Here is a 230,686-nt window from a genome sequence, read left to right on the forward strand (position 1 = left end):
TTGGGAGCGGCTATCGACTTCTTGCAGGAAATCGGACTGGACAACATTGAACGGCATGAGAAAAAACTGGTGGCATATGCTTTGGAGCAGATGCGGGAAATCGAAGGGCTGACAATTTACGGCCCACTGGAAAACCGCAGCAGCTTGATTACTTTCAACCTGGCCGAGGTCCATCCACACGATCTGGCGACTGTGCTGGACAGCCACGGCATCGCCATTCGCGCGGGCCATCACTGCGCCCAGCCGCTGATGCGCTGGCTGAACGTCACAGCTACTGCCCGGGCCAGCTTCTACCTGTACAACACGGAAGAAGAAGTGGATGCGTTGGTGGCGGGGTTGAAAAAGGCGAAGGAGTTCTTTGGCAATGTCTTCTCTTGATGATCTGTACCGCCGCGTGATCATGGACCACTACCAGAAGCCGCGCAACCGCGGCAAGCTGGATGAATCGGAAGGACTTGTAGTCAATTTGAATAACCCGACCTGTGGCGACAGCATCTCGCTCTCCCTGAAAGTGGAGGAGGGCAAGGTGGTCGATGCCAGGTTTCTTGGTGAAGGATGCTCGATCAGCATGTCATCCGCCTCGATGATGACGGAGGCGATCAAGGGCAGGTCGGTGGAAGAGGCGCTGAAACTGGCGAGCATCTTCTCCGACATGATGCAGGGCAAGGAGATCGACGATTCGATCGACCTGGGTGATATCGAGGCACTGTCCGGGGTCGCCAAATTTCCGGCGCGGATCAAGTGCGCCACGCTGGCCTGGAAGGCGCTGGAGCAAGGAATCAGACAGGCCGGAGAGTCGTAAGTCCGTCAGGCTGTCAAGCCACCATGTTCAACAAAAGGAGTGAGTAAGGATGGCGAAGAAAGCCCCTGAATTGCAGGAATACCAGTACGGCTTTCACGACAAGGACGTCTCCGTCTTCCGGACGAAAAAGGGCTTGACCCGCGAGATCGTAGAGGAAATCTCCCGGATCAAGGGCGAACCGGAGTGGATGCTCGAATTCCGTCTGAAAGCACTGGACATCTTTTTGAAATTGCCGATGCCGAAGTGGGGCGGCAACCTGGATGACCTCAACTTCGACGACATCACGTACTACGTCAAGCCGTCCGAAAAGACCGGACGCAGTTGGGACGAAGTGCCGGAAGAAATCAAGGCGACCTTTGATAAGCTGGGCATTCCGGAAGCGGAGCAGAAGTTCCTCGCCGGCGTCTCCGCCCAGTACGAATCCGAGGTTGTCTACCACAACATGCAGGAAGACCTGGAAAAGCTGGGTGTGCTCTTCTGTGACATGGACTCCGCAGTGAAGCTCTACCCGGACATCGTCAAGGAGTACTTTGCCACCGTCATTCCGCCGGCGGACAACAAGTTCGCGGCGCTCAACTCGGCAGTATGGTCCGGCGGCTCCTTCATCTACGTGCCGAAGGGCGTGAAGGTGGAGACCCCGCTGCAGGCGTACTTCCGCATCAACTCGGAAAACATGGGGCAGTTTGAGCGCACGCTGATCATCGTGGATGAGGACGCCTTTGTGCACTACGTAGAAGGCTGTACCGCTCCGATCTACAGCACCGACTCGCTGCACTCGGCCGTGGTGGAAATCATCGTGAAAGAGCGCGCCCGCTGCCGTTACACGACCATCCAAAACTGGTCCAACAACGTCTACAACCTCGTGACCAAGCGCGCTGTCGCATACGCGGACGCGACGATGGAGTGGATCGACGGCAACATCGGCTCCAAGCTGACGATGAAATACCCGGCGGTAATCATGAAAGGACCGCGCGCCAAAGGGACCGTTCTCTCCATCGCGGTGGCGGGGAAAGGACAGCATCAAGACGCTGGCGCGAAAATGGTTCACCTGGCGCCGGACTGCACGTCTACGATCATTTCCAAGTCTATTTCCCGCGACGGCGGCAAAGTGACCTACCGAGGTCTGGCCCAGTTTGGCCGCAAGTCGGACGGCTCCAAGTCCAACATCAAATGCGACACGCTGATTCTGGATAAACTGTCCACGTCCGACACGATCCCGTACAACGAGATCATGAACGACAACATCACCCTGGAGCACGAAGCGACCGTCTCCAAGGTGTCCGAAGACCAGCTCTTCTACCTGATGAGCCGCGGTCTGACTGAAGCAGAAGCGACCGAGATGATCGTCATGGGCTTCATCGAGCCGTTCACCAAGGAACTGCCGATGGAGTACGCGGTAGAAATGAACAGATTGATTAAGTTCGAGATGGAAGGTTCTATCGGATAATCCTTAATCCTTCCTGGTAATGTTTTACGTACGTGTTCGCAGTGACTTTGACACTTGCATGTCCGAGTCGCTCGGACACGTATTTTATTTGGGCATTTATGATTTTATGGTGGAATCCAGCCATTGACGAACATTCATTTGTTGCAAACTGACGTTTTCTGTCGGTTGGCAACATTTTTTATTGCTTGACTTTCCACTTGGATGGAAGGTTTATAATTCGAGTACGGAAAGGAGTGAACCCCATGTTTAAAATCAGCGAGTTCTCAAAATTAAGCCAGGTGCCTGCTAAAACGCTGCGGTTTTATGATCAAATTGATCTTTTAAAACCTGCCTACACGGATCAGCAAAGCGGTTACCGTTACTACAAGAGCGAACAGCTGCTTGATCTGCACCGAATTCTGGCGTTTAAGGACCTCGGTTTTACACTTGAACAAATCAAACAGCTTCTGAATGATAACGTATCTACTGCGGAAATTCGAGGAATGCTTCGACTCAAGCAGGCGGAACTTCACTCGCTGATTCAGTCGGAAATGGAGCGTTTACGACGTATTGAGGTGAGACTGGAACAAATTGAACGGAAAAGTGACAGTCTTTCTCATTGTGAGGTTGTAGTTAAGAAGGTTGAGCCCTTAATGGTTGCAACGCTGAAAGAAACCACAAGCAGGGCAAATATTCCCGGGTTATTCGAAGAAATCGATGAATATTTAAAATGGAATGGAATTCCGCTTCCTGTCCCCCATATCGTGATGTGGCATGGTTGTCCGGAATGTGAAAGCAGCATCGATCTGGAAATAGCTTGCCCAATCCCGCGCAAGCTTCAGGACACAGCTCGTTTTCGGACGATGGAGCTGCCGGAATTGACCGTTGCGGCGGTGACCCATATAAGCCGTCCAGACATGGATACGCCAGTGAGCATTGATCTGGGATCTTGGATTGAGGAGAACGGCTACCAGATCAGCCCGGAAATGCCAAGCAGAGAGATTTATTTATCGCCTCAAGAAGGTAACAAATTGTGGTATGTGACCGAGAGTCAGATGCCCATTTTGCGAGCAGGGTTCATGCAATGAAAAAGGAGTGCTCGATATGTCAGAACAATTGGAAAACCAGATGATTGCAGAATTTGATGTTCCCGTTGAGATGCGAGACGGAATCGTGTTGCGCGCTAATATTTATCGGCCCAATCAGGAAGGAAAATGGCCCGTTCTGCTCCATCGCCATCCTTATAATAAAGATACTCCCCCCATTTCTTTTGGATTGTATGATATTTCCCGTGCAGTTCGGCAGGGATATGTGGTCATCGTTCAGGATACAAGGGGGAGATTCGCTTCTGAGGGAGAATGGGAGCTGATTTCGACCAGTAAACAAGAAGCTTCTGATACCTTTGAGACCATTCAATGGGCAAGCACGCTTCCTTACAGCAACGGTAAAGTTGGCATGTTTGGTGAATCTTATTCCGCATTTGTACAGTGGGCAGGCATGCTGAAGAATCCACGTGTACTCAAAGCAGCGACTCCTTCTTTTTCCTGGAGCGATCCCTTTGATGGATTCATGTACCGGGGAGGAGCGCTTGAACTCGGCTTTTTGTCCTATTGGCAATTAGGAATGTATCTGGACACGCTCTCAAGACGTTATGCGGATGAGCAAGAACGAGCTGATGCTTTGGCGCAGTTAGTTTCAGATATTGATCAACTAAAAACGGAGATGAAAACACTGCCATTGAAACAGTTTGCTCCCTTTGCCCGAAATAAAGTGGCTCCCTTCATTCTTGAACATGTTGAGCGCGGCATGGATCAAGATTATGTGGATGCGTTATCGTTGAAGGGGAAATATGACAAATTCACAGTCCCTGCACTCAACATTGCAGGTTGGTACGATATATTTTTGCAAGGAACCATAGAAAATTTTCTTAAAATGCGTAACAAAGGCGGCAGTCCGGAAGCTCGGCAGAGCAAATTAGTCATCGGGCCATGGATGCATTTGGATCACAGTCATCAAGCTGGCGAAATAAATTTTGGATTGGCTGCAAACTACGCTGTCGCGGATATGGCCGGACTCCAGTTGCGATGGTTTGATCATTTCGTAAAAGGAAAGGACACCGGTATCATCAATGAAGCGCCTGTCAAGATATTTGTGATGGGCGAGAATGTTTGGCGCGATGAATATGAATGGCCGCTTGCCCGGACAAATTATACGTCGTACTACTTGCACAGCCAGGGACATGCGAATACGCTTCACGGCGATGGCGTGCTTAGTACAATCATGCCAGATCAAGAGCCAGCCGATCATTATACGTATGATCCGTTGAATCCGGTCATAACGAAAGGCGGAGCGATCATGATGCCTCCCGATTTCAGCAGCGGTGCATTTGATCAGAGAGAGATTGAATTACGCAATGACGTATTGGTTTATACAACCCCCGTATTAGAAAATGATGTAGAAGTTACGGGACCGGTTAAAGTGAAACTGTGGGCAAGTTCAAGTGCCGTAGATACAGATTTTGTCGCACGATTGGTAGATGTTCATCCCGACGGGTATGCACAAAATCTAACAGACGGCATTATCCGTGCCCGTTATCGGAATGCTGCCAAAGGAGAGGCTCCAAGCTTAATCGAGCCTGGAAAAGCTTATTTATATGAAATCGATTTATGGTCAACAAGCAATGTATTCAAAAAAGGACATCGAATCCGCCTGGATATAACGAGCAGTAATTTTCCGCGTTGGGACCGAAATCCCAATACCGGAAGACAATTCGGTGAGGATCGGGCTGAGGATGTTGTGATCGCGCGGCAAACCGTCTTTCATGATGCCGAACATCCTTCTTGCATTATTCTGCCGATCATACCAAGAAGATGAAACCGAAACATTACATCCATGATGAAATCCGTATATTTTTTATGCGGATTCTTTTTTTATTTCCACGCACATACTGCACTGCATGAGCGGAATTACTGCATGGAACGGATGCGAATAATCGAACAGTACAAGCTTTGTGAATACGATAATCGGAGGGGGTGAAAACGTGTGACAACACCCATTTTGATTATCGACCCCGGTCACGGCGGGACTGATCCGGGCGCAATGGGGAACGGTCTAAGGGAGAAGGACCTCACCTTGCAGATCAGCACCTACCAAAGTGCACGGTTCCACGCGTTGGGTATTCCTGTTGTGCTCACCCGAACAACAGATACGTCCCTCACGCCGTCACAACGCACGAAGCTGGTACGAGACAGCGGTGCCACCTACTGTATTTCCAACCATATTAACTCCGGTGGGGGAGAGGGGGTTGAGGCGATCTACTCCATTTTCGCAAAAGATACCCTTCCCAAACTGCTTGCCCAAGCTGTTGCAGATTGTGGTCAGAAAATTCGTAAAATATACACCAAGGTGGGACCTGGGGGGAAAGATTATTTTTTCATGCACCGGGATACTGGAAAAGTGGAAACGATTATCCTGGAATATGGATTTATTGACCATCCCGTCGATGCAAAAAAGCTAAGAGATAACTGGAAAACTTACGCAGAAGCAGTGGTTAAGGCCTTTTGCGGTTACATCGGAGTGCCCTACATTCCACCTGCAAAGCCTGTGGAAAAGGTGTCCATCGAATTAAACGGCAGTCTCCTGCCGGTTCAGGGTTATCTGCGTGACGGCGTATCGTGGCTTCCGATCCGGGCCGTGGCCGAGGCAGTCGGCGCCACAGTGGAGTGGAATGCAACCACCAGGCAGGTTAAGGTGAACGGCCAAGACCTGACGGAGAGCATCGAAAACGGAACAGCGTATGCCCCTGCGCGGGAGTTGGCTGCCATCCTCGCGTTGGACGTTGAGTGGGAACAGGCGACGAAAACCGTGAAGATGAAGAAAAGGAGTGCGTGACAGAAAAGACGGGAAAGCTTGCGGTAATTTACTGGCCTGTCGGGTGCCGTCAAGCTGGCGTTAGAGTCGTTGGGGGCGGGAAACCACCCCTCCACGTCGTCAAGCCTGCCTTATCATTGGAAACATTATTTTATGATTCTATGCATTTTCATTGTTTCTATAATTTGGTATAATAATTTTCGGCATGTTTATCGGCAAATTTGTAAGTTTAATAAAATTATACTATAGCACTTGAGTCGGGAGCGAATGTCATTACAGGTGTAACCTGGCAATGCAGACTTACATTGATCGTCGTGCATTGTTCAATCCGGATCATGTCCGTGAGACAGCGTTGAAAATGCAGCGTAAGGTAAACTTTCTTTCTTCTTTGATTTACAGTGCCAACCATCGCGCGGAGTTTGAATTTCCGTTTGTCGAACAATACATGCGCTAGTGTTTTACACTAGCTTTGGGGAATAAACCGTGGCGACGAGGTTTATTCTCCAAAGCTGGTGTAAAGCCAGCTCAAGGTATGTGGTGTCGGAAGCCGCCTGCTGTTGAGCGTGTCAACAGATAGATACCGTACAGTCGAAAATTTTTTAAGAGGGCGACCGGTTGACGACTAGACGGATTAACGTGTTACGCCAGGACACTTTACGGACAAAACTTTTTTGCTAACACAGATTCCCGGCCCCATACCTTGATCTTACAGTAAGATTATTGCTGCCTGCCTTGAACGTTACCCCGTTGATACTCCAGAAGGCGCTCCTTTATTTTGCAAATCGCTGCTCCATTTGGCAGGGCTCACACATCGGTTTGACTGGAAACATTGCTGCAAATAGAGAGGTGGAAAAATGAATTGGGAGACTCTTCCTGATTGGTTTTGGGTAATTTATTACTTAATTTTATCAACAACATTAGTGACTGCAATATTTGGTGTTATACGAAAGAAAATGACAAGGTTGTCCATTTTAGCCATTATGTTTGCTGTAACAGTTCCATTCATTGCTTTGATAAACAGTATTGGAAGGGCAGAAGGATTGAATGAATTTGAACATTTAATTCGTCAATTACAACAAGGGGCAATTTGGTCTATATATGCAATTATAGGTTATTTGTTTTTAATTGTATGGTGGGTATTGTTCCTGCTACATAGCAAGACAAAAAATAAGTGAAAGTTCGGTGATTCTGCGGCCGGAGGATGAAGACCTTTGGCTTGATCGCAAGCGGTTTGATCCTGAACTGTTGCGGTATGATGCAGGCCGGATGCGAGGTTATCCGGTGTGCTGTTGGGAGCCCCCAATATCCCGATTGGTTACGCTATAAATCAGCTTTATTAAAATATGCTAAATATGAATTTGAAAAGATAAATCATTGAAACAATGCCAATTAAATCAAATAAATGGTATTTTAATGGTTTTGGCGGATGCTTTTCAAAAAAGTGCTTAAGGATTAAAAAACCAACGATAGCCATTACGGTATGAATAAATTCGCTCATGATTGAGTGCACATCCTTACATTCGGGCATATGGACGAATCCGCGAAATGCCTGGTTTTCCTTATTTTACAATATAACAATCGATTTTGGGCGGGTTGAACATTTCGTTCAAGCAGAAAATTCATGATCTTTCCGGGGGAGTGCAGCAGCGGGTTGCCTGGATGCTTCCTGAGGAGCCTCTCCCATACAGACAAATTGCCCCCAACGAGCAGATGCGCTGCTGGTATGGGGTTTCTTTTTTGTTGGAGGGTTGCCGCCTGATGGATGATGGATAGTGAGGGGCGGATGCGCGATTTTCTCCCCGCTCGGCATGGCAAATGGCGCATTTCTTTCTATATACTAGAATTAGCGAATACACTGGACCGCGGGGATGCTGACATAACTGTGAATGGAGACGTACATATGCAAGTCGTAACCCAACTGCTTCATCATTATAATCACGCGTTTGGCAGCCGGGGAGAACTGTATCAATCCGAAGAGGCGGATGTGCTGATCGCCGTCTATCCGGCTACGCGCAAACGGGGTTGGTGGACCTACGCGACGCTGGAACTGCATCAAACGGGAGGAACGGAGTGCGTGTTCTATTCCTACCGGTTCACCCCTGCGATGGTCACCCACCTCGGACACGTGGCCGGACAGGTGGCCCGGCTGTGGCGCGAACAGGGAAGGCGGCTTGGGGACGGGGACGTCTTTTTGCTCCGGGAACCCATTGCCGAGGGCTCCTGCCTGCGTTGGGCGCTGGCCACGCCCCCTTATTTTGAAGCGGACGGCTTTGAGCTGTTTACCAATGGGAGCGATGTGGTTCGGATGATGATGCTGCACGCCATCTCCGAATCGGAGGCCGCTTTTGTAACGAACGAAGGACTTGACGCACTGGAGAGACGCTTTGCGGAGACCGGAGTCAATTCTCTGGATGTGACGCGTCCCCCTGTCTTATAAAAGGGAGCGAGCGGAATGAAAGCAATTCGTATGCGGGTCACCGTCGTGGTGGAACACCAGGGCGCGATTTTGTTGATCAGGGAAAAAAGCGACGGAAAGCCCTGTTACAGCTTGCCCGGCGGCAGCGTGGAGTTTCTGGAGACCATTCCGGAGGCGGTGCGGCGCGAGGTATGGGAAGAGACTGGCCTATTGGTGGAGTTTGAGCGGATGCTCTGGGTGGATGAACGGATTGATACCGCCGGTGAAGGCAAGCACACGATTGGCATCGGTGTACTGGCCCGGTTGGTCGGGGAGGAGACGGCGCCTATCCCCGGCGGGCTGGACGACGAAGAGATTGACTGGGCCGGGTGGGTGCCGGTGGAGGAGTTTTGCACGTGTCCGGAGTACAATCCGCTGCGTCGCGAGCAGGTGATCCAGGCGCTGACGAAAACGGGGTACATCCCCGGCTACATCGGCAGCCATTCCCAACAGGAATGAAGCGGTGCCAGGTTTACCAATCCGGGGGTGAGGGGTTCTGCATGTTTTCTCAGATACTTGATCGGATCCTTGATTCTGTTTTAGTCTGGGTTCCTCTGCTGATTATGTTTTCTCCGTTTCTATTTAGATTTTGGTTTGAACGAAAAGAGAAATATGAAAAATGAGTAATGGATACGAGCCCTTTCCGAAACCGGGAAGGGTTTTTTTGTCGGAATCAGCAGTTGGACCGGAATGAACCTCCGCACGACAGGGTGACAATAGGAGGGAAACACGTGTCGGTAAACATGGCGGCTGACCAAATGGGGAAGTCAACGACTATGAGGTGCCAAAAGGAGGTATGGGTTTTGGAGAAGGATTTGCTGCTGATGAAGGAACTGACGGAGACGGCCGGGCCGCCCGGATTTGAGGTGCGCATCCACGAGGTGATGCGAAAACACCTGGCCGATCTGCAAGCGGAGCTGATTACCGACAACTTGGGCAGCATCGTCGGGAAAAAAGGGGATTCGGGACCAAAAATCCTGTTGGCGGCGCATCTTGACGAAGTGGCGTTTCTGATTACGCACATCACCGATGACGGGTTTTTGCGGTTTCTGCCGCTCGGTGGCTGGTGGGGACACGTGATGCTGGCCCAACGGGTGAAAGTGCTGACCGGCGCAGGTGACCTGACCGGGGTGATTGGTTCCAAAGCGCCTCACGTCCTTTCCCTGGAAGAGCGCAGGAACGTGCTGGAGATCGACAACATGTTCATCGACATCGGAGCGTCCAGCCGGGAGGAGGCGGAGAAATTCGGCGTCCAGGTGGGGGACCCGGCGGTTCCCGTGTGTCCGTTTGAAGTCCTCCCCAACCCCAAACTGCTGCTGGCAAAAGCATGGGACAACCGGGCAGGCTGTTATCTCGCGCTGAAAGTAATGGAGCAGATTCAACAGGAAAACCTGTCCAATACCGTATACGCCGGCGCCACCGTTCAGGAGGAAGTGGGACTTCGCGGCGCCGAGACGCTGGCGCACAAGATATCGCCGGACATCGCGTTTGCACTGGATGTCGGCGTGGCCGGGGATACGCCGGGCATGGCCCAAAAGGACGGGCGGACCCGATTGGGCAAAGGGCCGCTGTTGGGATTTTTGGATCGAACGATGATTCCCCATCTGAAGCTCAGAAACTTCGTCATCGAGACGGCGCGGGAACACAACATCCCGTTTCAGATCGACGTGATGCCGGGCGGCGGCACCGACGCCGGAAAGATTCACACCGCTTACAACGGCATCCCCTCCATGGTGATCGGCGTGCCGGCCCGCTACATTCACAGCCACGTCTCCGTCGTCCACCGGGATGATTTGGACCATGCGGTAAAACTCCTCGTCGCCCTTCTGAAGAAACTGGATGCAGCGGCGGTCCAGTCGATCAAGGGCTTGGGACCAAATGACCCGGCCAGACAATGATGGACGCGAGCAAACCGTTTTCGTTTTTGCTGCGATCTCATTCACGACCGCTCGATGCGCATGACAGCGGCACGGCGTCCCTGGGCTACGGCGGCTACGACGATGACGGCAGCGGCGATAGCCCCCAGCGTGATGGATTCGCCTAACAGCAGGGCAGAAGCGGCAATCGTGAAAAACGGCTGGAGGTACTGCGTCTGGCCGACACGAGCCACGCCCCCAACAGCCAGGCCGTGATACCAGGCGAAGAAACCGAGATACTGGCTGACCACGCTGACATAGCCAAAACCCAGCCACGCACTCCATGAGGCGTTACGGAGTTCGGAGATGAGCGGGCCGGTCATGGTGACGACGAGGAGTGGCAAGGAAAAGACCAGTGCCCAACTGATCACCTGCCAGCTGCCCATCGTGCGCGCCAGCTGTCCGCCCACGGCGTAGCCAACGGCAGCGGCGAGCACGGCACCGAGCAGCGCCAGATCGGCCAGCTGCAGTCCGCCCAGTCCGGTGCCGGCTGCGTACGCCAGGATCGTCAGACAGGCCGCCGCGCTGGAGAGCCAATACCGCCGAGAAGGACGCTCCCCGGCGAAAAACGCAGCCATTCCCGCAGTCGCCAGCGGAAGCAGCGCCAGTACGATTGCGCCGTGGGTGGCCGGTACACGTTCCATCGCCCAGGCGGATAAAAACGGAAAGCCGCCGACCACTCCCGCGGCGACGATCAAAAGCTGCCTGGTTTCCTGCCAGGTTGGTACCCGCTCCCGCTTTAGCAGCAGCACCACTCCGGCCAGCACAGCGGCAACCAGCGCCCGCCCCAGCCCGACGGTGAGCGGAGAGAGGGAGGCCAAGGCTGCCTTGGTGGCCGGAAGCGTCAGGCTGAAGCTGAAGACGCCGAGCAGTCCCCAGGCCAGGCCCACACGTTCCTGCCGTTGAACTGAGGTTTCCCGTGACGAAGGTTGACGAATCCGGCTTCGGACTTGAATTTTCATGATGATCCCATCCTTTTCTCAGCATGCTCTGGCACTTTCCATGGTAGGGGAGGCTGCGTGAAAAGTCTTGAGCCAATTGGTCGCAGGGTTGATAGGCCAATTTGTCGAACGAGAGAACAAGAAACGAAACGAGGGCCACGGGAGGGAATGTGACATGGATTGGAAGCCGGACAAGCATGCGGAAATGCCGGTCTACAAGCAGATTGCAGCGCATCTGGAACATGAGATCGTCAGCGGGGCGCTGCCGCCGGGGGCTCCGCTGCCGCCAGAGCGGACGCTGGCCCGCCAGTACGGCGTCAATCGGGGGACGGTTTCGGCAGCTTACGAGGAGCTGCGCGCCGCCGGGTTGATCCAGTCCCTGCAGGGAAGCGGGACGTGGGTCAGCCGGCACCTGTGGGGCGTGCAAAAAGTGCCCAACTGGCACCAGTACACCACCGGCGGGGCGTTTTTGCCGGCGCTGCCGCTCGTCAGGCGAATCCGCGAAGCCGGGTGGAATCCGGCGATCATCAATCTGGCCAAGGCAGAACTGGCGACGGAAATGATCCCGACACTGGAGTTTGAGCGTTTGACCGGGGGGAAGATGGAGGCTATCGATTTGGGGTACGTCCATCCCAAAGGGGAGCCGCAGCTGCGCGAAGCCGTGTCTGCTCACCTGCGGACCCATTACGGGATTGCTGTCTCTTCCGAAGAGATCCTGATTACCTCGGGCGCTCAACAGGCGCTCCATCTCATTTCGCTCTGCCTGCTGGCCCCGGGCGATGCCATCGCCATGGAGGGACCCTCATACACTTATTCGCTGCCCTTGTTCGCGTCGGCGGGCCTTCGCCTCTACCAGCTTTCGATGGACGCGGATGGGGTGATTCCTGACGAGATGTGGACGCTGTACAAAAAACACCGGATTCGCATGGTGTTTCTCAACCCCACTTTTCACAATCCCACCGGCACCGTGCTGAGTGAAGCGCGTCGCCGGCAGCTGTTGACCGTCTGCCGCGAACTGCGGATTCCGGTGGTGGAGGACGACGCATACGGAGCGCTCGCTCTGGACGAGGACAAGCGTCCGCCGCTGCCGCTGAAGGCGCTGGACAGCGGCGATTCCGTCCTGTACGTCGGCAGTTTGTCCAAGACGATCGCGTCCGGACTCCGGATCGGCTGGCTGGTCGGGCCGCGTGCAGTCATCGAACGGCTGGCTGACGCCAAACAGCAGATGGACTACGGCACCAGCTCGGTATCGCAGCAGTTGGCCCGGCTGGCTCTGGAAGGCGGGCTGTGGGAGCGGCAGATGGAGCGGCTGCGTCCGTTTCTCACCGCCCAGCGGGACCGGATGCTGGCCGCACTGGATACGCACCTGAGGCAGGAGGCATCGTGGAACGTGCCGGCGGGCAGCTGCCACATCTGGTGCCGACTGAACACGCCCATTGACGGACTGGACCTGCTGGAGGCGGCGATCCAGGCCGGCGTGTTGATGACGCCTGGCGAGGTGTTTGGAGCGGAGCCCGGCTGGATGCGTTTGACGTATTCGTGGGAGAGCAGTGAGGCGTTGGAGGAGGGGATACGCAGGTTGGCGGAGGCGATCAAAAAGGCGGCACCGGTACGTTTGTCCCCCTGTCGGTGAAGAATCATGCCGAAAAATCGAAACATTTGGCCTATCCATTCGTATGAAAGAGGTGACAGGAATGGAAAGGGGTGACAAACATGGGCGTGATGGATACCGTCTACCTCATCTGCATCGTATTTGGCCTTGTCTATACGTTGACGACATTGTTTTTTGGCGATGCTGTCTCCGATTGGCTGGAACAGCTCCAGCTGCCGGTGCTGCAGCCCGTCCTGCTGGTCAGCGGGATTACCGCTTTTGGCGCTGCGGGCTTGCTCCTGACCCGTCTGACTTCCTTTTCCGCGTGGACGGTGCTCGGCTTGGCTGCTTTGGCGGGAGTGGCGTTGGCAGTTCTGGCGTATTTCGTCTGGGTGGAGCCGATGGCGAAGGCGGAGAACACGACAGGTTACTCGATGCAGCAGCTCGTCGGCCAAATTGGCGAAGTATGGACATCGATCCCCTCGGGCGGTCTGGGAGAAGTGCTGATTGTCATGGTGGCCGGCACTACCCACCACATGGCTGCCAGCGTAGATGGTGAACCGATCCGGGAAGGGACGCGAGTCGTGGTGGTAGAGGTGCGTGACCACGTTTTGTATGTCACACCATTTCCCCAATTTGACGAAAAGGAGGCCATGCTTTGATGGAATCGACCATTCTTGTCACCGTCGCTGTCGTTGTCGGCGTCTTCGTGGTGCTGGGCATCGCTTTTTGGGCCCGGTACAAGACCGTGGGCGCAGATGAGGCGATGATCGTGACCGGCAGCTTTTTGGGCACCAAAAACGTGCTCAGCGATGAATCCGGCCGCAAGATGAAAATCGTCCGGGGCGGAGGCGCCTTCATCCTGCCGATTTTCCAGCAGGCCAACTTCCTCAGCCTGCTGTCCCACAAGCTGGACGTCTCCACACCGGAAGTGTACACCGAGCAGGGTGTTCCGGTGATGGCAGACGGTGTCGCCATTATCAAGGTAGGCGGGTCGATTGAGGACATTGCCACAGCCGCCGAGCAGTTCATGGGCAAGTCGGACGACGCGCTGAAAGCGGAGGCACAGGAAGTCCTGGAAGGCTACCTGCGCGCCATCCTGGGAAGCATGACGGTGGAGGAGATTTACAAAAACCGGGAGCGCTTTGCCCAGGAGGTGCAGGCGGTCGCCGCCAAGGATCTGAAAAAGATGGGGCTTGCCGTGGTCAGCTTCACGATCAAGGATGTGCGCGACAAAAACGGCTACCTGGCGGCGCTGGGGATTCCGCAGATTGCGGCCGTCAAGCGGGATGCCATGATTTCTCAGGCAGAAGCGGACAAGGAAGCGCGCATTCGCCAGGCCCAGGCGGAAGAAGAGGCGCGCAAGGCGGAACTGCTGAAAGAGACGAACATCGCCGAGGCCGAGAAGGACAAGGAACTGAAGATCGCCGCTTTCAAGCAGGAGCAGGACAAGGCGAGAGCCGTCGCCGACCAGGCCTACAAGCTGCAGGAAGCCGTCGCGAAGCAAAAGGTGACGGAAGAGGAGATGAAAATCGACCTCGTCCGCAAGCAAAAGCAAATCGAGCTGGAGGAAAAGGAAATCCTGCGCCGCGAGCGGCAGTACGACGCCGAAGTGAAGAAAAAGGCAGACGCCGAACGATATGCCGTGGAACAGGCGGCGGAAGCGGAGAAGGCAAAGAAAATCCGCGAAGCCGACGCGCTGAAGTATCGGATCGAGGCAGAAGCAAAAGCGCTGGCTGAACAGAAGCGGCTGGAAGGTCTGGCCATCGCCGAGGCGGAAAAGGCACGAGGCAGCGCCGAGGCGGAGGTTACCCGCCTGAAACTGGAAGCGGAGGCGGAAGGGAAGGAGAAATTGGCCGAAGCGTTCGAAAAGTTCGGACAGGCAGCCGTGCTGGACATCATCGCCAAGATGCTGCCTGAATTGGCTGCGAAGGTGGCCGAGCCGATGAAAGCGATTGACAAGGTGACGATCATCGACACCGGCGGCGGGCAGGGCGACGGTGTGAATCGGCTGAGCGGCAACGTGACCAAGCTGATGGCCCAACTTCCGGAAATGTTGAAGGACGTCTCCGGACTGGACATGAACAAAATGATCGCCAGCTTTATGCAGCCGTCCCAACCGGAGGCCCCGCCCGTGACGCAGCCGGCGGCTCAGCAGGCTGCGGCCGCGGCCGAGCCGCTCCCGACTGCGGACCAAGCCCAACGTCCGTCAAGTTCCGCAGCGGAACAATAGACCAGACTCTCCCTTGACAGGGTTGGGACATTTTCAATACGTTCATCGGATTACGTACATCACAAGCAGGTTTCCCTCGCAGGAGGAAGGCTGTTCAGCATGTAGACAACGTCCGTGGCGCATGGGTGATCGGGCTCGCTCGCTCTCTTGACGCCCAGCATAGAAGTGGATGTTGTCCGCTCCAAAACGGGACGCGGGCAGGGGGCAAACATCCGGGTGTTTTCGACGAGGTGAGACTTGTGCCCCCTGTTTTTCCCCGCGTCTTTCGTTTTTCCGCTGAGCAGGTCGTCAAAGGAGCTCGCTTGGCCCATCCCTCCATGCGATGTACGTTGTCTTCAGCTTCGGTTGATGAATGTACAGGCCTTTCGGCCTGACAACGATGGATAGATCGTTTCCTTGCGGAACCTCGACGAAACAGTACAGTTTGTCTTCGGTCTGAAGCAGGTTTCCCTCGCAGGTGGGAAGCCTGCTTTTGTTAGCAGGTCGGCAAAGGTGCCATCCCTCCAAGCATCATGCTTTACTCCAACTTTGTTTATCAACGTGCAGGCCCCGTAATGGGAATCGAAGCAGCATGCATAAATCCCGGAGATTTTATTCATAATTGGACCGCATTTCGCCAACACTATAGAGGCTTGAAGGGAATGAATGGAAGGAAAGGTTTGAACCCCCTATGAAGTTCAACCTGTTTTGGCGCAAATCGGTGGATAGATCGAAACGGTTCCTGTTACGCGAGACACAAGCGGTGAACACAATCGAGAAGACGCCCCTTCACGCGTCGCTGGTTAAAAACGCGGAGGTGCTGACGGAGCGGCTCGGCCGCAACAGTGATTTTGCCGCCTGCCACTTCACGTGTATGAACAGGAATGTCAGCCTGTTCTTTCTGTACAGCCTGGCTGATTCCGACCGCCTGAACCGGCAGGTGATCGTTCCCCTCCAGCAGAGAGCGGGCATGTTCCCGACTGCTGTGGAGACGTCTTTGGCCGAGGACGAGGAAAAAAGCCTGATCGTGTTTATCCAGGAGAACATCATATCCGCAAGTGACATACTGCGGGTAGAGGACTGGCAGGCCGCGATTGAGCAGATCCTGCACGGCAAAGCGCTGCTGCTGGTGGACGGTGAGACAGCCGGGTTGGCTGTTGGAGTCAAGAAGGAAAACGGCCGGAGCATCGAGCCGCCGGAAACGGAACAAAGCGTCATTGGACCGAAAGACAGCTTTGTGGAAACGCTCAACACCAATATCGGCCTGGTTCGCCAGCGCCTGCGCGACCCGTATCTGCGGGTGGAATCCGTCGTGGTGGGAAGACGGACGAAGCAGGAAACAGCCGTATTGTACCTCGCGGACGTGGCCAATCCGCGCATCGTGGAAGAAGTAAGGCGGCGTCTTTCCTGCATCGAAACAGACAGCCTGATCGGCCAGATGCAGCTTCAGGAATACCTGGAGAACAATTCGTTCTCCCTGTTTCCCCAACTGCGCCCCACCGAACGGCCCGACGTCACCTGCTCCTATCTGATCGAGGGAAATGTGGCGGTCATGGTCGAGGGGGCGTCGCACGTGCTGCTTCTGCCGATCACGTTCTTTCAACTGCTGGAAACCGTCGACGATTACTACACCAGTTGGCAGTACGCCACGCTGATCCGCTTCGTGCGGATGATCGCCCTGTTTTTCAGCATCACGACGCCCGGGCTGTACCTGTCGCTGGTCGCGTACAACCCGGAGCTGATTCCCACCCGGCTGCTCATCTCCATGGACGCCGCTCGGGTCAAGGTGGCGTTTCCCTTTCTGGTGGAAATTTTCATCATGGAACTGATGATCGAGATTTTGCGCGAAGCTGGTGTCAAGCTGCCCAAACCGGTTGGGCAGGCGGTCAGCATCATCGGCGGGCTTGTGATTGGGGAAGCGGCTGTGAACGCCAATCTGGTCAGTCCCGTGACGGTCGTCATCGTCGCGTTGACCGCGATCTCCTCCTTCACGGCGCCTGTGTATTATCTCGGCATCACGTACCGGATCCTGCGTTTCTTCCTGCTGATCTGCAGCAGTTTATTGGGGACCTACGGATTCATCCTGGGCCTGCTCTTCATCCATGCCCATGTGGCCAGGCTGGTTTCGTTCGGGGTTCCCTATCTGGCGCCGCTTTCGCCGCTGCGTTTGCGCGACTGGGCGGATATGCTGATTCGCATTCCGATGAAAAAGCTGCATACGCGTCCAGCATTTCTGAAAACGCGCAAGCCAAAAAAGGGAGAGAACACCCCGATGATGCGCCCCGACAAGCGGAACACGTGAAGGCAACATCTCCTCATGAAAGGAATGATCACGCGTGCAAGGACTGGAACAGCGTCCCGCGATTAGTCCGACTCAACTTTTCATGTTAGCATTCGGCCTTATTGTGGGGGTGGGGTTCCTCATCATGCCCAGAGGCGCGATGGAGAAAGCCCGGGAAGATGCATGGCTGACTGTCATCCTGGCGGGAATGTGCGCCATCCTGTCGCTGTGGTTGATCACCCGGGTGGCCCGCATGTTTCCGCATGATACTGTGTTTGATTACAATACCAAGCTGTTTGGAAGCATTATCGGCAGCTTGTTCAACATCCTGTGGGGCTTGTACTTCCTGTTCTTTACCGTGACCGGCATTCGTGTCATGGCGGAAGTGGTGAGGGACGAAATGCTGCCGTTTACGCCGGTGGAAGCGATTATTGGTGCGATGCTGCTGGTAATCATATACCCGGCGTGGAACGGGCTGATGCCCATTATCCGCATGTTCGAATCGGGATTGCCTTTCACGCTGTTGTTGATTGTCATGTTTTTTCTGTTGGCCTATCTGCACGCCGACTGGGCCGAACTGCGCATTCCGTTCCAGGAGGGCGTCACTCCCATCATTTCGGCTCTCCCCCAGACGATTTATTCGTACCTCGGCTTTGAAGTGTTGTTTTTGTACTATCCGTTCGTCACCCACAAGGATAAGGCTTTCGCCAGCACATCGTTTGCGATCGTCGCGGTGGGATTGTTTTACGCCTTTCTCGTATTGGGAACGCTGGTGACCCTTGGTCCGGATGTTACCATGTCCCAGACCTTTCCCGTCGTGACCATGGCAAAGACAATCGAGGTGGTGCGCCAGTTTGTGGAGCGGGCCGAATTGTTGCTGATTATCCTGTGGCTTCCGCTCGCGTACACCACCCATCTCGGCTTCTTTTTCAGCAGTGCGTTTTCGTTCCATCGCACGTATCCGCGACTGAAGCTGCGGTGGTGGATGGTGATCTTGCTGCCGCTGGTCTTCATCTTGTCGCTGATTCCCGACAATTTTATCGACATGCAGACGTGGTCGGACAAGGTCGGCCTTGTGGGATTGTTTTTGACGATTCCGTACCCGTTGATCATGCTGGTGTGCATAGCCGTGCGGCGCAGGCTGGGGCATTTCCCTCCTCCCCGCAAGGACGGTGATGTGACATGACAAAACGGCGGCGAAATTGGTTTGCAGCCGTCACGGTTATCCTTTTGATCGGTCTTTTGCTTGCCGGATGCTGGGATTACCGGGAGCTGGAGAAGCGTGCAGTCATTGTCGGCATCGGCGTTGACGAACTGCCCCCGCTCACTGAAAAGGGCAAACAGCTGCGGATGTACCAGATTCTCGTACAGGTAGTCGAGCCGGCAGGAGCAGGGGGAAATCTGGGCTCGAGCGGCGGTACGGAGGCAACCAGCCGGAAAGCCTACACCAACATTGTCGTCACCTCGCCGTCGTTTGCAAACGCAATCGAACGGACCGTGGCCCTCAGTGATCGCATCCCCAATATGGCCCACCTGCAGCTGATCGGGGTGGGGGAAACGATGGCGAAAAACGGCATCAACGAGCTGTACGACTTCTTGACCCGCCTGCCCCAGATGCGCCGCCACACGGAAATCGTCGTGCTGGATGGTCCAATTAGCCGGTTCTTTACCACGCAGAGCATTTCTCAACCCACTCCGGCGCTGCACATCTCGGAGATGGCGGCAAATGTCCAGCAGACGCTGGTTATGCCCGATTCCAACCTGGGGGAAGTTTCAAAAAGCGTTCGGGGAAAAATGCCGTTCATCCTGATAAAAGCGAGTTTGGACGATTCCAATAAAATCAGCATGAGACATGCAGCCGTATTTACGGATCAAAAAATGGTAGGCACCCTGACAACGGACGAAATGCAGTTGCTGTCCCTGCTGCGGAATGAAATTGAACGGGGGCTATTGTCCTTCCCGTGCTCTGCAGGCAAAAGAACATCGTTTCAGATCCTGGGGGGAGAAGCAAATTGGAACCTGTCATGAAAAATGGCCGGCCGCATCTCACGTTTGAGCTCTTTCTCGAAACGGAGATGATCGAATACCAATGTCTGGGCGCTTCCTTTGACAAACAGGAACAGATCCGAAAGGCTGAACGATTGTACGGCGCCGAGTTGAAAAAACGATTGATCACGACGGCCAACAAGCTGAAAGACAAGTACAAAGTGGACGTGTTCCGGCTGACCACCCGGTTGAAGAACTATCCGGACCTGTACAAGGCGATTCGGAACGACCCCAAAACCTTTATAGAACAGATGGTCGTCGATGTAAACGTCAAGCTGAGGATCCGGACGATCGGCAGTTCGCTCGAAACCCCGAGTCTTCAAGAGAAGCCGTGATCACCTGCTCGCATCAGGCGTGGCTCGCTATTCAATCACTGCGCGGCGGCATGTCGCCTGTGGACCCGACGCTTTCGGCAATGTCCGCAAGCGTGTAAGGGCGCTCGACAAAACGACCGTCTGACCACTGGTACAGCCGCAGGTCGGGCATTCCCCCCGCAAAGCTGAGAATCCAATAGGCCAGCTGGGGATAGTGCCAGCCGATTTGATCCGCTTTAGAGGGAACGGGCGGGCTCGTCGGATGGCTGTGCAGGATGCCGACCCACTGCACGCCTGCCTTCCGCACGCTGGCAAGCGCCTGAAAAAAGGAAGGGGCGTCCCACGAAAACGAGTTTCTGCCGTGGCTGGATGAGCGCATCGGCAAATAACCGGTTACCATGGAGCCGTGTCCTGTCAGCAGCGCGGAATACTCATACGGCAGCGCCTCCTGTGCTTCGGCCAGGAGGCGTTTGGCTGTGTGCCGGTCAAAAGACAAACCTTGGTTTTGACTCGCAAAAGGACGGCCGATCAGATCGTCGTACATGCGGCTTTCCTCCGTCTAGGAATGTGGCGAAATTTGCAGGAGCAAACATGACTCGATACGATGATTGTACCATGGGCCGTCTGGCGGGCAACCGGGGAGGCATTCGCCACTTTTCGCTCCAGGCATAGTTTGGTATGCTTAATCGCAAAGGGGTCCCGCCATGAATGTAGATGAATGTACAGGCAGGGGCCGGTTACGCAGACAGTTGGTCATTTCTTCCCTCCATTGGGGTTGGAGGTTTGTGTTGAATGAATTCGATCCAAGTGGGAGTGTGCGGCTGGGGAGACCACTACGACTTGTATCCCCCGGGGACGCGCAGCCGGGACAAGCTGTCCGTCTATGCAGGCCATTTCCCCATCGTGGAACTGGACAGTTCTTTTTATGCCATATTGCCGCAGCGCAATTACGAGACATGGGTGCGTGAAACACCGGACTGCTTTGGCTTCATCGTCAAGCCGCACCAGGCAATGACCGGCCACCAACGAAGTGAAGCGCCCCTGGATCGGCGGGAACTGTTTCGCCAGTTTGAGGAGAGCATCCAGCCGCTGGTGGCGGCGGGCAAGCTGAAAGCGCTGCTGTTTCAATATCCCCCCTGGTTTGACTGTACACGGGAGCACGTGCAGTATGTCCAGGCCTGCCGACAGGCGCTGGATACGTATCCGTTTGCCGTGGAATTCCGCCACCGCAGTTGGTTTGAGCCGCGCTACCGTGAAAAGACTCTGGATTTTCTCAGAACCATCGGGGCGGTCCACGTCATCTGCGACGAGCCGCAGGCGGGCAGCAGTTGCGTTCCTGTCGTCGTCGCCGTGACCGATCCCAAGCTGGTGCTGATCCGCTTTCACGGGCGTAACGTCTCCGGCTGGAACAATCCGGGCGAGGGGCAAAACTGGCGGGATGTCCGCTATCTCTATCAGTACAGCGAAGCGGAACTGGCGGAATGGGTGCCGCGCGTTCAGGAAGTGGCCCGGGAGGCAGCCGAGGTGTGCATCCTGTTTAACAACAACTCGGGAGGGCACGCGGCCGGCAACGCCAAGCAGTTCATGGAGATGCTGGATGTCCGGCCGACGGGTCTGAATCCGCGTCAACTGGAGCTGTTCTAACAGTACGAAAGAAGGTTTGCAGATGGTTTTCGCTATGGCAGCTTTGTTTCTCGTCGTGGGACTGGGGGCCGGAATGATAGGCAGCATCGCCGGATTGGGCGGCGGGATGTTTTTTGTGCCGGCGCTGCTTTACTTTGCCAACGCCTACGAACCGGGCTCCGTCAGCCCGCAGGTGGCGGCGGGCACGTCTCTGTTGGTCATCGGAGTGACTGCGCTCTCGTCGTCGATTTCTTACATCAGGCAGAAAAAGGCGGACGTGCAGACTGCCCTGCTCTTTTTTTGGGCAGCGCCCCTGGTGCTGTCGCAGGCGTGTACCTGAATACACTACTTCCAGTAAAGACGTTTTCACTGTTGTTCGGACTGTTTCAATTTGGCATGTTTGCCCTGATGATGGTCAAGGACAAAATCAAGCCGCGGAACCTGTCATGGGATGTAAAGCGCCGCTTCGTCGATCCCGACGGCGTCGAGTACGAGTACGGGTACAAGCGGTGGGCAGCCGTGACAGTCGCCTTTATGGTCGGCGTTGTCTCGTCGCTGTTTGGCGTGGGCGGGGGCCTGCTGATGGTGCCGGCGATGATCGTGTTGTTCCGCTTTCCGCCGCACATTGCGACCGCCACGTCGATGCTGGTTATTCTGTTCTCCGCCGCTGTTGGTTCCGCGACCAACATCCTGCATGATCACGTGCACTGGCTGTACGCCGCCATGTTGGCGCCGGGGGCCTGGATTGGCGGCAATCTGGGGGCGGCCGTGGCCGCTCGCTTGAAAGGGAAAACGATTGTGCTGCTGCTAAGGGTTCTGATCCTGGCAGTGGGAATCCAGATGATTGGCGATGCGATCTGGAAGTAGTAGCGAGAGGGAGGGGAGAGCTGTGGCGGACACTTGTACCTTGCACATTCTGCACACCAACGACGTGCACAGCAACTTTTCCAACATGCCGCAGATCGCCTCCTGCCTGCGCCAGAACCGGCAGAGGTGGGAAGCGCAGGGTGAGCGGGTGCTGACCGTCGACATCGGCGACCACGTGGACCGCATGAGCCTCAAAACGGAAGCGACGTGGGGGCGGGCCAACGTCGGGGTGTTGAACCGGAGCGGGTACCAGTACGTGACGATCGGCAACAACGAGGGGATTACCTTCCCCAAAGAAAAACTGGACGCCTTATACGAACACGCCGACTTTACAGTGGTGGCCGGCAATCTGATCGAGCCGGCGAGCGGGCAGACGCCGCAGTGGGCGGTGCCGTACGCGGTACATCATTGGCCCGATTTGCGGGTGGGGATTCTGGGGGTGACGATCCCGTTTGTCCCGTTTTACCGGATGATGGGGTGGGACCTGCGCGAGCCGCTGCCGCTGATCCGCGAGCAGGTCGCCATGCTTCGTCCTCAGGTGGACGTAATCGTGCTCCTGTCCCATTTGGGCTATCAGGCGGACTGCCAGTTGGCCCGGGAGGTGGATGGACTGGACGTGATCCTCGGCGGCCACACCCATCATATACTGGAGCATGGCGAGCGCATCGGCCGCACGTTGATCGCCCAGGCGGGCAGATATGGCGAGCTGGTCGGACACGTGCGTCTGACCTGGGATGCGGCGGCCAAACAGGTAAGCGGTCTGAGCGCCGAGCTGTTTCGCACGAACGACTATCAGCCCGAACCGGAGCTGGACGACTACTTGCGGCGGGAAACACTGGCGGCGGAAACCCTGCTGGATCGTCCGGCGGTTTCTCTCTCGACCGATCTGGACATCGGATGGACAAACGAAACGCCGTTTGGCTCGGTGTTGGCCGCCAGCCTGCGCAAGTGGACCGGAGCGGAGGTGGGTCTGGCCAACGGCGGGCTGCTGCTTACGACGCTGAAGCACGGCCCGGTGTCGTACAAAGACCTGTTGACCTGCGTGCCGCATCCGATCAATCCCTGTGCCGTCACGCTGACGGGGGAGCAGCTGCTGAGCGTGCTGAAGCGGGCTGTCCAGCCGGAAATGGTGCAGCGGGAACTGCGCGGTTATGGCTTCCGGGGCAACCAGATCGGCTGGATGGGCGTGGACGGCCTGCGGGTGTGGTATCGCCCGGGTGAGCAGCCGGACATCGAGCGGGTCGAAGTGAACGGTGAGCCGCTTGATCTCGGGCGGTCGTACCGGGTAGGCACTGTGGATATGTTTATGTTCAGCCGCCTGTTCCCGGAACTGGCCGACGGCGGCGAGATTCGGTTTTACCTCCCGGAGCTTTTACGAGACATCCTCGCGGTGACGCTGGGGGATGACGTACTGGTTCGCGCCGGCTTTGAACCGCGCTGGCTGCCCGTGACCATCTGACGGAATTCCTGAACACCTGCCCGGCGAATGGGGCATGCTACAGGGGAAAGGAGGAGCGAATCATGCGGTTTATCGACGAAGTGTACAATTTGTACAAAGGCCACTTCAACGGCAGCGAGGAGGACATCGTCGCCATCGTCGTCGGCATCTTGGCGGAACAGTCCCGGGAGGATTTGCTCCGTCTGGTGTCGGACATGGAGGAGGAAGAGCTGTTTCAGATGCTGGCCACCTACATGATCGAAGTGATGAAGCGAAAGGTGGCGATGGAAGACGAGCTGTCTCCCTCCCCGCAGGTGCATTGAGCTTTCGCGATAACACCCTTTCTGGCTGGATGTCATAGGATGGAAGCGCACCGACAGTTGGAGACAAAGGAGGAATCTGCGATGATCGAGGTCGCACCCGTCCGTTTTGAAGAGGGAACGGCCATCGCCGTGACCGTGCGCTTGCCCAAAACCACACTGCTTGCCGTCACCACGGACAAAGGGTACATCATGTGTGGCGCGCTGGATGTCGGCTTGTTGAACGAACGACTGGCCAGCCGGGAGATCGTTGCCGGCCGCGCTGTGGGGGTCAAAACGATTGAGGAACTGCTGGACGCTCCCTTGGAATCGGTGACAGTGACGGCGGAGCGCCTGGGAATCACCCCCGGCATGATCGGTCGCGATGCCGTCCGCAAAATGTTTTAGCCTGTCCGGATGTGAAGCCTTGCGAAATGCGGAAAAAAGTCGCCTTTGTCGGCAGAGACGGAGGCGATTTTTTTGCATTTGCAAACAGGTGCCTCTTTTCGACAGGAGCGGCCTTGTTGAGAAAAACATGTAGAAGCCGATCGAATCACGTTATAATAGGGGTACTACGACGAAAGGCGAAGAATGGACATGAGATTGACCTCGATCCACAAGATTCGGCCGGGCGACACGCTGGCCCGTCCCATTTACGCGGAAAACGGAACCGTTCTGGTGGGCGCCGGTGTCGAATTGACGCAGCGCATGCTGGACAGGCTGAAACAGATGAACATCGCCACGCTGTATATACAGGACAAGCGCACGGACGACATCGTGTTGGAAACGCCTGTGTCGGAGCAGACACGGCGGGAAGCGATGAGCGTCATCCAGACCGCGTTTCGCTCGGTGCATGAGTTTCCGCACAAATGGCAGCAGGTGTTTTCGGACAAGCAGTTGGGCCGTCAACTGCGGCAGGTGTTGTCCCGGGTGTCGGACGAGTTGAGAGCCTGCCGTTCGGCGATGAACCTGCTGGCGGATGTCTGCGCCTCTGATCACTACATTTTCTCCCACTCCTTCAACGTCACGCTGTACGCCACTGCGCTGGCAATCAAATCCGGTTTTTCAGAACGAGAGGTGCTGGAGATCGGCATCGGTGCCATGATGCACGACATCGGCAAGATGGCCATTCCCGACGAAATCTTGAAAAAGCCGAACCGCCTCACCCCGGAAGAGTATGAAGTGATGAAAAAGCACGCCGAGTACGGGTTTGAACTGCTGCGCCGGCAGGAAGACATTCCGCTGCTGTCTGCCCACTGCGCGTACCAGCACCACGAACGGCTGAACGGGACAGGCTATCCGCGCCGCTTGAAGGGCGGGGAGATTCATCCGTACGCCCAGTTGGTGGCCGTTTGCGACGTGTTTGACGCGCTGACTACACACCGCATCTACCGACCGTCGCTTCTGCCCCACGAAGCGATGGAGAAGCTGTTTGCCGGGACGGAAACGTTGTTTGCCAAGCCGTTTGTGGAATGCATGCGGGACACCATTTCCCTCTACCCGCTGGGCTTGTCGGTGACGCTCAATACGGGCGAGTCGGGCGTGGTCGTCGATTCCAACAAGGGCATGCCCAGCAGGCCCATCGTCCGCATCCTCTACGACGAAAAAGGCGAGCCGGTGGCGTCGCCGTACGAATACGACCTGTCCAAGCGGCTGCAACTGATGATCGTCGCCTGCGACGGCCTGGTATGAAGCTGCGCGGGGAGTCCCTTCAAAGCCACTTTTTTCGCTTGAAAATCCAGAACATCGTCAAGCCGAGCGCGGCCATGAACGCGAGGACGAGGTAGTAGCCAAATGGGGATTTTAACTCCGGCATGTATTCGAAGTTCATCCCGTAGATGCCGGTCACGATGGTCAGCGGCATGAAAATCGTGGTCAGGGCGGTAAAAATGCGCATGATGTCGTTCGTCCGCCCGGCCACGGCGGAGTGGTACGCTTCCCGCAGGTTGCTGATCAGGTCGCGAAACGTATCGAAGCTTTCCACGATCTTGACCGCGTTTTCCAATATATCGCCGAAGTACTTCCGCAGACGGGGTTCGATCAGCGGAAGTTCTTTTGTATGCAGCGCATCGATCAGATCGCGCTGCGGCAGGAGCATCTTGCGCGCGTACAGCACTTCACTCCGCAGGCCGACGATCTGGTTCAACTGTGTCTTGTGCACGTTGAGCAGGATGTCTTCCTCCAGTTTTTCGATCAGTTCCTCGATATGTTCGACCACCTCAAAATACCGGTCCACGATCTGGTCCACCAGATGGTAGAGAAACGCGTCCGGCCGGTTCAGCTCTTCCTCCCTGACGATTTGCAGCAGACGTGAGTAGATTTCGTGGGGATGCTTGCTGACAGTGATGATGTAGTGGCTGCCCAAAAAAATGTTGACCTCTCGCAAAAAGATATCCTGGTCGCGGAATTCCGCATTGTTAATGACGATGAAATAGTGATCGTGGTAAATCTCCAGCTTGGGTCGCTGCTCCTCCTCATCCAGACAGTCGTCGATCGCCAGGTCGTGCAGCCCGAACAGCGGCTGCAGCACATCAAGGTCAAACAGGGTGGCGTCGATCCAGTAAAAGCCGACGGCGGGCGGTGTGCGTGTCTCGTCGAGGTCGTCAATCTGGGTGATCAGTCCGTTCTGTATCAGTCGAATCTTCATGAACCATGCTCCTGCCGATGGATGATGAGGGAGGGGGTGCGTTTGAGGACGCGCCGTCGCTCGGAGACTGACGGGCAGCCATGCGCGGCCAGATGCGCGTCAGGATCAGCTCGTACGCCGTCCGCAGCGCCTCTCTGCTTGGAGCGCTGCGGACGACCTGGTCCGGGTCGGACGTCTTCATGGGATACCGCCTCCTTTTTCCGATCGGTGTCACCATCAAGGGTATGACGTCACGCCCGTCCGCTTGCCGTTTTCGTGTTGACGGACAGCCCGGTTTCCTTCCTGTAGTGTGCCTCACTTTCCGCTATTTGTTTCCTTGGGGAATGCCTATTCGTCGCGTATTGACTGGACTTGATCCGATGCGAATACGCCAAACAAAATGGTTTTCAAACGATTATTTCAAACGATTATGAAACAACGGACTGACATTTTTTTGCTGCAGCGAAGACGCACGGGTTTGGAAGGCAGCATGATCGGGGTATAAGTATGTAGATGATGGTGCCAAATGGGGGTTATGGTGAAAATTACTGGAAAAAAAGGAGAGCAAAGAATGAGCAAAAGCCCATTTTCGAATTGGTTCGGCCGAAAGAGCGGCCGCAAAGACGAATCTTTTTTTCGGGACATGCGGGATAAAGGAGAAATCCTCATCGATCCGCAGTCCGAGCTGGCCAGACAATTGTCGATGATTTATTTGACCGAAGAGGATCTGGCCGTGGTCAAAGCGCTTCAGCCCTTGATTGCCCAACACATCGACAACATCGTTGACAGCTTTTATGACAAGCTGGAGCAAGAGCCGAAATTGATGTCCATCATCGAGAATAAAAGCTCGATCGAACGGCTCAAACAGACGCTGAGACGGCACATTCAGGAGATGTTCAACGGCCGGATCGACGCCGCCTATATCGAGCAGCGCAGACGGATCGCCATCGTTCACGTGAACATCGGGCTGGAACCGAAATGGTACATTGGCTCGTTTCAGAATCTGCTGGCATCGCTGATCGAGATTATGGACGATGCAATTGCGGACAAGCAGGATTTTGTCCGGGCCGTGACCGTGGTGACGAAACTCCTCAATATCGAACAACAGCTCGTGCTGGAAGAGTACGAAAATGAGCACGAGCGGATGCGGCAGGAAACGCAGCGGAAAAACGAGCAGCTTCGTCAGGTCCTGGCCCAGTCCGCCCACGAGCTGGCAGCCATTTCGGAGCAGACCAACACGTCGGTGCAGCAGCTGACGGAACAATCACGGGACGTGCTCCGCTTTGCAGAGAGCGGCACGAGCCATTCCCTGCGCGCCCAGCAGTTGTCCCAGGAAGGCAGGGAAAAGCTGGAGACCCAGCAGAAGCAGATGGAGTTGATCCAGCAAAGCGCCCAGCAGATCGCTGCGGAAATGGGCACACTGGAGGAGATTGCCGAAAAAATTCGCGGCATCGTCGACGTGGTGACCGCCATTGCCGAACAGACCAACCTGCTGGCGCTCAACGCCGCGATCGAAGCGGCTCGTGCCGGAGAACAAGGGCGCGGGTTTGCCGTCGTGGCCGACGAAGTGCGCAAATTGGCGGAACAGACGAAACAGTCCGTCTCCGGCGTGACGGAACTGATCGAAAAGACCAGCGCCCAGACGGTCAGCATGTCCGCAGTGGTCAAGGAAGTGGAGCAGATGGTGGCGTCCAGCACCGCGATGACTGCCGAGACTACCGCCTTTTTCGCGGAAATCCTGCAGGCGGTGACCGAGAGCAAAGAGCAGAGTACGCACATCCAGCAGGAACTGGAACGCTTCTTCAAGGTGATGGAAGACATCAATAAATCGGTATCGCAGGTGGCCGTCTCCGCCGACCAGCTGTCCGCGATCACGGAAGACCTGTAACGATAGCCTGTAACGACAAACAGGCACACTATGGTGCTGTTCCATGGTGTGCCTACGTGTTTTTACGCAGCAGCCGGTTCACCGTCTCCCGCCGCAGCCCGACCAACTGGCCGATCTCTTCCTGGGTGAGCAGCTCGGTCAAGGCGTAATCGCCCACGTACGTGCGAAACCAATCGGTCAACAGAGCCAGCTTGTCCGCCGGAGAGGAAGCGGTTAATTGGTCCATGCGCTGCTGGGTGAGCCGCAGCTTCATCTGGAGCTGCAATGCGATGTCCCGGTACATCAGCGGGTTTTCCTCCAGCGAGCGGTACCACTCGTCCGGAGGGATGACGTCCACGTCGCTGGTCATCAGGGCGATTGCGGTTCCGTGGTATTCCTTGTCCGACAGGAGCGAATGATGGGGAACGATTTCTCCGGGCAGCAGAATGTTGAACAGAAACGGTGAGCCGTCCTGCTGCACCCTTACTACCTTCAACAGGCCCGACTGGATGCGAAAAAGCGGTCCCCGCTCGCCCTGGCGAAACAGGACGTCCCCTTTGTGCAGCCTCATCGGCATCCCTCCGTCTCGCGTGACGGGCCTATGCCGTCAGCGGGTAGATTCAAAGAGTTCCAGCCGTTCCCCGTCCGGCCCCTCGAAAAAGATGTAGCGCGAACCGTTGGGCAGCGTCGTCGGCGCATCGTCCACAAAGGTGACGCCCAACCGTTTCAGCCGCTCGATTTCCTCGTCCAGGTTGTCCACCGTAAACGCGAGGTGGTGCACCTTGCCTTCCACCGGCAGCTCGCTGTTATAGCCGTGGATCAGTTCCAGTTCCGTCTCCGTGGTGCCGGGGAACCCCAGAAACGCCAGCGTGATCCCGGGGTTGGTGTGGACCAGCGTACCGCGGCATTCCAAGCCCACGACATCCCGGTAAAAGGCGATCGACCGCTCCAGATCCTTGACCATCAGGCCGACGTGTTCGATCTTTTTCACTGCCATGCTCATCTCTCCCCTTTTTCCAGTCGTTTCCCTCATTGTAGACGATTTTTCCCAAAAAGTCTGTACGCGGTTTTGGGCGGCGCACGCAGGCGCTATTTTCTAGTCGGACATATTTCAACCAGAAATAATTGACATTCTTTTCGGAATTAAATTACTATTTGGAAAACAATTTGTATACAGCATACAGTATTCATGACAGGGGAAGGGTTTGAGGATCATGCCCAGGATTATTAAGCGCAGCGAGACGCTTCAGGAACAAGTGTACGAATATTTGCGGGAACAGATACTGTTTGGCGGGCTTGCACCGGGGCAGCGGTTGATCGAGGAGCGCTTGTGTGAAGAGACGGGCGTGAGCCGCAGCCCGATACGCGAAGCGATCCGCCGGCTGGAAAAGGACGGTCTGGTGGTGGTGCAGGCACAGGGAGGGGTCACGGTCTACGAGCCGACGTTCGAAGATTTTACCTCGCTGTTCGAGTGCCGTCTCCATCTGGAACCGGCGGCCGCCCGTTTTGCCGCCGAGCGCCGGACAGAAGAGGAATTGGCCGACCTGCAGGAACTGTTGGCACAAATGGCGGACATTGCCCGTGACAGCGACGCCCGCAGAACGCACGAGCTCCATTTCGCTTTTCACCAACGCATCGCGGAAGCGAGCAAAAACCCATACATGGCCAAAATCATGAACGATCTGAAGGTGCTGATTTCGTTCTACCGCAACGCCATCCTGCAGGTGCACCCGCATCGGCCGGAGACCGTCATTGCCGAGCACGGGGCGATCCTCGACGCGATTCGCAGGCGCGACGCAGACGCGGCTGCAGCGCGAATGGCTGAGCACATTACCCGCGATTTTCGCCTGTGCATGGAAACCAAACGCAGAACAATACGACAAGGAGGGGACCGATGAACGCACGAAAACCGCTGCAGGGTGTGCGCGTGCTGGAACTGGGCACACTGGTGGCCGCGCCGTTCGCCGGCAAGATTTTTGCCGAGTTCGGAGCAGAGGTGATCAAGGTGGAGCCCCCAGAGAAGGGTGACCCGCTGCGCAACTGGCGGACAATGCACCACGACACGTCCGTCTGGTGGTATGTCCAGGCACGCAACAAAAAATCGATAACCGTTGACATGCGCAAGGAAGAAGGGCAGGAGATCATCCGCTCGCTGGCCCGTGAAGTGGACATCGTCATCGAAAATTTTCGGCCCGGGACGCTGGAGAAATGGGGGCTTGGTTACGAGGTGCTGAGCGGAATCAACCCTGGGCTGATCATGGTCCGCATCTCCGGTTACGGGCAGACCGGTCCCTACCGCAGCAAGCCGGGATTCGGCAGCGTGGCGGAAGCAATCGGCGGCCTGCGTTACTTGACCGGGTTTCCCGATCGACCGCCGGTGCGGGTGGGCATCGCGATCGGCGACCTTACGGCGGGCCTGTACGCGGTGATTGGGGCGCTGATGGCGCTTCACGCCCGCAGCCGCTCGCCGGAAGGAAGAGGACAACTGGTGGACGTAGCCTTGTACGAAGCCGTGTTCAGCCTGCTGGAAGGCGTGCTGCCTGAATACGACCTGAAAGGGGTGGTGCGGGAGCGGACAGGCAGTTCGCTGCCAGGCATCGCGCCATCCAACACCTACCTGTGCGCTGACGGCAAGTACGTCGTGATCGGCGCCAATGGGGACAGCATCTTTAAGCGGCTAATGCACGCCATCGGCCGCAGCGACCTGGCGGAAGACCCCCGATATGCCACCAATCAGGGACGGGCGGAAAACGTAGCATTCATCGATCAGGTGATTGAGGAGTGGACAAAGCAGCATCCACTCCAGGAGGTGCAGCGCCGTCTGGACGAGGCGGCTGTTCCCGTTGGGCCAATCTACAGCATCGTGGAGATTGTCGAGGACGAACACTACCGGGCACGTAACATGCTGGAGGAAATCCGTCTGCCTGACGGAGAGACGGTGCTGTTTCCCGGAGTTGTCCCCAAGCTGTCGGAGACGCCCGGCGGACACGAGTGGGTGGGGCCGCGGCTGGGGGAGCACAACGAGGAAATCCTCAAGGGTCTGCTCAGACTGGATGATGCTGAGCTAGCCCGGCTGAAGGAGAAGAAAGCCATATGACGACAGACGTGACGATCATCGAAGTGGGGCCGCGTGACGGCTTGCAAAACGAACCGTGCTTCATCCCGACTGAGAAAAAGCTGCGTCTGATCGGCATGCTTGTCAATGCGGGCCTGCGCCGGATCGAGGCGGTGTCGTTTGTCCATCCGCAGCGCGTGCCCCAGATGGCCGATGCTGAAGCGGTGATGGACGGGCTCCCCCGGGTGTCCGGGGTCTCGTTTGCCGCGCTCATTCCCAATCGGAGGGGATTTGAGCGGGCGGCAGCGTGCCGGCTGGACGAAATCAACTGGGTCACTTCCGCCAGTCCGGCGTTCAACCGGCACAACATCAACCAGACGATTGAGGAAAATCTGGATGCCTTCCGCGAGCTTGTTCCGCTGGTCCGGCAGGCGGGGCAGCGGATCCGTTTTTCCATCGCCACCAGTTTCGGGTGTCCGTTCTCTGGAAGGGTAGATCCGGACGTCGTGCTCCAGTTGGCCGAGCAGGCGATTGCCGCTGGTGCGGATGAGATCGGTATCGCCGACACGATCGGCATCGCGGTTCCGGACGAAGTGTACGCGCTGTCCAGACGGCTGATCGACGCCGTGGGGACGGAGCGAATCGCGCTGCATCTGCACGACACCCGCGGCTTGGCGCTGGCAAACACGTACGCCGCTTACACGGCGGGAATCCGCAGCTTCGAGACAGCGGTCGGCGGACTGGGCGGCTGTCCGTTTGCGCCGGGCGCTGCCGGCAACGCGGCGACGGAGGATGTCGTGTACATGTTTGAACGGATGAAGGTGCGTACCGGAGTAGATTTTTCCAAGCTGCTGGACGCTGCCGATTATGCCGTCAGCCTTTCCAAGCGCAAGCCGCTTGGCCGCATCCGGCTGGTTGAATCGAAAAAACGCCAATGATTAACGATTCACTGATGACCAAGGGAGGAAAACCACAATGAAAAAAAGTTGGATCAGCGTATGGACGACGATCGGACTACTGGGCAGTCTGCTGGCCGGCTGCGGCGGAGCGGCGGCACCAGGGGGCACTGCGGCTGACGGCACGTCAGGCGGGCAGGTGGCATCCGCTGACGGCTACCAGGAGGCGACCATCCGTCTCGCCTACAACCTGCCGCAGGACCATCACATCGCGCGCGGGGTGGAAGAGTTCGCAAAAAAAGTGACGGAGCGCTCCGGCGGCAAGGTGAAAATCCAGGTGTATCCGGCCGGGCAACTGCTGAGCGACAAGGAAATGAACCAGGCGATCCTGACGGGCGGCGTCGAGATGGGGGTCAACTCGTCCACGCTGTGGTCGTCGGTGGTGCCGGCGATGGGTATTTTTGACGTGCCGTTCGCGTTTCCCACCTACGAGCTGGCGGGCAAGGCCCTGGCCGGACCTGTCGGACAAAAGCTGAATGCGGAGATGGAGAAGAAGGGGGCCAAAGTGCTGATGTACGCCGACTATGGCTATGCCCAATTCGCCAACAGCGTCCGCCCGCTGACCAAGCCGGAAGACTTTCACGGACTGAAAATTCGCAGCATCGGTCACATCCCGTCGGTGATGATCCAGGCGTACGGCGCGGCCCCTGTCTTTATGGGCGCAGGTGAAGTGTACATGGCGCTGCAGCGCAAGACGATCGACGGCGCCACCTCCGGCACGACAGCGATGGTGCAACGCAAGTACGACGAGGTGTCACGCTATTTGACCGTCGTCAACTACGCCTACCTGGAATTCCTGCTCGCAGTGAACAAGCAGTACTGGGACGCGCTGCCGCCCAAAACGCAGGAACTGTTGACCGAGACGGCCAGGGAGACGGAAGAGTGGATCCGCAAACAGGCAGAAGAAGAGGACAAACAGACGACCGAGCAGTTGAAACAAAGAGGCATGGACGTGTACGTGGTGCCGGAGAGCGACCTGCCGCAGTGGAAGGAAGCGGCCAAGCCCGCCTGGGACGAGTACCTGAAAACCGCCGGGGACTTGGGCAAAGAGCTGCTGGACGACGTGCAGAACATCAAGTAACCGTGCGGCAGAATGCGAGAAAGGGAGGACGCTGAATGAAATGGTTTTCTTACCTGTACCGCTGGCTGGACCGCTTGATCCTGTGGGGGGGAATTGCGGCGGGGATCCTGATCGTGGTGACGACGGGCATGATTTTTTACGAGATTGTCTCCCGTTCGCTCTTTGACGCCCCAACTGCCTGGGCCACCGAGCTGTCCGTTTACGCGATCATCGGCAGTTGTTTCATCGGGGCGGCGTACGCGGTCCGGGTAGACGCCCACATCAAGGTGGATTTGCTCCTGCACAACGTGCCGGCCGCCGCGCGGCGCTGGCTGCTGATCGTTTCCGCCCTGCTGGGGCTCGCGTTCAGCCTGCTGTTTGCCATCTTCAGCTGGGAACACGTCAAGCGGTCGATGGAGCTCGGTTTTACCTCCACCTCGCTCTTGCAGATACCCATGTACATTCCTGAAATGCTGCTGCCGATTGGCGGCACCCTGCTGAGTCTCGCCTTTCTGCTGCAGGCGGTGGACTGCATACGCGGCGGGAAAGGGGGCGAGGCGTAATGGGCCTGTTTTTTACAGGCGGCATGGCCGCGCTGCTCTTGATCGGTGTGCCGGTGGCCTTTGCCCTCTCGCTGTTGGCAGCAATCGGCCTGTACTGGTTCAATGGCGGCGTGCTGGGGCTGCACCAGATTCCCATCATCGCATACAAATCACTGGATGACTTTACCATCAGTGCACTGCCGATGTACGTGCTGATGAGTCAGATTCTGCTCTACAGCGGCGTAGGCAGGGAGCTGTACGAAATGGCCAGCCGCTGGTTGCGTCATCTGCCGGGCGGCCTCGGGCTGGCCACACTGTTGTGCTGCGGTATCTTTTCCGCCATCTCCGGTTCCAGCGTGGCGACGGCAGTGACGATCGGCACGGTGGCAATACCCGAAATGACCACACGGGGTTATGACAAAAAAACGGTGTTGGGTCTGTTGGCGGCGGGCGGTACCTTGGGCATCCTGATCCCGCCCAGCGTCCCAATGATCATCTACGGCTCGGTCACCGGCGAATCGGTCGGCAAGCTGTTTATCGCCGGAGTCGTGCCGGGTATTGTGCTGCTGGTGATTTTTATGGTGTACGCGTCGTGGAGCATGCGCCATATCAAAGACGCGCCGGCCAGCTGGCAGGAGCGTTGGCAGGGGACGCGCAAAGCAGTCTGGGGTCTCTTGATGCCTGTTTTGATCATCGGCGGCATCTACACCGGGGTGTTCACCCCCACCGAGGCGGCTGCCGTCGGCGTAGTATTCAGCCTGCTGGTGGCGGGGATCGTCTACCGCAGCCTCACCTGGGCCAACATCAAAAACATCCTGCTGTCAACCGTCGCAACCAACGCGATGATCCTGTTCATCATCGTCGGGGCGATGCTGTTCGGCTTCATTCTCACCTCCCTGCAGATTCCGCAGGCGATGACGGAGATGGCCACCAGCCTGCCGGTCTCGAAGTGGGTCGTGTTCATCCTGATCAACCTGCTCCTGCTCGTGCTCGGATGCTTCCTGGAGACGGTCTCCATCCTGGTCATCACTCTGCCCATTTTGTATCCGATCATCACGTCTCTGGGCTTTGACCCCATCTGGTTTGCGATCATCATGGTGGTCAACATGGAGCTGGCCCTGATTACGCCGCCCGTGGGACTGAACCTGTTTGTGCTCAAGGGCATCGACCCGTCCACGCCGATCGCCCTGATTGTGCGCGGCGCGGCCCCGTACGCCGTGATCATGCTGGCGTTCATCGCGTTGTTGGCGTTTTTCCCGGAGCTAGCGACAGGACTGATTGGCCACGTGAAATAACGCTTGTACATCCTCTGCCCCTTTCTTGAGGCCGAGGGAGTCGGTTGTCACGTGCAGACGGCAGCAGCGAAAAGCAGCATCGAGCAGCCGAGCCGAACCGCCTAAGGCAGGTTCGGCTTCTCTTTTGCTCCCCTCCCGCATAGGATGTACCAACTGGGAGGTGACGGGCGTGGCGCTGTTTCGACCCCGTCGGCGATGGAGAAATCCGCTTTCGCGCACGAAAGCTTTTTTTATCGCGCTGGTCATATTTTTCGTGTTGATGATCCAGTTTCTGGTGTTTGTCGAGAAACGTCTGAAGCCGACGCTGCTGATCCTGGCGTCACAAAAGGCGGAGCAGTTGGCCAAACAGGCCATCACCGACGCGGTGACGAAGCGGATCACGCAGCAGGGTGTAGACTTCAACCAGATCGTCAAGATTGAAAAGGACAACGAGGGAAAAATTCAGGCGTACCAGTTCAATTTCAAGGAATATTCGCGGATTGTGGGGGAAACCACGTCCCGCGTACAGCAGCGATTGAGGGAATTGGAAGACGAAAAAGTGGATCGGTACATCCCCCTCGGATTGGCGACGGGCAACAGCTTCCTGGCGCAGATGGGGCCGGAACTTCCCGTCACTTTTGTGCCGATCGGAGCGGTAAAGACGCGCCTTAATACGGAGATGAAAGAAGCGGGGATCAACATGGTCCTGGTCACGGTGTACATCTACGTCGAAGTCGATTTACGGATCGTCATCCCGTTTGCCACCGACCAGAAGACGGTGACCACCAAAATTCCGATTACTCACTCGCTCGTCATCGGCGACGTGCCGCAGTACCTGTACAACAATCCTGACGGAAAACCGGACGTGCCAAGACCGGATGATCAACCGGACGACATGCCGTAAGGAGAAGCACGACGAGTCAATTACCGAAAAAAGTGTTGGACCCGTCTGAATATGTGGTATAATGCCCGTAACTGAATACCAACCTTCAGGGCAGGGTGAAATTCCCGACCGGCGGTGATGACGAACGCACGTCTCAGCCCGCGACTCGCTTTTGGCTTTAGGCCGACAGCGACTGACTTGGTGAAATTCCAAGGCCGACGGTACAGTCCGGATGGGAGAAGGTATTTGGTGAGCCTGTGCATCCGTTTGTTGAAAAAACGGACAGCAACAGGCTTATTCCCCTATGCCCTGATCCGACATCAGGGCATTTTTTGTTGGGGCGAAAACGAAGCGGGAAAGGAGCGCACGATGGAACACGACACACGATTCATGGCACTGGCGCTGCAGCTGGCGCGTTCCGCCGCGGGACAGACCAGCCCCAATCCGCTGGTGGGGGCCGTGGTGGTAAAAGACGGCGAGGTCGTCGGCATGGGCGCCCACCTGAAAGCGGGCGAGCCGCATGCGGAGGTGCACGCGCTGCGGATGGCCGGCGAACGGGCAAGAGGAGCCACCTTGTACGTCACGCTGGAGCCGTGCAGCCATTACGGACGTACGCCTCCCTGCGCCGATGCAGTCATCCAGGCGGGGATCAGCCGTGTGGTGGTGGCCGTGCTGGACCCCAATCCACAGGTGGCGGGGCAGGGGGTGTCCCGCCTGATCGATGCTGGCGTAGAGGTCACCGTCGGCATTGGGGAGACGGAGGCGCGGCGGCTCAACGAAGTCTTTTTCCACTACATCACCACCCGGCGACCGTTCGTCACCGTGAAGACGGCCAGCACTTTGGACGGCAAAATCGCCACCGTGACGGGGCACAGCCGCTGGATCACGGGAGAGGAAGCGCGCGGGCAGGTGCACGAACTGCGCCGGCAAAACGACGCGATTCTCGTCGGGGTTGGGACGGTAATCGCCGACGACCCCGAGCTGACCGCCCGGACGTCGGGCAGGGTGACAGGACGTCAGCCGGTGCGGGTCATTTTGGACAGGCAGCTGCGCACACCGCTGGATGCCCGCGTGGTGAATGACGGCAAGGCGCCGACGTGGATTGTCACCTCGGCGGATGCGCCGGCAGTGAAGCGGGCGGCGCTGGAGGAGCGCGGCGTGACGGTAATCGTGCCGGACGGATTGGTCACGGTGGAGAGGGTGCTGGACGAATTGGGAGCGCGCGGCATCACCTCGCTGTTGGTAGAAGGCGGTGCGGAGGTAAACGGTTCGTTTCTGGGCGCGCGGGCGGTCCAAAAGATCGTCGCCTACCTCTCCATGAAGCTGGTCGGCGGCGCCGGCGCCCCCACTCCGTTTGGCGGCCAGGGGCTGGAACGGATGGACGAGGCGGTGCAGCTGGCCGATGTCGAGTGGGAGCAGGTGGGACCGCACGACCTGCGGATCACCGGTTACCCCGTCTGGGATGCGCAATCGTGAGAAACGAGGAGGAGTGCGACGCCATGTTTACCGGACTGGTAGAAGAAGTGGGCGTAGTGGAGAGCGTGACGGGTGACGGCAAGGCATGCCGCATGGTGATCCGTGCCGAACGGGTGCTGGAAGGTGTCCGCATCGGCGACAGCATTGCCGTCAACGGTGTCTGCCTGACCGTAACGTCCCATAGCGACCGTCACTTCAGTGTGGACGTAATGCCGGAGACCCTGAACAAAACCAGTTTGCGGCAGGCAAAACGGGGGCAGATCGTCAACCTGGAGCGGGCGATGAGGCTGGGGGACCGCTTTGGCGGCCACATCGTCTCCGGCCACGTGGACGGGACGGGAACCATTCTCTCGCGCCACCCGCATGCCAACGCGGTGCTGTTTCGGATCGGAGCGGAGCCGGATCTGCTCAAATACGTGGTGCCGCGCGGCTCAATCTGCCTGGACGGCATCAGCCTGACGGTCGTCGATGTGGACGCGGAAAGCTTTTCCGTCTCCATCATCCCGCACACCTTGGCCCACACCAATCTGCGGGACAAGCAGATCGGGGATCCGGTCAACCTCGAAGCGGACGTCATCGGCAAGTACGTGGAGCGACTGCTGGCGTGGCGCTCTGAACAGCCGCAGCAGGAGCGGCGGACGGGGCTTACGCCGGAGTTTTTGCGAGAGCACGGGTTCCTCTGATGGAATCGACGGGTGCTGTCAAAACCGAAGGGAGGGAACCGATCATGTTCCATGCCATAGAAGAAGCGCTGGAAGATTTGAAACGGGGAAAAGCGGTGATCGTCGTGGATGACGAGGACCGGGAAAACGAAGGGGATTTCGTCTGCCTGGCGGAAGCGGCCACGCCGGAGATGATCAATTTCATGGTGACGCACGGACGCGGCCTCGTCTGCGTGCCGATCACGGACGAACACGCCGCCCGGCTAAAGCTCAAGCCGATGGTGGAGGCCAACACCGACCGGCAGGGGACGGCGTTTACCGTCTCCATCGACGAAGCCGGCACCCATACGGGCATCTCCGCTCACGAGCGCTCGCGCACGGTGCTGGCGATGCTGGACGATCGAAAAACGGCGGACGATTTTCGGCGCCCGGGCCATATCTTCCCGCTGATCGCCAAACCGGGCGGCGTTCTGCGCCGGGCCGGCCACACCGAGGCAGCCGTCGATCTGGCCCGGCTGGCGGGTGCATTTCCCGCCGGGGTGATCTGCGAAATCATGAACGAGGACGGGACAATGGCCCGCCTGCCTCAACTGGCCGAGATCGCCGAACGTTTTGATCTCAAACTGATCACCATCGCCGACCTGATCCGCTACCGGATGCGGACGGAGCGGCTGGTCAAACGGGAAATCGAGGTGAAGCTGCCCACCGAATACGGCGACTTCCGCATCGCCGCCTACACCAACGAACTGGACGGCAAAGAACACGTGGCGGTGATCAAGGGCGAGATCACGCCGGACGAACCGGTGCTGGTGCGGGTCCACTCCGAGTGCCTGACCGGCGATATATTCGGCTCGCACCGCTGCGATTGCGGCCCGCAACTGCACGCCGCCCTGCGGCAGATCGAAGCGGAAGGGCGGGGCGTTCTCCTGTACATGCGGCAGGAGGGGCGCGGCATCGGCCTGATCAACAAGCTGCGCGCCTACAAGCTGCAGGAGGACGGCTACGACACCGTGGAAGCAAACGAAAAGCTGGGATTCCCCGCCGACCTGCGCGACTACGGGATCGGGGCGCAAATTCTGCGCGATCTGGGCGTGAAACGCATGCGGCTGTTGACCAACAACCCGCGAAAAATCCGCGGCCTCAGCGGCTACGGACTGGAAGTGGCGGAGCGCGTGCCGATACAGATACCCGCCCATCCGCACAACAAGCGGTACCTGGCCGTCAAACACGAGAAGCTGGGTCACCTGCTCCAACTTTGAATAAGGAGTGAACAACCATGAAAGTGTTCGAGGGAAATCTGGTAGGAACGGGTCTGCGCGTAGGCATTGTGGCAGCCCGGTTTAACGAATTGATTGTCAGCAAACTGCTCGGCGGCGCGCTGGACGCGCTGAAGCGGCACGGCGTGGAGGATGCAAACGTCGACGTGGCCTGGGTGCCGGGGGCTTTTGAGATTCCGCTGATCGCCAAGAAAATGGCGGAGTCCGGCCGCTACGACGCCGTCGTCACGCTTGGCGCGGTGATTCGCGGGGCGACGCCTCACTTTGATTACGTGTGCAGCGAATGCGCCAAAGGGGTGGCGTCCATTTCCCTGGCTACCGGCGTTCCCGTGATTTTTGGCGTGCTGACGACAGACTCGATCGAGCAGGCGATCGAGCGGGCCGGCACCAAAGCAGGCAACAAAGGATGGGAAGCGGCTGCGGCTGCCATCGAAATGGCCAACCTGAACCGTCAGTTCGCCTAAAAAGGCAAAAAAGGGCGTCCGCTATTCCTGCAGACGCTTCCACTCCCGCCAGGCTGCCAAAAGGGCCTGGCGGTTCCATTTTCGTTCCCTGCCGAACAGGGCTTTGATCAGCACGACAAACATCGTCTCCTGCTCCTCGGTGTAGGGATACCAGTTGACCTCCCGTTTTTGCCTGCCGGGATCGTGTATGACGGAGACGGCGTGGGTGAACGCGCGCAAGCCTTCCGGACCGCGGTAGCGGCCAATGCCGCTCTGCTTCACGCCGCCAAAGGGCAGATGCGGGTTGGCGAAGCTGACCAGGCAGTCGTTGATGCAGACGTTGCCGGTTTCCAGCTGGAGGGCGACCCGCTTGGCCTTTGTTTCGTCCTGCGACCAGACGGACGCGTTCAGCCCGTACGGCGAGTCGTTCGCCAGACGGATCGCTTCAGCCTCGGAGGAAAAGGACATGATCGGCAGGACGGGGCCAAACGTCTCCTCACGCATGATTTTCATCGCGTGCGTCACGCCCGTCAGGACGGTCGGGGACAGAAACATCCCGTCTTCGTCAAAGCGGCCTCCGATCTCCACCACGGCTCCCTTGGCGATGGCGTCGGCCACGTGGTCCCGGACAATCTCGGCCTGCCGGGGAAAGGTCATCGAGCCGATGTCGGCCTGTCGGGGAAAACCTTGGCGCAGCGCTGCCGTCTTCGCCTTGACCAGCTCCACGAACTGCGGGTATACGCTTTGCTCGACGTAGAGACGCTCGACGGACATGCAGACCTGTCCCGCGTTGGTAAACGCGCCCCAGACGGCGGCATTGGCGGCCCGCTCCAAATGGGCGTCGGCAAAGACGATCATCGGGTCCTTGCCGCCCAGTTCCAGCTCTACCGGGATCAGATATTCCGCGGCCTGCTTCATGATGGCGCGGCCCGTCGCCGCTGAGCCGGTGAAGAAAATTTTGTCCGGCTTGGCAGCAACCAGCGCCTGCCCCACCTCCCTGCCGCCGTGAAGCACCTGGATGACGCCCTCGGGGAAGCCGATGGTCCGGAACAGTTCTTCCATGACCAGGCCGGTGTACGGCGTGACTTCCGACGGCTTCAAGAGGACCGTGTTGCCGGCCGCCAGCGCGGAAAGGGCAGGAATGACAGAAAGCTGGAACGGGTAATTCCACGGCGAAATGACGGCGACCACGCCCAGCGGTTTGTAGTGGATGGACGACCGTTTCGGCCACAGCACCAGCGGCGTGGGCACCCGTCTGGGGGACAGCATGCGCTTCGCGTGCTTTTCGTAGAAACGGATCGTGTCGGCCGTGATAAATATTTCCGTCATGAGCGCTTCCAGCGTAGGTTTTCCGGTGTCAGCGCTGATTTTTCCCGCCAGCGTTTCTGCCTGCTCCGCCAGGCAGTGGCGCAGTCGAGTCAGGTAGTGGAGCCGCTCCGGAAGCGGCAGCGCTGACCAACCGGGAAACGCTTGCCTGGCTCGCTCCATCGCCAGGCGCACCTCGTCTGGCGTCGCTTCCGCCAGTTCGCCGAGGATTTCGCCGGTGGCCGGATTTTGCATCGTGAGAACGCCCATGGCGTATCACCTCTTACGGTTGTCCAGTTTTTCTGTTTCCATTGTATGTAGGACAGGAAAGGGCTGTCAAAAAAAGAAGCGGCTGCTCACCGCTTCTTCTCAGCGTGTAGACAAAGTCTGCGGCGCATGGGAGATCGGGCCCGCTCGCTCGCTTGACGCCCAGCACAGAAGCGAATGATGTCCGCTCCAAAACGAGACGCGGGCAGGGGACAAACATCTGGGTATTTCGAGGAAGTGAGACTTGTGTCCCCTGTTGGTCCCCGCGTCTTCGTTTTTCCGCTGAGTCGGTCGTCAAAGGAGCTCGCTTGGCCCATCCCGCCATGCGATGCCCATTGTCTTCCGCTTCGGTTGATGAATAGGCAGGCCTTTCGGCCTGGGAATCATTTTTGTGGCCGCTAACTCAATGAACCGTTTGTCTTCAGTCTGAGAAGAAGCGGCTGCTCACCGCTTCTTCTTTTTGCTGTACATTTGCCGCTCCCAGCGTTTCAGATAGGGATACGGGTCAAACGCCCATTCGCTGTAGCCTCTGTCCCGGTACATGCCGTAGTGCAGGTGGGGGGAAACTTGCCGGATGTACCCGGTTTGCCGTAGCCGGAACTGCCGACGTAGCCCAGCACTTCTCCCGGTTCGACGATGTCTCCCGGCTTCAGCCCCTTTCGGAACGAGGAAAGGTGGGCAAAGTAGTGATAGATGTTGTTCATGTCGCGCATGCCGATGCGCCACCCGCCGTACCGGTTCCAGCCGACCACTTCGATTACGCCGTACCCTGTGCTAAGCACGGGTGTCCCGTATCCGGCAAAGATGTCCGTCCCTTCATGGATGCGTCGCCCGCCCCAGCCGCGCGGATCGCCCCATGTGCTGTGGTAGCTGTAGTTGTACCGTTTGGGGATGGGGAAGTGGTGGTCGTGCAGATCCAGCCGCTGGTACTTGTTGTACACGGCGGCAAACTGGGTGATGGTCTTGACCGCCCAATCCCACTTGTAATAGGCCCACAAGCCGATGCGCCAGTCGTCATGCTGGAAGCCGTACGAGGCGAGGAAGCGGATCATCGCCGCAAGCACGTCCATGTCGTTGTTGCGGTCCGCTTTTCCGTCCCCGTCCCCGTCTGCTCCGATTCCGCCAAAAAAGCGGATGGATACCGGGTCCGTATCGTCATCCTCAGGATTCAGCTCTCCACACCACCGGGCAGGGGGAATGTTAATTGCGGTCAAGCGCCGCTGCTGCTCCTTTTCAGGGGAATCCTGTTTGGTCCGTCTCTGCATGCTTCGTTCGTATTGATCAATGGCCGCCAAATACGGCCAGGGGATACCGTAGACCAGTTCCATCTGCTGGAACAACTCCAGCCGCTCCTTGAAGATGGAATCGTCCTGTGTGCCGGACGAGACAGAGGAAGCAGCGGTTGCAGCGGAAGACAGCAGACAGGTGGAAACTGTCAAACACAAGCTGATCTGAACGATTAGGCGGAAAACAAACATTTTGTCTCCCTCCAGCCAGGTAGTTTCTCGTTGTAGTTTCTGCCAGCCTGGCCGCATTATCCGCATTACTTTTTGCCAAATGGCATACGCAAACGGCAGGCACTGCAAGCTGGATTGGTGTATGATGCAAGAAAAGGAATCGTGCCAAAAGGAGGGGTGATGATGAAACTGGTCATACGCAGCGAACGGCCGCTGTTTTTGCGCGAACTGGCCGAACCGCTGATGCGCCTTATGCCCGCCGGGGGAACGGACCGTTTCTCCGCAGACGAACACGCGGCGGCCATCCTGCAACGCGCAGCGTTGTACCGCTCGTTTTGCCGGGAGGACGACTGGGCGGCGGAAGAGAAAGCGCTGCGGACACTGACGACACTCCTGCCGGCAAACGATCATCGTCTCCAACTGGGGATACAGTGCCTGCCCGTCCCTGCCGGTCTGCCTGTTCCGCTGTTGACACTGCTTGAGGGCTGGATGATCCGCGAAGAGAACTGGCCGCCAGAAAAGTTCTCCCCGCTTGCCATGCTGTGGCTCAAGGCAGTGGGCGCCCGGCCGCTTGCCCGGCTTGACGGCCGGATTACGCAGGTGGAGTACGGGGAAGGAGTGGCGGTGATCCGGCTGGAGAGCGATACGCGGGGGAACGGGAGCGACGTGCCTGTCGTCAAGGAACGGCGGCAGCACGAAGAGGAACACATTGACGAAGGAATGTACCTGCTCCAGGCCAACCTGGACGACAGCAGTCCCGAGTGGCTGGCCCATGTGTTGGACAGGCTGTTGGCAGCGGGAGCCAACGATGTCCACTTTTTGCCTGCGACGATGAAAAAGAGCCGTCCCGGCGTGCTGCTGCAGGCATTGTGCTACGGCAGCCGGCTGGACGAGCTGAAATCCATCCTGTTTCGGGAGACGACCACCTTTGGCGTTCGCTATTTCCCCGTTTCCTGTCACAGGCTGGCGCGCCGTGTCGTGACCGTGACCACCGAGTGGGGAGACGTGCCGGTCAAGCTGGGCTACCATCGGGGTGAGCGGGTGCAGGCGGCGCCGGAATACGATGTCTGCGCCCGGTTGGCAAAGCAGGCCGGAGTGCCGTTGAAACAGGTGTACCAGCAGGCGCTGCTGCTGGCGGAATCTGCACAGGCACAGTCCAGGCAGGAGGAAACAGGCTGCGTGGAGAAATGGAAAAGGGAGGAAGAGTTTCCTCAGAAAGACGCAGGGAGGCTGTGCGATGAGTAAAAAGGTGTTGATTGTCACCGGTGACGCGGTGGAGGCACTGGAAGTCTTTTATCCGTACTACCGCTGCCTGGAAGAGGGATTTGAGGCGGTGATCGCTTCCCCCGCCAAAAAGACGCTGCACACGGTCTGTCACGATTTTGAAGCACACAGCGAGACGTACACGGAAAAACCCGCCTACCAGCTGTCTTCCCACGTCGCGTTTGCCGACGTCAGGGCGGAAGAGTACGACGGCCTGATCATTCCCGGGGGACGGGCGCCGGAGTACATCAGGCTGAACGAACACTTAAAGCCGATCCTCGCCCACTTCTTTGAAGCAAACAAGCCGGTCGCGGTAATCTGCCACGGCTCGCAAGTCCTGACTCTGGTCAAGGAACACCTGCGCGGCCGGGAATTGACCGCCTACCAGGCATGCCGTCCCGATGTGGAAGCGTGCGGCGCCGTTTACAAGACCGACACGCTGCACGTGCACGGCAATCTGGTATCGGCTCACGCCTGGCCGGATCTGCCAGGGTTCATGCGCGAGTTTATTCGCCTGCTCCGCTAGTGAAAAAACGACAGCCTTGTCCGCTGACAAGCGGGCAAGGCTGTTTTTTTGCTCAGCAGGGATGGCCGATCAGGACGCGCAGGACGTTGGGCTGGTCGGGCAGATCGCGCGTGCCCGCCCCGTAGCCGATCGCTTCCACGGTCATCGCCGGCAGCGGCCCAAATTGGCGGACCAGGGCTGCCGCGACGCCTGCCCCTGTGGGAGTGGTCAGCTCCTTTTGGATGTCGGTTTGGCGCAAGGGAATGCCTTTGAGCAGTTCCATCGTCGCCGGAGCGGGGACCGGATAGAGTCCGTGGTCGCAGCGGACATAGCCGTTTCCGGTGGGGACGGGACCGGCGTACAACCGGTCGATCTCCAGGTCTTCCAGGGCCAGGGCGATCCCGACAATGTCCACGATCGAATCAAGTGCCCCCACTTCGTGAAAGTGGACGGTTTCCACAGGGACGTTGTGGATTTTTGCCTCGGCGACCGCGATTTTTTCAAACACGGCCTGAGCCCGGGCGGCGACCCGCGGTGCCAAATCAGCTGCTTCAATTATCTCCGCGATCTCCTTGTAGCGGCGGTGATGGTGGTTGTGGTCGTGGTGATGGTGATCGTGGCCGCGATGCTCGTGACTGTGATCGTGATGGTGGTGGTCGTGATGGTGATGCCCGTGACCGTGGCCGTGGTGGTGCTGATGCTCATGACTGTGCTCACCATGTCCGTGATGGCTTCCGGCCAAGACGGGCAGCGTCTTCAGCCCGCGGGCGCGTTCCTGTTCCTCATCGACAACGTCCAGTTTTAGTGCGCTGACGCCTTTTTTGACGACGGTTTTCCACTCCAGTCGAAACGGTCCCAGCGGCAGTTTGCGCAATTCCTGTTCGATCCGATCGCGGTCTGCCCCCGCGTCGACCAGCGCGGCCAGCATCATGTCGCCGCTGAGCCCGGAAAAACAGTCCAGGTACGCTATTCGCATCGCAATCGCTCCTTTTCAATCGGTTGTTGCTTCCTGTATCATGAAAGAGAAAATATGTTCGCGTGACGATACAACCGTTGACCAAAGTGTAACACGGCAGCGGGGCGCTGTCATGTCGGGGAGGTTCACATGCTGAGGTTTATCCATACCGCGGACGTCCATTTGGATGCGCCGCTTCAGACATTGTCCGCCCTGTACGAGCTCAGGCAGGAGGACTTTCGCCGGACGATGCGCACCATCCGCGACCTGGTGCTGGACAAGCAGGCCGATTTCTGGCTGATCGCCGGAGACCTGCTGGAATACCACGGAGGGAGGCGCTCAACCGCGCTTTTTTTGCGCGATTTGTTTGCCAGCGTGGCGCCGGTGCCGGTCTGCATCGCGCCGGGCAATCACGATCCATGGCATCCCGACTCCTATTACCAGACGCTGGAGTGGCCGGGCAATGTTTTCTGGTTTACACCGGAATGGGGGGCGTACGAATTCCCGGACAAATCATGCGTCGTCTACGGATGGGGTTTCCCCCAGCCGCACGTGTACGAATCGCCGCTGCCCGCCTTTCCCGGCCGGCTGCACGGGTATCGGCACCACCTGATGGTGCTGCATGGCAGCGTGGTTAACGGCGGGGCGGACGGGCACCATCCGTACGCGCCGATGACGCTGGAAGAAATGGCTGCAGCAGGCATGGACTACATCGCGCTGGGCCACATCCACAAGCCGGCCGTGTTTCTCCACCCGGTCAGCCAGACGCCGTTTGCCGCCTATCCCGGTTCGCCGGAAGGGCTCTCCGCCAAAGAAGCGGGGGAGCGTTTTGTCATGTACGGCGACGGACGCCTCCGGCTGGAGCACGTGCCGGTGCAAAGCCGCATCATCTCCAGGCGGGAGGTGGACGTTGCGGGGGCGGAGACGACGGAACAGCTCGTCAATGTGCTGGAGCGGGAGCTGGCCGACGAGGAGGACGACTGTCTGCTGTATTTGACCCTGACAGGGGAGAGGTCCGCCCATTTCACCCCGCCGGTGGAAGTGGTGGAGCAGCGGCTGTCCCGCTTCTTTTACGTGCAGTGCACGGATCGCACCTGGTCCGATCTGGACGCTGACCAGCTGCAAGCACAATCCGGTGTCTGGGGCAGATGGCTGTCCAAGCTGGCGGAAGCAGAGGCGGAAGGTGCCGACGAGTGGCAGCGTGACATCGCCAGGATGGCTCGCCGGGAAGCGCTGGCGCGGATCGGGGGGGATCTTGCGGTGAAAATCGACGAACTGCAGCTGCGGGGATTTGGCAAGTGGCGTGACGCGGTCTTTCGCTTTGCTCCAGGGATCAACCTGTTTTGCGGCCCCAACGAAGCGGGCAAATCCACCCTGCTGGAGGGGCTGTTTGCCGCGCTGTACGGGATGAAAAAAGACTACGTCCGGACGGCCCGCTACCTGCCGGAGTACGAGAAGTACCTGCCCTGGGATGGCGGGACGTACGAGACCATCGTCCAGTACGAAGTGGCGGGCAAATCATACCGGCTGCACCGCTGGTTGGAAAAGGAGCGGGAGCAGGCGCGGCTGTTTCTCAATCCGGACTGGTCGGAGGTAACCGGCCTGTACCAGGAAGACCGGCGAAAGGAGCGCAATTTTCTCGAGCTGCACCTCGGGTTGACGCGCAGCCTGTTTACCGATGTCACCTGGATCAGGCGGGAACAGATGGCGGCGGCTGAGCACCTGCTGCCATCGCTGGGGACGGACGAAGCCGACCCGGCGGTCAATCGGGTCCTGGCGGAACTGGAGCGGGAACTGGCGGCGATCGGGAAAAAGGAGCGGGCGGACAATACGCTCCTGGGAAAAGCAGGTGCGCGCGTCGCACAAAAAGAGCGTGCCCTGGCCGAAGCGGAAGCGGGGTGGACTGCTGCTAGCAGGCTGGCCCGGCAGATCGCGGATTGGGAAGCGGAGCGGCAAGAACGGGAGCGGACGCGGGAAAAGCTGCGGCAGCGCCTGCACAGGATGCAGGAGGCAGAGGCGGAATGGCAGGCGCGCTGGCGCCAAAGCTACATTGCTCCTTCTCCTGAACAGTGGGAAGCGTGGGAAGAAAATGCCGTCACCGCGGAAGAGCGCCGTCTGCACCGGGAAACGCGGGAGCTGTTGGCCGCGCTGGCCGCCCGATCTGCCCCTGATGCCGATACGGGATCGGAAACGGAACGGAAACGACTGGAAGCGGACTACCAGCGGGCCCTCGAATTGCGCAAGGCGTGGGAAACCTGCCGGGAACAGGTAAACCGCCTGGCCGCATCCGCCATCGTCGGAACGGAGCGGCCGCGGCAGCGGCAAAAAGCGACGGGAAAATTTTCCTCAGATCGGTTGTTGCGGGCGGGAAGCGGCCTGCTTTTGGCGGCAGCGGCAGGTGCTTTCCTGGCGGGGAAAGGAACGTATGGCTGGATTGCCGGCGTACTGGCAGTCCTCTTGGCTGCGGTCGGTACATTGAGGCGCAGACGTGCACGCGGAAACCAGCACGTGCCGGCCGTCATCGAGGAGTGGCGGCGCTTGCAGCAGGAGGCGGACCGCCTGGAAGTAACACTTCGCGAGATTTATCAGGCATGGAACGCGGCTGATTGGGACGCGTTTCTCCAGCTTCGGGAAGCGCAGCTGAACATGAGCCGGCAGCGGGAAGCGGACAGGCAGACGGAGGAGTGGAAGCGGCGCGAGGAAGAAGCGCGGCTGCTCGCCCGCTGGGGGGATGAGCTGCGCTCCATATTGGAAGCGGAAAAAGCGGAACGGGACCGGGAACGGGATGGCCTCGTACAGTCCTTGAAGGAGACGGAAGAGCGGCTGCAGGAACTGCGTGAGCAAATCGCCCGGGCATCGGGCGAGATGGGGAGCCATGATTCCGTATCGGTTGCGCGGGCACGCAGTGAATACGAGGACGCCATCGCCGCCCTGCGCAGCCTGCAGATGAGAAGGGAAGCGCTGCAGTTGGCCCGTGACACGCTGCGGGAGGCTTTGGCGGAATGGAATCGGGACGTCTCCCCTGTGTTGAACGGACTGGCTTCCGATGTGATGGCCCGGATCACGGGCGGCAAGTACCGGGACGTGCGGCTGGACCCGCGCGAACGGTTTGCGGTCCGGCTGCTGGAACCCGTCCGGCAGCGGGTCGTGGAGCAGGAACAGTGTTCCCTGGGCACGCAGGATCAGCTCCACTTTGCACAGCGGGTGGCGCTGCTGCGTCTGGTCAGTCGGCAGACGGAGCCATTGCCGCTGTTTCTCGACGACCATTTTGCCCACTACGATCAGGAGCGGCTGGAGCGGACGCTGGCCTATGTGGCGGAGTTGAGCGAAGAGCACCAGGTGTTCCTGTTCACCTGCCAGCAGCGGGAGCTCACGCTGTTGGAACCGTACCTGCGGGGATCGGACCGGCACAAGGTGCACCGGCTGTAACGCGACCATTTCACGGACAGGTCCCGCGGATTTCACCGACTGGGTATGTGGATTTTCCCGGCGGGCTTCGCTAGGTCGCGAGTGTGGCGGGCATACATACACCCGAAACGGGAGCGGATATTGTCCCCCCAAAGGCATTCCTCTATAATGGAGGGTGACCAAGTCCAATGAGGAGTGAGCCCAATGACGCTACGCAAACCGGAGTGGCTCAAGATCAACCTTGTATCAGGAAAAGAACTGGCCAACTTCAAGGAACTGAAGCAGACCATGCGCAGCAAGACGCTGCATACCGTATGCGAGGAAGCAAAGTGTCCCAACATTCATGAGTGCTGGGCCAATCGTACGGCCACCTTCATGATTTTGGGTGATATATGTACCCGGGCCTGTCGTTTTTGCGCCGTGAAGACCGGCCTGCCGACTGAACTGGACCGAGCCGAGCCGGAACGCGTGGCGGAAGCGGCGGAACAGATGGGGCTGAAACACGTCGTCGTCACCTCGGTTGCCCGCGATGACCTGGCGGACGGCGGGGCGCTGATCTTCGCAGAGACGATCAAGGCGATACGCCGCCGTCTGCCGCTCGCCTCCGTGGAGGTGCTGATTCCCGACTTCATGGGCAACTGGGATGCGCTCAAAGTGGTCATGGATGCCCGTCCTGACGTGCTTAACCACAACATCGAAGCGGTGCGCCGCCTCTCCGACCGGGTGCGGGCCCGCGCCAAGTACGACCGGACGCTGGAACTGCTGAAAAAGTCCAAGGAATTCCAGCCGGACATCCCGACCAAGTCCAGCCTGATGATCGGGGTAGGTGAAACGTTCGAGGAGATTTTGGAAACCATGGACGATCTGCGTGCGGTCGATGTCAACATCATGACCATCGGCCAGTACCTGCAGCCGACCAAAAAACACCTGCCCGTAGAAAAGTACTACCACCCCGACGAGTTTGCCCGCCTCAGGGAAGAAGGCATGAAGCGCGGCTTCAGCCACGTGGAGGCAGGTCCGCTGGTGCGCAGCTCGTACCACGCCCACGAACAGGCAAACGCCGCCAAGGAATCGATCGCACAGGCGAAGTAGACAAAAAAGCAAACCCCTATGGCAGTCATAGGGGTTTGTTGCCGTTAGCGGGTGGTTGTGGTCATTTTGGAGCCTTTGGTCTTCATTTCTTCGCCGTCCACCTTGCCGCCCAGTCGCTTGATCAGGGCATCCACGCTGCGCTGTTCATCGGCGTGTCGTCCCATCGTGACGTTGTTTGCGCGGCTGGCGATGCGGGCGATTTCGGCGATGTCGTTTGCGTTGTCGGTCACATACACCTTGTAGTAGCGAGGTGCAATCGACTGAGCGCCCATGCGTGCCTGTTCCTTGGTCACGCGGTTGTCCCCGCCCAGGGTGTTGAGGCCGACGAAAATCTCCTCGTCTGTGACGAGAACGGTGGAGCGGTTCACGCCTGGGCAGCTGGCAGTCACGTTGCCCACGGCGCGGGCCAGCGCCTCCCGGTCGACATAGACATTATTCACTCCGGCCGTACGGACGTGCTTCCGGTCGATTTGGGCAAAGCCCATTCGCGGCATGGTCGTCGCCATCGTGCCTACGCGGCTGCGGTCACGATAAATCGACGGAGTGCCTACACCGTCAAACGGGCGCCGTCCGTCGTCCGTAAAGGCATTGTACGAGCGGGCGCCGCTGGTGTACGCGTTGTAGTTGTTGTTCATGTAGTCAGTGCCGTACGGTGTGTTTCTCACGCCCAGATCGTAGTCGCGCATACCCATGCCGTCAAAGGGACGCGTACCGAGAACGTCGAAAGGACGGGCGCCTATGCCGTCGTTGTTCCGCATGCCGATACCGTCCATATGCATGCGCGGAACGGCTTGTTGAACCGTTGTGCCCGGATGACGGTCATTCGGAGCGGCATTTGGCGTACAAGCGGACGCGACCAAAGCAAGACCTGCGAGAACAGGAAACAGCCATGTTTTTTTCAATGGTTCCACCCCCTACAGCTAGGGTGTCCCCCGCGGATGGGGAGTTTTCGTGGGAAATTTAACTCCCTCTGCGAAAAATGTGATAAGATGGACGTAGTATGCAAAGTGTAAGGAGGAAGCGGTCTTGATTCGCACGCCAGCCGGTACGTACGAGGTCATGGAGGAAAATCGCGACGGGTGGAACCCGGAAGCGTTCAAGGAACGCTACAGTGACATTCTCGACAAGTACGATTACATCGTTGGGGATTGGGGTTACGGCCAGTTGCGCCTGCGCGGGTTTTACGACAACAGCAACCGCAAAGTGCCGTTCGAGCAGCGAATCGCCGCGTTGGATGAGTACCTGCACGAATTTTGCAACTTTGGCTGTCCCTATTTTGTGCTGAAAAAGGTAAAACCGGCCTCGCCAGACCAGCATGGGCAGGAAGCAGCAGACGGAGCAGAGGGGACGGATGCCGAACAGCGCAAGGAATCGGACAGGGACGAACCATCCCTGTATATCGAACGAAAGGAACGCCGCCGTTTTCACCCGCGCCACGGCAGACAGGAGCGAACCGAGCGGAGCGGCTCGTCCGGTGAGCGCAGCGGCCGCCATGAGCGGGGAGACAACAAGAGCAAGTTGGCCAAGGGGGAAAAAGGCGGACGCGACGGCGGAAAAGAACGCCGCCAACATGCGCCGCGAGCCAACCGCGAACGGGACAAGATCACCGCAGGTCCCACCCCGCCAAAACGTGAATCGTAAAAAACCATTGACAGTTGATCGATAAAACAGCCCGAATCCAATGGATCGGGCTGTCAGTATGTAGTCAGTGGTGTCCTGTGAATTGGTTTCCGCTCGCTCTCTTGACGGCCAGCCAGGCGACAGCTGCCACGTAAAAACGGAACAAGGCACCGTCCGTTGAGCGCGGATCGATGCCTTTGGCTCTGCGGCATGGCGTCACGCTGTAGGTACCGTTCGGCAGCCTAAAACGGATAAAACGGGTAGAATGGGTAAGGATACGGCGGGTAGAAGGGATAATAATACGGGTAGAAGCCACCGAACGGGAAGACAAAGGGAATGATGACATCAAAATGGGGATGCTGTCTCCGCCGCCGCCAGAACACCGGAGCGGCGAGATCTTCCCTGTGGTGTACTTGGCTGCGTGACTCGTACGGAAAATTGACTGATTGAGCAGAAGGATACGGTTGCATCGCGCGATGTGGCACTCCTCTCATATTGTCTGTTTTGATGTTGCAGTATACGAGACGTCTGCCCGGGTGGCGCGTTGTCCAGAGGGAAATGGGCGGGTGTACCGGATCGGTTAAAGGACAAGGTGCACGCAGTGAAAAAGGGACGCGCCTGTTGGTCAGGCCGTCCCTTGTCTGTCATGTCCCGGATCAGGGAATGACGGTGTGCAAAAACGAGCGCAGTTCTTCCGCTTCCTTATCGTTCAGGTTGAAGGCGTACTCGAGGTAGCCTTCCTCTTTCAGATCGTCGTCGCCGATGATGGCGGAGCGGCCGTTCTGAATGTTGATCACCAGTTTTTTGCCGTAAAAGCGGTTGGTGGTCGTAATTGCCAGATCAAAGCGCGTCGCTTCGCCCATAAAGCTGACGAACCGGGTCTTGGTCTCCTCGGTCTCGTCGTACAGGAAAAACAGGTCGTTGGCCATTTTCTTCCCCCTTACTTCCACACGAGATTGGGCTTGTGGGTGAGATTGTGCAGCGCGCGGATAAAGCGGATCGTTTTGGTCTTGGCACGCATCACGATCGAGTGGGTCTCGACCATGTCGTCCCCAAGGTAGCGGACGCCCTGCAGCAGTTCTCCGTCCGAAACGCCGGTAGCGGCAAAGATCGCGTCGTCTCCTTTGACGAGATCGTTCAGGGTCAGCAGCTGCTCCGGATCAGCCAGCCCCATTCGGATGCAGCGCTGCCGTTCCGCTTCGTTTTGCGGCCGGAGCCTGGCCTGCATGTCGCCGCCGAGGCATTTGATCGCCGCCGCGCTGATCACGCCTTCCGGTGCGCCGCCTGTGCCGAGGAACAAGTCGATCCCCGTATGCGGCATGCAGGCCGCGATGGCTGCGCCCACGTCGCCGTCGCCGAACAGTTTGACGCGCGCTCCTTTTTCCCGGACAGCATCAATGATTGCCTGATGGCGCTCCCGTTCCTGAATGATCACGGTGACGTCCTGAACGCGCTTGTTGTTGGCTTCCGCCACCACTTCGATCATCTTTTCCACCGGGTCGTCCAGGCTGATCTTGCCGGCGGCCCGCCTGCCCACCGCCATTTTGCTCATGTACATGTCAGGGGCGTGCAGCAGCGTCCCCTTGTCGCCGATGGCCACGACCGACATCGCGTTGTTGTGTCCTTTGGCGACAATCGTGGTACCTTCCAACGGATCGACGGCCACGTCCACCTCCGGACCGGTCGCGTCCGGATGCCCCAGTTTTTCGCCGATGTAAAGCATCGGCGCCTCGTCCAGCTCGCCCTCGCCGATCACAACCGTTCCGCGCATGTTGATCGTCTCAAACATGGCGCGCATGGCGCTCGTCGCCGCGTCGTCGGCCTCGTTTTTCCTGCCGCGCCCCAACCAGTGGGAAGAGGCCAGCGCTGCCATTTCCGTTACACGCACCACTTCCAGTGCCAGTTCGCGTTCCACTGTGTTGTATCCTCCCTTTGTCCCGCCAAAAACTCACCCCTCATTGTAACACAATTGAGAGGGGGATTCGTGACAGTGCAGACAATTTTGGTATACTGATGATGAAAAGAGGTGAAGGTGATGAACGATTCCTATCTGCGGCAAGGGGAATTGGTTCTTCTGGTATTGGTGCTGACGTTTGTCATTACCGTATTGTATGCAAAATGGGCAGCGAAAAAGCGAAAGTGATAAAGGAGATCTCCCATGTACGACGTAAATACGAAAAAGATCGACGAAGTGTTGACACACATGTCCCGGATGCTCGACCTGCTGGACAAGCTGGCGGCCCGGGGAGCGAATGACGTTCTCGCCGACGAAGTGGCCGAGGCGGCGATGGAGAGGGCGCTGCATCTGTCCATTGAGGCGGTGATCGACGTGGGCAACGCACTGATTGACGGCTTTATCATGCGCGATCCCGGCAGCTATACCGACATTGTGGAAATTTTGCGGGATGAGCGGGTCATCAGCGACGAGCAGGCGCGGGTGCTGACAGACGTGGTGGAGTTCCGCCGTCATCTGGTCAACCAGTATACCAGCGTGCCGGCGGCGGAAATGGTGGCGCTGGTGCAGGACAGCCTGCCGACGCTGCGCCAGTTTGAGCCGGCTGTGCGTACGTATCTGCAAAACGAACTGTTTTAAGGCGAGAAACGCGGATTTTTTATACAAAACACTTTCTTTTGTTTACTAAAGAGGCCCGATTCGATACAATAGAGAGAAAGGGCGGTGATTACGATGGCTAACGAAGGAACTTCCACCCGCGACCAGATCCTCAACATGCTCAAAGTAAAAGGCTCGCTGTCCGTCAGCGATATGGCAGTCCAGCTGGGGATCACGGAGATGGCTGTGCGGCGTCATCTGAATACGCTGGAGCGGGACAATCTGATCAAATCGACGCTGGTACGCCAAGCGATGGGACGCCCGACCAATGTCTATTCGCTGTCGCAGGAGGCAGATGAGCTGTTTCCGCGCAACTACTCTCATCTGACGCTCGACTTTTTGCGCGATTTGGAAGCAATGGACGGAATCGGAAAGGTGGAAATGCTGTTCCGCCGCCGGGAAAACCGTCTGGAAGAAGCATACCGCAAGCAGATCCAGCAGGAGTCCCTGGAAGAGCGTGTCGCCAAGCTGGCCGAACTGCAAAACGAAAAGGGCTATATGGTAGAGTGGGAAAAGGACGAACAAAACGGCTGCTACCGCATCCGCGAGTACAACTGTCCCATCTCCCAAGTGGCGCGCGAATTCAACCAGGCGTGCAACTGTGAGCTCTCCCTGTTCCGCCGTGTGCTGAAAGCCGACGTGGTACAGACTACCTGCATGGCCAAGGGCGGAGAAAAATGCGTGTTTGAGATCAAGGAAGCGAAGCAAGCCTAACAGAATGACAACGTGCGTAAATCCACTCGTCGCCGGGTGGATTTTGTTGTGAACGGGGAAAGGATGAGGCAGCATGAAGCAGTACAAGGGGTATTTGCTGGATTTGGACGGAACCATTTATCGCGGCAGGGAGGCCATTCCGGGAGCTGCCCGGTTTGTCCAGCATTTGCGCAAACAGGGGATTCCGTACCTGTATCTGACCAACAATTCGTCCGCTTCGCCGGAGCAGGTGGCGGCGCGCTTGACCGGGCTGGGCATCGACGCGGAGCCGGAAGAGGTCTATACCTCTGCAATGGCGACCGCCCACTATCTCAAGGAGCTGGCCCCGGCAGGCACGCCGGTGTATGTGATCGGCGAAGAGGGACTGATTGCGCAGCTGAAAGCCAGCGGCTTTACAATCAGCGAGGAGCGTCCCCGGTACGTGGTGGTGGGGATTGACCGTTCGTTTGATTACGCCAAATTGACGACAGCTGCCCGGGCGATCCGGCAAGGAGCCAACCTGATCGCCACCAACGCCGATGCCGCTCTGCCGACCGAACAAGGCTTGTTTCCCGGCAATGGTTCATTGGTGGCAGCTGTCTCCACGGCGTCCGGAGTCAAGCCGGTAGTCGTCGGCAAACCGGAGCGCATCATCGTTGACTACGCGCTGACGCGGTTGGGCACGAGCGCCGGGGAGACGCTGATCGTCGGGGACAACCTGGATACCGACATTGCCGCGGGTAACTGCTCGGGCATGGACAGCCTGCTGGTCTTGACCGGTTATTCCACGCGGGAGGACGTGGAGACGCATCCCTGCCGTCCCACGCACATCGCATCCGATCTAGCCGATTGGCTCGGAAGAATCGGGGGGTAGGCAGTTTTCCTCCGCTTGTTTCTGGCGGTGAGCGATGCGGCTGGACGCCGCCGCAGCTATGGCTCCGACCAGATCGTCCAGAAAAGTGTGGACGCCAAAGCGTTTGTCGTTTAGATCCTTTAGCTTGCCGTACTTGAGCTTGTCCACGTACCCGTAGTTGGTGAATCCGATGCTGCCGTACAGGTTCACGACGGCAAACGCCAGCACCTCGTCCACGCCATAGAGCGGTTCATCCGAGGCGATAATCTCCTGAAGCGGAGGGATCAGTTTCTTTTCTTCGGCCAGCATGTCGAGCTGAATGCCGGTGAAAAGGGCGTTCTGTACTTCCCGCTTTTTCAGTACGGCTTGCACGCTTTCGCGGCACGTGTCCATGGAGAGGTTGGAAATGTAGTCTTTTTGCAGAAACATGACAATCTCGGCAATGTGGTCGATGTGGACGCCGCGCTGTTCCAGCAGCGAGACGACGGCGTCGTAACACGTGTAGCTGTTGAGCGGATTGTTGCCGTTCACCGCTGTCCTCCTCTCGCCACCGCTTTTTGGGAATCTGCCTGCGGCGCGTGCCGGTCAGGCAGGTGTGAGGGCATGTGCACGTCGGTAGTATCTGCAACGAGATAGGCACCTATCCCGCCTGCGTTACATACCATGCTCCATGAGAAGGTGTGTGGGGAGGTTGTTCTCATGGAGTACAAAGCCTTGCTGGAAGAAGCGTACGGATTTTCCCTGCACGGCTGCCGATCAGCAGGGGCGGGAACCGTGCTGGAGACGGATCAGGGGCTGTTTTACCTGTATACCGCGCCGGCGGGATTCAAATACAAAAGCAGGTTTATCGAGCGGGTAAAAAAACAACTGGCGCAGCAGCAGGAAGTGAACATGCTTACGCTGGTCAAGTCGAAAGAGGGATACCCGTACGTCATCAGCGACGATCAGATTTTCTACCTGTACCGTGGTGTGCGGGAAGGGGTTCCGGACGATCCGGCGTTTGCCGCAGGGCAGGCGCTTGCCCAGTTTCATCAGGCGACCCGTTCGTTCAAGAGCGACAAGCTGTTTTCGTCATCCTCCACGCTTGGGCGTTGGCCCGTCATGTGGCGGAAAAACTGCGCGAGTACAACGGGTACCGGGAGGACATGGAGGAAGCGGACGGTGAGATCTTCCCGTTTGACGAGTATCTTTTGACCAGTTACACCTATGTGAATCAGTTGGGGGAGACGGCGGTGCAGTACCTGTACCATGCCGGTTACGACAGCGTGGTGAAGGAAACAGCCCACTGCGGCAAAGTAGCCTACCAAAATTTTGATGAGGGGTATATCCTGTGGAATGAAGACTACGTTCGCTATGTCTGCGGCGAATGGAACTGGGTGCTCGATATGCGGGCGCGCGACATCGGCCAGTGGATCAAGGCGTCCGTGCGGCGAAACGGCTGGCAGGAAGACGTCGTGACTCATTTCCTGGACGGGTACAACAGCGTCTGCCCGCTGTTGGAATCCGAATACGCCGTGGTCTACGGCCTGATGCTGTACCCCGGGCGTTTTCTCAAACTGGTGGAGACGTATCGGTCATTGCCGTGGGAAGATAGGCAGGAAGTGGACGCCGCGGCGTGGAAAGAACTTTTGGAGGAAGAACTGATCAACATGGAAGAGGCGCTTCGCCGCTACCCGCAGACGATTGCGCAGCGATACGGGGCGCCGGTTCCGCACATTGACTGGTTTTGGAGGCCTGCTGATGACAAAACCGATGGTGTACGTGACGAGGCAAGTGGCGAATGAAGCCATTGCCATGCTGGAGGCGGTGGCGGACGTGGAAGTGTGGGCGGAGGATCGTCCCATCCCCCGAGACGTGCTGCTGCAAAAGGCGGAAGAAGCCAGCGCTCTCTTGACCATGCTGACGGAACGGATTGACGAGGAACTGCTGATGCGGGCAAAACGGCTGCGGATCGTCGCCAACATGGCCGTCGGCTACGACAATATCGACGTGGCGGCGGCCAAACGACATGGCGTCATCGTGACCAACACGCCGGACGTGTTGACGGAGGCGACCGCCGATTTGGCCTTTGCCCTGCTGATGGCGGCGGGCCGACGGCTGGTGGAGGCCAACCGCTTTTTGTTGGCCGGCGGGTGGACATCCTGGAACCCGCACCTGATGGTCGGGCAAAACATCTACGGAGCGACGCTCGGCATCGTCGGCATGGGCCGCATCGGACAGGCAGTAGCCCGGCGGGCGGCGGGTTTTGGCATGCGGATTCTCTATCACAACCGCAGCCGCCGTCCGGATGCGGAGCGAACGACAGGTGCGCAGTATGCGCCATTTGACGAACTGCTCCGGGAATCGGACTACGTCGTGCTGCTGACGCCGCTGACGGAGGAGACGCGGAATCTGATGGGCGAGCGGGAGTTCTCCCTGATGAAACCGACCGCAGTGTTTGTCAACGTGTCGCGTGGCGGCACGGTGGACGAGGCGGCACTCTACCGGGCTCTCGTCGACAAACAAATCTGGGCGGCCGGTCTGGACGTGTTCCAGCAGGAGCCCGTGCCGCTTGACAACCCGCTTTTGTCGCTGCCCAACGTCGTGGCCCTGCCGCATATTGGCAGCGCAACATATCAGACGCGGCTGGAAATGGCTCGGCTGGCTGCGGCCAACATCGCCGCCGTGCTGAGCGGAGAGGAGCCTGTAACCCCCGTATGAACTGGATGATTGCGACGGTGACCGGTCTGGTGCTGGCAGCGGCATGCACGGCCGCCGTGTCGCTGTACGTAGCCTGGAAATTGACGCACCCGCCCCGCAAGCCGGTGGACATGGAGCCGTCCCGCTTCGGCATCGGCCATGTGGAATCTGTCACCTTTCCCAGCCGGGAGGACGGCATCACGTTGAGCGGCTGGTACATCGCGGCGGAAGCCAATGGACACGACAGCAACGGCTGCACGCTCGTCTTTGCCCACGGTTACGGGCAAAACCGGCTGGAACCGCATCTGCCTGCCCTGGCTTTGGCCGCCCGGCTGCTGGCTGCCGGATACGACGTGCTGATGTTTGACTTTCGCAATGCGGGAGAGTCAACTCCTGCCCTGACGACGATCGGTCTTCGCGAGCAGCAGGACCTGCGGGGGGCGATCGATTACGTGGAACAAAGGCGTCCCGGGCAAAAGATCGGTCTGATCGGGTTTTCCATGGGGGCAGCCACTTCGCTTCTGGTCGGCTGCACAGACGAGCGTGTGCAGGCCGTGGTGGCCGACTCGCCGTTTTATTCGCTGCGCGAGTATTTGCAGGAAAACCTGCCGCACTGGACAGGGTTGCCACGGGTACCGTTCAACTGGTTGATTCTGACGCTCAGTCCAATCATGCTCCGGGCCAATCCGTCGGAGGTCAGGCCGTACATGGCAGTGAAGCGGGCCAACAAGCCGATCCTGTTCATTCACGGCACCGGCGATGAAACCGTGCCGTGCAGCAATAGCAAACAGCTTCGGAAGCTCGCCGCTCACCCGGATTCCGCGCTTTGGCTGGTGCCGCAGGCGGGCCATGTGCGTAGCTTCGCCATGATGCCGGACGAGTACATAAAGCGAGTGACCGCTTTTTTCCGCAAGGCGCTGCTGCTGAAAAAGTAAAAAGCCCTTGCCGGCCGTAAAACCGGTAAGGGCTTTTGCTCGATTAGAATACTTGTTGTACTTCTTTGATTCCCGGCACTTCTTCCAGCAGTGCGCGCTCGATCCCTGCCTTCAGCGTGATCGTGGAAGAAGGGCAGCTTCCGCATGCACCCATCAGGCGCAGTTTCACAACGCCGTCCTCTACGTCGACGAGCTGTACGTCGCCGCCGTCGCGCTGCAGGTACGGACGCAGTTTGTCAAGGACTTCCTGTACTTGATCGAACATGTCCATGGGAATTTCACTCCTTTCCAACCTCCCTCTATTATACTCCCCTGGAGCCGATAAATCCATGACCGATGCGCCCGAAGCGGCACTTTGCCGCGGATCGTGAACCCGGGCGGCGTGCCGCATGGACTTTTTCGCTTGGCCTCATGTTATAATAGAGGAGCGAAAAGGAACAAGAAGATAAGGGGTCGGTGTCGTGAACGTATACCGTAACGTGAAGGAACTGATCGGCAACACGCCGATTGTCGAACTGACACAGTTTGATCTGCCGGAAGGCGTTCGACTGTTTGCGAAACTGGAGTATTTCAACCCGGGCGGCAGCGTCAAGGACCGCTTGGGACTGGAACTGATCCGCGCCGCCGAAGAGAGTGGGCAGCTGAAGCCGGGCGGTACGATTATCGAGCCGACGGCCGGCAACACGGGAATCGGGCTGGCGCTGGCAGCGATCGGTACCGGCTATCGCGTAATCTTCTGCGTGCCGGCCAAGTTTTCCGAAGAAAAGCAGGAACTGATGCGCGCACTGGGTGCGGAAGTGGTGAATACGCCGACCGAACTGGGCATGAAAGGAGCGATCGCCAAAGCACAGGAACTGGCGGCATCCATTCCCGGCGCATTCGTACCCCAACAGTTTGCCAATCCGGCCAACCCGGCAGCTCATTACAAAACGACGGGACCGGAAATCTGGAAACAAATGGATGGGAAAGTGGACGTGTTTGTGGCGGGGGCCGGCTCTGGCGGCACCTTCATGGGGGTAGCCCGCTACCTGAAAGAACAAAAGCCGTCCATCAAAACCGTCATTGTCGAACCGGAAGGCTCCATTTTGAACGGCGGCGAACCCGGTCCGCACAAGACGGAAGGAATCGGGATGGAGTTTTTGCCGCCGTTTATGGACACGAGCTACTTTGACGCCATCCACACCATCCTGGATGTGGACGCTTTTGAGATGGTCAAACAGTTGGCCGCCAAAGAGGGACTGCTGGTGGGCAGTTCGGCGGGTGCGGCGATGGCGGCTGCACTGCGGGAAGCGCGGGAAGCCAAGCCGGGAACCAACATCGTCACCTTGTTTGCCGACGGCAGCGAGCGTTATCTGAGCAAAAAAATCTACCAAGGAGGAGTATAAGATGCGGATCAAAACACGCCTGATCCACGGAGGAATTGAGGGAGATCCCCATACGGGAGCCGTTTCCGTTCCGATTTATCAAGTCAGCACATACAAGCAGGAAGCAGTCGGCAAGCACAAGGGCTATGAGTACTCCCGCACGGGCAACCCGACTCGCCACGCGCTGGAAACCTACATCGCGGAGCTGGAAGGCGGGGCGCGCGGCCTGGCATTTGGCTCCGGCATGGCCGCTCTGTCCACGGTACTCTCCCTGTTCTCCAAAGGAGATCATCTGGTGGTGGGCGACGACGTATACGGCGGCACGTACCGGGTGATTACCCGCGTCTTTTCCCGCCTGGGACTGGATGCCACCTACGTGGATACGAGCAATACGGCTGCAGTGGAAGCGGCCATTCGCCCGGAAACCAAGGCGATCATCATGGAAACACCGACCAACCCGCTGTTAAAAGTAAGCGACATTGCCGCTCTGTCGGCGATCGCCAAAGCGAACAACATCCTGCTGCTGGTGGACAACACGTTCATGACCCCGTACTGGCAAAATCCGCTTGAACTGGGCGCCGACATCGTCTACCACAGCGCCACCAAGTACCTGGGCGGACACAGTGACGTGGTGGCCGGCCTGGTCGTGGCCAAAGACGCCAAGGTGGGCGAAGAGCTGCACTTCCTGCAAAACGCGATCGGCGGCATCCTCGGGCCGCAGGATTCCTGGCTGCTGCTGCGCGGGATGAAGACGCTGGGCGTACGCATGGAAGAGCACGAGCAAAACGCGCGGACACTGGCCAACTGGCTGGCCGAGCGGAACGACATCAAACGCGTCATCTACCCCGGCCTGCCCAGCCACCCCAACCACGAGCTGGCGAAAAAGCAGGCGCGCGGCTTCGGCGGCATGATCTCCTTTGACGTCGGAAGCGCCGAACGAGCAGACGAAGTGCTCGCCAAGGTGAAATACTTTACGCTGGCGGAATCGCTGGGGGCGGTGGAAAGCCTGATCAGCGTCCCGGCCCGCATGACCCACGCCTCCATTCCGGCCGAGCGGCGGGCGCAATTGGGCATCACGGACGGTTTGATCCGCATTTCAGTAGGGATTGAAGACGTACAGGATTTGATTGACGACCTGGAACAAGCTCTTTCCTAAAGACACAGGAAAGATCAGCAGGGGGGCATGGCAGATGAGCGTGGAAATCAAGGTCTACGGTACCGAGCAGTTGTGTGCGAGCTGTGTCAACCTGCCGTCGGCCAAGGAGACGGCCGAATGGCTGCAGGCGGCTATCTCACGCAAATACGGAAACGACAGCGTCCGAATCGTCTACAAGGACTTTCAACAACCCGAGACAGAAGATGACAAAAGCTGGGCCAAACGGATTGTGGAAGAAGATTTGTGGTATCCGCTTGTCGTAATTTCCGGGGAAATTGTCGGTGAGGGAAATCCGAAACTGAAAGATATATACGCCAAGTTGGAAGAGCTGGGGGTACCCCCGCTCGACGAGGCAAAGTAAGAACGGGCGGGAGCAATCCCGCTCGTTTTCGTTTGTATGCGGGGTGTCGCACGGAAGAAGCAAGATACTGGCATAATCCTTGTCGCCACCTATTGCATGTGTCGCTTCATTGCAAATGAACAAAATTGTTTTCGTAATTTTCTAAAATTATGCTGCTGCCTCCCAGGACGTGAGTTCTACCTGTCCCACCCGATTCATATACATCCAGAGGAAAAACCGTAATCGAGGAGGGGCCCTGCATGGAACAGCAGTTGGCTCGCTATTACGAGCTGAAAGAGGCACAAAAGAAAATCGAGGAAGAGCTGAACGACCTGAGGCAGAAACTGTTGGCAGAATATGCGGATAGCGGAGGCGCCGAAGCAGGGGCGTACAAGCTGACCATCCACTATCAGGAGCGGCGGGAGTACTACGATGAGCGGGTTTACAACGCTCTGCCCGATCCATCGCTGTGGCGGCTGATGTCCCGGGCGGACGCCGGAAAAATCGCCAGTCTGCTCAAGCTGAACGTGATTCACGACGGCATCCTGGAGGGAACTTACGAGCTAAAGAAGATTCCTGTCCTGCGCGTGCAAAAGCGATAACGGCATTTAAGGGAAAAGCCTTTCGGCGAGATAGAGTGCACCCCTTAAAGTAGACATTGGAAAAACCCCTTGGGAAAACCGATGTTACTTTAAGGGGTGAATTTTTTATGGCTATCAAAGGTCAAAAGTTCAAGCATTATCCTTTGTCGTTGAAAATGGAGGCAATACGATTGCATGTAGAGGAGAAGTGGACATACAGACAGATCACTGAGCATTTAGAAATCCAGGATAAGGATCGAGTAAAAAAGTGGATGCGGAAATACAAACAACTTGGGGAGTTCGGTCTTTTGGATCAGCGTGGACGACGTACAGCGTACATCGATCAAGATCGACATGTGAAAAAATTGAAACGGGAGAACGAAATTCTAAAAAAGTGTTTGGAAATCTGGATGCGGGAGGTGTAAGAAAAAAGTATCGTGTGATGGAGAATGTCGCAGCGTTGTACCCGATTACCGAACTCTCCAAACTTCTTGGTGTATCGAGGAGTGGGTATTATCGGTATCTTGCACAGAAGGAGTGGGATAGAGACGGAGAACTGAAACAGCAGATTCAAACCATCTATGATGAACGAAAAGGAATATATGGGTATCGAAGAATTCAAGCGGAACTCTTTCGTCAATACGGCAAGGTTGTGAATCATAAGAAGGTGTTACGACTCATGCAAATTCTTGGGCTGAAAGCCATTATTCGTGGCAAGCGAGCGTATCGGAGCACGTATCGAGCGGCTGAATCTGATGGTCGTGTTGCCGAAAATCTGTTGAAGCGTGACTTCACAGCCGAGAAACCAAACCAGAAGTGGGTCACCGATGTTACCCAGTTTCGTGTAGGAGATCAACGTATCTTCTTATCAGCGATTAAAGACTTGTTTCACAACGAAATCGTGGCGCACCATGTGAGCTTACACAATGACAATGCCCTTGTCCTGGAGACGTTTCGGAAAGCATTTGAAAAGCATAAGGACGTGACTGGACTGATCGTACACAGCGATCAAGGCTCCCAGTACACGTCCCACGCATACCACGACATGCTGCAAAAGGTTGACGCCCGAATCAGCATGTCGCGAAGGGGCAATTGTTTAGACAATTCCCCTATGGAGAGTTTCTTCTCGCACTTAAAGGCAGAAGCTCTCTATCCTTATGATATTCGAAGTCTGGATGAAGCGCAAAGACGAATTGAGGAGTACATTCGTTTTTACAATGAAGAGCGTTTGCAAATCAAATTAAATAAGCTGACGCCAGTCGAGTACAGGCGTCAGCATGCGGCCTAACGGCCGGGGGTTTTTTAAGTGTCTACAAAATGGGGTCTTGACCAAGATACCGAAAGGCTTTTTGTTCATCTTGCTGCGCATTATCCGAGATGCTTTTTGTACATCCACAGCACGCCGCTCTTCATCACGCGGGGCATTTGGCCGACCAGGGAGACTTTGCCCATCACGCCAAAGCCTTCCTTTTTGCCCAGCGAGCCGAGAAATCCCTTGTGCTTGATGTCCGGCAGGGAAGCGGGATATTCTTCGCCCTTGATGTCCTTTTTCAGCATCATGGCGATTTGTTCACCCTGCAGTTCCGCCGATTGGGCACTCGGGGCGATGGGCAGGCTGGCACAGTCGCCCACCACGTACACGTTGGGATATTCGGGGATTTGGTGATACTGGTTCAGCTTGGCACGGCCGATGTTGTCCTTCTCGATCGGCAGAGCGCGCACGATGCGGCTGGCCTGGATTCCGGCCGTCCAGACGGTGACGTCGGTTTCCACCGGCTCGTTGTGGTTGTAGACCACCCCCGGCTCGACGCGGGTCACGCTGGCCATGGAGACCAACTGCACATCGTGTTCAATAAACCACTGGGAGGCGTACTGCTGCAGTTTTTTCGGGAACGGGCTGAGAATGCTCGGACCGCGGTCCACAATGCGAATGTTCAGGTCCGGGCGGCTTTCCCGCAGTTCGGAGGCCAGCTCTACGCCGCTCAACCCTCCGCCGATGATCGTCACTGTACCGTACGGGCCCAGGTTGTTGATGGCTGTGTACGTGTTGCGGGTCGCGTTCATGGTTTGAATCGAGTGGGTATATTGTTCCGCTCCCGGGATATCATGATAACGGTCTTCACATCCGAGCGCGATAACCAGCCAGTCGTAGGCGAGGGTGTCGCCGTTTGCGAATGTGACGATCCGCTCGTCCATGTTTACGCCGGTTACCTCCCCGAATTTGATCGTCAAACGAGGATCGCTTGGAAACGGGACGCGCACGGCTTTTTCCGGTTCCGTTCCCGCCGCGAGGGCATAATACTCCGTTTTCAAGCCGTGAAACGGCATCCGGTCCACAAGTGTCACAAAGACATTGTCAGGTAAATCCGGGGACAGGACCCGCTCGATAATCCGCAGACCCCCGTACCCTCCGCCAAGGATCACAAGTCGTTTCATAGAAGGTCTAGTCCTTTCTTCAGTCCGTTATTTTACAGCACCCATTCTATTGTTAGTCTCTTTTGCGCAAATTGCAAGCAGAATCTTTTTCCCCGTCCATTCGCGGATAACTGCACCTGCCAAGGGGAAAACCAGTTGCCAACAGGACTTGGTTTGCTATGATAGGGGAAGGGTCTTACGGCCTCGATGGCGAGAACAGTCCATGTTGACGGCAGGTGAAAAAGTAGATGAAGCCATTAGTTGAATTTTGCGCGAGCAACGTCTCTTCCTATACAAAGCACGTGATGGAGGCGCTGGAACACGATCCCGAGCTGGATGTGGACGTGCTGGAGTACGGCTGCCTCGGCTATTGCGGCGAATGCTACATGCAGCCGTTTGCGCTGGTGAACGGCGAGCTGGTCCAGGCGGCTACCGCAGAGGAGCTGCTGGCGGCCATCAAAAAAAAGCTGCAGGAAGACAAAGAGGATGACGGATTCCCGTTTTAGCGACAGGGAGATGAAGAGGGCACGGCTGAATGATCGGCGTGCCCTTTTTTGTTGAATTCGAATGCAGACGAACCTGAACGTGATTGGCGAACCTTCCGGAACGACCATCCGAAGCGGGGCAATACAAAACAAGCTGACGCCCGTAAGAGAGGCGTCAGCTTGCAGTGAGGGATGACGGCATGTCGTGCCGCGCGGCTGGTTTTTAGTGTTCCTTGATGACGTTGTAGAACGTGTCCCGTTCCAGTGCGCGTTTGCCGGCTCCCTTGATCAGCCAGACCAGTTCGTCGACGGTGAGGGCTTGTTGGGTCAGCGCGCCGGCGGAGTGGCTGATGCGCTCTTCGATCAGCGTGCCGTGCACGTCGGACATGCCCATGGTCAGGGACACCTGCGTCAACTGCGTGCCGATGTTGATAAAGTACGCCTTGATATGCTGGAAGTTGTCCATCATCAGGCGGCTGATGGCCATCGTCTTCAGGTCGTCAATCGCCGAGTTGCGCCGCTTGATGCCGGCCGTTGCCTTGATCGGCTGCACCGCCAGCGGGATGAACACCAAAAAGCCGTTGGTCTCGTCCTGCAGTTCGCGCAGGCGGATCATGTGGATCAGGCGCTCCTCCAGCGTCTCGATGGAGCCGTACAGCATCGTGGTGTGGGTCTTCAGGCCAAGCTGATGAGCCGTGCGGTGCACTTCAAGGTACATGTCCGTGCTGGCCTTTTCCGGGCTCATCTTCATGCGGTACCGCTCCGTCAGGATTTCCGCGCCGCCCCCGGTCAGGGTTTCCAGGCCCGCTTTCATCAGTTCCTGCAGCACTTCCTTGATGGACAGGCCGGAGAGGCGGGAAAAGAATTCAATCTCTGCGCCGGTATACGCTTTGATCGTCACGTGCGGGTACGCCTTTTTCAGGGTGCGGATCGTGTCTACGTAATAGTCAAACGACACATGCGGATTGTGGCCGCCGACGATGTGGAACTCGCGGATGCCTTCGCGATACCGCGTGCCGACGTAGTGGAGCAGTTCGTCCATGCTCATCGTGTATGCGCCGTCTTCCCCGAGATCTCGACGGAAACCGCAGAACCTGCAGTGCGCCTCACAAACGTTGGTCGGGTTGATGTACATGTTTTGAATAAAATAGACGTTATTCCCGTTTTTTCGCTGATTGACCAGGTTGGCCAGTTGGCCGATGGTCAGCAGATCGTTTGAGTTGAACAGCGTCAGGCCGTCTTCCAGTGTAAGCCGCTCGCCGCGAATGACTTTTTCCGACACACCGGCCAGCGCTGGGTCTTGGATGGTTAACGTATCAAGCGCCATCCGAACACTTCCCTTCTCAGATTTCGTCCGGTCCGTTGCCCTGATGCGAATGATCAGGGCAGATCCGTCAATCGTTCACAAAAGCATCTATATTATAAACCTCTTGGGAAGGTGGAACAATATCAGAAGTTTAGCAACGCACGTACTGTAAAATTTTTGCAAATTTCACCAAAAACCCTGCATATTCTTGGTTATATAAGGAAATTTTGATTGCCTTATGGCTGTGGTTCCTGTAAAATGGAAGTGGAACGAAGGCTTGTACGCCTTATCCATCTTGAGGAGGAGCTTCAGCAATGCGAGATATGGTACTAGAAAAAATCGAACTCCTTCGACAGGATATGGTGAAAATGGGGTTAGAGTTTGGGTTGGATCATCCTGATGTTCTGGCATACAGTAAGCAGATTGATCAACTTCACAACGAACTAAACCAATTGGATCATAGTCTGTCTAAGGTAGTGAAGAAGTCAAAACCGTATCGCGTTTTCTTGTTGGAAAACAAAGCGCATTTTGCATAAAGGGGGGCATCCCTCTTTTTTTGTTTCGCTGCGTGTTGCAGGGGGAAGGGGCAGGCGCCCGAAGTGCAGGGCAGCCTTGAGAAAACGCGGCTTCCTTTTGTATACTGAAAGCAGAAAGCGGCACCCTGTTATCAGGAACACGGCGTTTGCGTGGTGCAAGCATGGAATGGAAACCGCCGGTAAAGGAGGGTAACGAGATGATTACATTGACGGAACAAGCCAGTCGGAAGGTAAAGGAGATGCTGGCTGCGGAAAACAATCCCAACCTGTTCCTGCGCGTAGGCGTCCGTCCGGGCGGTTGCAGCGGCTTTACCTATGGAATGGGCTGGGATCAGGAAATGAAGGAAGGTGACCACACCTTCGAACAGGATGGCATCAAGATTGTTGTCGACAAGGACAGCTATCTATACATTGAAGGTACGCGAATCGACTACAAGGAATCGCTGATGGGCGGCGGGTTCTCCATCGACAACCCCAATGCGGTCGCCTCCTGCGGCTGCGGCGCGTCGTTCCGAACGGCGCTGGCCGAGGGCAAGCCGGAGAAGTGTGACGAGTAAGACGCCAGACGAGAGGACGCTACCCTCGTGGGCATTGCATGACGGTCATGCGATGCCGCGAGGGTTTCTCTTTTTGCCGGGGAATCTTGACCTTGCTGTCCGTTGAGATACATAGCGGATCGTGCCCTGTTTACCCGCTAAAAGGAGTTTGGGCAGGGGAAGAGGAAAGAGAAGCGGGAGGCGATTTGATGCGAACCGTGGAGGTTGTGGCGTACGACGACCGCTGGCCGGAGCTGTTTCGGGAGGAAGCGGCGAAGATCAGGGAGGCCCTGGGCGGTGCCGTACGGGATATTCATCACATCGGCAGTACGTCGGTGCCAGGCATGGCGGCCAAACCGATTATCGACATCCTGGTGGAGGTGGACCGAATCGAGAACGTGGATGCCCGCAGCAGCCGCATGGAGTCATTGGGCTACGAAGCGCGCGGCGAAAACGGCATCCCTGGGCGGCGTTACTTCTGCAAAGGTGGCGACAAGCGGACTCATCATGTCCATGTCTTTCAACAGGGCAGCGGCGAGGTGATCCGCCTTCTGGCGTTTCGCGAGTATCTGACGGCCCATCCGGCGGAAGCGGCGGCCTACCGTGGCCTGAAACTGCGTTTGGCGGAGCGGTGTTCCGCCGATGTTGCTGCGTATGTCGCCGGCAAAGACGCGTTTGTCAAGGAACTGCAACAGCGAGCGTTGAGCTGGTGGAGCACCCGCAGGGACAGCGAGAAGTACGGCAGCGATCAGAAGCGCGGGTAGGGCATCGTCCGCTGGTCGGCGTTCACCAATCGTTCGCCGGTTCGTCAAGATTCGTTCACAGGTTGGCAGATTCTGGACTGGCTTCGTTCGTTACAATGAAATTGTAGAACGTAAAGACATTGCATGAAAGAAGGGTGTCTTATGAAAAAAATGTGGGGTTTCATGATCTCGGCAGCAGTCCTGTCCGTCATGTTGGCAGGCTGCGGCGGCGACAAACAGGAAGCGTCTCAAGGAAACAGCCAACCTGCGGCAGCGGAGGCCAGCACGGCGATCAACATTGAGGCGAGCAACTGGAAGTTCAATCAGGATACATTTGAAGTAAAAGCGGGTGAACCGTTTACGATTAACTTCAAGTCGACCGAAGGGTTCCATGGCATCGGCATTGAAGGGCTGGACGTGGACATCCAGAACGAGGGCAGCAAGACGCTGACCGTCGACAAGCCGGGCGAGTACAAAATCTTCTGCAACGTCCTCTGCGGTCCCGATCACGGCAAAATGCTGGCCACACTTGTGGTAAAATAAACGATACGGAAAACAAACCTATAGAAGTGCAGCAGCACGAAAAAGCGTGGCGAACGGAACGTGTGTACACGTTCTTGACCGCCACGCTTTTGTTTGACTTAAAATCCGATGGAATGCTGCAAAGTGGCTACCGCAACGTTGTATTGGTGTGTGGTATCGATGCGTTCGGCAATGCTGTCCAGCCATTTTTCTTTCCGATTGGCCAGTTCAGATGCGGATGCTGTTTTGTTCAGGTAGTCCATGTAGGTTTGACGGTAGCGTTCTTCTGCCGCTTTTTGGCTTGCGATGCTTTCCTCCAAGGCTTGTTTCGCCTGAACCACTTTCTCGTAGTTGGCTGTGATTTCCGCGTCTGCTTTCCGTTGGGCCGATTGCAGCAGCAGCTCGTACTTTTTCAGCTCAATTTGCGCAATGCGCCCCGGGTATGTGCTAAGGGCGGCGTACTCGCGGATGTAGTTTACCTTGGCTTGGTAAAAAGCGACTTCAGCAGACGCCTTCACCAGATCGGGCCGCTTTTGATGGGCGATTTTTTTGTATTCCTCGATCGGGAGCAGTTGGAAGGTGGAATAATCCACGGCTGCCAGATTCCACGCCTGGTCGCTTTTTTCGTTCATCAGTTGGTTCAGTTTGGCAAGCGCCTCGCGATACGTTTCTTCCAGTTCGCGGAGTGTTTTCTGAGCGTCGCTGTTGTCACCGTACTTCGCGTCGGCGTATTTCTTTTGCAGGTCGGCCTTCTCTTTCGCTGCCAGTACCTCATAATACGCCTTGTGTACATTGAGGCGGGCATCGTTTTCCTTTATCCTCCAGTTGGATTCTGCGACCTTGTAATCCCTGATGGCGTCGGCTTCCGTCTCAAATTTTGATTTGGCACTGCTCAAGGTTCTGACGGATTCGACTTTTGTGTTTCTCGTACCCATAAGGGCCTGGAGTGTCGTGTAATAAGCGGATTCACTGTCAAGCTTGAGCAGATTCAGGTCCATGCTGCTGGAAATAGCCTTATCGATCGCCTGCTCAAGTGTGAGGTCGGAAATTTCTGACGGAGCAGCAGCAGCAGTTTCGGCTGCACCCGTATCGGCAGGAGCGGCGAGGACGGGTGTTGCACTTGTGAGAAGCGCGGCAATCAAGGTCGTGCTGGTGAGTGGTTTGAGCAAATGAAACTTCATGATGGATGAGCCTCCTTAAAAAATCGGAATAATGCATGTATGATAACGATTATCATTATCACCAACGAGGTCAGTATAAGATGTCTTCATGTGCGGCGTCAAGGCAAAAAATGCTGCAGAATTACAATTTTTTTAGATTGCGAGATACATATTTTCCCTCTGCCCCGCGCATGATAGAAAGGGAATGCGTGCATGCAATCTCCACAGGCTCCGCTTACGGCAGGGCCGAGTTTGATGCAAAGGAGTTGATGGCCCTGGAAAGAAAACGGTATTACATCACGCTGCAGTCGGGTACGACCGTGGCCGAGATCCGCGACGTCAAGGGCGATTCCACCTACGACTTTGAGATCGAGGCGACCGAGGTGGAAGCGGGGATGCTGCGCGACCTGTTCAATCACTGCGCGCACGGGGACTTCATGATGTGGATGCACGGTCATACCTTGTGGAGCGACATGCCGGATCGGGACAACGATGAATACGACGACAACCTGCGCGAGATTTACCGCATGATTTACCGGCTGGGTACGCCGAAAACCCGGAACGATCTCCAACAGATGGGATTGGTGGAGAGACTGGGGTTGGACAGGGACGGGCTGCGGCCGCTTTAGCCATGATTTCGCGCCGCTTGTCCACAGTCGCTAGCCAATCGCTGCTTGCGCAGGCTGTCACCCGCAGCCGGGAAGCACCACGACCAGATCGGTACGCGAAAAGGAGTGATGAAAGATGAAACGTTGGCAAAAACACTTGTTGGCGACAGCACTCGTGACGGGTCTGGCGATTCCGGCCGGCGTATACGCAGCCGACATCCAGGCGCGGCCGGCGGCAACGCTCATCCCCGGCGGAGAGGTCGGCGGGGATCACGAGCATCACGAGCATCACTTTGAACACTACAAGCATAAATGGCGCTGCGGGTTGCACCTGAATGCGCACCGTCAGATGTACCTGACCCTGCTGGCCGAGAAGTACACACCGGACCGCGTGGACGAGTGGAAAGCCGCTTTTGCCGAACGGGAACGCCTGATGACACAGCTGAAGGCATCGCGGGAGCAAAACGGCAAGGACGCAGACAAACAAACGTTGCGGGCAGAATGGAAAGCGCTGAAAGAAAAACTGCACGAGCAGGTGAAAAATGGCCAAATCACCCGCGAGCAGATGAAGCAGCAGTTGAAGGAATGGCGCGTCAAGAACTTTGGCGAGCACGATGCAAAAGACGCGGAAGCCATGCGCACCGTGAGAGAGCAGTTTAAACAGACCCACGAGGCGTTTGACGCCGCGATCCAATCCGGTGACGCCGCGAAGATCAAGGAAGTGCTGCCGAAGCTGTTGGACGAGGTAAAAACGGTTAACCAGCACCTCGCCAAAAAGCTGGAAGAAACGAAAAACTAGCGGGCTGGTTTTCCGGTTCGTTTTCCGGTTCAATTGGAACCAAAAAAAGGACGTGTCCCGGTGCGCGTCCTTTTTTCGTGGAACGGGTCTGCGTGTTCGTGTTGGTCAACACGGATGGTGGCGTCTGCTTTACCGCCAGGAGATTCACCTGCACCGCTTAAAAAAGGTCTAGGGGGACTGGTCATGCAGCGCTTGAGCGCTCCACTCCTCGATGACCGACAGATGCTCCTGCCGGCAGGCGGGACACCAGCCCACATGCAGACAGTGGTGGTGGAGCCGATCGGGAAAGCCGTTGCTCAGCTTGGCGTCGTCGATCTCCCGGTACGGGCTGTAATCGCCGTAGTAGTCATACAGCCGTCCGGCATCGTCCAACGGGCGGCCGCAGCGGGGGCACGTCTCCTGGTAGGGCACGAGGCCATTGCAGATAGGGCAGAGGTGGTCCATGGCCTGTTGTATCCCTCCTTCTCTTGTGGTGTGGTTCTTTCCCTACTGTGCGCCGGGGCCGCATCCCCTATGCAGACCGGCTGGAGCTGCAGCACAGGCAGTCCCGCGCAGATGGATGACAAAAAAGCCCTGTCCAGCCGAAGATGACGGCTGACAGGGCGCTTTTGGCCATGGATTACGATTTGAAATTGTCCATGCTGGAGGAGTGGCCGGGCTGCAGTTTCGCATCCGGATTAATGTAGGCGACCGCGTTGTTTACAGCGGTAGGCGCTTCGCCGAAGCCGACGGCGATCAGTTTGACCTTACCCGGATAGGTGGCGATGTCGCCGGCCGCGTAGATTCCCGGGATGTTGGTCTCCATGCGGGAGTTGACGAGGATGGCTCCCTTTTCCAGTTCCAGTCCCCAGTTCTTGATCGGTCCCAACGAAGAGATGAAGCCGAAGTTGACGATGACGGCGTCCACTTCCAGCTCGCGTTCTTCCTTGGTGACGTTGTTGACGATTGTGAGCCGTTCAATGCGTTCGTCGCCGTGCAGGGCGGCGATTTCATACGGCGTGGTGACTTTTACGCTGGAGGACATCAGCATTTCGACACTGTGTTCGTGAGCGCGGAACTTGTCGCGGCGGTGGATGAGAGTGACTTCTTTGGCAATCGGTTCGAGCATCAGCGCCCAGTCCACGGCGGAGTCTCCGCCGCCGACGACTGCGACGCGCTGTCCCTTGAAGGAGTTCAGATCGGTGACGAAATAGTGCAGGTTGGCATTTTCGTACTTGGCTGCGTCAGGATGTTCCAGTTTGCGGGGCTCAAACGCGCCCACGCCGGCGGTAATGATGACCGCCCGCGAGTAGTGAATGCCTTTGTCGGTGGTAATTTCAAAAATGTCATTCGGTTTCTTCTCGACGTTTTCCACCTTTTCCTCCAGGCAGACAGTCGGTTGAAACCGGGAGAGTTGTTCTTTCAGATTGTTGATCAGGTCTTGGGCAAGCACTTTCGGAAACCCGGCCACATCGTATATGTATTTCTCCGGGTACAGAGCAGAAAGCTGTCCGCCAAGCTGCGGCATGCTTTCGATGATCTTCACGCTAACTTGTCGCATCCCGCCGTAAAATGCGGTAAACAAACCGGCAGGTCCGCCGCCGATAATGGTAATGTCATACACCTGCTCGTCCTTTTGCAGAAGATTCAATCTCAAGCACCTCCGAAATATTCTGAAAGCATCTTTTCCTATTATAACCATACCTGTAAACGAAAAAAAGAAGGGAAAAAAGTGGGATAGGTCAGAAATCACTTGAAAATCTTGTCGACTCCTTTTAATATGAGTGTGAATGTAACGAATTTGACAAAATTTTTTGTTTCCTGGATTGTGCATTTTTTCACAGATTGGGGCAGCAGATCTGACAGGGCAATTATTCCGTTCATACTGGAGCAGCCGCATAGGGCATCTTAAGAGTATCCAATCACGTGAAATTTCGCACAAACTTCCAGGAAATGACTATCACCACACGAATGGAAGGGATACCATGAGCACACCCAAAATTCTCATCCTCGGCGCCGGGTACGGAGGCCTGCTGACCACGCTGAAGCTGCAGAAAAAGCTGAATTACAACGAAGCGGAAATCACGCTGGTCAACAAGCACAATTACCACTACATCACCACCTGGCTGCACGAGCCGGCTGCTGGCACCGCCTCTGCTGACCACGCCCGCGTCAACCTGGATCAGATCATCGACATGAACAAGGTGAACTTTGTAAAAGGCACCGTTCAGTCCATCCAGCCGGAAGAACAAACTGTCACCCTGGAAAGCGGTGAAGTGCTCAGCTACGACTACCTGGTGATTGGTCTGGGCAGCGAACCGGAAACGTTCGGCATCCAGGGCTTGAAAGAACACGCGTTCAGCATCCGCAGCATCAACGCTGTGCGCCAGATCCGCGAGCACATCGAGTACATGTTCGCCAAGTACAAAAACGAGCCGGAGCGCACCGATTACCTCACCTTTGTGGTGGGCGGCGCAGGCTTCACCGGCATCGAGTTCTGCGGCGAGCTGGCCGACCGCGTTCCGGAGTTGTGCCAAGAGTTTGACGTCGATCCGGAACTGGTCAAAATCTACTGCATCGAAGCGGCACCGACCGCCCTGCCTGGCTTTGATCCGGAATTGGTCAACTACGCGATGGACGTCCTGAGCCGCAAAGGCATCGAATTCAAGATCGGCACGCCGATCAAGGAATGCACCGAAAATGGCGTCCTGCTGGCGAACGGCGAAGAGATCAAGTCGAAAACCGTCGTCTGGGCGGCGGGTGTGCGCGGCAACAGCATCGTGGAGAAATCCGGCTTTGAAGTTATGCGCGGCCGCGTGAAGGTTGACGAGTACCTGCGCGCGCCGGGTTACGAAAACGTGTTTGTCGTCGGCGACTGCGCGCTGATCTTTAACGCTGAGGGTCGTCCTTATCCGCCGACCGCCCAGATCGCTGTCCAGGAAGGTGAATGCTTGGGCGACAACCTGGCGGCCCTGATTCGCGGTGAAGTGATGCAGCCGTTCGTTCCTGCGCTGCAGGGTACCCTCGCATCGCTCGGCAAAGGCGAAGGCATCGGCATGGTCGGTTCGAAAAAGCTGTTCGGCAGCACCGCCGCCCTGATGAAGAAGGCGAGCGACCTCCGCTACCTGTGGAAGATCGGCGGAGTCGGCCTGGCCATGAAAAAAGTGCGGTTGTAAGAGGCAGCCATGCGTCACGCCAGTGTTCAGGTCAGAGGACTGCTGACGAGGGATGAACTGGAGCGCTACAACGCGCTGATGGAAGTAGGCGCCTATCTGGAGGAACAGGGCCGCTACGATCTGTCCAAGCACGTGCAGCGCGAAGTCGACATCCTGATCCTGCCCGCGATTGAGCGTCTGAAAGAAAAAGGGCGGGAGCGGGATAGGGAAAACCTCCGCTACATGATCGACAACGGACTGCTCGACGCAGACGACGAGTAGCGCGAAAACAAGAGCGAAGAAACGCGGGCAGTGTAAAATGCGGGGCAGACGTGCACGCTGCCACGCCCGCGCTATCCATCTTCACGCATTTGTGAGAATGAGCAAGAAAAACCGGGATGCAGCCGCTTACATCCCGGTTTTTTTCTGTTTTCCGAGTGATTTTCCCGTTGTCGAGGCTGCGAATTCTCTGCTATAGTAAGACACATCAAAAAAATCAGAAAATACAATTTATTTCCCGGATGGATGGGAAAGGAGAGATCACCATGAGAAGCGAACAAGAACAATGCCCGTACTGCAAAGGACAGGGGTATTTCCAACTGCTGCTGGGCGGCACTGAGAACTGTCCGGGCTGTGACGGCACCGGGACTTTGTCCGCACCGATGCCGACCGCTTCTGCCGTCAAGGCATAGCTGAGCCGACTAAAGTCGGCTCTCAGCATGCAGACAAAGTCCGAGGTGCATGGGAGATCGGGCCCGCTCGCTCGCTTGACGCCCAGCATAGAAAAGGAGCGCCACCTCTAAATGGGCTGCGTAGCGATGCGGCTTTGGCGATCCCCCGCAATCGATGCGGAGCGTGCAGTTTGTGCTTCCCTGTTGGGCGAGCACGGGCCGCGCCGAACGCGAGCGTTAGAGCCGACCATAGTGGTTCCGCCGCTTTTCCAATTGACCTCATCCTGCGATTGGGCTACACTAAAAAACGGAAACGGACGTGTTTGAGATGAAATCCCGATACGTCAGAAGGCTGGAGGATTGAACGGTCAATGGATTTGCTGCAATTTATGGTGTCAATTGTGCTGTTTGCCGTGCTCGGCTTTGGCATCGGCTTTATCATAAACATGATATTGCGGACGACCTGGCTGCCTGTGGTGCTCGTCGGCGGCGTAGTGGTCGGGGCGTTGGTGTACAAAAAAATCGTTCCCGGCCCCTGGGACGCGATCATTCTGGGATGCGGCATGGCGGGAACCGTGCTCAGCGGTTGGACGATTCAAACGCTGCGCAAAAAAGGATATCGTATGTTTTAACCGTTGGTTTGGCGGGCCTGTTGCGGGCCTGCCTTTTTTGATGCGTCTCCTGCACAGGCCGGCTGATTGTGCCGCAAGATGCAGAATATTTTTGTAATCAGGTCATTTTGTGTATAGTTTCCTTCTCTTCGGGACAAGACTAGTACCGAGAGGAGGTTTATATCAGAATGATTGGTAAGCGATTGGTGAGTATGATCGTCCTGGGCGTTACCGTACTGACCGGATTCGCGACCGACGGATTGGGGTACAATGTGATGGCAGACCATTCTGTTAAGACAGTGTTCGGCGTCTCGGAGATGAGAGATGGCCGGCAGGTCGTCAAGAAACGGACGGTTTCCACCAGCTCCTTCACCCCGATGACCGACAAGAACGAACTGATGCTGGAGCAGTATCCCAAGGTGCGCGTCGTGGCGACCGGGTATTACGCCGGGTATGAGTCGACGGGCAAACACCCGTCCCATCCGTCTTACGGGATTACGTACTCGGGCGTAAGGGTTCGCCGGGATGAATACTCCACCATTGCCGCCGACCTGCGCGTGTTTCCGCTGGGAACGGTCCTCTACATACCCGGTTACGGTTACGGCGTAGTTGCGGACAAAGGCGGGGCCATTCGCGGCCACAAGATCGACCTCTATTTTGAGACAAAACAGGATGTGTACAAGCAGTGGGGCAAAAAAGCCCTGGACGTGTACGTCATCCGCCGCGGCGACGGCAAGGTGACGGAAGCGATGATGACCCAACTCAACGAAAAAGGAATCGCGGCAATGGCCGACCCCATCAACTGACTGCAGCGGGTTGGAAACACAAAAAGGATTTGCCCCGGAGTGAGCCGGCGGCAAATCCTTTGCTTGTGTACAGGAGAAATCAAACGGTCAGGTGCGATCGTCCGGGTACAGTAGTTTGACCAGGTGTTCCAATCCGTTGAGAATACGGGGGGACGGGCGGCAATAGAGTCCTTCTTCCAGCAGATGGACGTGCCCATGGCGGATGGCGTCCATCTCTCCCCACCCGGGCCGATCGGTGATCATTGCCGGTTTGATTCGGCGCAGCTCGATGCCGCACCAGACGACGCAGACGTGATCAGGATTCCGCTCCCGCACCATGTCAGGGGTTGCTTTGACATTGGCACAGGGAAAGTCGGCGAACACATTGACGCCCCCGACAATTTCGCTTACATCGGTCAGCCAGTTGTCCCGTCCTGGGGTGTAGATTGGATTGGGCCACCATTCCCAATACAGCTTCGGCCGGGTGCTCTGCTTCGCTGCCGTCTGACGGATTATTTCCACTCTTTCGGCAAATTGCTGCGCCAGCCGTTCGGCGGCTTGTATCGTACCGGTGGCTTCGCCCACCAGCAGGATGTCGCGGGGAATGTCGGCGATCCGCGACGGATTCAGCACGATGTGGGGAATCCGACGAGCCGCCAGTTCCTCCACGTTTTTTTCCATACCGGGAACGCTGAGCGAGGCGACAACCAGATCGGGCTGCAGCGCCTCCACTTTCTGCATGTCAATTGACAAGTCGGGGCCGACGCGCGGCAGGTGCTGCCATTCATCTGGCCAGTCGGAGTGGTCGTCCAGACCGACCACCTGATCGCCCAGTCCCAGGTAATAGAGGATTTCCGTATTGCTCGGACAAATGGAAACGATGCGCATGCTCTCCCTCCCCGAAACGTCGCTGTCCGGCTCCGTTTCCGGTGCGGGACAACTCTGTCCGTCTCTTTTCGTCTACAGCAGCCGATGCGTAATCAGCGCGACCATGACACCCAGCCATCCGCCGACGAATACCTCGATCGGCTGGTGGCCGAGCAGTTCTTTCAGCTTTTGGGCCTTTTCCTGCTTGGGACGCACCTTAAAGGTCTTCATCCCCTCCAGCAGATGGTTGAATTCGTCTACCAGCTTGTTCAGCACGACAGCCTGCATGCCGGCATGGCGGCGGACGCCGGCCGCGTCAAACATGACGATGACCCCGATAATCGCGGAGATGGCGAACATGCTGCTGCTGAACCCTTCCCGGATGCCCACGGCCGTCGAAAGGGCAGTTACTGCGGACGAATGAGAACTGGGCATGCCGCCCGTGCTGAACATCAGCGACCACTGCCAGGTCCGGGTGGCGATGTAGTGAAGCGGGATTTTGATCAATTGGGCAATTCCTATGGCAATCAGAGCCGCCCATAACGGAAAGTTGTCAAGTATTGCTGCCATAGAAAGATCCATTCCTTTCTGATCTGATGCGTCTGCGTATGTATATTGTAACAGAACAGCGTTTCGGGCATCCGTAAAGTTTTCGTCAGGATTTCGAGACCGGGCAAACTGTGTTACGATGGAAAGCGGAAGGACGGTGGCGGTTGACCATGCGATACCCCGAGCAGTACATACGGTTTATCGAGAAGTTCAACGCCGGCGAGTACTACGAATGCCACGACCTGCTTGAGGAAATCTGGATGGAAGACAAAGCGAACAAGTTTCTCCAGGGTTTGCTGCAAATGGCGGTCGGACTGTACCACTTTTCCAGCGGCAACGTCAAGGGTGCGCGACTGATGCTGGCCAATGCCCGCAAATATCTGGCCAGGTATGGTCCGCGCCACTGGGATCTCGATGTCGACGCAATTCTCCGGTTTCTCGACGACTGCATGGACGCACTGCCGCAGGCGGACGTCATTCCGTATACGGAAGCGAAAGCCATTCCGTTTCCTTCCCTCCATCTGAGTCTGGATAGGCCCTAAGGCATTCATGTGCCCGTAGCTTTATCCTATCACAGAGAAAGAAGGAAAGGTATATGAACGTCACTGTGGAAAAACGGAGCGCATGGTGGACCGTTGCGTGCGATGAGCTGGTGCTCCCGCTGTGGAAAGAGGAAGAACTGGCGCAGGTGTATCCGGAATTGGATCAACGGTTTGCAGGCGGGTTGGCCGCGCTGCAGCAGGACAAGGAAATCAGCGGAGAGGCCAAGTCGGTGGCTGTCGTTCACACGATGAGCCGGCTTCAGGCCAAAAAGTTGATTGTCATCGGCATGGGTGACCGGGAGAAGGCCGACTTCGTCTCGATCCGTGCTGCCTGGGGGCGTGCTGCCAAGACGGTCGGCGGCAAAGGCAGCGGCAAAACCGTGGCCGTGGATCTGCGCGGCGGACGGGAGTTGTCGACCAGCCGCTTCGCACAGGCGGTGACAGAGGCGTTTTGCCTGGCGTCGTATCACTACGAAGGCTATCGGCAAAAGCCGAAGCGGGAGGCGGAGCCGCTCGGGACGGTGAAGCTGCTCGTCGGCAGCGACGAGGAAGCGGCCAGCGCCATGCTGGGCGTGATGCGCGGCGAAGCGCTGGCGCAGGGGACCAACCTGGCGCGGACACTGGTCAACGAACCGGGCAATTACCTGACGCCGCGCGCCCTGAAAGACGCAGCGGTGGCTGTGGCCAAACGCTTCGGTATGGCGTACGAGGTGCTGACAAAAGATAAGCTGGAGGAAATGGGCATGGGCGGCCTGCTTGCCGTTGCCAAGGGCAGCGTCGAGGAGCCGTATGTCGTCGTGGTGAAATACCAGGGAACAGAGACCTGGGAAGACGTGATCGGCCTGATCGGCAAAGGCGTCACGTTTGATACGGGCGGTATTTCCATCAAGCCGGTTGCCGGTATGGAAGCCATGAAGTCCGACATGGGCGGCGCGGCAGCGGTGATCGGGGCGTTGGAAGCGCTGGGACAGATAAAACCCCGGGCGAACGTGCTCGCGGTCATCGGCTGCGTGGAAAACATGCCATCGGGAACAGCCTTCAAGCCGGGCGACGTGATTACCACGATGAGCGGCAAGACCGTGGAAATCATCACGACCGACGCCGAGGGACGGATGGTCCTGGCCGATTGCATCACCTACGCCAGAAAGCAGGGTGTCTCGTGCCTGGTGGATGCCGCCACCCTGACCGGCGGGGCCGTCGTCGCTCTGGGCCACTACTGCTCTGCCGCGCTGACCAACGACGAGGCGCTCGTCAGCGAACTCCTGTCCGCAGCCGCACAGGCCGGGGAACGCCTCTGGCAGCTGCCGCTGTTTGAGGAGTATTGCGAATTGAACAAAAGCCGCTATGCCGACCTGAAAAACTCGGGCGGCCGTTACGGCCACTGCATCATCGGCGGCGCCTTCTTGCGGGAATTCGCGGAGGATACCCCGTGGGTCCACCTGGACATTGCCGGCACGGCGTACACCAGCAGCGCGAAAGACATGCAGCCGGCGGGCGGTACGGGCGTCATGGTCCGTACGCTTGCCCAGTTTGTGATGAATCGCAATCAATCCAATGCGTAAAGGAGTTGGTAAACCATGTTTCAAAATCCGAGTGACGAACGCCGCCGCCAATTGCTGGAGGAAGCGAAAACCATCGCGGTGGTCGGCCTTTCCAACAAGCCTGAGCGCACCAGCCACATGGTCGCCGCTGCCATGCAAAACGCCGGTTATCGCATCATTCCGGTAAACCCGACGATTGCCGGCGAGACAGTCCTGGGGGAAAAAGCGGTCGCTTCCCTGAGCGAGATCGACGAGCCCGTGGACATCGTCAACGTATTTCGCCGCAGTGAAGACGTGCCGCCGGTCGCCGAAGAAGCGGTCAAACTGAAACCCAAAGCCCTCTGGCTGCAGCAGGGGATCGTCAATGAAGAGGCGGCCGCGCTGGCGAAACAGCACGGCATCGAGGTCATCATGGACCTGTGCATCAAGGTGGATCACGCCCTCCTGCGCGTGGGGAAAAAATAAACCGGCGGACGCCGCCGTCCGTCAGCGGACGGCAGGCGGATTTGTCCCGCATTGCGAAGGACGCCCCCTGCACATGGTCAAGACCCCATTTTGTAGACACTTAAAAAACCCCCGGCCGTTAGGCCGCATGCTGACGCCTGTACTCGACTGGCGTCAGCTTATTTAATTTGATTTGCAAACGCTCCTCATTGTAAAAACGAATGTACTCCTCAATTCGTCTTTGCGCCTCATCCAAACTTCGAATATCATAAGGATAGAGAGCTTCTGCCTTTAAGTGCGAGAAGAAACTCTCCATAGGGGAATTGTCTAAACAATTGCCCCTTCGGGACATGCTGATTCGGGCGCCAACCTTTTGCAGCATGTCGTGGTATGCATGGGACGTGTACTGGAAGCCTTGATCGCTGTGTACGATCAGTCCAGTCACGTCCTTATGCTTTTCAAATGCTTTCCGAAACGTCTCTAGGACAAGGACATTGTCATTGTGTAAGCTCACATGGTGCGCCACGATTTCGTTGTGAAACAAGTCTTTAATCGCAGATAAGAAGATACGTTGATCTCCTACACGAAACTGGGTAACATCGGTGACCCACTTCTGGTTCGGTTTCTCGGCTGTGAAGTCACGCTTCAACAAATTTTCGGCAACACGACCATCTGATTCAGCCGCTCGATACGTGCTCCGATACGCTCGTTTGCCACGAATAATGGCTTTCAGCCCAAGAATTTGCATGAGCCGTAACACCTTCTTATGATTCACAACCTTGCCGTATTGACGAAGGAGTTCCGCTTGAATTCTTCGATACCCATATATTCCTTTTCGTTCATCATAGATGGTTTGAATCTGCTGTTTCAGTTCTCCGTCTCTATCCCACTCCTTCTGTGCAAGATATCGATAATACCCACTCCTCGATACACCAAGAAGTTTGGAGAGTTCGGTAATCGGGTACAATGCTGCCACATTCTCCATCACACGATACTTTTTTCTTACACCTCCCGCATCCAGATTTCCAAACACTTTTTTAGAATTTCGTTCTCCCGTTTCAATTTTTTCACATGTCGATCTTGATCGATGTACTCTGGACGTCGTCCACGCTGATCCAAAAGACCGAACTCCCCAAGTTGTTTGTATTTCCGCATCCATTTTTTTACTCGATCCTTATCCTGGATTCCTAAATGCTCAGTGATACGTCTGTATGTCCACTTCTCCTCTACATGCAATCGTATTGCCTCCATTTTCAACGACAAAGGATAATGCTTGAACTTTTGACCTTTGATAGCCATAAAAAATTCACCCCTTAAAGTAACATCGGTTATCCCAAGGGGTTTTTCCAATGTCTACTTTAAGGGGTGCACTCTAAACATTGGCGGGGGTGTTTTTCTTGCAGTGATCTGCAGGATATGGTAAGAAGGTGGTATACCTCAATGAGTCGGTTCCGTATGGCCGGCCGCTCTCCGCATATACTACACGGGACGGCATTGTGCCCGGGAATCGATCACGCCTGTCGGAACAAAGGAGTGAAGCCCCATGGTTACCAACAAGCCCCTGGAAAGCAGGCATGACCGCGTGCCCCCCAATCAGAAAGTGACGACCGGCTTTCCCGTCCTGCACTACGGCGATGTACCGGAGTACACCGATTTGGCAACCCAGTGGAGCTTTCGCATTTTCGGCCTGGTCGAGCAGGAAGTGACGCTTACCTATGAGCAGATCATGGCCCTGCCCAAAACCCAGGTGACCAACGACATTCACTGCGTCACCGGCTGGAGCAAGCTGGACAACGTCTGGGAAGGCATTCCCGTGGAAGAAATCGTGAAGCTGGTCAAGGTGAAGCCGGAGGCCAAATACGTGATGCTGCACGCCGAATTTGGCTGGACGGCCAACATGCCGCTGGACGATTTCCTCAGGCCGGGCAACCTGTTTGCCTACAAGCACAACGGACAGGACCTCACCCCGGAACACGGCTGGCCGCTCCGCTTCGTCATCCCGCACCTGTACTTCTGGAAAAGCGCCAAATGGGTGCGCGGCGTCGAGTTTTTGGAAAAAGACAAGCAGGGATTCTGGGAGAAGAACGGCTATCACATGTACGGCGACCCGTGGAAAGAGCAGCGGTTTGCGTGGGATTAAAAAGACCGTTTTAACGCTGTCCGTTTACTTTACCGGAGCTTATGCGTATAATAATTTCTAGAGATGATCGCTACCGTTCTTTTACGGATGGTAGGTCAAGAGTAGTCAGCGGGAAAGGGCAACCTTTCCCGCTATTTCGTTATGGGGAGGGTAGCAACTTGCAGAGAAGGGCGGCAGTTTTCATTGATGGCGGGTACCTGGATAATGTATTGCTTCATTATGGCAAGGCGAAAATCGATTACGAAAAGATGGTTCAAGACTTGACCGGCGAAAATCCCTTGCTGCGCGCATATTATTATCACTGTTTACCTTACCAATCCGCCGAGCCGACACCTGAGGAAAAACAAAAGTTTTCATCTGCGGAGAGATTTCTCAGAAGATTGAGTAGATTGAATAGTTTTACCGTTCGGAAGGGTAAATTACAATACAGAGGAAAAACGGATGACGGAAAACCTTTGTTTGAACAAAAAAGAGTCGATGTTGCTTTAGCTACTGATTTAGTGATGCATGGTACGAAAAGATTAATAACTCACGCAATCTTGATCACAGGGGATAGTGATTTTATCCCCGCAGTAGAGATAGCTCAATCAGAAGGAGTACATATCACGTTATTTTATGGAAACGGAGAAAATTCAATGCCCCATGATGAACTGATGGACGCTGTAGATTCCAGACACATGATCACACAGGAAATGATTGATAAATGGAAAAGGGAGGAAAGGTCAGAAACGATATAATCACAAGGTGGGTTATTGATTGAAGTGCAGGTGGTCAGACCAATTACCATAATTTATGCATGAATTTGTCCGCTTGGCCATCCGATAAACATGGTGAAGAGGCAATTCCTCGACAAATGTTCTTGGGAATAAATTTGAGGCAGTCAAATTGTGCAGGAGACTGCCTCCTTTTTTTCGCAAAAGCACCAAATGAGGAGATACTTCACTTAGCTACCATGATTTATATAAGGAAATTATTATATTGATCAATTATAATGACATCGTTCACGTACTACTTCTCCGATCATCTAAAGACTAGATGGTCGGAGCTTTTTATCAAACAACCGCCTGCTCCAGGTTCGTCCGCTTCGTGCATGGAACGGCATGGACGATTTCAAGCTCCGGAAGCATGGCAGAAGACGTAGATCATTTGTTTTCGATGAACGATAAGGCAATGTGACAATCTCTAATTATACACCGTCATAGCGAGTATCTCAATTCACCGCTGTTGAGTCAGCCAAACATATTTGCTCCAGCTGACCCCCGATTTGCTGTCCCCCAGCATGATCCTCAAATCTCTCCCGGTTTTTGTCCGCATTCACGATCCTGCACATCATTTCTTCGCACATTCAGGTTCCACTCCCTTCGGCACGTATTTGACAAATCATCTGCATCGTTGACATTCGTGCTTGATATGTTCGCAATTCTCTGATTATTGGTGATCGTTGACAGACATTGGGAGACACGCTATAATCCAACTAATCATATCGGAATTATAAACACAAAGATATGATGTTCACTTATGCAAAAATCATCGTGTGATCGGAGAAAAGGAGAGAAACACAACATGAAAAAAACGCGTTTGTTGATGATCATGCTGCTCGTGATCGGCACGCTGCTTTCCGCTTGCGGAGGTAACTCGTCGGACGATTCGGCCGCATCTGCTGGGGAGAAAACGTCGATCAAGGTGGGTGTGACGGCCGGCCCGCACGAAGAAATCATGAACAAGGTAAAAGAAGTGGCCGCAAAAGAAGGATTGGACATCAAAGTCGTCGTGTTCAACGACTACGTTCTTCCCAATCAGGCGTTGGATAAAGGAAACATTGACGTAAACAGCTTTCAAACCATTCCGTTTTTAGAGAAATTTAATGAAGATCACAAAACACAGATCGTCGAGATTGGCAAAACCGTTACCTTCCCGATGGGGATTTACTCCACCAAGTACAAGAAGGTGGAAGACATCCCGGAAGGCGGCACGGTCGGCATCCAAAACGACCCGACCAACCGGGCGCGCGCTTTGCTGCTTTATCAGGCGGCGGGATTGATCAAGCTGAAAGACGGCGTCGGCGACAAAGCAACGCCGCAGGACATCATCGAAAATCCGAAAAAACTGGTCTTTAAAGAACTGGAGGCAGCCCTGCTCGCCCGGACGCTGAAGAGCCTGGATGCGGCAAGCATCAACACCAACTTTGCCATGGAAGCAGGGTACAACCCGAAAAAAGACGCGATTTTTGCCGAAGGTGCGGACTCCCCGTACGTCAACGTTATCGCAGTCAACGCAAAGGACAAGGACAACCCGCTCTATCAAAAACTGGTCACGCTCTATCGGTCGGAAGAAGTCAAGAAGTTCATCGAAGAAGAGTTTTCCGGATCGGTGCTCCCTTCTTGGTAAGGAGGGGAGCGTCCCAACAGGGAGGAGCATGGGCAGATGATACAGCTGACGAATATTCACAAGACATACAAGGTTGGCAGCAAACAGGTAGACGCATTAAAGGGCGTAACGCTCCACGTCAACAAAGGAGAAATATTTGGCGTGATCGGATTCAGCGGAGCAGGGAAGAGCACCCTGCTGCGAACGATCAACTTGCTGGAAAAGCCGACAAGCGGATCGGTTGTGGTCAACGGGCAGGACATGCTGAAGCTGTCCGAAAAGGAACTGCGCCAGGCCCGCAAAAAGATTGGCGTCATTTTTCAGCATTTTAACCTGCTGTCGTCGTACAACGTGTTTGACAACGTGGCCGAAATTCTCAGGATGAATCGGGTGCCGAAAGAGCAGATTCGTAAAAAAGTGGAGGAACTTTTGCGCCTGGTAGGTTTGGAAGACAAGGCAAACGCCTACCCCTCCCAATTGTCGGGCGGGCAGAAACAGCGGGTGGGGATCGCCCGGGCGCTGGCCATGGACCCGGAAATCCTGCTATGCGACGAGGCGACCTCGGCGCTTGACCCGCAAACCACAGAGTCGATTCTTGACCTGCTGTTGGACATCAACCAAAAGTTTGGCCTGACGATTGTGCTGATCACCCACGAGATGCAGGTCATTAAAAAAATCTGCGACCGCGTCGCGATTATGGAAAACGGGGTCATCATCGAGCAGGGAACGGTACTGGATGTCTTCAGCAATCCACAGCAGCCGACGACGGGCAACTTTATCAAGACGGTTTTTGATGACAAGGTCCCGAAAGAGATGCTGGCCAAAATCAAGAACGCCGGTCCCAGCGCGTACATCCTGCGCGTCGCGTTCCGAGGCGATGCGGCGCTCGATCCTGTGTTGGGAACGCTTGCCTCCCGCTATCCGGTCAAAACAAACCTGCTGTACGGATCGATCAGCTCGATAAAAGGTACCGCGCTCGGCATTCTGCTGCTGCATATTTCCGGTGAAGACAAGGCGGTGCAGGAGGGAATTGCGTATCTGCGCCAGTCCGTGTACCGGGTGGATGTCGTATCACAAGCGGAGGTGGGGGTATAATGGATCGACTGGTGGAACTGCTGCCGTTGTTTTACCAATCGTTTGAAGAAACGGTGATCATGGTCGGGGTCTCCCTGTTCATCGCCACGCTCTTGGGCATCCCGCTGGGCGTGCTGCTGGTCATTACCCGTCCGGATCACCTTGCCCCCAACAAATGGGTCTACCACAGTCTCAACGTCATCATTAACGTGATTCGTTCGCTTCCCTTCATCATTTTGATGGTGGCGATCATTCCATTCACAGAGTTTGTCGTCGGCACCTCCATCGGTGTCGAGGGCGCGATCGTGCCGCTTATCGTGTACACCACGCCGTATATCGCCCGCCTGATGGAAACGGCACTGCTCGAAGTGGACCGGGGCGTAATCGAGGCGTATCAGGCGATGGGCGCGTCCCGCTCGCAAATAATTTTTCGCATCATGATTCGCGAAGCCCGACCGGGCATCGTCTTGTGCCTGACCATCGCGACCATCGGCCTGATCGGGGCGACGGCGATGGCGGGAGCGGTCGGCGCGGGCGGCCTGGGCGATTTGGCGCTGCGCTACGGCTATCAGCAGTGGGACATTGAAGTGATGATCATGACGGTGATCATTCTGATCTGCCTGGTGCAGGCAATCCAATCGCTCGGCAACTGGGCAGCCAAAAAACTGAAGAAAACCGCGTAAGCCAACTGCTGGCTTTTGGCACACATCTCCACCCGCGTCAATGACTGGCGCGGGTCTTTTCATTTGGCGAAAAAGGCTGTGGCTGCCAGGTCCAGAGAGCAGACCGTGTAGCCATCGCCGTTTCAAATCTGAATCAAAAATTGTTATTTTATATTAAAAACATTACCCAAAAGAGGATCGGGCAGCTTGGGACCGGCAATCCCTATACAAAGGAGCGTTGAAATGGGTAAAGAGTCGCGGTTGTTTAAAACGCTTTTTCTTATGCAGTTGTTGTCATCCTTTCTCGTATTTTCGGGTCATTACACGGCCTTGGTGCTTCAGTACGACAGTGCTTTCTGGGCCACTGCCCTGAATCAGCTGAGCCGGTACGGCACTGTTCTGCTGGCGATGATCAGCGGGTTTTTTACGGCCCACACCTTTGATGTCAAACGGCCGACGGCGCGGCAGTTCTTTTCCGGAAAGCTGCTGTATGTAGTTGTGCCGTTCCTGTGCGCCGGAGTGGTGTATCATTATTTGCTCTACGACGAATGGCCGCATACGAAAGCAGCGTTTGTCTCGATTCTCTTGGGCAAGACGGGCGATCAGCTCTACTTTCTGTTTATGCTGTGCCAGTATTACGTCTTTGCCTACCTGTTTCGAAACATGATCACCAAGCAAAACATCACGGTCCTGATCTGGTTGTTCATGGGACTTCAATACGTGTACATTCACTACCTGCATCACGGATGGCTGGGGTTGACGACGCGCCATTTCTTTCCCGCCTGGATCTTCACCTTTTACCTGGGCCATCTGCTGTATTGGTACCGGCATGAGATGATGCACTTCCTGCGAACACATCGGGGGCTGCTGCTCGCCTGTACGCTGCTGTCCGTCGTTAGCGCGGTCCTGTTTATCCTGTCTGACACCATTTATGTGGCGGTTCACCTGCGATTCGTGCTGGCGGCGTTTGTCTCCCTGATCGTGCTGATCATGGTGCTGGAGCGCTGGGCAGATTCAATTCCGATCCGGTTCCGGAAAGGGCTCACGCTGTTTATCTATTTGACCCATTCGGCCGTCATGATCTGCTGCAACCTCGCACTGATCAAGCTGACGGGGGATCTGTCGTGGATTTTCGCCAACATTGGGTTGACACTGCTCTACCTGCTGGTGATCTACGCGGGCACTGTGTTCCTGTCGTGGGGACTGTCCCGGATCATGTACACCGTGGAGGGCATGACGCGAAACATGCGCCAGTTGAGCGGGTGAGGATTTGTGCAAAAAATGTCCGATTTCAAAGAGAATTCAAAAAAAGAAACGATACACTGTGCTTGTACCGGGAAGGGTACCAGAATCAGGAATTGGCTGAAGGGGTGAGACATGGTGTTGAAAAATACCAAGGGGAAGAGAGCGGGCATGTGGAAAAAGTCGTCGGCCGTTGTCCTGTCTTCCGTACTGCTGGCAGGCGTTCTGGCGTCCAGTTCCGATGCCGCGGTCGCGACCAAAAACGTGCAGGTTAAATACAACAATGTGAAAGTGACGTACAACGGCCAGCTTGTTCCCACCGACATCGAACCGTTTTTGATCAACGGCACGACCTACATTCCTCTGCGGATGATGGCTGGTGTGTTTAACAAGAATGTGGCGTGGGACGGGAACACGTATACCGTGAGCGTCACGGACAAGGAAGACCCCCGCATTGCCACCCTGCAGGCGGAAATTGCGCTAAAAGATGCCCGGATTGCCGAGCTGGAGAAGAAATTGAAGGATGCGGAGGACAAGCTGGCAAAAGCCGAAGACGATGACGTCGATGACCGGATCGAAGAGCTGGAAGATGACCTGAACTACGACTATGGAGATTATGAGGATCTGGAATGGTCGATTTACTTGAGCGGCGACGAGGATGAGATTGAGGTGGAGATTGAAGTCGACCTTGACGAGTATCAGGATGAATACGACGATCTTTCTACCAGAGACATCGAGAGACTGGTGGAAAATATCTGCAACGATATCTGGGATGAATTCGAGGATGCCGATATCGACGGGGTCATCATTGACATCGCCGACGACGATGAACTGCACGACTTCTACGGTGATGCCGACAGCGGCGACATTGAATTGGACGGAAAAGAAATCTGAATGAATCCCCGGGGGAAACATCGGGGGACACTTGCGACAGGGAACTCGCTGAAAACAGCGGGTTCCTTTTTTCATGCGTTCACCCGACACACAACTCTTCCACGATCATTCCTAGAGTTTTCCACAGTTCTCTAAGGCGAATCAAAGATTGAAACCCTACACTAAAGCTGTACCTGGGTACAAGTTTAAAATATTGGAAAGGATGATGGAGATCATGTTCAGCAAAGCAAAAATCGGAATGCTGTTGGGAGCAATGGCTACGGCGTTGAGCATTGGCAGCATCGGAAGCGTCTACGCCGCTGCCGACAATCAGCAGCCTGTGGATAAAGGCGTTAAGTTCGAACATAAGGGCTGGTTCAACGCGGAGAAACTCGGAAAAGGTAAAGTATTCGTAAAAGGGCCGTCCCTCTGGGAAAACGATGATCTGCTGGATCTGCTGAAGCTGGATAAGGAACAACTGCAAAGCAAGCTGAAAGACGGCAAATCGCTGGCCGACGTGGCCAAGGAGCTGGGCGTGTCCACGGATGAGCTGGTCAGCCTCTTGACCAAGCAGGAGGAAGAACGCCTGGCAGCAGCAGTGAAGGAAGGCAAGCTGACAGAGGAGCAGGCGGATAAACTGAAGGAGAACATTGCCGAGCGAGTGCAGCACTTCGTGGAAAACACTCATCCGGGAAAAGGCTTCGTGAAGTTCCGCGCACTGTTCCCGGGATTCGGTGACAATGAAGAGCTGCTGGATCTGCTGAAGCTGGATAAGGAACAACTGCAAAGCAAGCTGAAAGACGGCAAATCGCTGGCCGACGTGGCCAAGGAGCAGGGCGTGTCCACGGATGAGCTGGTCAGCCTCTTGACCAAGCAGGAGGAAGAACGCCTGGCAGCAGCGGTGAAGGAAGGCAAGCTGACAGAGGAGCAGGCGGATAAACTAAAGGAGAACATTGCCGAGCGGGTGAAGCACTTCGTGGAAAACACTCATCCGGGAAAAGGCTTCGTGAAGTTCCGCGCACTGTTCCCGGGATTCGGCGACAATGAAGAGCTGCTGGATCTGCTGAAGCTGGATAAGGAACAACTGCAAAGCAAGCTGAAAGACGGCAAATCGCTGGCCGACGTGGCCAAGGAGCAGGGCGTATCCACGGATGAGCTGGTCAGCCTCTTGACCAAGCAGGAGGAAGAACGCCTGGCAGCAGCGGTGAAGGAAGGCAAGCTGACAGAGGAGCAGGCGGATAAACTGAAGGAGAACATTGCCGAGCGGGTGAAGCACTTCGTGGAAAACACTCATCCGGGAAAAGGCTTCGTGAAGTTCCGCGCACTGTTCCCGGGATTCGGCGACAATGAAGAGCTGCTGGATCTGCTGAAGCTGGATAAGGAACAACTGCAAAGCGAGCTGAAAGACGGCAAATCACTGGCCGACGTGGCCAAGGAGCAGGGCGTGTCCACGGATGAGCTGGTCAGCCTCTTGACCAAGCAGGAGGAAGAACGCCTGGCAGCAGCAGTGAAGGAAGGCAAGCTGACACAGGAGCAGGCGGACAAGCGAAAAGCAGAGATCGAGAACGTGGTGAAAAAGCAGATCGAGCGGACCTTTCCCGCCGGTCACGCTGAAAAGACCGTGGTAGAACAGTAATTGTTGAAACAGCGAAACTGAGGCAGGTGAGCAATCACCTGCCTTTTTCAAATCTGTTTCAAAAAAACGGATGGTTTACTAATAGATTGGGAGCGTACGGCCACAGGCACAATTGGTGTAGTATATAAACATAGAAATGCGCTCTTCCCTGCCGTCGCCCGCAACGCAGAAGGCAGGGGACAGGAGCAGGAAAGAGGGGTGGGTATGCGAATTCTCGTAGTAGAGGATGAACGTCATTTGCTTCAGGCGATTAGCGCCGTGTTTAAGGAAGAAGGATACCAGGTAGACTGTGCCGACCGGGGAGATGAAGGCCTGCTGCTGGCGGAACGAGGCATTTACGATCTGCTGGTGCTGGATATCATGATGCCTGGTTTGGACGGCTTGTCGATGATAAGAACGTTGCGGTCAAAAGGCAATTTGACACCGGTTTTGTTTCTTACCGCCAAAGACAGCGTGGAAGCCCGGGTCGAAGGCTTGGACGCCGGAGCCGACGATTACCTGGTCAAACCGTTTGCGGTGGAAGAACTGCTGGCGCGAACGAGAGCGCTGCTGCGGCGCAACGGGAAGTTTGCCAAGGAAGGCGAGCTGAGCTATGGCCCGATTTGCCTGAAGGAGTACGAGCACGACGGGTATGTGGGACCCCATCCGCTGCGGTTGACCAGCAAGGAGTACGATCTGCTCAAGTATTTTCTCTACAACCGGGAACAGATTTTATCGCGCGACCAGATTTTCGACCGGGTCTGGGGCATCGAATCCGAGGCGAACTACGGCATTGTGGACCTGTATGTCCATTATCTGCGCAAAAAACTGGCCGATCACGGGTGCGACCACTATATCCGCACGATTCGGAACGTCGGCTACATCCTGAAGGGAAACAATGAGCATGTTTAGAAAGACGCGAATCCGCCTGGTCACGCTGAATGTGATCGTGTTCGTCCTGCTGTTGAACGGTCTGGGGGGCGCGCTGTACGCCTCCATGCAGTATCGGCTGTATGCTCAGGTGGACGCAGAATTGAAGCAGATCGGAAAACGTCTGCTGTTTGATCCGTTTCCGTTTTTTCGGGCAGAGAAAAGGCGGATGCTCGACGTGGACAGGCGGATGGTCTTCCTGCTCTGGGACGATCGGGGAGAGCTGATTCGCAAGGAATACGGCGACTCCATCGACCCGGCAGAACTGCTGAAGTTCCGGCCGGACGGAGTGGCGGATGGCATTGAAACCTTGACGGTGGACGGGCAGACCTACCGCGTCTACACCTTGTCCATCGACAAGCGGGTGTTCGCGGAGGGACGGGTGTGGAAGGTGAAACGGATCCAGATGGTGGTCAACCTGGAACCGGAAGAAAAAATGCTGAACACCCTCCTGTACGTGTTGGGAATCGGCGGTGTGGTCAGCATCGTGATCGCTGTCTTCGCGGGGCTGTTCCTTGCCAAGAGGGCACTGATTCCCATTCAACTGTCGTGGGAGAAGCAGCAGCGTTTTATCGCGGACGCCTCCCACGAACTGCGCACGCCGCTGTCGGTCATTCTCGTTCATCTCGAACGGCTGTTCCGCAATCCCGACCATACGATTGAACAGGAAAGCGAAAATATTTGGGTCAGCATACAAGAGACGAAGCGGTTGAACAAGCTGGTATCCGATTTGCTCACCCTGGCCCGCTCTGATTCCAACGAACTGCAGATTATGAAGCAGCACGTCCGAATGGACGAGCTGGCGTGGAAAGCGGTGCAGTCCTTTCAGCAGCTTGCCGAGCTGAAGGAGATTGACGTGCAGGCAAACATCGAGCAGCCGCTGGACATGTGCGGAGATGGGGAACGGCTGTACCAACTGCTGGTGATTCTCCTGGACAACGCTTTGAAATACACGAAAGAAAAAGGAACGATCAAGGTCACGTGCAGACGGGACAACCATTGGGTCACGATGGTCGTGGCCGATACCGGCATCGGCATTGCCAAGGAGGATCTTCCCTTCATCTTCGACCGGTTTTACCGCGGGGACAAAATGCGTTCCCGAAAGATGGAAGGCACCGGCTTGGGCCTGTCCATCGCGAAGTGGATCGTGGATGCCCACGGCGGCCGGATTCGCGTGGAAAGCGAGGAGGGCGCAGGGTCCAGCTTTACCGTCATGCTGCCCTCCCGGGTCAAGGACGCGGGCTGATTTTGCATCAGGGGAATAGAAGAAATCCGAGGTGTACGAGTGCCTCGGATTTTTGTTGGTGCGCCCGGCATGGGCGGTAGCTATAGGGTGAAAGTCCCGAACGGGGGTTGGCTGTACCAACCGTTAGCTTAAGGCAAGGGTGTCCGCCGTGAGGCGGAATCTGAAGGAAGCCGGCGGCAAAGTCCTGACCTGAGGTACACGAACCCAATTTGAGGCTGTTGTACTCGGGCGAGCCTGCCGAACAAGGTGAAGCCCCATACAGCCAAGGAGTGCAGCAGTAAATTGGGCAGGTACATGGGACGAAAGTTACCGTCCTTACCCGGGGAGGTCTGCATGATACGCCTACTACCGTTGGCAACCGTCTCCGCGAGGGGGCGCTGAACATGCAGAAGTCAGCAGAGGCCATAGTACTCCGATAGAGGACGCTCGAAGGAGGAAGGGCCGAACATCAAGTCAACACATGTTCTAATCCCTTTCGATACGGTGCGTCGAAGCAGAATTCCGAAATGGAACTTCCTCTGAATAGTAGGGGTGAAGCCCCGAGGGTACAGAGAAGGGCTGAGCATCGTACGGCAAGCTTAGCAACATGTGTGCGAAGAGAGGAGTATCGTCAGGGGCATGCTGGAGAAAGTGCTGTCACGGGACAACCTCATGGCCGCTCTCAAACGAGTGGAGGCCAACAGAGGTGCTGCGGGAATCGACGGTGTTTCAACCGAACAACTGCGCGACTACCTTCGTCAGCACTGGGCGACCATCCGGTCGCAAATCGAGAAGGGAACCTACAAGCCGTCTCCTGTCCGCAGGGTCGAAATCCCGAAACCTGACGGGGGAATACGATTGCTAGGCATCCCTACCGTGGTAGATCGCTTCATCCAGCAGGCCATCCTGCAGGTATTGACTCCCATATTCGACCCAGAGTTCTCCGACTCCAGCTTCGGGTTCCGTCCAGGCCGCCGTGCTCACAGTGCTGTGCGGAAAGCACAACAGTACATCAACGAAGGATTCCGGTATGTGGTCGACATCGACTTGGAGAAGTTCTTCGACCGGGTCAACCATGATATCCTAATGAGCCGGGTTGCCCGCAAGGTGAAGGACAAGCGCCTTCTTAAACTAATTCGCGCTTATCTGCAATCCGGAGTCATGGTCAACGGAGTGTGTGTCACGACGGAAGAGGGCACGCCGCAAGGTGGCCCCTTAAGTCCGCTGTTGGCCAACATTCTGCTAGACGACCTGGACAAGGAGTTGGAGAAAAGGGGACACCGTTTCTGCCGCTATGCGGACGACTGCAACATCTACGTCCGCTCCAAACGTGCGGGTGAACGTGTAAAGGCAAGTGTGGAGCGATACTTGACCAGGGTTCTCAAACTCAAGGTAAATCAACAGAAAAGTGCGGTGGACCGCCCGTGCAACCGGAAGTTCCTCGGCTTTAGCTTTATTCCGGGAAAGGAAGCGCGGATACGTCTGCATCCCAAATCGATCACCCGGTTAAAAGGACGAATTCGCCAATTAACCAACCCACATCGAAGCATGGCCATGCAGGAGAGGATTCAAAAACTCAACCAATACCTCATGGGATGGATCGGGTATTTTGCGCTGGCCGAGGCGAAAACCCATCTTCTGCGAATAGAGGAATGGATTCGCCGAAGGCTCCGGCTCTGTCTATGGACGCAGTGGAAACGAGTTCGTACGAGGTACCGCGAACTTCGTTCGCTTGGATTTTCTCACAACAGAGCACTGGAAATCGCAAACACCCGAAAGGGGGCGTGGCGGACAACAAAATCCCCGCACATGCACAAAGCCCTTGGTATTGCCTACTGGCAACAACAAGGGCTGATGAGTTTGATACAGCGATATTTCACACTTCGTCAAGCTTGGTGAACCGCCGTATACCGGTCGGTACGTACGGTGGTGTGAGAGGACGGGGGTTAGCCACCCCCTCCTACTCGATTGCCGGCACACATTGGGCGCCTGTGCCATAGGCTGTGGTATGACTTGCGGCCGTCGCTGACAGTCAGGGACGTGCAGCAAGAAGGGCTTCCGCATGGCGAGGTGATGACGTGAGACTTCCGTACAACGTACCTGACTTTCTGGGGGCCGTGTTGTCTATCATTGCGGGCGTTGTGGTCATTCTGGAGGCGTATCGGCTGCGGGCCTACGCCCTGTCCCCATATGTGGGCGATCATACGCTGCCGGCCATTCTGGGGCTCGGATTTCTGCTGTTGGGTGCGGTCCTGCTGGTTCGCTCGTTCCGGGATCAGGAGCGGGACAAAGAACCGCCGTCGCCGCACCGAACGAGCATATTCCGCTGCCTGGCTCTATTGGGAGCGTACTGCCTTTTGATTGACATCGTCGGCTACCTGACAGCGACGATGATCGTGTCGGCGATTCTATTCCGTGTCGTCGGCAGGTACGGATGGGGGACGGCCATCGCCTCGGCTGCGGTCCTGACTGGATGCCTGTACGTGGTTTTCATCATGTGGCTGCAGATGTCGTTTCCTGCTGGATTTTTTCTGTGAAAGGGACGCGATAACATGGACACCTTACACCTGTTGTTGGCTGGATTCGCACAGGCGATTACGCCGGAAAACCTGCTTGTGGCCGCACTTGGCGCACTGGTTGGCACGTTTGTGGGGGTGCTGCCAGGATTGGGGCCCACGTCCGCCATCTCCATCCTGCTGCCCGTCACCGCCGTAATGGAACCGACGCAGGGGATCATCATGCTGGCCGGCATTTACTACGGCGCCATGTACGGCGGATCGACCACGGCGATTCTCCTCAACATCCCCGGAGAGATTTCGTCGGTCCCCACCTGTTTGGACGGCTATCCGCTGGCGAAGAAGGGAAAAGGGGGGGCGGCCCTCGGCATTTCGGCCATCGCCTCCTTTGCGGCCGGGATCATGGGCGTCGTCGGATTGGTCTGTTTTGCGCCCGTCCTGGCAGACCAGGCATTGAAGTTTGGTCCTCCCGAATACTTTGCCCTGATGATCCTGGCCCTGACGCTGATGGTCAGCTTGTCGGGAGGCTCCTTGATCAAGGGGTTTTTGATGGGGGCCTTCGGATATACGCTGTCGCTGGTGGGACTGGGGCCGTCTTCCGGGATGCCCCGGTTTGACTACGGCATCCCTCTGCTGAGCGGCGGGTTTGACATGATCAGCATTATTATCGGCCTGTTTGCGATTGCCGAAGTGCTGAAGGGAATCGGGGAAAAGCGGATTGCCACCGTCATCGGCGCGCGCGGCAGCGTTTACCCGTCAAAAAATGATGTGAAAAAGTGCGCCGCGCCCACGATCAGAGGAGGGTTGGTTGGGTTTTTCCTCGGGCTGCTGCCGGGCTGTTCCGCCGCGATCACCTCGTTTCTCGCCTACGATCTGGAGAAAAAAGTGTCGAAGCATCCGGAGCAGTTTGGCAAGGGTGCAATCGAGGGCGTGGCTGCACCGGAAGCGGCCAACAACGCCACCAGCAGCGCCGGGTTTATTCCCCTGTTTTCCCTGGGCATTCCCTCTTCCCCGCCGCTGGCCATCCTGCTGGCCGGATTCATGATCTACGGTTTGACGCCCGGTCCCGTGCTGTTTGAGCAGCACCCGCTCTTTGTCTGGACGGTCATCGCGTCCATGTTCGTCGGCAATGCGATGCTGCTGGTACTCAATCTGCCGCTGGTCTGGGTGTGGGTCAAACTGACGAAGGTTCCGTACGGCATCATGGCGCCCGTCATTCTGATGCTGTGCACCATCGGGGCGTACAGCGTGCGAAACAGCCTGTTTGACGTGGCGGTGGCCTTTGCGTTCGGCGGGCTGGGCTACCTGTTTCACACCTACCGCTGGCCGGTCGTGCCGCTGGTGTTGTGCTTTATTCTCGGACCGCTGCTGGAGGAGTCGTTTATCCAGACGATGGTCATGTCGTCCGGCGATGTGGCAATCGTGCTGGAGCGCCCCATCTCGCTGGTCATCCTGTTGGCGGCAGCCGCTCTGATGCTGGTCTCCCTCGCGCTCAACAGGCGGACGCAAAAGCGGGTACGGGAAGAGCATCAACACGGCGCGGACGTGGCCTAGCATCATTGAGAGCAGCTTGTTGTACAGGAGGAGTGTTGTTTGAAAGCATATGGGAAATGGATCGGCGGGATCATCTCCTGCCTGGCAGCCGTGGCGGTGACGGCCTGCGGCGCGGACGTTGCCCAACCCGATGTCGGCTCTGAGACGCAGGCCATTGCCGGTCAGGCGGCTCCCGTCTATCCCGACAGACAGATTGAGTACGTGGTTCCCTATTCCGCCGGGGGCGGGGTAGATCTGGTTGCCCGGGCTGCGGCAGATTATTTGAGCAAAGAGTGGGGGCAGCCGGTCGTCGTCGTCAACAAACCGGGGGGCGGCGGCACGGTCGGGGCGCAGTACGCTCTGAAACAGGCGAAAAACGACGGCTACACGGCGCTGGCCGTCAACGTTTCCAACACGTCCATGCTGTCGGCGGGGATGAAACAGCCCCTGATCACCAATGAGGACCAGGTGTACGCCGCCCGGATCGGAAAAGGGACGCTGGCGTTCGCGGTCAAGGCAGATGCGCCGTGGAAGGACTTCGCCGAATTCTCCCAATGGGTGAAACAGCACCCGGAACAGTTGACCTGGACCTCCGTCGGACCTGCCGGATTTTCCGCATTCGGTGTGGCGGAATGGATGGACGCGATCGGGGCTGATTTTACCAAGACCCGGATGATTGTGACGAAGGGCGCGTCCGATTCACTGCCCAAAGTGGCGGGAGGACACGCGATCCTCGCTGTCCATACTGTCGGCGAGATCAATCCCATGCTCCAGGCAAAGAAAGTGAGGATTCTCGCGGTGTCCGGCAGCGAGCGCAGCCCGTTTCTCCCCGACGTTCCCACCGCCGAAGAGCAGGGAGTAAAAGGGCTGACCGTGTTCTGGTGGACCGGGGTCTCTTTTCCCAAGGGGACACCCGACTACGTGATCAACAAGTGGGAAGAAGCCGTGGCGAAAATGGTGAACGACCCCGCATTTGTGAAAAAGCTGCACGGCATACAGGTGGAGCCGGACTATGCCGACTCGGCCCAGTTTACGCAGGATGTGGCGAAGGAAACCGGGTATTACGTCGAGCTGGCTGAAAAGCGCAATATGCGAAAATGATGATGGGCGACATGGCAGTTTCGTCCCCATGCTGCGGGGCCGGTCCCATCCCGGGTGGCCAGCGCCATGCCGGAGTGCAGGGAATGAGCTGTTACGGCAACAGCCATATCCCTCACTCCCTTTGCTCGTGCCAAAAACATACTTGACAGGTATGAATAGTTGGAATAGACTGTATCGTAAGCAACGACACCGGGTTCAAAAAATAAAACATCCGCAGCCGATCAGTCAACTGAAGGCTCCTGCCTGTTTGCTCTGATGCAAGCATGTGGGAGCCTTTTTGTTGATACTCCACATTTGATGAGAGGAGGAAACCCGTGCTGACACTCACAGATTCACGGAAAAACCCGCGGACCCGTGCTGCTGCCGCTTTTCTCGCAGGACTGTTTCTGGCGGCCGCCTTTCTGACCGGCTGCTCCGGGGACAGCCGCGAAAGCGCGGGGCAGGCCGCTGCCCAATCGGAAGAAACGGCGAAGGTCCTGCGCATTGGCTACCAGAAAGGGGATCCGCTGAACATCGTTAAAGAGCGCGGCACCCTGGAAAAACGATTGAAGGAACGGGGATACGACGTGACCTGGCACGTGTTTCCGGCCGGTCCTCCGCTGCTGGAAGCGCTAAGCTCGGGCAATCTTGACGTCGGGCGAACAGGCGATTCTCCTCCCGTGTTTGCCCAGGCGGCAGGCTCTCCCCTGGTGTACGTGGCTGCGGGCAAGGCAAAGTCCGAAGGCTCTGCGATCCTCGTCAAACATGAGTCCAGCATACGCACGCTGGCCGACTTGAAAGGGAAGAACATCGGCCTGGCCAAGGGGTCCAGCGCTCATTACCTGCTGGTGAAGGCGCTGGAAAAGGCCAACCTCCAGTACAGCGACGTGACCCTGTCGTTTTTGTCCCCGGCCGATGCACGCATTGCGTTTGAGCAGGGAAAAATCGACGCGTGGGTAGTGTGGGACCCCTATTTCGCCGACATCGAGATCACCGGCAAGGTCCGGGTGCTGGCCAACGGCGTAGGCCTGGCGGAGGACCGCGATTTCTACCTCGCCTCCAAACGCTTTGCCGAGGAGCATGGCGACATAATCCACGTATTGCTCGAAGAAGTGGAGCACGTGAGCGCGTGGGCCAACGAACATCCCAAGGAAGTGGCCCAGCTGCTGGCGCCGCTGTTGAAAATCGACGCAGCCGCGCTGGAGAAGGCGGCGAAACGCAGAGAGTACGGGCTTCAGCCGATTGACGACGTCATTGTGAAAGGGCAGCAGGAAATAGCTGATACGTATTTCGCCCTGAAGCTGATTCCGCAAAACATTTCCGTCCAGGAAGCAATTTATCGACCAGCACGGTAAGAGAAAGGGAGTGGGCTCATGGAAGTCTTTTGGTTTATACCGACTCACGGGGATGGCCGTTATCTGGGAACATCCGTAGGGGGGCGTCCCGTCACGTTCAACTATTTGCGTCAGATCGCCCAGGCGGCGGATGAGCTGGGGTTCAGCGGTGCCCTGCTGCCTACGGGACGGTCATGCGAGGACGCGTGGGTGGTGGCATCTTCCCTGATCGCGGCCACCCGGCAGATGAAGTTTCTCGTGGCAGTTCGGCCCGGGATTGTTTCTCCTGCGGCGGCAGCCCGCATGGCGGCCACCCTCGACCGCTTTTCCGACGGCCGTCTGTTAATCAACGTGGTGACGGGCGGCGACCCGGTCGAGCTGGCCGGGGACGGTCTCCATCTGTCCCATGATGACCGTTACGCATTGACGGATGAATTTCTCACCATTTGGCGCTCGTTGTTAAGAGGAGAACAGGTCAATTTTCAAGGTGAGTATCTGCATGTGAAAAATGGGCGTCTGCTGTTTCCCCCGTTCCAAAAACCGTATCCGCCGCTGTACTTTGGCGGTTCGTCCGAGGCGGCGCTCAAAGTGGCGGCCGAACACGTGGATGTGTATCTCACATGGGGAGAGCCGCCGCAGCAGGTGGCGGAAAAAATCAGGAAGGTGCGCGCGCTGGCGGAAGCAAACGGGCGTACCGTCCGATTTGGCATCCGCCTGCACGTGATCGTCCGGGAAACGGAACGGGAAGCGTGGGACGCCGCCGAACAGCTGATCAAGCACCTGGATGAAGAAACGATCCGCACGGCGCAGCAAGCGCTCGCCAACTACGACTCCGAAGGTCAAAAGCGGATGATTCGGCTGCACAACGGCAACCGCAGCGATCTGGAGATCAGCCCCAACCTGTGGGCCGGCATCGGTCTGGTCAGAGGCGGGGCGGGGACCGCGCTCGTGGGCGACCCGCAGACTGTCGCCGCCCGCATGTTGGAGTACGCCGAGCTTGGCATCGAGACGTTTATCTTTTCCGGCTATCCCCACCTGGAAGAGGCGTATCGAGTAGCGGAACTGCTGTTTCCGCATCTGCCGCTGGCGAATCGAACGCCGGAAGCTCCGGCTGGTGAAATCATCGGCAATGACCGTTTTCCCGAGAAAAAGTCTCGTCCCGGAGCGTGGTCGCCCATGGCTGACATCATCTTGGGCCCGGGAGGAGATTCGCCATGCGTTTGACGTTGAAAACACGCGGCCTGGCGCACGTAATTCCCTGGAGCATTCCGCTTCTGGTCATTCTCGTGTGGCAGGTGCTCGGCGACTGGGGGATCATCTCTACGCGCGTTCTGCCGACGCCCGTCCATGTAGTGGAGGCGGCGGTGCAATTGGTTCAGGACGGGGAACTGTTTGACTATATAGCAGCCAGTGCCAAGCGGGCTCTGATCGGCTTTTTGATCGGCGGCGGCCTCGGCTTTTTCCTGGGGTTGCTCAACGGGGTGTTTCCCCCTGCCGAAAAGCTGCTGGACACATCGGTGCAGATGGTGCGCACGATTCCTCATCTGGCCTTGATCCCGCTGGTGATCCTGTGGTTCGGGATCGGAGAGGAAGCAAAACTGGTTCTCGTCGCGCTGGGCGTCTTGTTTCCCATTTACGTCAACACCTTTCACGGCATCCGCACAGTAGATCACGGTCTGCTGGAAATGGGCAGGGTATACGGGCTGAGCGGATTCGCTCTGTTCTGGAACGTCATCCTGCCGGGGGCGCTTCCCTCCATCCTGGTAGGGGTCCGCTACGCACTCGGAGTCATGTGGATGTCGCTGATCGTGGCGGAAACGATCGCCTCCGATTCCGGCATCGGCTACATGGCCACCAATGCCCGTGAGTTCATGCAGATGGATGTCGTCGTGCTGAGCATACTCTTGTACGCGCTGTTGGGCAAACTGTCCGACAGCATCGCAAAGGCGATCGAAGGAAGGTGGCTGCAGTGGCATCCGAGCTACAGCAAGCGGTGATCCGGCGTGGGGGTGATGGTATGAATGCGAATTACGGCATGTCACTCGATGTGCAGGATGTGGGCAAGGCTTTTGGCGCCACCCGGGTGCTGCGGCAGGTGCGGCTTGCGATGCAGCCCGGCGAATTCGTCGCCGTCGTCGGGCGGAGCGGATGCGGAAAAAGCACGCTGCTGCGGATGATTGCCGGCCTGGACCAGCCGACGGAAGGACAGATTTACGTGGATCGCCAGCCCCTCTACGGCCTGCACCCGGAGGTGCGCATCATGTTTCAGGACTCCAGACTGCTCCCCTGGAAAAAGGTCATCGACAACGTGGCGCTCGGGATCAGGGCGGGAGCGAAGCGGACAGCGGAAGAAGCGCTGCGTCTTGTCGGTCTGTCCGAACGCGCCGGCGAATGGCCCCGCGTCCTGTCCGGCGGGCAGCGGCAGCGCGTCGCACTGGCCCGCGCCTTGGCGGGAGAGCCCCGGCTGCTTCTGCTGGATGAGCCGTTGGGCGCGCTGGATGCGCTGACCCGGATCGAGATGCAGCGGTTGATCGAAAAGCTGTGGCTGGAACAGGGATTCTCCGCCATTTTGGTGACGCACGACGTGAGCGAAGCAGTCGCCCTGGCCGACCGTGTGGTTCTCCTGGAAGAGGGAAAGGTGGCGATGGACATCAAGATCAACCTGGCCCGGCCCCGGGTGAAGGACAACGGTTTTGCCCACTATGAGCGGGTGATTCTGGACAGAATCCTGGGTGCGCGGGTAGAGGAGCCGTTTTTCGCCAACAATCAAGCGCATGCCTACTCCATCTGAGCATGATCCGGTGCGGATCGGACGCGGTCCGGTGCGAACAGCCGGATTCGCCCAAAGCGTTGCCGCGCTTTTGGCCCTGTACAACAGACGTTCCCGTTCCCTGCTATGGGGAGGCGCAACTGCAAAAATGAGCAGATCACCAAGCTGCCAGGCTTCAAGGTGATCTGCTTTTTTTATGGGATTGCGGCGATATTGCCTTTGCTGCAAGAAAACCTTGAAGATTAGGAAACATTTGCTAACACAAAGGCGTTACAATATATGGGAGTAATTAGTGGGGGGGGAAAAGCCGATGAAAAAACTGGTGATTTCTCTGTCCGCAGTGGTTCTGGCATGCTCTGCATGGGTGTTTTATTCTTTCGCAACGGAAGAGAAATCTGACATATTTCGTTCACTCAGCGCAGAGCTGAAGGAGATCCAAGCCACAAAAGACAGATACATTGCCCAGGTTGAACATATCGGCATCACGAGCGGGGAGTTTCAGACCTACAAGGCGTACATGCGGGCCAATCAACAACTCAATAACCGTAAAGATGAATTGTCCGACAGTGAGTTGTTAAAAGATTTGATCATCGAAAAGTTGCTGCTGCTGGAGGCTGAAAAGCAAGGGGTAGCGGTCAGTCTGGAGCAGGCCAGAGCGTATTCCGACGAGATGAGACACATTCTGGAAAGTACAGCCGATGAAAAAGCAAAAGCGTTTCAGCAGCAGGTCATAGCCCTGACCGGTCTGCGTGAAGATGAATACTGGGAGAAGCATGCTCCGGAAGCGTACAAAAGCCAGCTCAGCATCGAACATTTGCTGAATAAACTCGTCCAAGACGGGGTACTGCCAAATGCCTCTGGAGACCCTGAGTCCTTTCAAACGGCATGGAAATCTTACAAGGACAAATTGTATGAGAGCCGCTCGGAACAGGTGAAGATTTTTATCGATGACATCCAGTGAAACGGCCAGATTTCCCTGCCCGCGCGTTTTGAAGCGGACACTGCCACCTTCTTTGCTGGTCGTCAAGAGAGCGAGCGGGCCCGATCACCCATGCGCGACGGACTTTGTCTACACGCTGAGGCACAGCATCCAAACAGGAAGCTGTGCCTTTTGTCTGTCCGGCGTCCGGCTACGGGCGGATTTTCACCGGCGTTCCGATCGGCACCCGTTTGGCCAGGTACTCCACGTCCCGGTTGTGCATGCGGATGCAGGCGCGGGAGACGTACTTGCCGATCGAGGCCGGGTTGTTGGTGCCGTGGATGCCGTAATGAGGCTTGCTCAGCCCCAGCCAGTAGGTGCCGAACACGCTGAGCGGGCCGCCCGGGTAGGAGTTTGGGTACGGGACTTTGTTGATGATGGTAAAGTCGCCGCGCGGCGTGGCGGTGGCGATTTTGCCCAACCCGACGTGAAACGAGCGGACCAGGCGCTGACCGCCAGATGCGCATGTACCCCAATACGAATGTTCATTTCAAGAGATGTTTTGTCAGATTTTTTGCACAAATGATTGGACAGGTTGTCAGAACATGAAGTCTATATTTTCTCATATATTTAAATTCATAGAATTATTAGACATATTAACCGAGGGGGTACACATCATGAGACGTAAAAAGCGCGCGTCCATCCTCATTCCGCTGCTTCTCGCTGCCGTTTCCATCGCCGGCTGCAGCCCGCAAAGCTCACCGTCCGGACAAGCCGGTCAAACTGGACAAGCCGGGGAGGCGGCTGGCGCGGGGAGCGGGTCGTCCGCCAACAGGATTTTGATTGCGACGCAAAGCCCCCTGTCCGGCTCTCAGTCAGCAGTCGGCGACTCGATCAAGACAGGGGCGGAGTACGCCCTGCGCTTGCAGCAGGACGAGTTCAAGCAGATGGGATTTGACCTGCAGTTGTATCCGCAGGACGACCAGGCCGATCCGAAAATTGGCGTGACCAATGCGGAGATGCTGGTCTCCAACCCGGATGTGCTCGGCGTGGTCGGCCATTTCAACACCGGTGTAGCCATCCCCGCCTCCGTGAAGTACGAGACGGGCAGCCTGGTGATGGTCTCACCCGCCAACAGCGGCGTGCAGCTGACGGAGGAAGGCAAAAAGACCGTACACCGGATCTGTGCCCGCGACGACGCGCAGGGGCCCAAAGGCGCCAAATACGCCAAGGAAACGCTCGGCGTCAAATCCGTCTTCCTGCTGCACGACAAAACGGCGTACGGGCAGGGGCTCGTCGACCAGGTGAAGGCCCAGTTTGAAAAGGACGGCGTGCAGGTGTTGGGCTATGAAGGTGTCAATCAGGGGGAGAAGGACTACAACTTTGTGATTAACCAGGTGGTGGCGAAAAACCCTGACATGATCTATTTTGGCGGCATTTATCCGGAGGCCGGAATCCTCGTCAAGCAGGCGCGGGAAAAAGGCTTCAAGGGGATCTTTATGGGCGGCGACGGCATCGACTCCCCCGATCTGATCAAGATCGCGGGACCGGAGGCGGCTGAAGGCGTGGTGTTCACCTCGCTGGCAGGGGACGTGAAGCAGACGGAAGAGGGGCGAAAATGGGCGGAGGAGTACGAAAAGGCGATGGGGAAAAAGCCGGAAACCTACTCCGTATACGCCTTTGACTCCATGAATGTGATCCTCAACGGCATCAAGCAGGCGATCAAGGCCAACGGCGGGAAAAAGCCGACCCGCGAGCAGGTGCTGGAGGCGGTTCACAACACAAAGGATTTTCAGGGGCAGTTCGTCAAGGTCTCGTTTGACGACAAAGGGGACAACGTATTTGCCGATGTGTTCATTTACAAATACGAGAAGGACAAGACGACCTTCCTGGGCAAGATCGAGTAGTGAGGAAAGCAGCCGATGTTCATTTGGAACATCGGCTTTTTTTCTGCCCGGGGGCGCTCCTGCTCCCGGAGGATGGCGAACAGCCCGGATCACGGCGATCCGGGCTGCGTATTCAGCGGTTCCATTCGTCTTGAAGCTGTTGATACTCTTCCGGGGTAAACAGGCTGGAGCGGGTGAGAAAGCGCACCCCTTCCGGCCCTTCCAGGGAAAACATGCCGCCGCGGCCTTCGACGACGTCGATCACGAGCCGTGTGTGCTTCCAGTATTCGTACTGGGCCCGGCTCATGTAGAAGGGACATCCGCCGATTTCACCCAACAGCACGTCACTGTCGCCAATGAGAAACTCTCCTGCCGGGTAGCACATCGGCGAACTGCCGTCGCAGCAGCCGCCCGATTGGTGAAACATCAGCGGGCCGTACTTGGCTTTAAGCCGTTCGATCAGCGCCAGCGCGGCGTCGGTAGCCAGCACCTTCTGCACGTTGGCCATCGTCTTCTCAAAAGAAGCCCAGCGCATCGGGGCTGTAGCTGACCAACAGGTTTTTCGTCTGCTGGTAGTGCTCCAGCATCATCTTGTGCGTTTCCCGTCCGATGCCGGACTGCTTGTACCCGCCGAACGCGGCGTGGGCGGGGTAAGCGTGGTAGCAGTTGGTCCAGACGCGACCGGCCTGAATGCCCCGGCCCATGCGGAAGGCTGTGTTGATGTCCCGCGTCCAGACACCGGCACCGAGGCCGTACAGCGTGTCATTGGCGATGGACAGCGCCTCTTCTTCGCTGGCAAACGTGGTCACAGCCACCACCGGACCGAAGATTTCCTCTTGGAAAATGCGCATCTTGTTGTGCCCCTTGAAGACGGTCGGCTGGATGTAGTAGCCGTTTTCCAGACCGCCGCCGAGCGACTGCCGTTCGCCGCCGGTCAGCAGTTCCGCGCCTTCCTGCTTGCCGATGTCGATGTAGGAGAGGATTTTTTCCATCTGTTCGGTAGAGGCCTGCGCGCCGATCATCGTCTCCGTGTCCAGCGGATTGCCCTGCTTGATCGCCTTGACACGGGCCAGCGCTCTTTCCATGAACGGCTCGTAGATCGATTCGTGGATCAGGGCGCGGGACGGGCATGTGCACACTTCCCCCTGGTTGAGCGCAAACAGCACGAATCCTTCGATCGCCTTGTTCAAAAACGCGTCGTCCTTGGCAAACACGTCGGGGAAGAAGATGTTGGGCGACTTGCCGCCCAGCTCCAGCGTGACGGGGATGATGTTCTGGGATGCGTACTGCATGATCAGGCGGCCCGTCGTCGTCTCTCCGGTGAAGGCGATCTTGGCGATGCGGCTGCTGGATGCGAGCGGCTTCCCGGCTTCCAGTCCGAAGCCGTTGACGACGTTCAGCACGCCCGGGGGCAACAGATCGCCGATCAACTCCAGAAGGACCAGGATGGAGGCGGGCGTCTGTTCAGCGGGCTTGATGACGACGCAGTTGCCTGCGGCCAGCGCCGGAGCCAGCTTCCAGGCGGCCATCAGCAGCGGGAAGTTCCACGGAATGATCTGGCCGACGACGCCGAGCGGCTCGTGGAAATGGTAGGCGACGGTATTGGCGTCGATCTCCGCCAGCGTTCCCTCCTGGGCGCGGATGCAGCCGGCGAAGTAGCGGAAATGGTCGATCGCCAGCGGCAAGTCGGCAGCCAGGGTCTCGCGGATGGGCTTGCCGTTGTCCCAGGTCTCCGCCACCGCCAGCATCTCCAGGTTGGCTTCCATCCGGTCGGCGATTTGGTTGAGCACGCGGGCGCGCTCCGCTGTAGACGTCCGGCCCCACGCGGCTTTGGCGGCATGGGCGGCATCCAGCGCCAGTTCGATGTCTTCGGCGGTGGAGCGGGGCACTTCGCAAAAGACCGCGCCGTTGACGGGGGAAACGTTTTCAAAATACTCCCCTTTTACAGGCGGGACCCACTGACCGCCAATGTAGTTTTCGTAGCGTTTCTTGAACGTCACCTTCGCGCCGTCCTGTCCGGGTTGCGCATAGATCATGGAATACCCCTCCTCATGAAAAATGTTGATGAATTTGTTGATGGCAGCTGCCTCTATCCATGTGCAAGGAAGATGCCAACTCCGTAATCTGCGTCGTTTTCAGGCGAAATGTGGAACATTGCTCCGGCTGCCTGTGCCATAATGGAACAGCGGTGCTCCAAAACGGAACATTTATAAGATTCGGACGATTATGGTACCATAGAAGTACGTAATGATCGGAAAGGAGGCCTATTGATGTTCGATCAGGTGTCTCTGTCAGACTTCCCGCCTGATGTTGCCTTGTCGTGGAAGCGCTCTCATGAACGCGGGCTCAAACCGGATGACAAGGCGGATGACCAGATTATTACCGGCACGCTGATCAAGGAACTGATCGACCGGCACCGCTCTCTGGTCAGCCATGCCGAAACGGTCTTTTCCAAGCTGTATCCGGTCATCCGGCAGTTTGGCTGCGTCGTCTTTTTGACCGACCGGGAGGGGACGATCCTGTATGCCAGCGGCGATGCTGAATTTGCCAACCGCGCCGCTCAGGTGCAGCTTCAGGTGGGCGCCAACTGGCACGAATCGAGAAAAGGAACGAACGCCATCGGAGTGGCGATCGAGGAGAAAAAGCCGGCGTTCGTAAGGGGAAGCGAGCATTATTTTGTGGAAAACCGCTTCCTCACCTGCGCTTCGGCCCCCTTGTACGGCAAAAACGGGGACTTTCTCGGGGTCATCAACATCAGCGGTCTGCACGACCGGTTCCACCCGGTGATTGCGACTTTTGCGCCGCTTGCCGCCGAACTGCTGCAAAACCGCTTCATGATCGAAGAGATGGAAAAGGAGCAGCTGATTACGCTGCGGCAGCTGGAAGCAGTGTCTGACCACCATCCGCTGCCGCTGCTGACGCTGGACGCCGACCGGCGCGTGACCGGCGCCAACCGGGCTGCCCTCCGCCTCCTGGGAGAAGATTGCCTCGGTCAAACCTTTTCGCCCAAATCCCACTTCCAGGTGATCCCGATCAAGGACGAGACACAGCGAGTCTACCGCTCTGTTGCGATCGGGACAAGCCATTCCAGGGAAAAGGCATCCCGGCAGGAGCGGGGCCCGTATACCTTTGCCGACATCTACGGAGAGTGTCCGGCCATCCTCCGGGCCAAGGAGCTGGCCCGAAAAGCGGCAGGGAGCTCGCTGGCCGTCCTGATCACCGGGGAGAGCGGGACCGGGAAGGAGCTGTTCGCCCAGGCGATCCATGCGGCCAGCGGACGGGGGCCGTTTGTGGCGGTCAACTGCAGTGCCATTCCTGACACCCTGATCGAGAGCGAACTGTTCGGATACGAGAAAGGAGCGTTTACCGGCGCGCAAAAAGAAGGGAGTCCGGGCAAGTTTGTCGCGGCCAACGGGGGAACGATCTTTCTCGACGAGATCGGAGACATGTCCCTCCGTGCACAGGCTGCGCTGCTCCGGGTGCTGCAGGAAAAAACGGTCACGCCCGTGGGCAGTGCCGTGGCCAGACGGGTGGACGTCCGCGTCATCGCCGCCACGCACCGGAACCTGCCGGCTGAGGTGCAGGCGGGCCGTTTTCGGGCTGATCTGTACTACCGGCTAAAAGGCATTATTCTGCATTTGCCCGCGCTGCGAGAGCGCAGTGATCTTCGACAATTGGCCGGACACCTTCTGCGCAAGCATGCAGACACGCCGGCAGAGCTGTCCCCGGAAGCGCTGGACAAGCTGTGCAGGCACTCCTGGCCCGGCAATATCCGGGAGCTGTTGGCCGTGCTTCAGCAAGCGTCGTTTCTGGCGGAGGGAGCAGTTATCAGGCCGGAGCACGTGATCATAGACGAGCCCGCCATGCGGGATGATGCGCCGACTTCGCTGCGCTGTCACGAACAAAAAGCGATCGAGGAGGCGCTGCTGGCGACCGGGGGTAACATCTCCCAGGCTGCCCGGCTGCTGCACATCGGCCGCAACACGCTGTACCGGAAGATCAAAAGCTACGGCATCCGGCTGGGCCCGGAAGCGGACAAAGGACACTTGCGGATGTGACAGCATTGTGGAGGCCGGCCGTAGTGCCGAAAATCAGGCAGGAAGCGAGGCAGCCGTGCGACCCGGTGCATGTGTATTCGAAATATTCAGTATAATCCGTAGTCAACCACGCGCTGATTCCGGCAATTATGGCATTGCCACGCTGTTGGCGCTGGCGTGCAGGATTTTGGACGGCGGCAGGAGAAGTTCCCTCTGTGTGAAACAAGCCATCAGCGGAAGGGAGCGGAAACGATGACAGTACAGAACAAAGATGTGGTGATCGGATTTGTCGGCACCGGCGTGATGGGGAAAAGCATGGCGTCCCATTTGATAAAGGCGGGGTACCGCGTACTCGTGTACAACCGGACCAAAGCAAAGGCGGAGGAGTTGATCGCCCAGGGAGCGACGTGGATGGACCGGGTGTCCGACCTGGCTAAAGCGGCGCAGGTGATCATCACCATGGTCGGCTATCCGAAAGACGTGGAAGAGATTTATCTGGGGGCGGATGGTATCGTGCATCATGCCAAGCCTGGCGCCTACCTGATTGACATGACCACGTCCAAGCCGTCGCTCGCCCGAACGATTTACGAAGAGGCGAAAAAGCGCGGGCTCTTTGCCTTGGACGCGCCGGTCTCCGGCGGTGACGTGGGGGCTCGGGAAGCGCGTCTGACGATCATGGTGGGCGGCGATGAGGACGCCTATGCGGCGGTGGAGCCGATCCTGCGGGTGATGGGCACCAACGTGATTCGGCAGGGCGGCCCCGGCGCCGGCCAGCACACCAAGATGTGCAACCAGATCGCCATCGCCACCAACATGATCGGCGTCTGCGAAGCGATCGCGTACGCGAAACGAGCCGGACTGGACCCCACCCGCGTGCTGCAGAGCATCGAGGCGGGAGCCGCGGGAAGCTGGTCGCTCAGCAACCTGGCGCCGCGGATGATCGCCGGCAACTTCGCGCCCGGCTTTTACGTGAAGCATTTCATCAAAGACATGACCATCGCGCTGGAAGCGGCCAAGGAGATGGGGCTGATGACCCCCGGATTGGAGCTCTCCAAATCGCTGTACGAGGAACTGGCCGCGCAGGGTGAGGAAGACAGCGGCACCCAGGCGCTGATCAAATGGTTTGACAAGCAGTTCGCGTCATCCGTGTGACAAGGCGAGAGCCGACGTGATGTATCGGCACAAAAAGCAGGACCGGTCCGTCCCGGGAGCAGTCCCCGGCGGGCGCGGTCCTGTATCGCTTTTGGCACCCCCATTCTCGTGTCGCTGCTTATCAGCATGTGAAGGCAGACCGATGTGCCGAAACTGCCTGCCGTCGTCATAAGCGGAGCGCAGCAGAGCGAATACGGAAAACCGGAAACGCAACCATTTTGGTCCGGAAACGTCTTACAATTGACAGCCAAAACAGAAGGGAGACCCAACGTGAACAAACGAATCGCAGCCCTGGTCACGTCCGTCGCGCTGGTATGGAGCGCGATGATGCCGACCGGGCAGGCTGCCGGCCAGGGCACTGTTCATCCGTATATAACCGATTACAAAATCGGCTTCACCGACGGCAGCTCGCTCGTCACCAAAGCGGTTTTCGACGATGCTGCCAAGCGGGGAGATTATTATGTCGTGACCAAAGGCGGCAAAAAAGGGATTCTCGACGGTCGCACCGGCAAGGAGATTACGCCGTCTGTCTGGGATGATGCCGACATCCCCGACGGGAAAAACATCGCCGTCGTCCGCAAAGGCGGCTGGTTTCAGTACATTGATCTGCCGAAACGGGCCCTTTCCCCAAGCAAATTTGCCGGCGCCCACACATATTTTCTGTCCCGGACATACCCCACGGTGATTGCGATGGGCGGCAGCACCTCCATGCTGCTGGACCCGTCCGGCAAGGTGCTGCTGCCGCCGTTCCAGGGGAAAATCGAAATGGTGGACGTGGCGGTACGGGGAACGGATGATGAAGACGAAAGCGTCCGTTATCTGGTGGCGACCACTGCCCAAAAACTGACCGTGTACGATCCGGTTACCCTCAAGCCCTTGTTTTCTCTGCCCCGCGCCTCGCTGGTTCCGAACAACGGGTTGAAACCGGCGTACATCCGGATCGCATCCGGCGGCAAGCAGGGATTGATCGACCTGAACGGGCGATACCTCCTGGAGCCCAAGTACAAGGCGCTGGTTCCACTGGAAAACGGCTACTTCCGCGTGGAAGCTGAGGAGGGCGTCGGCCTGTGGAAAGACGGCATGCTGGCTCCCCCCAGCTTTACTGATGTCGGTGTCCTGCGTGATGTGCCGGACGCCTATTACACCGTGTCTGGGGGAGGCATCACGTACCATTCGACGGCCGGGGGAACCTCCTTTGCGCTCAAGCAGTCGGAGTACCTGCACGGCGGTTATGTGTTGGGACAGGACCCGTCCACCGGGTTGTACGGCGTCAAAAACGTCCGGGGTGAAACGGTTGTGCCGTTTGTCTACCCGCGCGTGGAACGGGTGTCGGGGATACGGCTTTTGGTCCGCTCCGACGGCAAGAAAGGCATCCTGCGGGGCGAGTGGGGCAGGCCCGTACAGGAGCCGGACGCCTGGTTTGACGCCGTGACCACGATCGGCGATTACAATATGGTGAGCGTGCAGGACGGGACAAAGGTGGGGCTGTATTCGCAGAAGGCGGGTCTGCTCGTGCCGCCTGCGGAACACACGCTGATCAGCTACGATTCGTACGCGGGAACGGCCACCGTCACCGGACCAGACGGCAAGCAGCGGATCTATCGATCGGACGGCTCATCCCAGGATGCGAACGAGCCGACCATCTACCCACTTACGGACACGTTGTCCGCGTCTGTCAACAAGGAAGGGGACGTGGTCATTATCGAAAAGGAGACCAGGCAGCCAATCAGCAAGCCATACCAGTCCGTGTACACTGATCACGAGCTCGTGGTCGCTGTTGACGGTGATGCCGCAGACCTGTACACGCCCGATGGCAATATGCTGACGACAGACGTGAAGATCGCGGCTCGGTATAAAAGCATCGAGCGGCCGATCATGTTGATCGACATTGGCGAAGCCATCTACACGGCCGGGACAAAAAACGACACGGGCGAACTGGCGCTGGTAAAGATCGCAAACGACTCCCTGCAGGTGGAAAGCGACTTTCGCTATCACAGCTTTACCGCCTGGCAGGTAAACGAGCGCGCGCTGTTCGTGTTTGTACAGAAGGACGGCAGACGCGATCTGTGGTTCGCAGGGGGAGACGGGGCCGCCCGCAGGTTGGAGGGGATCAGCGGCTATCGTGTCGATAGCAATAGCGGACTAGTCTTCGTTCAGGGTAATGGCGGTTGGGATGTCTACGCGGCAGACGGAAACCGGCTGACAAACGGCGGATACCGCTCGCTGGAAGTGATCAAAACCGTCGGCGGGCAGCGGTTCGTCGCCTACCAGGACCAGCGCACCGGTTTGTACGGCCTGTTGGGGACAGACCTCCGCGTGTTGACACCGCCGAAATACGAAAGCGTAAAGCCGGCAGACAAGGTATTCAGCCAGTTCGGCCTGTCACCCGACCAGGCACCGCCGTTCGTATTTACCGCAGGGGGCCATTTTGGCTACCTGAACAGCAGCGGACAGGAGGTGTTCCGCACGGCGCTGTTCACGAAAAAGCCTGCGGTCTCGTATCGTCCGCTGACGCCGCAGGCGTTTGCAGCCTACAGGGAGCTGTTGCGAAACAATCCGCTTGAGCTGGCGGACTTCGGCAAACCGTACCGATGGCCGGAGGCGGACAACAGCGAGCGCGTGTTTTTCGCCAACCTGGCGCTCTACTTTAACTTGCCGGTCAATTCCGGGAAGCGCGAAGTCCTGCAAGCGCTGATCGCCAAAGGGATCATCAAGGACGATCCCCGCCGCGCTGTCCTGTCGGATGACGACTTCTTCGCGCTGATGTATTACGTCGTGAATGGAAAGACGAGCCAGTCTCTGACCCAGCAGCAGTTGCGGGACTGGGCGGAAAAACGGGGGCTGGTGCGGGAGAGATGGATAAAAGGTGTTGAGCAGTCGATAGACAGCTACTACACCGAATACCTGCAGTCCTTTTTCCAGGAGCTGCTGCGGACACAGGCGGCGGCCGTCAAGCCGAAACCGCTGTCCTTCGCCACGCTCAGCGAAGCGCAGCAACAAATGCTGCGATCCCTCATCGTGGTGAACGGCCGGGAGTATGACCAACTGCCGCTTCCGCTTCCGCAGGCTGAGGTAAAACGGCACCTCGAACAGCTTGTCCGCCAGTACAATAAACAGGCGCCGCTGCTGCTGAAAGCGGCCCAGGCGGCACGCTAGCGGGAGACGAAGCGGCGGCCCGCGTCTCATTGTGTCTCCGGATGGCAACACGCCCATTCTTTTCAGGACGTTTTTTACAGGCAAAATGCCAGACGATCGGCTCGTCCGGCATTTTTTTGAGGTGGGCCGGTGGCGGTGTATGCGCCGCGGCTTCACCTGTCCGTTCTTTCAGCGGTTGTCCACCTTCTCCGGGTACATGTCGTGGTTCATCAGGCGGTACTCCGCCATCTTCTCGTACTTGGTGCCCGGTCTGCCGTAGTTGCAGTACGGATCAATGGAAATCCCGCCGCGCGGGGTGAACTTGCCCCACACCTCGATGTATTTCGGGTCCATCAGCTTGATCAGGTCGTTCATGATGATGTTGACACAATCCTCGTGGAAGTCACCGTGGTTGCGGAAACTGAACAGGTACAGCTTCAGCGACTTGCTCTCCACCATTTTCTTGTCCGGGATGTAGCTGATGTAGATGGTGGCAAAGTCGGGCTGTCCGGTAATCGGACACAGGCTGGTGAACTCCGGACAGTTGAATTTAACAAAGTAGTCGCGGTACGGATGCTTGTTGTCAAACGTCTCCAGCACATCGGGATCGTAGGTGTAGCTGTATTTCGTCTGCTTGTTGCCCAGCAGCGTGAGCGAAGAAAGATCTCGTTCCTGATGGTTATCCATGCAATATTCCCCCGTTTCGTTTGAAAAACGCGCCATTTGTCAGACGCCCCGCTTGTTGCCCCACACCAGCGCGTGAAGCTGGGGCAGCACTTTGACGTCGTTCATGTCGGCTGCGGTCATCGTCCGCTCGATCAGCCATTCGTAGGCCGCCAGCAAGCGCTCCCGCAGACCGGCGAGATCGGCCTGCGCCACGTCGTCGTTCCCTGCCTGCAGATAAAAGGGAACGCGCGGATACCGAAGATGCACCTGGCGGGCGTAGTCAAAATCGGCTTCGTCAAACACGACCACCTTCAGACTGGTGCGCACATCGCCGGCTCGGCCGGACAGCGCGTGCACCATCGCATCCAGCGCGGTGAAGTCGGTGGTCATCCCGGAACTGGGCGGTTTGGGCGAGATCGTCACGTCGTCAACCTGCAGTAGCCAATCCTGCCACCGGCTGCCCTGCGTCTCGACCGCCGTCCGGATGTTTTGCTCCCGCAGCAGCCGGACGAGCTGCCCGACGTTGGCAATCAGCGCCGGATTGCCGCCCGAGATGGTGACGTGGCCAAAGCGGTCCTGCCCGATGCGGCGCAGCTCTCCCCAGATTTCCTCGGGCGTCATCTGCCGGATTTCGCCTGCGGCCGAGCCGTCCCAGGTAAAGGCGGAGTCGCACCAGCGGCAGCGGTAGTCGCAGCCGGCGGTGCGCACAAACATCGTTTTCTGGCCGATCACCATGCCTTCTCCCTGAATGGTGGGGCCGAAGATTTCCAGCACCGGAATGGTGTTCACTCGTACATCCACTCCCGTCTCACTTCGGCGTAGCTGGTCGGCGTCTCGTACAGGCGGACAAATTCCACGCGGGCACCGTCATATCGGTCGCGGTACGCTTCCGAGCTCAGCTGCGCCTCCATCTGCTCGAACAGCCAGACCACCATGTTTTCCGCCGTGGTGTTCATCGGCGGAAGCATCTCGTTCAGGTAGCGGTGGTCCAGGTACACTTCGATGTGCCGCTTCCAGATCTCCTTGATGTCGGCAAAATCAATGACGATGCCGATCTCATTCGGATAGCCGCTGATGCCGAAGACCACCTTGTAGGTGTGGCCGTGCAGGTTTTTGCACTTTCCTTCGTAGGCGTGCAGGTGGTGAGCGGCGTCAAAGGTAAACTCCTTGCTGACCAGCACCCGCTTGCGGTGATAGCGAAGCTGTTCTTTTTGAATCTCTTTGCCCAGCGTTTGCAGCCGGTCGACAATGCGGAAGTCAAAAAAGCCGCTCATCAGGCCTTCACCTCCCCGCGTTCCCGCAGGTAGGCCTCCAGGCCGGCTTTCCGCAACTTGCAGGCGGGGCATTCGCCGCAGCCGTCTCCCTTGATGCCGTTGTAGCAAGTGAGTGTTTTTTCGCGGATATAGTCAAACGCGCCCAATTCGTCGGCCAGTTTCCAGGTCTCCGCCTTGTTCAGCCACATGAGCGGCGTGTGGATGACGAACGGATAATCCATCGCCAGGTTGAGCGTGACGTTCAGCGACTTGATAAACGCGTCGCGGCAGTCGGGATACCCGCTGAAGTCCGTTTCGCACACGCCGGTGACCAGATGGCGGGCCCCCCGCTGTTTCGCAAAGACGGCGGCAAACGACAAGAACAGCAGATTGCGGCCGTCCACGAATGTGGAGGGAAGCTGGCCGTCTTCCTGGGCGATCGGAATGTCGGTTCGGGTCAGCGCGTTGGGTGCCAGCTGATTAAGCAAGCTCATGTCCAATACCGTGTGTTCTACACCCAATTCCTCGGCGATTTGCCGGGCGCATTCGATCTCCAGATTGTGCCGTTGCTGATAGTCAAACGTAATCGCGGCCACGTCGCCAAACTGCTTGCGCGCCCAGTACAGGCAGGTCGTGCTGTCCTGGCCGCCGCTGAAGACGACGACGGCTTTTTCCTGTTTCATGCTCTCCATCTCCTTTGCGTTGTGGTGGAAGAAAGAGAGTTCTTGAACTGAATCCTGCAAAAAAAACAAAACAATACCAAGGGTACTGTTTTTCACCTTAGTTTTTTATAGAGGGAGTTCGCGAACCTCTCCCATGCGTGCGCATGGATTTTCCAGTATGCAGTTGTCAGTCGGTATGGGCATGGCTATTCTGATTATACACTATTTTTGCCGTCAGCGCGGACTGCCGTTATTTGGCTTGCTACATCAGTCCGATCGGCTGCGGCCAGTTACCTATGCAAGACACGAGAACGGAGGAAGTGCGATGGTATTGGAAGTGATAGCGACGACAGTGGAGGACGCCAAACGGGCAGAGCGGGGAGGGGCGGATCGGATTGAGCTGATCAGCGGCATCCTGGAAGGGGGCGTGACGCCCAGCTGCGGTTTGATCGACGCGGTGGTCAAAGCCGTCTCCATCCCGGTCAACGTCATGGTACGGCCGCACAGCCAGTCGTTTTGCTACACGGCCGACGATCTGCGGGTAATGCGCGAAGACATCCGCGTCATCCGCGAGAGCGGTGCGGCGGGCATCGTCCTCGGCGCCCTGACGCCGCAGGGTGAGGTGGATACGGCAGCGCTGGAAGAGCTTTTGGCCGAAGCGGAAGGGCTGGACGTCACGTTCCACCGCGCCTTTGACGAAGCCGCCGACCAATTGGGAGCGGCAAGCGTGCTGCTTCACTATCCGCAGGTGCGGCGGATTCTCACATCCGGGGGACAAAAAAGCGCGCTGGACGGAGCGGAGCGGATCGCCGACCTGGTGCGGTTGACCGCGGGGACGCATCTGTCCATCATGGCCGGCAGCGGACTGACGCTGACGACGATGGCTGATGTGATCCGCTCTACCGGCGCGACGGAAGTCCATTTCGGCACCGGCGTCCGCGAAGACGGCCAGGCGCAAAAGCCCGTGGACGAGGCGAAGGTGGCGGCGGTAAAAGCGGCGCTACATACGCTGATGTTGGAACGGCCCGGCCATTGAGCCGGGAGCAAAATGACGGCAGCGGCGGATGCGTAATGATTGGGCCACGAAAAGAGAGGGTACGACTCCATCCGCCGGAGTTGCCCGCAAGTAAAACGTTAATTGCTGCCAAGGAGCTGATGAGGATATATGAAGGGAAAAATCTTTATCATTTGTGCATTTTTTATCATCCTATTGCTCGTAAGCCTTAATATTTACAAGCTGCTCAACGTCCCCACATATTCGTTAGAACGCAACGTACAAGTGGTGGTTTTTAATGGCACTGAATATTCCATCAGTAAGGTAACGATCAATGGTGATGTTTACTACTGGGATATTTCTGCTGATCCGGCAGCCTTTACGTTTGGCAAACTGATCGGGCAAACACAACATGGCGAACGCATATATGAAGTGAAGAATGACAAATCAAAAGTAATGATTACGTCGTTCATGAGTCCGCAGTTTATCTACACGAAAGACAAAAGGTACTGAGAAGGGCGTCCTTAACTAAAAAATCAATGATTGAGAATCAATTTCGAACATTGTATTATTTAATTAATTTAATAAAGTATGTTTCCCACTCTCCACGGCCCTGCCGGTTGGCAGCCGGAAAAGCAGGGGTTGACGTTGGCAAGCACCTGGAATCGAAAGGGCTGCCGCCGACATCATGCCGGCGAGAGGAGAAAGGAAAGGGTGATGTCTGTGGAGATCTACGCACAGCTGCACGCGAGATTTCGCGAGGAGTTTGGCATACGGGAAGACGTCCGCGTCTTCTTTGCGCCGGGGCGGGTCAATCTGATCGGGGAGCATACCGATTACAACGGGGGTTATGTGTTTCCCGCCGCCCTCACGTACGGTACCTGGGCGCTGGCCGCTCCCCGGCAGGACGGGGTGTACCGGTTTGCTTCCGTCAATTTTCCCGGGAAAACCTCGTGTGAAGCGTCCCGCATCGTCTACCGGGCAGAAGACGGATGGGCCAATTATCCCAAGGGCGTTGTACATGAACTGACGGCGCTGCCGGAATGCGCTCCGCTGCTGAAGGGGGCCGATTTGCTGTTTTTCGGAAACATTCCCAACGGGGCGGGCCTGTCGTCTTCGGCTTCCGTGGAATTGGCGGCCGCTGTGGCCGTGACCGCCCTGGCGGGGATCGATATGCCGATGATGGAACTGGTCAAACTGGCGCAGCGGGCGGAAAACCGCTTTGTCGGGGTGCGCTGCGGGATCATGGATCAATTCGCGGTCGGGATGGGGAAAAAGGAGCATGCAATCATGCTGAAATGCGACACGCTGACTTACGAATACGTGCCGTTTCGCATCGACGGATACAAGCTGGTGATTACCAACTCCAACAAGCGGCGGTCCTTGACCGACTCCACGTACAACGAACGCCGCCGGGAGTGCGAGGAAGGATTAAGCGAACTGCAGAAGCGTCTGCCGCATCTCCGCTCGCTGGGCGATCTTTCCGGCAACGAGTGGCGGCAGGTCAGCACGTCCCTCTCCAACGAGGTGATTCGCAGGCGGGTGGAGCATGTAGTCGCCGAAAACGAGCGGGTCATCCAGGCGGCGCAATGCCTGGCAGCCGGTGATCTGCACGCGTTCGGCCGCCTGATGAAAGCTTCGCATGAATCGCTGCGCGACCTGTACGAAGTGACCGGGGGCGAACTGGATGCGCTGTTTGAAGCGGCGGCACAGGCTGACGGCTGCATCGGCACCCGCATGACGGGGGCAGGGTTCGGCGGCTGCACGGTCAGTCTGGTGCAGGCGGACGCCGTGGACGCGTTCAAGCGTCAGGTTGCCGGACGTTACACGCAAGCCACAGGGCTGGTACCCGACTTTTACGTGTGCGAGCTCGGAGACGGAGCGGGCGAAATCGTCCTGCCTCCTTCCGCGTAACCTCTGCAAGCATCCTGAAAACGAAACGAACGAGAGCAAGGAGGAATCTGGCCAATGGCTGAACTGCGCTACAATCCCCTGCTGCGCGACTGGACGATGGTGGCGTCCAACAGGCAGCACCGTCCGCACATGCCCAAGGATTACTGCCCGTTTTGCCCGGGCTCGGGCAAGGTGCCGGACCACTACGACGTGTACAAGTACGACAACGATTTTCCCGTGCTGACGCCCGATCCGCCGGAACCGGACCCGGTGCAGACCTCCCTGTACCGAACGGCGAAGTCGTACGGGAAGTGCGAGGTGATTTTGTACTCGCCCGATCACACGAAAACATTGCCGGAACTTTCTGTTGATCATATCGTCAAGCTGGTCGACCTGTGGGCGGAGCGTTTTGCTGAACTGGAAAAAGACCCTCGCCACCAGTACGTGCTGATTTTTGAAAACCGGGGCGAAGAATGTGGGGTCACCATGCCCCATCCGCACGGACAGATTTACGCCTACTCCAAAATGCCGCTGAAAATCAGGCAGGAGCTGGAAAGCTGCAAGCTGCACTATCAAGAGACGGGCAAGTGCCTGCTGTGCCAGATGAATGACGAGGAGAAGAACTTCCAACAGCGGGTCATCATCGAGAACGACCACTTTCTCGCCTACCTGCCCTTTTTTACGGATTACCCGTACGGCGTGTTTATCGTCAGCAAACAGCACAAAACGGCGATCACCGATTTTACTGCGGAGGAAAAACGCAGCCTGGCCGCGATCCTTCGCGACACCACCGGAGCGATGGATCAACTGTTCGATAGGCTGTTCCCGTACATGATGGTCATGCACCAACGCCCCGTCAACGGCGACGACGTGGAGGACTATTACCATTTCCACATCGAGTTTTACACGCCGCTGCGGGATCGGGACAAAATCAAGTTCTACGCCTCTTCGGAGATGGGAGCGTGGGCGGCGACCAATCCGCAGTCCGTGGAAGAGACGGCGCCCCGGCTGCGGGAAGCGTATCGGCGGTTTTTGCAAAAAGATGGGCGATTGCCCGAGGGAGGCGGCGCATAATGGCGATTCTGGTGACAGGTGGAACAGGGTATATCGGCAGTCACACCGTGGCGGAGCTGCTCGCCCACGGCGAAGAGGTCGTCGTGGTGGATAACCTCCGCACAGGACACGAGCGGGCCGTGCTTGGCGGCACGCTGTACCGCGGAGACATCAGGGACCGGCGGTTTCTGGACGAGGTGTTCCGCGCCCATGAGATCGAAGCGGTGATTCACTTCGCGGCCAAATCGCTCGTCGGGGAGAGCGTCCGCGATCCGCTTGGCTATTACGACAACAACGTGATCGGCACTCATACCCTGGTGTCGGCGATGCTGGAGCACGGCGTCCGCAAGGTGGTCTTTTCATCGACAGCGGCCGTCTACGGCGAACCTGAGCGCATCCCGATCCGGGAAGAAGACCCGACGGTGCCCACCAATCCGTACGGCGAGACCAAGCTGGCCATGGAAAAGATGTTTCGCTGGTGCGACCAGGCGTACGGACTGAAGTCGATCTCGCTGCGCTACTTCAACGCGGCCGGCGCCCACCCGGATGCGCTGATCGGGGAAGACCACGAGCCGGAAAGCCACCTGATTCCGCTCGTCCTGCAGGTGGCGCTGGGGCGGCGGGAGCAGATCGAGATGTTTGGCGACGATTACCCGACCGAAGACGGGACGTGCATTCGCGATTACGTGCACGTCATGGACCTGGCGAACGCACACCGGCTCGCCCTGAACTACCTCCGCACGCACAACCGGAGCGATGTGTTCAACCTGGGCAACGGCACGGGCTTTTCCGTGAAACAGGTGATCGACACCGCGCGGAAGGTGACGGGCCATTCGATTCCCGCCAAAGTTAGCCCCCGGCGGGCGGGCGACCCGGCCGTGCTGGTCGCTTCCGCCGATAAGGCGAAACGGCTGCTCAACTGGCAGCCGCGCTGCCCTGAGCTGGAGACGATCATCGCGAGCGCGTGGAACTGGCACCGCCGCCACCCGCACGGCTACGCCAGTGTGGACCGGTAAAGAGAGAGGAGGGGCAGATGTGAAATGAACGCGCAGGCAGAATACGAACGATGGCTTCGGCATGAGGAGCTGGACCCGGACCTGAGACGGGAACTGTTCCAAATCGAAGGAGACGAGCGTGAAATCGAAGATCGGTTTTACCAGTCGCTGACGTTTGGCACCGGCGGACTGCGCGGCGTTCTGGGAGCCGGCACCAACCGGATGAACCGCTACACGGTCCGCAAGGTGACGCAGTCCCTGGCTCGTTTCCTCGTCCGGCAGGGGGACGCTGCGATGCGGCGGGGTGTGGTCATCGCGTACGACTCCCGGCGACAGTCTTCCGCATTTGCCCGGGAGGCGGCGCTGGTCCTGGCGGCCAACCAGGTAAAGGCGTATTTGTTTGAAGGTGTGCGTCCCACGCCGGAACTCTCCTTTGCCGTTCGCCATCTGGGGGCGGCCGCCGGGATCATGATCACGGCGAGTCACAATCCGCCCGAATACAACGGCTGCAAGCTGTACGGAGCCGACGGTGCCCAGCTTACCGCGGACGCGGCGGAGGCAATCGCAGCGGAATTGGCGGACGTGGACGAACTGGCGGTGCCGCTGGCGGACGCGGAGGATGCTGCGGCACAGGGGCTGCTGGAAGAGATAGGCGCAGCGATGGACGAGGCCTATGCCGCCCGGCTGCGCACGTTGGCATTCCAATCCCGGGAGAACAACGCAGACTACCGCGTCGTCTACACGCCGCTGCACGGAACGGGCAGCGCGCCGGTGCAGAGGGCGCTGCTCGACATCGGCTTCCGGCATGTGACCGTCGTGCCGGAGCAGGAGCGGCCCGATGCCGATTTTCCGACAGTGGCCTCTCCCAATCCGGAAGACCCGGCGGCGTTCGCCTTGGCGATCGAGACGGCCGAAAAGACGGAAGCCGACCTGGCCATGGCCACCGACCCCGATGCCGACCGCGTTGGCGTCGCGGTGCGGGACGGCAGCGGCGCATTTGTCCGCCTGACCGGCAACCAGTTGGGAGCGCTGCTGCTCGACTACATCCTGTCTCAGCGTGCAAAACGACAAGCGCTGCCCGGCAACGGGGCGATCGTGAAGACGATCGTCACATCGGAGATGGGCGCCGCGATTGCCGCCCGGTACGGCGTGGAAACAGTGGAGACGCTGACCGGCTTCAAGCATATCGCGGAAGCCATCCGGCAGTGGGAGAAGACGGGAGAGAAGACGTTTCTCTTTGGCTACGAGGAGAGCTGCGGCTATCTGATCGGCGATTTTTGCCGCGACAAGGACGGGGTGCAGGCGTGCATGTTGACGGCGGAGATGGCAGCCTACTACGCCAAGCAGGGGAAAAGCCTGCATCAGGTGCTGCTGGCGCTGTATGAACAGGTAGGGTTTTATCAGGAAGCGCTGGTATCGTTCACGTGGACTGGCCGGGAGGGTGCCAAGCGAATCCAGCAGCTGATGGAGCGCCTGCGCAAAGAGCCGCCTGAACGGGTGGGTGATGCTGCGGTGACCGCACGCAAGGATTATCTGCCCGGAATTGATGGGCTGCCGCCGGCCGACGTAATCAAAGTCCTGCTCGCGGACGGTTCGTGGTTTGCGGCCCGTCCTTCCGGCACGGAGCCGAAGATCAAGTTTTACTTTGGCGTAAAGGGAACGGATGCGGCTGATGCGAGCGAACGGCTCAACCGCTTGAAAACGGACGTTTTGCAGTTTATCGGAATGACGAAAGGAAGTGACCTGTGCCATGCCCACTGAGGCAGTAACGAAAATACGGGCGTTTTTGAACGCGCAAAATCTGGACGGGGTGCTGCTCCGCACACGGTCCAATTTCGCCTGGGCGACCGGAGGAGGGGACAACCACATCGTCAACACGACGGAGTTGGGCGTGGCGGACCTGCTGATCCTGTCCGACCGCATGTACTGCATTACAACGCGGATGGAAGCCGCCCGCATTCGTGACGAGGAACTGGCCGGCTTTGGCTGCGAGTTCGTCACGCCTGAATGGTATGAAGGAACCGATGAAGCGATCCTGCAGTTGTGCGCGGGAAAAGCTGTGGGTGCCGACGTCTGGTTCCATCACCTGCCCAATGTGGCCAGTGAACTGGCGCAGATCAGGTCCACGCTGACAGGCGAGGAGATGGAGCGCTACCGCCAGCTGGGGCAAACGGCGGCCAAGGCGCTCGAAGCCACCTGCCGGGAGCTCCAGCGGGGGTGGACGGAGCACGAAATCGCCGCCCATCTCGCGGCCAAGCTGCTGAGAGAAGGAATCAACCCGCAGGTGCTGTTGGTCGCCACGGACGAGCGGATTTTCCATTATCGCCATCCAATTCCGACGGAGAAGCAGCTGGATCGCTACGCCATGCTCGTGTTGTGTGCGGAAAAAGGGGGACTGGTGGCAAACGCCACCCGCTTCGTCCATTTCGGGGACCTTGCGCCCGAGTTGGAAGAAAACAAGCGGAAGCTGGCGGAGATCGAGGTGGCGATGATTGCGGCGACGCGACCGGGGGCGAAGCTGGCGGACATCCTGCAGCGGGGGATTGAAGCGTACAAACGGGCGGGATACCCTGACGACTGGCGGCTGCTGCATCAGGGAGGGCCAAGCGGATACGCCCCCCGCGAATTTCTCGTCGGTCCGGGCGAAACAGGCGTCGTCCGGGCGCAGCAGGCCTACGCCTGGAATCCGACGATTCGCGGCATCAAGATGGAAGATACCTTCCTCGTTCACGAGGAAGAGATTGAATTCATCACGCACACGGGCGAATGGGTGTACATGGAGGCGGCAAGCGAAGGGCGGACGTACCTGCGGCCGGACATCCTGATCCGCTAGGTCTAAAGACAGCGGAACAAATGACCGGACTGGCACCGGACAGCGGCTTGTGGTATCACTGGTGTGTGGATTGTGCACATCGGGCACGCTGACGTGAAAGGAGGGATATGCATGGTCCGAGGCATGGCAGGCAGCTTTCAGCTGATGAAATCGCTGAACAAGTCGCTGATCCTGAACGTCATCCGCACCGAAGGGCCCATTTCCCGCGCCGACATTGCAAAACGGACGCAGTTGACCGCTCCGACGGTTACGAATATCGTCGGCGAACTGCTGGAATCCGGTCTGGTGATCGAAAGCGATCTGGGCGTCTCCAGCGGAGGCCGCAAACCCATTTTGCTGCGCATTCATGCTCAGGCATTTCAGGTAATCGGCATCGACGTGGGAACGCAAGACATCAAACTGGTGCTGACCAATTTGGATGCCGAGATTCTCGACTCGCTGAGGGTCAGCATGCCCGCCGGTCTGACCGGCGAACGTCTGCTGGCGCTGCTGGCAGAGGCCGTCCGCAGCATCATGGACCGGAATCGGTTGAACAAAGCATCCGTGATCGGGATTGGCGTAGGGATGCACGGATTGGTCAATCCGGCCGAAGGGGTGTCGATCTACGCCCCCAACCTGAACCTGCGCAACGTTCCGATTCGTGAGAGCCTGCAGACTGCGTTTGGACTGCCGGTGGAAGTGGAAAATGACGTGCGGGCCATGGCGCTGGGCGAAAGCTGGTTCGGCAGCGGCCAGAATATCGATCACTTCGTCTGCGTCAATGTAGGACGGGGTATCGGGGCCGGGATCATCATCGACCGAAAGCTGTTTGACGGAACCACCCACACGGCCGGCGAGTTGGGTCACATCACTGTCGATCCCGCAGGGCCGCAGTGCAGTTGCGGAAACTACGGCTGTCTGCAAGCCCTCGCCTCCGGTCCGGCGATCGCCGGCAGGGCCAAGGCGGAGCTGCAGCGGGGCCGAACAAGCATCATCGCCGAACTGGCGGGCGGAGACTTGGATGCGGTCACCGGCGAAACCGTCCATGCAGCCGCGCTGCAGGGGGATGCGCTGGCCATTGAGGTGCTGCAGGCTGCGGGACGTTACCTGGGCATCGGGATCGCCGCTGTAATCAACGTCCTTAATCCGGCACGGGTGATCATCGGCGGAGGAGTGGCCAAAGCGGGAGATTTTCTGCTGCAGGCGGTCAACGAGACGGTGCGCAACCGGGCGCTGCAGACGCCCGCAGAAGCCGCGTCCATCACACTCTCCAGGCTGGGCGATCACGCCACGGCGATCGGCGCGGTCACGCTGGTGCTGAAAAAACTGTTCGCTCCTGATTATGCGACATAGATGTGACAGGCGTTTAGGCACGTACCCCGAAACAAATGTGAGCCCTGGGTTTTGCAGGCAGGCAACCCAGGGCTCGTTTCTCGTTTGCAGAAGGATTTCGGACGGCAATATAGTATAAAATAGTATGTATTTTCAAAATAATAATTGTACTTGTGCAGGGGGTGGTTGGCGCATGATGAATGTCCAGTTGACCATCGCGCCTATGATGGAAAGGGCGGAACAATACTTTTCCAGGAAACAGGTGATCTCCCGAACGGCGACCGGGATTCATCGGTTGACGTATGGAGAGATCGGCGAACGAACGCGCCGGCTGGCGAGTGCCCTGAAAAAATTGGGCGTCAAGCGCGGCGATCGCGTAGGGACACTGGCGTGGAATCACCATCGGCACCTTGAGGCGTATTTCGCCATCCCGGGGATGGGAGCTGTGCTGCATACGATCAACATTCGTCTTTCCCCCGACCACATCACGTACATCATCAACCACGCAGAAGATCAGGTGCTGCTGATCGACGAAGACCTGCTGCCGCTCATTGAGGGCTGCAAGGATCACCTCCATACAGTGAAGGCGTACATCCTCATGACGGATCACGACGAACTGCCCGCCTCCAGCCTCCAACCGCTTTACTCGTACGAAGCATTGCTGCGTGAGGGCGATCCCCATTTTGAGTACCCCATCGATATCCAGGAGAATGAACCTGCCGGCATGTGCTACACGTCAGCCACGACAGGGAAGCCGAAAGGAGTAGTGTACACGCACCGCGGCATTGTCCTGCACTGCATGGGCATTGGGCTGGTCGATTCGCTCGCGCTGTCCGAGTCCGATGTCTGCATGCCGGTCGTTCCCATGTTTCACGTGAATGCCTGGGGACTTCCGTTTGCCGCTACGTGGTTCGGGACGACCCAAGTGCTGCCCGGCCCCAGATTCACTCCGCAGCTGCTGGCCGAATTGATCGAATCCGAAAAGGTAACCGTTGCTGCAGGTGTCCCGACGATCTGGCTGGGCCTGTACCAGGAGCTGGAAAAAGGACGTTACGACACCAGCAGCCTGCGCAACATCGTCTGCGGCGGTTCCGCTGCGCCCAGAGGGATGATCAAGGCGTACGCGGAGAAGTTCAACATCCCTGTCCTGCATGCGTATGGCATGACCGAAACCAGCCCCCTCGTTACCGTTTCCCGCCTGAAAAGCTATCAGCAGGATTTGCCGTTGGAAGCCAAACTGGATGTGTACGCCAAGCAGGGGATGGTGGTACCCGGGCTGGAAGTCAAGGTGGTCGGCCCCCATGGTGAAGTGAAATGGGATGGACAGGAAATGGGAGAACTGCTCGTCCGCGGACCGTGGATTGCTGATGAGTATTACCGGGATGAACGCTCCCAGGAGGCGTTTATCGACGGATGGCTGCATACAGGGGACGTGGCGACGATTGACGAAGAAGGGACCATCAAGCTGGTCGACCGGACGAAAGATTTGATCAAGAGCGGCGGCGAATGGATTTCTTCCGTCGATCTCGAAAACGCGCTCATGGCCCACGAGGCAGTGTTGGAAGCTGCCTGCATCGGAGTTCCCCATCCCAAGTGGGACGAGCGGCCCGTAGCCTGCGTGGTGCCAAAGGCGGGCAGCGAAGGCAAGGTGACCAAAGAAGAGCTGCTCGCGTACCTGGCTCCGCAGTTTCCCAAATGGTGGCTGCCGGATGACATCGTCTTCGTGAGCGAGATTCCCAAGACGACCGTGGGGAAATTCATGAAACGCGCCTTGCGGGAACAGTTCCAGCATCATTTCACCGCACAAACAGATGTCCGGTAAGCAACGGAAAAACCAGCGGGATATTGGCTGCCCGCTGGTTTTTTTGTTGACACAAAAGTTGTTTTTCGCCATTACAGCTCGTCAAATCCGTTTTCTTTTGTCACCTTGGCATACGTTCGGGATTTTCCTTCAAAGAAGTCCGTTTTGGTTTGATTCAGGGCTTCGTCGGAAAACGGCCGAATCCACGGCATGCAGTTATCCACGCCCTCATACGCCTTTTCCAGACCCATCATGTCCAACCGCTTGTTGACGATATAACGGATGTAGCGGTCAAATTCGTCAAAGTCAATGCCCTCGACGCCTGTCAGCACATGGCGGGCCCATTTCATCTCCAATGCAACCGCCTGGTTCATCTTCTCATACACGAAGGAGCGGTTTTGTTTCGTATCCAGTTCGGGAAAATCGGCCAGCAGGAGCTGGAACACTTCCCCGAAAAAGTAGGTGTGCTGCGCCTCGTCCCGCTGAATGTAGCTGATCATCTGGCTGGTTCCCAGCATCTTTTGATGACGGGCCAGATTGTAGAAGAACGCAAACCCGGTGTAGAAGAAGACCCCTTCGAGAATCATGTCGGCGACAAGCGCCTCCAGGAAGGTCTGGGGGGTTTTGTCGTCCCGGAAGCGCTGGTACATGTCGGCGATGAACAGATTGCGCTCCAGAAGCACCTGGTCGTGTTTCCAGTATTCAAACACGTCCTTTTGCGTCTGGTAGTCGACCAGACTGGAGAGCACATAGGAGTAGGACTGGTTGTGAATCACCTCCTGCTGGTTGATAATGGCGGCAATGGCCACCAGGGACGAGTCGGTGAAGTATTGGCCGACATCGGTCACAAAGTTGGTCTGCATGCTGTCGAGCACAGCCAGCAGCCCGATAATCTTCTTGAAGGCGTCCTGTTCGATCGGCGTCAGTTCGGCAAACTGCTGCTTGTCCTTGTTCATCGAAATCTCGGACGGAATCCAGTGGTTGGCGATCAGCACCTTGTACAGCTTGTACATCGCCGGGTGGCGGATATCATCCCAGTTCAACACCCCGGAACACTCGCCGTTGATGATTTTGGTTGACCTGTTGGGCGCGCTTGTATCAAATACCTTTTGCTTCTGCAGCATATCCGTTCTCCTTTCCGCGATCAGGTGCAGGCTTCGCACTCATCAATCTCTACGGCCCGGCTGCGGACGTAGTAGGTCGTCTTCAGCCCCTGCTTCCATGCCTCCAGATGGAGCTGCAGCAGCTCTCTGGCGTGGATGTCGGGGCGGACATACAGATTGATGCTCTGCCCCTGATCGAGGTGGCGCTGGCGGGCGGCCGCCTGTCTGATCGACCAATGCTGGTCGAGGTGATAGGCTCCCTTGTAGTACCACATCGTGCGGGCAGTCAGATCGGGAGCGGGATTGGCGATTTTGTACGTCGTCTTCTCCTCGTAGGCGACCGGTTCAAACACCGGGTCGACGGAAGCGGTGGAGCCGGCGATCAGCGACGTGGAGCCGGTGGGAGCGACCGCCATCAGATACCCGTTGCGAATGCCGTGCCGGGCCACTTCTTTGGCCAGCGCCTCCCACTCGGGCGAATTGTAGCCCCTGCGGGCAAAATAGCTGCCGTTTTCCCATTCGCTGCCCGAAAAGAGCGGATAGGCGCCTTTTTCCTTCGCCAGTTCCAGGGAGGCGCGAATCGTCAAGTAATGGATGCGTTCAAACAACCGGTCGTTGAAGGCGACCGCTTCTTCGCTTTCCCATCTGATTTCCTGGAGCGCCAGCAGATGATGCAGGCCAAACGCTCCCAGCCCGATGCCCCGGTACTTTTTGTTGGTTTGCTGGGCCTGCAGGACGTCGATCCGGTTCACATCGATCACGTTGTCCAGCATCCGCACCTGGATGGGGATCAGCCGCTCCAGCACGTTGGCAGGCACGGCGCGCCCCAGGTTGATGCTGGAGAGATTGCAGACGACGAAATCGCCCGGCGTTTTCCGAATCACGATCTCTCCGTCCTGCAGCACTTCTTCTGTCACCGTGGTGGGCGACATGTTCTGCAGGATTTCCGTGCACAAATTGCTGGAGTAAATCATGCCCGCATGTTTGTTGGGGTTGGCGCGGTTGACGGTATCCCGGTAGAACATGAACGGCGTGCCCGTCTCCAGCTGGGAGATCATGATCCGCTTCATGATCTCGATGGCGGGTACCGTCACGCGGCTCAAGCGGGGATGCCGCACGCACGCCTCGTACCGTTCGCGGAACGTGCCTCGCCCGGGCTCCTCATCGTAGCAATCCTCCAGCGAAAAGCCCATGACGGTGCGCACTTCATGCGGATCAAACAAGTGAAACTCGGCCCGGTTTTCCACCGCTTCCATGAACAGATCAGGGATGCACACACCCGTAAAGATGTCATGCGCCCGCAGGCGTTCGTCCCCGTTGTTCATTTTCAAATCGAGAAACGCCAGGATGTCCTTGTGCCACACGTCGAGATACACGGCAACGCTGCCGTTGCGCGTTCCGAGCTGGTCGACGCTGACCGCCGTATTGTTCAGCTGGCGAATCCACGGGATGACCCCGCTGGATTTGTTTTCATAGCCGCGGATGGAAGAGCCGCGCGCCCGCACTTTTCCCATGTACACGCCGATGCCGCCGCCCATCTTGGACAGCCGGGCGACGTCGGTGTTGGAATCGTAGATGCCCTGCAGAGAGTCGTCGACCGTGTCGACAAAGCAGCTGGAGAGCTGTCCGCCCCGTGCTTTGCCGGCATTCGCCATGGTGGGCGTTGCCACGGTCATGTACTGATGGCTGAGCGCCCAGTAGGCTTCCTTTACCAGCGCGAGTCTTTTTTCGCGGGGTTCCTGCAGCATGAGGTGCATGGCGATGACCATAAACCGCTCCTGGGGCAGTTCATACAGGCTGCCGGTGTAATCCCTCGCCAAATACCGCTCGGCGAGAGTCACGATCCCCAAATAGGTAAACAGCTTGTCCTTTTCCGGATCAATCTCCCGTTCCAGCTCCGCAATCTCTTCCGGACGGTAGGCGGTCAGCAGTTCCTGTTTGTAAATGCCCTTTTCCACCAGCTGTTTCAACAGGTTCAAAAACGAACCGTAGGGACGCGCAGGACTAAAGGAATACGCCCGGCTGCGGGCCGCTTCGTGATACAGGGCAGCGAGGTACGCCCTGGCGGCGACGTAGGTCCATTCCGGCTCCTCTTTGGAAATCAGTTCGGCGGCCGACATGGCAACGATTTTTGCCGCTTCCTGTTCCGTGAGCGTTTTGTGTTTGGCTCTGATGGCCGCCGACTGGATGACGGCATCTGCGCGCAGCCGGGGAAAATCGGCCAGAATGTCGCCAATCAGCGATGTAATACGTTGGTCAATGCCAGAGACAACCGTTTGCAATCTATCCCTCTCCTTTGCGGTTCATGAAAAAAGCATCCTCTCCCGTCGGGTAGAGGATGCTGATGTTGCCCATGTGGAAACAAACATGCCTGTGTCAAAGCGGAACGTGCGCCAGAAAGAGCGGCACGCCGCCGGTGACCGATTCCACACCTCCCCATCCTCGTGGTTCCAACGGTGTTGTCTTTGTGGCAGGTCTCCTGGCTCATGGATCATCGCTTCTCTGAACCTTCCCGTCGATGCGATCGACAGTGGCATCTGACAGAGTCGCTCCCCATTTACAGTGGCGGGACCGCGCCGGACTTGCACCGGTCTTCCCTTTTAAGCGCTTGCCGGAATCCTGGTCAAGCGCACCACAAAGCGTACTATATATGGTTGTATGAAGGTACTATAACACAATATGTTGTGGGAGGGAAGACTGATCTTGGCTGGCCGCTTCCAAAAAAGCGGGTCCGGTCAAGTGACTAGCTGTCACAAAACCGCCAAGCATTGCGCGCCCTGCTTTTCCCTTGCCAATCTGTTATAATGAGACGAGTATGGAGATTGCACTGGGCAAGGAGTGAGCAAACGGTGAGCTATGCGTATCTTAAAGCCCACGTAGGCGGTTGGGAAGTGGCATTCATCCTGCTGATCGTCGGGTACATCCTTTTCCGTCTCGGCAAGGAAAAAGTGGGCAACATCGTTCACATGTTTCTGCGCGTGATGATGGTGATCGTGGTCGTGACGGGTGGTTGGATGTTGTTTAAGTTCCACACGGGAGACGTCCTGTACTATGTGAAGGGACTGCTGGGGATTGTCGTCTTCGGGCTGATGGAAATGGCGCTGGGACGGGCACGCCGCCAGGAAGCCAGCATCGGATTTTTCGTTGGCGCGCTCGCGCTGATGGTGCTTGTCATCCTGATCGGGTACCGCGTAATCGTGTAGGCGGCCGGTGCTTTGCACACACGTCGAAAAGCTTTCACTCGGATCAAAAGGTTCCGGGTGGAGGCTTTTTTTGTTGTTGTTCGCTAAGACAAGCGGCGCCAAGAGCGGCGGATGCTCGCGGAAGCGGAGTGCGCCGCGAATCAGAACGGTCTGATATAGAATGGAGAACTTCTCCACATATATCAATCAATATGGCGGAATGCTCCGCTTTTGCATATAATGGCGGTAGGAATAAAGCTGTTTTCTTTTGGTGATAAACGGAGGAGGACGCCGATGACGGTAAATCAGAAAGAGCAGACGGCCGGCGCGTCCGGCGGCGCGGCCAAAACCAATGCCACCCTGCTGGGCATTCAGAGTTTGCGGCCGTCGTTTACCAAATCTGAGCAAAAAGTGGCGGAGATCGTACTGAGCCAGACGGAGAGCGTAATTTACTCTTCCGTCATCGACCTGGCGGAAAAAGCGGGCGTGGGCGAAACCACCGTGCTGCGCTTCTGCCGCAAGATCGGTTTTCGCAGCTACCAGGAGTTCAAGCTGGCGCTGGCCCAGGAGCTGGTCCATCCGGTGAAAAACCTGCACGGTGAGGTAACGGAGGAGGATTCGCTGACGACCATCGCGCAAAAGGTGACGGCCACCAACATGCAGGCGGTTGGTGACACCAGCTCGCTCATCGACCCGGTCGAGCTGGAGCGGTGTGTCGACCTGCTGCAAGCCGCCAACACGATCCACTTTTACGGCGTGGGAACATCCGGGGTGACGGCCCAGGATGCCAAATACACGTGCTTGCGCCTGGGGCTGAAAGTGGACGCCTTTTACGAGGCACACCTGCAGGCGATGGCTGCCGCCACGCTGGGGCCCGGCGACGTCGCCGTGGGCATCTCCGTGTCGGGCAGCACCAAGGATACGATCGATTCGCTGAAAGTGGCGAAGGAAGCAGGGGCAACAGTGCTGTGCATCACCCACTACCGCCGCTCGCCGATCACGAACGTGGCTGATGTCACGCTTTTGACGGCAGCAAAGGAAGGGCCGCTGCAGGGCGGTTCGCTCGCGGCCAAAATCGCCCAACTGCACGTCATCGACATCCTGTGTACGGCACTGGCCATGCGCATCCAGGAGAAAGCGCTGACCTACAAGGAAAAGACGGCAAAAGCGGTGCTGGACAAAAAATACTGAAGCGGCTGACGGAGGGAGAGCGCATGAAACTGCTGATTGCGGAGAATTACGAGTCGTTGAGCAAAGCTGCGGCGCACATCGTGGCGCAGGTGGTGACAGCCAAACCCACTGCCGTACTGGGACTGGCTACGGGCAGCACACCGATCGGCATGTACCGGGAACTGGCGCGGCTGCACCGCGAGGAGGGAGTTGACTTCTCCCGCGTGACGACGTTTAACCTGGATGAATACGTCGGACTGCCGCCGCATCATCCGCAAAGCTACCACACGTTCATGCAGGAACACTTTTTTCGCCATGTGAACATCCCGCTGGAGCAGACCAATATCCCGCGCGGAGACGCACCCGACCTGCAGGCGGAGTGCCGGCGATATGAAGCGGCAATCGCGGCGGCGGGAGGCATCGACCTGCAGGTGCTGGGTATCGGCGGAAACGGCCACATTGGTTTCAATGAGCCGGGGTCCGACGCGGAGACGACCACGCGGATCGTGGAACTGGCACAAAGTACAATCAAGGCGAACGCGCGCTTTTTCGAATCGATCGACGATGTGCCGACGAAAGCTGTATCGATGGGGATCAAAACGATTCTGGCGGCGAAGCGGATCATGCTGCTTGCGAGCGGCGAGGCCAAGGCGGATGCGGTGCGCCGCATGCTGGAAGGAGAGAAGACGCCTGACGTGCCCGCGTCGCTGCTGCAGCTTCATTCAGATGTGACCGTCATCGCGGACAAGGAGGCGGCAGCGCTGCTGTCAGCCGAGACGAAAAACAGCGGCCGCCTGGTGTGAACGGCCGTTGTTTGCGGCGCTTGTTCACCAATTCGTTTCGCATAACGCTTCGTTCGTTATGCTATACTGGGAGTGTCCAAGAAGAATGCACCAGATTACCGTAAGGAGTTGAACCTGATGAGCACGAACGAGGCATTGCTTACGCTGGAAGGCTGGTATACTTATCATAATTTCCGCACGATCAATTGGGAGAAGTGGAAAGCGGCTTCGGCCGAAGAGCGCCAGGCCGCACTGGACGAGCTGTTTGGCCTGATCCGCGAGTGGGAGGCAAATGAACAGGAGAAGCAAGGCAGCACGGCCATCTACAGCATCCTGGGGCACAAGGCGGACCTGGTCTTCCTGTTCCTGCGCCCGACGATGCAGGAACTGGACGCGATCAAGACGGCGTTCAACAAGACCCGCTTCGCCGCGTACACCGAGGCGCCGTACTCCTATATTTCTGTGGTGGAGCTGAGCAACTACGTACATAATCCCGGCGAAGACCCGAAGTCCAATCCGCAAATCCGGGAGCGGCTCTACCCGATTCTGCCGAAGTGGGAGCACATCTGCTTCTACCCGATGAACAAAAAACGCAACCTGCAGGACAACTGGTACATGCTGACGATGGAACAGCGTGCCGAAATGATGCGCTCGCACGGAATGATCGGCCGCAAGTACGCCGGCAAAGTGAAGCAGATCATCGGCGGCTCGGTCGGCTTCGACGATTGGGAGTGGGGCGTCACGCTGTTTGCCAACGACCCGCTCGAGTTCAAGCACATCGTCTACGAAATGCGCTTTGACGAAGTGAGCGCACGCTATGGGGAGTTCGGCAACTTCCTGGTGGGCAACATTGTCACACCCGAGTCGCTCACGCAAATGCTGCAGGTGTAACTCTTTCAACCACAATCTACCCACGGTGCAGCCGGGGTAGATTTTTTTTGCATGCAAAGCATCTGCTGGATAGATGATCCTCTCATATATGGAATAATTTGTATCAATTCGTGACAAATGGTAAGATTGTGTTCGAAATCGCAAAGCCAAGAGGGGAGAGGTGTTTTTCGGTATGACCAGAAAAAAGATGCTGCGGGTGGCAGCGGGATTTTCGGCAGCGGTGCTGCTGACCGGTGTTCCCGTCCCGCTTGCCGGCGTGTGGGAGAACAGCCTGCCGAGCGCCTTGGCCGCCGAGCAGCGGGCGGACGGTTTGACGCAGGAGCAGGCGATTCAACAGGTGAGCAAGCTTTTGAACATACCGGCCGATTACAAGCCGGAGCGGTCGTACTACAAGAAAAAAGATCAAAAAAATTCGTTCGACCATCCGCTGTGGAGCCTGACCTGGGTAAAAGACAGCGGGGAGGGACGTGTGTCTGTCAACGTCGATGCGGTGACGGGACAATTGGTGTATTATTCACACCACAATGAAAAGTGGGAAAGCGACTCGTTATCGGCGGTCAGCGAGGAACAAGCGCTGCGGGCGGCCGAGCAGTTTCTCGAGCGGGTTCTCCCCAAAGTAGAGCGGGAGAAGCTGTCCAAGCCAAACGAATACCCCGGCCTCCCCAATTTTACGGGTGACCCGTGGAGAACGCGCGTCTTTTCCTATACGCGCATGGAAGACGACACGCCTTTTCTCGGCAACGGCGTTCTGGTGATCGTCGAACGAACCGGCGAAGTGATCATGTTTATTCGGAATTGGTACCAGGGAGAACTGCCTGACGCCAAGGCAGTGATCCAGCCTGACGAGGCGGAGCGGCTGCTGGCGGAAAAAGCGGCGCCGTCGCTGTTCTACTCGCTGGAGAGTGAGCTGACCGGCCGTTACCAGGAGGACTCAAACCGGTACCGCTTGGTCTACCGCTACGTCCAGACTGATCCGCAGTTCGTGGACGCAACGACCGGGAAGTTACTGAACGCACTCGGCGAGCCGGCCGAAGAAGTCGACATCAAGCCGCTGGGGACCACGGTCAACAGCCGTGCAGCGGACAAGCTGATCGGCAAGGAAGAGGCGCAGAAGATCGCCGAAGAGCTGGTCAAGCGGCTTCCCGGCAGCTATCGTTCCGATGGAAGCAGGGGAGGAGGTGCCAGATCGGGAGCGGATGGCGTGGAATCGAGATACTGGCGTTTTGAATTCACTCCGCTGCACGTCCAGGGGAAAAATGCGGAGCCGATCGTTATCAGCATCAGCGACCGCGGTGAATTAGTCGAATACCGCATCGGGGAAGGGCTGTTTCCTGCCGAACGGGGACGGAAAATCGAGAAGGCGGTCTCGTGGACAGCAGCGCAGGAGAGTGCGGTCAAGCTGGTAAAAACGCTGCTGTCCGAACGGCTGGGGGACATCTATCTGATTGATCGCAAGCCATCCCGCACGATCGAGGAGGAGGTGCGGGAGCAGGGACGGAATTACGTGTTTACGTTTGGCTGGATGAAGAACGGCATTCCGATCGAAGACAGGAATTTCCGCGTGATCGTCAATCCCGAAACCGGGGAAGCGGAAGAGCTGAACGTGTACGAATATGGACCTGTCAGTGCAGAGGAAACGGCGGCCAAAATTGACCGTAAGGCAGCAGCCAAAACGGAGCGGGAGCAAAAGAAACTGATGCTTGCCTATCACCTGCCGGACAGCGAGTCCAAACCGCTGCTTGTCTACGGCTACGTCGGCGATGAGGGAGTCGTGGATGCCGTGACCGGGGAGTGGCTCAGTTTTGCCGACTTGCGGAAAAAAGAAATTCCGCAGGACATTGACAACCATCCCGAGCAGGCAGCACTGCAGTTTGCCATCCGGGAGGGTTTGTTGACGGTGACTGATGGCAAGGTGGAACCGGACAAAGCGGCGACGCGCGGAGACATGGTGCAGATGATGGCGCGCATGGTCAACCGCATCGAGTTTCACCGGCAGTTCAGCGGGCTCGATGATGACGACGAAGATCGCCAGCCGTACCGGTTTGCTGACGTCGACGAGAACCACCCGCTGTACGGTGTCATCAAAAAAGCGATTCAATACGGACTGATCCCCAAGGAGGGGACCAGGTTTGAGCCGGATCGCCCGGTGACCCGCGGAGAAGCGGCGGAAATGGCCGCCCGCCTGCTGGGGTATGGTGAACTCCTGGAAAAACCGGGGCTGTTTGCGTCGCCGTATCGGGATGTAGAAAAGCGGCTGGTGCCCGCCGTCGCCCTGGCCCATGCCTACGGGCTGCTTCCTTCCGGGTCACCCGACGCGTTCCAACCAGACAAAACGCTGACCCGGGCGGAGGCTGCCAAGTTGATGAAGGCGCTTCTGGAGGTTAGGAAACCGAAGTGACGTGCGTCCCGCGAAAAAAGATCTAGAAAAAAGAAAAAAATGGGCATGAAGGATATACTTGTCTTGTCATTTTCGGGAAATATTTGTACAATGATGGACGGCTGTTCTTTTTATTTGGAATGGCCTGTTTTTTTTGTGTTTATTATAGCTCATCAACAACAGGAGGAATCGACATGAATGGGCCTACCGAGCCAAAACGAACACGTTCGCTGCAGATGAAAGGAAAACTGCTGTTGACCTTTGCCGTGATTCTGCTGTTGCCGAGTCTGCTGATCGCAGGGGTCTCGTTCTACAGCGCCAAGCAGGAAATCGAGGACCAACTGCTGCAGCGGGCTGACGAGCAGGTGAAGACCCTGGCCGGAACAATTGATGCCTATCTGGATTTGCAGATGAAGGAGGTGGAGCGGGTCGCTTCTCATCTGGCGGGACAGGGGCTGACGAGCAACGATTCCGCAGCGCATGCGTATTTGCAGGAGGCCGCCACCATCCACAACGAGTGGGAAGGTATCTACATCGGAACGGAGACGGGGGCGTTTGTCAGCACGGTGTCGGTAAAGGCCGGGTATGACCCGCGTACTAGACCCTGGTACCAACAAGCCATGGAGAACAAGGGAAAAACGGTCATCACTGATCCGTACATTTCTGCGTCTACAGACCTCCCCGTCATCACCATTGCCCGGACGACAAAAGACGGGCACGGAGTGGTCGGGCTCGACCTCAGTCTGCAGGCACTGGCCGAAATCACCAGCCGGGTCAAAATCGGCGAATTCGGCTACGTCGTGCTGATGGACAAACAGCGGAAGTTCATCGTCCATCCCCAGCAGAAAGCGGGGACGGAAGCGGAGAAAGCAGATTATATCGACCACGTGTATGCTAACGAAGCGGGCACGTTTGAGTTCGTCAACCAGGACGGACAGAGCAAGCGAATGGCGTTTGTCACCAACGGACTGACCGGTTGGAAGCTGCTGGGCACCTATTACGTGAGTGAAGCGGAAGCAGAGGCCTCCGACGTGCTGCCTCCCATTTTGACGATCGTGGCCGTAGCAGTGATCGGCGGCGCCGTGCTGGTGCTGTGGATCGTCCGCTTGATCACGCGTCCGCTCGCCGTATTGATGGCGGCCGCCGCCAAGATCAGCGAGGGCGACCTGTCTGAACCAGTAAGAGTAAATGCCAGGGACGAAATCGGCCGCTTGGCGGAAAGCTTCGAGGGCATGCGCCTGTCGCTGCAGTCTGTCCTGGCCGAGGTGAACCAGGGTGCCGTCCAGGTGGCGGCGTCGGCTGAGGAGCTGATGGCGAGCGCGGATCAGAGCAGCAAGGCCAGCGAACAAATCTCGTCCGCGATTCAGGAAGTGGCCGTCGGGGCGGACAAGCAGGTAGCTGGCGTGGAAGAAGCGTACCAGGTGGTCAACATGATGGCAAGCGCTGCGGAACAGATCAACGGCAACACGCAGCAGGTGGCTGGACTGGCTTCCGAGGCTTCGGACAAGGCAGCTTCCGGCAGCCAGACCGTGCAAACAGCGATCAACCAAATGACGGAAATGAGTGTCACCGTCAAGGAATTGGCGCATACCGTGGACGGACTGGGCAAGCGCTCGCAGGAGATCGGCAGCATCGTCGACGTCATCTCCGAGATTGCCGATCAGACCAACCTGCTGGCGCTCAATGCCGCTATCGAAGCAGCGCGGGCAGGTGAACACGGCCGGGGATTTGCCGTGGTGGCGGATGAAGTGCGCAAGCTGGCAGAGCAGACGACGCAATCCACGCAAAAGATTGCCGAACTCATTGCGGTGATCCGCCAGGAGACGAACGATGCGGTTCGTTCCATGCACACGGTGACCCAGGAGGTGGCCGCGGGAATTGACGTGGTCCATGCGGCTGGGGCCTCCTTCGAAGAGATTCGTGCGGCAGTGGAAGAACTGGCTGGACAAATCCAGGAGGTGTCCGGCGCGGTGCAACAGTTGACCGAAGGCACAAAACGCGTGGTGGAGACGACGCATACGATCCGGGAAGTGGCAGAGGAAGCGGCATTTGGTACGCAAAACGTTTCCGCCGCAGCTCAGCAGCAGTTGGCTTCCATGGAGGAGATCAACGCGTCGGCCACGGCGCTGGCGAAGATGGCCGAAGATCTGCAGGAGATGGTAGGCAGTTTCAAAGTATAACCGTACATGAAGTATAAGCACGATCTGTGCGTATTCAGATTGCCCGGGCGGGGGAAGATCAAGGGATCACCCCCTCCCGGGCTGTTGTTTTTCTGGCAACTCCTATCCGACGACAAACTTGCGATAGTTGACCGTGCGGGCAATCCGCCTGTGCGGCCGGGAGAGCAGGTACCGGTGGCCTGCTTTCCAGGTGTGGCTGCCGACGTTTTTCCGGCGAATCGCACAGTAGTGAAAACGGCTGCCCGAGTAGATGCGAAAGCCGAGGCGGCGGCAATTCCGCAGGAACGAGACATCCTCCCCAAGCGAGCGGTTGGCAAAACGGACACGGTTCCACACGCTTCGCCGAAATGCGAGGGTCCCGCCTGCGATCCCCCCTGTCATCCTGTGTTCGTTCCCCGGATATAGCAGGATCAGCAGCCGCAATCCAGAAAAGTACATAAAATACGAGCGCTTCCCGACGACGGCCGCCTTTGATCGGGCAAACGCGCGCAGCGTGTCAGCCGCGTAGCGGGGGGCGTAGTAATCGTCGTCGTCAAATTTGGCGAGGTAGGGATAGCATGCCTTGCTTGCGGCAAAGTTCAGGCAGGCGCCGAGTGACGTCCGTCCGGGCAGTTTGTAGACGGACACGTTGGGAAACGAACGCGCGTAATTTTTGTAGCGCGCTTCGCTCATCGCATCGTTGTTCAGCACTACGATCAATTCCTTGTTGACTCCGCGCTGCCGCAGATAATTCTGAAACAGGTTGCGCATCATGCCGGGACGTTTGGTGCAGGTGATAATGGAGATGCCGGTTTTCCCGGTACTCCCGGTTCGCTTCACGTTGAACCACTTCCTTCTTCGCTGGGATAGTGTGATACGAGCGGGAAAACGTCCAAAACGTACTACATGTGTATTCAGAGGCGGGGCGAAGAACGCTGAGCGGGTGCGGAGTTTGGCAAGATAACCTGTGGGTGGTGCATATCATTGAAGCGAAATAGTTTGACTATTCTGTGTATGGGCGGTATAATTTGGATAACTTTGTTAGTTAGGTTAACTAACTGTTTGGTGGTGAGTGAAAAGGCGTGCGTTCGTCCAGAAAAACGGGCAGCAGCAAGCTGGTGAAAAAGTGGAACAAGGAAGAGATCTTGCAGCAGGTGATTCAGCACGGTCAGATCTCCCGCGCCGACATTGCCAAACAGACGCAGCTGAGCCGCCCCTGCGTTTCCGCCCTGGTGGAGGAGATGATTCAGGATGGGCTGCTCCAGGAGGTGGGGATGGGCGACTCCCGTGGCGGCCGAAAGCCGATCCTGCTGGAGTACAACTACCAGGCGTACGCGATCGTCGGCGCAGTGTTTGAAGGCTCCGCGCTGGAGATGGCGGTGGCCGACCTGAAAGGCGAGTTTTTGGCCCGGTACCGCAAACGTCTGGCCCAGCCGGCCGACGGAGAACGGGTGATCGAGGATTTGGCGGCGGGACTGGACCGTCTGCTGGCGGAGAGCAGCTTGCCGCGCGACAGGCTGCTGGGCATCGGTGTCGGCCTGCCCGGGGTCACCCAGCGGGGCAGCGGTACGGTCAGCTTTGCTCCCAGCACGGGCTGGATGGGATCGCCGATCAGGCAGACCATCGAGGAACGGCTGGAGGTGCCGGTCATCATCGACAATGACGTCAACATGATGACCCTGGGCGAGAGCGTCCGCGGTGTCGGTGTCGGCTATTCCAACGTTGTCTACATCTACGTCGGCACGGGGATCGGCTCCGGCATCATCCTGGACGGCCAGTTATACCGGGGAAGCCGGGACGCAGCGGGCGAGATCGGTTACATGCTGATCGGCCCCGTACACAGCCGGCGCGACGGAGCGTACGGCGTGTTTGAGACGCATTACTCCGTCCCTGGCGTCAAAGCACAGGCGAAGGCCTTTCTCTCCGACCTTCAGGAAGGGTCGAGTATCATAGAGACGCTGATCGGTCAAGCTCGGCAGGACAACCAGGAGGCCGCGCGGTTGCTGGATGACGTATACCGACACTGGGCCTACGCGATGGCCAATATCGTCAGCGTGCTGAACCCGGAGCTGTTGATTCTGAGCGGAGAGATGGTTCATATCGACGAAAAAGGGGTGAAGCAGATTCGCGAGTGGCTGACGGAATGGGTGCCCGTTGTGCCCCGTATGGAAAAAGCGCGACTTGGTGAAGAGGCGGGGTTGATCGGGGCCGTTCACAGCGTTCTGGAAGCGTTTCCATCTACGAAATTGCTGGACAAATAGAGTGAAAAAAGGGGGATTCGATTGTGAAAACGTCCAACAGCACATGGAAAAAATGGCTTCGCGGCGTGTTTGTCGGCTCGCTGGCCCTGACCGTCGCCGCTTGTTCCGGCGGAGGACAGGCGGACAGCGGTACAGGCGGCCAGTCCGGTGATCAGGCGCAGCCGGCAGCATCCGGCGAATCGCAAAAATTGGTCATTTACACCGCCCGGGACAAAAATATTTTTGAAATCGTCCTGCCCAAGTTTAAGGAAAAATATCCCAATATTGAAGTGGAAACATTTGAGATGGGGGCGCAGCAAATCCTGGAGCGGGTGCGTGCCGAAAAGGCCAATCCGCAGGCCGATTTCTGGTGGGGCGGCACACAGTCCGCGCTGAGCACGGCAGCGGACGAGGGGCTGTTGGAGCCGTACAAACCGACGTTTGCCGACAAGATTCCCGATCTGTACAAGGACCCGCAGGACCGCTGGTACGGCGAAATGCTGCTGCCCGAGGTGATCATGTACAACTCGCAGGCGCTGACGAAAGAAGAAGCGCCGCAGGACTGGGACGACCTGCTCGATCCCAAGTACAAGGATAAAATCGTGATCCGCAACGTCCTGCCGTCCGGCACGATGCGGACCATTTACGCGGCGATGATCTACCGTCAGGGGCCAGACACGCCGGAAAAAGGGTATGAATGGCTGAAAAAACTGGACGCCAACACCAAGGAGTACGCCCAGGACCCGACCCAGCTCTACCTGAAGCTGGACCGCCAGGAAGGCGTCATTTCCCTGTGGAACCTGCAGGACGTCCTGATTCAAAGCAAGCAGAACAACCATCCGTACGATTTTGTCTATCCGGAGAGCGGCGCGCCGATCCTCGTCGACGGGGTCGCGATCGTCAAAGGGGCCAAGAACATGGACGCAGCCAAAAAGTTCTACGAGTTCCTGTTCAGCCCGGAGATCGCCACGCAGTTGGCGAAAGAGCGCTACCAGTTCCCGTCACGCACCGACATCAGCAAGGACGAACTGCCTGACTTCATGAAAAACCTGGAGCTGAAACCGCTGGAGCTCGACTGGAATGTGATGGCGGAGAAAGAAAAAGAGTGGATGCAGTACTGGGACGAAAACATCAAGGGAAAAAGCAAGAAGTAAGCGGGTGAGGACAGCAGGAACAGACGGGAAGGGGGACCCCTTTCCGTCTGGCCGTGTCCGGTTCCGTCCGGCACAGGCGACTGCCGAAGCCGGGCAGCGCCCTGCCAATCTCGAGAGGGAGGACACCTGATGAGCAGCGTAACACTTGATCACGTCAGCAAACAGTTTGGCGACGCAAAAGGGGTCGAAGATGTTCACATTCACATCGAATCAGGCGAATTCTTCACCTTTTTGGGGCCAAGCGGCTGCGGCAAGACGACGACCCTGCGGATGATCGCCGGCTTTTACTATCCCACCAGGGGACGGATCTGCTTCGGCAGCCGGGATGTCACATCGCTGCCGCCCCACAAGCGAAACACGGGCATGGTGTTTCAAAACTACGCCCTGTTTCCGCACATGACCGTATTTGAGAACATCGCCTTTGGGCTCAAGGTTCGCAAGATTCCGAAAGTGGAAATGAAAGAACGGGTAGAGCGGGTGATGAAGCTCGTCCGTCTGGAAGGATACGGCGAACGCCGGATCGACCAGCTTTCCGGCGGACAGCAGCAGCGGGTGGCGCTGGCCCGCGCGCTCGTTATCGAGCCGCAGATTCTGCTTTTGGATGAACCGCTGTCCAACCTGGACGCCAAACTTCGCGAAGAAACCCGGTATGAAATCAAGCGGCTGCAGATGGAACTGGGCATTACCACCATTTACGTCACGCATGACCAGGCGGAGGCGATGTCCATGTCGGATCGGGTGATGGTGATGCAGGGCGGCGAAGTGCAGCAGGTGGGTACGCCGCACGAGATTTACCATCGGCCGGTAAACCGTTTCGTCGCGTCGTTCATCGGCGAAACCAATCTGTGGGAGGGGATCGTGGCAGGCATCGACGGTAACGAAGTACGGGTGCGGGTGGCTCCTGACCTCGTGCTGACCGGATATGCGCACAACGTGTCGCCGCAGGTGCGGCTCGTGCCGGGCGAGACAGTCGTGCTGTCGATTCGGCCGGAAACGGTGCAGGAAAGCACGGGAGCGGACGGTGAGAACGTGGTGTCGGGCACTGTTGTGCTTGCCGAGTTTACGGGTGCGTGCGTCAACTACGTGACCAGCGTCGGCCCTCATCAGCTCCGCAGCATGTCCATCAGCCAGGGACGGCCGCTGAAACAGCGCGGAGAGACCATCTCCCTGCACATTCCGAAAGCGAGCATCTACTTTGCGGGATAAGGAGGAGGAGCTTGTGAAAGCAGAACTGCAGCCAGCCGCGACACCGTCCAAACGGATCTCCTTCACTGCTTCGCCGTCCTTTGTCTACGTGCTGGTTTCGCCGCTGTTCCTGATCCTTTTGGCCTACGTCATCTATCCGCTGTTTGAAACATTTGCCACCAGCGTCAACGTGGACGGGCAGTTTACGTGGAAAAACTACGCCCGTTTCTTCAGCCTGGAGCACACGGCCAATCTGGAAGCGCTTTGGAACAGCGTATACATATCCGTGTTGAGTGTCATTACCTGCGGCATTGTTGGCGTGACGATGGCCTTTTTGCTGGAGCGCTACGAGTTCCCGGGGCGGAAAATCCTCTCCGTGCTCGCCCTGGTGCCGATGGCGCTGCCGCCGCTCATCGGCGTGCTGTCGTTTACGTTTTTGTACGGGGAAAGCGGCATATTCCCCCGATTGTTCAAGGAACTGTTCGGGCTGGAACAGGTGCCGTTTTCGCTGAAAGGAATATGGGGCGTCGTTGTGGTCCACACCTTTACCATGTACACATATTTTTTCATGACGGCATCGGCGGCGATCAAAGGTCTTGACCCGTCGCTGGAAGAGGCGGCGGCTAGCCTGGGCGCCAACCGCTTTACCGTCTGGCGGCGGGTGATTTTGCCGATGCTCACGCCAGCCATGGTGGCGTCGTCGCTGCTGGTGTTCATGATCTCCATGGCGTCCTACACGGCGCCGCTGATCTTCGGCATCGACCGGACGATGACGATGCAGATTTACCTGTCCCGGACCAACGGCGATCTGGACATGGCCGCCACCCAGTCGACCGTCCTGTCCGTCGTCTCCATTGCCTTTTTGCTGCTGATGCGCTGGTACCAAGGGGTGCGCAACTACCAGAACATGAGCAAGGGCATCAGCGTACACCGCACCGAGGTGAAAAGCAAAGCGGGCCGCTATGTCTGCATAGTGCTGGCCTTCATCGGCATCGTCATCCTGATGCTGCCGATCCTCGTGCTGGTGTTGATCTCGTTCTCGGTGGACGGCACCTGGACGGTGCAGATTCTGCCGCCGCAGTACACGCTGGACCACTACATCGACCTGTTTACGGACAGCAAGACCTGGCGGCCGATTGCCAACAGCCTGGAGCTGAGTGCGATCGCCACCGTCGGCATCGTCCTGTTCGGGGTGGCGGCGGCGTACGCGATGGTGCGGCTGCGCTTTCGCGGCAAAACGCTGCTCGACGTGCTGATCATGCTGCCGTGGGCGCTTCCCGGCACTGTTGTCGCCGTCAACCTGATCGCCGCGTTCAGTGAGCCGACCGTATTCAGCTTTGGCCAGGTGCTCATCGGCACGTTCTGGATCATCCCGCTCGCCTATTTCGTCCGCCACCTGCCGCTGGTGTTCCGCTCCACATCGGCCACGCTGATGCAGATGGACCCGTCGGTGGAGGAAGCGGCGCGCAATCTGGGGGCATCGTGGTGGTACAGCTTCCGCCGCGTCGTTTTCCCGATGGCATTTGGCGGGATTTTGGCCGGCACGCTGTTGGCGTTCGTTCAGTGTATCGGCGAGTTCGTCGCCTCCATCCTGATCTTTACGCCGCGGACGATGCCGCTGTCAGTGGCCATTTTCCAGCGCATGTACACGTTTGAATTCGGCACCGCGTGCGCATACGGCGTGCTGCAGATTGTGGTCATCATCATCGTCCTGTTCATCTCCAGAAAACTGGCTGGCGACAAGGCGGGCACTGCGGTGTAGTCAGGTTTGCGTTCGATTTAGCGTCCCGAAACCAGACGGCAGCGTCTGTGCATGTCCGTTTCAGCTACCTCAGGTCAATCCATGGCGACAGCAGGAACCGGCTCCATGGACGGCCATGATTGATGCATACATCAATCCCAATAAGGAAAAGGAGGAGCGTTCATTGAGAAAGGGGACATTTGCCAAGCTGTTTTCCGTCGTATCAGCCGTGGCCCTGGCAGGCACTCTGGTATGGCCGATGGCGCCCCGGACCGCCCATGCTGACCGGGGAGTGGTCGACTTGTACAAAGCGATCAAGCCGTTGACTACCATCGCCAGCGCCATGAACACGGGGGCTCACCCGGATGACGAGCACAGCGCGATGCTCGCGTACCTGTCGCTCGGCAAGGGTGTGGACACGTACAGCATCATCGCCAACCGCGGCGAAGGGGGCCAAAACGAAATCGGCAGCGAGCTGGGCAACGCACTGGGCATTATCCGTACTCGTGAATTGCAGGAAGCGTCCAAGGTCACCAACATCACGCTGGACATCCTCAGCGAATCGATCAACGACCCCATTTACGACTTTGGCTTTTCCAAGAGCCCGGATGAGACACTGTCCAAATGGGGAGAACAGGTCGTCTACGAACGGCTGATTCGCAAGATTCGCGAACTGCGGCCGGACGTGCTCATCCCCGCGTTTTTGAACGTACCCTCCACGCACGGACATCACCGCGCCATCAACGTGATCACGGTAAAAGCGTTCAAGGACGCCGCTGACCCGTCCGTGTTTCCGGAGCATCTGAAAAACGGGCTGCGCCCCTGGCAGCCCAAAAAGCTGTACGTGCCGGCGGATGAGAAAGACTACACGGTTCGCGTGCCGATCGGCGAGTACGACGAGGTGTACGGCGCGTCTTACCAGCAGTTGGGCGAGGAATCCCGCTTCATGCACAAGAGCCAGGGGATGGGGCGCCACTACGACGAAGGGCCCAGCTTCAACTACTACAAGCTGGAGCAGTCGACGGTTCCGTCCAAAGCCCGGGAATCGGACTTTTTCGAAGGCATCGCCTACACCTTTGACGACCTGGCCCGGGAAGTGGCCGGCAAGCCGGGCGGGGAAAAGCTGGCCAGGGAGCTTCGCACCCTGCAAAAAGACGCCGACGACGTGATCGCCGCCTACCCGCGCTTTGCCGACGTGGCCAGGGAAGTGCACGACATGCTGTCGGACGTGCAGAGGGCGCTGACCGTCGTGCAGGAAGCCAAACTGGACGAAGCGACCAGGGCAGACCTGACCCACCGTCTGAAGGTAAAGGAACGACAGCTGTACACGGCGAGTGCGGAGGCGCTGTCACTGGTGGCCAAAGTAAGGCCGGAGACAGGCGAACTGGTCGCCGGTCAGACTGCCACCGTAAAAGTGACGGCGTACAACGGCGGACAGGTGCCGCTGAAAGACGTCAGCCTGAAGCTGAATGTGCCGGAAGGATGGCGGGCCAAGCCGTTGGGGGCGACCAGCTTCGGCCAGGTGGGGTACAACCAGACCGTCACGGCCGCGTACGAAGTGGAGGTGCCGAAAGACGCCCCGCTGTTCCAGCCGTATCTGCCGCCGTCCATCACTGCGGACGTATCGTACAAGGCGTTCGGCTCCACCGCGGTCAGCCGCGTCGTTCCGTCTGACGCTGTCGCCGTCCTGCCGCCGTTCTCGCTGTCGCTCGACCCGGGCGCAGCTGTTCTGAACACGTTGAAGCCGCAAGAGCCGATTTCGGTGAAGGTGACGGTAAAGAACTACCAGCCGGGTGCGGCGGAAGCGGACATCTCGCTGGACGTTCCGGCAGGCTGGACGGTAGAACCGAAGGCAAGTCCGCTGGCGTTTGCCGCCAAAGGGGAGACCAAGTCGGTCGCGTTTACGGTAAAGCCGTCCGCCGCCGTCAAATCGGGCACGTACACGGTAACGGCCGTGGCGCGCGCGGGGGCAAAAGAAAGCCGCCATGGCGCCCAGGTGATCCGCTATCCGCACATCGGCACCACGTATTACGTCCAACCGGCGGAGCTGATGATCCAGGCGTTTGACCTGAAAGTGCCGGAGGGGTTGAAAGTAGGATACGTCTCCAGCGGTTTTGACAACATCGACGAGTACCTGAAACAGGTCGGCGTCAACGTCACCCTCCTCAGCGCCAAGGACATCGAGTCTGGCGACCTCAGCCAGTACGACACGATTGTGCTGGGCATCCGGGCGTACGGGTTCCGCCCCGAGCTGATTTCGAGCAATGCCCGCCTGTTGAAGTACGTGGAAAACGGCGGCAACCTGGTGGTGCAGTACCACAAGCCGGAAGACAACTGGAAGCCGGAGTTGGCGCCGTACCCGATCACGATCGGCACGCCGCTGATTGAATGGCGCGTCACCGATGAAAACTCGAAAGTTACCATGCTTGCGCCGGATCATCCCATTTTCAACACACCCAACAAGATTACGGAGGAAGACTGGAACAACTGGATTCAGGACCGTTCCGCCTACAACCCGTCGCAGTGGGGCAAAGAGTACGTGGAGCTGATTGCAAACGGCGATCCGGGCGAGAAGGAGTTTACCGGCACATTCCTGACCGCAAAATACGGCAAGGGGACGTACACCTACAGTTCGCTCGTCTGGTACCGTGAAATCCCCGCCCTGGTGCCGGGAGCCATCCGCATGTTCGTCAACATGGTCAGTTTGAAGCAATAAGGCAGGAAAACGGGACGGGAGAGACGGCCGCAGTCGGCCGTCTTCCCCGCTTTTCCCGGCTCCCCGGCAGTGGGGAACCGCGAAAAAACAGAAAAGGAAACGGCAGGGAAGGAGAAACGTCAATGGACTACAAAGAGCGGATATTTCAACGGGAAGGAGCCCGGTTCCCCGGAAAGACGTACGCGGAGGCCGTGCTGGAACCGGCTTTTTCGGAAGCGAAAACCCATCTGCTGACGCCGATGATGGCGATCAACAAGGCGCATCTGATCATGCTGCGCGAACAGAAGCTGATCACGGAGGACGAAGCGAAGGCGATTGCCCGCGCCCTCACTGCCATCGACCTGGACGGGCTGCGCCGCTCAGCCTATACCGGACAGTTTGAAGATTTGTTCTTTCAGGTAGAGAGCCGTCTTTTGGAGCTGGCCGGGGACGTGGCCGGCAATCTGCACCTGGCCCGCAGCCGCAACGACATGGGCGTCACCATCTACCGCATGGTGCTGCGCGAGAAGCTGCTGGCCACGCTGGCTTCGGCACTCTCTCTGAAAGAGCATTTGCTCCTGTTTGCGCAAGAACACACCGAGACGGTGATGATCGGCTACACCCACACCCAGCAGGCGCAGCCGACGACGATGGCCCACTACATCACGGCCGTGGCTGACTCGCTGTCGCGGGACATCCGCCGCCTGATCAGCGCCTACCGCACCTGCAACCGCAGTCCCATGGGAGCGGCGGCGCTGACCACCTCGGGTTTTCCCATCAGCCGGGAGCGAATGCGGCAGCTGCTCGCCTTTGACGAATTGGTGGAGAATTCCTACGACGCGATCGGCGGGGCGGACTACCTGGGCGAAACGGCGGCCGCCGTGCAGGTGGCGGCAATCAACCTGGGGCGGACGGTGCAGGATATGCTGCAGTGGTGCACGCAGGAGTTTGACGTGCTGAAAGTGGCTGACCCGTATGTTCAGATCAGCTCGATCATGCCGCAGAAGCGCAATCCTGTCTCGTTTGAACACATGCGCTCCATGCTATCGTCCAGCGCGGGCAACGCCGCTGTCGTCTTGACGATGATGCACAATACGCCGTTTGGCGACATCGTTGACACGGAGGACGACATGCAGCCGTACGCCTGGCGCAGCCTGTCCGTCCTGGAGCAGATGTACCGCCTGATGGCCTGTGTGGTCGGCACGATGGACGTAAACAAGGAGGGGCTGCTGGAACGGACCAAAGGCAGTTTCGCCACGGTGACGGAACTGGCCGACACGCTGGTGCGCATCGACCGTCTGTCCTTCCGCACGGCGCACCACATCGTCAGCCGCGTGGTGAAGGAGGCGGCGGCCCAAGGGCTGCGGGCGGACCAAATCAGCCTCGAGCTGGTCAATCAGGCCGCTTTGGCTGTCATTGGACGGACGCTGACGATTACGGACGAGCAGCTTCGTCAGGCGCTCGATCCGGTATATTTCGTCGCCGTTCGCAAGCTGCCCGGCGGACCCAATGCGGACGAAATGAAGCGGATGATCGGCGAACGAAAGCAGTCGCTGCAGGCAGAAATGGCCTGGCTGAAGCAGGCCCGCGAGGCGTGCGACCAGGCGATGCGCTATTTGGATCAGGTCATGGCCGAATGGAGTGAACGGAAATGACAGCGGTACACATTCCCCTGCTGGCCGTGGACGGCGGCGGCACGAAATGCCTCGCTGTTCTGACAGACCGGTCCAAGCGGACGTTGGGTGCGGGACGGGCCGGTTCCTGCAACTACCAGGGGATTGGCAGGGAAGCGGCCGCGCGGGAACTGGCGGCCGCAATCAGCCAGGCGCTGAATGAGGCGGCGGGGCGGCTGCCGACAGCCGCTCCCCACGACAGCATGAGCCGTACAGCATGGGAGATTGAGTGCGCCGTATTTGGCCTGGCTGGATTGGATACAGAGCACGACCGGCAGGTGATCACGGGCATGGTCCGCGACGTCCTGAAGATGCTGCGGATTCGCGTCCGCCACCTGATCGTGGAAAATGACGGCTTTGCCGCCCTGCTGGGAGCGACCAACGGAGAGCCGGGCATTCTCGTGATCGCCGGGACCGGCTCGATCGCGTTCGGGGTGAACCGGGCGGGCGAGACGGCGCGCGCAGGCGGATGGGGTCACCGCGTCGGCGACGAGGGCAGCGGGTACTGGATCGGCAAACAAGCGATCATGGCTGTATTGAAAGCGGCGGACGGCCGCGGTGAGCCGACGCTGCTGGAAAGCCTGCTGCTGCCGCATCTGGGGCTCGATCGGGTGGAGGAACTGTTTAACTGGACGTACGGCCCGGACTACTCCGTGGAAAAGGTGGGCGAACTGTCGCCGTTCGTCAGCCAGGCGGCCGACTCGCAGGATCGGGTGGCCGCGTCAATTCTCAAGGCCGCCGGTGAAGAGCTGTTTCTCGCTGCCCGCGCCGTCATCGAGCGGCTGAGGATGAGAGAGGAGCCGTTCAAAATGATCCTCCAGGGAGGCGTGCTGCAAAACGACGAGCGCGTCCGCCGCATCGTCATCGAGCACGCCCGCCGCTACACGCCGCAGGTGACCATCGACAAGGCGCAAAACGATCCGATCTTCGGCGTGATAGCCAAAGGACTGGCCTATCTGGAGAAACAGGCCGGCGAGAGCGAGGTGTGATGATGAAACGACTGATGTTTGTCTTTCCCCATCCTGACGATGAATCGTTTGCCTGCGGCGGGACGCTGGCCAAATGCAGCGATGCCGGACAGGAGACCTGCCTGATTTGCGTCACGTCCGGCTGCAAGGGGCGTTCCGGCCCGTTTGCGCTTGACAGCCGGGAGGCGCTGGCCCGCCACCGCGAACAGGAGCTGGCCAAAGCGGCGAACATCCTCGGCATTACGCGGCTGGAGCTGTACCGCTATCCCGACGGCGGGCTGGCCGAAGTGGATCCCCGCGAACTGGCCGGACGGCTGGCGTCCGCCATCGTGGAGTGGAGGCCACACGTGGTGGTCACGTTTCCCCCCGACGGGGTGACGGGCCATCCCGACCACATCGCCGTCTGCCGCGCGACCGGCATGGCGGTGGAGCAGGCGGAGCAGGTACTGCCGCCAGACGATTGGCCCGATCTGTACTTCGTCTCCATCCCGCACTACTACGACCATTGCCCGGACAAAGGACCGGCGCCCGCCGTGCCGATCACCGGCAAGGTGGACATCACCCGCTACCGCGACCGCAAAGGGGAGGCGCTCCGGGCCCACCAAAGCCAGGTCTATTCCGTCAACCGCGCCTACCCCGGCGTCATGGAGGGAGACTACGGGGTGATCGGCTGCTACGAGTATTACACGCTGGTCCGTTCCGGCGGCCGCCCCGTGAAGCCGGTCGCGCCGGAGAACGGGATTCCGGTGATGGAGTTGTAGCGCATGCGAATTCGCAGGACGTTTGAGCGATAGCAAAACAGCCTAAGGTGGCATACTGCCGCGTTAGGTTGTTTTTTTGTTGGTATGGAAAAAACGAAAGAAACATCTGAATGAGGAGGCATCAGGGATGTAGTATTCTTCCGCGTCTGGGTTAACAGGCAAAATATTCAAAAATATCTAACATGTTAAATAAAAAGAAAGGATTACCGATAACAAACATGTGGTTATTTTTAACATGTTTGGAGGTTTTGTGTTTGAGAGGAAGAATGAAACGATTTTTTGTTCAACTTGTCGTTGCGGCCATGCTGGTAACTGGTGTGGTGCCATCCGTTACCCCCTGGGAAACGGCTTATGCAGAAGAGATGACACCTACCCAAGAAGTGATGCATCCGGGACAATCGGCATCCGCAGAACAGATGCCGCCTTCTGCCAGCGAGTCAGAGGTCGAACTGGTGGAAATGAAGCCTTCTCATTCAAAAGTAACCTTGAAAGAAGGAGAATCGACAAACGTCCAGATAACCGCACGTTGGTCGGATAAAACGCTCCATGATGTTACAAAAAAGGTGACCTGGAAGTCAGATAACGAATCGGTGGTAAAAGTCAAACGGGGAAAACTGACGGGCCTCTCCAAGGGGAGCGCCGTCGTCACCGTGACATACAAAGGCAAAGACACAAATATCTCGGTAGAGGTAGTAGCTAACGGCGAAAAGGAAAAATATTCGGAAGCGGTGGCGGATGAACACCAACCCGAATCACCCGTAAATGAGCAAGAAGATCAGATACAGGCGGACGAATCTCAAGGCGAAGAACAAGTGGATGCGCAACCGCAACGAGAAGTCCGCGCCGTCGACAAGTTTGAAGTGACGGTGGAAAAGGGCGAAACGGTCGTTTTTGTCAACATTTCACCGAAATACAGCTATTCCATTACGACAAACGGCTCCTCGTCCAACAACCGAACCTACGACTATGCCGTTTACAAGAGTGACGGGAGCGTGATGAATCAAGATACGGATTCCACAGTGACGAGCAAGACCGTACCGGCCGGAGGGAAACTGGTCGTCACCGTAACCGGCAACCCCATGGTTTTTAAGGGCTCAACCGAATATTTCACGTACTCCACAAGTATGATACCCGCCCTGTTTCGTAAGACGCTGCGAAAAGGGGAAACCATCGCTGTCCTAAATACGGGAGGCAGCAGCGAATCGATTCTCGCGAGCGGATCATCTACTCAGAAATACAGCTATCAGGTGTTCAAAAGCGACGGAAGCGTATACGCTGAAGCGTTTGATTCTTCCGCCAAAACGCCTATTATCCCTGCTGGTGGAAAACTGGTGGCCGAAGTGACGACCAGTCAACCAGTAACCTTTGCCGGTTACTACGAAATTTTCCAGGTAGAAGAAACAGGCGGAGCTGTATTGGTGAACGAAACGGTTTCCAAAGGGAGAACTTTCGTCTTTGTCAACCAAAGCGGAGACAGCCAAAAGGTGAATATCGACGCTTCAAAGACGGACAAACGCACGTACGATTTCGCCATTTACAATCAGGACGGCACTGGGAACGACTTTGATAAAGACGCATCCACCACGTATAAAACAGTTCCCGCCGGCGGGAAGTTTATCGTTACGGTAACATCGGAAAATCCGGTGAACTTCCAGGCGTTCCAATCGGTATTTACTGGAACTGAGAGTGACAAACCGGCTTTGTTCGAAAGGACCGTTTTTAAGAACCAGACGATCAGCATCGTCAACTCGAGTACAAAGAGCACAGCCATCTCGGCACAGGGTTCGTCCGCTCGCAGGTTTAGTTATGAATTGTGGAAAAGCGACGGGACGGTTTCCTCCCGCATTTTTGACACACAAGCCACCAGTGTGACGATACCGGCGGGCGGAAAGATGGTGGCCACGGTCACCTCGGATGACCCGATCATGTTTTTCGGGTACGAGGAGATTTTTCGGGAAGAAGAGCCGTCGGACGCTTTGCTAGTGAAGACATTGCAGCCGGGGGAAAGCTATGTTTTTGTCAATAAAAGCGACAAGATCCAAAAAATTGATATAGATGGCGCAACTTCATCTCCGAGCACGCGGATTTACGATTACGCGAAATACAAAAGCGACGGTACGGAGCAAGAGCAGGACAGCGATGCCGAAGCGTCCTACAAATTGGTCCCGGCAGGCGGCAGGCTGGTGGTGACGGTCACAGCCGATCACCCCGTCACCTTTAAGGGGTTTGCCTCAGCCTTTGAAGGGTACGAAATTCCTTTCCCTGCCTTGTTGAAAAAGACCGTGTCCAAAAACGAAACGATTGCCATAGCCAATACGAGCGCCGACAGCGCAAGTATCATGACGACCGGTTCGTCTCGGCAGAAGTTCAGTTATCAGATTTGGAAAAGCGATGGAACCCTGTACAGGCAAAACCACGACTCTGCGGGAACGGCCTTGACGGTACCGGCGGGGGGGAAGCTTGTGGCTTCCGTCACCACGGATGAGCCGGTAACGTTTGCGGGGTACTATGAACTTTTCCGGGAAGAGACGGCCGAGACAATTTTGCTTACCAAAACCCTGTCCAAAGGGCAATCGCATGTGTTTGTCAACAAGAGCGTGGACATCCAGGAAGTGGCGATGGATGCCTCTTCCTCATCGGCCCGTACGTTTGATTACGCGATCTATAATGCGGACGGAGACGGTTACGCGCAACAAAGGGATGCAACCGGTTCGAGCAAGACTGTTCCTGCGGGCGGAAAGCTGGTCGTGACGGTGACTTCCGAGGATCCCGTCACCTTTAACGCGTTCCGTTCCTGGTTCGAAGAGCAGGACAGTAAACAACCAGCGTTGTTTAAACAGTCGATTTACCCGGGCGAAACGTATGCTTTTGTCAACACGAGCCAGTGGACCAGTTCTGTTGATATTGAGGGAACCGGACGAAAGGTCTCCTATCGACTGTATGACCAAAACGGCGCACTGATCCGCGAAAACACCGACTCGGTTGCCAATACCCTTTCCACACCGGCACAAGGGAAACTGGTCGTCACGGTAACGGGAGATAGTCCAGTCGTGGTATCGGGGTACCATGAACACTTTATGGTCCAGGCCGGAGAGGGATCGAGCCTCTCTTTTACAGACATCGCTGTTGATTCCTTTGCGGATGTGAACAAAGGACAAGGAGAGGCGGCTTACTTCAAATTTACAACTGGTAAAACCGGGCTCTATCGCCTGTTTACGTCTCCGTACCAAGGGAACGGGGCGGAAGCGGATACGATTCTTCGCCTCTATGCCGATCCGCTGCTGCAAAACGAGATTGCGCTAAACGACAACCACGACGGTCCGTACGGAAAGCTGTTCTCCAAAGTGGAAGCAATCCTGCAAGGAAACACGACCTACTTCGTGAAAGTGGAACCGGGTGCCAACAGTGTAGCCGTCACAACCCGTTTGACAGTGGAAGCTGATTTGGACCACTCCCGGGAGACTGCTACACCAGCGGAGTGGGACGAAATCTACACGGATCGACTGTCGTCTCCGTATGACGTGGATTACTTCAAGCTCGCGCTGGATGAGCTGGCGGACATGAACCTTTATGTAACCGCAAATGTGCTCATCTTAGAGGATAAGGACGGGAACCCGCTCAAAACGTTTTACGCCAATCAGGAGGACACGCTATTTATCCCGGAAGAGACAGGGACTTATTACGCCAAGGTGATTTGGGACAATGGCAGTCCTGACGAAAGATCTGCCCGAGTGACAAAAAGAGCTGTTCCTGAAATAGGCGGAGGCTACCGGGCAGGGTTTCATCACGTGGAAAGAGTCTCCAAGTATGGTGTAGTAGACAGTACCCCCGGATTTCAAAAGTCTGTCACGTTACGATGGAGATTCTACGAAGGTCATCCTCAGGCGGTTATTAAGGTGAAGCGGTCAGGTTCCAACCTCGTGGTATACGAAGAAATTCGGACTAATCTGCCGGCCAAAACCTATCTGTATTTCACATGGGACGGGCGGGTGAATCAGCCGAATGCAGGCTCGTATGCCGAGAATGGTATGTATAAGGTAGAGATTATCGCAACAGACGCTCCTGCATATCCTATTCACTCCTGGATTTCAGTAAGAAATACAACAGATCCTGAGGAATACGATTTGCAAGTTTTAATTGATCAATATAACCGGACGATTCAGGCAGAGAAAATTAAACGCATGCAGGAATACTTGATCAAGATGCAATTCTATGATGGTCCGGTTTCCGGCCAGTATAACGAAGAGTTCCTCCACAGTGTCATCGCTTACGAAGCAACATTGAACAAGTGGAGCACTCATGTTGCACGTGATGTATACGAACGTGGGCTTGGCTATTTAAATGAAAGAGGAGAAGTAACTGATCGTTTGCTGGGGTATGCGTATGTGGATGTCTCTTTGGGGCGAGATAAGTATAACAGTTTAACAGAATTATTCTTAGCTGGCGATCAGGAAATTTTTACGGTTTTATGGGAAGCCCGTAAAGGACCACTTGTAGCAAGCATGGCTTTCTTTAAAAAGGGAGGAAAAATAACTAAGGAAGCAGTTAAACTCATAAATGAAACCCCAAAAGTAAATATTCCTTTTAAAGATATTATTTTTAATAACAATCAATTAGGTACGAAATGGGGGAAACATAGATTCGACTACCCGGAATTAAATAACTATGAAGAATACAAGAATTTTGCGAACGATATTTTTAAAGTACATGATAAAGTAGTTCGTGATGAGAAAGCGGGAGAGATTTACTTTATTCGAGGAAATAATTTGTTGCGGGTTAAAGAGAATGGTGAATTCGTTAGTCTTTACCCTGGTGCTTTTTCGGATAGGGTTCTACGCTTACTAGACTGAGGTGATCGAATGGGGGCCCAATTAAACGTAACCCTCTATACAAGGAGGGGTATCGAATTTTCAGAATGTAACAAGATGCTTCGCAAAAACAATGTCATTTGCGACATTATCGAGATCGAAATCATCGAGGATTGGGAATATCATCATCAACATTTCTTATCTCCAGATACCGACCTTGCCCTGTTGCATGAACATATCGAGCAGGGAAAGATTTGCTTTGTTCGCTGCATGGTAAACCAATCGGTACATGGAGGGTGCTACGTACAAAAGAACAACGGCATCTACGAGCTTTCTGCATGGTTCGATCTGGACCGATATCCGGAATTGGATGTAGATCATGTGTCGGAGAGAAATCGCTGGTTTTATGAAAGACTTTCCAGAGAAATTAGCAGTCTGGTAGAAAACAAAGATTTTGTGATTGGCGGTGTTGGCGTCGAGACAACCATCACCTATACAGACAATGTGAAGAGGATGATTGAGAATAGTTACAACGTTATCCGATGGTTTTTACCATTCTCTTTTGGCGAACCAAATATCGGTTATCGAGAAGAGAAAAAATTCAATTTGTACATGCTGGATAAAGTAGAGTAAATCAAATCCCCAACAACTAACAAGTTCAGCGGTCTGTAAGCGGCTGGTCGAGCACGGAAGGAATCATTCTCGGCTGTACGGAGGATCGGGCTGTTGATCTGACAGGAGGACACCCCCACGATGGACCGATTTGCCAAGACACCGGACCCACCCTATTACGCCGTCATTTTCACGTCGCAGCGAACGGAGGGAGAGAACGGCTACGGCGAAATGGCCGAGCGCATGGTGCGGCTTGCTTCCGGGCAGCCGGGCTTTCTCGGCGTCGAGAGCGTGCGTGACGGGTCCGGCTTCGGCGTGACCGTCTCCTACTGGTCGTCTCTGGAGGCAATCCGCGAGTGGAAGCGTCATGAGGAGCATCGGGCCGCCCAAGAGAAAGGAAAAACCGTCTGGTACGAACACTACGTCACCCGCATCTGCAAAGTGGAGCGGGACTATGCCCTGGACAGCTTGCGGTAACATAAAAATGGCCCCAGCGAAAATCAAATACCAGTTTCAGCCTGTCAAAAGACGTGGTACCCTGATGAAAAGGGACTGCGTCTTTTTGGTAAGCGATGCCCATGCTGCGCCGAAAGAGAGCGTCTCTGTCGGGAGGAGGGAGCATGATGATCGACAGGCTGGATCATCTCGTGTTGACCGTCCGGGATGTGGAGGAGACCTGCCGTTTTTACGAACGGGTGCTGGGGATGAAAGTCGTCACCTTTGGCGGGGGCAGAAAGGCGCTGCAGTTCGGCCGTCAAAAGATCAACCTGCACCAGGCGGGCCAGGAATTTGAACCAAAGGCGCATCACCCCGTTCCCGGCTCGGCCGACCTCTGTTTGATCGCGTCCGTCCCGCTGGAGGAAGTGATCCGACATCTCCACGACTGCGGAGTTGCGATTGTGGAAGGGCCGGTGGAGCGGACGGGCGCGACGGGGAACATCCTGTCCGTCTATTTCCGCGATCCCGACCACAATCTGCTGGAGGTGTCCCGCTACATAGGGAGTTGACCATCAGGAACGAAATGATCGAAACGATGCGACGGAACTGGCGGCGCCAGGGGGCGAACGACTGGACGTCCGATTGTTCACGCCTGGCAGTACAGGGGGAAGCGGCTTGCTCTCCGTGGAAGCGCCATCATGTAGAAACGCCATCATGAAAAGGAGGGCGGCGAGTGAACAGCAAGGAACCGACCCGTAACCATTTTCTGTCTGTTGCCGAAATTGCCGACGCGCTGGGGCAGCGCCAGCCCGGCATCATGGGAGAGAAGCACCTGGGCCGCTTCAGCGTGCTGGTGCCGCTGGTGGAGCGGGATGACGGAACGTTGGCGGTGCTGTTTGAAAAGCGGGCGCGCACGATGCGGCGGCAGGCCGGAGAAATCTGTTTTCCGGGAGGGCGGGCCGAAGAGGGAGACGCCTCCCCGTGGGAGACGGCCCGGCGTGAGACGAGCGAAGAGCTGGGGCTGGCCGCTAAACGCATCCGCCAAGTGGGGACGCTGGATACGGTGGTGACGCCGTTTGCCTGTATCTACCCGTTTGTCGGGCAGATCGACTCGCTTGCAGACATGTCGCCCAACCCGGCCGAAGTGGAAGAGGTGTTTTGCGTGCCGCTGCAAACGCTTGTTGCCACCCGGCCGGAAGTGTATCCGGTGAAGATGAAGGTGGAGCCGGGAGCGGACTATCCCTATCACCTGATACCGGGCGGCGAGCGGTATCCGTGGCGGACCGGCACCGTCCACCACTTGTTTTATCGGGTGGAGGGGCGCGTGATCTGGGGGCTGACCGCACGGATTCTGGCACATTTTCTGGAACTTGTGGGTCCTGACGGCGAAGGACAAGCCGAACGCTGATTCCGATTGCGAAAGGAGCGTATCATGCATGTGGCCAACAAACGAGGCAACCAAACGACTGCAGGTGCAGTGGCCGATCATCCAGGCCCCGATGGCCGGCGGGGCGACGACACCTGAGCTGGTCGCCGCTGTTTCAAATGCGGGCGGGCTGGGCTCGCTGGGGGCAGGGTACATGAGCGGTGAGCAGATCCGCAGTGCGGTTCGCGCCATCCGTCAATTGACCGACAAACCGTTTGCGGTCAACCTGTTCATCCCGGAGGAGGTCAGCGGCGATACGCGTCCGGGCGAAAACGTCCGGCGGCTGATGAACGAAGCGAGGCGGCGGCTGGGCATCCCCGAAGACCCGGACGTCGGCCGGTTTGCCGAACCGTTTGAAGAGCAGATGGCGGCGGTGCTGGAGGAAGAGGTGCCAGTGTTCAGCTTCACGTTTGGCCTCCTCGAGCAGCGCTGGATGGCGGAGCTGAAGCGGCGAGGGGTCACGGTGATCGGCACCGCCACCACGGTGCGCGAAGGCGTGGCGCTGGAGGCGAGCGGCGTCGACCTGGTGGTCGCGCAGGGCAGCGAGGCAGGCGGGCATCGCGGCTCGTTTTTGCCCGATTCCCCCGACAACCTGATCGGCTTGATGGCCCTGGTGCCGCAGTTGGCGGACAGGCTGAATATCCCGGTCATTGCCGCCGGCGGCATCATGGACGGGCGGGGGATCGCGGCCGCGTTGGCACTGGGGGCAGAGGCTGTACAGGTGGGCACGGCGTTTCTGGTCTGCACGGAGAGCGGCGCCCATCCGCTGCACAAACAGGCGATCCTGGAGGCAGGCGATGACCAGACGGCGCTGACGATCGCGTTTTCCGGCAAGCCGGCGCGGGGCGTCTGCAACCGGTTCATGCGCGAGATTGCCCCGTACCGGGATGAAGTGCCGCCCTATCCGGTGCAAAACGCCTTGACCCGCGACATCCGGCAGGCCGCGGCGAAACAGCGCGAGCGCGACTACCTGTCGATGTGGGCTGGCCAGGGGAGCGGTCTCTCCCGCCAGATGGACGCGGGGACGCTGATGCGCCGTCTGGTTGAGGAAACGGAACAGGCGATGGCACGTTTCGCCGGCCGGACGTAAATGGCATCACGGCCGGGATCGCGGCCGTCGAAGGCTCCCGCACGTCCCCCGCGCGGCGGTGAGCAGCATACGGACAGATGAGATGAAATCATTCATGCGGGAGAAGGGAGGATGGCACACCTTGGGCATGCTGCGCATTGTTCTGTTTGTGCTGTCGTCGCTTTTGCTCCTGTCATGCTCCAATTCCGAGCGGACGCAGCCGGGCATGCTGCACATCGAACCTGTCGATTTGTTCGCCGGAGATGCCCAAAAATTCAAACCGTTCCTGGGAGACATGTCAGGGGCCGTCAAAGTGTCCTACGAAGGAAAGAAAGAGACGATCCGGGCTGTGGTTGAGGTGTGGGAAAACGGCGTCAAAACGGACATTGGGCAGGCGTTTGACACAATGACCCGCGCGTCAACCAATAACAGGCATTACGACGGCCAGTTTCTCATCTCCGTACGAGAGTCGGACGCCAACAACGAAGCCAGCACGCGATACGTGGTCACTTCCGCTTTTGCCGACGACAGCGAACAGTCCAGCGTCCGGACGGAACTGGACGCCGGGCGTAAACATATGGCAAGAGGGCTGATTCAACTTCACGACAGTGTACAGGTTTCGGAAGGGGAACAAGTAGCCGTCTGGGGCATGCAGGCGACGGATGAAAACGCCATGCACGTGATGGATTTCTCCCCCGAGCGGCTAAAACTGGCAAAGTGGGCGTTGATTGTCAAGCTGTCGGCCGTCGATGGCACCGAGGTTGAAAAATAGATCGTAATGCTGTTCGCCAGAGTGCTGACGGAACCCCGTCGGGAACCTCGCCTCTATCGGCGCATTATGTGTTCGGCTGGCGGGGTGATTGCGATACAATAGAGGGGGAACGAGCATGAACGAAATTCGTGTCAGAGCCCTGGTCGAGTCGGACCGGCTGTGGCTGGGCGGCTTTCTCCGTGAGCATTGGGGCAGCTCAAACATGGTGTACGGCCACGGACTGCAGGTGTTTGCCTGTGACGAGCTGCCCGGATTTGCCGCTTTCTGCGGCGAGGAGCTTGTCGGGCTGGTGACCTACGCTGTCGCCGACGGCCAGCTGCAGGTGGTCTCGCTGGACAGCGTGAGGGAAGGCATCGGCGTCGGCACCTCCTTGATGCTGGCGGTGGAACGGGTGGCGCGCGACAGCGGAATGGATCGCGTTTGGCTGTTGACGACCAACGACAACCTGAATGCCCTGCGCTTTTACCAAAAGCGGGGGTACGTACTGGTCGCTGTCCACCGCAATGCTGTGGAGCAGGCGCGTCGGCTCAAGCCGCAAATCCCGACCGTTGGCAGTGACGGCATCCCGCTGCGCGACGAGATTGAGCTGGAAAAGCGGCTATCGCCGTAGCCGCGCGGCATCGCTTGAGAGCGCCGGCAGGCACCTGCGGCCATCATCCGACCGGGCGGCAGCACGCGATGAAGCAAGACAGCAGATGGAGGGATGGAGGATGAAGCAAGCATTTGCCCTGCGGGGAACGGTGGTCACAGGCGGCACGTGCGTGGCTGACGGCCTGGTCGTCGTGGACGGCGGCACAATCGCCTACGCGGGAACGTCAGCCGGGTACGCCGGACCGCTGCCGGAACGGGTGGAGACGGTGAAGGACGGCTGGATTTGCCCGGGGTTCGTCGACATACACATGCACGGCATCGCCGGCTGCGACACGATGGACGGGACGCCGGAGTCGCTTATGACGATCTCCCGGGCGCTGGCCCGATTCGGCGTCACGTCGTTTTTGGCGACGACGATGACAGCCCCTTACGCGGAGTTGGAAAAGGCGATCCGCAACATCGCCGCGGTCAGCCGAGCCGGGACGGAGGGAGCGGCTGTCGCGGGCATTCACCTGGAAGGGCCGTGGATCAATCCGCGCTACAAAGGGGCGCAAAACGAGGCCCACATCGTCGCACCCAAATTGGCGGAGGTGCGCCGGCTGTACGAGCTGGCAGACGGACTGCTGAAGGTGGTGACGATCGCGCCGGAGCAGCCGGAAGCGCTGGAAGCGATCCGCTGGCTGAAGGAGCAGGGGGTCATCGTCTCCGCCGGGCATACCGGGGCCACGTTTGCCCAGGCGCAGCATGCGGTGGAGTGCGGCGTGCAGCACTTTACCCACTGCTTCAACGCCATGACGGGACTGCACCACCGCGAGCCGGGGGTGGTCGGTGCGGCGATGGTGCACGAACAGTTGAGCACGGAGCTGATCGCCGACGGAGAGCATGTGCACCCGGCCGTGATGCGCATTTTGTATCGGCTGAAGTCGTTTGGGCGCCTGGCCCTGGTCAGCGATTCGATGCGGGCGGCGGCGCTCGGCGACGGCGTGTACGACCTGGGCGGCCAGGCAGTGCACGTGCGGGGAACGCAGGCCAAACTGGCGGACGGCACGCTGGCCGGCAGCATTTTGACGCTCAACCGGGCGGTGCAGAACATGGTGACCCTGTGCGGCGTGCCGCTGCCGGAAGCGGTCGCCATGGCGTCCCAGACACCGGCGGAGATCGTGGGCCTGAGCGGGCAAAAAGGGCGCCTGGAGGCGGGGTACGACGCGGATATTACCGTGCTGAACCTGTCGTACGGAGTGGAGGCCACCTATGTAATGGGCAGACAGGTGTACCGCGCACAGGCGTGATCAATGGCACAAAAGACTGTCCCGTGGGGGATGGCACCGTCCAGCGGGGGTGCCGTCTGACACAGCATGAGCATCATCTGCTGCTGCATCGGCGCAGCAGATCCGAATCGCGAATAAAGGAATGGCAGGCAAAAGGGGGAGGGTGGTCTCGTGAAGTACGCGGTCGTATGTGCCGGGCTATGGCTGGCCTGTTTGGCGGCCGGACTGTATTTCGGCTATTGGAACACGTTTGCTGTCGTCGGCGGAGCGGCGTGGCTGTTCAGCGCGGTCTGTTCGGGAGCGCTGCTGAGCGGCGACCGCATTCGCGCCAACTACGCGACGGAAACGGCGGAGGATCGCAAGCAGCGGCAGAAATGGGCGGGACGCTTGTTTCTGTTCGGACTCCCTTTTGTCGTGACGGCCATTTTCCTGTTATGGTCTACAAGCTGAGCGAAGCAGCACGAGTCTGCTTCGCTCTTTTTTTCATGCCAAGTCGCGGCGCCCATCAGCGATTCGAGCGCGTCACGGAATCATCCACGACAGGACGTTGGATTGCAGGAACGTGATCAGGCCGACCAGCACCACCAGGATGATGCTGTGCTTCAGCGTAAAGCGGACGAGGTCGGCCTCCTTGCCGGCCAACCCGACGGCGGCACAGGCGACTGCGATCGATTGCGGCGAGATCATCTTGCCGGTGACACCCCCGCTGGTGTTGGCGGCAATCGCCAGGACGGGATCAACCCCCAACTGCGTGGCCGTCACTTTTTGCAAATGTCCGAACAACAGGTTGGACGACGTGTCGGAACCGGTGATAAACACGCCGAGCCACCCGAGGAACGGCGCAAAGAATGGAAACAGCACGCCGGTTGAAGCCAGCAGGGTCCCCAGTGTCGTGCTCATGCCGGACGCATTGGTCACGTAGGCAAACGCGACAACCGAGGCGATGGTCACGATCGGGAAGCGCAGTTCGTGCAGCGTTTCGGCAAAAGTGGAACACCAATCTTTCCAGGATATCCTGACGATGAACTTGGTCACGACAGCGGCGACCAGGATCGACGTGCCGGCAGCAGCCAGCAGTTCCAGTTTGAACACGGCGGCCATCGGGTTGCCGGCGGTGTCGATAATCAGCTTGTGCAGGCCGGGGACTTCCGGCGTAAAGGTAAGCAGCTTCCCGAGCGGATTAAGCAGGTTCAGCAGGGGATTGCTCCCCTCGTATGTGCCGAGCAGGGCCTTTTTGACAGGGGGGAGTCCCCAGAGAAAGATGAAGACGGTAAGCATGACAAACGGCGACCACGCCTTGACTACCTGCAAAGAGGAATGCTTTGGGCCGGCGTGCCCTGCTGAAGCGGCAGCGGCCGCCAGTTCAAAGGAGGCCTGCTCGGCGGAAAAGCGAAACACCTGCTTGGGCTTCCAGACTTTCAGAAAGAGCGCCAGCGCCACGATGGAGACGAGCGCGGACAGGATGTCGGGCAGTTCCGGTCCCAGGAAGTTGGACGTGAGGTACTGGGTAAGCGCAAACGAGACGCCGGAGACGAGAATCGCCGGCAGGACCTCCACCGCTTTTTTTACCCCTGCCATGATGACGATCAGGTAAAACGGCACGAAGGCGGAGAGAAACGGAAGCTGCCGCCCGACCATCTTGGAAATCTCCATCGCGGGCACCCCTGTCGGCCCCTCCACGGCGAGGATGGGAATGCCGATCGCGCCAAATGCGACGGGTGCAGTGTTGGCAATCAGACAGAGGCCGGCGGCGTAAAGCGGGTGAAAGCCCAGACCGACCAGCAGTGCGGCCGTGATAGCCACCGGAGCGCCAAAGCCGGCCGCCCCCTCCAGAAACGCGCCAAATGAAAAAGCGATCAGCAGCACCTGCAATCGACGGTCTTCGGTAATCGACACGACAGAGGCGCGGATCAAATCAAACTGGCCCGTCTTCACCGTCAGCTTGTACAAAAACACGGCACAGATGATGATCCAGCCAATCGGCAGCAGGCCGTAAACAGCTCCCTGAACCGACGACATGACCGCCATCCGGACCGGCATGCCGTAGACCAATACAGCGACGAGCACGGCCAGGAGCAGCGTGGTGATTCCGGCCACGTGCCCTTTCATGCGCTTGATCGCCAAGGCCCAGAAGAAGTACAGAATCGGGACGAGTGCCGCCAGGGCCGAGAGTACGATACTCCCATTGAGGGGAGCGACTGTTTGTGTCCACGTCATGGAAAAACACCCCGTTTCTACATGAGTTCAAAGCAGGAAGCACGACAAAGTAATAAGGTCACCTGATGAATTGGTGGTTGAGAGTCCGTTCCGTCACGAGCGTACTGTATGCGAATCAAAGAAAGCGTTTGCAAAAACAGTAAGGCAAATGTCCGGCAGCGCCCTCCTTTCCGGTGGACATGAACGAGAGTCATTCGTCATGTAGTAAGGTCATCTGATGAATTTTTGGTGAATGATTACCTCGATTATAAAAAGCAGGAAAAAAAGATTCAAGAAAAATTTTGAATCTTTTGATCGGTCGGCGCTGCAAAAAAACGGCACGAGCCCCCGCCCGTCCTAAAAAGGCGGAGCCGAGGGCTCGCTGCTCATTTGTTTTCCTTGGTCAGGGGCAGTTCGGATCGCTGCAGGTGTTTGGCCATCAGCTCCATCCCCCGTTTGGCGTCACGATTTTTGATCGCTTCCACCAGCTGTTTGTGCTCCTCGTACAGTTTCATGGCCGACTCGGTATGCAGCCACAGCTTTCGTATGTCCTGCATCGTGCGAAACAGGGAAGAGGCGAAGTTCTCGATCAGCGATTGCAGGATCGGGTTCTGCGTGCTGCGGGCGATGGCCAGGTGGAAGTTGACGTCGTAGAGGTGGCTGATCTCTTCGTTGCCCAGCGCTTCTTTCATCTGCTTGAGAATCCGCTCCAGCTCTTCGATGTTTTCGTCCGTGCGGTTGTATGCGGCCAGTTCCACACAACCGATCTCCAGAATCTTGCGCACCTGCATGATCTGCAGCAGTTCCACCTGCGGGTTGTTCAACTGCAGCATGGTTTCCGCTGATTGGAACGGGGCGCTTTTGACAAACGTCCCGCCGCCCTGCCGCGACTCGATCAGCCCCAGGGCCTTGAGGTGGCTCAACGCCTCACGGATGGTGGACCGGCTAACGTGATACTGCTTGGCCAGATTTTCTATCGTATCCAGTTTGTCACCAGGCTTGAGCAGGCCGGATTCAATGATTCGCTGCAACTCTTCGGCGATAATTTCATAGCTTTTTTTATGCAGAAACATCCGGTTACCTCCATGGCAGTGATAATTCCACTCTACACTTTTTTCCTGAATTATGATAGTCTGGTGTAAATTCATCAGATAACCTGACATATTTTTGGTCAGGCATACCCAAGCGACGAACTGGAGGAGAAGCATGGATGAACGTCTCGCTCTTTGTCACCTGTTTGTCTGATGCCGTCTATCCCCGCGTGGGAGAAGCGGTGGCCCGCCTGTGCGCCAGGTACGGCATCCGGCTCCGCTTTCCCGACGGGCAGACCTGCTGCGGCCAACCCGCGTTCAACAGCGGGTACTGGGATGCGGCCCGAGACGCGGCCAAGACCATCATCGACGCGTTTGCTGAAAGCGATTTCGTGATTGCCCCGTCCGGCTCCTGTGTGGGAATGATTCACCATCACTATCCCGCGCTGTTTCAAGACGACCCGGTCTATTTGCAAAAGGCGGAATCGCTGATCGAAAAGACCTATGAATTTTCGCAGTTTTTCGTCAATGTTTTGGGGGTGACCGATCTGGAGGCGACCTTTCCGCACACGGTCACGTATCATCCGTCCTGTCATGCCAGCCGGCTGCTCGGCGTCAAGGACGAACCGCTGTCCCTCTTGTCCAATGTAGCCGGGCTTCGACTCGTTCCGCTGCCCTATGCCGAAGACTGCTGCGGATTCGGCGGGACGTTTTCGGTCAAGCTCCCCGACATTTCTCTGGCGATGGCGGCGGACAAAGCGGAGCACGTGCTGGAGACGGAGGCGGAGGTCCTGGTCGGAACGGACATGGGCTGCCTGATGAACATCGGGGGCCGCTTGATGCACGAAGGCAAACAGGTGCGGGTGATGCACCTGGCGGAACTCTTGTACGAAGGGGTGAACAGCAGACGATGAGCGGACATCATACGGCCGATACCTTGGAGCAGCGGGCGAAAATCGCCCTGCGCGACCAGTTTTTGCGAAATGCCGTCAAGTTTACCACCAAGAAGCTGCGCACCGGCAAGCAGACAGCGGCGGACGAACTGGGCAACTGGGAAGCCTGGCGCGAACGCGGGCGACAGATCAGACTGCACACGATCGCCCATCTGGATTACTACCTGAGCCAATTTGTCGCCAACCTCAGGGCGGCGGGGGGATACGTTCACTTCGCGGCGGACGCCAGGGAGGCTGTCGACATCACCTTGCGCATCGCCAGGGCGAAACAGGCGAAATCGGTGGTGAAGTCCAAGTCGATGGTGTCTGAAGAACTGCACATCAACCAGGCGCTGGAGGCGAACGGGATCGAGGCGGTGGAGACCGATCTGGGAGAGTACATCATCCAGCTGGCCGGGGAAACGCCGTCCCACATCATTATTCCCGCGATCCACAAGAACAAAAGCCAGGTGGCGCAGCTGTTTTCCCAGGTGGCGGGAACCGATCTCCCGGCGGAAACGGCGATTCTTGCCGGATTTGCCCGCACCAAGCTGAGGGAGAAGTTTCTCGCCGCCGACATCGGCATGACCGGCTGCAACTTTGCGATTGCTGAAAGCGGTTCGATTGTGCTTTTTTCCAACGAAGGAAACGGCAGAATGGTCAGCACGTTGCCCAAGACGCAGATCACCTTCATGGGGATGGAGCGAATCATCCCCTCCTGGGAAGATCTCGAAGTGATGGCGACGCTGCTGCCCCGTTCCGCCACCGGACAGAAACTGACCGTGTACATGTCGGCGATTACCGGTCCGCGGCGCAGCGGAGACGGCGACGGGCCGGAAGAGCTGCACGTCATCATCATCGACAACGGGAGGTCCCGCCAACTGGGCGACCCGGAGTTTCAGGAAGTGCTCAACTGCATACGCTGCGGTGCCTGCCTCAACGCCTGCCCGGTCTACCGGCACGTGGGCGGCCACGCGTACGGCTGGGTGTACAGCGGGCCGATCGGCGCCGTGCTCACGCCTCTGCTGAATGAAGACCGGACCAAGTGGGGCGAGGTGGCGAACGCTTCCAGTCTTTGCGGCGCCTGCTATGAAGCGTGTCCGGTCAAAATCCCCCTGCACGACATGCTGGTCTACATCCGCAGGAGAAATGTGGAGAGCGGACTGACCGCACCTGCGGAGAGGCTGGGGATGAAGGTGTTTCGACTGGCTGCCTCCAGTAGCCACGCGTTTCGGCGAACGATCAAGCTGGGGCGGATCGGACAGGCCGCGCTGCTGCGAAACGGCGTGATCCGCGCCAAGTGGGGCCCGTTCAAGGGATGGAACGCGGGGCGGGTGCTGCCGGGTTTGGCCGGGCAGCCTTTCCGCGAGCGTTGGTCCGCCCTGGAACAGGAGCTGCGTGATGACAGCACGGAGATGAGCGACGAGATTCGAAAACGGCTGCAGGATCAGCTCGAGCAAAGGAGGAAACGCTGATGAACCGCACTCTATCCCCAACCGGCCATGAGGAAATTGATCGGCTGCATCGCGAATCTCTGGAAAAGGAACAGGCATTCTTCGCGCGGATTGCAGAACGCCTGGGACGGCCGCAGCTCACCAAGCCGCCGCAGCGCACGGTAAAGGGAGCGCCCGATTTTTGGAACGATTATGCGCTGGACAGGGAGGACAACGTGGAGTTGTTCATCAAAAACTGGAAGAGTCTGGGCGGGGTTGCCAGGCGTTTTGCAGACACGGCCGCTCTCGGTCAATTTCTCGAAACGTTTGCCGCCGAGACAGGCGTGAAGCAGGTGATCCGAGCCGATCATCCGCTGATGGAAGAACTGCGGGTGGACGTCCGCATGAAACCGGCCGAGGTACACGTCTGGAAAAAGGAATCGGGCGAAAACGGCGGGCGTTCGCGCCTGTTGGAAAAGGCAGCCGACGCCGACCTGGGAATCGCCGTCGTCGACTTTGCCATTGCTCACACCGGTTCGGTGGTGATCGCCTCCGGGCCGTCTCAGGGCCGCTCGATCAGCCTGCTGCCCACTGCGTTCATGGGCATTGTGAAGGCATCTGCGATCAAGACGAAAATGGGCGAGGTGCTGCGCGAGATCGCCGCATGGAGCGGGTGCGGGCTGCCGGCGGGCATTCACTTTATCACAGGCCCCAGCCGTTCGGCCGACATCGAGAACGACCTGACGATCGGCGTGCACGGACCGGGGATCGTCTACGCATTGGTCCTTGACGACGAATGACGAATCATTATATGTGTGGTCTGCAAACGAAAGCGGGTGTCTTCAACTGACGCCCGCTTTTGCGTTGGGGAAGCGGACAGGCGAGAAAAAGCATTGTCGCCGCTGCGTGAACGACGGCCGCATCGTCTTGGTCCGGACTGGGCGCGTCAGAAAAGTGTTGACATCCTCGGATGCACAGGCGTATATTGAAAGCGTATACATGAAACCGGTTACATATGGTTGGATACTCCGATCATTCATTTTTTTCCAATCATGTGTAACCGGTTACAGATCAGATGACGACGGTGAAGCAGACATGGCGACGATTCGCGATGTAGCCAGACTGGCGGGCGTCTCCGTGGCGACAGTGTCCCGGGTGCTCAACCAAAACGGCTACGTGAACAAGGAAACGGAACAAAAAGTGATCAGAGCGATTGAGCAGCTCAGGTACGAACCGAATGCGGTGGCGCGGGGCTTGGCCGGCAAACAGACAGGCACGATTGCCCTGATACTGCCCGACATCACCAACCCGTTTTTTCCCGAGATGGCCCGCGGCGTGGAGGACGCGGCACAGGCGCAGGGGTACACGGTGATTCTGTGCAACTCCGACGACCAGGGACAAAAGGAAAAGTCATACATCGAAATGCTCCGCAAAAAGTACATCGACGGCATCATTTTCGCCTCCAACACCCTGGGGCAGGAAGACGTGGAGCAGATGCGGAGCAACAACATTCCGCTGGTCGTGCTCGACCGGGCGCCCACTCGGCAGTTGTGCAGCGTGATCCGTTCACAAAACTACGAAGGGGCCAAACTGGCGGTCCGCCACCTGCTGGACGTGGGGTGCCGGAAAATCGCCCACATCTACGGCCCGCAGGAGCTGATCACGGCGAAAAAACGGCTGCTCGGCTACGAGGAGACGGTGATGCACTTCCCCTGGTACACGCCCAGCCTGATGGTGCCCGGCCACTTCCGCGTGGATGGCGGATTTGATGCCGTCAAGGAGCTGTTGAAGCGGCACCCGGACGTGGACGGCATTTTCTGCGGCAACGATCTGATGGCGGTCGGCGCGTTAAAAGCGCTGTACCAATTGGGCGTAAGAGTGCCGGAGGACGTGGCGCTGATCGGTTTTGATGGGATCGGGTTGACTGAACTGACCCAGCCGGAGCTGTCCACGGTGGCCCAGCCCATTTACGAGATGGGAGTGCTTGCGGCCAAAGTCTTGATGGAAACGATTGAGACCGGCGTGATGGAGCCAAGGCTGTACGAGCTGGAGGTCACCCTCGTTGCGCGGGAATCCACGAAAAGGAGAGCGGAAGCATGAACAAGATCCCTTCGATTGTCGTAATCGGCAGTTTGAACATCGACATCGTGGTGGAAGCGGACCGGCCGCCTCAAATGGGCGAAACGGTGTCCGGCAGCCAGGTGCATTTCATTCCCGGAGGCAAAGGTTCCAACCAGGCGGTGGCCGCTGCCCGGCTGGGAGCGCGAACAGCGATGATCGGGGCTGTCGGCGGCGATCCGTTTGGCGCGGAACTGCTGCAATCGCTGAAGCGTGAAGGCATCGACACAAGCGCAGTCAAAACCGTAAGCGGGACGCACACCGGCGTTGCCTCAATCCTGCTGTCGCAAGGAGACAACCAGATTATCGTCGTCGCCGGGGCAAACGGTCACTGCACTCCGGCTGACATCGACCGGCACCAGGAGCTTGTCAGACAGGCGGACGCGGTGCTCCTGCAGTTGGAAATTCCGCTGGAGACGGTCCAGTACGCGGCCCAGACGGCCAAGCGGCTCGGCAAGGCGGTCGTGCTCAACCCGGCTCCGGCCCGGCCGCTGCCCGACGACCTGCTCTCCCATGTGGATGTGCTGATTCCGAATGAAACGGAGCTGTACCTTTTGGCGGAAGCGGACGAACGCACCGAGCTGGTCGATGCGATGCGCCGTCTGCAGGACAAAGGGGTGCGGACCATCGTCACCACGCTCGGCGCCAAGGGTGCGGCGTATCTGACAGAAGACGGAGCGTTTGGCCGCGTTCCCGGCCACAAGGTAGACGTGGTGGATACGACAGGAGCAGGCGATGCGTTCAACGCCGGATTTGCCTTTGCGCTTGCAACAGGCGAGACAGTGCCTGCGGCGGTGGCGTTTGCCGTCAAGGTGGGGGCGCTGGCCGTCACCAGGCTGGGGGCGCACGCCGGAATGCCGACGCTTGCACAGGTGCAGGAATTTGCCGCAGAGTAGGAGGACGCCATGAAAAAACAGGGGATACTCAACAGTGAATTGTCGGCGCTGATCAGCAGACTGGGACACACGGACCGGATCGTCATTTGCGATGCCGGCCTGCCGATTCCCGAATTCGTTCCGCGCATTGATCTGGCTGTGTTGCCGGGACTGCCGTCGTTCTTTGACGTGCTGCAGGCGGTCCTGATCGAGATGCAGGTGGAGCGGGTGATCTACGCGGAGGAATGGCAGCGGGTCAACCCGCAGGCCGTCCGGCGGCTGGAAGCGGAACTGCCCGGCGCCGAACGGGACATCGTCAGCCACGAAATGTTCAAGCAGCTGACCAGGGAAGCCCGGGCGGTGATCCGTACGGGTGAGTGCACGCCGTACGCCAACGTGATCCTGCAGGCAGGCGTCATCTTCTAAAGCGCGAGGCGAAGGGAGGGAGAGCGCATGAGTGACTACTTGTTGGAGATGAAGGAGATCAGCAAGTCGTTCCCCGGGGTAAAGGTGCTGGACGGGGTGATGCTCAACCTGAAGCGCGGCGAAGTGCTTGCGCTGATGGGCGAAAACGGGGCGGGCAAATCCACCCTGATGAAAATTCTCGGCGGCATCTACCAGCGGGACGGCGGCACGATTGTCGTCAAGGGGCAGACGCAGGAAACGATGACCCCCGACATCGCCGCCAAACGGGGCATCGCCATCATCCACCAGGAGCTGAACCTGATCCCGCACCTGTCCGTCATGGAAAACATCTTTCTCGGCCGCGAGTTTACCTACGGCAAAAGCGGGCTTGTAAACTGGTCCCGGATGCGGACGGAAGCAAAGCGCTGGCTGGAGCAGCTGGCGATCGACCTGGATCCGGCGACGCTGGTGGGCAACCTGTCCGTCGGGCAGCAGCAGATGATCGAAATTGCCAAAGCGCTGTCGATGCAGGCGGATATCCTGGTGCTGGACGAACCGACGGCGGCGCTGACCAACCGGGAGATCGACGCCCTCTTTGAGGTGATTGCCGCCCTCAAACAGAAAGGGGTGGGCATGATCTACATTTCCCACCGCATGGAGGAGATTTTCCAGATCAGCGACCGGATCACGGTGCTGCGGGATGGCAAATACGTGGGAACAGTGACGACGGAACAGACCAACCTGGATGAACTGGTAAAAATGATGGTCGGCCGGGAAATCACGGATCGCTTCCCGAAAGTGGAAGTGAAGCCTGGCGAGGAACGGCTTCGCGTGGAGAACCTCACCGTCCGCGGCAAGCTGTCCGGCATCTCCTTTTCCCTGAGAAGCGGTGAGATTGTCGGCGTGGCCGGCTTGATGGGAGCAGGCCGCACCGAGATGGCCAAAGCGCTGTTCGGCGCGGAGAAGATGGACGGCGGCGCCATTTTCGTCGACGGCAAGCAAGTCCGCATCAGCCAGCCGATCGACGCGATCCGGGCGGGCATTGCGCTGGTGACCGAGGACCGAAAAGAGGAGGGGCTGGTGCTGCCGCTCTCTGTGCGGGAAAACATCGCACTGCCCAATCTGGCAAAGCTCTCGTCGCTGGGCGTGATGAACCGGCAGGCGGAGCGGACATTGAGCGAGGAGACGATTCGGCGGCTGTTGATCAAGACATCCGGCGGGGAACAGGCGGCCGGCTCGCTCTCCGGCGGCAATCAGCAAAAAGTGGTGATCGGCAAATGGCTGGCCACCAAGCCGAAGATTTTGATTTTGGACGAACCGACCCGAGGGGTCGACATCGGAGCGAAAAAAGAGATTTACGACATCATGAACCGCCTGGCCCAGGAAGGCGTGGCCATCCTGATGATTTCCTCCGAACTGCCGGAGGTGCTGGGGATGAGCGACCGGGTGCTGGTCATGCACGAGGGGCGCATCACCGGATCGTTTTCACGGGCGGAAGCGACACAGGAATTGATCATGCATGCGGCGACGGGAGGGACGAACACCCATGCGGTTTAACCTATTGCAGCGGATGGGCCCGCTCCTCGGGCTGGCCTTGATTGTCATCGTACTGTCCATTATTAGCGACGACTTTTTGACCCTCAGCAACATTTTCAACGTGCTGCGGCAGATCTCCATCAACGCCCTGATCGCGTTCGGGATGACCTTCGTCATCCTGACGGGCGGGATCGACTTGTCCGTTGGCTCCATTCTGGCCCTGTCCAGCGCCATCACGGCCGGCTTGATGACCGGCGGGATGGACACGACGCTGGCCGTCCTGATTGGCCTGATGGCCGGCATGGCGATGGGAGCCGTCAACGGCCTGATCATCGCCAAGGGAAAAGTCGCCCCGTTTATCGCCACGCTGGCGACGATGACCGTGTTTCGCGGACTGACGCTTGTCTATACGGAAGGAAAGCCGATCACCGGCCTGAATCCCGATTTTGCCATGCTGGGGAAAGGCTTTTTCCTGGAGATTCCGATGCCGGTCATCTGGATGGTGCTCTCCTTTGTCGTGCTGTACTTCATCCTGCGTCACACGACGTTTGGGCGTCACGTCTACGCGCTCGGCAGCAACGAGGAAGCGACGAGGCTGTCCGGCATCAGCACGACCCGGGTGAAGGTATGGGTCTACACGATCAGCGGGCTGTTTGCCGCTCTGAGCGGAATTATCCTCGCCTCCCGCCTCAACTCGGCGCAGCCGACGGCGGGGACTGCGTACGAACTGGATGCGATTGCTGCCGTCGTGCTGGGCGGAACCAGTCTGGCCGGCGGACGCGGCTGGATCGTCGGCACCCTGATCGGGGCGATGATCATCGGTGTGTTAGACAACGGTCTCAATCTGCTCAATGTCTCCTCTTTCTACCAGGCGGTGGTCAAAGGGGCAGTCATCCTGGTGGCAGTATTGCTCGACCGGTCTAAATCCAATAAATAATGATCACATAGGGGGAAGGTACACATGAAAAGGTTTTTGAAGTTGGCGTTGGCTTCGTCACTGGTGCTGTCGGTGCTGGCCGGCTGCTCCACGTCGTCCAGTCTGGAAAACAAGGCACCGGATCAGTCGTCCCAAGGTGGCTCCGGTGCTGCGGCAGACGGCACAATCACCATCGGTCTGGCCGTGTCCACGCTGAACAACCCGTTCTTTGTCACGCTCAAGGAAGGGGCGGAAAAGGCGGCAAGCGAGGCCGGCGCAAAGCTGATCGTCGTCGACGCGCAGGATGACACCGCCAAGCAGATCAGCGGCGTGGAAGACCTGATCCAGAAAAAGGTGGACGTCATCCTGATCAACCCAACGGACAGCGCCGCCATCACCACCGCAGTGGAAGCGGCCAATCAGGCCAACATTCCGGTAATCACCGTCGACCGTGCGGCAGAAGGCGGAAACGTCGTCTCCCACATCGCCTCTGACAACGAAAAAGGAGGCAAAATGGCGGGCGAGTTCATTCTGGAGAAGCTGGGCGGCAAGGGCAACATCGTCGAGCTGCAGGGCATCGCCGGCACCTCCGCGGCCCGCGACCGCGGCAAAGGGTTCCACGAAGCCGTTGACAACAAGGACGGTGTAAAAGTGGTGGCTCAGCAGCCGGCTGACTTTGACCGCGCCAAAGGATTGAGTGTAATGGAAAACATTCTGCAGGGCAACAAGGACATTCAGGCCGTCTTCGCCCACAACGACGAGATGGCGCTGGGCGCACTGCAGGCGATCGAAGCGGCGGGCAAACAGATCCTGGTGGTCGGCTTTGACGCTACCGACGACGCAGTCAAAGCGGTCAACGAGGGCAAAATGGCGGCAACCGTCGCGCAAAAACCGGCTGCAATCGGGGAGACGGCTGTGCAAACGGCAATCAGCGTGGCTAAAGGAGAGAAAGTGGACAGCTTCATCCCGGTTGATCTGGAGCTGGTGACGAAAAAGTAACACCGGAAATGAGCCTCCTGTCTGTACGGCGGGAGGTTTTTTTGCGCATGGATTGGATTTAAGGCCGGGAGTTGTCCAACAGGTCCATCACCCAGCGGCACCACTCCATTTCCTCGCGCATGCTGCTGATGGCGCGGCGGATCAGAATGTATTCGCCAAAGGAGGGAGTGCGGGGGTCTTGCGGCAGGCCGTCGCAGGCCTTCTCCAGCTCTTGTAAAAAGGTCTCAAACATCTGCAGCTGCTCCCGGCAGTACGCTTCCCGCTCGGCAAACAGGTTGCGGGCCGACTCAGTATCTGTCAACCACAGGCAGTACGACTTGAGAAACAGCTCGTCGCGAAACACCGGCTCCGAAGTCGGTTCCGCCAGCCACTCCCGCAAAGCCTCGCGTCCCTTTTCGGTAATCGAATACACTTTTTTGTCCGGCCGGTCTATCTGGTGTACGCGGGTAAATTCCACATACCCCTCCTGCTCCATTTTGGCCAGCAGGGGGTAAATCTGGCTGTGTTTGGCCTGCCAAAACGGTTGAAGCTGCAGCATCAAGTCATAACCGGAGCTGGGCGTGCGCGCCACCAGCCCGAGCAGTCCGTACGCAAGCGGGTTCACGTTGTAGCCTCCTGTCATCGTTACGTTTGAGACTATTATAGGAAGAGGTGGAAACGTTTTCAACTTGGCGTGTTTGCCCGCCGCCATCGCGCCGAAAACTCGCTCGGAAAAATTTGATCGACAAGACCCTCCACCTGTTTACAAAACGTGTCATCCACGTTATATTTACCTAGATTGGTTATGAGTATTTTGACATATGGTGAGACGATGACCAGATGAAAACGATCATTGCCCTGGAGTCAATTGAAAAGCACTTTTCAGGTTCCGTGGTGATTCCTCCCCTGTCCCTAACCATTGGTGAAGGGGAATTTCTGACGCTGTTGGGGCCGAGCGGCTGCGGCAAAACGACACTGCTGCGCATGATCGCCGGTTTTGAGGAGCCGACAGCCGGGGAGATCTATCTGGACGGGAAGCCGTTGACCAACGTTCCCCCCTACAGGCGCGACATGAACATGGTGTTCCAGCAGTACGCCTTGTTTCCGCACATGACGGTGGAAGAGAACATCCTGTTCGGACTGAAAATGAAGAAAGTGCCTGCTGCGGAACAGCAGCGGCGGCTGGAGGAAGCCCTGCAGTACACGCATCTCGCTGAGCTTCGCAAGCGGACGCCGAAACAGCTGTCCGGCGGGCAGCAGCAGCGCGTGGCCATTGCCCGGGCAATCGTCAACAACCCGAAGGTGCTGCTGTTGGACGAGCCATTGGGAGCGCTGGACTATCAACTGCGCAAAAATCTGCAGTTGGAATTAAAGAATTTGCAGAAAAATTTAGGTATTACCTTTGTCTACGTGACGCACGACCAGGAAGAGGCGATGGCGATGTCCGACCGGATTGCAGTCATGAACAAGGGGCGGATCGAGCAGATCGCCACACCGGCCGAGATTTACAACCGACCGCGCACCCTGTTCGTCGCCACGTTCATCGGTGAAAACAACATTTTCCGCAGCGGTGACGCCAACATCGCCGTCCGTCCGGAAAAAATCAGGCTGTATCCGCTTGAAGCGGAGCAGGACAAGCACCGCATGACCGGCCGGATCATTGACATGGTGTTTCTCGGCAACCTGCGCAAGCTGTACATTCGGCTGTACGAGGAGGACATGACCGTGCTGGCCCACCAGTACGCAGGCGACAGCCGCAGCTGGCGGGAGGGCGATCAAGTGGCGATCGGATGGGCACCCGAGGACGAGGTGACGCTCTGGTTATGACCACCAAACGGCTCAAGCTATTGGCGCTGCCGGCCCTGGTGTGGCTGGGGGCGCTCTTCGTCCTGCCGCTATTGATGATCGCTGCCCTTTCCTTTTTGAAACGCGGCACCTACGGCCAGATCGTGTATCAGGGGACGCTGGACAACTACACGCGCATCATTGATCCGCTGTACGGAGACATCTTCCTGGACACGCTGGCCATTTCCGTGCTGACGACGTTTCTCGCGCTCGTCTGCGGCTATCCGCTGGCGTACCACATCTCGCGGATGCGGCGGTCGGCGCAGAAAATCTGGCTGCTGCTGGTCATGATCCCGTTTTGGATCAATTTTCTCGTTCGCTCGTACGCCTGGGTGATCATTTTGCGCTCGCAAGGTGTAATCAACACCGTGCTACAGTCGCTCGGCCTGATCGACGAACCGCTGCCGCTGTTGTACAACTCCGGCTCGGTGCTGCTGGGGATGGTCTACACCCTGCTGCCGTTCATGGTGCTGCCGATCTACGTCTCGCTGGAGCAGATGGACCGGCGCAAGCTGGAGGCGGCGTACGACCTGGGTGCGACGCCGTGGAAAGCCTTTTGGCACGTCACCTTGCCGCTGAGCAAGACAGGCGTGGTCACCGGTTCCATTCTGGTTTTCGTGTCGTCCATCGGCATGTTCGTCGTGCCTGACGTGATGGGCGGGGCGAAATCGGCCCTGATCGGCAACGTCATCCAGAACCAGTTCCTCTCCGCACGCGACTGGCCGTTTGGCTCGGCGCTTTCGATCGTTTTGATGCTTCTGTCGATGCTGTTGATCTTCCTTTACTACCGTGCCACCAAAGCGGCCGGGCCAAAGGAGGGAGCAGCATGAGCAGCTGGCGGCGCCGAGCACTATCCGGTTATTCCTGGGCGATGCTGGTCTTTTTGTACCTGCCGATCGCCGTTTTGATGCTGTATTCGTTCAACCAGTCGCGCATCAATGCCGTCTGGAGCGGGTTTACGTGGAAATGGTACGTTTCCTTGTTTGAAAACCGGCAGGTGATGGAAGCATTGGGCAACAGCTTGTCCATCGCGCTGATCAGCAGTGTGCTGGCCACGCTCTTGGGGACGGCGGCGGCACTGGCGTTAAAGCATTTCTCGCTTCGCTGGCGCAGCATCGTTCAATCCCTAATCTACCTGCCGATCGTCATCCCGGAAATCATGATGGGGCTGTCGCTGCTGGTGCTGTTCAGCCAACTGCACATCGAGCTGGGCAAAGCGACGCTGGTGATGGCGCATGTCACCTTCAGCATGCCGTTTGTGATGGTCATCATCATGGCGCGGCTGGCCGACATGGGCAGCGAACTGGAAGAGGCGGCACAGGATTTGGGTGCCACCCCCTGGGAGACGCTGCGCCATGTGACGCTGCCGCTGATCTCGCCCAGCATTCTCGCCGGGCTGCTGATGTCCTTTACGCTCTCGCTGGACGACTTCATTATTTCGTTCTTTGTCGCCGGGCCCAACTCGACGACGCTGCCGCTGTACATCTACGGCCTGGTTAAACGCGGCGTGTCTCCGGAGGTAAACGCGCTCTCCACGCTGATGATCGCCTGCACGGTGCTGCTGGTGGTCATCGCCGAGCTTCTCCGGCGCAAGGACTCCAAATCGATCACGTTGTAACCAGGACACAAACAACCGTTTACGGGAGGTTGAACTCGTCACATGAAAGTGCTGAAGTCCCTGTTGATCGGCGCGATGTCCGCCGCCCTCGCCTTTTCCGCCGTCGGCTGCTCCTCTTCCGAGCAAGGGGAGCAGGTGCTGAACATCTACAGTTGGGCTGACAACTTTAACCCGGATGTGATCAAGGAGTTTGAGCAGACGTACAACGTCAAGGTAAACTACGACGTGTACGGCAGCAACGAAGAGATGCTGGCCAAAATCCAGGCGGGCGCTTCCGGTTACGACCTGATCCAGCCGTCCGACTACATGGTGGGAACGTTGATCCAGCTCGGCTTGCTGGAAGAGCTGAACAAGGAGAACATCCCCAACCTGAAGAACATCGTCTCCACGTTCCAGACGCCGCCGTTTGACCCGGGCAACAAGTATTCGATCGTGTATACCTGGGGCATTACGGGGATCGCCTACAACAAAAAGTACGTGAAAGAGCCGATCACCAGCTGGCAGGACCTGTGGAACCCTGCGTACAAGGGACGTGTGATCCTGCTGAACGACCCGCGCGAAGTCATGGGCATGGCGCTGATCAAAAACGGCTTCTCCAACAGCACCAAGGACAAGGGCGAACTGGAGAAGGCGTTTGCGGATCTGAAGGGCCTTTTGCCCAGTGTGATCGCGTTTGACACGGACAACATCAAGCAGAAAATGATCGCCGAAGAAGCGTGGATTGGCACCGTCTGGTCCGGCGACGCGTCGTTTATCAACGCGCAAAACCAGGATGTCGCGTACGTCATCCCGAAAGAAGGGGCCACAATCTGGGCGGACACGCTGGCCATTCCCAAAGGAGCCAAGCACAAGGAACTGGCGGAGAAGTTTATCAACTACCTGATGGACCCGCAGGTCAGCGTGAAAAACTACGAGTTCATCGGCTACAGCAACCCGAACGAAAAGGCGTACCCGCTGCACAGCGAAGAATACCGCGCCAACAAGATGATCTTCTTGGACAAAGCGGACATCGATCGGGCCGAATGGCTTGTCGACGTGGGCGACACGCTGCAGGAGTACGACCGGTACTGGACTGAACTAAAGAGTGGACGTGAATAAGCGCAAGTCCCGTTTCACCGCACATGTGGCGGCGGCGGGACGCGTGCATCCGGCCCGGCAGCGGGGACATCTCCCGTGTGTCGGGCCGTTGTTTTTTTCAGCGCACATCGCGACCCATACGTGACGTCCGGACTTTTTGGGGGGTATCTCGTATATTGTGTGAATTGTCTGGACACATCCGGGTGATGTGTGCAATAGTGGTGGCGGGGTGATAAAAAATGGAAATCGATCTCGTAACGCAATCCGGATGGATCGAAGCGAACGGCACCCGCTTCTACTACGAAGCACAGGGAACGGGAGAGCCGCTGCTGCTGATTCACGGACTTAATCTGGACACGCGCATGTGGGAGAGACAGGCGGCGGTGTTTGCCCAATTCTATCGCGTCATCCGCTTTGATCTGCGCGGCATGGGCCGGACGCCCATCGGGGAGGGGCCCTACACGGTGTACGGGGATACCCGCGCCGTGCTGGAAGGATTGGGTGTGGAACGGGCCCATGTTGTCGGCTTGTCATTCGGCGGGATGGTGGCCCAGGAGTTTGCCCTGGCCTGGCCGGAGATGGTGAAGCGGCTCGTACTCGTCTCGTCCGGTCTGCTCGGCCACCCGCGATCGGAGCGACGGCAGCGGGATGCAGGCCGCATAGCAGAGCTGATTGAATCAGGCAGCCGGGAAGAGGCAGTGGAGCTGGCGGCGCGGATGTGGTTTGACGGGCCGGATCAGCCGGTCAACACAGAGGCGGGGGAAGCGAGGGAGAACTTCCGGCAGATGACCGCGCATGCCTACTCGCTGCCGCCGGTGACCCAAATGCCCGCGTGGCTGTCACCGCTGCCGAAAGACCGGCTGGAAGAGATCAAGGTACCGACGCTGGTGATTGCCGGCGGCAGAGACTACGAGGACTTTTTGCAGATCGCCGACGAGCTGGCGGCACGCATATCCGGCGCGGAAAAAGCAGTGCTGGAGGCGTCGGCTCACATTCCGCCGATGGACCAGCCGGAGGCGTTCAACCGGCTGGTGCTCGACTTCCTGGGGCGGAAGTAACAGGAAGCAGTAGGCTGTACTTATACGAAAGATGGGCTTGCAGAGACAGCTAAGGAGGCAAAAAGACTCTAGTGAAGAAATGGCTGCTGCTTGTTGTGACAGCTGTTGTCCTGATCGGCTGTACGTCATCGAACAGCGAGCAAGGGGAACGAAAACAACCTGTTCAATCAGAAGAGGGGGATGCAACCAACATCCCCGATTGGTTGTTCGATTCATTCAGACAAAAGTTTAGTCAACCAGATGAAATCAAGAAAGAAAGCATTACGCTTGTGTATCTTCGGATGGATCGAAAAAACAGGGCACCCGAAATAGCCGCCTTCCTGACAACGAGCCATATGGAAGGCTGGTTTGTCCTGTATGCGGAAGAAAACGGCGCATACAGAGAGGTGTATGCCAAGGGTGAGCCAGTATATGGTCTGCAGGTTCACGGTGCCGTTGATCACATGATTTCATTTGTATCCGGGCTTGGCGGTTCCGGCGTACAGAAAAACAATTACCATCTCATCAAATACACAAAGCAGGGTTACAAAGAAGTGTGGAATGGCGTAGCTTATGATGTGTTGGCGAACGGCCCCCCGCCGTTACACAAGAAGTTTGGCACGTTTTTTATCGATGAACATACAGGCACCCTGTATTACAAGCAGACTGCCTACAACTATAACGAGGACTTCGAACACGTAAGTTCGACCAAAGAAACTTCACAAGTCTATCACTATGATGAAGAGAAGGACGTTTTCATCCCCTCTTCCTGATACCAGACGGACTGCTTCGCTCGCCGCGCGTTTCGCGAGTCAGCCGACATTCCGGCCGCTGTGCCGCTGACGCGGCGAGCACACAGTCGTGATCGTGTCCTGATTACTTGTCGATGTACTCGTACAAAAACGACTCGCCCCGGTCGCCAAAACGCGGATCGAAGACGGCCAGACGCTCAGGCGTGTCAACGACGACGACCATCGGCGCCCACTGATAGAGCGTGCGGGCAGCCGGATTTTGCTCGAACAGCGGCGTCAGATCGGCCTGCTCGGCGGTGGTGAGGCGCTGAAGCAGCACCGGCTCCGACCAGACGGAGGCGCGGTGAATGTCCACAGTGGTTCCCTGTTTGCTGATCACCTTGTACGAACCAGGCACAAAGTCGGCGGCCAGCACGACCTGCTCGTACCGGTCTGCAAACGAATGCTTGACGATCTGGCCCTGCACCGTCTGGCTGGCGATCTCCAGCACCAGTAGGCAGGCAACGGCGCGAAAGACGAGATGGCGCGGCCATTTGCCGAAACGGCTGAGGAGATAGCCGGCGAGCATGATCGCCCACATGACCAGATCGATAATCGGGACGGTGCCGATGGAGACGCGCTGCTGGGAAAACGGCTCCCAGTAGCCGGTGCCCCACGGATTGAAAATGTCGGTGGTGATGTGGACAAAGAGGGCGAGCATGGCGAGCGGGAAAATGCGCTTGTCAGCCACCCGCCACCACCATCGGGCGATGCCGGTCAAAAGCGCCGCCCACACCGGCACGAGCAGGACCGAGTGGGTAATGCCGCGATGCCACATCAGGTATTGGCCGCCTGTATCCCACAATTGGGAGACGACGTCGATGTCGGGCAGTTCGCTTCCGGCAAGCGAGGTGAACAAGAGCGCCCGCTTTTCCGCTTTGGACAGGTGTTCAGTGCGAATCGACCTGTAGAGAACTGCGCCGATAAGCGCGTGTGTGACCGTATCCATGGATAAGAAACCCCTCCCACTGCACAGCATGTAAGGTAAGCGTACCACAGAATTATCCAGGCAAACAGCGGGGGGACGTACGGCCGCTTTTCCTGGGCATTCGGCCTGCCTGACTGCAAGACCGCTGCATGAATAATGAAATGGCAATCAAAAATTGCAAATGCTGGGGGGGAGAAAGATGAAAGCAATCATCATCGGTGCCGTATTATTGATCCTCCTGCTGCTGGTGCTCGTGTCGGCCGTCAAAAGGGCGGGCACTGGTCGATCCTCCGCGTACGGCAGTGACAGTTCGTCGTCCGGACCGTTTTACATCGACAGCGACGGTAAAGACCACAAGTCCGACGGCATCTGGGGAGACGGCGGAGGAGGAAGCGACGGTGGAGGCGGCGACTGACGTCGTCGCGTCAGGCAGAAAATCCGGGGCATCCCGTACTGTTGCTCCCCATAAAACCGTGGTACAATTAGCGGTAACCACATGCATTGACCGGTTCGCCGGTCTGAAAGGAGAGATGTCACGATGGTAAAAACGCAGATTGTCGAGATTGTTCAAGGTGATGTAGTCACGGGAATCCTCCTTTCAGCCGGACGCTAACCGTATTTTTTGCCAGAGGATTCCCTGTGACGGGTTGTTGTCCTGTTGACTGGACCAGACAATACCTTTGCAGGAGGAATCCGTAAGTGAACAACAATTTGCAGGCATGGGGCTGGAACGACCATTTCGCAGCCCATTTCGCTCCGTTTGCGGAGCAGGATGTATGTGTGGGACGCATTGTCCTGGAACACAAACGATTGTATCGCGTGATGACGGAACACGGCGAACTCCTGGGGGAAGTGACAGGCAAGTTCCGTTTTACGGCCTCCGGACGGGAAGACTACCCGGCGGTGGGGGATTGGGTGGTCATCACTCCCCGCGTCGAAGAGAAGCGGGCCTCCATCCACGCCGTGCTCCCGCGCACGAGCAAGTTTTCCCGCAGGGCGGCGGGCGAAACAGTGGAGGAGCAGATCGTCGCCGCCAACGTGGATACCGTGTTTCTCGTCAACGCGTTGAACAACGATTTTAACCTGCGCCGGATCGAGCGCTATCTGATCCTGGCGTGGGAAAGCGGGGCCAACCCGGTCATCGTGTTGAGCAAGGCCGATTTGTGCGAGGATGTGGAGCGCAAGGTGGCCGAAGTGGAGTCGGTCGCCATCGGAGTGCCGATCCACGCGATCAGTGCTGAGCGGGGCGATGGGCTGGACAGCCTGGCTCCGTACCTGAGGGAGGGGCAGACCGTCGCGCTGCTGGGCTCCTCCGGGGTGGGCAAATCGACGCTCATCAATCGGCTGGCCGGCATGGATCTTCAGCGGGTCAGCGGCGTGCGCAGCAAAGACGACCGCGGCCGGCACACCACGACGCACCGCGAGCTGTTCCGGCTGCCCTCAGGCGGCCTGATGATCGACACGCCTGGCATGCGGGAACTGCAGTTGTGGGAGGCGGATGACGGGTTTCGCGACGCCTTTGACGACATTGAAACACTGGCGGAAGCCTGCCGCTTTCGCGACTGCAGTCACGAAAGGGAGCCCGGCTGTGCGGTCCAGGCGGCGTTGGCCGACGGCTCGCTGCAGCGGGCCCGCTTTGACAGCTATCGGAAACTGCAGCGGGAACTGGCCCATCTGGCCCGCAAGGATGACGCCAGATTGCAGGCGGCCGAAAAAAACAAGTGGAAGAAAATCACGATGGCCATGCGCCACGCTAAGCCCAAGCGGTAGGCGGCCTGCTGTTCCATCCTGCCGAACCCTCCCATTGCGCGAGGGTTCGCGCTTTTTTTGACTTGATTGCGGCAAAATTACGCTTGCCCCGCCGACAGGTAGTGTGGTAGATTTGTCTGTATCAACCGAACATCGACACAAGCTCGTATAATTTTGGGAATATGGCCCATAAGTTTCTACCAGGTGACCGTAAATCGCCTGACTACGAGTGAAAGAGCGCCTAGGGTTCCGTTTTGACCGCCGGTCCGTATCGCGGCCGTCCGGCAAAAGCCCGGTCCGAGCGGCGCTGGCACATCTTTCGTGCTACACCTGAGGGAAAAAAGCCCAGAGGGACAGGTTTCACTTGGAGTTGGTCTGCCTGCCAGCCGGTGAACTGTCCGCTCTGGGTTTTCTTGTTTTTGTGGCAGTGCAGCCGATAGGAGGAGGAAAACAACGTGAAAGAATTAAAGGAGCGAATCGTCCGGGACGGCAAGGTGTTGTCCGAGACGGTGCTGAAGGTGGATGCGTTTTTGAATCATCAGGTGGACCCGCAGTTGACGATGAAGATCGGCCAAGCCTTTGCCGAGCTCTTCCGCGATGAGCGGGTCAGCAGGGTGCTGACGGTGGAAGCGAGCGGCATTCACTTTGCGATGGCCACGGCATACGCGCTGGGCGTGCCGTTTGTCTATGCGAAAAAGAAAAAAGCCGTCACCTTGAGCGACGAGGTGTATTCGGTGCCGGTCCATTCCTTCACCCGCCAGGAGACGTACCAAATCAGCATCGCCAAACAGTACCTGTCGTCTCATGACCGGGTCTTGATCGTCGACGATTTTCTCGCCACCGGAGCGGCGCTGGTAGGTTTGGCTACGATCGTAAAGGAAGCGGGGGCGCACCTCGTCGGCGTCGGCGCGGTGATCGAAAAAAGCTTCCAGGAAGGGCGCGGTCTGTTGGAGCAGATGGGCGTTCGCGTCGAGTCGCTGGCCCGCATCCAATCGATGCAGCCGGGTGACATCCAGTTTATCGAGGCTGTGTCTGCTCGCGTCTAGTCGGGTACGCGGGGAATCCCATTCACAAGAGAGGAGAACACTCATGCTGTCCAAACAAAAACTGCTGACGCTGGGCATGCAGCACGTATTGGCCATGTACGCGGGGGCAGTCATCGTCCCGCTGATTATTGGCGGCGCGCTGAAACTGACTCCCACTCAGATTGCCTACCTGATCGCAGCCGACTTGTTCACCTGCGGACTGGCCACTCTGCTGCAAGTGATCGGCACACGCTACACCGGGATCAGACTGCCGGTCGTGCTCGGCTGTACGTTCACCGCAGTGGGGCCGATTATCGCCATCGCCTCCGGCAGCAACCTGGCCACCGCCTACGGAGCGATCATCGTCTCCGGTCTGTTTGTCGTGTTGGCCGCACCGCTCTTTGGCAAGCTGCTGCGCTTTTTCCCGAAGGTGGTGCAGGGCTCCGTGGTGACGATTATCGGTCTGTCGCTGATTCCTGTCGCCATGAACAACGCCGCCGGCGGTGCAGGCAGCCCGGATTTTGGCCAACCGCGCAACCTGCTGCTGGCATTTGGCACACTGGTCATCATTTTGCTTATCAATCGTCTGTTTACCGGCTTTATTCGCGCCATCTCGGTGCTGCTCGGCCTGGTGGCCGGAACGGCAGCGGCGTACGTGATGGGCATGGTCAATTTTGACGCCGTAACTGAGGCATCCTGGGTCAACATTGTCCAGCCGTTCTATTTCGGCGTGCCGGAGTTTCACATCGTTGCGATCCTCACCATGATCCTCGTGAACATCATCAGCATGGTGGAATCGACCGGCGTCTATTTTGCCCTCGGCAGAGTGACGGAACAGGACGTCAGCAGCCAGGACGTCGTCAAAGGATTGCGCGGCGAAGGGATTGCGATCATGCTGGGCGGGATTTTCAACGCCTTCCCATACACCGCCTTTTCTCAGAACGTCGGCTTGGTGTCCCTGACGCAAATCAAGACCCGTGACGTAATGGTAGCCGCCGGCGGCATTCTCGTGGTCCTCGGCCTGCTCCCGAAACTGGCCGCGCTGACCACCGTCATCCCCAATCCGGTGCTGGGCGGCGCGATGATCGCCATGTTCGGCATGGTGGTGGCATCCGGGATCAATATCTTGTCGCAAGTCGATCTGCGCCAAAACGAGAACCTGCTGATTGCCGCCTGCAGCATCGCCGTCGGGCTTGGGTCCGCTGCCGTCCCGCAGATGTTTGATCAACTGCCGACGATGGCGAAAATGATTCTGCAAAACGGCATTGTCACCGGTTCGATCACGGCTGTCGTGCTGAACATTCTGCTCGTGCACAGCCGGCAAACACAAAAACAATCAACGCCGGTGCATACGGGTACCGTTACAGAGGCGTAGGGAAAAGGAATCCTCCTCCGCCCGTCCACGGACTTTTTACATTAGTTGAATAACCTGTTGGACTGTAGTCAAAGAGGGGGCTGTGCAGACAGTCCCCTTTGCTTGTAGACAAAGTCCGTGGGGCATGGGTGGTGATAGGGCCCGCTCGCTCTCTTGACGACCAGCCAAGAAGTTGGCAGCGTCCGCGTACTATATCTCCAACGACGTTTGAATATGGACAGATTACCAAACAGGCGGTATACTATTCTCTACCAATGAATACGTATACATTCGAGGTAACGTTCCATGATCTCTTCCAAAGATGTTGCAAAATTGGCGGGGGTGTCCCAAGCCACCGTTTCCCGCGTACTGAACAACGCGAAAAGCGTGAAGCCCGAGACGAGAAAAAAGTGCTGCAGGCGATGGAAACCCTGCGCTATCAGCCCAATCTCATCGCCAGGAGCCTGGTGACGAACAGCACGAAAACCATCGCCTTGATTTCCGGTACGCTCAAAAACGGCTTTTTCGTGGAAACCACCGACTCCATTATCAACCTGGCGACCAAACACGGCTACAAAACCATGGTGTACTTTGAGGGAGAGGCAAAGCTGAAAGACATTGTGAACACCGTGATGGGAAACAAGGTGGACGGCATCCTGATGTCATCCATCCTGCTGGACGATCCCCTGTTTCACGAGATCGAGCAGTCCGGCATCCCGTACATGTTTTTCAACCGCCGCCCGAGAAACGGTGGGAACTACGTCGTTCTGGACAACACGCGGGCAGGCGAAATGATTACCAAGCATCTGTTGGACCTGGGACATGAAAGGATTGCCTACATTACGGGCGAACCCACGATCTCTACCTTTCTTGAACGGGAAACAGGGTTCAAAAAAGCGATGGAAGAGGCCGGCATCGAGATCGATCCGCAGCTGGTGTTTGTTACGAACACGACGTCAGCCGAGGTGGAAAAAATCACCTGGAGGTTGATGAACCTGGACGAACCGCCCACGGCGATCATCTGTGCGACCGATACCATGGCGTTGGCCTGCATGGATACGATCATGTCGATGGGGCTGTCCATCCCGGATGACGTAAGTCTGGTCGGGATTGATGACATCAAGATTTCCTCCCATCGCGCCATCCAATTGACAAGTATCGGTCATCACAAATTCAAGATGGGGGAGATCGCAGCCGAAAACCTGATCGAGATGATTCAGCAAGGGGAGCGCCCGAAACAGCTGCGACAGATTGTGCTGCAGCCCGAGCTGATTGTTCGCAAGACGACTGCCCGCCGCAAGTAGCCATGGCCGGGACACCTCTTTTTCGATGTTTATGAATACGTATTCATAGGGGCGATTCAAGAAAGAATCAGCATTGGATCAAAAGGTGTAACGACCCGCAGGAGGAGTGGTGGAGATGAATCAAAGCGAGATCACCGTCATGCACGTCGGCTCTCTCATCGACGGCAACGAGGTTACCGGGGGCGGCCGGATTCGGCACGAGGTTCGCAGTCCGTACAATGGCGAACTGATAGGAGTTGTGGACTTTGCGACGAGAGAAGATCTGGAACAGGCCATCCAAACCGCCCACCGGGTCTTTCAGCAAACCATGAAAAAAATGCCCGCGCACCAGCGGTCCGAGATTTTGCGGAAAGCTGCCGATGCCCTCGAGGCGCAGCGGGAGGATTTTGCTCACCTCCTGTCTCGTGAAGCGGGCAAGCCGATCCGCGATGCGCGGGGAGAGGTGGGACGTGCGGTGCAGGTACTGCGCTTCGCTGCCGACGTGGCCAAGGCCAACGACGGCGAACTCATCAAAATGGACAGTGCGGTCGGCGGAGAAAACCGAATCGGATTTGCCCGCCGCTATCCGGTTGGGGTGGTCGCCGCCATAACGCCGTTCAATTTCCCGCTGAATCTCGTTTTGCACAAGGTGGCCCCGGCCATCGCAGCAGGCTGCACCGTGGTCATAAAGCCGGCCGAAAAAACGCCGCTGTCCGCGCTGAAACTCGCCAGGCTGCTGCTACAGGCAGGGCTGCCGAAAGGGGCGTTGCATGTCGTGATGGGCACCGGTCCCGATCTGGGGGAACCGCTTGTCACCCACCCGCTGGTAAAGAAGGTGACCTTCACGGGAAGCGGGCCAGTCGGCTATAAAATCAAACAACTGGCGGGCAACAAAAAAGTAACCCTGGAGCTGGGCTCGAATTCGCCCAATCTGGTCTTCGAGGACGCCAACCTGGACGCAGCGATTTCCAGCATCGTGACGGGCGGGTTTGCCTATGCCGGCCAAGCGTGCATCTCAGTGCAGCGCATCTATGTGCAAAGGACGCTGTACCAGACGTTTCTCGATCGGCTTGTGCCGCGGGTGGCGAGCCTGCGCGTAGGGAATCCGGCCGAGGAAACAACAGATGTAGGTCCGCTGATTACGGAAGAGGCGGCCGTACGCGTGGAACAATGGGTGCAGGAAGCGGTCGAAAACGGTGCGAAAGTGCTCACCGGCGGCAAGCGGGAAGGATCCATTTACCATCCCACCGTTCTGGTGGATGTCAAGCCGGACATGAAAGTCGTATGTCAGGAAGTATTTGGCCCTGTCGTTGTCGTCATCCCGTTTGACACGGAAGAAGAAGCGGTATCACTCGCGAACGCTTCCGACTACGGCCTGCAGGCAGGCGTTTTCACGTCGGATATCAATCGTGCCTTTCGCCTGGCCGACGAGCTGGAAACCGGCGGGGTGTGGATTAACGAAGTGTCAACCGTTCGCCAGGACAACTATCCATACGGTGGCGTAAAACGGAGCGGGATCGGTAAAGAAGGCGTGAAATACGCCGTTGAGGATATGACCGAAGTGAAATTTATCGGTGTGAAGCTGCTGTAGACGGAAAATATGTGCGGGATAGGAGAGGAATGGACGATGAGCATTAGCGTGTTTCGAACACCGACTGAACTCGTGACGGGAATCGGCTCGATTGCACACATTGGGGAGAAGGCAAAGAAGCTGGGGGCAACAAAGGTTTTGGTCTTGACCGACAAGGTATTGAAGCAAACAGGTCTGGTCGACAAGGCCGTAACCCCGCTGACGCAAGCAGGCCTGCCCGTTCACGTGATTGATGAAATCATGCAGGAGCCTCCGTTTGAAAATCTGGAGCAGCTTGCCTCCCAGGTCAGGGGTCGGGGCTATGACGTGTTTGTCGGGATCGGGGGCGGTAGCGTGCTGGATGTGACCAAGGCCTTGTCCATTATGATGACCAACACGGGCGATGTGCGCGACCTGGTGGGCATTGACAAGGTGGCGAACAAGGGCGTGCCCTTCATCCTCGTGCCGACCACTTCCGGAACCGGGTCGGAAGTTACCTGCAACGCCATTTTTACGGACACGCGCGACCAGGTGAAAAAGGGAATTGTCTCACCGTACCTGCTCCCGGATGTGGCCATCGTCGATCCGGAACTAACGGTGACGGTGCCTCCATCCGTCACGGCCGCGACGGGGATGGACGCGTTTGTTCATGCGGTGGAGTCCTATACGGCGATTCGGGCAAATGAACTGACGGACGCGATTGCCCTGCACGCGATCAAACTGGTTTCCCGTTCCCTTCGCCAAGCCGTGTATCAGGGACATGACCTCAAAGCGCGCGAAGACATGGCGATGGGAAGTCTGCTCGCCGGCATTTCGCTGGGCAACGCCGGGGTAGGAGCCGTCCATGCGCTGGCCTATCCGCTGGGAGGCAAATTCAAAGTGCCCCACGGGGTGGCAAACTCCTTGCTGCTCCCCTACGTCATGAAGTACAATGTAGTTTCGAATATTCCCAAATTTGCGGAAGTGGCCAGGGCGATGGGAGAAAACGTAGACGGGTTGTCGCTTCGCGATGCAGCAATGCAGGCGGTCCACGCCATCGCCAAACTGTCTTGCGACGTGGGCATTCCCGCCAGCATCAGAGATGTTGGCGTGACAGAAGAAGACATTCCGGCCTTGGCAGCAGAAGCTAGCAAAATCGACAGACTGCTGAACAATAATCCACGCTGGCTGACGGCTGCGGACATCGAAACCATTTATCGTGAATCGTTCGCCGGCAAACTGTTTTTGGAATAATTTGTTTCCCGACCTCAGCACCGACTCGGCCTCTCTCGGTATGATGCGCCGTTTGGTGGACGAAGGCAAATACGGCCAGAAAAACGGACACGGTTTTTATCAATGGACAAAGGAATTTTTGCAGAAGAAGAACGACGAGCGGGAAGCAGAACTGATTTATTTGCTGAAAAAAGAGTGGGGGATCTAGCAAAATCTCGCTTGTTTCAAGCCATGCTTCATTTTCCTTCCTGTGAACAACACGATCATTGACACTGGATTCGTTTTCAAATCAGAGAATCGGAAATAATAGAGAGTATGGCTTGCTTTAATACGTGTCAATCTGTGGCCCGTACGGATTTTTGCGGCGGGCAGAATGAAAATCCAAGGAGCTGATTCCTGATGACACTGCGCTTGATCCCCTATCTGATCATGGACGGAAATGCCAAGGAAGCCATTCACTTTTACGAACAAGCACTGGATGCCAAAATCCTGTTTTACCAAACGTTTGGCGAGATGCCGGAAAACCCGGAATTTCCCCTGCCGGAAGAGGCAAAGGATCGCGTGTCGCATGCCATGATAAGGGTCGGCGAGTCGGACCTCATGTTTTCCGATACGTCTCCGGGCCAACCCCATCAGAGCGGCAGTCAAATCACCATCTGTATCTCGACGGACGACAAGGAAAAAGCGACACGAATCTATGAAGCCTTGAAGCAGGACGGTCAGGTGAACATGCCGCTGCAAGAGACGTTCTTTAGCCCGGCCTATGGGATTGTAACGGACAAGTTTGGCGTGACCTTCCAAATCAACACGGAGGGGAAACAACAGTAACGAAAACAGCTCTGCTCGCGTTGATTGCAGCAGAGCCGTTTTCCTTGGCGTTTTACGCCTGCCCAACCTGTGCTGTTCGTCGATAGAAAACTGTCAGCGGAAGGTGCTGACAGTTGTGAATTTTTTGGAGAAGCGATCGAAAAACGGGATTGACGGCACATCCCGCTTCGATGTATGATGTCATCAATATTAAAAAGCATAGTGGAAAACTTGGAATTACACATGCCTTCTTATCCAGAGCAGGCTGAGGGACTGGCCCGATGACGCCCGGCAACCGACTGTCAAGAGCATGCTGCTCTTGCGGCACGGTGCTAACTCCTGCAGGAATTATCCTGAGAGATGAGAGGTGAGCGAGCAAACCGCGCCTCTTTTCTCAAGGAAAAGAGGCGTTTGTTTTTTCGGTTTTTCCGTCCATGTCATTATTTTTTACGCACTCATGAGGGGGATGTACCAGATGAAAACGATCAACAAATGGATGTCTGCCAGTCTCGTCGCTGCTCTTTTGCTGACGGGCTGCACCAATGAACAGCCGCCGGCGCCGTCTGCCCAGTCTGCCACGTCACCGTCATCACAGCCGGCGGACGCGCCGCAGCAGCCGGGCGCATCACCGGCGGCGGCAACTCAGGCAGCTATTCCGGCGGCAGTGGACAAACCGTTGAAAATCGCTCTGGTCAGCGAGTTTTCCATCGGAACGTTTTCTGCCCAGTACCTGCAAGGAGTCAAAGAGCAGGTGAGCAAATTCGGCGGCGAGCTGGTCGTCTACAACGCGGACGGCGATTTGGGCAAAATGGCGGCCCACCTGGACACCGCGATCAACCAAAAAGTGGACGGCATCCTGATCAACCACGGCCGTGCGGAAGCGCTGCAGCCGGGGGTGGAGCGGGCGGTCAAGGCGGGGATTCCCGTCGTCGCGTTTGACAACGACCTGGACCAGGTGGAAGGCGTCACTGTAATTGACCAGGACGACTACAGCCTGGCCTGGCAGGGGCTGAAAAATCTGGCCCAATCCATCGACGGGAAAGGCAACATCGTCTACATCTGGGTGGGCGGTTTTGCGCCGATGGAAAAGCGCAACCGCGTCTACGAGATTTTTCTCAAGCGCTACCCCAACATCAAGGAGATCGCCCGCTTCGGTTCGGCCACGCCGAATACGGCGCTGGACACCCAGGCGCAGATGGATGCAATCCTGAAAAAGTTCCCCAACAAAGGCGACATTGCAGCCGTATGGGCGCCGTGGGACGAATTTGCCAAAGGGGCCACACGGGCGATCAAGGCGGCGGGACGGACGGAGATCAAGGTGTTCGGCATCGACCTGTCCGACGAGGACTTGCAGCTCATCCAGGAGCCGAACAGCCCGTGGAAAGCGTCGGCGGCGACTGATCCGGCGGACATCGGACGGGTGCAGAGCCGCTTCCTCTACCAAAAGATCGCCGGCGAACACACGCCCAAGTACTTCTCGCTCGATCCGCATCTGGTCAGCCAGGACAAACTGCCGGACCAACCGGTCAACATGTCCGACCTGACGCAATACGTGAGCGGATGGGGTCGAAGCGACGCCGCCATCTCGCCGTGGATGGCTGCGCTGGAGGCAAAGCACAAGTGACCGAAATGGACAGATCAGGGAGGGATGCGAGATGACGGCCTCTGTTTTGGAAATGAAGGGGATCGTAAAGCAGTACGGCGGGGTGTACGCCCTGCGCGGAGTGGATTTCACCGTGCGCGGCGGGGAGGTGCACGCCATCCTCGGAGCCAACGGAGCGGGCAAAAGCACGCTGATGAAAATTCTCTCCGGCGCAGAGCAGGCGACGGCCGGCAGCATTCTGATCGACGGCCGTGAGCTGGCCGTCAGCGGACCGCGGGATGCCAAGCGGGCCGGCATCCACCTCGTGCAGCAGGAAGTGGACACGGGGCTGATTCCCTCCCTGAGCGTCGCGGAAAACATACTTCTGGACCATACTGTCTCCGCCGGCGCCTGGTGGCATTCGCCGAAGCGTACGGTGGAACAGGCCCAACAGATACTCAGCCGGTGCGGTTTTTCCCTGCCGCTGAAGGCAAAGGCGGAGGAGCTGACGCTGGCGGAGAAACAGTTGGTGCTGCTGGCCCGGGCTGTGGCCCAGGATGTCCGCTTCGTCATCTTTGACGAGCCGACCGCGCCGCTCAGCCTGACGGAAGCTGCGGCGCTGTTTGAGCTGATTGCCAGCCTGAAGGCGGCAGGGCTGGGGATTGTCTACATCTCCCACCGGCTGCCGGAGGTGTTTGCCATCGCTGATCGCATCACTGTGCTGCGGGACGGCAGCCGGGTGTGGGAAAAGCGGACGGACCAGACCAGTCCGGAAGAGGCGGTGGCGGCGATGCTGGGCCGCCGCGAAGCCAATCAGGCGGACGAGAGATGCAGACGGGCAGGCGAGGTGTTGCTGGAAGCGAGAGAGCTGCGGATCGGCCACAAGGTGAAGCGGTTTGACGTTCAGCTGCGGCAGGGGGAGATCGTCGCGGTGGTGGGACTGGTGGGCGCCGGCAAGACGGAGGTGTCCCGTGCCCTGTTCGGCGCCGACCGGCTGGACGGCGGCGAGATCCGGCTGAGAGGGAAGACTCTGCGCCTCCGCAATCCTGGTGAGGCGATTCAAAACGGCATCGCGCTGATTCCCGAAGAGCGGCGGCTGCAGGGCATCCTGGTGGAGGAGCCGGTGAAGCACAACCTGACACTGGCCCACCTGAAGGCGTTTACGCGCGGAGGCTTTCTCTCGGACAAGGCGGAGCGCGAGGCGGCCCAATCCCTCGTGGAGCGGCTGGGCATCAAGACGGCCGGGCTGGATCAGCCGACGGGCAGCCTGTCCGGCGGCAATCAGCAGAAAGTGGCGATCGGCAAGTGGCTGTTGACCACGGCCAGCGTGTTCCTCTTCGACGAGCCGACCAAGGGCGTGGACATCGGCGCCAAGCAGGAGATTTTCCGCTTGATTAAGGAACTCGCGGACGAGGGCAGAGGCGTCTTGTACTTTTCCAGCGAGATTGACGAAACACTGGCGCTGGCCGATCGGCTGATCGTGCTGGAAAACGGACGGACCGCCGCCGAGTGGAGCCGGAGCGAATGGACGACAGGACGGATCACGGCCGAGACGGTGATGTATTACATGAGTGGAGGGAATCATCATGGAAGCAGTGCTGCAGGGTGAAAAAACAAAACAGACGCGGGGGTCGCTGGCGCAGCGGTACGGTGCGCTCCTGGCCATTCTGGCCGTGATCGTGTTTTTCAGCATCGTCAACGAAAACTTTCTCAGCTACGCCAATCTGGTGGACATCCTGCGTTCCATTTCCATCGTGACGCTGGTGGCAATCGGGGTTACCTTTTCCCTGATCGTGGGCGGCTTTGACCTGTCCGTCGGTTCGACGGTCAGCGTGGCGACGGTGCTCTCCGCCTCGCTCATGGTGTGGTACCGGCAGGAACTGCTGGTGGCGGTGGTTGTTCCGCTCCTGGCCGGTCTGGTGATCGGGCTGATCAACGCGTTGTTGGTGGTCAAGGTGCGGATTCCCGACATCCTGGCGACGCTCGTGTCGCTGTACGTCTTTCAGGGCATTCACCTCAGCTACACGCAGGGCTTTTCCATCTACAACAACATGCCGATGGCCGACGGCTCGTCCGCTCCCGGCATCATCATTCCGTCGTTTCTCTTCATCGGCCAGGGGGAAATATGGGGCATTCCCGTCCCGGTCATCCTGATGGCGCTGGCCGTCGTCGGCGTGCACGTGTTTCTCAACTACACCCGTTTCGGACGGATGCTGTACGTCACCGGCGGCAATCTGGAAGCGGCCCGCCTCTCCGGCGTACCGGTCAACAAGTACCGCACGCTGGCCTACATGCTGTCGGCGCTGTTCGCCTCCATCGGGGGGATCGTGCTGACGGCGCGGATCGGCACCGGCCAGGTGATGGCCGGATCGCCGCTGTTGATGGACGCCGTGGCTGCTGCGTTTATCGGGTTTTCCATCTTCGGGCAGGGCAAGCCCAACGCGTTCGGCACCTTTTGCGGCGCCATCCTGATGGGTGTGCTGATGAACGGGCTGACGATGATGAACGTGCCGTATTACGCCCAGGACATCGTCAAGGGGCTGGTGCTGGCAGGAGCGCTGACGCTTACCTATCTGCCCAGGCTGAAAAAATAGGCGGGCAGCCGATGGACTGCTGCTGTCGGGTTAGTGAGCTTTCTGTTTTTGCGAAAGCGACCGCCGAGCGACTGAAGCAGTAGTTTCCCGCTTTGTTTGATCGGAAAAAGGCGCGATGGCCGTCATGTCGGACGAGGGCGGCGATACGGCCATGCGCCCGGTTTACGCCCGCTGGCTTCCCGCCGGCAGTTCCGCCTGTCTTTTTCGGGCACGCTGGCTGTGTTTGTCCGCTGTGCGCCTGCCTTTTCCGGGAGCTTGCGAAAAAAATTTGTGAATGGAAAAAAATACGGGTTGATTTTTTCTTGTCTCCCCTGTATAGTATTGAATTGTCGCCACGGTGCGAAACAACAAACAGATACGTGCCCTTAGCTCAGCTGGATAGAGCGTTTGACTACGAATCAAAAGGTCGGGAGTTCGAATCTCTCAGGGCACGCCATAATGCAGAGGCGAGAACCCATCTCGCCTCCAGTCGGGAAGTGGCTCAGCTTGGTAGAGCGCTTGGTTCGGGACCAAGAGGTCGCAGGTTCAAATCCTGTCTTCCCGACCATTTTTATTTTTACGGACGTGCCGCTCAGCATTGTTGGCAGAAAACCAAGCCCCAAGGGGAGGCATACAAGCCCTACGCCGGTATGGGAATAGGGACAGCGGCTTTTCAGATGCAAAACAGACCGCCAGGAGGAGATCTCTGGCGGTCTTGCTGTTATTACGCCACCAAGCCCAATCCTCGTGCTGTCTGCGCGATGACAAACGTCACGGCAATCGCGATGGACAGCGGGATCAGAGCGGACAGCACGGTCCATTTGGCGCTTTTGGTCTCTTTGTAAATGTTGAACAGGGTCGTGCCGCAGGGATAGTGCAGCAGCGAGAACAGCATCATGTTCAGCGCGGTCAGCCACGTCCAGCCGTGTGCCAAAAAGATGTCCTTGATGTTGTCCAGGCCGTCAATGTCCACCATTGCCCCGGAGGACAGATATCCCATCAGAAGGATCGGCAGGACGATCTCATTGGCCGGCAGCCCGAGCAGAAAGGCCATGAGGATGTACCCGTCAAGTCCGAGCGCGTGGGCGAATGGATGGAAAAAAGAAGCCAGGTGATTCAAAATGCTGTCGCCGCCCACGGTCACGTTGCCCAGTATCCAGGTAATCACGCCGGCCGGAGCGGCGACGAGGACCGCCCGGGTCAACACGCTCAGGGATTTGTCCTTGGACGCCAGCAGCACGGTTTTGAGCATCTGCGGTTTCCGGTACGGCGGCAGCTCCAGCGTGTAGTGGGTGGGGACGCCGCGCAGCGCCGTTTTGGACAAAATCCAGGAGACGGTCAGGGTGACGACGATGCCGATCAGCACCATGCCCATGACGATCAGCGCCGTGACCAGCGTGTGGTACTGGCTGGCGACACCGGCGGCCACGAACAGTGAGGCGAGCAGGATCAGCGTCGGCCAGCGCCCGTTGCAGGGGACAAAGTTGTTGGTCAGGATCGCAATCATCCGCTCCCGCGGCGATTCAATGATCCGGGTGGAGATGATCGCCGCCGCGTTGCAGCCGAAGCCCATCGACATGGTCAGCGCCTGCTTGCCGTGCCCGCCCGCCTTTTTAAACAACCGGTCCATGTTGAATGCGACCCGCGGCAGATAGCCGAAGTTTTCCAGCAGCGCAAAGATCGGGAAGAAGATCGCCATTGGCGGCAGCATGACGCTGACGACCCAGGCTGTCCCGCGGAACAGCCCGAGCACGAGCAGGCCGTGCAGCCAGTCAGGGGCGTGAACAGCCTGAAACGCGGCCGTCAGGTGCCCTTCGATCCATCCGAACATGTCGGCCAGCATCCCGGACGGGACGTTGGCGCCGGCGATGGTGATCCAGAACACGACGCCGAGAATCGCCAGCATGATCGGGAAGCCCCAGATCGGCGAGGTGACGATTTTATCCAGCCGATACGTGCTTTCCAGCTTTTTGGGGTCTTCGTAGCGGACGGCCTCCCGGCAGATGTTCCGGGATGTCTGGTAAATGTCGCGGACGATGCCGTCGCGGATCGCGTCTCCGCCGGCCATGCACTGGGCCAGGGCAAACAGCGAGTCGAGCGAATCCGGCCTCTCAGTGGCAAGAAATCTGCTCATGGGGCACGACCTCCTTCATCCCGGTCGCTCCGACGGTGTCGAGGCGTGCCTTGAGGGAGGCGAGCAGCTTCTCGTCGCCGTCAAGCAGGCGGAGCGCAATCCATCTGGGCGAAAAACGCGTGCCCAACAGGTGCGTGACATGCGGCTCCAGCTCCCTGATTTTCTGCTCGATGTCCGCACTGTAGGAAATCGTCACGGGCTGCGGGATGATTTTGCCGGACGCCACTTTTTCCACCTCGGCCAGGAGCGCGTCGATTCCCGTCCGATTGCGGGCTGAGATGGCAACCGTCGGCACGCCCAGCTTTTGTCTGATTTTGGTTACGTCGACGTGAATGCCCAACCGCTTCGCTTCGTCGATCAGGTTGACGCAGAGGACGACGCGGTTGGTCATCTCCATCACCTGCAGCGCCAGATTCAGGTTGCGCTCCAGCGATGTGGCGTCCACGACGACGACAGTTACGTCGGGCTGTTCAAAAATGATGTAATCGCGCGCCACTTCCTCATCGGCGGAATTGGAATACAGTGAGTAGGTGCCCGGCAGGTCGATCACCCGGTAGGTGACGTCTTCGTGGACAAACTCACCGACGGCTGACTGCACCGTTTTTCCCGCCCAGTTTCCGGTGTGCTGGCGGAGGCCGGTCAGCGTGTTGAACAGCGTGCTCTTTCCGGTATTGGGATTGCCGGCCAGAGCGATTGTGTACGCAGCCAAAATCATTCACCTCCCAGGATGTTTCCGAATATCTGCGAGCTTTCTTCCCGGCGCAGGGCAATCGTCGTATTGTTCACACGAAATGCGACCGGATCGCCGAGCGGACTTTTCTGCAGGACCTCGATGACGTTTCCCGGGACGAATCCCAGGTCGAGCAGTCTTCGCCGCAGGACCCCCTGCACGTTGATTCCCGATAAAACAAGCCGCATTCCGGTTTTTGCCTCGGAAAGCGGAATTGTGGGCGAAGCCATGTGATGCCACCCCCTGTGGTTTTCGCATGGGACAAAATGTTTGCCAAGGGCAAATTTTTGCTTACAAAAAAATATGTGACAAAAGTAGATCAGGTTCTTACTGTTAGTATAGTACAAAATTTTTCTCTTAGGAACAAAAAGTTTCTCTAGTGCAACATTTCGTCCTTTGTGCAACACTCCGATGCCGGAGCGGCAGGCATTCGGCACGACTTTGACTCATTTGTCTGTTATAATGGAAATCGTAACGGTTCTCTTTTGGGGTGGTGACTGGATGATATCAAACGAGATGCAGGATTCCTGTGACGATACGTGTCAAGGAACGGAACCGACAGCCGCTGAAATAAAGGAAGCCATGATTGATAACGACACGGCCGGGGCGCTCGCCGATCTGTTTCGCGCGCTGAGCGATCCTACCCGGGTCAAGATCATTTACGCTTTATTGCACAGGGAGCTGTGCGTCCACGACATCTCCACGGCCCTGGACATGGGGCAGTCAGCGGTGTCGCACCAGCTCCGTTATCTGCGAAATCTGCGCATCGTCAAACGGCGAAAGGCGGGAAAAACCGTCTTTTACTCCCTGGACGACGATCATATTGAACAGATATTCGTGCAGACGCTTCAGCACATGAAACACGGCTGATCGTCCGAGACCCGCTTGCTTGGCAGGCGGGTTTTTTTGTCTGCGCTGCGGCCTGCATGCACGGCTGTCCGCCCGGGAAAAATTGTGTTGACGTTTTGCAGCCGGAAAAAATAAGATGATTGTGAGGATAAAATACATGAACAATTAATCATGTGTTTGAGCGGGGTGGAACGAATGGCCAATACGGATGAGTGCTGCAAAGCGGCCTCCCACGCGGAAACAGGATGCTGCGGCAACGGTACTGCCGTTGAGACCTGCAGTGAAACATTGTCCCTGATCGGTCTGCACTGTGCCGACTGTGCGGCACGTCTGGAGAAAAGCCTGGCCCGGTTGCCCGGGATGGCGCGGGCGGAAGTGAACGCCGCCGTCGCCAAGGCAAGCGTCAGCTACGATCCGCATCGGACGACCTATGAGCAGATTGTCGACACCATCCGGAAACTGGGCTACGACGTCGCCCCGCAGCAGCGGGGGACGGCCACGGCTCGCTTCCGCATCCGCGGGATGGACTGCGCCGATTGCGCGCAAAAGCTGGAGAAAAAGGTGGGAGCCCTGCCCGCCGTGCATCGCGTCCAGGTCAATTTCGGCGCGGCGATCATGACCGTCGAGCATGACGGAACGGCAGTTGACCGCGTGATCGACACTGTGCGCCAGGCGGGCTACGAAGCCGTCCGGGAGCAGGAAGCGAACAGGCGGGAGGAAGAGCGGGGCTTTTGGCGGCAAAACAAAAAAGCCTGGTCGACCGTGACTGCCTCCCTTTTGTTTCTCGCCGCCTGGGGCCTGGGGTTCGCGCCGGCAGCACCGGAGCCGCTCATCACGCTGCTCTACGCGCTGTCCATCCTGGCCGGCGGCGTTCGCATCGCCAAAAGCGGCCTGTACGGTCTCAAGTCGCGAACGGTCGGCATCGACTTTCTGATGACGATCGCTGTCATCGGGGCGGTGGCGATCGGCGAGTGGGCGGAAGGAGCGGCGGTGGTCTGCCTGTTTTCGCTGGGGGAAACGCTGGAGGCCTATACCATGGACCGGACGAGACGATCGCTGCGCAGCCTGATGGAACTGGCGCCGGCTGAAGCTCTCGTCCTGCGCGACGGTCGGGAGTTGACGCTTCCGGTGGAACAGATTCGCGTCGGCGACACGATTCTGGTCAAACCGGGGGAAAAGATCGCGATGGACGGCATCGTGACCGACGGGCGGCCGACCGTCAACCAGGCGCCCATTACCGGCGAGTCCGTACCGGTGGAGAAGGGAGCCGGAGACGAGGTGTTCGCCGGCACGATCAACCAGCAGGGAGCGCTGACGGTCAGGGTGACCAGACGGGCCGAAGACAACACCTTGTCCCGGATCGTTCATCTCGTGGAAGAAGCACAGGCGCAGAAGGCGCCGTCGCAGCGCTTTGTCGACGCCTTTGCCGCCTACTACACGCCGGCGGTGATCGCCGTGGCTGTCGCGATTGCGGCCGTTCCGCCGCTTCTGTTCCAGCAGCCGTTTGCGGACTGGTTTTACCGAGCGCTGATGATGCTTGTCGTCTCGTGCCCCTGCGCGCTGGTCATTTCCACCCCTGTCTCTATCGTCTCCGCCATCGGCAATGCCGCACGCAGCGGGATTTTGATCAAAGGGGGCATCCATCTGGAACGGCTCGGTGCCGTTTCAGTGATGGCCTTTGACAAGACGGGGACGCTCACCCAGGGGCTTCCCGAAGTAACCGGGATCATCCCTGTGTCTGCTCTGACGGAGGTGGAGGTTCTCGCCATCGCCGCTGCCGTGGAAGCCCGATCGGAACACCCCTTGGCGGCAGCCATCGTCCGCAAGGCGAAGCAGGAGGGCGTGGCCATCCCTGACAGCGATCAGTTTGTCTCCGTCCCCGGCGGCGGGGTGAAAGCCCGGGTGAACGGCATCACGTACATGATCGGAAACCCCCGGTGGATCTCCGGCGACGCGGGGCTCTCGCTGGAGCGGGTCGAGCAGCGGATCGAGCAGCTTCGAGAGTCCGGCCACACCTTGATGGTGCTGGGCACGGAACAGCAGGTGGTGGCGCTGATCACGCTGGCCGACGCGGTCCGTCCGTCCAGCAGGACAGCGATTCGGGAACTGCGCTCCCTGGGGATAGAGCGGATGGTCATGCTGACCGGAGATCACCGGGGCGCGGCTCGCGCTGTCTCCAGCGAACTGGGAGGCATCGACTGCCATGCCGAACTGCTCCCGGAAGACAAGCTGACCCTCATCCGGGAGTGGCAGTTCTGCTGGCGCCAGCGTGGCCATGGTGGGGGATGGCGTCAATGACGCGCCGGCGCTTGCTGCGGCGACCGTGGGCATCGCCATGGGCGGTGCCGGATCGGATACGGCGCTGGAAACGGCCGACATCACCCTGATGGCCGACGATCTGTCCAAACTTCCCTACGCCGTCAATCTCAGCCGGCGGACGCTGCGCATTATCAAGCAGAACATCGCGTTTTCGCTGCTGGTGAAGGCGGTCTTTCTGCTGATGATCGCGTTTGGCTGGTCCACGCTGTGGATGGCTGTGCTGGCCGATACGGGAAGCTCCCTGATCGTGATCGCCAACGGCATGCGGCTGCTGCGGTCCGCCGAGCGCGCCTAAGCGCTCCCGGTCCGCACCGGGCAGGCGGCGGGCTAGGCAGCAGCCCGCTGCCTTTTTTAGTCCAGCCACCATCCCACCGGCCCGTCTGGCGCTTCAATGCGCACAAATCAGCGGTCAGCTGCCATCCTTCACTCCCCGCAGTTTGGCGATCGCCAGCAGCACGAGCGGGATGACATAGGCGATCACCACTCCGAAATAGCCGAGCCGGTCGCCAAAGGTAAAAAACTCGGTCTGGTTTTGCGGCATCATCGCAATCAGGTAGATAATCGGCGAGAGGATGAGAATCCACGTAAATCTTGAAATCCGGGTAAACACGGACTGCAGCGTGGTTATGGCCAGATCAAACGAGATGCTGCAGGTGTTAAAGATGGTCATGATCCAGATGGTGAAAAAGACGGATTCGACCCGCTCGATAAACCCGCCGGGCACCTCCACACCTTTTGCCAGCTCGATGGTGGGAAAGGTCAGATTTCTGACCACCTCCGATGAAAAGACGCCGATGACTATCATGTAGATGGTCATGTACAGCAGGATGGGAATCGCCATTCCCAGCGTGACTGATTTGGGGGCATCCTGCGGACGTTTCATCAGAATCGTGTAAAACAGCACCAATTCCCCACCGGTCATGGAAAGGCCCAATCTTTTCACACCGCTGAGCAGGGACATCCAGTCAGTAGAGAAGAACGGCCGGACGTTTTCCCATTCCAAAAAGCGCAGCGTGTACATCTGGACCATGAGAATGACCAGCAGCACGATCGGCAGAAAGATGAGATTGAGACGCAGCAGCGCCAGGCGCGATCCAGCCGCAACATACTGGACGATCAGCAGAAAGGCCAGCGTGATCATCTCCACCGGCGTGTTCGTAAACAGGCACTGCTTGGTGATAATGCCGACAGCCCGGATTTCAAAGGAGGCCATCCATATGCTGTGCACGCTAAAGAGCAGAGTGAGCAGATACGCGAACGGCCGGCCTGTGATCACCGCCACTAACTCGAAAAAGGGACGGGTGGGAAAGCGGCTGGCCAGCTTGCCCAACAGCCAACTGATGGTACAGACGACAGTGCCGGCGATGAGGATGGAAATCCACCCGTCAAACGAATCGGTTTCCTCCGCAATCGAACGGGGAAAGGTGAGGATGCCTACGGCGATCACGTAATTGGCGATGATGAAGATCATCTCTCGGGTACTGATTTTTTGATCCACATAGGAAACGTTGTTCATGGCGAATCCCCTGTCTTCATGCGAATGTTTTTGCGCTCATTCCCGCTTGTCGCATTTCCATGGCGGATCGCCGTGCTCGCGCAGCTTGCGGAACATGATGTGGAGGCTCCACGGAATCAGCACAGACAGCACCGCCCCGGCACATGTCATAAACGGGGGAAGAATGCCGAATAGCTTGTTCAACATGGCCACACCGCCTTAACGTACTTCGTTCCTGCTGCGGGTTTCCGTTGTATTGATCTCGCCCACATTGCGGATGTACACGGTTGCCTTGACGTCGATTTCGCTCGATGCGAAGTAATTTCTGCCGTAGTCCCAGTCGTGTTTGAGCTGCTTCCAGAGGTGGGGATGCTCCTGTTTCAAGTAAGTGCCCAACCCGAGCACATCTGTTTTCATCTGCTTGTGCACCTTTCTGATCGTGTCGCGGGCCATTCGCTCGATCTCTTTGGCCAGGTGATCCTGCAGCGTTTTTAACGCATCTTTGCTCAGGTAATTCATTGGCTTGAACGTCTCGTCGATCACGCCTTCACACGTGATGGTGTAGACGAATCGCATCCGCTCCTTGTGCCGGGTATCCGCCTTGATTTTCCGGCTGGCCGACTCAATGTTAAATGTCACCAGTTCGCGATCGAGCACTGCCTTCAGCATGCCCCCCTTAACGCGGTCGGTGAGGAAGTTCAAGCCTTCCGTTTCTTCTTCGCCCAAAAAACCGACCATGCGGTTTGATTTTCCATTAAACACGGCCGCGCCGGCCACTTTCACTTCCTTTTCGTTTGAGGTAATGCGGGGAAGCACAAAGCTGTGCTCGTTCATCAGATTTTCGTGGCATTCACCCAACCATATTTCCGGCAATATCCGCGCGTTTTTTTGGATGTTTTCGGCCACGGCGTTGATGTACATGGCCGGCAGTTTCTCGTTAATAGGGGAGATTTCCAGGACGGGCCTGGCGTCCCCCTTGGCGATCATCACCTTGCTGCTACGGCGCAGTTCCGGATCGCGCAGGAAAAAGTCGAGCGCGTCGGCAAAGGCGTGATTGGCCTTGGCCACCTCTTCGGAGATGATCAGCACTTTCAGGTGCTGGTAAAACGGAAACCGGCTGCTCCGCGTCGCCAGCTCACTGGAAATCTCCAGCAGGGAATCCCCTTCTGATGCGAGGTTCAAAAACGCCTCGTTGGCACTGCCCTGGACGCCTCTTTGCTGCGAACCGGAAACCAGTCCGCCGGGAACCACGAACTGGTGGGTAACCAAAAACCGCCATCGTCCCTCCGGCCTGTCTGGCGCTTCCTTTTCTGCTGTTTCCTCTGCGGCTGAGGAGCGGGGGAAGTCAATCGCCACGCCGATGACAAAACCGCGCTCTTCGATGGGCACCTGATCCCAGCACCCGGATGTCAGGAAAGCGCACAGACCGATCAAGGCAGTGCGCACGAATCGGCGGTCAATCACTCTCCTTCACCCCCCGCAGTTTGGCGATCGCCAGCAGCAGGAGCGGGATGACATAGGCGATCACCACACCGAAGTAGCTGAGCCGGTCGCCAAAGGCAAAAAACTCGTTCTGGTTTTGCGGCGACATCGCAATCAGGTAGACAATTGGCGAGATCATGAGAATCCACGTAAATTTCGAAAACCGGGTAAATACGGACCGCAGCGTGGTTATGGTCAGATCAAACCAGATGGTGCTGGTGTTAAAGATGGTCATGATCCAGATGGTGAAAAAGAGGGATTCGACCCGTTCGATAAACCCGCCGGGCACCTCGACACCTTTTGCCAGCTCGATGGTGGGAAAGGTCAGATTTCTGGCCACCGCCGCTGAAAAGACACCGATGATCACCATGTAAATGGTCATGTACAGCAGGACAGGAATCGCCAGTCCCAGGATGACTGATTTGGGGGCATCCTGCGGACGTTTCATCAGGAGCGTGTAAAAAAGCACGATTTCCGGGCCGGACATGGACAGGGTCACTCCTTTCGCACCTTTGAGCAGGGTCATCCAGTCGGAAGAGAAGAACGGCCGGACGTTTTCCCATTCCAAAAAGCGCAGCGTGTACATCTGGACCATGAGAATGACCAGCAGCACGATCGGCAGAAAGATGAGGTTGAGACGCAGCAGCGCCATGCGCGATCCTGCCACGGCATACTGGACGATCAGCAAAAAGGCCAGCGTGATCATCTCCACCGGCGTGTTCGTGAACAGGTACTGCTTGGCGATATTGCCGACAGCCCGGACTTCAAAGGAGACCATCAATATGCTGTACACACCAAAGAGCAGAGTGAGCAGATACGCGAACGGCCGGCCGACGATCAGCGCCACGTAATCGAAATAGGTACGGGTGGGAAAGCGGCTGGCCAGCTTGCCCAACAGCCAGCCGATGAGACAGACGGCAGCGCCGCCGATGAGGACAGAAATCCATCCGTCAAACGCATCGGTCTCCTTCGCAATCGAACGGGGAAAAGTGAGGATGCCTACACCGATCACGGCATTGGCGATGATGATCACCATCTCTCTGGTGCGGATTTTTTGATCCGCATAGGGAACGTTGTTCATGGCGCATCCTCTGTCTTCATGCGAATGTGGTCTTTTGGCTGCCCGGTCTCCGGCCGTTTTCGCATAAACGTCACGGGAGCACGCAGCAGCAGATCCTTCCAGTCGTTCAGCAGTTGCGGCGCAAACGGCGTCAGGTACGGCACACCCAGGCTCGTCAGATTGGCCAGGTGAATAAAGATGGCGACAAACATGAGCACGACTCCGTACAGGCCGAAGATAGCGGCGGCAAACATCACAACAAAGCGGATCATGCGAAACGTCAGCGCCAGGTTGTAAGCGGGGATGGCAAACGAGGCGATCGCTGTCAGGGCGACGACGATGACCATGACCGGGCTGACGAGTCCGGCTGATACGGCCGATTCGCCGATCACCAAACCGCCGACGATCCCCACCGTCTGACCGATTGGTTTCGGCAGGCGCAGACCGGCCTCCTGAAGCAGCTCCATCGTCGCCACCATCAGCAGCGCTTCGACAAACGCCGGAAACGGAACGCCTTCTCTCGTCGCTGCGATAGAGAAGGCCAGGTCGGATGGGATCAGTCCGGGATGATAGGTGACGAGCGCGACGTACAACGCTGGAGAAAAGACCGCCAGAAACGCGGCGACGTAGCGAAGCAGTCGGGCCAGCGTTCCGACAATCCAGCGCTCGTAAAAGTCTTCCGGCGAATGAAGCAGCATGCTGAAGGTAACCGGCACGATCAGGCCCATCGGGGTACCGTCCAGCAAGATGGCCACCCTGCCTTGAAACAGCGCGGAAGCCACCTTGTCCGGCCGCTCGGTCACCTGGCATTGCGGGAACGGCGAAAGAAAGTCGTCTTCGATCCACTGTTCGATAAATCCAGATTCTTCCACCTCATCAACGTCGATGGTGGCCAGCCGCCGTTTCACCTCTTGCACGAGCGCGGGATTGGCGATGTCCTGCATGTAGGCGATAATCAAATCGGTCTTGCTGCGCCGTCCCACGTTCATGGTATCAAAGCGGAGCTGGACGTCCCTGACCCGCCGCCGGACGAGCATCGTATTGTCCCGGATGTTCTCGGTAAACCCTTCCCGTGGGCCCCGCACCAGCCCTTCCGACACCGGCTCGTCGATAGTGCGGGTCTGCCAGCCTCGGCTGTCGATCACGATGGTTTGGGCTGTGCCGTCGACAAACAGGGCGGTATCTCCTGCGAGTACCCGGTCATACATGGCTTCAAATGTTGATTCCAGTTTGACCTCGATGGTAGACAGCACTTCTCTCAACAGGAACGTCAGCATTTCTTCGCCCGGCGGAGGGAGCTTCTTGCCCGATGCCGGCAGTGTCAGCTGGATGTGCTTGACGACTTTGTCATTGATGAGATCAGAGTCCACCAGTCCGTCGAAGCAAACCACGGCGCACGTTAGCGAGGTATTGTCGATCGAAAATGTCCGGACGATCAGATCTTGCGGGTTACCCAACGTCTGCTTGATGGCCGTCAGGTTTTCCTCAAGACGGGGGTAGAGCGGGGTGGACAGGTCGGGCGTCTGCTGCGGGCGTCGCTTCAACTGCGAAGCCATTGTTTTTGTCGGCCTCTTATTTTTGCGATACACCTGGAGGTCCCTCCTGTCGTGGAAACACAAGCCTGTTAGTGCGATTTTTTCCGGAAGTGAGCGGAATTATGCGAACGCTGCCGCCTCTGCGGTGCCGGTTTGCCCCTGCATGTAAGTTCCAATACCGCATTCGCGCAAAAGAATTGAAGAACGAGGGGAGGTGTGGTACATTCGGCATGGTAGAATAGGAGAGTGGAGAGGAAGAAAGACGAGAGGATGATAGGGGTGCCTGACACACAGGTAATGGAGCGGGCAACGGATTTTGCCCGCCTTGCTGATACACTGGAACAGATCGGATCGATGATGGAAGAGGCGAAAGACGGCACGACGCCGGGGAAAATGGCGCAGCTTGCCGAGAAGACGCGGCAGGCAGAGCTGAACATCGCATTTTGCGGCCACTTTTCCGCCGGCAAATCGACGATGATCAATACGCTGTTGGGCGTCAATCTGCTGCCGTCCAATCCGATTCCCACCAGCGCCAACGTGGTCAAAATCCGCGGCGGGGAAAAGGCTGCTCGCGTCTATACGCGCAACAGCGGCGTACTGACCTTTGACCCTGACACCGAAATGGAAAAGCTGAAGCAGTTTGCCGTGGATGGGGACACCGTGGAATGGGTGGAAGTCTCCTATCCGGGGACGTTCCTGGACGAGCGTTCCAGTCTTCTGGATACGCCGGGGATCGATTCCACCGACGCCGCCCACAAGATCGCGACCGAATCGGCGCTTCACCTGGCGGACGTGGTCGTCTACATGATGGACTACAACCACGTGCAGGCGGAGGAGAACTTCAATTTTACCAAAGCGCTGAAAGACCGCGGAAAACCGGTCTACCTGGTCGTCAACATGATTGACAAGCACATCGACTTTGAGCTTGATTTTGACAGTTACAAGGAGAGCGTGGAAGAGGCGTTCGCCACGTGGAACATCAAGCCGGACGGCATTTTCTACACGTCGCTGGCGGAGCCGGATCACCCGGAAAACCAGTACGAGGCGTTTCGGGAGAAGCTGCTGGCGCTGATCGGTGAGCGGGAGAGGCTGATTGGGGAGAGCGTCGTCCACTCGGCGGAGCACCTGATCGACGAGCACGTGAAAGGGATCGCCCAGCGCAACGCAGCGGCCCGCGAAGCGCTGGAGAGCAGACTGGAGGCACTGGCGGTGGACGGCGTGGACAAGAGCGATGCCGCCCAGGCGGAAGCGGCGCTCCGGGAGGCGGAAGCGCAGCAGTCCGCGCTGGCCAACCGGGCCGAGGAGGCGCGCAAGCAGATGGAAAAAGAGCTGTCCGCCCTGCTTGACAACGCGCGACTGACGTATTACAGCACCAACGAAGCGGCGGAGCGCTATCTGGAAAGCCGCAAGCCGGGATTCAAGGTGGGCCTGTTCTTTGCCGCCAGAAAAACGGAGGAGGAACGGGCCAAGCGGCTGGACGCCCTCTTGGCTGATATCCGCGAAAAGGTGGCCGGCAATCTCGACTTCCATTTCAAGGATCTGGTGAGCAAGCTGCCCGAGGCGTACGGCATCCGCGACGAAGCCTACCACGCCGCCGTGCACGCCACGCGGATCGAGGTGACGGCTGAATTTCTCGCCGCCCTTGTGAAGGAGGGAGCAGGCACGCGCGAATACGTGATGAACTACTGTTCCGATATTTCCAACGCGATCAAGGCGGAGTACCACCGTGCAGGACTGGCGTTCATCGAACAGGTGACGGCGCGGCTGCGTAAAGAGGCAGAAGCGGAGGCCGAAGCGCTGAATGGGCGGCTGGGCGCACTGCGTGAACTGGCGGAGATTCACGCCGGGCTGGATGCGCTGGCAGAAAACGAGCGGGCGGTCAAAGAGCGGCTGCGAGCGATTTTGCGTGAAGGAGCGTAACGGAGACAATGAACCAACTGAGAGAGAAACTGATTGCTGCAGCGGAGCGCTTGCGGCGGGCAAGCGATGAAATTGCGACGGTGCCGGGAATGCAGGCGCAGGCCGAGGCAATGCGGGAGCGTGCCGACCGTCTGACTGCCAACCGCTTTACGGTCGCGTTGTTCGGAGCGTTCAGCGCCGGCAAGTCGTCGTTTGCCAACGCGCTGATGGGGGATTTGGTACTGCCGGTGTCCCCCAATCCGACGACGGCGGCGATCAACAAAATCATGCCGCCGACCGAGAGCCATCCGCACGGGACGGTGCGAGTGGTCCTGAAGAGCCGGGAAGCGGTGGAGCAGGACGTGCTGCGCTCACTTGCCGTCTTTGGCCTGTCGGCTGACGGGCTGGAGCAGGCTCTGGCCGAACTGGACAAGATCGACGTGGCGCACATTCCGCCGACTGCGAAACCGCATTTCACCTTTTTGAAAGCGGTGACCAAGGGGCTCAGCGACATGACTCCCCATCTGGGGGGCGAGCTGATCGTCGACATGCAGGCGTTCAAAGGCTTTGTGGCCAAAGAGGAGAAAGCCTGCTTTGCCGAGTACATCGAGCTCTTTTACGCGTGTCCCCTGACCGAGCAAGGGATCGTGCTGGTCGATACGCCGGGAGCGGACTCGATCAACGCCCGCCATACCGGGGTCGCCTTCGAGTACATGAAAAACGCCGACGCGGTGTTGTTCGTCACCTACTACAACCACGCCTTTTCCCAGGCGGACCGGGAATTTCTGCTGCAGATGGGCCGCGTGAAGGACACCTTTGAGATGGACAAAATGTTCTTCATCGTCAACGCTGCCGACCTCGCCTCCTCCAAGGAAGAGCTGGACGGAGTGGTCGCGCACGTGGAGAAAAACCTGCTCGCCTGCGGCATCCGCCATCCGCGGATCTATCCTGTCTCCAGCCAGACGGCATTGCTGGCCCGGATGCACGCGGCAGGCAAGCTGTCGGCCTCGGCGGAAAAAGTGTACCGCCAGCGCACCGGCACGGCGGAAGGCGAACCGCTGCCAGCGGCGGAACAGGCATTTGAGCTGTCCGGCATGGCAGGGTTTGAACGGGATTTCCTCCGCTTTACCCTGGAAGAACTGACGAGCATTGCTGTTACGGCGGCGATGGGAGAAATCCGCCGGGCACACGACATGCTGGCCGAGTTCATCCGGATGGCCCAGGCGGACGAAAGCGAACGGATCGCACGCCGCCAGGCCGCCGAAGAGGCGAAGCGGGCGGCGCTCGCGGCGGTGGCCGAACTGTCTACTGCGTCAGCCGAACGGGATCTGGCCAAGGAGCAGGAGGAACTGCTGTACTATGTAAAACAGCGCCTCTTCTTCCGGTTCAACGAACTGTTCAATGCCGCGTTTAACCCGGCTGTGCTGAAAGAAGACGGCCGGAACATGAAGCAGGCGCTGCAAGGCTGTCTGAGTGACCTGCTGCGGTCGATCAGCTACGACCTGGCTCAGGAGTTGAGGGCCACGACGCTGCGCCTGGAGAAGTTTGTAAACAAACTGGGAGTCTCCCTGGTGGAGCAGTGGCAGCGCGACGTACAGCGGCACGCCGCCGGGCTGACGCTGGCTCCGTTCCAGCCGCGCCAGACGGAGACGCTGCCGTTTGCTGAAGAGCTTCCGGTGGATGCGGCAGCCCTGCACCCGGCGCTTTCCCTGTTCAAAAACACCAAGGACTTTTTTGAACAGGACGGCAAGACCAAACTGCGCGACCAACTGGAAAAACTGCTGCAGGAACCCGTCGCCGCCTACGTCGCGGCCGGCAGTGAGCAGTTGGGTGAACAGTTTTCCACCCTGTTTGCGGCCGTGACAGCGGACGAGCGGAACCGTGCGGCGGAGCAGGTGGAGTCGTACTTTACCGGCGTGTTTGCCGCACTGGACATGACGCTGGATTTGGACGAACTGTCCGGCAAGCTGCATCGTGTGGCTGCCGAGCTGGACTAAGCGGCACCGGCGAGACGAGGATCAATGTAACATGACGCCAAAAGCGGCCTGTCCCCGGGCCGCTTTTTTTGGTGTGCATGGGCGGAAGCAGTTGATGCAGCGATACACGCTTCGGCACTGCTGGGCGCAGGAAGCGCCAGGAGGAGTTCATCCTCCTTGTCCAAGCTGTCGGCGTGCCTCCCACTCTTCGCGCAGAATGCCCATCTTGATCGCGTCGTAGTATTCGCCGCGCACGATGCGCGCCTTGCGAACCCGCGCTTCTTCGATCATCCCGCAGCGGGCGGCCAGCCGGATCATCCGCTCGTTGCCGGACCAGGTGCCGATTCCCAGCCGGACGGTGTCCATGTGAGTAAACAGATAGTCGATCCACATCTGAAACGCTTCGCTGCCGTAACCGTTGGACCAGTAGCGCGAATCGTAGATGACGATGCCGATCTCAAACCAGTTGGTCACCTCCGACACCCAGTAGCGCCCCACACTTCCTTTCAGCTCGCCGTCGATTTCGATGATCAGTTCCGTTCGGGGCTTGTCTGTGCCTGCGAGAGCCAGCGCCTCCCGGTGTTTGGGAAGCTGACGGTACTCTTCCAGCGTCATCGGCTCCAACGGCTTGTAGGGGCTGTTCCAGTTGAGATGCTCCCGGTCATTTGCCTCGTAATACCAATAGTAGAGCGTGTCCAGATCCTCCGGACGGATGTCCCGCAGTACCACTTTTTCCCCTTTGAGCAAGATGTTCATGCGTATTCCCCCCGGTATGGTGATGTGTCTGCATATCAAGATCTTGACAGATGACAGGAAAAGCTCCCGCATGCGGCTGGCTTTGTACGCGCGTTTCACAGTGCGAGCTTTTCTGTTATACTTAGTCTACTTGACATCTGCACCTGTCAATAGTGACAGTTTTCAAGGGATTGATAAGGACAGAGAGGGGACGATGAATGGACCTGACGCCCATCTTGCACCCCGACAGCGATGAACCGTTGTACGTTCAACTGTATCAGGCGATCAGCAGGGAAATTGCCGCCGGACGCATCCCGGCGGGAACCCGGCTGCCGTCCATCCGCCAGCTCGCCCGATCCATCGGCGTGGGCAAGATCACGGTGGAAGCGGCCTATCAACAGCTGCTGGCGGAAGGCTACATCGTCAGCCGGGAACGCAGCGGATATTTTGCCGCTGACATTGAAGCCTGGGCGGACAGCAGCACAGACGAGCGACCTGTGCTGCCCACCGGACAAAAAAAGCGGAAAGGCGAGCATCTTTCCTTGCGGTACAACTTTCACGGTTCGGTGGTGGACACCCGTCATTTCCCGTATGCGCTGTGGCGCTCCTGCCTGATGGAGGCGATGGACCGGTACTCCGCCGACTTTGCCTATTACGGGGACGACCAGGGAGAGTGGGAGCTAAGGGTGGAGCTGGCTCGTTACCTCAGGCGGGCGCGGACGCTGGTGTGCGAGCCGGAGCAAATTGTCATTGGCACGGGGCTGCAGCAGGCGATAATTTTTCTCTGCCTGATGCTGCGGGACGATCATCAGGTCGTGGCGATGGAGGAACCGGGTTACGCCGATGCTCGCGTCGTGTTTGAACATCACGGTTTTCGCGTCGTGCCGGTGCCGCTGGAGGAGGACGGTCTGTCCGTGGACGTGCTGGAGCGAAGCGGTGCCACCGTCGTCTACGTAACGCCCGCCCACCAGTACCCGCACGGCATGGTCATGCCGGTGGCCAAACGTCTCCGCCTGCTGCAGTGGGCCAAGGCATGCGGAGGGATCATCATCGAAAATGACTACGACGGCGAGTTCCGCTACAACGTCAAACCGACGCCCTCCCTGCAAGGCATGGATCAAGCGGGAACAGTGGTCTACATCGGCAATTTCTCCAAGGCTTTTTCCCCGCGCTGCGTATGAATTATACGGTGCTGCCGCCGGCCCTGCTGGGCCGCTATCTGGAGAGCTTCCAGGCGTATCCGTCGCCTGTCCCGCGCCTTGAGCAGCGGGCGATGCAGCTTTTTATGCAAAAAGGGTACTGGGAAAAGCACGTTCGCAAGATGCGGACAATCTACCAGAAAAAGCATGCAATCTTGCTGCAGGCGATCGCCGACCACCTGCATCCGCACGTGACCGTGCTGGGCCATTCCGTGGGCCTGCACATCCTGCTGGAAGTACATACGGACCGCAGCGAAGAAGAGCTGATTCGTATAGCCGCTGAGGCGGGAGTGGGTGTCTACCCGGTCGGACGCAACTGGCAGGAGCCGTGCGGCAGACAGGAGCGGCCGCGCATTATCGTCGGCTTCGGCGGCATGAGGGAAGAAGACATTTCAGAAGGCATCCGCCTGCTGGCCGCCGCGTGGTTTGGGCGATGTTGAACGTGTCGTGTCCGGTTTTGTCGTGCAGAGGGGTTACCGGTTTGAAAAGGAAAGGTTCGGGCAGATATTCGTGTGCAAAAATAAGCAGACCGCCAATACAGGTTGCATTGACGGTCTGCCAGTGAATAGAGTGGGAGCGGTAATCAAGCAAGTTGCTTACTGCTTGCTCAAACGCTCGTATCGGTCAAATTGCTCCTGGAGCTGCTGCGACGGCTTTTGCGTCAGCAGGCTGACGACCACGATGGCCAGCAAGCTGGCGGCAAAGCCCGGCACCATTTCGTAGAGGAAATTCTTCAGCACGTCAAATTGGGTCCAGATGATGACGGTAGCGGCACCGGCAACCATCCCGGCGAGCGCGCCCCATTTGTTCATCCGTTTCCAGTAGAGGCTAAGCAGCACGACCGGTCCAAACGATGCGCCAAACCCGGCCCAGGCGTAACCGACCAGACTCAGGATCGTGTCGTTCTTGCTGTAGGCAAGCGCCAAGGCGATCAGCGACACCAGCAGGACGGACAGGCGGCCGATCGTGACCAACTCCTTGTCCGTAGCCGAGCGACGGAAGAAGGTCTTGTAGACGTCTTCAGTCAGCGAGCTGGAAGTGACAAGCAGTTGGGAAGAAATCGTACTCATGATCGCTGCAAGAATGGCTGCCAGCAGGAAGCCGGTAATCAGCGGGTGGAACAGGATTTTACCCAGTTCGATAAAGATCGTCTCCGGATCGGCAATCGTCCAGCCCTGTTTGGAGTACAAGGCGATGCCGATCAAACCGGTCAGCATTGCACCAACGACGGAGAAGATCATCCAGCCCATGCCGATGCGGCGCGCTTTTTTCATCTCCTTGACGGAGGAGATGGCCATGAAGCGGACGATGATGTGCGGTTGGCCGAAGTAGCCAAGCCCCCAGGCAAACAGCGAGATGATGCCCATCAGGCTGGTGCCTTTGAAAATGTCGAGCAGGGCGGGGTCAACGGCATGGATTTCCGTAAAGGTTGGCCCGATTCCGCCGACGGTCATGATGGTGACCACAGGCACCATGATCAGCGCGATGAACATGATCAATCCCTGCACAAAGTCGGTCCAGCTCACGGCGAGAAAACCGCCGAACAGCGTGTAAGCGATGGTGACGCCGGCTACGATCCACAGCCCGGTGTGGTAGTCGAGGCCAAACGTGTTTTCGAACAGCACGCCGCCGGATACGATCCCGGAGGAGACGTAAAACGTAAAGAAAATCATGATGACTAGGCCGGATACCAGGCGCAGTATGCGGCTGCCGTCGCCAAAGCGGTTTTCCAAAAACGCTGGAATGGTGATGGAGTTGTTGGCTACCTCCGTATAGGTGCGCAAACGCGGCGCCACGTACAACCAGTTGGCGTACGCCCCGAGCGTCAGGCCGATGGCAATCCACGAGGCGCTGATCCCTTGGGCAAACATCGCGCCGGGCAAGCCCATCATCAGCCAGCCGCTCATGTCGGATGCTCCTGCACTGAGCGCCGTCACAGCCGGCCCGAGCGTCCGGCCGCCCAACATGTAGTCAGTGAGATTGGATGTGCGCTTGTACGCGTAGTACCCGATCAGCAGCATGCCGACCATATAGGCGGTAATGGAAGCGACTAGTTGCATATCCATGTGCGTTTTATTCCCCTTTACAATTTTATCAATATTGAACATATTGTGACGATGAATAGTCTAACATGAAAGCGCTTTAAAATCTACTGGTAAAATCAAACGAATAGCAAAAAGATATCAAAAAATTAGATTGAACGTTTCCGGCGTGCGACATTCTTTCGTGCTGCGTTTCCACTTTCCCATGCATCCGCATATGATGTGATAAGCCAGCGAGCTGCACTGACACAGGGAGGAAGGGCAATGATTGAAGGGAAAGTGAAATGGTTCAGCAAGGAAAAAGGGTACGGCTTTATCGAACGGGAAGGCGGCCCCGATGTGTTTGTCCACTATTCGGCCATCGCCGGAACAGGATACCGCAATCTGGAAGAAGGTGAATTGGTCACGTTTGACATCGTCAACGGCCAGCGCGGCTTGCAGGCGGCAAATGTGGTCCGCAAGAACAGCCAAAGCTGACCGCTGGCCCCGGCCGGCAGCGAGGAGGAGCAACAGTCGCCAGCCGGTTGCGCCTCGACAGACAGTCCAGCAGACGTACAAGACGCCGTTGCTCCCGCGGGAGCAGCTGGCGTCTTTTTGCGCATGTCTTATTGTCGGGATAAAAATATGAAAAAGGCAATCAACAAAACGAGCGTGAGGGACAGATAGATCGAAAGCAGGTTTTTCGACCGTCTGGCAAAACTTCTTCTCGTCTTTTCTTCCGGATTTCGGCCAATCAGGATGGTACTGACAAGTCCGATGAAGGATAGAACGAGGACGGCTATGATAAAGGGATAAATGCTCACATCGGTACACTCCTTTCGGTCTTTGCCATGCGCCAGCGAGGAGCTGAACACATGGGGCCACATGCTTGTCCCACACGATCATATCCCGTTGTTCGCCGAAATGGACCATCCACTTGCCCACTTTTTTGCCCATCCACTTGAACGACTGTCGTTCCGCGGGTGCCGTGACCCTGGGGAAAAAAGCGGCGGGCGGTCATTGGCGACAAACGGAGCGATACGCCTCCGCCAGGCGGCTGATCGCGTCCTGAATCCGCTCTTTTGGGGGGCGTCCGAAGGTGAAGCGGACGAACCCTTTTTTTGATCCGAAGACCATGCCCGGGACAAAGATGACGCCGCGCTTGACCGATTCGGCCAGCATCCGGTTCTCGCTCCACTCGCCCGTCAACCGGCACCATAAATGGATTCCTCCTGCGGGCGGCACAAACTCTACGCTGCCGCCAAACGACTCGCGAAGCGAACAAACAAGCCGCTCGCTGCGGCCGGCCAGCTCCCTGCGCAGCATGTCCAGATGGGCGGGAAACCACTCCGAGGACAAAAAGCGGTTCGCCAACCACTGGGGAAAAATGCTGTGCCCAAAATCGATCTGCTGCTTGGCGTCGGCCAGCCGCTCAATGACCGTTCGGGGCCCGACAACCCATCCGATCCTCAACCCGGAGGCGACAATCTTGGTCAGCGAGCTGATGTACAGCACGGTGCCGTGTCGATCCAGGGACTTCAACGTAGGAACATGTTCGCCCGAAAAGGCGGTCAGGCTGTACGGGTCGTCCTCCACGATGGGAATTCCGTGTTCAGCCGAAATCTCCAACAGCCGTTTCCGCCGGGGCAGGGAGAGGAACGTTCCCGTCGGATTCTGAAAGTTGGGGTTGAGAAAGACCATTTTGATCCGATGCTTGCCGTGCAGCGCCAGCAGTTCGTCCGGATCGATGCCTTCGCTGTCCACGGGGAGCGGAAAAAGCCGCACGCCCGCCGACCGGAACAGCGGCAGCGAGTAGCAGTACGACGGGTCTTCGATCGCCACGGCGTCGCCCGGCTGGAGCAGGCACTGAACCACGAGATGCAGGGCCTGTTGGGCGCCTGCCGTCACCAGGATGGACGAGGGAGCGGCATCGATGCCCTTCCACGTCTTCATGTGGGCAACCAGCGTGTCACGCAGCTGCGGATTTCCTTGCGGATGTTCGTAGCCAAAGTGACAGGGGAAGTCGCCCGCGGCCAGCAGCTGCCGAAACTGCTCGTGCGGGACCAGTTCGGGAGACAATTCGCCGCTCGCCAGGTCAAGCATGTCGCTGTCCTGCGTGTCGCGGCGTATCTGGCGGATCAGAGGCAGGTTGGGACGGAACAACCCCGCCTCTGCCATCCGCTTCCAGTCGGGCGTACGATTCCGGGCCAAGCCCCAGATGTCCCGGCTCACAATGGTTCCGCTGCCTTGTCTCCGCTCCACCAAGCCGGCCGCCCGCAATTCCTCGTAGGCGGTCACGACGGTCGAACGGTTGACCTGGAGCTCCTTGGCGAGCAGCCGTTCGGACGGCAGACGGCTCCCGGGCGGAAACTCTCCGCTGGCGATCCGCTGTTCCATCCATTCGGCAATTTGTTTGTAGACAGGTGTATGTCCCTGACGGATCGGTTTCCAATCCACCTTAGCATCCCCGGCTTTCTCCTAATACTTTCGTGTCGCCGTTATTATAGCACAGCCCGTCCGGTGACCGAGAAAATACGGATCGCTGCGCTCCGCACATGATTCAGATGATAATACTTATTTCTTTTTAATAATAATTATTGAAAGATAATTGTTATTGTATTATGGTTGATGCATGAAAGTGATAGTGATTTTCAAATGATAGCTATTCTAATCAATGGGAGGCACGATCATGGAGAACCGTAATGTATTGACGACCAATCAGGGAGCGCCGGTGGCGGACAACCAAAACTCGAAAACGGCCGGCCAGCGCGGACCGACGCTGCTGGAAGACTACCATCTGATTGAGAAGCTGGCGCACTTCGACCGCGAACGGATTCCGGAGCGCGTCGTTCACGCCCGGGGGTCGGGAGCGCACGGCGTGTTTGTGACGACGGCCAGCATGGCGAAATACACCCGGGCCGCCTTTTTGCAGGAAGCAGGCACGGAAACGCCGGTGTTCGTCCGCTTCTCCACGGTGATTCACGGCGGCACGTCGCCGGAGACGCTTAGAGATCCGCGCGGTTTTGCCGTCAAGTTCTACACCACCGAAGGCAACTACGACCTGGTTGGCAACCACCTGCCCGTCTTCTTTATCCGCGACGCGATCAAGTTTCCCGACATGGTGCACTCGCTGAAGCCGGCGCCGCACAACAACATTCAGACGCCCAACCACTACTGGGATTTCATGACGCTGAGTCCTGAATCCACGCACATGCTCACCTGGCTGTTCTCCGATTACGGGACGCCGGCCAACTACCGCCAGATGGAAGGGTTCGGGGTTCACGCCTTCAAATGGGTGAACAAGCACGGCCAGGTCGTATACGTGAAATACCACTGGAAGCCGCTGCAGGGCGTCAAAAACCTGACGGCGGAAGAGGCGCGGGAAATCGGCGGCCGCGACTTCAACCACGCGACCCGGGATTTGTACGAGGCGATCGAAGCCGGCAACTTTCCGCAGTGGGATCTGTACGTGCAAATTCTCGATCCGAAAGACATGGACGCGTTTTCCTTTGACCCGCTTGATCCCACGAAGGTATGGCCGGAGGACGTGCTGCCGCTCGTCAAGGTGGGCACCATGACGCTCAACCGCAACCCGGAGAATTACTTTGCCGAAGTGGAGCAGTCCGCCTTCGCCCCCAGCGCACTGGTGCCGGGCATTGAGCCGTCCGAAGACAAACTGCTCCAGGGCCGTCTGTTTTCCTATCCGGACACCCAACGTCACCGTCTCGGGCCCAACTACCTGCAGATCCCGATCAACTGCCCGTACGCGCCGGTGCGCAACTACCAGCGGGACGGGGCGATGCGCATCAAGCAGGACGCATCGCGGATCAACTACGAGCCGAACAGCTACACGGAAACGCCGAAACAGGCCCCTGAGTACGCGGAGAGCCAAGCGCCGCTGCACGGGGTCACGACCCGCCAGCGCATCGCAAAAACCGATGACTTTACCCAGGCGGGTGAACGCTACCGCTCTTTCAGCCAGACGGAGCGGGACAACCTGATCAAAAACCTGGTGAACGACCTGAAATCGGTCGACCGGGAGATTCAACTGCGGGCCATCTGCAACTTCTTCCGCGCCGACGCCGAGTACGGCATGCGCGTAGCGGAGGGATTGGGCATCGACATCAGCGGATATATCCCGCAGCCGTCGGGCGAGTAACCCCCTGAGCGAATCCGGGCCGGCGGGGCTGAGCCGGCCTCTGATCCACCCTGATCTTCCGTGTGAGGAGGGATAGTATGCGGGTCATTCAAGCCTTGTACAAGTACGCGCTGCCATCCACCGACGGCGTTCGCGTCTCCTGCGGCGAACTGCTGCGGGACGCGAACGGCCTTGTGCTCGTCTCGTTTCCGTTTGCCTTCACCGAGACCAGCGAACAGGCTCTGGCCTGGTTCCGCGATCAGTACAGCCAGTTTGCGGAAAAGAACTGCAGCGTCGTCGGGCTCAGCGTGGAAAACGTGTTTACGCTGAAGGCGCTGCGGGAAAAGCTGCACCTGCCGTATCACCTGCACAGCGACGCCAACCGGGAAGTAAGCCGGTCGCTCGGGATTCTCCTCCCGGAAGTGGCGGGGGTCAGGGACGTCACCGATAGTTCTGTCCTGTTCGTGGACCGCTTGCGGCACATCCGGCGCTGGACGTACGGCGGCGGTGCGTCCGATTTTGAACGGATTCAGCGGGAACTGGTCAAAAGCCTTGTCCCATTTCCGTCCCATTTGGGTTACTATTAAAGGATGGGACAACTGCTGTACGCAAGGGAGCGATGAATGATGAAACAATACCTGGACCTGTGCCGCCGGATTTTGGCGGAGGGGACCGTCAAACAGGACCGGACGGGAACGGGCACGATCAGCATCTTTGGTCACCAGATGCGGTTTGACCTGCGCGAAGGCTTTCCTCTGCTGACGACGAAAAAGCTGCATACTAAATCGATCATCCACGAACTGCTGTGGTTTTTGAAAGGCGATACCAACATCCGCTATCTGCAGGAGAATGGCGTGCGGATCTGGAACGAGTGGGCGGACGAAAATGGCGAGCTGGGGCCGGTGTACGGCAAGCAGTGGCGCTCGTTTGCCGGTCCGGACGGGAAGACGGTGGACCAAATCCAGTGGGTTGTAGAGGAAATCAAGCGCAACCCCGATTCGCGCCGGCTGGTGGTGAGCGCCTGGAACCCCGCCGAGCTGGACAAGATGGCGCTGCCGCCGTGCCACGCGCTGTTCCAGTTTTACGTCGCGGACGGCAGGCTCTCCTGCCAGTTGTACCAGCGCAGCGGCGACACGTTTCTCGGCGTGCCGTTCAACATCGCCAGCTACGCGCTGCTGACGCACATGGTTGCCCATGTGACCGGACTTGAGTCGGGTGAATTCGTGCATACGCTCGGCGACGCCCACCTCTACCTCAACCACGTGGAGCAGGTGAAACTGCAGCTGACTCGGGAGCCGCTGCCGCTGCCGCAGCTCAAGCTGAACCCGGCGGTCACGTCCATCTTTGACTTTACGTTTGACGACATCGAGATCGTGGGTTACGAGGCTCATCCCCACATCAAGGGGGAGGTGTCGGTATGATCAGCATGATCGCGGCATACGCCCGCAACCGCGTGATCGGCAAGGACGGCGCGATGCCGTGGCATTTGCCCAACGACTTGAAGCACGTCAAGGAAGTGACCACCGGCAAGACGATCGTCATGGGGCGCAAGACTTTTGAGTCGCTGGGTCGGCCGCTGCCCAACCGACGCAACGTCGTGCTGACCCGCCGGCGCGATTTTGCCCCGCCGGGCGTCGACGTCGTGCACAGCGTGGAAGAGGTGCTGGCGCTGGGCGACGTAATCATCTTCGGCGGCGCCGAACTGTACCGCCAGTTCATGGATCTGGCCGATCGGCTGTACATTACGGAAATCGACATGGAGGCAGAGGGAGACACGTTTTTCCCTGAGTGGGACCGTGATGCTTTTACGCTGGTGTGGAAGCGGGAAGGAACGGTCGATGAACGCAACCCGGTTCCGCACACGTTTTACCTGTATGAACGAAAAAACAGAAGCGGCGGTGCGTGAGCCTGCTTCCCGTCCCCCATACTACAAAGCCGGACACCCGATGCGCGGCACCGCGCGGATACGGTTGTCCGGCTGTCTTTTTGCATGCGCACCATTATAATGAAGAAATTTTTCGAAATTAATCACCAAGAGCAGCAGGGCATGTTGTTATATTTTTATATTTATACAAAGCTATGAATAAAATATCGTTTTTGCTATGATGGAAAAAGAGAGCTGAAAGAGGAGCGGGAGGATGGACATGCTGCAGGAGAAACTGAAAGAACTGCTGAGAGAAATAGAACCGCAGATGGTCGCGTGGCGCCGCCATCTGCACCAGTATCCGGAGCTGTCGTTCCAGGAGGAAAAGACGCCCGCCATGATTGCGGACATCCTGCGCCAACTGGAGTTTGACGAAGTGCGGACCGGTGTGGGCGGACGCGGCGTCGTCGGCGTGCTGCGTGGCGGACAGCCGGGTGCCACTGTCGCCCTGCGCGCCGATTTTGACGCCCTGCCGATCCAGGACGAAAAAGAGGTGGAGTACAAGTCCAAGGTGCCGGGCGTGATGCACGCCTGCGGCCACGATGCCCATACCTCCGGACTGCTGGGGCTGGCGACGGTGCTGTCCCGCCACCGCGGCGAGATCCCGGGTACGATCGTGTTTTTGTTCCAGCATGCCGAGGAGGAAAATCCGGGCGGAGCGATTCAGATGGTGGAAGACGGCGCGCTGCAGGGGGTTGATGCCATTTTTGGCGCACACCTCTGGTCGATGTGTCCGGTCGGCACGGTCTGGGTGAACGCCGGCCCGGTGATGGCCAATTGCGACGACTTCATCATCGAGATCCAGGGCAAAGGAGGGCACGGCGCGATCCCGCAGGAGACCGTCGATGCCATCGTGATCGGTTCCCAGATCGTAGGGGCGCTGCAGACGATCGTCAGCCGCAACATCAGTCCGCTGGAGAGCGTGGTCGTCACGGTGGGAACCTTTCACGCCGGAGACAACTACAACGTGATCGCTGACCGCTGCCGCCTGACGGGCACGGTCCGCTCGTTCCTGCCGCACGTGCGGGACAAGGCGGAACAGCGGCTGATCGAGATTGCCAAAGGCACGGCTGCATTGATGGGAGGCAGCGCGGAAGTGACCTACATGCGCGGCTACCCGGCCGTCATCAACAGCGAGGCAGAGACAGAGATCGCCCGCCAGGCGGCCGCAGCGGCGGTCGGCTGGGACAACGTGGAACGCATGGAACCGATGATGGGAGCGGAGGATTTTGCCTACTATCTGCAGCACGTGCCGGGCTCGTTTCTCTTTGTCGGTGCCGGCAATCCGCAAAAAGGGGCAGAGTATCCGCACCACCATCCGCGCTTTGACATTGACGAAAGCGCCATGCTGATCGCCGCCGAAGTGCTTGGCCGCGCCGCTCTCGATTTTTTGGACAAACACGAAAAGCGTTCACGAAGCGCCTAACCCTTGTGGGCCCTGGCGCTTTTTTTCACGTTCGGCCATAAGCTGATGGGGAGAAGTCATCCACAGAGAGGGAGGACGACACGTGAAAAAACGGATCGGCATTCTGACCTATCGGGGGGAAAATGGTTTTTACGAACAAGGATTTTTGCGCCGGCTTGTCCGGGAGGGAAAGCTGATGGGGGCGGAAGTGTTTGTCTTTTCCCCGCAGGATGTGAACGCTGCCTCCCGCATGATCAAGGGGTTTACGCCGGGAGCGGACGGCTGGAAAAGCAGCTGGTACGCTTGGCCCGATATCGTAATCGACCGGTACCGCTACTATCCGATAGCGAAGCACAAGAATTACCTGCCGTTCCGCACCAAAAACTTGTTTCGCTACGCCAACAGCCGCTTTGCCAACAAGTTTCGCGTCCATCAGGTGCTGATGCAGGAGGAGGAACTGCAGCGCTGGCTGCCGGAGACGCGGCTCTACAAGCGGGACGTGCTGGCCGACATGCTGAAACGGCACGGCATCGTCTATGTCAAGCCGACCAATGGATCAGGCGGACGCAGCATCCTGCGGGTGGAACGGAGAGGCAAGGTCTACCTGCTGCGCGGACGGACCAAGAAGCAAGGGAGGAAGTATGCCGTCCTGCCGACGCTGTCGGCGCTGACCGCCGAAATCGAGCGCTGGACGAAACGGGAAAAATTCGGGCAGGAGCAGTTCTTCCTGCAGCAAGGGCTGGATTTGACCCTGCTGCCGGGACGGACAGTGGACGCGCGATTGTTGATCCAGAAGGATGGAAGCGGCAAGTGGAGGCTGACCGGCGTGGGAATGCGGCTCGGTCCCAAGCAATCGTCCACGTCCAATCTGCACGGCGGCGGGACCGCGTTGCCGGCTGGCCGTTTTCTGGCCTATCGCTTCGGCGTGCAGGAGGCGGAGCGGATTCTCTGCGAGTGCCGGGAGCTGGCGCTGAAAACGGTGGAAGCGATCGAGAAACATTTCGGCTCCATGATGGAGTTTGGGTTTGATTTGGGCATTGATGCAAACGGCCGGGTGTGGATCATCGAAATCAATCCCAAGCCGGGTCGTGATATTTTCCGCAAGCTGGGCCAGTGGGACCGCTACCTCCATGCTGTGAGAAGACCGCTGGAGTACGCCCTGCATTTGGTGTCTGACGAGCGCATCGCCTCCCATACCGGATAAGGCCTTCTGCCATGGCGGAAGGTCTTTTGCATTTTTCTTTGATACAGCGAATCTGGCTTCGCTCCGACGGGTTTCCTTTTGGGCGTTGCTGCCTTCATAATAAGATAAGAAAAAACCCCCAAAGAGGTGAAGAATCATGATGGAGTCGTTTCGCATTGCCGCCGGCGAGGACTTGACGATCCGCGGCGACTTTCACGCGAAGAGCGCGTCGCCGGACCAGCCGCTCGTGATCTTTTGCCACGGGTTTAAAGGGTTTAAGGACTGGGGCAGCTTTCCCTACGTCGCCGAGCAGTTGGCTGAGCGGGGCATCGCCGTCGTCCGCTTCAACTTTTCCTGCAATGGCGTCGGGGAAAGCCTGACGGAATTTGACGAGCTGGAAAAGTTCGGGCGCAATACATACGCGCGTGAGGTGGCCGATTTGACCATCCTGACCGGGTGGCTGCTGCAAGATGGCGGAGCGTTCTCCGCCTGGTTTGACAGGGAAAAGCTGTTTGTGCTCGGGCACAGCAAAGGCGGGGCGGACGCGATCCTGTTTGGGGCGGGCAACCCGCTCGTCAAAGGGATCATCACCTGGAACGGCGTGGCCGACGTCAATCTGTTTGACGAGAAGCTGCGCCGGCAAATCGCCGAGCAGGGCGTCGGCTACATCGCCAATGCCCGGACCGGACAGCAGATGCCGATTACGAAGGCGGTCATCGACGACGTGGATCAGAACCGGGACAAGTACGACCTCCTGGCGAAAGTGGCGAGCATGCCGCAGCCGCTCTGCATCATCCAGGGGCGGGATGACTACGATCGGCTGGTGAAGGGAGCGATGCGCCTGCACGAGGCGGCGCGGGAGAGCGAACTGCACTGGATCGAAGCGGGCGACCACACCTTCAACACCCGCCATCCGTTTGCCGGCACCTCCTCCCAACTGGAAGAGGCAATCGAACGAACCGCCGCCTTTGTCCACGCCCGGTGCACATGAGCAAAAGCGGCGAAATCACGCGTTTTCTTTCCCTATGGGCTGTGGTATACTGAATAGCATCATATGGTGAATGATACAAATAATTCAGAAAAATGATAGAAGCACATGGGGTGGAGAGAAGATGAAAGAAAAGGTGTATCTGTACGATACGACACTGCGGGACGGCACGCAGGGCGAAGGCGTCAGCCTGTCGGTGGAGGACAAGGTGAAGATCGCCGTGAAGCTGGACCAGTTTGGCATCGACTTTATCGAAGGCGGCTGGCCCGGCAGCAATCCCAAGGACATGGCCTTCTTTGAGCGGATGCGGGAAATTCCGCTGAAACACGCGGTGGTGACAGCGTTTGGCAGCACCTGTCGGCCCAACGTGGCGGCAGAGGAGGACGACAACCTGCGAGCCCTGCTGGAAAGCGGCGTCAAGGCGGCGGCCATCTTCGGCAAGTCGTGGGATCTGCACGTCACCGACGCGCTCAAGACTACCTTGGACGAAAACCTGCGGATGGTGGCTGACTCCGTCGCTTTTCTCAAATCGCGGGGGCTGACCGTCCTGTTTTTGGCCGAACACTTTTTTGACGGCTACAAGCACAATCCGGTCTATGCACTGCGCGTGCTGGAAGCGGCGGAGGAGGCAGGTGCCGACTGGATCGTCCTCTGCGACACCAACGGCGGCAGCCTGCCGCACGAGATTTTCGATACCGTCCGCACGGTAAAGGCAAGCGTACAGACACCGTTGGGCATCCATCCCCACAACGACGGCGAACTGGCCGTGGCCAACGCGCTGGCGGCGGTTCAGGCGGGCGCCCAGCAGGTGCAGGGGACGATCAACGGGATTGGTGAACGGTGCGGCAACGTCAACCTGGTCTCGGTCATTCCCAATCTGCAGTTGAAACTTGGCTACGACTGCGTCGCTCCGGAGCAGCTCAAGCAGCTGACCAAACTGTCCCGTTTCGTGGCGGAGATCGCCAACATGGCGATGCCCAACAACCAGCCGTTTGTCGGCAACAGCGCATTTGCCCACAAAGGCGGCATCCACGTCAGCGCCGTGCTGAAAGATCCCAAGACCTATGAACACATCGACCCGGAATTGATCGGCAACAAACGGCGCGTGCTGGTCTCCGAACTGGCCGGCCAGAGCAACCTGCTGGCCAAGGCAGAGGAGCTGGAGATCGACGTGGCGCTGGACAGGCAGGAAGCGCGGGAGATCGTCAAGCGGATCAAGGAGCGCGAATTTCAGGGATATCAATACGAAGGGGCAGAGGCATCGCTCACGCTTATGCTGCTGGAGGCGGCGGGCAAGCTGCGCCAACTGTTTACGCTCGACTCGTTCAAGATTTTGATGGAAAAGACGGCAGACCAGTCGATCTCTTCGGAAGCGATGGTCAAGCTGCATGTCAATGGCCAGGTCGTCCACACCGCTGCGGAAGGCAACGGTCCCGTCAACGCTCTGGACAACGCGCTGCGCAAGGCGCTGGAAACCCACTTCCCCTGTCTGGCAGAGATGTATCTGACCGACTACAAGGTGCGGGTGCTGGACGAGAGCGGGGCGACGGCGGCCAAAGTGCGCGTCCTGATCGAATCCGCCCGCGACGGAGAAAAGTGGAGCACGGTCGGGGTCTCCACCAACGTGATCGAAGCGAGCTGGGAAGCGCTGGCGGACAGTATCCGCTACCTGCTCTGGAAAGAAGGCTGCGAGGAGGCGGAGCGGCCGGAGCAGACGGAAGCGCGCGTAGGCATCGTCAACCACTGATAAAAACAAAAAAACGGGTCTTCCCTCAGGCAGTGCCGACGGGAGGGCTCGTTTTTTTCGTGCAGTGTGGGCGGCGTGTTCCGTGCCGGATATGGGAAAGGGACGCCATGCTGCCGGGATGATGCGCCTGCGTCAAACCGCTTGTCCTGCGTCCTCATTTGCCTCGCCAGCTTTTTGCCCCTCTCCGAGGTCGAACGAGCGCAGCCCCGCGTTCATTCCGCCAATTGCCGCGCACAGGGCCAGCAAAAGCGCTCCCAGACCATAGCTGGGTTTCGCGCCGATCACGTCCGCCAAGGCGCCGATGCCGCCGTAGGTGATCGGGATCGAGATGTTAAACGCGATCGACGTCATGCTGTTCACCCGCCCCCGCATCCTGTCGGGAATCAGTGTCTGCATCAGCGTGCTCAACGGAATGTTGCAGACCATCACCCCGATTCCCAGCAGAAAATTGCCCGCATACGCCATCCATGCAAACGGGGCGACGGCAACGCTCAGCATGCCGACAGCTTCCAGACCCAATCCGGCGAGAAACCACCGCCCCACTTTTTTGGGGGAGAGCGTCCCGACCAGGATTCCGCCCAGCAGAAGTCCCAACGCGATGGAAGTTTCAAACCAGCCCAACATGCGGGCGTCCCCGTGAAATTCGCGTTGAATCAGCATGGGGGGCAGGACGTTGGTTGGAGCCAGGGCGACATTGGCAAGCGTCCCCAACAGCATGAGAAGCAGCACGATCTTGTTGTTTACCAGCCAGTTCAGCCCCTCCTTGATCTCGCTGTTCACGCTCTTTGCTGACGCGGAAGAGGCCGCAGGCTGGGCCTTGTCGTGGCGAATCCGCTGCACAAAAGCCAGAGACACCAGAAAAGACAGCGCATTGATTTCGATGGTCCCGGCAACGCCGATTATCGCGACCAAAATTCCGCCCAGCGTGGCCCCGATCATCCGCATCAACTGCATGGTTACGGACAGCAGGGCGTTGGCGCTCACCAACTCATGTCTGCCGACCAGATCGGGAATCAGGGAGGTTTGCGCGATGCGAAAGAGCGTTCCGGCCATCGACGCGCAGATCGTGATGACGTAGAGATGCCACATGTGAAACGAACCGCTTGCGATCAGCACGCCCAACAGCAGCATGGCAAGCATTTGGAAAAGGTCGGAGAACTGCATGAGACGTCTTCGGTTCAGACGATCCGCCAACACGCCAAAATAGAGCCCCACGAAAGGCTCGGGCAAAAACTTGAGAATAAACAGCAGTCCCGTTTGCAGGGCGGAATGTGTCTGCTCGTAGACGAACCACATCAATGCGACGCTGTACACATAATCGCCCAGTGCGGATACGGCACGGGCAAGCCAGAGGTTGCGCAGGGAGGAGTTGGTCGCAAGCATTCCGGTAAAGCGGGAGAGCGGCAGGCCATTCAAAACGAAATCACTTCCCCTGTATGGTGAATTTTCTGACACAAGCATCCGCTACATTAAAAATAGTGAAAAATGTGCGATTGTCAAGAAAATATTTCCATACAAGGGATGTTTTGTGGTTGTAGGTGACGCCGGAGAAAGGAGAGGGGACCTCTCCCCACAAAATGATAAGGAGAGAGGTTCGGTGTGCGGCTGCCAATATCCTTGTTGTCAAGCAAAATGGGCTGGGACTCTACATGGTCAGTAATTGAAACGATTTGGCAGCGCTGACACGTTACCAATACGGCTGCTGATGATACGGATGGGGAAGCGGTGCATACGGTTGACAGCACTGTGCTTGCGGTGCAGGTTGATATCCTTGCGCTTGCGGTACAGGTTGATATCCCTGCGCTTGCGGTGCATACGGTTGATAGCCCTGTGGTTGATGGCAGCCTGTTGGAGGGCCGATGAAGAGCGAACGTTGGATGGGGGCCAGCGTATTTTTGACGCTGGACTCATTCAGGCAGTATGTGTACGCCCATATTTCGCTGGGTGTCAGTCTCAGGATATCGGACCCCAGGATGACTTCGGGGATGGGTGCGTTGAAGATGGCAAGCAGATGCGTGTTGTCAGCGGTTGCGATTTCCCAGTGCCACCAGCCTTGGGGGATGTTGACCACTTGGCCCGGCGTAATCTGATAATGATGAAGGCGATTGGTAAATGGGTTGATGAAGGAAACATTGGCCGCTCCGGAAATGCAGTACACCAGCTCGGCGGCATTTTGATGGTAGTGAGGCTCCACGACGTTGCCCGCGCTGAGGAAGATGTCCAGCAAAGACACGTTGTCCAGCGTATTCAACTGTTGGGTGGAGAGGACGTTGATGTAGTTGCGGGGATCCTTTTGGACGAGCAGGTTATTGTTGACGTCAGAAAAGAATTGGGCTGACGTCGTGTAATCGATATACAAAGTCATGGTGCAATCCACCCCGTTTCCAGTGGAATTTGATTACGAGATATGCGTATGTCTCGGATGTACGGGATGTTCGCCCAAATTAAGCGGGGTGGGACGTGCCGTTTTTGCATCGAGGAAACAAATGAAACACGCCGTACCACTCTGCGGATACGGCGTGTCGTCAATCAGGAAGCAGGGCGAAAGCATGAGCCCCCGCACGGCGCGGTTGCAGCGATCCTCGCGCAGGTTTCCCGGGGGCTGGGCTCTAAGTCTAGGGCCTGACTATTGGGCCCCGGGTCAGGACTGCTTCCGCATGCTGCCCAGTTCTTCGACGATGGCGGTCATTTCGTTGATGCTGAAGCTCGCTTTTTTCTGCACCATGTTGTACAGGTACAGCAAGTCTTCGTAATGGGTCAGGTCGAAATCCTCCGGCCGCATGACGGCGGTGTTGGCCATGTTCAGTTTGGACTTGATGCCTTCAATAATCGTCGCCAGGTTTTCCGGCGTGGGCTGGGAAAGGTCCGCCATAATCAATCTCCTCCTCACAGGGTATGGGTAAGGCCGGGACGGTATCGACCGGTCCTATTTGGTGAGCTGGCCGCGGGTGACGCCCAACTGGTTGGTCGCTTTCAGCGTCCGCCAGACGTGGGTGCCGCTCACTTCGCCGCGCAGCGCCCGGCGGTAGAGGTCGATCACCTCTTTGACTCGCTCCGGCTCTTCCTCCAAAAACTCGACGCGGTAGCTGCCCACGCCCAATTTGATAAATTCATTCAGGTACTCCGCTCCCGACTGGTCGATGGCGTTGTACACCGTGTTGCGGCAGCCGGTATCGACGCGGACCGGATGGGAGAATCCGACGCGGTCGCGAAGCGAGACGCGGTGGGACTCGCACGGCTGGCCGCAGTTGGTATGGTCCGTGCCGGGGCTGAGGAACGTACAGTAGACGCAGTGCTCCGTATGGAACATCGGCAGGTGCTGGTGAATCACCACTTCGATTTTGGACGCATCCGTTTTGCCAAGCAGGTCCACCATTTGCTGGATGTTCAGATCGTACGAGGCGGTTACCCGCTTGAGACCGCACTCCAAAAACAGCGAGACGGCCTTGTGGTTGGCCACGTTGAGCGAGAAATCGCCGATCAACGGGATGTCCATCTCGCCGCGGCGGGACATGTAGTAGTACAGCGCGCCCGTGTTGCGGACGAGGATGGCGTCCGGCTTGCTTCTGGCGATCAGGGCCAGCACGCCGTTTTCATCCGGCATGTGGATGCGCATCGTGGCGATGCCGATGGGTTTGCCGTACCGGTGGGCCAGTTTGACCGCATCCGGATACTGTTTGACGAATTCAAAATCGGCGTACAGAAAGTCGACGTCGGTCTGGGCGGCCGCCTCCACCTGCTCCAGCGAACGGCAGAGTGCGGTCAACAGCGGTTTGTCCACCGGCTGTTTGGCAGGCACGTCGGCGTAAACGTCTACGTGCCGCTTCTGGTACACCGGCGGTTTTGTCCGCAGGTGGAGAAGCTGCTCCACCGCTTCCCGCCGCATCCGGTTCAGTTCGCTCACGGGCAGGATCAGGTCGCCGTCCAGATCGGTCGTCAGGTCCTGGGCATTCAGGGAAAACAGGGTGCCCCCCAGCCGGCTCAACTGCTCGTACAGCAGTTCCGAGGTCAGCGGCCGTTTCAGCGCTGCTTCCAGCGGCATTTCCGACTTGACAGTCACGGCGTGGTCGGCCGTTTTGTCCACCCAGGTGACGGACAGCTTTTCGCCCAGCCGGCCGACGACGTGCACCGCGAGCGGGAAGGTGCGGTACGGCTTATCTGTCTCGAATGTTTTGCGCAGCCGTTTGTCCAGCTCGGGGTCGTTCGTCTTCCAGACGCGGTCGCCGACATTGATCCGCTGCAGGTTAACGTCGTTTCGTCCCATGACGATCTCGTAGAGGCCATTCTCCACTTCGCCCTCCACCTTTTTGCCGCGGCTGAGGATGTCGTAGACGCGTCCGCCTTCCTCTTTTTGCGTCGGATCGCCGGCGTCAAAGACGATGCCGTCGCCCCGTTTCAAAGGAGCGTTCAGCTCTACCAGCACCGCGTGCTTCAGCACTT

At 57.7% G+C, this 230,686-nt stretch carries 217 protein-coding genes, 2 tRNA genes, 5 pseudogenes and 5 riboswitches (2 of these 229 only partly in view); of the genes and pseudogenes, 172 read left to right on the forward strand and 52 right to left on the reverse strand.

Annotated elements, in window-relative coordinates; all coding sequences use genetic code 11:
- The 10 genes from Q7F15_RS03490 to Q7F15_RS03535 all read left to right on the forward strand — a co-directional run.
- A protein-coding gene (locus Q7F15_RS03490) for a cysteine desulfurase (RefSeq protein WP_171566859.1) crosses the window boundary here: on the forward strand, positions 1-378 show its final stretch. Its footprint begins 849 nt before the window's first position; only the last 378 of its 1,227 coding nucleotides appear in the window; its start codon lies beyond the left edge, outside the window; the stop codon is at positions 376-378.
- Positions 365-802: a Fe-S cluster assembly sulfur transfer protein SufU gene (gene sufU / locus Q7F15_RS03495; RefSeq protein ID WP_171566860.1), complete on the forward strand. Its 438-nt coding sequence runs from the start codon at positions 365-367 to the stop codon at positions 800-802. Before Q7F15_RS03490 ends, sufU begins: the two co-directional genes overlap by 14 nt.
- Before the next feature lie 49 nt (positions 803-851).
- Positions 852-2,249 (forward strand): Fe-S cluster assembly protein SufB, encoded by a 1,398-nt coding sequence (gene sufB, locus Q7F15_RS03500; RefSeq protein ID WP_171566861.1) that lies wholly within the window; start codon positions 852-854, stop codon positions 2,247-2,249.
- A 242-nt stretch (positions 2,250-2,491) separates the two neighbouring features.
- The gene (locus Q7F15_RS03505) at positions 2,492-3,316 is read left to right on the forward strand and encodes a MerR family transcriptional regulator (protein WP_304415111.1); all 825 of its coding nucleotides are present in this window, start codon (positions 2,492-2,494) and stop codon (positions 3,314-3,316) included.
- A 16-nt stretch (positions 3,317-3,332) separates the two neighbouring features.
- Positions 3,333-5,102 (forward strand): CocE/NonD family hydrolase, encoded by a 1,770-nt coding sequence (locus Q7F15_RS03510; RefSeq protein ID WP_304415112.1) that lies wholly within the window; start codon positions 3,333-3,335, stop codon positions 5,100-5,102.
- 168 nt (positions 5,103-5,270) lie between these two features.
- A complete protein-coding gene (locus Q7F15_RS03515) occupies positions 5,271-6,119 on the forward strand; it encodes an N-acetylmuramoyl-L-alanine amidase (RefSeq protein WP_304415113.1) in 849 nt (282 codons plus the stop codon).
- 833 nt (positions 6,120-6,952) lie between these two features.
- A complete protein-coding gene (locus tag Q7F15_RS03520; RefSeq protein WP_304415114.1) occupies positions 6,953-7,273 on the forward strand; it encodes a hypothetical protein in 321 nt (106 codons plus the stop codon).
- Between the two features lie 725 nt (positions 7,274-7,998).
- Positions 7,999-8,535, forward strand: a complete 537-nt coding sequence (locus Q7F15_RS03525; RefSeq protein ID WP_304415115.1) for a suppressor of fused domain protein — start codon at positions 7,999-8,001, stop codon at positions 8,533-8,535.
- Positions 8,536-8,550: 15 nt separating this feature from the next.
- Complete coding sequence (locus Q7F15_RS03530) at positions 8,551-9,012, forward strand: NUDIX domain-containing protein (RefSeq protein ID WP_230077374.1); 462 nt, start codon at positions 8,551-8,553, stop codon at positions 9,010-9,012.
- Between the two features lie 365 nt (positions 9,013-9,377).
- A complete protein-coding gene (locus tag Q7F15_RS03535; protein WP_376717849.1) occupies positions 9,378-10,451 on the forward strand; it encodes a M42 family metallopeptidase in 1,074 nt (357 codons plus the stop codon).
- A gap of 41 nt (positions 10,452-10,492) precedes the next feature.
- On the opposite strand, the gene Q7F15_RS03540 is transcribed toward Q7F15_RS03535, so the two are convergent.
- Complete coding sequence (locus tag Q7F15_RS03540; protein ID WP_171566875.1) at positions 10,493-11,431, reverse strand: DMT family transporter; 939 nt, start codon at positions 11,429-11,431, stop codon at positions 10,493-10,495.
- Positions 11,432-11,585: 154 nt separating this feature from the next.
- On the opposite strand from Q7F15_RS03540, the gene Q7F15_RS03545 reads away from it, so the two are divergent.
- The 7 genes from Q7F15_RS03545 to Q7F15_RS03575 all read left to right on the forward strand — a co-directional run bounded on the left by Q7F15_RS03545 (position 11,586) and on the right by Q7F15_RS03575 (position 19,875).
- A complete protein-coding gene (locus tag Q7F15_RS03545) occupies positions 11,586-13,043 on the forward strand; it encodes an aminotransferase-like domain-containing protein (protein ID WP_304415117.1) in 1,458 nt (485 codons plus the stop codon).
- A gap of 80 nt (positions 13,044-13,123) precedes the next feature.
- Entirely contained in the window at positions 13,124-13,663 is a 540-nt protein-coding gene (locus tag Q7F15_RS03550) for an NfeD family membrane protein (RefSeq protein ID WP_171566877.1), read from the forward strand.
- Positions 13,663-15,234, forward strand: a complete 1,572-nt coding sequence (gene floT / locus Q7F15_RS03555; RefSeq protein ID WP_253264314.1) for a flotillin lipid rafts scaffold protein FloT — start codon at positions 13,663-13,665, stop codon at positions 15,232-15,234. The genes Q7F15_RS03550 and floT overlap by 1 nt, the downstream gene beginning before the upstream one ends.
- 670 nt (positions 15,235-15,904) lie before the next feature.
- The gene (locus Q7F15_RS03560; RefSeq protein ID WP_304415118.1) at positions 15,905-17,515 is read left to right on the forward strand and encodes a spore germination protein; all 1,611 of its coding nucleotides are present in this window, start codon (positions 15,905-15,907) and stop codon (positions 17,513-17,515) included.
- Positions 17,516-17,549: 34 nt separating this feature from the next.
- Positions 17,550-18,680 carry a GerAB/ArcD/ProY family transporter gene (locus Q7F15_RS03565; protein WP_304415119.1) on the forward strand — a complete coding sequence of 377 codons (1,131 nt, stop codon included), beginning with the start codon at positions 17,550-17,552 and terminating at the stop codon, positions 18,678-18,680.
- Positions 18,677-19,522: a Ger(x)C family spore germination protein gene (locus tag Q7F15_RS20635; RefSeq protein ID WP_304415120.1), complete on the forward strand. Its 846-nt coding sequence runs from the start codon at positions 18,677-18,679 to the stop codon at positions 19,520-19,522. The genes Q7F15_RS03565 and Q7F15_RS20635 overlap by 4 nt, the downstream gene beginning before the upstream one ends.
- The gene (locus tag Q7F15_RS03575; RefSeq protein WP_304415121.1) at positions 19,507-19,875 is read left to right on the forward strand and encodes a Ger(x)C family spore germination C-terminal domain-containing protein; all 369 of its coding nucleotides are present in this window, start codon (positions 19,507-19,509) and stop codon (positions 19,873-19,875) included. The genes Q7F15_RS20635 and Q7F15_RS03575 overlap by 16 nt, the downstream gene beginning before the upstream one ends.
- Before the next feature lie 31 nt (positions 19,876-19,906).
- Here the strand turns inward: Q7F15_RS03575 and Q7F15_RS03580 are convergent, their stop codons facing one another.
- Complete coding sequence (locus Q7F15_RS03580; protein ID WP_171566882.1) at positions 19,907-20,398, reverse strand: M67 family metallopeptidase; 492 nt, start codon at positions 20,396-20,398, stop codon at positions 19,907-19,909.
- 248 nt (positions 20,399-20,646) lie between these two features.
- Here Q7F15_RS03580 and Q7F15_RS03585 point away from each other — a divergent pair, with 248 nt between their 5' ends.
- The 6 genes and pseudogenes from Q7F15_RS03585 to Q7F15_RS03610 all read left to right on the forward strand — a co-directional run bounded on the left by Q7F15_RS03585 (position 20,647) and on the right by Q7F15_RS03610 (position 25,773).
- A complete protein-coding gene (locus Q7F15_RS03585; RefSeq protein ID WP_171566883.1) occupies positions 20,647-21,498 on the forward strand; it encodes a DUF72 domain-containing protein in 852 nt (283 codons plus the stop codon).
- A gap of 22 nt (positions 21,499-21,520) precedes the next feature.
- Positions 21,521-22,344 (forward strand): annotated as a pseudogene (locus Q7F15_RS03590) (sulfite exporter TauE/SafE family protein).
- 22 nt (positions 22,345-22,366) lie between these two features.
- Positions 22,367-23,803, forward strand: coding sequence for a bifunctional metallophosphatase/5'-nucleotidase (locus Q7F15_RS03595; RefSeq protein WP_212133605.1), 1,437 nt, complete (start codon positions 22,367-22,369; stop codon positions 23,801-23,803).
- Between the two features lie 62 nt (positions 23,804-23,865).
- Positions 23,866-24,105 carry a DUF6154 family protein gene (locus Q7F15_RS03600; protein ID WP_171566886.1) on the forward strand — a complete coding sequence of 80 codons (240 nt, stop codon included), beginning with the start codon at positions 23,866-23,868 and terminating at the stop codon, positions 24,103-24,105.
- Between the two features lie 81 nt (positions 24,106-24,186).
- A complete protein-coding gene (locus Q7F15_RS03605; RefSeq protein ID WP_171566887.1) occupies positions 24,187-24,489 on the forward strand; it encodes a YunC family protein in 303 nt (100 codons plus the stop codon).
- Between the two features lie 189 nt (positions 24,490-24,678).
- On the forward strand, positions 24,679-25,773 hold the full coding sequence (locus Q7F15_RS03610) for an HD-GYP domain-containing protein (RefSeq protein ID WP_171566888.1): 1,095 nt from the start codon (positions 24,679-24,681) through the stop codon (positions 25,771-25,773).
- A 19-nt stretch (positions 25,774-25,792) separates the two neighbouring features.
- Here the strand turns inward: Q7F15_RS03610 and corA are convergent, their stop codons facing one another.
- Complete coding sequence (gene corA / locus Q7F15_RS03615; protein WP_171566889.1) at positions 25,793-26,728, reverse strand: magnesium/cobalt transporter CorA; 936 nt, start codon at positions 26,726-26,728, stop codon at positions 25,793-25,795.
- Complete coding sequence (locus Q7F15_RS03620; RefSeq protein ID WP_171566890.1) at positions 26,685-26,909, reverse strand: hypothetical protein; 225 nt, start codon at positions 26,907-26,909, stop codon at positions 26,685-26,687. Before Q7F15_RS03620 ends, corA begins: the two co-directional genes overlap by 44 nt.
- A gap of 369 nt (positions 26,910-27,278) precedes the next feature.
- On the opposite strand from Q7F15_RS03620, the gene Q7F15_RS03625 reads away from it, so the two are divergent.
- Positions 27,279-28,595, forward strand: coding sequence for a globin-coupled sensor protein (locus Q7F15_RS03625; protein WP_212133603.1), 1,317 nt, complete (start codon positions 27,279-27,281; stop codon positions 28,593-28,595).
- A gap of 52 nt (positions 28,596-28,647) precedes the next feature.
- On the opposite strand, the gene Q7F15_RS03630 is transcribed toward Q7F15_RS03625, so the two are convergent.
- Both Q7F15_RS03630 and Q7F15_RS03635 read right to left on the reverse strand, forming a co-directional pair.
- Positions 28,648-29,145 carry a Crp/Fnr family transcriptional regulator gene (locus Q7F15_RS03630; protein ID WP_171566892.1) on the reverse strand — a complete coding sequence of 166 codons (498 nt, stop codon included), beginning with the start codon at positions 29,143-29,145 and terminating at the stop codon, positions 28,648-28,650.
- A 36-nt stretch (positions 29,146-29,181) separates the two neighbouring features.
- Positions 29,182-29,571 carry a VOC family protein gene (locus Q7F15_RS03635; protein ID WP_171566893.1) on the reverse strand — a complete coding sequence of 130 codons (390 nt, stop codon included), beginning with the start codon at positions 29,569-29,571 and terminating at the stop codon, positions 29,182-29,184.
- A 217-nt stretch (positions 29,572-29,788) separates the two neighbouring features.
- Between Q7F15_RS03635 and Q7F15_RS03640 the strand changes: the two genes are divergently transcribed.
- The 11 genes from Q7F15_RS03640 (at position 29,789) to ribH (ending at position 40,223) form a co-directional block, all read left to right on the forward strand.
- Positions 29,789-30,472, forward strand: a complete 684-nt coding sequence (locus Q7F15_RS03640) for a GntR family transcriptional regulator (RefSeq protein ID WP_171566894.1) — start codon at positions 29,789-29,791, stop codon at positions 30,470-30,472.
- On the forward strand, positions 30,469-31,671 hold the full coding sequence (locus Q7F15_RS03645; protein WP_304415122.1) for a CaiB/BaiF CoA transferase family protein: 1,203 nt from the start codon (positions 30,469-30,471) through the stop codon (positions 31,669-31,671). Before Q7F15_RS03640 ends, Q7F15_RS03645 begins: the two co-directional genes overlap by 4 nt.
- Positions 31,668-32,567, forward strand: coding sequence for a hydroxymethylglutaryl-CoA lyase (locus Q7F15_RS03650; RefSeq protein WP_230077367.1), 900 nt, complete (start codon positions 31,668-31,670; stop codon positions 32,565-32,567). Before Q7F15_RS03645 ends, Q7F15_RS03650 begins: the two co-directional genes overlap by 4 nt.
- A gap of 37 nt (positions 32,568-32,604) precedes the next feature.
- Positions 32,605-33,666: a TRAP transporter substrate-binding protein gene (locus Q7F15_RS03655; protein ID WP_304415123.1), complete on the forward strand. Its 1,062-nt coding sequence runs from the start codon at positions 32,605-32,607 to the stop codon at positions 33,664-33,666.
- Between the two features lie 35 nt (positions 33,667-33,701).
- Positions 33,702-34,208, forward strand: coding sequence for a TRAP transporter small permease (locus tag Q7F15_RS03660; protein WP_171566898.1), 507 nt, complete (start codon positions 33,702-33,704; stop codon positions 34,206-34,208).
- Complete coding sequence (locus tag Q7F15_RS03665) at positions 34,208-35,482, forward strand: TRAP transporter large permease (protein ID WP_304415124.1); 1,275 nt, start codon at positions 34,208-34,210, stop codon at positions 35,480-35,482. The genes Q7F15_RS03660 and Q7F15_RS03665 overlap by 1 nt, the downstream gene beginning before the upstream one ends.
- A gap of 160 nt (positions 35,483-35,642) precedes the next feature.
- Positions 35,643-36,365 carry a sporulation protein YunB gene (yunB, locus tag Q7F15_RS03670; RefSeq protein WP_171566900.1) on the forward strand — a complete coding sequence of 241 codons (723 nt, stop codon included), beginning with the start codon at positions 35,643-35,645 and terminating at the stop codon, positions 36,363-36,365.
- A gap of 77 nt (positions 36,366-36,442) precedes the next feature.
- Positions 36,443-36,592, forward strand: a riboswitch (FMN riboswitch).
- A gap of 121 nt (positions 36,593-36,713) precedes the next feature.
- A complete protein-coding gene (ribD, locus tag Q7F15_RS03675) occupies positions 36,714-37,820 on the forward strand; it encodes a bifunctional diaminohydroxyphosphoribosylaminopyrimidine deaminase/5-amino-6-(5-phosphoribosylamino)uracil reductase RibD (RefSeq protein ID WP_171566901.1) in 1,107 nt (368 codons plus the stop codon).
- Between the two features lie 23 nt (positions 37,821-37,843).
- A complete protein-coding gene (locus Q7F15_RS03680; RefSeq protein ID WP_230077843.1) occupies positions 37,844-38,503 on the forward strand; it encodes a riboflavin synthase in 660 nt (219 codons plus the stop codon).
- Between the two features lie 44 nt (positions 38,504-38,547).
- The gene (locus Q7F15_RS03685; RefSeq protein WP_171566902.1) at positions 38,548-39,741 is read left to right on the forward strand and encodes a bifunctional 3,4-dihydroxy-2-butanone-4-phosphate synthase/GTP cyclohydrolase II; all 1,194 of its coding nucleotides are present in this window, start codon (positions 38,548-38,550) and stop codon (positions 39,739-39,741) included.
- A 17-nt stretch (positions 39,742-39,758) separates the two neighbouring features.
- The gene (gene ribH / locus Q7F15_RS03690; protein WP_171566903.1) at positions 39,759-40,223 is read left to right on the forward strand and encodes a 6,7-dimethyl-8-ribityllumazine synthase; all 465 of its coding nucleotides are present in this window, start codon (positions 39,759-39,761) and stop codon (positions 40,221-40,223) included.
- 21 nt (positions 40,224-40,244) lie between these two features.
- On the opposite strand, the gene Q7F15_RS03695 is transcribed toward ribH, so the two are convergent.
- Together Q7F15_RS03695 and Q7F15_RS03700 are read right to left on the reverse strand one after the other, a co-directional pair.
- Positions 40,245-41,777, reverse strand: a complete 1,533-nt coding sequence (locus Q7F15_RS03695; RefSeq protein ID WP_304415125.1) for an aldehyde dehydrogenase family protein — start codon at positions 41,775-41,777, stop codon at positions 40,245-40,247.
- 441 nt (positions 41,778-42,218) lie between these two features.
- Positions 42,219-43,252 (reverse strand): annotated as a pseudogene (locus tag Q7F15_RS03700) (M23 family metallopeptidase).
- A gap of 162 nt (positions 43,253-43,414) precedes the next feature.
- On the opposite strand from Q7F15_RS03700, the gene larC2 reads away from it, so the two are divergent.
- Both larC2 and Q7F15_RS03710 read left to right on the forward strand, forming a co-directional pair.
- Positions 43,415-44,476, forward strand: a complete 1,062-nt coding sequence (gene larC2, locus Q7F15_RS03705) for a nickel pincer cofactor biosynthesis protein LarC2 (protein ID WP_171566906.1) — start codon at positions 43,415-43,417, stop codon at positions 44,474-44,476.
- A complete protein-coding gene (locus tag Q7F15_RS03710) occupies positions 44,469-45,020 on the forward strand; it encodes a DJ-1/PfpI family protein (RefSeq protein WP_171566907.1) in 552 nt (183 codons plus the stop codon). The genes larC2 and Q7F15_RS03710 overlap by 8 nt, the downstream gene beginning before the upstream one ends.
- A 52-nt stretch (positions 45,021-45,072) precedes the next feature.
- Here Q7F15_RS03710 and larC read toward each other — a convergent pair whose 3' ends face one another.
- Positions 45,073-45,975: a nickel pincer cofactor biosynthesis protein LarC gene (gene larC / locus Q7F15_RS03715; protein ID WP_304415126.1), complete on the reverse strand. Its 903-nt coding sequence runs from the start codon at positions 45,973-45,975 to the stop codon at positions 45,073-45,075.
- Between the two features lie 129 nt (positions 45,976-46,104).
- Here larC and Q7F15_RS03720 point away from each other — a divergent pair.
- From Q7F15_RS03720 to lipA, 3 genes and pseudogenes are all read left to right on the forward strand, one after another.
- Positions 46,105-47,211: pseudogene (locus tag Q7F15_RS03720) on the forward strand (metallophosphoesterase family protein); the annotation flags it as partial.
- Between the two features lie 3 nt (positions 47,212-47,214).
- Entirely contained in the window at positions 47,215-49,383 is a 2,169-nt protein-coding gene (locus Q7F15_RS03725) for an ATP-binding protein (protein ID WP_304415517.1), read from the forward strand.
- A gap of 183 nt (positions 49,384-49,566) precedes the next feature.
- The gene (gene lipA, locus Q7F15_RS03730) at positions 49,567-50,454 is read left to right on the forward strand and encodes a lipoyl synthase (protein ID WP_171566911.1); all 888 of its coding nucleotides are present in this window, start codon (positions 49,567-49,569) and stop codon (positions 50,452-50,454) included.
- A 44-nt stretch (positions 50,455-50,498) separates the two neighbouring features.
- Here the strand turns inward: lipA and Q7F15_RS03735 are convergent, their stop codons facing one another.
- The gene (locus Q7F15_RS03735) at positions 50,499-51,365 is read right to left on the reverse strand and encodes a YhcN/YlaJ family sporulation lipoprotein (RefSeq protein WP_230077359.1); all 867 of its coding nucleotides are present in this window, start codon (positions 51,363-51,365) and stop codon (positions 50,499-50,501) included.
- A gap of 115 nt (positions 51,366-51,480) precedes the next feature.
- Here Q7F15_RS03735 and Q7F15_RS03740 point away from each other — a divergent pair, with 115 nt between their 5' ends.
- Positions 51,481-52,095, forward strand: a complete 615-nt coding sequence (locus Q7F15_RS03740) for a YutD family protein (protein ID WP_304415127.1) — start codon at positions 51,481-51,483, stop codon at positions 52,093-52,095.
- A 635-nt stretch (positions 52,096-52,730) separates the two neighbouring features.
- On the opposite strand, the gene Q7F15_RS03745 is transcribed toward Q7F15_RS03740, so the two are convergent.
- Both Q7F15_RS03745 and glpX read right to left on the reverse strand, forming a co-directional pair.
- Positions 52,731-53,003, reverse strand: a complete 273-nt coding sequence (locus Q7F15_RS03745; RefSeq protein WP_212132138.1) for a DUF3055 domain-containing protein — start codon at positions 53,001-53,003, stop codon at positions 52,731-52,733.
- An 11-nt stretch (positions 53,004-53,014) separates the two neighbouring features.
- Complete coding sequence (gene glpX, locus Q7F15_RS03750; protein ID WP_171566914.1) at positions 53,015-53,989, reverse strand: class II fructose-bisphosphatase; 975 nt, start codon at positions 53,987-53,989, stop codon at positions 53,015-53,017.
- Positions 53,990-54,109: 120 nt separating this feature from the next.
- On the opposite strand from glpX, the gene Q7F15_RS03755 reads away from it, so the two are divergent.
- The 4 genes from Q7F15_RS03755 to Q7F15_RS03770 all read left to right on the forward strand — a co-directional run bounded on the left by Q7F15_RS03755 (position 54,110) and on the right by Q7F15_RS03770 (position 56,252).
- Positions 54,110-54,217: an amino acid ABC transporter permease gene (locus Q7F15_RS03755; RefSeq protein ID WP_171566915.1), complete on the forward strand. Its 108-nt coding sequence runs from the start codon at positions 54,110-54,112 to the stop codon at positions 54,215-54,217.
- Between the two features lie 15 nt (positions 54,218-54,232).
- The gene (hepT, locus tag Q7F15_RS03760) at positions 54,233-54,667 is read left to right on the forward strand and encodes a type VII toxin-antitoxin system HepT family RNase toxin (RefSeq protein ID WP_212132137.1); all 435 of its coding nucleotides are present in this window, start codon (positions 54,233-54,235) and stop codon (positions 54,665-54,667) included.
- A 93-nt stretch (positions 54,668-54,760) separates the two neighbouring features.
- A complete protein-coding gene (locus tag Q7F15_RS03765; RefSeq protein ID WP_171566917.1) occupies positions 54,761-55,399 on the forward strand; it encodes a helix-turn-helix transcriptional regulator in 639 nt (212 codons plus the stop codon).
- 73 nt (positions 55,400-55,472) lie between these two features.
- The gene (locus Q7F15_RS03770) at positions 55,473-56,252 is read left to right on the forward strand and encodes a TIGR01457 family HAD-type hydrolase (protein WP_171566918.1); all 780 of its coding nucleotides are present in this window, start codon (positions 55,473-55,475) and stop codon (positions 56,250-56,252) included.
- On the opposite strand, the gene Q7F15_RS03775 is transcribed toward Q7F15_RS03770, so the two are convergent.
- Entirely contained in the window at positions 56,220-56,762 is a 543-nt protein-coding gene (locus Q7F15_RS03775) for a phosphatidylglycerophosphatase A family protein (protein ID WP_171566919.1), read from the reverse strand. The two genes, Q7F15_RS03770 and Q7F15_RS03775, sit on opposite strands and share 33 nt — an antisense overlap.
- Before the next feature lie 168 nt (positions 56,763-56,930).
- Here Q7F15_RS03775 and Q7F15_RS03780 point away from each other — a divergent pair, with 168 nt between their 5' ends.
- Genes Q7F15_RS03780 through Q7F15_RS03795 form a run of 4 tightly spaced genes read left to right on the forward strand, consistent with a single transcriptional unit; the run spans position 56,931 to position 59,845 of the window.
- Positions 56,931-57,425 carry a YutH/CotS family kinase-like spore coat protein gene (locus tag Q7F15_RS03780; RefSeq protein ID WP_304415128.1) on the forward strand — a complete coding sequence of 165 codons (495 nt, stop codon included), beginning with the start codon at positions 56,931-56,933 and terminating at the stop codon, positions 57,423-57,425.
- The gene (locus tag Q7F15_RS03785; protein WP_304415129.1) at positions 57,335-58,015 is read left to right on the forward strand and encodes a YutH/CotS family kinase-like spore coat protein; all 681 of its coding nucleotides are present in this window, start codon (positions 57,335-57,337) and stop codon (positions 58,013-58,015) included. The genes Q7F15_RS03780 and Q7F15_RS03785 overlap by 91 nt, the downstream gene beginning before the upstream one ends.
- On the forward strand, positions 57,972-58,931 hold the full coding sequence (locus Q7F15_RS03790) for a 2-hydroxyacid dehydrogenase (RefSeq protein WP_171566921.1): 960 nt from the start codon (positions 57,972-57,974) through the stop codon (positions 58,929-58,931). The genes Q7F15_RS03785 and Q7F15_RS03790 overlap by 44 nt, the downstream gene beginning before the upstream one ends.
- Positions 58,928-59,845, forward strand: a complete 918-nt coding sequence (locus Q7F15_RS03795; protein WP_171566922.1) for an alpha/beta hydrolase — start codon at positions 58,928-58,930, stop codon at positions 59,843-59,845. The genes Q7F15_RS03790 and Q7F15_RS03795 overlap by 4 nt, the downstream gene beginning before the upstream one ends.
- A 43-nt stretch (positions 59,846-59,888) precedes the next feature.
- On the opposite strand, the gene Q7F15_RS03800 is transcribed toward Q7F15_RS03795, so the two are convergent.
- Entirely contained in the window at positions 59,889-60,116 is a 228-nt protein-coding gene (locus tag Q7F15_RS03800) for a NifU family protein (protein WP_029098389.1), read from the reverse strand.
- A gap of 190 nt (positions 60,117-60,306) precedes the next feature.
- Between Q7F15_RS03800 and cysK the strand changes: the two genes are divergently transcribed.
- From cysK to Q7F15_RS03830, 6 genes are all read left to right on the forward strand, one after another.
- Entirely contained in the window at positions 60,307-61,230 is a 924-nt protein-coding gene (gene cysK / locus Q7F15_RS03805) for a cysteine synthase A (protein WP_171566923.1), read from the forward strand.
- Between the two features lies 1 nt (position 61,231).
- Entirely contained in the window at positions 61,232-62,365 is a 1,134-nt protein-coding gene (locus Q7F15_RS03810) for a bifunctional cystathionine gamma-lyase/homocysteine desulfhydrase (protein WP_171566924.1), read from the forward strand.
- A 34-nt stretch (positions 62,366-62,399) separates the two neighbouring features.
- Positions 62,400-62,726, forward strand: coding sequence for a YuzD family protein (locus tag Q7F15_RS03815; protein ID WP_171566925.1), 327 nt, complete (start codon positions 62,400-62,402; stop codon positions 62,724-62,726).
- A 239-nt stretch (positions 62,727-62,965) separates the two neighbouring features.
- Entirely contained in the window at positions 62,966-63,307 is a 342-nt protein-coding gene (locus tag Q7F15_RS03820; protein WP_171566926.1) for a hypothetical protein, read from the forward strand.
- Positions 63,308-63,414: 107 nt separating this feature from the next.
- On the forward strand, positions 63,415-63,711 hold the full coding sequence (locus Q7F15_RS03825) for a helix-turn-helix domain-containing protein (protein WP_230076701.1): 297 nt from the start codon (positions 63,415-63,417) through the stop codon (positions 63,709-63,711).
- Positions 63,712-63,728: 17 nt separating this feature from the next.
- The gene (locus Q7F15_RS03830; RefSeq protein ID WP_230076700.1) at positions 63,729-64,574 is read left to right on the forward strand and encodes an IS3 family transposase; all 846 of its coding nucleotides are present in this window, start codon (positions 63,729-63,731) and stop codon (positions 64,572-64,574) included.
- 80 nt (positions 64,575-64,654) lie between these two features.
- Here the strand turns inward: Q7F15_RS03830 and Q7F15_RS03835 are convergent, their stop codons facing one another.
- Complete coding sequence (locus Q7F15_RS03835) at positions 64,655-65,722, reverse strand: NAD(P)/FAD-dependent oxidoreductase (protein ID WP_212132133.1); 1,068 nt, start codon at positions 65,720-65,722, stop codon at positions 64,655-64,657.
- Between the two features lie 227 nt (positions 65,723-65,949).
- Between Q7F15_RS03835 and Q7F15_RS03840 the strand changes: the two genes are divergently transcribed.
- Positions 65,950-66,207 (forward strand): DUF1450 domain-containing protein, encoded by a 258-nt coding sequence (locus Q7F15_RS03840; RefSeq protein ID WP_171567455.1) that lies wholly within the window; start codon positions 65,950-65,952, stop codon positions 66,205-66,207.
- A 202-nt stretch (positions 66,208-66,409) separates the two neighbouring features.
- Here Q7F15_RS03840 and mqnE read toward each other — a convergent pair whose 3' ends face one another.
- The gene (mqnE, locus tag Q7F15_RS03845) at positions 66,410-67,513 is read right to left on the reverse strand and encodes an aminofutalosine synthase MqnE (RefSeq protein WP_304415130.1); all 1,104 of its coding nucleotides are present in this window, start codon (positions 67,511-67,513) and stop codon (positions 66,410-66,412) included.
- 293 nt (positions 67,514-67,806) lie between these two features.
- On the opposite strand from mqnE, the gene Q7F15_RS03850 reads away from it, so the two are divergent.
- The 4 genes from Q7F15_RS03850 to Q7F15_RS03865 all read left to right on the forward strand — a co-directional run bounded on the left by Q7F15_RS03850 (position 67,807) and on the right by Q7F15_RS03865 (position 69,850).
- Entirely contained in the window at positions 67,807-68,028 is a 222-nt protein-coding gene (locus Q7F15_RS03850) for an aspartyl-phosphate phosphatase Spo0E family protein (protein ID WP_171567457.1), read from the forward strand.
- 197 nt (positions 68,029-68,225) lie between these two features.
- Positions 68,226-68,585, forward strand: coding sequence for an iron-sulfur cluster insertion protein ErpA (erpA, locus tag Q7F15_RS03855; protein WP_029098401.1), 360 nt, complete (start codon positions 68,226-68,228; stop codon positions 68,583-68,585).
- 188 nt (positions 68,586-68,773) lie between these two features.
- Positions 68,774-69,328 carry a GrpB family protein gene (locus Q7F15_RS03860; protein WP_171567458.1) on the forward strand — a complete coding sequence of 185 codons (555 nt, stop codon included), beginning with the start codon at positions 68,774-68,776 and terminating at the stop codon, positions 69,326-69,328.
- Positions 69,329-69,469: 141 nt separating this feature from the next.
- Positions 69,470-69,850, forward strand: a complete 381-nt coding sequence (locus Q7F15_RS03865; RefSeq protein WP_171567459.1) for a cupredoxin domain-containing protein — start codon at positions 69,470-69,472, stop codon at positions 69,848-69,850.
- A gap of 98 nt (positions 69,851-69,948) precedes the next feature.
- Here the strand turns inward: Q7F15_RS03865 and Q7F15_RS03870 are convergent, their stop codons facing one another.
- A complete protein-coding gene (locus Q7F15_RS03870; RefSeq protein WP_212132132.1) occupies positions 69,949-71,010 on the reverse strand; it encodes a TolC family protein in 1,062 nt (353 codons plus the stop codon).
- Between the two features lie 188 nt (positions 71,011-71,198).
- On the opposite strand from Q7F15_RS03870, the gene Q7F15_RS03875 reads away from it, so the two are divergent.
- A complete protein-coding gene (locus tag Q7F15_RS03875; protein ID WP_304415131.1) occupies positions 71,199-71,618 on the forward strand; it encodes a hypothetical protein in 420 nt (139 codons plus the stop codon).
- A gap of 115 nt (positions 71,619-71,733) precedes the next feature.
- Positions 71,734-72,396, forward strand: a complete 663-nt coding sequence (locus Q7F15_RS03880; protein WP_304415132.1) for a hypothetical protein — start codon at positions 71,734-71,736, stop codon at positions 72,394-72,396.
- A gap of 168 nt (positions 72,397-72,564) precedes the next feature.
- Here the strand turns inward: Q7F15_RS03880 and Q7F15_RS03885 are convergent, their stop codons facing one another.
- Positions 72,565-72,840: a hypothetical protein gene (locus tag Q7F15_RS03885; protein WP_212132130.1), complete on the reverse strand. Its 276-nt coding sequence runs from the start codon at positions 72,838-72,840 to the stop codon at positions 72,565-72,567.
- Between the two features lie 175 nt (positions 72,841-73,015).
- Positions 73,016-74,026, reverse strand: coding sequence for an NAD(P)/FAD-dependent oxidoreductase (locus Q7F15_RS03890; protein WP_171567462.1), 1,011 nt, complete (start codon positions 74,024-74,026; stop codon positions 73,016-73,018).
- Between the two features lie 334 nt (positions 74,027-74,360).
- Between Q7F15_RS03890 and Q7F15_RS03895 the strand changes: the two genes are divergently transcribed.
- The 5 genes from Q7F15_RS03895 (at position 74,361) to Q7F15_RS03915 (ending at position 77,618) form a co-directional block, all read left to right on the forward strand.
- Positions 74,361-75,551 (forward strand): NAD(P)/FAD-dependent oxidoreductase, encoded by a 1,191-nt coding sequence (locus tag Q7F15_RS03895; RefSeq protein WP_212132129.1) that lies wholly within the window; start codon positions 74,361-74,363, stop codon positions 75,549-75,551.
- Between the two features lie 9 nt (positions 75,552-75,560).
- Positions 75,561-75,812, forward strand: coding sequence for a hypothetical protein (locus Q7F15_RS03900; RefSeq protein ID WP_171567464.1), 252 nt, complete (start codon positions 75,561-75,563; stop codon positions 75,810-75,812).
- Between the two features lie 263 nt (positions 75,813-76,075).
- Entirely contained in the window at positions 76,076-76,222 is a 147-nt protein-coding gene (locus Q7F15_RS03905) for a YuiA family protein (RefSeq protein WP_171567465.1), read from the forward strand.
- 350 nt (positions 76,223-76,572) lie between these two features.
- On the forward strand, positions 76,573-76,833 hold the full coding sequence (locus tag Q7F15_RS03910) for a YuiB family protein (protein ID WP_171567466.1): 261 nt from the start codon (positions 76,573-76,575) through the stop codon (positions 76,831-76,833).
- 167 nt (positions 76,834-77,000) lie between these two features.
- Entirely contained in the window at positions 77,001-77,618 is a 618-nt protein-coding gene (locus Q7F15_RS03915) for a 3D domain-containing protein (protein WP_171567467.1), read from the forward strand.
- An 87-nt stretch (positions 77,619-77,705) separates the two neighbouring features.
- Here the strand turns inward: Q7F15_RS03915 and Q7F15_RS03920 are convergent, their stop codons facing one another.
- Together Q7F15_RS03920 and Q7F15_RS03925 are read right to left on the reverse strand one after the other, a co-directional pair.
- Positions 77,706-78,485 (reverse strand): cobalamin-binding protein, encoded by a 780-nt coding sequence (locus Q7F15_RS03920; protein WP_171567468.1) that lies wholly within the window; start codon positions 78,483-78,485, stop codon positions 77,706-77,708.
- 72 nt (positions 78,486-78,557) lie between these two features.
- Positions 78,558-79,034 (reverse strand): divergent PAP2 family protein, encoded by a 477-nt coding sequence (locus Q7F15_RS03925; RefSeq protein WP_171567469.1) that lies wholly within the window; start codon positions 79,032-79,034, stop codon positions 78,558-78,560.
- 149 nt (positions 79,035-79,183) lie between these two features.
- On the opposite strand from Q7F15_RS03925, the gene Q7F15_RS03930 reads away from it, so the two are divergent.
- Genes Q7F15_RS03930 through Q7F15_RS03940 form a run of 3 tightly spaced genes read left to right on the forward strand, consistent with a single transcriptional unit; the run spans position 79,184 to position 81,561 of the window.
- Positions 79,184-79,555, forward strand: a complete 372-nt coding sequence (locus Q7F15_RS03930) for a DUF309 domain-containing protein (RefSeq protein ID WP_171567491.1) — start codon at positions 79,184-79,186, stop codon at positions 79,553-79,555.
- A gap of 53 nt (positions 79,556-79,608) precedes the next feature.
- The gene (locus Q7F15_RS03935; protein ID WP_304415133.1) at positions 79,609-81,117 is read left to right on the forward strand and encodes a leucyl aminopeptidase; all 1,509 of its coding nucleotides are present in this window, start codon (positions 79,609-79,611) and stop codon (positions 81,115-81,117) included.
- Between the two features lie 15 nt (positions 81,118-81,132).
- Positions 81,133-81,561: a CoA-binding protein gene (locus Q7F15_RS03940; protein WP_171567471.1), complete on the forward strand. Its 429-nt coding sequence runs from the start codon at positions 81,133-81,135 to the stop codon at positions 81,559-81,561.
- 118 nt (positions 81,562-81,679) lie between these two features.
- Here the strand turns inward: Q7F15_RS03940 and Q7F15_RS03945 are convergent, their stop codons facing one another.
- Together Q7F15_RS03945 and Q7F15_RS03950 are read right to left on the reverse strand one after the other, a co-directional pair.
- Entirely contained in the window at positions 81,680-82,525 is an 846-nt protein-coding gene (locus Q7F15_RS03945) for an IS3 family transposase (protein ID WP_230077168.1), read from the reverse strand.
- Positions 82,526-82,542: 17 nt separating this feature from the next.
- On the reverse strand, positions 82,543-82,839 hold the full coding sequence (locus Q7F15_RS03950) for a helix-turn-helix domain-containing protein (protein ID WP_171566349.1): 297 nt from the start codon (positions 82,837-82,839) through the stop codon (positions 82,543-82,545).
- 244 nt (positions 82,840-83,083) lie between these two features.
- Between Q7F15_RS03950 and Q7F15_RS03955 the strand changes: the two genes are divergently transcribed.
- The 19 genes from Q7F15_RS03955 to Q7F15_RS04045 all read left to right on the forward strand — a co-directional run bounded on the left by Q7F15_RS03955 (position 83,084) and on the right by Q7F15_RS04045 (position 103,862).
- Positions 83,084-83,680 carry a sulfite oxidase-like oxidoreductase gene (locus Q7F15_RS03955; protein ID WP_171567472.1) on the forward strand — a complete coding sequence of 199 codons (597 nt, stop codon included), beginning with the start codon at positions 83,084-83,086 and terminating at the stop codon, positions 83,678-83,680.
- A gap of 158 nt (positions 83,681-83,838) precedes the next feature.
- The gene (locus Q7F15_RS03960) at positions 83,839-84,417 is read left to right on the forward strand and encodes an NYN domain-containing protein (protein ID WP_230077351.1); all 579 of its coding nucleotides are present in this window, start codon (positions 83,839-83,841) and stop codon (positions 84,415-84,417) included.
- A gap of 826 nt (positions 84,418-85,243) precedes the next feature.
- Complete coding sequence (locus tag Q7F15_RS03965; RefSeq protein ID WP_304415134.1) at positions 85,244-86,068, forward strand: MetQ/NlpA family ABC transporter substrate-binding protein; 825 nt, start codon at positions 85,244-85,246, stop codon at positions 86,066-86,068.
- A 36-nt stretch (positions 86,069-86,104) separates the two neighbouring features.
- Positions 86,105-87,142, forward strand: a complete 1,038-nt coding sequence (locus Q7F15_RS03970) for a methionine ABC transporter ATP-binding protein (RefSeq protein WP_171567475.1) — start codon at positions 86,105-86,107, stop codon at positions 87,140-87,142.
- Positions 87,142-87,804: a methionine ABC transporter permease gene (locus tag Q7F15_RS03975; protein WP_171567476.1), complete on the forward strand. Its 663-nt coding sequence runs from the start codon at positions 87,142-87,144 to the stop codon at positions 87,802-87,804. The genes Q7F15_RS03970 and Q7F15_RS03975 overlap by 1 nt, the downstream gene beginning before the upstream one ends.
- 222 nt (positions 87,805-88,026) lie before the next feature.
- The gene (locus Q7F15_RS03980; RefSeq protein WP_304415135.1) at positions 88,027-89,049 is read left to right on the forward strand and encodes an acyltransferase family protein; all 1,023 of its coding nucleotides are present in this window, start codon (positions 88,027-88,029) and stop codon (positions 89,047-89,049) included.
- Positions 89,050-89,196: 147 nt separating this feature from the next.
- Positions 89,197-89,919 (forward strand): stalk domain-containing protein, encoded by a 723-nt coding sequence (locus Q7F15_RS03985; protein WP_304415518.1) that lies wholly within the window; start codon positions 89,197-89,199, stop codon positions 89,917-89,919.
- 214 nt (positions 89,920-90,133) lie between these two features.
- On the forward strand, positions 90,134-91,534 hold the full coding sequence (locus Q7F15_RS03990; RefSeq protein ID WP_304415136.1) for a hypothetical protein: 1,401 nt from the start codon (positions 90,134-90,136) through the stop codon (positions 91,532-91,534).
- Between the two features lie 204 nt (positions 91,535-91,738).
- Positions 91,739-92,425, forward strand: a complete 687-nt coding sequence (locus Q7F15_RS03995) for a response regulator transcription factor (RefSeq protein ID WP_171567480.1) — start codon at positions 91,739-91,741, stop codon at positions 92,423-92,425.
- Positions 92,418-93,689 carry a sensor histidine kinase gene (locus Q7F15_RS04000; RefSeq protein ID WP_304415137.1) on the forward strand — a complete coding sequence of 424 codons (1,272 nt, stop codon included), beginning with the start codon at positions 92,418-92,420 and terminating at the stop codon, positions 93,687-93,689. Before Q7F15_RS03995 ends, Q7F15_RS04000 begins: the two co-directional genes overlap by 8 nt.
- Positions 93,690-94,307: 618 nt before the next feature.
- Positions 94,308-95,567: a group II intron reverse transcriptase/maturase gene (gene ltrA / locus Q7F15_RS04005; protein WP_230077222.1), complete on the forward strand. Its 1,260-nt coding sequence runs from the start codon at positions 94,308-94,310 to the stop codon at positions 95,565-95,567.
- 218 nt (positions 95,568-95,785) lie between these two features.
- Positions 95,786-96,205, forward strand: a complete 420-nt coding sequence (locus Q7F15_RS04010; protein WP_230077842.1) for a tripartite tricarboxylate transporter TctB family protein — start codon at positions 95,786-95,788, stop codon at positions 96,203-96,205.
- A 15-nt stretch (positions 96,206-96,220) separates the two neighbouring features.
- A complete protein-coding gene (locus tag Q7F15_RS04015; protein WP_171567482.1) occupies positions 96,221-97,738 on the forward strand; it encodes a tripartite tricarboxylate transporter permease in 1,518 nt (505 codons plus the stop codon).
- Between the two features lie 39 nt (positions 97,739-97,777).
- Positions 97,778-98,818 (forward strand): tripartite tricarboxylate transporter substrate binding protein, encoded by a 1,041-nt coding sequence (locus Q7F15_RS04020; RefSeq protein ID WP_304415138.1) that lies wholly within the window; start codon positions 97,778-97,780, stop codon positions 98,816-98,818.
- A 314-nt stretch (positions 98,819-99,132) separates the two neighbouring features.
- Complete coding sequence (locus tag Q7F15_RS04025) at positions 99,133-100,152, forward strand: sulfonate ABC transporter substrate-binding protein (RefSeq protein ID WP_171567484.1); 1,020 nt, start codon at positions 99,133-99,135, stop codon at positions 100,150-100,152.
- 18 nt (positions 100,153-100,170) lie between these two features.
- Positions 100,171-101,355, forward strand: coding sequence for an FMNH2-dependent alkanesulfonate monooxygenase (ssuD, locus tag Q7F15_RS04030; RefSeq protein ID WP_304415139.1), 1,185 nt, complete (start codon positions 100,171-100,173; stop codon positions 101,353-101,355).
- Complete coding sequence (gene ssuC / locus Q7F15_RS04035; protein ID WP_304415140.1) at positions 101,346-102,128, forward strand: aliphatic sulfonate ABC transporter permease SsuC; 783 nt, start codon at positions 101,346-101,348, stop codon at positions 102,126-102,128. Before ssuD ends, ssuC begins: the two co-directional genes overlap by 10 nt.
- A 20-nt stretch (positions 102,129-102,148) precedes the next feature.
- A complete protein-coding gene (locus tag Q7F15_RS04040; RefSeq protein ID WP_304415141.1) occupies positions 102,149-102,922 on the forward strand; it encodes an ATP-binding cassette domain-containing protein in 774 nt (257 codons plus the stop codon).
- 289 nt (positions 102,923-103,211) lie between these two features.
- Positions 103,212-103,862, forward strand: coding sequence for a hypothetical protein (locus Q7F15_RS04045; RefSeq protein WP_230077345.1), 651 nt, complete (start codon positions 103,212-103,214; stop codon positions 103,860-103,862).
- Positions 103,863-104,031: 169 nt separating this feature from the next.
- Here Q7F15_RS04045 and Q7F15_RS04050 read toward each other — a convergent pair whose 3' ends face one another.
- Complete coding sequence (locus tag Q7F15_RS04050) at positions 104,032-104,325, reverse strand: L,D-transpeptidase (protein ID WP_304415519.1); 294 nt, start codon at positions 104,323-104,325, stop codon at positions 104,032-104,034.
- 172 nt (positions 104,326-104,497) lie between these two features.
- Between Q7F15_RS04050 and Q7F15_RS04055 the strand changes: the two genes are divergently transcribed.
- A complete protein-coding gene (locus Q7F15_RS04055; RefSeq protein ID WP_171567489.1) occupies positions 104,498-105,727 on the forward strand; it encodes a branched-chain amino acid ABC transporter substrate-binding protein in 1,230 nt (409 codons plus the stop codon).
- 112 nt (positions 105,728-105,839) lie between these two features.
- Here the strand turns inward: Q7F15_RS04055 and Q7F15_RS04060 are convergent, their stop codons facing one another.
- Both Q7F15_RS04060 and adh read right to left on the reverse strand, forming a co-directional pair.
- The gene (locus Q7F15_RS04060) at positions 105,840-106,214 is read right to left on the reverse strand and encodes a DUF779 domain-containing protein (RefSeq protein ID WP_171565876.1); all 375 of its coding nucleotides are present in this window, start codon (positions 106,212-106,214) and stop codon (positions 105,840-105,842) included.
- Positions 106,215-106,221: 7 nt separating this feature from the next.
- Positions 106,222-107,742 (reverse strand): aldehyde dehydrogenase, encoded by a 1,521-nt coding sequence (gene adh, locus Q7F15_RS04065; RefSeq protein ID WP_171565877.1) that lies wholly within the window; start codon positions 107,740-107,742, stop codon positions 106,222-106,224.
- A 234-nt stretch (positions 107,743-107,976) separates the two neighbouring features.
- Here adh and Q7F15_RS04070 point away from each other — a divergent pair, with 234 nt between their 5' ends.
- From Q7F15_RS04070 to Q7F15_RS04080, 3 genes are all read left to right on the forward strand, one after another.
- A complete protein-coding gene (locus Q7F15_RS04070; RefSeq protein WP_212132112.1) occupies positions 107,977-109,764 on the forward strand; it encodes a sigma-54-dependent Fis family transcriptional regulator in 1,788 nt (595 codons plus the stop codon).
- Positions 109,765-109,956: 192 nt separating this feature from the next.
- On the forward strand, positions 109,957-110,895 hold the full coding sequence (locus Q7F15_RS04075; protein WP_304415520.1) for an NAD(P)-dependent oxidoreductase: 939 nt from the start codon (positions 109,957-109,959) through the stop codon (positions 110,893-110,895).
- A gap of 270 nt (positions 110,896-111,165) precedes the next feature.
- On the forward strand, positions 111,166-114,051 hold the full coding sequence (locus Q7F15_RS04080; protein WP_304415142.1) for a WG repeat-containing protein: 2,886 nt from the start codon (positions 111,166-111,168) through the stop codon (positions 114,049-114,051).
- Positions 114,052-114,219: 168 nt separating this feature from the next.
- Here Q7F15_RS04080 and queF read toward each other — a convergent pair whose 3' ends face one another.
- The 4 genes from queF to queC are packed head-to-tail and all read right to left on the reverse strand — an operon-like array spanning position 114,220 to position 116,641.
- Entirely contained in the window at positions 114,220-114,717 is a 498-nt protein-coding gene (gene queF / locus Q7F15_RS04085) for a preQ(1) synthase (protein WP_171565881.1), read from the reverse strand.
- Positions 114,718-114,756: 39 nt separating this feature from the next.
- On the reverse strand, positions 114,757-115,485 hold the full coding sequence (gene queE, locus Q7F15_RS04090; RefSeq protein WP_304415143.1) for a 7-carboxy-7-deazaguanine synthase QueE: 729 nt from the start codon (positions 115,483-115,485) through the stop codon (positions 114,757-114,759).
- Positions 115,482-115,970 carry a 6-carboxytetrahydropterin synthase QueD gene (gene queD, locus Q7F15_RS04095; protein ID WP_304415144.1) on the reverse strand — a complete coding sequence of 163 codons (489 nt, stop codon included), beginning with the start codon at positions 115,968-115,970 and terminating at the stop codon, positions 115,482-115,484. Before queD ends, queE begins: the two co-directional genes overlap by 4 nt.
- Positions 115,970-116,641: a 7-cyano-7-deazaguanine synthase QueC gene (queC, locus tag Q7F15_RS04100; RefSeq protein WP_268255203.1), complete on the reverse strand. Its 672-nt coding sequence runs from the start codon at positions 116,639-116,641 to the stop codon at positions 115,970-115,972. Before queC ends, queD begins: the two co-directional genes overlap by 1 nt.
- Before the next feature lie 82 nt (positions 116,642-116,723).
- A riboswitch (PreQ1 riboswitch) is annotated at positions 116,724-116,767 on the reverse strand.
- Positions 116,768-116,936: 169 nt separating this feature from the next.
- On the opposite strand from queC, the gene Q7F15_RS04105 reads away from it, so the two are divergent.
- From Q7F15_RS04105 to Q7F15_RS04145, 9 genes are all read left to right on the forward strand, one after another.
- Complete coding sequence (locus Q7F15_RS04105) at positions 116,937-117,647, forward strand: copper homeostasis protein CutC (RefSeq protein WP_171565885.1); 711 nt, start codon at positions 116,937-116,939, stop codon at positions 117,645-117,647.
- A 129-nt stretch (positions 117,648-117,776) separates the two neighbouring features.
- Positions 117,777-118,118, forward strand: a complete 342-nt coding sequence (locus Q7F15_RS04110) for a hypothetical protein (RefSeq protein ID WP_171565886.1) — start codon at positions 117,777-117,779, stop codon at positions 118,116-118,118.
- Between the two features lie 204 nt (positions 118,119-118,322).
- Positions 118,323-119,519, forward strand: coding sequence for a galactokinase (locus tag Q7F15_RS04115; protein WP_212132106.1), 1,197 nt, complete (start codon positions 118,323-118,325; stop codon positions 119,517-119,519).
- A gap of 54 nt (positions 119,520-119,573) precedes the next feature.
- Positions 119,574-120,572 (forward strand): galactose-1-phosphate uridylyltransferase, encoded by a 999-nt coding sequence (gene galT, locus Q7F15_RS04120; RefSeq protein ID WP_212132105.1) that lies wholly within the window; start codon positions 119,574-119,576, stop codon positions 120,570-120,572.
- Positions 120,572-121,567 carry a UDP-glucose 4-epimerase GalE gene (gene galE, locus Q7F15_RS04125; protein ID WP_304415145.1) on the forward strand — a complete coding sequence of 332 codons (996 nt, stop codon included), beginning with the start codon at positions 120,572-120,574 and terminating at the stop codon, positions 121,565-121,567. Before galT ends, galE begins: the two co-directional genes overlap by 1 nt.
- A 24-nt stretch (positions 121,568-121,591) precedes the next feature.
- Positions 121,592-123,307, forward strand: a complete 1,716-nt coding sequence (locus Q7F15_RS04130; protein ID WP_212132104.1) for a phospho-sugar mutase — start codon at positions 121,592-121,594, stop codon at positions 123,305-123,307.
- Entirely contained in the window at positions 123,297-124,379 is a 1,083-nt protein-coding gene (locus Q7F15_RS04135; RefSeq protein WP_304415146.1) for a M24 family metallopeptidase, read from the forward strand. Before Q7F15_RS04130 ends, Q7F15_RS04135 begins: the two co-directional genes overlap by 11 nt.
- 111 nt (positions 124,380-124,490) lie before the next feature.
- Positions 124,491-125,711: an ROK family transcriptional regulator gene (locus tag Q7F15_RS04140; protein ID WP_304415147.1), complete on the forward strand. Its 1,221-nt coding sequence runs from the start codon at positions 124,491-124,493 to the stop codon at positions 125,709-125,711.
- Positions 125,712-125,883: 172 nt separating this feature from the next.
- Entirely contained in the window at positions 125,884-127,512 is a 1,629-nt protein-coding gene (locus Q7F15_RS04145) for a long-chain fatty acid--CoA ligase (RefSeq protein WP_304415148.1), read from the forward strand.
- A gap of 71 nt (positions 127,513-127,583) precedes the next feature.
- On the opposite strand, the gene Q7F15_RS04150 is transcribed toward Q7F15_RS04145, so the two are convergent.
- Positions 127,584-128,612: a ribonucleotide-diphosphate reductase subunit beta gene (locus Q7F15_RS04150; protein WP_304415521.1), complete on the reverse strand. Its 1,029-nt coding sequence runs from the start codon at positions 128,610-128,612 to the stop codon at positions 127,584-127,586.
- A 23-nt stretch (positions 128,613-128,635) separates the two neighbouring features.
- Positions 128,636-130,855, reverse strand: coding sequence for a ribonucleoside-diphosphate reductase subunit alpha (locus tag Q7F15_RS04155; protein ID WP_371808899.1), 2,220 nt, complete (start codon positions 130,853-130,855; stop codon positions 128,636-128,638).
- A 191-nt stretch (positions 130,856-131,046) separates the two neighbouring features.
- Positions 131,047-131,246: riboswitch (cobalamin riboswitch) on the reverse strand.
- Positions 131,247-131,443: 197 nt separating this feature from the next.
- Between Q7F15_RS04155 and Q7F15_RS04160 the strand changes: the two genes are divergently transcribed.
- The 6 genes from Q7F15_RS04160 to Q7F15_RS04185 all read left to right on the forward strand — a co-directional run bounded on the left by Q7F15_RS04160 (position 131,444) and on the right by Q7F15_RS04185 (position 139,176).
- Complete coding sequence (locus tag Q7F15_RS04160) at positions 131,444-131,797, forward strand: YisL family protein (protein WP_230077342.1); 354 nt, start codon at positions 131,444-131,446, stop codon at positions 131,795-131,797.
- Positions 131,798-132,070: 273 nt separating this feature from the next.
- Positions 132,071-132,967, forward strand: a complete 897-nt coding sequence (locus tag Q7F15_RS04165; protein WP_171565895.1) for a MurR/RpiR family transcriptional regulator — start codon at positions 132,071-132,073, stop codon at positions 132,965-132,967.
- A gap of 23 nt (positions 132,968-132,990) precedes the next feature.
- Positions 132,991-133,749, forward strand: coding sequence for a glucosamine-6-phosphate deaminase (gene nagB / locus Q7F15_RS04170; RefSeq protein WP_304415149.1), 759 nt, complete (start codon positions 132,991-132,993; stop codon positions 133,747-133,749).
- A gap of 117 nt (positions 133,750-133,866) precedes the next feature.
- On the forward strand, positions 133,867-134,619 hold the full coding sequence (gene hemQ / locus Q7F15_RS04175; RefSeq protein ID WP_171565897.1) for a hydrogen peroxide-dependent heme synthase: 753 nt from the start codon (positions 133,867-133,869) through the stop codon (positions 134,617-134,619).
- A 172-nt stretch (positions 134,620-134,791) separates the two neighbouring features.
- Entirely contained in the window at positions 134,792-137,017 is a 2,226-nt protein-coding gene (locus tag Q7F15_RS04180) for a YcdB/YcdC domain-containing protein (protein ID WP_304415150.1), read from the forward strand.
- A 173-nt stretch (positions 137,018-137,190) separates the two neighbouring features.
- Positions 137,191-139,176 carry a methyl-accepting chemotaxis protein gene (locus Q7F15_RS04185; protein ID WP_212132099.1) on the forward strand — a complete coding sequence of 662 codons (1,986 nt, stop codon included), beginning with the start codon at positions 137,191-137,193 and terminating at the stop codon, positions 139,174-139,176.
- Between the two features lie 102 nt (positions 139,177-139,278).
- Here the strand turns inward: Q7F15_RS04185 and Q7F15_RS04190 are convergent, their stop codons facing one another.
- Positions 139,279-139,995: a glycosyltransferase family 2 protein gene (locus Q7F15_RS04190; RefSeq protein WP_171565900.1), complete on the reverse strand. Its 717-nt coding sequence runs from the start codon at positions 139,993-139,995 to the stop codon at positions 139,279-139,281.
- A gap of 242 nt (positions 139,996-140,237) precedes the next feature.
- Here Q7F15_RS04190 and Q7F15_RS04195 point away from each other — a divergent pair, with 242 nt between their 5' ends.
- From Q7F15_RS04195 to Q7F15_RS04280, 18 genes are all read left to right on the forward strand, one after another.
- Positions 140,238-141,416, forward strand: a complete 1,179-nt coding sequence (locus Q7F15_RS04195) for an ROK family transcriptional regulator (RefSeq protein ID WP_304415151.1) — start codon at positions 140,238-140,240, stop codon at positions 141,414-141,416.
- A 23-nt stretch (positions 141,417-141,439) separates the two neighbouring features.
- On the forward strand, positions 141,440-142,549 hold the full coding sequence (locus Q7F15_RS04200; RefSeq protein WP_212132097.1) for an extracellular solute-binding protein: 1,110 nt from the start codon (positions 141,440-141,442) through the stop codon (positions 142,547-142,549).
- A gap of 129 nt (positions 142,550-142,678) precedes the next feature.
- On the forward strand, positions 142,679-143,755 hold the full coding sequence (locus Q7F15_RS04205; protein ID WP_304415152.1) for an ABC transporter ATP-binding protein: 1,077 nt from the start codon (positions 142,679-142,681) through the stop codon (positions 143,753-143,755).
- Between the two features lie 13 nt (positions 143,756-143,768).
- Positions 143,769-145,496 carry an ABC transporter permease gene (locus tag Q7F15_RS04210; protein WP_171565904.1) on the forward strand — a complete coding sequence of 576 codons (1,728 nt, stop codon included), beginning with the start codon at positions 143,769-143,771 and terminating at the stop codon, positions 145,494-145,496.
- Positions 145,497-145,659: 163 nt separating this feature from the next.
- Positions 145,660-148,191, forward strand: a complete 2,532-nt coding sequence (locus tag Q7F15_RS04215; protein ID WP_304415153.1) for an NEW3 domain-containing protein — start codon at positions 145,660-145,662, stop codon at positions 148,189-148,191.
- A 122-nt stretch (positions 148,192-148,313) separates the two neighbouring features.
- Entirely contained in the window at positions 148,314-149,825 is a 1,512-nt protein-coding gene (gene argH, locus Q7F15_RS04220) for an argininosuccinate lyase (protein WP_171565906.1), read from the forward strand.
- Positions 149,822-150,832 carry an N-acetylglucosamine kinase gene (locus Q7F15_RS04225; protein ID WP_230077335.1) on the forward strand — a complete coding sequence of 337 codons (1,011 nt, stop codon included), beginning with the start codon at positions 149,822-149,824 and terminating at the stop codon, positions 150,830-150,832. Before argH ends, Q7F15_RS04225 begins: the two co-directional genes overlap by 4 nt.
- Positions 150,833-150,834: 2 nt before the next feature.
- Positions 150,835-151,572 carry a PIG-L deacetylase family protein gene (locus Q7F15_RS04230; RefSeq protein WP_304415154.1) on the forward strand — a complete coding sequence of 246 codons (738 nt, stop codon included), beginning with the start codon at positions 150,835-150,837 and terminating at the stop codon, positions 151,570-151,572.
- A gap of 254 nt (positions 151,573-151,826) precedes the next feature.
- On the forward strand, positions 151,827-156,422 hold the full coding sequence (locus Q7F15_RS04235; protein WP_171565909.1) for an Ig-like domain-containing protein: 4,596 nt from the start codon (positions 151,827-151,829) through the stop codon (positions 156,420-156,422).
- A gap of 75 nt (positions 156,423-156,497) precedes the next feature.
- Positions 156,498-157,013 carry a hypothetical protein gene (locus tag Q7F15_RS04240; RefSeq protein WP_171565910.1) on the forward strand — a complete coding sequence of 172 codons (516 nt, stop codon included), beginning with the start codon at positions 156,498-156,500 and terminating at the stop codon, positions 157,011-157,013.
- A gap of 120 nt (positions 157,014-157,133) precedes the next feature.
- Positions 157,134-157,469 (forward strand): antibiotic biosynthesis monooxygenase family protein, encoded by a 336-nt coding sequence (locus tag Q7F15_RS04245; RefSeq protein WP_171565911.1) that lies wholly within the window; start codon positions 157,134-157,136, stop codon positions 157,467-157,469.
- Positions 157,470-157,612: 143 nt separating this feature from the next.
- Positions 157,613-157,999 carry a VOC family protein gene (locus Q7F15_RS04250; protein ID WP_253264281.1) on the forward strand — a complete coding sequence of 129 codons (387 nt, stop codon included), beginning with the start codon at positions 157,613-157,615 and terminating at the stop codon, positions 157,997-157,999.
- A gap of 164 nt (positions 158,000-158,163) precedes the next feature.
- Positions 158,164-158,838, forward strand: a complete 675-nt coding sequence (locus tag Q7F15_RS04255) for an NUDIX hydrolase (RefSeq protein ID WP_230077333.1) — start codon at positions 158,164-158,166, stop codon at positions 158,836-158,838.
- Positions 158,839-158,866: 28 nt separating this feature from the next.
- Positions 158,867-159,946 carry an NAD(P)H-dependent flavin oxidoreductase gene (locus tag Q7F15_RS04260; protein WP_212132093.1) on the forward strand — a complete coding sequence of 360 codons (1,080 nt, stop codon included), beginning with the start codon at positions 158,867-158,869 and terminating at the stop codon, positions 159,944-159,946.
- 127 nt (positions 159,947-160,073) lie between these two features.
- Positions 160,074-160,697 carry a hypothetical protein gene (locus tag Q7F15_RS04265; RefSeq protein WP_304415155.1) on the forward strand — a complete coding sequence of 208 codons (624 nt, stop codon included), beginning with the start codon at positions 160,074-160,076 and terminating at the stop codon, positions 160,695-160,697.
- A 115-nt stretch (positions 160,698-160,812) separates the two neighbouring features.
- Positions 160,813-161,307, forward strand: coding sequence for a GNAT family N-acetyltransferase (locus tag Q7F15_RS04270; RefSeq protein WP_171565914.1), 495 nt, complete (start codon positions 160,813-160,815; stop codon positions 161,305-161,307).
- 100 nt (positions 161,308-161,407) lie between these two features.
- Positions 161,408-162,577: an N-acetylglucosamine-6-phosphate deacetylase gene (gene nagA, locus Q7F15_RS04275; RefSeq protein WP_304415156.1), complete on the forward strand. Its 1,170-nt coding sequence runs from the start codon at positions 161,408-161,410 to the stop codon at positions 162,575-162,577.
- 150 nt (positions 162,578-162,727) lie between these two features.
- On the forward strand, positions 162,728-163,006 hold the full coding sequence (locus Q7F15_RS04280; protein ID WP_304415157.1) for a DUF5316 domain-containing protein: 279 nt from the start codon (positions 162,728-162,730) through the stop codon (positions 163,004-163,006).
- Positions 163,007-163,078: 72 nt separating this feature from the next.
- Here Q7F15_RS04280 and Q7F15_RS04285 read toward each other — a convergent pair whose 3' ends face one another.
- Complete coding sequence (locus tag Q7F15_RS04285) at positions 163,079-164,773, reverse strand: L-lactate permease (protein WP_171565917.1); 1,695 nt, start codon at positions 164,771-164,773, stop codon at positions 163,079-163,081.
- 365 nt (positions 164,774-165,138) lie between these two features.
- Positions 165,139-165,825: a FadR/GntR family transcriptional regulator gene (locus Q7F15_RS04290; protein WP_212132089.1), complete on the reverse strand. Its 687-nt coding sequence runs from the start codon at positions 165,823-165,825 to the stop codon at positions 165,139-165,141.
- 137 nt (positions 165,826-165,962) lie between these two features.
- Between Q7F15_RS04290 and Q7F15_RS04295 the strand changes: the two genes are divergently transcribed.
- From Q7F15_RS04295 to rbsB, 9 genes are all read left to right on the forward strand, one after another.
- Positions 165,963-166,697 carry a (Fe-S)-binding protein gene (locus Q7F15_RS04295; protein ID WP_212132088.1) on the forward strand — a complete coding sequence of 245 codons (735 nt, stop codon included), beginning with the start codon at positions 165,963-165,965 and terminating at the stop codon, positions 166,695-166,697.
- The gene (locus Q7F15_RS04300) at positions 166,694-168,190 is read left to right on the forward strand and encodes a LutB/LldF family L-lactate oxidation iron-sulfur protein (protein ID WP_212132087.1); all 1,497 of its coding nucleotides are present in this window, start codon (positions 166,694-166,696) and stop codon (positions 168,188-168,190) included. Before Q7F15_RS04295 ends, Q7F15_RS04300 begins: the two co-directional genes overlap by 4 nt.
- Complete coding sequence (locus tag Q7F15_RS04305; RefSeq protein ID WP_212132086.1) at positions 168,190-168,948, forward strand: LutC/YkgG family protein; 759 nt, start codon at positions 168,190-168,192, stop codon at positions 168,946-168,948. The genes Q7F15_RS04300 and Q7F15_RS04305 overlap by 1 nt, the downstream gene beginning before the upstream one ends.
- Positions 168,949-169,243: 295 nt before the next feature.
- Complete coding sequence (locus Q7F15_RS04310; protein ID WP_304415158.1) at positions 169,244-170,248, forward strand: LacI family DNA-binding transcriptional regulator; 1,005 nt, start codon at positions 169,244-169,246, stop codon at positions 170,246-170,248.
- Positions 170,245-171,162 (forward strand): ribokinase, encoded by a 918-nt coding sequence (gene rbsK / locus Q7F15_RS04315; protein WP_304415159.1) that lies wholly within the window; start codon positions 170,245-170,247, stop codon positions 171,160-171,162. The genes Q7F15_RS04310 and rbsK overlap by 4 nt, the downstream gene beginning before the upstream one ends.
- A gap of 9 nt (positions 171,163-171,171) precedes the next feature.
- Positions 171,172-171,567, forward strand: a complete 396-nt coding sequence (gene rbsD, locus Q7F15_RS04320) for a D-ribose pyranase (protein ID WP_171565924.1) — start codon at positions 171,172-171,174, stop codon at positions 171,565-171,567.
- Between the two features lie 27 nt (positions 171,568-171,594).
- Positions 171,595-173,103 carry a sugar ABC transporter ATP-binding protein gene (locus Q7F15_RS04325; protein WP_171565925.1) on the forward strand — a complete coding sequence of 503 codons (1,509 nt, stop codon included), beginning with the start codon at positions 171,595-171,597 and terminating at the stop codon, positions 173,101-173,103.
- Entirely contained in the window at positions 173,093-174,019 is a 927-nt protein-coding gene (locus tag Q7F15_RS04330) for an ABC transporter permease (protein WP_230077323.1), read from the forward strand. Before Q7F15_RS04325 ends, Q7F15_RS04330 begins: the two co-directional genes overlap by 11 nt.
- 24 nt (positions 174,020-174,043) lie before the next feature.
- Positions 174,044-174,997, forward strand: a complete 954-nt coding sequence (gene rbsB, locus Q7F15_RS04335; protein WP_171565927.1) for a ribose ABC transporter substrate-binding protein RbsB — start codon at positions 174,044-174,046, stop codon at positions 174,995-174,997.
- Between the two features lie 58 nt (positions 174,998-175,055).
- Here the strand turns inward: rbsB and Q7F15_RS04340 are convergent, their stop codons facing one another.
- The gene (locus tag Q7F15_RS04340; RefSeq protein WP_171565928.1) at positions 175,056-175,601 is read right to left on the reverse strand and encodes a PadR family transcriptional regulator; all 546 of its coding nucleotides are present in this window, start codon (positions 175,599-175,601) and stop codon (positions 175,056-175,058) included.
- Between the two features lie 215 nt (positions 175,602-175,816).
- Here Q7F15_RS04340 and Q7F15_RS04345 point away from each other — a divergent pair, with 215 nt between their 5' ends.
- The 6 genes from Q7F15_RS04345 to Q7F15_RS04370 all read left to right on the forward strand — a co-directional run bounded on the left by Q7F15_RS04345 (position 175,817) and on the right by Q7F15_RS04370 (position 181,326).
- Positions 175,817-176,803 carry an ABC transporter ATP-binding protein gene (locus Q7F15_RS04345; protein ID WP_171565929.1) on the forward strand — a complete coding sequence of 329 codons (987 nt, stop codon included), beginning with the start codon at positions 175,817-175,819 and terminating at the stop codon, positions 176,801-176,803.
- Positions 176,800-177,651, forward strand: coding sequence for an ABC transporter permease (locus tag Q7F15_RS04350; RefSeq protein ID WP_171565930.1), 852 nt, complete (start codon positions 176,800-176,802; stop codon positions 177,649-177,651). The genes Q7F15_RS04345 and Q7F15_RS04350 overlap by 4 nt, the downstream gene beginning before the upstream one ends.
- Positions 177,648-178,439 (forward strand): ABC transporter permease, encoded by a 792-nt coding sequence (locus Q7F15_RS04355; RefSeq protein ID WP_171565932.1) that lies wholly within the window; start codon positions 177,648-177,650, stop codon positions 178,437-178,439. The genes Q7F15_RS04350 and Q7F15_RS04355 overlap by 4 nt, the downstream gene beginning before the upstream one ends.
- 75 nt (positions 178,440-178,514) lie before the next feature.
- Entirely contained in the window at positions 178,515-179,537 is a 1,023-nt protein-coding gene (locus tag Q7F15_RS04360; protein WP_376717853.1) for a polyamine ABC transporter substrate-binding protein, read from the forward strand.
- A 218-nt stretch (positions 179,538-179,755) separates the two neighbouring features.
- Entirely contained in the window at positions 179,756-180,574 is an 819-nt protein-coding gene (locus Q7F15_RS04365) for an alpha/beta fold hydrolase (protein ID WP_304415160.1), read from the forward strand.
- A 71-nt stretch (positions 180,575-180,645) separates the two neighbouring features.
- The gene (locus tag Q7F15_RS04370; RefSeq protein ID WP_230077320.1) at positions 180,646-181,326 is read left to right on the forward strand and encodes a hypothetical protein; all 681 of its coding nucleotides are present in this window, start codon (positions 180,646-180,648) and stop codon (positions 181,324-181,326) included.
- A gap of 103 nt (positions 181,327-181,429) precedes the next feature.
- On the opposite strand, the gene Q7F15_RS04375 is transcribed toward Q7F15_RS04370, so the two are convergent.
- The gene (locus Q7F15_RS04375) at positions 181,430-182,293 is read right to left on the reverse strand and encodes a metal-dependent hydrolase (protein WP_171565941.1); all 864 of its coding nucleotides are present in this window, start codon (positions 182,291-182,293) and stop codon (positions 181,430-181,432) included.
- A gap of 178 nt (positions 182,294-182,471) precedes the next feature.
- On the opposite strand from Q7F15_RS04375, the gene Q7F15_RS04380 reads away from it, so the two are divergent.
- From Q7F15_RS04380 to Q7F15_RS04445, 15 genes are all read left to right on the forward strand, one after another.
- Positions 182,472-182,687 carry a hypothetical protein gene (locus tag Q7F15_RS04380; RefSeq protein ID WP_171565943.1) on the forward strand — a complete coding sequence of 72 codons (216 nt, stop codon included), beginning with the start codon at positions 182,472-182,474 and terminating at the stop codon, positions 182,685-182,687.
- A 284-nt stretch (positions 182,688-182,971) separates the two neighbouring features.
- Complete coding sequence (rsgA, locus tag Q7F15_RS04385) at positions 182,972-184,042, forward strand: ribosome small subunit-dependent GTPase A (protein ID WP_304415161.1); 1,071 nt, start codon at positions 182,972-182,974, stop codon at positions 184,040-184,042.
- Positions 184,043-184,165: 123 nt separating this feature from the next.
- Positions 184,166-184,267: riboswitch (purine riboswitch) on the forward strand.
- A gap of 209 nt (positions 184,268-184,476) precedes the next feature.
- Positions 184,477-185,067, forward strand: a complete 591-nt coding sequence (locus Q7F15_RS04390; protein ID WP_304415162.1) for a xanthine phosphoribosyltransferase — start codon at positions 184,477-184,479, stop codon at positions 185,065-185,067.
- Positions 185,068-185,110: 43 nt separating this feature from the next.
- Positions 185,111-186,421 carry a nucleobase:cation symporter-2 family protein gene (locus Q7F15_RS04395; RefSeq protein ID WP_212132079.1) on the forward strand — a complete coding sequence of 437 codons (1,311 nt, stop codon included), beginning with the start codon at positions 185,111-185,113 and terminating at the stop codon, positions 186,419-186,421.
- Between the two features lie 285 nt (positions 186,422-186,706).
- Positions 186,707-186,871: a LacI family DNA-binding transcriptional regulator gene (locus tag Q7F15_RS20545; RefSeq protein ID WP_368509250.1), complete on the forward strand. Its 165-nt coding sequence runs from the start codon at positions 186,707-186,709 to the stop codon at positions 186,869-186,871.
- Positions 186,811-187,704, forward strand: a complete 894-nt coding sequence (locus Q7F15_RS04400; RefSeq protein WP_304415163.1) for a LacI family DNA-binding transcriptional regulator — start codon at positions 186,811-186,813, stop codon at positions 187,702-187,704. Before Q7F15_RS20545 ends, Q7F15_RS04400 begins: the two co-directional genes overlap by 61 nt.
- A gap of 115 nt (positions 187,705-187,819) precedes the next feature.
- A complete protein-coding gene (locus tag Q7F15_RS04405; RefSeq protein ID WP_212132077.1) occupies positions 187,820-189,274 on the forward strand; it encodes an aldehyde dehydrogenase family protein in 1,455 nt (484 codons plus the stop codon).
- 36 nt (positions 189,275-189,310) lie between these two features.
- Positions 189,311-190,486, forward strand: coding sequence for an iron-containing alcohol dehydrogenase (locus Q7F15_RS04410; RefSeq protein ID WP_230077319.1), 1,176 nt, complete (start codon positions 189,311-189,313; stop codon positions 190,484-190,486).
- Positions 190,487-190,541: 55 nt separating this feature from the next.
- Positions 190,542-190,673 carry a hypothetical protein gene (locus Q7F15_RS04415; RefSeq protein ID WP_256379883.1) on the forward strand — a complete coding sequence of 44 codons (132 nt, stop codon included), beginning with the start codon at positions 190,542-190,544 and terminating at the stop codon, positions 190,671-190,673.
- Positions 190,674-190,864: 191 nt separating this feature from the next.
- On the forward strand, positions 190,865-191,293 hold the full coding sequence (locus Q7F15_RS04420) for a VOC family protein (protein ID WP_171565955.1): 429 nt from the start codon (positions 190,865-190,867) through the stop codon (positions 191,291-191,293).
- 227 nt (positions 191,294-191,520) lie between these two features.
- Positions 191,521-191,639: riboswitch (SAM riboswitch) on the forward strand.
- Between the two features lie 108 nt (positions 191,640-191,747).
- On the forward strand, positions 191,748-192,896 hold the full coding sequence (locus tag Q7F15_RS04425; RefSeq protein ID WP_376717851.1) for a sugar ABC transporter substrate-binding protein: 1,149 nt from the start codon (positions 191,748-191,750) through the stop codon (positions 192,894-192,896).
- Positions 192,897-192,927: 31 nt separating this feature from the next.
- Entirely contained in the window at positions 192,928-194,463 is a 1,536-nt protein-coding gene (locus Q7F15_RS04430; protein ID WP_304415164.1) for a sugar ABC transporter ATP-binding protein, read from the forward strand.
- On the forward strand, positions 194,441-195,448 hold the full coding sequence (locus tag Q7F15_RS04435) for an ABC transporter permease (protein WP_171565960.1): 1,008 nt from the start codon (positions 194,441-194,443) through the stop codon (positions 195,446-195,448). Before Q7F15_RS04430 ends, Q7F15_RS04435 begins: the two co-directional genes overlap by 23 nt.
- 359 nt (positions 195,449-195,807) lie before the next feature.
- Positions 195,808-195,884, forward strand: a tRNA-Arg gene (locus Q7F15_RS04440).
- 34 nt (positions 195,885-195,918) lie between these two features.
- Positions 195,919-195,995, forward strand: a tRNA-Pro gene (locus Q7F15_RS04445).
- 156 nt (positions 195,996-196,151) lie between these two features.
- On the opposite strand, the gene Q7F15_RS04450 is transcribed toward Q7F15_RS04445, so the two are convergent.
- Genes Q7F15_RS04450 through Q7F15_RS04460 form a run of 3 tightly spaced genes read right to left on the reverse strand, consistent with a single transcriptional unit; the run spans position 196,152 to position 198,521 of the window.
- Positions 196,152-197,561: a nucleoside recognition domain-containing protein gene (locus Q7F15_RS04450; protein ID WP_171565961.1), complete on the reverse strand. Its 1,410-nt coding sequence runs from the start codon at positions 197,559-197,561 to the stop codon at positions 196,152-196,154.
- A complete protein-coding gene (locus tag Q7F15_RS04455; RefSeq protein WP_171565962.1) occupies positions 197,539-198,270 on the reverse strand; it encodes a FeoB small GTPase domain-containing protein in 732 nt (243 codons plus the stop codon). Before Q7F15_RS04455 ends, Q7F15_RS04450 begins: the two co-directional genes overlap by 23 nt.
- A 2-nt stretch (positions 198,271-198,272) precedes the next feature.
- Positions 198,273-198,521 (reverse strand): FeoA family protein, encoded by a 249-nt coding sequence (locus Q7F15_RS04460; RefSeq protein ID WP_171565963.1) that lies wholly within the window; start codon positions 198,519-198,521, stop codon positions 198,273-198,275.
- A 271-nt stretch (positions 198,522-198,792) separates the two neighbouring features.
- On the opposite strand from Q7F15_RS04460, the gene Q7F15_RS04465 reads away from it, so the two are divergent.
- The 3 genes and pseudogenes from Q7F15_RS04465 to Q7F15_RS04475 all read left to right on the forward strand — a co-directional run bounded on the left by Q7F15_RS04465 (position 198,793) and on the right by Q7F15_RS04475 (position 201,754).
- Entirely contained in the window at positions 198,793-199,161 is a 369-nt protein-coding gene (locus Q7F15_RS04465; RefSeq protein ID WP_171565964.1) for an ArsR/SmtB family transcription factor, read from the forward strand.
- Positions 199,162-199,335: 174 nt separating this feature from the next.
- Positions 199,336-199,605: pseudogene (locus Q7F15_RS04470) on the forward strand (cation transporter); the annotation flags it as partial.
- A 57-nt stretch (positions 199,606-199,662) separates the two neighbouring features.
- Positions 199,663-201,754: pseudogene (locus Q7F15_RS04475) on the forward strand (heavy metal translocating P-type ATPase).
- A gap of 114 nt (positions 201,755-201,868) precedes the next feature.
- On the opposite strand, the gene Q7F15_RS04480 reads toward Q7F15_RS04475, so the two are convergent.
- From Q7F15_RS04480 to Q7F15_RS04500, 5 genes are read right to left on the reverse strand one after another with little or no spacing between them, the layout of a single operon-like run.
- The gene (locus tag Q7F15_RS04480) at positions 201,869-202,975 is read right to left on the reverse strand and encodes a GerAB/ArcD/ProY family transporter (protein ID WP_230077316.1); all 1,107 of its coding nucleotides are present in this window, start codon (positions 202,973-202,975) and stop codon (positions 201,869-201,871) included.
- Positions 202,976-203,011: 36 nt separating this feature from the next.
- Positions 203,012-203,161 (reverse strand): hypothetical protein, encoded by a 150-nt coding sequence (locus Q7F15_RS04485; protein WP_171565968.1) that lies wholly within the window; start codon positions 203,159-203,161, stop codon positions 203,012-203,014.
- A 12-nt stretch (positions 203,162-203,173) separates the two neighbouring features.
- Complete coding sequence (locus Q7F15_RS04490) at positions 203,174-204,418, reverse strand: Ger(x)C family spore germination protein (protein ID WP_311837544.1); 1,245 nt, start codon at positions 204,416-204,418, stop codon at positions 203,174-203,176.
- Entirely contained in the window at positions 204,411-205,517 is a 1,107-nt protein-coding gene (locus Q7F15_RS04495) for a GerAB/ArcD/ProY family transporter (protein WP_304415165.1), read from the reverse strand. The genes Q7F15_RS04490 and Q7F15_RS04495 overlap by 8 nt, the downstream gene beginning before the upstream one ends.
- Positions 205,514-207,052, reverse strand: coding sequence for a spore germination protein (locus Q7F15_RS04500; RefSeq protein ID WP_438286238.1), 1,539 nt, complete (start codon positions 207,050-207,052; stop codon positions 205,514-205,516). The genes Q7F15_RS04495 and Q7F15_RS04500 overlap by 4 nt, the downstream gene beginning before the upstream one ends.
- Positions 207,053-207,301: 249 nt before the next feature.
- Between Q7F15_RS04500 and Q7F15_RS04505 the strand changes: the two genes are divergently transcribed.
- Both Q7F15_RS04505 and Q7F15_RS04510 read left to right on the forward strand, forming a co-directional pair.
- Positions 207,302-208,951 carry a dynamin family protein gene (locus tag Q7F15_RS04505; RefSeq protein ID WP_304415167.1) on the forward strand — a complete coding sequence of 550 codons (1,650 nt, stop codon included), beginning with the start codon at positions 207,302-207,304 and terminating at the stop codon, positions 208,949-208,951.
- Positions 208,952-208,959: 8 nt separating this feature from the next.
- The gene (locus tag Q7F15_RS04510; protein WP_304415168.1) at positions 208,960-210,927 is read left to right on the forward strand and encodes a dynamin family protein; all 1,968 of its coding nucleotides are present in this window, start codon (positions 208,960-208,962) and stop codon (positions 210,925-210,927) included.
- Positions 210,928-211,074: 147 nt separating this feature from the next.
- On the opposite strand, the gene Q7F15_RS04515 is transcribed toward Q7F15_RS04510, so the two are convergent.
- Complete coding sequence (locus Q7F15_RS04515) at positions 211,075-211,662, reverse strand: GNAT family N-acetyltransferase (RefSeq protein ID WP_304415169.1); 588 nt, start codon at positions 211,660-211,662, stop codon at positions 211,075-211,077.
- A gap of 197 nt (positions 211,663-211,859) precedes the next feature.
- On the opposite strand from Q7F15_RS04515, the gene pdxR (Q7F15_RS04520) reads away from it, so the two are divergent.
- Together pdxR (Q7F15_RS04520) and Q7F15_RS04525 are read left to right on the forward strand one after the other, a co-directional pair.
- Complete coding sequence (gene pdxR, locus Q7F15_RS04520; RefSeq protein WP_304415170.1) at positions 211,860-212,822, forward strand: MocR-like pyridoxine biosynthesis transcription factor PdxR; 963 nt, start codon at positions 211,860-211,862, stop codon at positions 212,820-212,822.
- Entirely contained in the window at positions 212,819-213,280 is a 462-nt protein-coding gene (locus tag Q7F15_RS04525) for an aminotransferase-like domain-containing protein (protein ID WP_304415171.1), read from the forward strand. Before pdxR (Q7F15_RS04520) ends, Q7F15_RS04525 begins: the two co-directional genes overlap by 4 nt.
- Before the next feature lie 156 nt (positions 213,281-213,436).
- Here Q7F15_RS04525 and putP read toward each other — a convergent pair whose 3' ends face one another.
- A complete protein-coding gene (putP, locus tag Q7F15_RS04530; protein ID WP_230077310.1) occupies positions 213,437-214,906 on the reverse strand; it encodes a sodium/proline symporter PutP in 1,470 nt (489 codons plus the stop codon).
- Between the two features lie 240 nt (positions 214,907-215,146).
- On the opposite strand from putP, the gene Q7F15_RS04535 reads away from it, so the two are divergent.
- A complete protein-coding gene (locus tag Q7F15_RS04535; RefSeq protein WP_171565976.1) occupies positions 215,147-215,359 on the forward strand; it encodes a cold-shock protein in 213 nt (70 codons plus the stop codon).
- Positions 215,360-215,878: 519 nt separating this feature from the next.
- Here Q7F15_RS04535 and pdxR (Q7F15_RS04540) read toward each other — a convergent pair.
- A complete protein-coding gene (gene pdxR, locus Q7F15_RS04540) occupies positions 215,879-217,318 on the reverse strand; it encodes a MocR-like pyridoxine biosynthesis transcription factor PdxR (RefSeq protein WP_171565977.1) in 1,440 nt (479 codons plus the stop codon).
- 232 nt (positions 217,319-217,550) lie between these two features.
- Between pdxR (Q7F15_RS04540) and Q7F15_RS04545 the strand changes: the two genes are divergently transcribed.
- The 8 genes from Q7F15_RS04545 to cimA all read left to right on the forward strand — a co-directional run bounded on the left by Q7F15_RS04545 (position 217,551) and on the right by cimA (position 226,246).
- Positions 217,551-219,020, forward strand: a complete 1,470-nt coding sequence (locus Q7F15_RS04545; RefSeq protein ID WP_304415172.1) for a catalase — start codon at positions 217,551-217,553, stop codon at positions 219,018-219,020.
- Between the two features lie 77 nt (positions 219,021-219,097).
- Positions 219,098-219,586 carry a redoxin domain-containing protein gene (locus Q7F15_RS04550; protein WP_212132064.1) on the forward strand — a complete coding sequence of 163 codons (489 nt, stop codon included), beginning with the start codon at positions 219,098-219,100 and terminating at the stop codon, positions 219,584-219,586.
- A gap of 39 nt (positions 219,587-219,625) precedes the next feature.
- Positions 219,626-220,420 (forward strand): thymidylate synthase, encoded by a 795-nt coding sequence (locus Q7F15_RS04555; RefSeq protein WP_304415173.1) that lies wholly within the window; start codon positions 219,626-219,628, stop codon positions 220,418-220,420.
- Positions 220,417-220,905 carry a dihydrofolate reductase gene (locus tag Q7F15_RS04560; RefSeq protein WP_171565983.1) on the forward strand — a complete coding sequence of 163 codons (489 nt, stop codon included), beginning with the start codon at positions 220,417-220,419 and terminating at the stop codon, positions 220,903-220,905. Before Q7F15_RS04555 ends, Q7F15_RS04560 begins: the two co-directional genes overlap by 4 nt.
- A 238-nt stretch (positions 220,906-221,143) precedes the next feature.
- On the forward strand, positions 221,144-222,349 hold the full coding sequence (locus Q7F15_RS04565; protein ID WP_171565984.1) for an amidohydrolase: 1,206 nt from the start codon (positions 221,144-221,146) through the stop codon (positions 222,347-222,349).
- 82 nt (positions 222,350-222,431) lie between these two features.
- On the forward strand, positions 222,432-223,532 hold the full coding sequence (locus Q7F15_RS04570; protein ID WP_304415174.1) for a YheC/YheD family endospore coat-associated protein: 1,101 nt from the start codon (positions 222,432-222,434) through the stop codon (positions 223,530-223,532).
- Positions 223,533-223,668: 136 nt separating this feature from the next.
- Entirely contained in the window at positions 223,669-224,502 is an 834-nt protein-coding gene (locus tag Q7F15_RS04575) for an alpha/beta hydrolase family protein (RefSeq protein WP_171565987.1), read from the forward strand.
- A gap of 121 nt (positions 224,503-224,623) precedes the next feature.
- A complete protein-coding gene (cimA, locus tag Q7F15_RS04580) occupies positions 224,624-226,246 on the forward strand; it encodes a citramalate synthase (RefSeq protein WP_171565988.1) in 1,623 nt (540 codons plus the stop codon).
- Positions 226,247-226,378: 132 nt separating this feature from the next.
- Here cimA and Q7F15_RS04585 read toward each other — a convergent pair whose 3' ends face one another.
- The 4 genes from Q7F15_RS04585 to Q7F15_RS04600 form a co-directional block, all read right to left on the reverse strand.
- The gene (locus Q7F15_RS04585; RefSeq protein ID WP_171565989.1) at positions 226,379-227,662 is read right to left on the reverse strand and encodes an MFS transporter; all 1,284 of its coding nucleotides are present in this window, start codon (positions 227,660-227,662) and stop codon (positions 226,379-226,381) included.
- A 271-nt stretch (positions 227,663-227,933) separates the two neighbouring features.
- On the reverse strand, positions 227,934-228,611 hold the full coding sequence (locus tag Q7F15_RS04590) for a cupin domain-containing protein (protein WP_212132060.1): 678 nt from the start codon (positions 228,609-228,611) through the stop codon (positions 227,934-227,936).
- Between the two features lie 276 nt (positions 228,612-228,887).
- A complete protein-coding gene (locus tag Q7F15_RS04595) occupies positions 228,888-229,118 on the reverse strand; it encodes a DUF1128 domain-containing protein (protein WP_171565992.1) in 231 nt (76 codons plus the stop codon).
- A gap of 54 nt (positions 229,119-229,172) precedes the next feature.
- Positions 229,173-230,686 carry the 3' portion of a U32 family peptidase gene (locus tag Q7F15_RS04600; RefSeq protein WP_304415175.1) on the reverse strand. It continues 979 nt past the right edge of the window, so the window shows 1,514 of its 2,493 coding nt (coding positions 980-2,493); its start codon lies beyond the right edge, outside the window — the gene reads right to left on this strand; the stop codon is at positions 229,173-229,175.

Source organism: Brevibacillus aydinogluensis (genome assembly GCF_961514395.1).
In the GTDB taxonomy this organism is placed as follows: Bacteria; Bacillota; Bacilli; order Brevibacillales; family Brevibacillaceae; genus Brevibacillus; species Brevibacillus aydinogluensis.

Coding starts and splice junctions, on each gene's coding strand:
- sufU (WP_171566860.1), top strand. CDS start 365: ATGTCTTCTCTTGATGATCTGTACCGCCGCGTGATCATGGACCACTAC.
- sufB (WP_171566861.1), top strand. CDS start 852: ATGGCGAAGAAAGCCCCTGAATTGCAGGAATACCAGTACGGCTTTCAC.
- Q7F15_RS03505 (WP_304415111.1), top strand. CDS start 2,492: ATGTTTAAAATCAGCGAGTTCTCAAAATTAAGCCAGGTGCCTGCTAAA.
- Q7F15_RS03510 (WP_304415112.1), top strand. CDS start 3,333: ATGTCAGAACAATTGGAAAACCAGATGATTGCAGAATTTGATGTTCCC.
- Q7F15_RS03520 (WP_304415114.1), top strand. CDS start 6,953: ATGAATTGGGAGACTCTTCCTGATTGGTTTTGGGTAATTTATTACTTA.
- Q7F15_RS03525 (WP_304415115.1), top strand. CDS start 7,999: ATGCAAGTCGTAACCCAACTGCTTCATCATTATAATCACGCGTTTGGC.
- Q7F15_RS03530 (WP_230077374.1), top strand. CDS start 8,551: ATGAAAGCAATTCGTATGCGGGTCACCGTCGTGGTGGAACACCAGGGC.
- Q7F15_RS03535 (WP_376717849.1), top strand. CDS start 9,378: ATGAAGGAACTGACGGAGACGGCCGGGCCGCCCGGATTTGAGGTGCGC.
- Q7F15_RS03540 (WP_171566875.1), bottom strand. CDS start 11,431: ATGAAAATTCAAGTCCGAAGCCGGATTCGTCAACCTTCGTCACGGGAA.
- Q7F15_RS03545 (WP_304415117.1), top strand. CDS start 11,586: ATGGATTGGAAGCCGGACAAGCATGCGGAAATGCCGGTCTACAAGCAG.
- Q7F15_RS03550 (WP_171566877.1), top strand. CDS start 13,124: ATGGGCGTGATGGATACCGTCTACCTCATCTGCATCGTATTTGGCCTT.
- floT (WP_253264314.1), top strand. CDS start 13,663: ATGGAATCGACCATTCTTGTCACCGTCGCTGTCGTTGTCGGCGTCTTC.
- Q7F15_RS03560 (WP_304415118.1), top strand. CDS start 15,905: ATGAAGTTCAACCTGTTTTGGCGCAAATCGGTGGATAGATCGAAACGG.
- Q7F15_RS20635 (WP_304415120.1), top strand. CDS start 18,677: ATGACAAAACGGCGGCGAAATTGGTTTGCAGCCGTCACGGTTATCCTT.
- Q7F15_RS03580 (WP_171566882.1), bottom strand. CDS start 20,398: ATGTACGACGATCTGATCGGCCGTCCTTTTGCGAGTCAAAACCAAGGT.
- Q7F15_RS03585 (WP_171566883.1), top strand. CDS start 20,647: ATGAATTCGATCCAAGTGGGAGTGTGCGGCTGGGGAGACCACTACGAC.
- Q7F15_RS03600 (WP_171566886.1), top strand. CDS start 23,866: ATGCGGTTTATCGACGAAGTGTACAATTTGTACAAAGGCCACTTCAAC.
- Q7F15_RS03605 (WP_171566887.1), top strand. CDS start 24,187: ATGATCGAGGTCGCACCCGTCCGTTTTGAAGAGGGAACGGCCATCGCC.
- Q7F15_RS03610 (WP_171566888.1), top strand. CDS start 24,679: ATGAGATTGACCTCGATCCACAAGATTCGGCCGGGCGACACGCTGGCC.
- corA (WP_171566889.1), bottom strand. CDS start 26,728: ATGAAGATTCGACTGATACAGAACGGACTGATCACCCAGATTGACGAC.
- Q7F15_RS03620 (WP_171566890.1), bottom strand. CDS start 26,909: ATGAAGACGTCCGACCCGGACCAGGTCGTCCGCAGCGCTCCAAGCAGA.
- Q7F15_RS03625 (WP_212133603.1), top strand. CDS start 27,279: ATGAGCAAAAGCCCATTTTCGAATTGGTTCGGCCGAAAGAGCGGCCGC.
- Q7F15_RS03630 (WP_171566892.1), bottom strand. CDS start 29,145: ATGAGGCTGCACAAAGGGGACGTCCTGTTTCGCCAGGGCGAGCGGGGA.
- Q7F15_RS03635 (WP_171566893.1), bottom strand. CDS start 29,571: ATGGCAGTGAAAAAGATCGAACACGTCGGCCTGATGGTCAAGGATCTG.
- Q7F15_RS03640 (WP_171566894.1), top strand. CDS start 29,789: ATGCCCAGGATTATTAAGCGCAGCGAGACGCTTCAGGAACAAGTGTAC.
- Q7F15_RS03645 (WP_304415122.1), top strand. CDS start 30,469: ATGAACGCACGAAAACCGCTGCAGGGTGTGCGCGTGCTGGAACTGGGC.
- Q7F15_RS03650 (WP_230077367.1), top strand. CDS start 31,668: ATGACGACAGACGTGACGATCATCGAAGTGGGGCCGCGTGACGGCTTG.
- Q7F15_RS03655 (WP_304415123.1), top strand. CDS start 32,605: ATGAAAAAAAGTTGGATCAGCGTATGGACGACGATCGGACTACTGGGC.
- Q7F15_RS03660 (WP_171566898.1), top strand. CDS start 33,702: ATGAAATGGTTTTCTTACCTGTACCGCTGGCTGGACCGCTTGATCCTG.
- Q7F15_RS03665 (WP_304415124.1), top strand. CDS start 34,208: ATGGGCCTGTTTTTTACAGGCGGCATGGCCGCGCTGCTCTTGATCGGT.
- ribD (WP_171566901.1), top strand. CDS start 36,714: ATGGAACACGACACACGATTCATGGCACTGGCGCTGCAGCTGGCGCGT.
- Q7F15_RS03680 (WP_230077843.1), top strand. CDS start 37,844: ATGTTTACCGGACTGGTAGAAGAAGTGGGCGTAGTGGAGAGCGTGACG.
- Q7F15_RS03685 (WP_171566902.1), top strand. CDS start 38,548: ATGTTCCATGCCATAGAAGAAGCGCTGGAAGATTTGAAACGGGGAAAA.
- ribH (WP_171566903.1), top strand. CDS start 39,759: ATGAAAGTGTTCGAGGGAAATCTGGTAGGAACGGGTCTGCGCGTAGGC.
- Q7F15_RS03695 (WP_304415125.1), bottom strand. CDS start 41,777: ATGGGCGTTCTCACGATGCAAAATCCGGCCACCGGCGAAATCCTCGGC.
- larC2 (WP_171566906.1), top strand. CDS start 43,415: ATGAAACTGGTCATACGCAGCGAACGGCCGCTGTTTTTGCGCGAACTG.
- Q7F15_RS03710 (WP_171566907.1), top strand. CDS start 44,469: ATGAGTAAAAAGGTGTTGATTGTCACCGGTGACGCGGTGGAGGCACTG.
- larC (WP_304415126.1), bottom strand. CDS start 45,975: ATGCGAATAGCGTACCTGGACTGTTTTTCCGGGCTCAGCGGCGACATG.
- lipA (WP_171566911.1), top strand. CDS start 49,567: ATGACGCTACGCAAACCGGAGTGGCTCAAGATCAACCTTGTATCAGGA.
- Q7F15_RS03745 (WP_212132138.1), bottom strand. CDS start 53,003: ATGGCCAACGACCTGTTTTTCCTGTACGACGAGACCGAGGAGACCAAG.
- Q7F15_RS03755 (WP_171566915.1), top strand. CDS start 54,110: ATGAACGATTCCTATCTGCGGCAAGGGGAATTGGTTCTTCTGGTATTG.
- hepT (WP_212132137.1), top strand. CDS start 54,233: ATGTACGACGTAAATACGAAAAAGATCGACGAAGTGTTGACACACATG.
- Q7F15_RS03765 (WP_171566917.1), top strand. CDS start 54,761: ATGGCTAACGAAGGAACTTCCACCCGCGACCAGATCCTCAACATGCTC.
- Q7F15_RS03770 (WP_171566918.1), top strand. CDS start 55,473: ATGAAGCAGTACAAGGGGTATTTGCTGGATTTGGACGGAACCATTTAT.
- Q7F15_RS03780 (WP_304415128.1), top strand. CDS start 56,931: ATGGAGTACAAAGCCTTGCTGGAAGAAGCGTACGGATTTTCCCTGCAC.
- Q7F15_RS03790 (WP_171566921.1), top strand. CDS start 57,972: ATGACAAAACCGATGGTGTACGTGACGAGGCAAGTGGCGAATGAAGCC.
- Q7F15_RS03795 (WP_171566922.1), top strand. CDS start 58,928: ATGAACTGGATGATTGCGACGGTGACCGGTCTGGTGCTGGCAGCGGCA.
- Q7F15_RS03800 (WP_029098389.1), bottom strand. CDS start 60,116: ATGGACATGTTCGATCAAGTACAGGAAGTCCTTGACAAACTGCGTCCG.
- Q7F15_RS03810 (WP_171566924.1), top strand. CDS start 61,232: ATGCGGATCAAAACACGCCTGATCCACGGAGGAATTGAGGGAGATCCC.
- Q7F15_RS03815 (WP_171566925.1), top strand. CDS start 62,400: ATGAGCGTGGAAATCAAGGTCTACGGTACCGAGCAGTTGTGTGCGAGC.
- Q7F15_RS03820 (WP_171566926.1), top strand. CDS start 62,966: ATGGAACAGCAGTTGGCTCGCTATTACGAGCTGAAAGAGGCACAAAAG.
- Q7F15_RS03825 (WP_230076701.1), top strand. CDS start 63,415: ATGGCTATCAAAGGTCAAAAGTTCAAGCATTATCCTTTGTCGTTGAAA.
- Q7F15_RS03830 (WP_230076700.1), top strand. CDS start 63,729: ATGGAGAATGTCGCAGCGTTGTACCCGATTACCGAACTCTCCAAACTT.
- Q7F15_RS03835 (WP_212132133.1), bottom strand. CDS start 65,722: ATGAAACGACTTGTGATCCTTGGCGGAGGGTACGGGGGTCTGCGGATT.
- Q7F15_RS03840 (WP_171567455.1), top strand. CDS start 65,950: ATGAAGCCATTAGTTGAATTTTGCGCGAGCAACGTCTCTTCCTATACA.
- mqnE (WP_304415130.1), bottom strand. CDS start 67,513: ATGGCGCTTGATACGTTAACCATCCAAGACCCAGCGCTGGCCGGTGTG.
- Q7F15_RS03850 (WP_171567457.1), top strand. CDS start 67,807: ATGCGAGATATGGTACTAGAAAAAATCGAACTCCTTCGACAGGATATG.
- erpA (WP_029098401.1), top strand. CDS start 68,226: ATGATTACATTGACGGAACAAGCCAGTCGGAAGGTAAAGGAGATGCTG.
- Q7F15_RS03860 (WP_171567458.1), top strand. CDS start 68,774: ATGCGAACCGTGGAGGTTGTGGCGTACGACGACCGCTGGCCGGAGCTG.
- Q7F15_RS03865 (WP_171567459.1), top strand. CDS start 69,470: ATGAAAAAAATGTGGGGTTTCATGATCTCGGCAGCAGTCCTGTCCGTC.
- Q7F15_RS03870 (WP_212132132.1), bottom strand. CDS start 71,010: ATGAAGTTTCATTTGCTCAAACCACTCACCAGCACGACCTTGATTGCC.
- Q7F15_RS03880 (WP_304415132.1), top strand. CDS start 71,734: ATGAAACGTTGGCAAAAACACTTGTTGGCGACAGCACTCGTGACGGGT.
- Q7F15_RS03885 (WP_212132130.1), bottom strand. CDS start 72,840: ATGGACCACCTCTGCCCTATCTGCAATGGCCTCGTGCCCTACCAGGAG.
- Q7F15_RS03895 (WP_212132129.1), top strand. CDS start 74,361: ATGAGCACACCCAAAATTCTCATCCTCGGCGCCGGGTACGGAGGCCTG.
- Q7F15_RS03900 (WP_171567464.1), top strand. CDS start 75,561: ATGCGTCACGCCAGTGTTCAGGTCAGAGGACTGCTGACGAGGGATGAA.
- Q7F15_RS03905 (WP_171567465.1), top strand. CDS start 76,076: ATGAGAAGCGAACAAGAACAATGCCCGTACTGCAAAGGACAGGGGTAT.
- Q7F15_RS03910 (WP_171567466.1), top strand. CDS start 76,573: ATGGATTTGCTGCAATTTATGGTGTCAATTGTGCTGTTTGCCGTGCTC.
- Q7F15_RS03915 (WP_171567467.1), top strand. CDS start 77,001: ATGATTGGTAAGCGATTGGTGAGTATGATCGTCCTGGGCGTTACCGTA.
- Q7F15_RS03920 (WP_171567468.1), bottom strand. CDS start 78,485: ATGCGCATCGTTTCCATTTGTCCGAGCAATACGGAAATCCTCTATTAC.
- Q7F15_RS03925 (WP_171567469.1), bottom strand. CDS start 79,034: ATGGCAGCAATACTTGACAACTTTCCGTTATGGGCGGCTCTGATTGCC.
- Q7F15_RS03930 (WP_171567491.1), top strand. CDS start 79,184: ATGCGATACCCCGAGCAGTACATACGGTTTATCGAGAAGTTCAACGCC.
- Q7F15_RS03935 (WP_304415133.1), top strand. CDS start 79,609: ATGAACGTCACTGTGGAAAAACGGAGCGCATGGTGGACCGTTGCGTGC.
- Q7F15_RS03940 (WP_171567471.1), top strand. CDS start 81,133: ATGTTTCAAAATCCGAGTGACGAACGCCGCCGCCAATTGCTGGAGGAA.
- Q7F15_RS03945 (WP_230077168.1), bottom strand. CDS start 82,525: ATGGAGAATGTGGCAGCATTGTACCCGATTACCGAACTCTCCAAACTT.
- Q7F15_RS03950 (WP_171566349.1), bottom strand. CDS start 82,839: ATGGCTATCAAAGGTCAAAAGTTCAAGCATTATCCTTTGTCGTTGAAA.
- Q7F15_RS03955 (WP_171567472.1), top strand. CDS start 83,084: ATGGTTACCAACAAGCCCCTGGAAAGCAGGCATGACCGCGTGCCCCCC.
- Q7F15_RS03965 (WP_304415134.1), top strand. CDS start 85,244: ATGAAAAAAACGCGTTTGTTGATGATCATGCTGCTCGTGATCGGCACG.
- Q7F15_RS03970 (WP_171567475.1), top strand. CDS start 86,105: ATGATACAGCTGACGAATATTCACAAGACATACAAGGTTGGCAGCAAA.
- Q7F15_RS03975 (WP_171567476.1), top strand. CDS start 87,142: ATGGATCGACTGGTGGAACTGCTGCCGTTGTTTTACCAATCGTTTGAA.
- Q7F15_RS03980 (WP_304415135.1), top strand. CDS start 88,027: ATGGGTAAAGAGTCGCGGTTGTTTAAAACGCTTTTTCTTATGCAGTTG.
- Q7F15_RS03985 (WP_304415518.1), top strand. CDS start 89,197: ATGTGGAAAAAGTCGTCGGCCGTTGTCCTGTCTTCCGTACTGCTGGCA.
- Q7F15_RS03990 (WP_304415136.1), top strand. CDS start 90,134: ATGTTCAGCAAAGCAAAAATCGGAATGCTGTTGGGAGCAATGGCTACG.
- Q7F15_RS03995 (WP_171567480.1), top strand. CDS start 91,739: ATGCGAATTCTCGTAGTAGAGGATGAACGTCATTTGCTTCAGGCGATT.
- Q7F15_RS04000 (WP_304415137.1), top strand. CDS start 92,418: ATGTTTAGAAAGACGCGAATCCGCCTGGTCACGCTGAATGTGATCGTG.
- ltrA (WP_230077222.1), top strand. CDS start 94,308: ATGCTGGAGAAAGTGCTGTCACGGGACAACCTCATGGCCGCTCTCAAA.
- Q7F15_RS04015 (WP_171567482.1), top strand. CDS start 96,221: ATGGACACCTTACACCTGTTGTTGGCTGGATTCGCACAGGCGATTACG.
- ssuD (WP_304415139.1), top strand. CDS start 100,171: ATGGAAGTCTTTTGGTTTATACCGACTCACGGGGATGGCCGTTATCTG.
- ssuC (WP_304415140.1), top strand. CDS start 101,346: ATGCGTTTGACGTTGAAAACACGCGGCCTGGCGCACGTAATTCCCTGG.
- Q7F15_RS04040 (WP_304415141.1), top strand. CDS start 102,149: ATGAATGCGAATTACGGCATGTCACTCGATGTGCAGGATGTGGGCAAG.
- Q7F15_RS04045 (WP_230077345.1), top strand. CDS start 103,212: ATGAAAAAACTGGTGATTTCTCTGTCCGCAGTGGTTCTGGCATGCTCT.
- Q7F15_RS04055 (WP_171567489.1), top strand. CDS start 104,498: ATGAGACGTAAAAAGCGCGCGTCCATCCTCATTCCGCTGCTTCTCGCT.
- Q7F15_RS04060 (WP_171565876.1), bottom strand. CDS start 106,214: ATGGCCAACGTGCAGAAGGTGCTGGCTACCGACGCCGCGCTGGCGCTG.
- adh (WP_171565877.1), bottom strand. CDS start 107,742: ATGATCTATGCGCAACCCGGACAGGACGGCGCGAAGGTGACGTTCAAG.
- Q7F15_RS04070 (WP_212132112.1), top strand. CDS start 107,977: ATGTTCGATCAGGTGTCTCTGTCAGACTTCCCGCCTGATGTTGCCTTG.
- queF (WP_171565881.1), bottom strand. CDS start 114,717: ATGGATAACCATCAGGAACGAGATCTTTCTTCGCTCACGCTGCTGGGC.
- queD (WP_304415144.1), bottom strand. CDS start 115,970: ATGAGCGGCTTTTTTGACTTCCGCATTGTCGACCGGCTGCAAACGCTG.
- queC (WP_268255203.1), bottom strand. CDS start 116,641: ATGGAGAGCATGAAACAGGAAAAAGCCGTCGTCGTCTTCAGCGGCGGC.
- Q7F15_RS04105 (WP_171565885.1), top strand. CDS start 116,937: ATGGTATTGGAAGTGATAGCGACGACAGTGGAGGACGCCAAACGGGCA.
- Q7F15_RS04110 (WP_171565886.1), top strand. CDS start 117,777: ATGAAGGGAAAAATCTTTATCATTTGTGCATTTTTTATCATCCTATTG.
- Q7F15_RS04115 (WP_212132106.1), top strand. CDS start 118,323: ATGTCTGTGGAGATCTACGCACAGCTGCACGCGAGATTTCGCGAGGAG.
- galT (WP_212132105.1), top strand. CDS start 119,574: ATGGCTGAACTGCGCTACAATCCCCTGCTGCGCGACTGGACGATGGTG.
- galE (WP_304415145.1), top strand. CDS start 120,572: ATGGCGATTCTGGTGACAGGTGGAACAGGGTATATCGGCAGTCACACC.
- Q7F15_RS04130 (WP_212132104.1), top strand. CDS start 121,592: ATGAACGCGCAGGCAGAATACGAACGATGGCTTCGGCATGAGGAGCTG.
- Q7F15_RS04135 (WP_304415146.1), top strand. CDS start 123,297: ATGCCCACTGAGGCAGTAACGAAAATACGGGCGTTTTTGAACGCGCAA.
- Q7F15_RS04140 (WP_304415147.1), top strand. CDS start 124,491: ATGGTCCGAGGCATGGCAGGCAGCTTTCAGCTGATGAAATCGCTGAAC.
- Q7F15_RS04145 (WP_304415148.1), top strand. CDS start 125,884: ATGATGAATGTCCAGTTGACCATCGCGCCTATGATGGAAAGGGCGGAA.
- Q7F15_RS04165 (WP_171565895.1), top strand. CDS start 132,071: ATGACGGTAAATCAGAAAGAGCAGACGGCCGGCGCGTCCGGCGGCGCG.
- nagB (WP_304415149.1), top strand. CDS start 132,991: ATGAAACTGCTGATTGCGGAGAATTACGAGTCGTTGAGCAAAGCTGCG.
- hemQ (WP_171565897.1), top strand. CDS start 133,867: ATGAGCACGAACGAGGCATTGCTTACGCTGGAAGGCTGGTATACTTAT.
- Q7F15_RS04180 (WP_304415150.1), top strand. CDS start 134,792: ATGACCAGAAAAAAGATGCTGCGGGTGGCAGCGGGATTTTCGGCAGCG.
- Q7F15_RS04185 (WP_212132099.1), top strand. CDS start 137,191: ATGAATGGGCCTACCGAGCCAAAACGAACACGTTCGCTGCAGATGAAA.
- Q7F15_RS04205 (WP_304415152.1), top strand. CDS start 142,679: ATGAGCAGCGTAACACTTGATCACGTCAGCAAACAGTTTGGCGACGCA.
- argH (WP_171565906.1), top strand. CDS start 148,314: ATGGACTACAAAGAGCGGATATTTCAACGGGAAGGAGCCCGGTTCCCC.
- Q7F15_RS04225 (WP_230077335.1), top strand. CDS start 149,822: ATGACAGCGGTACACATTCCCCTGCTGGCCGTGGACGGCGGCGGCACG.
- Q7F15_RS04230 (WP_304415154.1), top strand. CDS start 150,835: ATGAAACGACTGATGTTTGTCTTTCCCCATCCTGACGATGAATCGTTT.
- Q7F15_RS04240 (WP_171565910.1), top strand. CDS start 156,498: ATGCTTCGCAAAAACAATGTCATTTGCGACATTATCGAGATCGAAATC.
- Q7F15_RS04245 (WP_171565911.1), top strand. CDS start 157,134: ATGGACCGATTTGCCAAGACACCGGACCCACCCTATTACGCCGTCATT.
- Q7F15_RS04250 (WP_253264281.1), top strand. CDS start 157,613: ATGATGATCGACAGGCTGGATCATCTCGTGTTGACCGTCCGGGATGTG.
- Q7F15_RS04260 (WP_212132093.1), top strand. CDS start 158,867: ATGTGGCCAACAAACGAGGCAACCAAACGACTGCAGGTGCAGTGGCCG.
- Q7F15_RS04265 (WP_304415155.1), top strand. CDS start 160,074: ATGCTGCGCATTGTTCTGTTTGTGCTGTCGTCGCTTTTGCTCCTGTCA.
- Q7F15_RS04270 (WP_171565914.1), top strand. CDS start 160,813: ATGAACGAAATTCGTGTCAGAGCCCTGGTCGAGTCGGACCGGCTGTGG.
- nagA (WP_304415156.1), top strand. CDS start 161,408: ATGAAGCAAGCATTTGCCCTGCGGGGAACGGTGGTCACAGGCGGCACG.
- Q7F15_RS04285 (WP_171565917.1), bottom strand. CDS start 164,773: ATGACGTGGACACAAACAGTCGCTCCCCTCAATGGGAGTATCGTACTC.
- Q7F15_RS04290 (WP_212132089.1), bottom strand. CDS start 165,825: ATGTTTCTGCATAAAAAAAGCTATGAAATTATCGCCGAAGAGTTGCAG.
- Q7F15_RS04295 (WP_212132088.1), top strand. CDS start 165,963: ATGAACGTCTCGCTCTTTGTCACCTGTTTGTCTGATGCCGTCTATCCC.
- Q7F15_RS04300 (WP_212132087.1), top strand. CDS start 166,694: ATGAGCGGACATCATACGGCCGATACCTTGGAGCAGCGGGCGAAAATC.
- Q7F15_RS04305 (WP_212132086.1), top strand. CDS start 168,190: ATGAACCGCACTCTATCCCCAACCGGCCATGAGGAAATTGATCGGCTG.
- Q7F15_RS04310 (WP_304415158.1), top strand. CDS start 169,244: ATGGCGACGATTCGCGATGTAGCCAGACTGGCGGGCGTCTCCGTGGCG.
- rbsK (WP_304415159.1), top strand. CDS start 170,245: ATGAACAAGATCCCTTCGATTGTCGTAATCGGCAGTTTGAACATCGAC.
- rbsD (WP_171565924.1), top strand. CDS start 171,172: ATGAAAAAACAGGGGATACTCAACAGTGAATTGTCGGCGCTGATCAGC.
- Q7F15_RS04325 (WP_171565925.1), top strand. CDS start 171,595: ATGAGTGACTACTTGTTGGAGATGAAGGAGATCAGCAAGTCGTTCCCC.
- Q7F15_RS04330 (WP_230077323.1), top strand. CDS start 173,093: ATGCGGTTTAACCTATTGCAGCGGATGGGCCCGCTCCTCGGGCTGGCC.
- rbsB (WP_171565927.1), top strand. CDS start 174,044: ATGAAAAGGTTTTTGAAGTTGGCGTTGGCTTCGTCACTGGTGCTGTCG.
- Q7F15_RS04345 (WP_171565929.1), top strand. CDS start 175,817: ATGAAAACGATCATTGCCCTGGAGTCAATTGAAAAGCACTTTTCAGGT.
- Q7F15_RS04350 (WP_171565930.1), top strand. CDS start 176,800: ATGACCACCAAACGGCTCAAGCTATTGGCGCTGCCGGCCCTGGTGTGG.
- Q7F15_RS04355 (WP_171565932.1), top strand. CDS start 177,648: ATGAGCAGCTGGCGGCGCCGAGCACTATCCGGTTATTCCTGGGCGATG.
- Q7F15_RS04360 (WP_376717853.1), top strand. CDS start 178,515: ATGTCCGCCGCCCTCGCCTTTTCCGCCGTCGGCTGCTCCTCTTCCGAG.
- Q7F15_RS04365 (WP_304415160.1), top strand. CDS start 179,756: ATGGAAATCGATCTCGTAACGCAATCCGGATGGATCGAAGCGAACGGC.
- Q7F15_RS04375 (WP_171565941.1), bottom strand. CDS start 182,293: ATGGATACGGTCACACACGCGCTTATCGGCGCAGTTCTCTACAGGTCG.
- Q7F15_RS04380 (WP_171565943.1), top strand. CDS start 182,472: ATGAAAGCAATCATCATCGGTGCCGTATTATTGATCCTCCTGCTGCTG.
- Q7F15_RS04395 (WP_212132079.1), top strand. CDS start 185,111: ATGCTGTCCAAACAAAAACTGCTGACGCTGGGCATGCAGCACGTATTG.
- Q7F15_RS20545 (WP_368509250.1), top strand. CDS start 186,707: ATGATCTCTTCCAAAGATGTTGCAAAATTGGCGGGGGTGTCCCAAGCC.
- Q7F15_RS04405 (WP_212132077.1), top strand. CDS start 187,820: ATGAATCAAAGCGAGATCACCGTCATGCACGTCGGCTCTCTCATCGAC.
- Q7F15_RS04410 (WP_230077319.1), top strand. CDS start 189,311: ATGAGCATTAGCGTGTTTCGAACACCGACTGAACTCGTGACGGGAATC.
- Q7F15_RS04420 (WP_171565955.1), top strand. CDS start 190,865: ATGACACTGCGCTTGATCCCCTATCTGATCATGGACGGAAATGCCAAG.
- Q7F15_RS04425 (WP_376717851.1), top strand. CDS start 191,748: ATGAAAACGATCAACAAATGGATGTCTGCCAGTCTCGTCGCTGCTCTT.
- Q7F15_RS04430 (WP_304415164.1), top strand. CDS start 192,928: ATGACGGCCTCTGTTTTGGAAATGAAGGGGATCGTAAAGCAGTACGGC.
- Q7F15_RS04435 (WP_171565960.1), top strand. CDS start 194,441: ATGGAAGCAGTGCTGCAGGGTGAAAAAACAAAACAGACGCGGGGGTCG.
- Q7F15_RS04450 (WP_171565961.1), bottom strand. CDS start 197,561: ATGAGCAGATTTCTTGCCACTGAGAGGCCGGATTCGCTCGACTCGCTG.
- Q7F15_RS04460 (WP_171565963.1), bottom strand. CDS start 198,521: ATGGCTTCGCCCACAATTCCGCTTTCCGAGGCAAAAACCGGAATGCGG.
- Q7F15_RS04465 (WP_171565964.1), top strand. CDS start 198,793: ATGATATCAAACGAGATGCAGGATTCCTGTGACGATACGTGTCAAGGA.
- Q7F15_RS04480 (WP_230077316.1), bottom strand. CDS start 202,975: ATGAACAACGTTTCCTATGTGGATCAAAAAATCAGTACCCGAGAGATG.
- Q7F15_RS04485 (WP_171565968.1), bottom strand. CDS start 203,161: ATGTTGAACAAGCTATTCGGCATTCTTCCCCCGTTTATGACATGTGCC.
- Q7F15_RS04495 (WP_304415165.1), bottom strand. CDS start 205,517: ATGAACAACGTTCCCTATGCGGATCAAAAAATCCGCACCAGAGAGATG.
- Q7F15_RS04500 (WP_438286238.1), bottom strand. CDS start 207,052: ATGGCTTCGCAGTTGAAGCGACGCCCGCAGCAGACGCCCGACCTGTCC.
- Q7F15_RS04505 (WP_304415167.1), top strand. CDS start 207,302: ATGATAGGGGTGCCTGACACACAGGTAATGGAGCGGGCAACGGATTTT.
- Q7F15_RS04510 (WP_304415168.1), top strand. CDS start 208,960: ATGAACCAACTGAGAGAGAAACTGATTGCTGCAGCGGAGCGCTTGCGG.
- Q7F15_RS04515 (WP_304415169.1), bottom strand. CDS start 211,662: ATGAACATCTTGCTCAAAGGGGAAAAAGTGGTACTGCGGGACATCCGT.
- pdxR (WP_304415170.1), top strand. CDS start 211,860: ATGGACCTGACGCCCATCTTGCACCCCGACAGCGATGAACCGTTGTAC.
- Q7F15_RS04525 (WP_304415171.1), top strand. CDS start 212,819: ATGAATTATACGGTGCTGCCGCCGGCCCTGCTGGGCCGCTATCTGGAG.
- putP (WP_230077310.1), bottom strand. CDS start 214,906: ATGGATATGCAACTAGTCGCTTCCATTACCGCCTATATGGTCGGCATG.
- Q7F15_RS04535 (WP_171565976.1), top strand. CDS start 215,147: ATGATTGAAGGGAAAGTGAAATGGTTCAGCAAGGAAAAAGGGTACGGC.
- Q7F15_RS04545 (WP_304415172.1), top strand. CDS start 217,551: ATGGAGAACCGTAATGTATTGACGACCAATCAGGGAGCGCCGGTGGCG.
- Q7F15_RS04550 (WP_212132064.1), top strand. CDS start 219,098: ATGCGGGTCATTCAAGCCTTGTACAAGTACGCGCTGCCATCCACCGAC.
- Q7F15_RS04555 (WP_304415173.1), top strand. CDS start 219,626: ATGAAACAATACCTGGACCTGTGCCGCCGGATTTTGGCGGAGGGGACC.
- Q7F15_RS04560 (WP_171565983.1), top strand. CDS start 220,417: ATGATCAGCATGATCGCGGCATACGCCCGCAACCGCGTGATCGGCAAG.
- Q7F15_RS04565 (WP_171565984.1), top strand. CDS start 221,144: ATGCTGCAGGAGAAACTGAAAGAACTGCTGAGAGAAATAGAACCGCAG.
- Q7F15_RS04575 (WP_171565987.1), top strand. CDS start 223,669: ATGATGGAGTCGTTTCGCATTGCCGCCGGCGAGGACTTGACGATCCGC.
- cimA (WP_171565988.1), top strand. CDS start 224,624: ATGAAAGAAAAGGTGTATCTGTACGATACGACACTGCGGGACGGCACG.
- Q7F15_RS04590 (WP_212132060.1), bottom strand. CDS start 228,611: ATGACTTTGTATATCGATTACACGACGTCAGCCCAATTCTTTTCTGAC.
- Q7F15_RS04595 (WP_171565992.1), bottom strand. CDS start 229,118: ATGGCGGACCTTTCCCAGCCCACGCCGGAAAACCTGGCGACGATTATT.